The organism is Streptomyces sp. DSM 118878, from assembly GCF_052936595.1.
This window is the reverse complement of sequence record NZ_CP193622.1, coordinates 2,720,157-2,944,756: the sequence shown is the minus strand read 5'-3', so window position 1 is coordinate 2,944,756 and position 224,600 is coordinate 2,720,157. Positions and strand designations below refer to the sequence as shown.

The 224,600-nt window shown below is 72.1% G+C and carries 199 protein-coding genes, 1 tRNA gene, 1 other RNA gene, 7 pseudogenes and 2 riboswitches (2 of these 210 cut by a window edge); of the genes and pseudogenes, 95 read left to right on the top strand and 113 right to left on the bottom strand.

The features are described from left to right. The 3 genes in view from ACRAKF_RS12920 to ACRAKF_RS12910 are tightly spaced (at most 29 nt apart) and all read right to left on the bottom strand, a layout consistent with a single transcriptional unit that may run on beyond the window. Positions 1 to 891, bottom strand: the 5' portion of a protein-coding gene (locus tag ACRAKF_RS12920) for a sugar kinase (protein WP_447037167.1). 51 nt of this gene lie to the left of the window's left edge; only the first 891 of its 942 coding nucleotides appear in the window; the start codon lies at positions 889 to 891; its stop codon lies off the left edge, out of view. After that, positions 888 to 1,538: a bifunctional 4-hydroxy-2-oxoglutarate aldolase/2-dehydro-3-deoxy-phosphogluconate aldolase gene (locus ACRAKF_RS12915; RefSeq protein ID WP_447037166.1), complete on the bottom strand. Its 651-nt coding sequence runs from the start codon at positions 1,536 to 1,538 to the stop codon at positions 888 to 890. The genes ACRAKF_RS12920 and ACRAKF_RS12915 overlap by 4 nt, the downstream gene beginning before the upstream one ends. 29 nt (positions 1,539 to 1,567) lie before the next feature. Then, positions 1,568 to 3,037 carry a hypothetical protein gene (locus ACRAKF_RS12910; protein WP_447037165.1) on the bottom strand — a complete coding sequence of 490 codons (1,470 nt, stop codon included), beginning with the start codon at positions 3,035 to 3,037 and terminating at the stop codon, positions 1,568 to 1,570. A gap of 153 nt (positions 3,038 to 3,190) precedes the next feature. On the opposite strand from ACRAKF_RS12910, the gene ACRAKF_RS12905 reads away from it, so the two are divergent. Continuing rightward, positions 3,191 to 3,262 (top strand) — tRNA-Val (locus tag ACRAKF_RS12905). 123 nt (positions 3,263 to 3,385) lie between these two features. Here ACRAKF_RS12905 and ACRAKF_RS12900 read toward each other — a convergent pair. Then, positions 3,386 to 3,679 carry a hypothetical protein gene (locus ACRAKF_RS12900; protein ID WP_447037164.1) on the bottom strand — a complete coding sequence of 98 codons (294 nt, stop codon included), beginning with the start codon at positions 3,677 to 3,679 and terminating at the stop codon, positions 3,386 to 3,388. A gap of 69 nt (positions 3,680 to 3,748) precedes the next feature. Further along, positions 3,749 to 4,108, bottom strand: a complete 360-nt coding sequence (locus ACRAKF_RS12895; RefSeq protein WP_447037163.1) for a hypothetical protein — start codon at positions 4,106 to 4,108, stop codon at positions 3,749 to 3,751. Between the two features lie 108 nt (positions 4,109 to 4,216). Here ACRAKF_RS12895 and ACRAKF_RS12890 point away from each other — a divergent pair, with 108 nt between their 5' ends. Continuing rightward, the gene (locus ACRAKF_RS12890; RefSeq protein WP_398552142.1) at positions 4,217 to 4,438 is read left to right on the top strand and encodes a DUF2277 domain-containing protein; all 222 of its coding nucleotides are present in this window, start codon (positions 4,217 to 4,219) and stop codon (positions 4,436 to 4,438) included. Positions 4,439 to 4,511: 73 nt separating this feature from the next. On the opposite strand, the gene ACRAKF_RS12885 is transcribed toward ACRAKF_RS12890, so the two are convergent. The 4 genes from ACRAKF_RS12885 to ACRAKF_RS12870 all read right to left on the bottom strand — a co-directional run bounded on the left by ACRAKF_RS12885 (position 4,512) and on the right by ACRAKF_RS12870 (position 8,716). After that, positions 4,512 to 5,126 carry a DedA family protein gene (locus ACRAKF_RS12885; RefSeq protein WP_447037162.1) on the bottom strand — a complete coding sequence of 205 codons (615 nt, stop codon included), beginning with the start codon at positions 5,124 to 5,126 and terminating at the stop codon, positions 4,512 to 4,514. A 238-nt stretch (positions 5,127 to 5,364) separates the two neighbouring features. Further along, on the bottom strand, positions 5,365 to 5,817 hold the full coding sequence (locus ACRAKF_RS12880) for a DoxX family protein (protein WP_447037160.1): 453 nt from the start codon (positions 5,815 to 5,817) through the stop codon (positions 5,365 to 5,367). Positions 5,818 to 6,289: 472 nt separating this feature from the next. Next, the gene (locus ACRAKF_RS12875; RefSeq protein ID WP_447037159.1) at positions 6,290 to 7,984 is read right to left on the bottom strand and encodes an alkaline phosphatase D family protein; all 1,695 of its coding nucleotides are present in this window, start codon (positions 7,982 to 7,984) and stop codon (positions 6,290 to 6,292) included. Positions 7,985 to 8,122: 138 nt separating this feature from the next. Continuing rightward, on the bottom strand, positions 8,123 to 8,716 hold the full coding sequence (locus tag ACRAKF_RS12870; protein ID WP_447041955.1) for an HNH endonuclease family protein: 594 nt from the start codon (positions 8,714 to 8,716) through the stop codon (positions 8,123 to 8,125). A 675-nt stretch (positions 8,717 to 9,391) separates the two neighbouring features. Between ACRAKF_RS12870 and ACRAKF_RS12865 the strand changes: the two genes are divergently transcribed. Next, positions 9,392 to 9,970, top strand: a complete 579-nt coding sequence (locus tag ACRAKF_RS12865; protein WP_447037157.1) for a TMEM165/GDT1 family protein — start codon at positions 9,392 to 9,394, stop codon at positions 9,968 to 9,970. Between the two features lie 414 nt (positions 9,971 to 10,384). Continuing rightward, complete coding sequence (locus ACRAKF_RS12860) at positions 10,385 to 11,077, top strand: HAD family hydrolase (RefSeq protein WP_447037156.1); 693 nt, start codon at positions 10,385 to 10,387, stop codon at positions 11,075 to 11,077. A 65-nt stretch (positions 11,078 to 11,142) separates the two neighbouring features. On the opposite strand, the gene ACRAKF_RS12855 is transcribed toward ACRAKF_RS12860, so the two are convergent. Next, positions 11,143 to 11,820 carry a peptidoglycan-binding domain-containing protein gene (locus tag ACRAKF_RS12855; protein WP_447037155.1) on the bottom strand — a complete coding sequence of 226 codons (678 nt, stop codon included), beginning with the start codon at positions 11,818 to 11,820 and terminating at the stop codon, positions 11,143 to 11,145. Positions 11,821 to 12,484: 664 nt separating this feature from the next. On the opposite strand from ACRAKF_RS12855, the gene ACRAKF_RS12850 reads away from it, so the two are divergent. Next, entirely contained in the window at positions 12,485 to 14,551 is a 2,067-nt protein-coding gene (locus ACRAKF_RS12850; protein ID WP_447037154.1) for an MFS transporter, read from the top strand. Positions 14,552 to 14,605: 54 nt separating this feature from the next. On the opposite strand, the gene ACRAKF_RS12845 is transcribed toward ACRAKF_RS12850, so the two are convergent. From ACRAKF_RS12845 to ACRAKF_RS12830, 4 genes are all read right to left on the bottom strand, one after another. Further along, positions 14,606 to 15,139 carry a GNAT family N-acetyltransferase gene (locus tag ACRAKF_RS12845; protein WP_447037153.1) on the bottom strand — a complete coding sequence of 178 codons (534 nt, stop codon included), beginning with the start codon at positions 15,137 to 15,139 and terminating at the stop codon, positions 14,606 to 14,608. 89 nt (positions 15,140 to 15,228) lie between these two features. Beyond that, entirely contained in the window at positions 15,229 to 15,555 is a 327-nt protein-coding gene (locus ACRAKF_RS12840; protein ID WP_447037152.1) for an antibiotic biosynthesis monooxygenase family protein, read from the bottom strand. Positions 15,556 to 15,620: 65 nt separating this feature from the next. Then, positions 15,621 to 16,100, bottom strand: coding sequence for a hypothetical protein (locus ACRAKF_RS12835; RefSeq protein ID WP_447037151.1), 480 nt, complete (start codon positions 16,098 to 16,100; stop codon positions 15,621 to 15,623). Further along, the gene (locus ACRAKF_RS12830; protein WP_447037150.1) at positions 16,093 to 16,800 is read right to left on the bottom strand and encodes a hypothetical protein; all 708 of its coding nucleotides are present in this window, start codon (positions 16,798 to 16,800) and stop codon (positions 16,093 to 16,095) included. Before ACRAKF_RS12830 ends, ACRAKF_RS12835 begins: the two co-directional genes overlap by 8 nt. A gap of 177 nt (positions 16,801 to 16,977) precedes the next feature. Between ACRAKF_RS12830 and ACRAKF_RS12825 the strand changes: the two genes are divergently transcribed. Next, entirely contained in the window at positions 16,978 to 17,370 is a 393-nt protein-coding gene (locus tag ACRAKF_RS12825; RefSeq protein WP_447037149.1) for an FHA domain-containing protein, read from the top strand. A gap of 35 nt (positions 17,371 to 17,405) precedes the next feature. Here the strand turns inward: ACRAKF_RS12825 and ACRAKF_RS12820 are convergent, their stop codons facing one another. After that, positions 17,406 to 18,074, bottom strand: coding sequence for an O-methyltransferase (locus tag ACRAKF_RS12820; protein ID WP_447037148.1), 669 nt, complete (start codon positions 18,072 to 18,074; stop codon positions 17,406 to 17,408). 125 nt (positions 18,075 to 18,199) lie between these two features. Beyond that, the gene (gene proP / locus ACRAKF_RS12815; protein ID WP_447041954.1) at positions 18,200 to 19,702 is read right to left on the bottom strand and encodes a glycine betaine/L-proline transporter ProP; all 1,503 of its coding nucleotides are present in this window, start codon (positions 19,700 to 19,702) and stop codon (positions 18,200 to 18,202) included. A 394-nt stretch (positions 19,703 to 20,096) separates the two neighbouring features. On the opposite strand from proP, the gene ACRAKF_RS12810 reads away from it, so the two are divergent. Then, positions 20,097 to 22,139, top strand: a complete 2,043-nt coding sequence (locus ACRAKF_RS12810; RefSeq protein ID WP_447037147.1) for a bifunctional glycosyltransferase 87/phosphatase PAP2 family protein — start codon at positions 20,097 to 20,099, stop codon at positions 22,137 to 22,139. Here ACRAKF_RS12810 and ACRAKF_RS12805 read toward each other — a convergent pair. Together ACRAKF_RS12805 and ACRAKF_RS12800 are read right to left on the bottom strand one after the other, a co-directional pair. Beyond that, a complete protein-coding gene (locus ACRAKF_RS12805; RefSeq protein WP_447041953.1) occupies positions 22,090 to 23,715 on the bottom strand; it encodes a hypothetical protein in 1,626 nt (541 codons plus the stop codon). The genes ACRAKF_RS12810 and ACRAKF_RS12805 overlap by 50 nt on opposite strands. 121 nt (positions 23,716 to 23,836) lie before the next feature. After that, the gene (locus ACRAKF_RS12800; RefSeq protein ID WP_447037146.1) at positions 23,837 to 25,081 is read right to left on the bottom strand and encodes a cytochrome P450; all 1,245 of its coding nucleotides are present in this window, start codon (positions 25,079 to 25,081) and stop codon (positions 23,837 to 23,839) included. Positions 25,082 to 25,352: 271 nt separating this feature from the next. Here ACRAKF_RS12800 and ACRAKF_RS12795 point away from each other — a divergent pair, with 271 nt between their 5' ends. Continuing rightward, positions 25,353 to 26,522 carry a steroid 3-ketoacyl-CoA thiolase gene (locus ACRAKF_RS12795; protein WP_447037145.1) on the top strand — a complete coding sequence of 390 codons (1,170 nt, stop codon included), beginning with the start codon at positions 25,353 to 25,355 and terminating at the stop codon, positions 26,520 to 26,522. Positions 26,523 to 26,602: 80 nt separating this feature from the next. Here ACRAKF_RS12795 and ACRAKF_RS12790 read toward each other — a convergent pair whose 3' ends face one another. From ACRAKF_RS12790 to ACRAKF_RS12760, 7 genes are all read right to left on the bottom strand, one after another. Further along, complete coding sequence (locus ACRAKF_RS12790; protein WP_447037144.1) at positions 26,603 to 27,055, bottom strand: aggregation-promoting factor C-terminal-like domain-containing protein; 453 nt, start codon at positions 27,053 to 27,055, stop codon at positions 26,603 to 26,605. 307 nt (positions 27,056 to 27,362) lie between these two features. After that, positions 27,363 to 28,202 carry an ECF transporter S component gene (locus ACRAKF_RS12785; protein ID WP_447037143.1) on the bottom strand — a complete coding sequence of 280 codons (840 nt, stop codon included), beginning with the start codon at positions 28,200 to 28,202 and terminating at the stop codon, positions 27,363 to 27,365. Then, on the bottom strand, positions 28,199 to 29,887 hold the full coding sequence (locus ACRAKF_RS12780; RefSeq protein ID WP_447037142.1) for an ABC transporter ATP-binding protein: 1,689 nt from the start codon (positions 29,885 to 29,887) through the stop codon (positions 28,199 to 28,201). Before ACRAKF_RS12780 ends, ACRAKF_RS12785 begins: the two co-directional genes overlap by 4 nt. After that, entirely contained in the window at positions 29,884 to 31,104 is a 1,221-nt protein-coding gene (locus ACRAKF_RS12775; RefSeq protein WP_447037141.1) for an energy-coupling factor transporter transmembrane component T, read from the bottom strand. The genes ACRAKF_RS12780 and ACRAKF_RS12775 overlap by 4 nt, the downstream gene beginning before the upstream one ends. Before the next feature lie 25 nt (positions 31,105 to 31,129). Further along, on the bottom strand, positions 31,130 to 31,819 hold the full coding sequence (locus tag ACRAKF_RS12770; RefSeq protein WP_447037140.1) for an SCO2322 family protein: 690 nt from the start codon (positions 31,817 to 31,819) through the stop codon (positions 31,130 to 31,132). Further along, positions 31,816 to 33,051: a prenyltransferase/squalene oxidase repeat-containing protein gene (locus tag ACRAKF_RS12765; protein WP_447037139.1), complete on the bottom strand. Its 1,236-nt coding sequence runs from the start codon at positions 33,049 to 33,051 to the stop codon at positions 31,816 to 31,818. Before ACRAKF_RS12765 ends, ACRAKF_RS12770 begins: the two co-directional genes overlap by 4 nt. 146 nt (positions 33,052 to 33,197) lie before the next feature. Beyond that, positions 33,198 to 33,275, bottom strand: a riboswitch (cobalamin riboswitch). Positions 33,276 to 33,305: 30 nt separating this feature from the next. Next, positions 33,306 to 34,418, bottom strand: a complete 1,113-nt coding sequence (locus tag ACRAKF_RS12760; RefSeq protein ID WP_447037138.1) for an MBL fold metallo-hydrolase — start codon at positions 34,416 to 34,418, stop codon at positions 33,306 to 33,308. A 250-nt stretch (positions 34,419 to 34,668) separates the two neighbouring features. Here ACRAKF_RS12760 and ACRAKF_RS12755 point away from each other — a divergent pair, with 250 nt between their 5' ends. The 6 genes and pseudogenes from ACRAKF_RS12755 to ACRAKF_RS12730 form a co-directional block, all read left to right on the top strand. Next, positions 34,669 to 36,135, top strand: a complete 1,467-nt coding sequence (locus ACRAKF_RS12755; protein WP_447037137.1) for an aldehyde dehydrogenase — start codon at positions 34,669 to 34,671, stop codon at positions 36,133 to 36,135. Further along, positions 36,135 to 36,368, top strand: a complete 234-nt coding sequence (locus tag ACRAKF_RS12750) for a ferredoxin (protein WP_447037136.1) — start codon at positions 36,135 to 36,137, stop codon at positions 36,366 to 36,368. Before ACRAKF_RS12755 ends, ACRAKF_RS12750 begins: the two co-directional genes overlap by 1 nt. Positions 36,369 to 36,515: 147 nt before the next feature. Further along, positions 36,516 to 39,227, top strand: coding sequence for a class III lanthionine synthetase LanKC (gene lanKC / locus ACRAKF_RS12745; protein ID WP_447037135.1), 2,712 nt, complete (start codon positions 36,516 to 36,518; stop codon positions 39,225 to 39,227). A gap of 44 nt (positions 39,228 to 39,271) precedes the next feature. After that, positions 39,272 to 39,394 (top strand): SapB/AmfS family lanthipeptide, encoded by a 123-nt coding sequence (locus ACRAKF_RS12740; RefSeq protein WP_369214466.1) that lies wholly within the window; start codon positions 39,272 to 39,274, stop codon positions 39,392 to 39,394. A gap of 198 nt (positions 39,395 to 39,592) precedes the next feature. Beyond that, positions 39,593 to 41,323: an ABC transporter ATP-binding protein gene (locus tag ACRAKF_RS12735; protein WP_447041951.1), complete on the top strand. Its 1,731-nt coding sequence runs from the start codon at positions 39,593 to 39,595 to the stop codon at positions 41,321 to 41,323. An 80-nt stretch (positions 41,324 to 41,403) separates the two neighbouring features. After that, a pseudogene (locus ACRAKF_RS12730) lies at positions 41,404 to 42,768 on the top strand (ATP-binding cassette domain-containing protein); the annotation flags it as partial. A 282-nt stretch (positions 42,769 to 43,050) separates the two neighbouring features. On the opposite strand, the gene ACRAKF_RS12725 reads toward ACRAKF_RS12730, so the two are convergent. Next, a complete protein-coding gene (locus ACRAKF_RS12725) occupies positions 43,051 to 43,659 on the bottom strand; it encodes a LuxR C-terminal-related transcriptional regulator (protein WP_447037134.1) in 609 nt (202 codons plus the stop codon). 148 nt (positions 43,660 to 43,807) lie between these two features. After that, positions 43,808 to 44,428 (bottom strand): TetR family transcriptional regulator, encoded by a 621-nt coding sequence (locus tag ACRAKF_RS12720; RefSeq protein ID WP_447037133.1) that lies wholly within the window; start codon positions 44,426 to 44,428, stop codon positions 43,808 to 43,810. Between the two features lie 229 nt (positions 44,429 to 44,657). Between ACRAKF_RS12720 and ACRAKF_RS12715 the strand changes: the two genes are divergently transcribed. Genes ACRAKF_RS12715 through ACRAKF_RS12705 form a run of 3 tightly spaced genes read left to right on the top strand, consistent with a single transcriptional unit; the run spans position 44,658 to position 47,877 of the window. After that, entirely contained in the window at positions 44,658 to 46,022 is a 1,365-nt protein-coding gene (locus ACRAKF_RS12715) for a glycosyltransferase family 4 protein (protein WP_447037131.1), read from the top strand. Continuing rightward, on the top strand, positions 46,022 to 46,798 hold the full coding sequence (locus ACRAKF_RS12710; protein ID WP_447037130.1) for a methyltransferase domain-containing protein: 777 nt from the start codon (positions 46,022 to 46,024) through the stop codon (positions 46,796 to 46,798). Before ACRAKF_RS12715 ends, ACRAKF_RS12710 begins: the two co-directional genes overlap by 1 nt. Then, positions 46,795 to 47,877 carry a prenyltransferase gene (locus ACRAKF_RS12705; protein WP_447037129.1) on the top strand — a complete coding sequence of 361 codons (1,083 nt, stop codon included), beginning with the start codon at positions 46,795 to 46,797 and terminating at the stop codon, positions 47,875 to 47,877. The genes ACRAKF_RS12710 and ACRAKF_RS12705 overlap by 4 nt, the downstream gene beginning before the upstream one ends. A 10-nt stretch (positions 47,878 to 47,887) precedes the next feature. Here the strand turns inward: ACRAKF_RS12705 and ACRAKF_RS12700 are convergent, their stop codons facing one another. Continuing rightward, complete coding sequence (locus tag ACRAKF_RS12700) at positions 47,888 to 48,181, bottom strand: hypothetical protein (protein WP_447037128.1); 294 nt, start codon at positions 48,179 to 48,181, stop codon at positions 47,888 to 47,890. Between the two features lie 117 nt (positions 48,182 to 48,298). Here ACRAKF_RS12700 and ACRAKF_RS12695 point away from each other — a divergent pair, with 117 nt between their 5' ends. Beyond that, a complete protein-coding gene (locus tag ACRAKF_RS12695) occupies positions 48,299 to 48,847 on the top strand; it encodes a hypothetical protein (RefSeq protein ID WP_447037127.1) in 549 nt (182 codons plus the stop codon). A 21-nt stretch (positions 48,848 to 48,868) separates the two neighbouring features. Here ACRAKF_RS12695 and ACRAKF_RS12690 read toward each other — a convergent pair whose 3' ends face one another. The 5 genes from ACRAKF_RS12690 to ACRAKF_RS12670 form a co-directional block, all read right to left on the bottom strand. Beyond that, on the bottom strand, positions 48,869 to 49,879 hold the full coding sequence (locus ACRAKF_RS12690) for an LLM class F420-dependent oxidoreductase (RefSeq protein WP_447037126.1): 1,011 nt from the start codon (positions 49,877 to 49,879) through the stop codon (positions 48,869 to 48,871). A 118-nt stretch (positions 49,880 to 49,997) separates the two neighbouring features. Continuing rightward, positions 49,998 to 50,867: a hypothetical protein gene (locus ACRAKF_RS12685; RefSeq protein WP_447037125.1), complete on the bottom strand. Its 870-nt coding sequence runs from the start codon at positions 50,865 to 50,867 to the stop codon at positions 49,998 to 50,000. Positions 50,868 to 51,049: 182 nt separating this feature from the next. Beyond that, a complete protein-coding gene (locus ACRAKF_RS12680; protein ID WP_447037124.1) occupies positions 51,050 to 52,069 on the bottom strand; it encodes an N-acetylmuramoyl-L-alanine amidase in 1,020 nt (339 codons plus the stop codon). A gap of 21 nt (positions 52,070 to 52,090) precedes the next feature. Beyond that, positions 52,091 to 52,768 (bottom strand): class I SAM-dependent methyltransferase, encoded by a 678-nt coding sequence (locus ACRAKF_RS12675; protein WP_447037123.1) that lies wholly within the window; start codon positions 52,766 to 52,768, stop codon positions 52,091 to 52,093. Positions 52,769 to 52,887: 119 nt separating this feature from the next. Then, the gene (locus tag ACRAKF_RS12670; protein WP_447037122.1) at positions 52,888 to 54,630 is read right to left on the bottom strand and encodes an MFS transporter; all 1,743 of its coding nucleotides are present in this window, start codon (positions 54,628 to 54,630) and stop codon (positions 52,888 to 52,890) included. A gap of 310 nt (positions 54,631 to 54,940) precedes the next feature. Between ACRAKF_RS12670 and ACRAKF_RS12665 the strand changes: the two genes are divergently transcribed. Continuing rightward, on the top strand, positions 54,941 to 56,128 hold the full coding sequence (locus ACRAKF_RS12665) for a lipid-transfer protein (RefSeq protein ID WP_447037121.1): 1,188 nt from the start codon (positions 54,941 to 54,943) through the stop codon (positions 56,126 to 56,128). Positions 56,129 to 56,289: 161 nt separating this feature from the next. Then, complete coding sequence (locus ACRAKF_RS12660) at positions 56,290 to 57,738, top strand: MFS transporter (RefSeq protein ID WP_447037120.1); 1,449 nt, start codon at positions 56,290 to 56,292, stop codon at positions 57,736 to 57,738. 122 nt (positions 57,739 to 57,860) lie between these two features. Here ACRAKF_RS12660 and ACRAKF_RS12655 read toward each other — a convergent pair whose 3' ends face one another. Further along, the gene (locus ACRAKF_RS12655) at positions 57,861 to 58,466 is read right to left on the bottom strand and encodes a response regulator (protein ID WP_447037119.1); all 606 of its coding nucleotides are present in this window, start codon (positions 58,464 to 58,466) and stop codon (positions 57,861 to 57,863) included. After that, the gene (locus ACRAKF_RS12650) at positions 58,463 to 59,674 is read right to left on the bottom strand and encodes a sensor histidine kinase (RefSeq protein WP_447037118.1); all 1,212 of its coding nucleotides are present in this window, start codon (positions 59,672 to 59,674) and stop codon (positions 58,463 to 58,465) included. Before ACRAKF_RS12650 ends, ACRAKF_RS12655 begins: the two co-directional genes overlap by 4 nt. 306 nt (positions 59,675 to 59,980) lie before the next feature. Here ACRAKF_RS12650 and ACRAKF_RS12645 point away from each other — a divergent pair, with 306 nt between their 5' ends. The 3 genes from ACRAKF_RS12645 (at position 59,981) to ACRAKF_RS12635 (ending at position 63,030) form a co-directional block, all read left to right on the top strand. Further along, positions 59,981 to 60,835 (top strand): MaoC/PaaZ C-terminal domain-containing protein, encoded by an 855-nt coding sequence (locus tag ACRAKF_RS12645; RefSeq protein ID WP_447037116.1) that lies wholly within the window; start codon positions 59,981 to 59,983, stop codon positions 60,833 to 60,835. Between the two features lie 133 nt (positions 60,836 to 60,968). Then, positions 60,969 to 62,045, top strand: coding sequence for a Zn-dependent alcohol dehydrogenase (locus ACRAKF_RS12640; RefSeq protein ID WP_447037115.1), 1,077 nt, complete (start codon positions 60,969 to 60,971; stop codon positions 62,043 to 62,045). Between the two features lie 43 nt (positions 62,046 to 62,088). Then, on the top strand, positions 62,089 to 63,030 hold the full coding sequence (locus tag ACRAKF_RS12635; protein ID WP_447037114.1) for a 3-oxoacyl-ACP reductase: 942 nt from the start codon (positions 62,089 to 62,091) through the stop codon (positions 63,028 to 63,030). A gap of 110 nt (positions 63,031 to 63,140) precedes the next feature. On the opposite strand, the gene ACRAKF_RS12630 is transcribed toward ACRAKF_RS12635, so the two are convergent. Next, on the bottom strand, positions 63,141 to 64,199 hold the full coding sequence (locus tag ACRAKF_RS12630) for a hypothetical protein (protein ID WP_447037113.1): 1,059 nt from the start codon (positions 64,197 to 64,199) through the stop codon (positions 63,141 to 63,143). A 257-nt stretch (positions 64,200 to 64,456) separates the two neighbouring features. Between ACRAKF_RS12630 and ACRAKF_RS12625 the strand changes: the two genes are divergently transcribed. From ACRAKF_RS12625 to ACRAKF_RS12615, 3 genes are all read left to right on the top strand, one after another. After that, on the top strand, positions 64,457 to 65,359 hold the full coding sequence (locus ACRAKF_RS12625; RefSeq protein ID WP_447037111.1) for a Nif3-like dinuclear metal center hexameric protein: 903 nt from the start codon (positions 64,457 to 64,459) through the stop codon (positions 65,357 to 65,359). Further along, the gene (locus ACRAKF_RS12620) at positions 65,356 to 66,099 is read left to right on the top strand and encodes a zinc ribbon domain-containing protein (protein WP_447041950.1); all 744 of its coding nucleotides are present in this window, start codon (positions 65,356 to 65,358) and stop codon (positions 66,097 to 66,099) included. The genes ACRAKF_RS12625 and ACRAKF_RS12620 overlap by 4 nt, the downstream gene beginning before the upstream one ends. 120 nt (positions 66,100 to 66,219) lie before the next feature. Further along, positions 66,220 to 67,494, top strand: a complete 1,275-nt coding sequence (locus tag ACRAKF_RS12615) for a bifunctional RNase H/acid phosphatase (protein WP_447037110.1) — start codon at positions 66,220 to 66,222, stop codon at positions 67,492 to 67,494. Here the strand turns inward: ACRAKF_RS12615 and eda are convergent. Together eda and yaaA are read right to left on the bottom strand one after the other, a co-directional pair. Continuing rightward, positions 67,480 to 68,139 (bottom strand): bifunctional 4-hydroxy-2-oxoglutarate aldolase/2-dehydro-3-deoxy-phosphogluconate aldolase, encoded by a 660-nt coding sequence (eda, locus tag ACRAKF_RS12610; RefSeq protein WP_447037108.1) that lies wholly within the window; start codon positions 68,137 to 68,139, stop codon positions 67,480 to 67,482. The two genes, ACRAKF_RS12615 and eda, sit on opposite strands and share 15 nt — an antisense overlap. Before the next feature lie 100 nt (positions 68,140 to 68,239). Beyond that, a complete protein-coding gene (gene yaaA / locus ACRAKF_RS12605; protein WP_447037106.1) occupies positions 68,240 to 69,040 on the bottom strand; it encodes a peroxide stress protein YaaA in 801 nt (266 codons plus the stop codon). 201 nt (positions 69,041 to 69,241) lie between these two features. On the opposite strand from yaaA, the gene ACRAKF_RS12600 reads away from it, so the two are divergent. Beyond that, entirely contained in the window at positions 69,242 to 70,684 is a 1,443-nt protein-coding gene (locus tag ACRAKF_RS12600; RefSeq protein WP_447037105.1) for an RNB domain-containing ribonuclease, read from the top strand. Here the strand turns inward: ACRAKF_RS12600 and ACRAKF_RS12595 are convergent. After that, positions 70,629 to 71,198, bottom strand: coding sequence for a hypothetical protein (locus tag ACRAKF_RS12595; protein ID WP_447037103.1), 570 nt, complete (start codon positions 71,196 to 71,198; stop codon positions 70,629 to 70,631). The genes ACRAKF_RS12600 and ACRAKF_RS12595 overlap by 56 nt on opposite strands. A 310-nt stretch (positions 71,199 to 71,508) precedes the next feature. After that, positions 71,509 to 72,354 carry a MerR family transcriptional regulator gene (locus ACRAKF_RS12590; protein ID WP_447037102.1) on the bottom strand — a complete coding sequence of 282 codons (846 nt, stop codon included), beginning with the start codon at positions 72,352 to 72,354 and terminating at the stop codon, positions 71,509 to 71,511. A gap of 237 nt (positions 72,355 to 72,591) precedes the next feature. Here ACRAKF_RS12590 and ACRAKF_RS12585 point away from each other — a divergent pair, with 237 nt between their 5' ends. The 9 genes and pseudogenes from ACRAKF_RS12585 (at position 72,592) to ACRAKF_RS12545 (ending at position 78,397) form a co-directional block, all read left to right on the top strand. Further along, positions 72,592 to 73,053, top strand: a complete 462-nt coding sequence (locus tag ACRAKF_RS12585) for a DUF4260 family protein (RefSeq protein WP_447037101.1) — start codon at positions 72,592 to 72,594, stop codon at positions 73,051 to 73,053. Next, positions 73,016 to 73,240: pseudogene (locus ACRAKF_RS12580) on the top strand (helix-turn-helix domain-containing protein); the annotation flags it as partial. The gene ACRAKF_RS12585 and the pseudogene ACRAKF_RS12580, both read left to right, overlap by 38 nt. Before the next feature lie 345 nt (positions 73,241 to 73,585). Next, positions 73,586 to 73,888, top strand: a pseudogene (locus ACRAKF_RS12575) (TetR-like C-terminal domain-containing protein); the annotation flags it as partial. A gap of 335 nt (positions 73,889 to 74,223) precedes the next feature. Further along, a pseudogene (locus tag ACRAKF_RS12570) lies at positions 74,224 to 74,979 on the top strand (AraC family transcriptional regulator); the annotation flags it as partial. Positions 74,980 to 75,010: 31 nt separating this feature from the next. After that, positions 75,011 to 75,793 (top strand): annotated as a pseudogene (locus tag ACRAKF_RS12565) (DMT family transporter); the annotation flags it as partial. A 118-nt stretch (positions 75,794 to 75,911) separates the two neighbouring features. After that, an RNA gene (gene rnpB, locus ACRAKF_RS12560) (RNase P RNA component class A) lies at positions 75,912 to 76,318 on the top strand. Positions 76,319 to 76,592: 274 nt separating this feature from the next. Continuing rightward, a complete protein-coding gene (locus ACRAKF_RS12555) occupies positions 76,593 to 77,243 on the top strand; it encodes a Scr1 family TA system antitoxin-like transcriptional regulator (RefSeq protein WP_447041949.1) in 651 nt (216 codons plus the stop codon). Beyond that, positions 77,240 to 77,434 (top strand): DUF397 domain-containing protein, encoded by a 195-nt coding sequence (locus ACRAKF_RS12550; protein WP_447037100.1) that lies wholly within the window; start codon positions 77,240 to 77,242, stop codon positions 77,432 to 77,434. Before ACRAKF_RS12555 ends, ACRAKF_RS12550 begins: the two co-directional genes overlap by 4 nt. Positions 77,435 to 77,584: 150 nt before the next feature. Continuing rightward, the gene (locus ACRAKF_RS12545; protein ID WP_447037098.1) at positions 77,585 to 78,397 is read left to right on the top strand and encodes a hypothetical protein; all 813 of its coding nucleotides are present in this window, start codon (positions 77,585 to 77,587) and stop codon (positions 78,395 to 78,397) included. A gap of 210 nt (positions 78,398 to 78,607) precedes the next feature. Here the strand turns inward: ACRAKF_RS12545 and ACRAKF_RS12540 are convergent, their stop codons facing one another. The 4 genes from ACRAKF_RS12540 to ACRAKF_RS12525 all read right to left on the bottom strand — a co-directional run bounded on the left by ACRAKF_RS12540 (position 78,608) and on the right by ACRAKF_RS12525 (position 79,846). After that, positions 78,608 to 78,877, bottom strand: coding sequence for a hypothetical protein (locus tag ACRAKF_RS12540; RefSeq protein WP_447037096.1), 270 nt, complete (start codon positions 78,875 to 78,877; stop codon positions 78,608 to 78,610). Between the two features lie 77 nt (positions 78,878 to 78,954). Then, positions 78,955 to 79,155, bottom strand: coding sequence for a hypothetical protein (locus ACRAKF_RS12535; RefSeq protein WP_447042309.1), 201 nt, complete (start codon positions 79,153 to 79,155; stop codon positions 78,955 to 78,957). A 137-nt stretch (positions 79,156 to 79,292) separates the two neighbouring features. Then, positions 79,293 to 79,736 carry a hypothetical protein gene (locus ACRAKF_RS12530; protein ID WP_447042307.1) on the bottom strand — a complete coding sequence of 148 codons (444 nt, stop codon included), beginning with the start codon at positions 79,734 to 79,736 and terminating at the stop codon, positions 79,293 to 79,295. Beyond that, on the bottom strand, positions 79,679 to 79,846 hold the full coding sequence (locus tag ACRAKF_RS12525) for a transposase (protein ID WP_447037095.1): 168 nt from the start codon (positions 79,844 to 79,846) through the stop codon (positions 79,679 to 79,681). The genes ACRAKF_RS12530 and ACRAKF_RS12525 overlap by 58 nt, the downstream gene beginning before the upstream one ends. Positions 79,847 to 81,959: 2,113 nt before the next feature. On the opposite strand from ACRAKF_RS12525, the gene ACRAKF_RS12520 reads away from it, so the two are divergent. Next, on the top strand, positions 81,960 to 82,163 hold the full coding sequence (locus ACRAKF_RS12520) for a DUF397 domain-containing protein (protein ID WP_447037093.1): 204 nt from the start codon (positions 81,960 to 81,962) through the stop codon (positions 82,161 to 82,163). A 672-nt stretch (positions 82,164 to 82,835) separates the two neighbouring features. Here ACRAKF_RS12520 and ACRAKF_RS12515 read toward each other — a convergent pair. Beyond that, on the bottom strand, positions 82,836 to 83,411 hold the full coding sequence (locus ACRAKF_RS12515; RefSeq protein WP_447037092.1) for a GNAT family N-acetyltransferase: 576 nt from the start codon (positions 83,409 to 83,411) through the stop codon (positions 82,836 to 82,838). A gap of 181 nt (positions 83,412 to 83,592) precedes the next feature. Further along, complete coding sequence (locus tag ACRAKF_RS12510) at positions 83,593 to 83,832, bottom strand: response regulator transcription factor (RefSeq protein ID WP_447037091.1); 240 nt, start codon at positions 83,830 to 83,832, stop codon at positions 83,593 to 83,595. 278 nt (positions 83,833 to 84,110) lie between these two features. Between ACRAKF_RS12510 and ACRAKF_RS12505 the strand changes: the two genes are divergently transcribed. The 4 genes from ACRAKF_RS12505 to ACRAKF_RS12490 all read left to right on the top strand — a co-directional run bounded on the left by ACRAKF_RS12505 (position 84,111) and on the right by ACRAKF_RS12490 (position 97,171). Further along, the gene (locus ACRAKF_RS12505) at positions 84,111 to 85,388 is read left to right on the top strand and encodes an MFS transporter (protein ID WP_447037089.1); all 1,278 of its coding nucleotides are present in this window, start codon (positions 84,111 to 84,113) and stop codon (positions 85,386 to 85,388) included. Between the two features lie 71 nt (positions 85,389 to 85,459). Beyond that, the gene (locus ACRAKF_RS12500; protein WP_447037088.1) at positions 85,460 to 88,795 is read left to right on the top strand and encodes a type I polyketide synthase; all 3,336 of its coding nucleotides are present in this window, start codon (positions 85,460 to 85,462) and stop codon (positions 88,793 to 88,795) included. After that, positions 88,792 to 96,147, top strand: coding sequence for a MupA/Atu3671 family FMN-dependent luciferase-like monooxygenase (locus ACRAKF_RS12495; RefSeq protein ID WP_447037086.1), 7,356 nt, complete (start codon positions 88,792 to 88,794; stop codon positions 96,145 to 96,147). The genes ACRAKF_RS12500 and ACRAKF_RS12495 overlap by 4 nt, the downstream gene beginning before the upstream one ends. Positions 96,148 to 96,235: 88 nt before the next feature. After that, a complete protein-coding gene (locus ACRAKF_RS12490) occupies positions 96,236 to 97,171 on the top strand; it encodes an aminoglycoside phosphotransferase family protein (protein WP_447037084.1) in 936 nt (311 codons plus the stop codon). Here the strand turns inward: ACRAKF_RS12490 and ACRAKF_RS12485 are convergent, their stop codons facing one another. Both ACRAKF_RS12485 and ACRAKF_RS12480 read right to left on the bottom strand, forming a co-directional pair. Next, on the bottom strand, positions 97,172 to 97,537 hold the full coding sequence (locus ACRAKF_RS12485; protein WP_447037082.1) for a MazG-like family protein: 366 nt from the start codon (positions 97,535 to 97,537) through the stop codon (positions 97,172 to 97,174). 22 nt (positions 97,538 to 97,559) lie between these two features. Continuing rightward, on the bottom strand, positions 97,560 to 98,093 hold the full coding sequence (locus tag ACRAKF_RS12480; RefSeq protein WP_447037080.1) for a DoxX family protein: 534 nt from the start codon (positions 98,091 to 98,093) through the stop codon (positions 97,560 to 97,562). A gap of 152 nt (positions 98,094 to 98,245) precedes the next feature. Here ACRAKF_RS12480 and ACRAKF_RS12475 point away from each other — a divergent pair, with 152 nt between their 5' ends. Further along, on the top strand, positions 98,246 to 98,572 hold the full coding sequence (locus ACRAKF_RS12475) for a nuclear transport factor 2 family protein (protein WP_447037078.1): 327 nt from the start codon (positions 98,246 to 98,248) through the stop codon (positions 98,570 to 98,572). A gap of 3 nt (positions 98,573 to 98,575) precedes the next feature. On the opposite strand, the gene ACRAKF_RS12470 is transcribed toward ACRAKF_RS12475, so the two are convergent. Then, positions 98,576 to 99,040, bottom strand: coding sequence for a lamin tail domain-containing protein (locus ACRAKF_RS12470; RefSeq protein WP_447037077.1), 465 nt, complete (start codon positions 99,038 to 99,040; stop codon positions 98,576 to 98,578). 167 nt (positions 99,041 to 99,207) lie between these two features. Beyond that, the gene (locus ACRAKF_RS12465; protein ID WP_447037075.1) at positions 99,208 to 100,065 is read right to left on the bottom strand and encodes an SDR family oxidoreductase; all 858 of its coding nucleotides are present in this window, start codon (positions 100,063 to 100,065) and stop codon (positions 99,208 to 99,210) included. A gap of 133 nt (positions 100,066 to 100,198) precedes the next feature. Between ACRAKF_RS12465 and ACRAKF_RS12460 the strand changes: the two genes are divergently transcribed. The 4 genes from ACRAKF_RS12460 (at position 100,199) to ACRAKF_RS12445 (ending at position 105,389) form a co-directional block, all read left to right on the top strand. Further along, a complete protein-coding gene (locus tag ACRAKF_RS12460; RefSeq protein ID WP_447037073.1) occupies positions 100,199 to 101,833 on the top strand; it encodes an alkaline phosphatase D family protein in 1,635 nt (544 codons plus the stop codon). A 116-nt stretch (positions 101,834 to 101,949) separates the two neighbouring features. Then, positions 101,950 to 103,239: a multidrug effflux MFS transporter gene (locus ACRAKF_RS12455; RefSeq protein WP_447037071.1), complete on the top strand. Its 1,290-nt coding sequence runs from the start codon at positions 101,950 to 101,952 to the stop codon at positions 103,237 to 103,239. Beyond that, positions 103,179 to 104,366: a serine hydrolase domain-containing protein gene (locus ACRAKF_RS12450; RefSeq protein ID WP_447037069.1), complete on the top strand. Its 1,188-nt coding sequence runs from the start codon at positions 103,179 to 103,181 to the stop codon at positions 104,364 to 104,366. Before ACRAKF_RS12455 ends, ACRAKF_RS12450 begins: the two co-directional genes overlap by 61 nt. Positions 104,367 to 104,384: 18 nt before the next feature. Then, positions 104,385 to 105,389, top strand: a complete 1,005-nt coding sequence (locus ACRAKF_RS12445) for a small ribosomal subunit Rsm22 family protein (RefSeq protein WP_447037067.1) — start codon at positions 104,385 to 104,387, stop codon at positions 105,387 to 105,389. 9 nt (positions 105,390 to 105,398) lie between these two features. Here the strand turns inward: ACRAKF_RS12445 and ACRAKF_RS12440 are convergent, their stop codons facing one another. Then, complete coding sequence (locus ACRAKF_RS12440) at positions 105,399 to 105,905, bottom strand: hypothetical protein (protein WP_447037066.1); 507 nt, start codon at positions 105,903 to 105,905, stop codon at positions 105,399 to 105,401. A 212-nt stretch (positions 105,906 to 106,117) separates the two neighbouring features. Further along, positions 106,118 to 106,951, bottom strand: coding sequence for a dimethylargininase (gene ddaH, locus ACRAKF_RS12435; RefSeq protein ID WP_447037064.1), 834 nt, complete (start codon positions 106,949 to 106,951; stop codon positions 106,118 to 106,120). 195 nt (positions 106,952 to 107,146) lie between these two features. Between ddaH and ACRAKF_RS12430 the strand changes: the two genes are divergently transcribed. Both ACRAKF_RS12430 and ACRAKF_RS12425 read left to right on the top strand, forming a co-directional pair. After that, complete coding sequence (locus ACRAKF_RS12430) at positions 107,147 to 107,785, top strand: TetR/AcrR family transcriptional regulator (RefSeq protein ID WP_447037063.1); 639 nt, start codon at positions 107,147 to 107,149, stop codon at positions 107,783 to 107,785. Between the two features lie 127 nt (positions 107,786 to 107,912). After that, positions 107,913 to 108,638, top strand: coding sequence for a bifunctional DNA primase/polymerase (locus tag ACRAKF_RS12425; protein WP_447037061.1), 726 nt, complete (start codon positions 107,913 to 107,915; stop codon positions 108,636 to 108,638). A gap of 26 nt (positions 108,639 to 108,664) precedes the next feature. On the opposite strand, the gene ACRAKF_RS12420 is transcribed toward ACRAKF_RS12425, so the two are convergent. Further along, positions 108,665 to 109,648, bottom strand: coding sequence for a hypothetical protein (locus ACRAKF_RS12420; RefSeq protein WP_447037060.1), 984 nt, complete (start codon positions 109,646 to 109,648; stop codon positions 108,665 to 108,667). Between the two features lie 118 nt (positions 109,649 to 109,766). Here ACRAKF_RS12420 and ACRAKF_RS12415 point away from each other — a divergent pair, with 118 nt between their 5' ends. After that, positions 109,767 to 110,429: a PhzF family phenazine biosynthesis protein gene (locus tag ACRAKF_RS12415; protein WP_447037058.1), complete on the top strand. Its 663-nt coding sequence runs from the start codon at positions 109,767 to 109,769 to the stop codon at positions 110,427 to 110,429. A 19-nt stretch (positions 110,430 to 110,448) separates the two neighbouring features. On the opposite strand, the gene map is transcribed toward ACRAKF_RS12415, so the two are convergent. Then, the gene (gene map / locus ACRAKF_RS12410; RefSeq protein ID WP_447037057.1) at positions 110,449 to 111,306 is read right to left on the bottom strand and encodes a type I methionyl aminopeptidase; all 858 of its coding nucleotides are present in this window, start codon (positions 111,304 to 111,306) and stop codon (positions 110,449 to 110,451) included. Positions 111,307 to 111,381: 75 nt separating this feature from the next. Here map and ACRAKF_RS12405 point away from each other — a divergent pair, with 75 nt between their 5' ends. After that, positions 111,382 to 111,609 carry a hypothetical protein gene (locus ACRAKF_RS12405; RefSeq protein WP_447037056.1) on the top strand — a complete coding sequence of 76 codons (228 nt, stop codon included), beginning with the start codon at positions 111,382 to 111,384 and terminating at the stop codon, positions 111,607 to 111,609. 43 nt (positions 111,610 to 111,652) lie between these two features. Here ACRAKF_RS12405 and ACRAKF_RS12400 read toward each other — a convergent pair whose 3' ends face one another. Next, on the bottom strand, positions 111,653 to 112,936 hold the full coding sequence (locus ACRAKF_RS12400; protein ID WP_447037055.1) for an MFS transporter: 1,284 nt from the start codon (positions 112,934 to 112,936) through the stop codon (positions 111,653 to 111,655). Positions 112,937 to 113,012: 76 nt separating this feature from the next. Beyond that, positions 113,013 to 113,615 carry a hypothetical protein gene (locus ACRAKF_RS12395; protein ID WP_447037054.1) on the bottom strand — a complete coding sequence of 201 codons (603 nt, stop codon included), beginning with the start codon at positions 113,613 to 113,615 and terminating at the stop codon, positions 113,013 to 113,015. Positions 113,616 to 113,694: 79 nt separating this feature from the next. Here ACRAKF_RS12395 and ACRAKF_RS12390 point away from each other — a divergent pair, with 79 nt between their 5' ends. The 3 genes from ACRAKF_RS12390 (at position 113,695) to ACRAKF_RS12380 (ending at position 115,871) form a co-directional block, all read left to right on the top strand. Beyond that, positions 113,695 to 114,786, top strand: coding sequence for a sialidase family protein (locus ACRAKF_RS12390; RefSeq protein ID WP_447037053.1), 1,092 nt, complete (start codon positions 113,695 to 113,697; stop codon positions 114,784 to 114,786). A 38-nt stretch (positions 114,787 to 114,824) separates the two neighbouring features. After that, positions 114,825 to 115,541 (top strand): NADPH-dependent F420 reductase, encoded by a 717-nt coding sequence (npdG, locus tag ACRAKF_RS12385; protein ID WP_447037052.1) that lies wholly within the window; start codon positions 114,825 to 114,827, stop codon positions 115,539 to 115,541. 132 nt (positions 115,542 to 115,673) lie between these two features. Next, positions 115,674 to 115,871, top strand: a complete 198-nt coding sequence (locus tag ACRAKF_RS12380) for a hypothetical protein (protein ID WP_447037051.1) — start codon at positions 115,674 to 115,676, stop codon at positions 115,869 to 115,871. Here the strand turns inward: ACRAKF_RS12380 and ACRAKF_RS12375 are convergent. The 5 genes from ACRAKF_RS12375 to ACRAKF_RS12355 form a co-directional block, all read right to left on the bottom strand. After that, positions 115,868 to 116,671: a site-2 protease family protein gene (locus ACRAKF_RS12375; RefSeq protein ID WP_447037050.1), complete on the bottom strand. Its 804-nt coding sequence runs from the start codon at positions 116,669 to 116,671 to the stop codon at positions 115,868 to 115,870. The genes ACRAKF_RS12380 and ACRAKF_RS12375 overlap by 4 nt on opposite strands. An 82-nt stretch (positions 116,672 to 116,753) precedes the next feature. Further along, entirely contained in the window at positions 116,754 to 117,521 is a 768-nt protein-coding gene (locus tag ACRAKF_RS12370; RefSeq protein ID WP_447037049.1) for a hypothetical protein, read from the bottom strand. A gap of 68 nt (positions 117,522 to 117,589) precedes the next feature. After that, positions 117,590 to 117,712, bottom strand: coding sequence for a hypothetical protein (locus ACRAKF_RS12365; protein ID WP_447037048.1), 123 nt, complete (start codon positions 117,710 to 117,712; stop codon positions 117,590 to 117,592). A gap of 587 nt (positions 117,713 to 118,299) precedes the next feature. Beyond that, complete coding sequence (locus ACRAKF_RS12360) at positions 118,300 to 118,929, bottom strand: hypothetical protein (RefSeq protein ID WP_447037047.1); 630 nt, start codon at positions 118,927 to 118,929, stop codon at positions 118,300 to 118,302. Next, positions 118,922 to 119,359, bottom strand: a complete 438-nt coding sequence (locus tag ACRAKF_RS12355) for an ATP-binding protein (RefSeq protein ID WP_447041948.1) — start codon at positions 119,357 to 119,359, stop codon at positions 118,922 to 118,924. Before ACRAKF_RS12355 ends, ACRAKF_RS12360 begins: the two co-directional genes overlap by 8 nt. Positions 119,360 to 119,607: 248 nt before the next feature. On the opposite strand from ACRAKF_RS12355, the gene ACRAKF_RS12350 reads away from it, so the two are divergent. The 5 genes from ACRAKF_RS12350 to ACRAKF_RS12330 all read left to right on the top strand — a co-directional run bounded on the left by ACRAKF_RS12350 (position 119,608) and on the right by ACRAKF_RS12330 (position 125,011). Next, positions 119,608 to 120,027 carry a hypothetical protein gene (locus tag ACRAKF_RS12350; protein WP_447037046.1) on the top strand — a complete coding sequence of 140 codons (420 nt, stop codon included), beginning with the start codon at positions 119,608 to 119,610 and terminating at the stop codon, positions 120,025 to 120,027. Beyond that, positions 119,987 to 120,511 (top strand): DUF6879 family protein, encoded by a 525-nt coding sequence (locus ACRAKF_RS12345; RefSeq protein WP_447037045.1) that lies wholly within the window; start codon positions 119,987 to 119,989, stop codon positions 120,509 to 120,511. Before ACRAKF_RS12350 ends, ACRAKF_RS12345 begins: the two co-directional genes overlap by 41 nt. 7 nt (positions 120,512 to 120,518) lie before the next feature. After that, complete coding sequence (locus tag ACRAKF_RS12340; RefSeq protein ID WP_447037044.1) at positions 120,519 to 121,382, top strand: helix-turn-helix domain-containing protein; 864 nt, start codon at positions 120,519 to 120,521, stop codon at positions 121,380 to 121,382. After that, complete coding sequence (locus ACRAKF_RS12335) at positions 121,375 to 121,560, top strand: DUF397 domain-containing protein (RefSeq protein ID WP_447037043.1); 186 nt, start codon at positions 121,375 to 121,377, stop codon at positions 121,558 to 121,560. Before ACRAKF_RS12340 ends, ACRAKF_RS12335 begins: the two co-directional genes overlap by 8 nt. Before the next feature lie 142 nt (positions 121,561 to 121,702). Then, positions 121,703 to 125,011 carry an AfsR/SARP family transcriptional regulator gene (locus ACRAKF_RS12330; protein WP_447037042.1) on the top strand — a complete coding sequence of 1,103 codons (3,309 nt, stop codon included), beginning with the start codon at positions 121,703 to 121,705 and terminating at the stop codon, positions 125,009 to 125,011. Positions 125,012 to 125,065: 54 nt separating this feature from the next. Here ACRAKF_RS12330 and ACRAKF_RS12325 read toward each other — a convergent pair whose 3' ends face one another. The 3 genes from ACRAKF_RS12325 to panB form a co-directional block, all read right to left on the bottom strand. Beyond that, complete coding sequence (locus ACRAKF_RS12325) at positions 125,066 to 125,893, bottom strand: ABC transporter permease (RefSeq protein ID WP_447037041.1); 828 nt, start codon at positions 125,891 to 125,893, stop codon at positions 125,066 to 125,068. Continuing rightward, positions 125,890 to 126,909, bottom strand: a complete 1,020-nt coding sequence (locus ACRAKF_RS12320) for an ATP-binding cassette domain-containing protein (protein ID WP_447037040.1) — start codon at positions 126,907 to 126,909, stop codon at positions 125,890 to 125,892. Before ACRAKF_RS12320 ends, ACRAKF_RS12325 begins: the two co-directional genes overlap by 4 nt. A 241-nt stretch (positions 126,910 to 127,150) precedes the next feature. After that, complete coding sequence (gene panB / locus ACRAKF_RS12315; RefSeq protein ID WP_447037039.1) at positions 127,151 to 128,032, bottom strand: 3-methyl-2-oxobutanoate hydroxymethyltransferase; 882 nt, start codon at positions 128,030 to 128,032, stop codon at positions 127,151 to 127,153. 286 nt (positions 128,033 to 128,318) lie between these two features. Here panB and ACRAKF_RS12310 point away from each other — a divergent pair, with 286 nt between their 5' ends. Both ACRAKF_RS12310 and ACRAKF_RS12305 read left to right on the top strand, forming a co-directional pair. Beyond that, positions 128,319 to 129,350, top strand: a complete 1,032-nt coding sequence (locus ACRAKF_RS12310) for an endonuclease/exonuclease/phosphatase family protein (RefSeq protein WP_447037038.1) — start codon at positions 128,319 to 128,321, stop codon at positions 129,348 to 129,350. A gap of 129 nt (positions 129,351 to 129,479) precedes the next feature. Then, on the top strand, positions 129,480 to 130,694 hold the full coding sequence (locus ACRAKF_RS12305; RefSeq protein WP_447037037.1) for an MFS transporter: 1,215 nt from the start codon (positions 129,480 to 129,482) through the stop codon (positions 130,692 to 130,694). A gap of 99 nt (positions 130,695 to 130,793) precedes the next feature. Here the strand turns inward: ACRAKF_RS12305 and ACRAKF_RS12300 are convergent, their stop codons facing one another. From ACRAKF_RS12300 to ACRAKF_RS12290, 3 genes are all read right to left on the bottom strand, one after another. After that, positions 130,794 to 132,554 carry an NAD+ synthase gene (locus tag ACRAKF_RS12300; RefSeq protein ID WP_447037036.1) on the bottom strand — a complete coding sequence of 587 codons (1,761 nt, stop codon included), beginning with the start codon at positions 132,552 to 132,554 and terminating at the stop codon, positions 130,794 to 130,796. A gap of 240 nt (positions 132,555 to 132,794) precedes the next feature. Further along, positions 132,795 to 134,468 (bottom strand): multicopper oxidase family protein, encoded by a 1,674-nt coding sequence (locus ACRAKF_RS12295; protein WP_447037035.1) that lies wholly within the window; start codon positions 134,466 to 134,468, stop codon positions 132,795 to 132,797. 169 nt (positions 134,469 to 134,637) lie between these two features. Beyond that, positions 134,638 to 135,165, bottom strand: a complete 528-nt coding sequence (locus tag ACRAKF_RS12290) for a hypothetical protein (protein WP_447037034.1) — start codon at positions 135,163 to 135,165, stop codon at positions 134,638 to 134,640. 70 nt (positions 135,166 to 135,235) lie between these two features. Between ACRAKF_RS12290 and ACRAKF_RS12285 the strand changes: the two genes are divergently transcribed. The 4 genes from ACRAKF_RS12285 (at position 135,236) to ACRAKF_RS12270 (ending at position 138,385) form a co-directional block, all read left to right on the top strand. Continuing rightward, complete coding sequence (locus ACRAKF_RS12285) at positions 135,236 to 135,913, top strand: DUF998 domain-containing protein (protein ID WP_447037033.1); 678 nt, start codon at positions 135,236 to 135,238, stop codon at positions 135,911 to 135,913. Next, positions 135,910 to 136,713 carry an alpha/beta fold hydrolase gene (locus ACRAKF_RS12280; RefSeq protein ID WP_447037032.1) on the top strand — a complete coding sequence of 268 codons (804 nt, stop codon included), beginning with the start codon at positions 135,910 to 135,912 and terminating at the stop codon, positions 136,711 to 136,713. The genes ACRAKF_RS12285 and ACRAKF_RS12280 overlap by 4 nt, the downstream gene beginning before the upstream one ends. A 170-nt stretch (positions 136,714 to 136,883) precedes the next feature. Continuing rightward, positions 136,884 to 137,855 carry a hydroxyacid dehydrogenase gene (locus ACRAKF_RS12275; RefSeq protein WP_447041947.1) on the top strand — a complete coding sequence of 324 codons (972 nt, stop codon included), beginning with the start codon at positions 136,884 to 136,886 and terminating at the stop codon, positions 137,853 to 137,855. Between the two features lie 239 nt (positions 137,856 to 138,094). Beyond that, positions 138,095 to 138,385, top strand: a complete 291-nt coding sequence (locus ACRAKF_RS12270) for a DUF3303 domain-containing protein (RefSeq protein WP_447037031.1) — start codon at positions 138,095 to 138,097, stop codon at positions 138,383 to 138,385. Between the two features lie 195 nt (positions 138,386 to 138,580). Here ACRAKF_RS12270 and ACRAKF_RS12265 read toward each other — a convergent pair whose 3' ends face one another. Both ACRAKF_RS12265 and ACRAKF_RS12260 read right to left on the bottom strand, forming a co-directional pair. Further along, positions 138,581 to 139,219 (bottom strand): DUF305 domain-containing protein, encoded by a 639-nt coding sequence (locus tag ACRAKF_RS12265; RefSeq protein ID WP_447037030.1) that lies wholly within the window; start codon positions 139,217 to 139,219, stop codon positions 138,581 to 138,583. After that, positions 139,216 to 139,878, bottom strand: coding sequence for a DUF3105 domain-containing protein (locus ACRAKF_RS12260; protein WP_447037029.1), 663 nt, complete (start codon positions 139,876 to 139,878; stop codon positions 139,216 to 139,218). The genes ACRAKF_RS12265 and ACRAKF_RS12260 overlap by 4 nt, the downstream gene beginning before the upstream one ends. Positions 139,879 to 140,279: 401 nt before the next feature. Here ACRAKF_RS12260 and ACRAKF_RS12255 point away from each other — a divergent pair, with 401 nt between their 5' ends. Beyond that, entirely contained in the window at positions 140,280 to 140,729 is a 450-nt protein-coding gene (locus ACRAKF_RS12255; protein WP_447037028.1) for an RrF2 family transcriptional regulator, read from the top strand. Positions 140,730 to 140,784: 55 nt separating this feature from the next. Here ACRAKF_RS12255 and ACRAKF_RS12250 read toward each other — a convergent pair whose 3' ends face one another. Further along, the gene (locus tag ACRAKF_RS12250; RefSeq protein WP_447037027.1) at positions 140,785 to 141,993 is read right to left on the bottom strand and encodes a globin domain-containing protein; all 1,209 of its coding nucleotides are present in this window, start codon (positions 141,991 to 141,993) and stop codon (positions 140,785 to 140,787) included. Between the two features lie 350 nt (positions 141,994 to 142,343). On the opposite strand from ACRAKF_RS12250, the gene ACRAKF_RS12245 reads away from it, so the two are divergent. Together ACRAKF_RS12245 and ACRAKF_RS12240 are read left to right on the top strand one after the other, a co-directional pair. Next, positions 142,344 to 143,705, top strand: coding sequence for a glutamine synthetase family protein (locus tag ACRAKF_RS12245; RefSeq protein WP_447037026.1), 1,362 nt, complete (start codon positions 142,344 to 142,346; stop codon positions 143,703 to 143,705). Positions 143,706 to 143,785: 80 nt separating this feature from the next. After that, entirely contained in the window at positions 143,786 to 144,187 is a 402-nt protein-coding gene (locus ACRAKF_RS12240; protein WP_447037024.1) for a hypothetical protein, read from the top strand. A 3-nt stretch (positions 144,188 to 144,190) separates the two neighbouring features. On the opposite strand, the gene ACRAKF_RS12235 is transcribed toward ACRAKF_RS12240, so the two are convergent. Further along, positions 144,191 to 144,400 (bottom strand): DUF397 domain-containing protein, encoded by a 210-nt coding sequence (locus ACRAKF_RS12235; protein WP_447037023.1) that lies wholly within the window; start codon positions 144,398 to 144,400, stop codon positions 144,191 to 144,193. Beyond that, positions 144,397 to 145,302, bottom strand: a complete 906-nt coding sequence (locus ACRAKF_RS12230) for a helix-turn-helix domain-containing protein (RefSeq protein WP_447037021.1) — start codon at positions 145,300 to 145,302, stop codon at positions 144,397 to 144,399. Before ACRAKF_RS12230 ends, ACRAKF_RS12235 begins: the two co-directional genes overlap by 4 nt. Positions 145,303 to 145,708: 406 nt before the next feature. On the opposite strand from ACRAKF_RS12230, the gene ACRAKF_RS12225 reads away from it, so the two are divergent. Beyond that, positions 145,709 to 146,605, top strand: coding sequence for a helix-turn-helix domain-containing protein (locus ACRAKF_RS12225; RefSeq protein ID WP_447037020.1), 897 nt, complete (start codon positions 145,709 to 145,711; stop codon positions 146,603 to 146,605). 14 nt (positions 146,606 to 146,619) lie between these two features. Here the strand turns inward: ACRAKF_RS12225 and ACRAKF_RS12220 are convergent, their stop codons facing one another. Beyond that, entirely contained in the window at positions 146,620 to 147,060 is a 441-nt protein-coding gene (locus tag ACRAKF_RS12220) for a VOC family protein (RefSeq protein WP_447037019.1), read from the bottom strand. Between the two features lie 272 nt (positions 147,061 to 147,332). On the opposite strand from ACRAKF_RS12220, the gene ACRAKF_RS12215 reads away from it, so the two are divergent. Further along, entirely contained in the window at positions 147,333 to 150,377 is a 3,045-nt protein-coding gene (locus ACRAKF_RS12215; RefSeq protein ID WP_447037018.1) for a bifunctional [glutamine synthetase] adenylyltransferase/[glutamine synthetase]-adenylyl-L-tyrosine phosphorylase, read from the top strand. Between the two features lie 71 nt (positions 150,378 to 150,448). Here ACRAKF_RS12215 and ACRAKF_RS12210 read toward each other — a convergent pair whose 3' ends face one another. From ACRAKF_RS12210 to ACRAKF_RS12200, 3 genes are all read right to left on the bottom strand, one after another. Then, positions 150,449 to 151,333 carry a phosphatase PAP2 family protein gene (locus tag ACRAKF_RS12210; RefSeq protein WP_447037017.1) on the bottom strand — a complete coding sequence of 295 codons (885 nt, stop codon included), beginning with the start codon at positions 151,331 to 151,333 and terminating at the stop codon, positions 150,449 to 150,451. Positions 151,334 to 151,438: 105 nt separating this feature from the next. After that, entirely contained in the window at positions 151,439 to 152,464 is a 1,026-nt protein-coding gene (locus ACRAKF_RS12205) for a LacI family DNA-binding transcriptional regulator (protein ID WP_447037016.1), read from the bottom strand. 25 nt (positions 152,465 to 152,489) lie between these two features. Further along, positions 152,490 to 154,178 (bottom strand): glycoside hydrolase family 13 protein, encoded by a 1,689-nt coding sequence (locus ACRAKF_RS12200; RefSeq protein WP_447037015.1) that lies wholly within the window; start codon positions 154,176 to 154,178, stop codon positions 152,490 to 152,492. Between the two features lie 295 nt (positions 154,179 to 154,473). On the opposite strand from ACRAKF_RS12200, the gene ACRAKF_RS12195 reads away from it, so the two are divergent. Next, positions 154,474 to 156,162: a SpoIIE family protein phosphatase gene (locus ACRAKF_RS12195; RefSeq protein ID WP_447037014.1), complete on the top strand. Its 1,689-nt coding sequence runs from the start codon at positions 154,474 to 154,476 to the stop codon at positions 156,160 to 156,162. Here ACRAKF_RS12195 and ACRAKF_RS12190 read toward each other — a convergent pair. Beyond that, positions 156,159 to 156,689 carry a GNAT family N-acetyltransferase gene (locus ACRAKF_RS12190; protein ID WP_447037012.1) on the bottom strand — a complete coding sequence of 177 codons (531 nt, stop codon included), beginning with the start codon at positions 156,687 to 156,689 and terminating at the stop codon, positions 156,159 to 156,161. The two genes, ACRAKF_RS12195 and ACRAKF_RS12190, sit on opposite strands and share 4 nt — an antisense overlap. Before the next feature lie 49 nt (positions 156,690 to 156,738). On the opposite strand from ACRAKF_RS12190, the gene ACRAKF_RS12185 reads away from it, so the two are divergent. Continuing rightward, positions 156,739 to 157,086, top strand: coding sequence for a 5-carboxymethyl-2-hydroxymuconate Delta-isomerase (locus ACRAKF_RS12185; RefSeq protein ID WP_447037011.1), 348 nt, complete (start codon positions 156,739 to 156,741; stop codon positions 157,084 to 157,086). A gap of 3 nt (positions 157,087 to 157,089) precedes the next feature. Here ACRAKF_RS12185 and ACRAKF_RS12180 read toward each other — a convergent pair whose 3' ends face one another. The 4 genes from ACRAKF_RS12180 to ACRAKF_RS12165 all read right to left on the bottom strand — a co-directional run bounded on the left by ACRAKF_RS12180 (position 157,090) and on the right by ACRAKF_RS12165 (position 163,600). After that, positions 157,090 to 157,779, bottom strand: coding sequence for a TetR/AcrR family transcriptional regulator (locus tag ACRAKF_RS12180; RefSeq protein WP_447037010.1), 690 nt, complete (start codon positions 157,777 to 157,779; stop codon positions 157,090 to 157,092). Between the two features lie 83 nt (positions 157,780 to 157,862). Next, positions 157,863 to 159,797, bottom strand: coding sequence for a hypothetical protein (locus ACRAKF_RS12175; protein WP_447041945.1), 1,935 nt, complete (start codon positions 159,795 to 159,797; stop codon positions 157,863 to 157,865). A 65-nt stretch (positions 159,798 to 159,862) separates the two neighbouring features. Beyond that, positions 159,863 to 160,381, bottom strand: coding sequence for a tetratricopeptide repeat protein (locus ACRAKF_RS12170; RefSeq protein ID WP_447037009.1), 519 nt, complete (start codon positions 160,379 to 160,381; stop codon positions 159,863 to 159,865). 102 nt (positions 160,382 to 160,483) lie between these two features. Next, a complete protein-coding gene (locus ACRAKF_RS12165; protein ID WP_447037008.1) occupies positions 160,484 to 163,600 on the bottom strand; it encodes an alpha-N-acetylglucosaminidase in 3,117 nt (1,038 codons plus the stop codon). A gap of 112 nt (positions 163,601 to 163,712) precedes the next feature. On the opposite strand from ACRAKF_RS12165, the gene ACRAKF_RS12160 reads away from it, so the two are divergent. Further along, complete coding sequence (locus ACRAKF_RS12160; protein WP_447037007.1) at positions 163,713 to 164,126, top strand: hypothetical protein; 414 nt, start codon at positions 163,713 to 163,715, stop codon at positions 164,124 to 164,126. 15 nt (positions 164,127 to 164,141) lie between these two features. Here ACRAKF_RS12160 and ACRAKF_RS12155 read toward each other — a convergent pair whose 3' ends face one another. The 3 genes from ACRAKF_RS12155 to ACRAKF_RS12145 are packed head-to-tail and all read right to left on the bottom strand — an operon-like array spanning position 164,142 to position 167,486. Beyond that, positions 164,142 to 165,524, bottom strand: a complete 1,383-nt coding sequence (locus tag ACRAKF_RS12155; RefSeq protein ID WP_447037005.1) for a DUF1996 domain-containing protein — start codon at positions 165,522 to 165,524, stop codon at positions 164,142 to 164,144. 55 nt (positions 165,525 to 165,579) lie between these two features. After that, positions 165,580 to 166,230 (bottom strand): response regulator transcription factor, encoded by a 651-nt coding sequence (locus ACRAKF_RS12150; protein ID WP_447037003.1) that lies wholly within the window; start codon positions 166,228 to 166,230, stop codon positions 165,580 to 165,582. Beyond that, entirely contained in the window at positions 166,215 to 167,486 is a 1,272-nt protein-coding gene (locus ACRAKF_RS12145) for a sensor histidine kinase (RefSeq protein WP_447037002.1), read from the bottom strand. The genes ACRAKF_RS12150 and ACRAKF_RS12145 overlap by 16 nt, the downstream gene beginning before the upstream one ends. Positions 167,487 to 167,766: 280 nt before the next feature. Between ACRAKF_RS12145 and ACRAKF_RS12140 the strand changes: the two genes are divergently transcribed. Then, the gene (locus ACRAKF_RS12140; protein WP_447037001.1) at positions 167,767 to 169,956 is read left to right on the top strand and encodes an MMPL family transporter; all 2,190 of its coding nucleotides are present in this window, start codon (positions 167,767 to 167,769) and stop codon (positions 169,954 to 169,956) included. Positions 169,957 to 170,017: 61 nt separating this feature from the next. Here the strand turns inward: ACRAKF_RS12140 and ACRAKF_RS12135 are convergent, their stop codons facing one another. From ACRAKF_RS12135 to ACRAKF_RS12120, 4 genes are all read right to left on the bottom strand, one after another. Further along, complete coding sequence (locus tag ACRAKF_RS12135; protein ID WP_447036999.1) at positions 170,018 to 171,004, bottom strand: NAD-dependent epimerase/dehydratase family protein; 987 nt, start codon at positions 171,002 to 171,004, stop codon at positions 170,018 to 170,020. A gap of 81 nt (positions 171,005 to 171,085) precedes the next feature. Beyond that, entirely contained in the window at positions 171,086 to 171,688 is a 603-nt protein-coding gene (locus ACRAKF_RS12130; RefSeq protein ID WP_447036998.1) for a winged helix-turn-helix domain-containing protein, read from the bottom strand. 435 nt (positions 171,689 to 172,123) lie between these two features. After that, positions 172,124 to 173,155 (bottom strand): glutamine synthetase, encoded by a 1,032-nt coding sequence (glnII, locus tag ACRAKF_RS12125; protein ID WP_447036997.1) that lies wholly within the window; start codon positions 173,153 to 173,155, stop codon positions 172,124 to 172,126. 185 nt (positions 173,156 to 173,340) lie between these two features. After that, positions 173,341 to 173,724, bottom strand: a complete 384-nt coding sequence (locus ACRAKF_RS12120; RefSeq protein ID WP_447036995.1) for an arsenate reductase family protein — start codon at positions 173,722 to 173,724, stop codon at positions 173,341 to 173,343. Positions 173,725 to 173,885: 161 nt separating this feature from the next. On the opposite strand from ACRAKF_RS12120, the gene ACRAKF_RS12115 reads away from it, so the two are divergent. The 8 genes from ACRAKF_RS12115 to ACRAKF_RS12080 all read left to right on the top strand — a co-directional run bounded on the left by ACRAKF_RS12115 (position 173,886) and on the right by ACRAKF_RS12080 (position 181,582). Continuing rightward, complete coding sequence (locus tag ACRAKF_RS12115) at positions 173,886 to 174,188, top strand: hypothetical protein (protein WP_447036994.1); 303 nt, start codon at positions 173,886 to 173,888, stop codon at positions 174,186 to 174,188. A gap of 328 nt (positions 174,189 to 174,516) precedes the next feature. Beyond that, a complete protein-coding gene (locus ACRAKF_RS12110) occupies positions 174,517 to 175,455 on the top strand; it encodes an alpha/beta hydrolase family protein (protein ID WP_447036993.1) in 939 nt (312 codons plus the stop codon). 667 nt (positions 175,456 to 176,122) lie between these two features. Further along, positions 176,123 to 176,983, top strand: a complete 861-nt coding sequence (locus ACRAKF_RS12105) for a helix-turn-helix domain-containing protein (protein ID WP_447036992.1) — start codon at positions 176,123 to 176,125, stop codon at positions 176,981 to 176,983. A gap of 5 nt (positions 176,984 to 176,988) precedes the next feature. Continuing rightward, complete coding sequence (locus ACRAKF_RS12100) at positions 176,989 to 177,429, top strand: VOC family protein (protein WP_447036991.1); 441 nt, start codon at positions 176,989 to 176,991, stop codon at positions 177,427 to 177,429. 7 nt (positions 177,430 to 177,436) lie between these two features. Next, positions 177,437 to 177,622, top strand: a riboswitch (cobalamin riboswitch). 66 nt (positions 177,623 to 177,688) lie between these two features. Continuing rightward, positions 177,689 to 178,741 carry an ABC transporter substrate-binding protein gene (locus ACRAKF_RS12095; RefSeq protein ID WP_447036990.1) on the top strand — a complete coding sequence of 351 codons (1,053 nt, stop codon included), beginning with the start codon at positions 177,689 to 177,691 and terminating at the stop codon, positions 178,739 to 178,741. 41 nt (positions 178,742 to 178,782) lie between these two features. Continuing rightward, entirely contained in the window at positions 178,783 to 179,808 is a 1,026-nt protein-coding gene (locus ACRAKF_RS12090) for a FecCD family ABC transporter permease (RefSeq protein WP_447041943.1), read from the top strand. Continuing rightward, on the top strand, positions 179,805 to 180,590 hold the full coding sequence (locus ACRAKF_RS12085; RefSeq protein WP_447036989.1) for an ABC transporter ATP-binding protein: 786 nt from the start codon (positions 179,805 to 179,807) through the stop codon (positions 180,588 to 180,590). The genes ACRAKF_RS12090 and ACRAKF_RS12085 overlap by 4 nt, the downstream gene beginning before the upstream one ends. A 224-nt stretch (positions 180,591 to 180,814) precedes the next feature. After that, a complete protein-coding gene (locus ACRAKF_RS12080) occupies positions 180,815 to 181,582 on the top strand; it encodes a metallophosphoesterase (RefSeq protein WP_447036988.1) in 768 nt (255 codons plus the stop codon). 194 nt (positions 181,583 to 181,776) lie between these two features. On the opposite strand, the pseudogene ACRAKF_RS12075 reads toward ACRAKF_RS12080, so the two are convergent. From ACRAKF_RS12075 to ACRAKF_RS12060, 4 genes and pseudogenes are all read right to left on the bottom strand, one after another. Further along, positions 181,777 to 182,694, bottom strand: a pseudogene (locus tag ACRAKF_RS12075) (PAS domain S-box protein); the annotation flags it as partial. A gap of 135 nt (positions 182,695 to 182,829) precedes the next feature. Further along, positions 182,830 to 183,465 (bottom strand): annotated as a pseudogene (locus ACRAKF_RS12070) (caspase, EACC1-associated type); the annotation flags it as partial. 1 nt (position 183,466) lies between these two features. Continuing rightward, the gene (locus ACRAKF_RS12065) at positions 183,467 to 183,814 is read right to left on the bottom strand and encodes an effector-associated constant component EACC1 (RefSeq protein WP_447036987.1); all 348 of its coding nucleotides are present in this window, start codon (positions 183,812 to 183,814) and stop codon (positions 183,467 to 183,469) included. A 114-nt stretch (positions 183,815 to 183,928) separates the two neighbouring features. Then, entirely contained in the window at positions 183,929 to 184,510 is a 582-nt protein-coding gene (locus ACRAKF_RS12060) for an XRE family transcriptional regulator (protein ID WP_447036986.1), read from the bottom strand. Between the two features lie 343 nt (positions 184,511 to 184,853). On the opposite strand from ACRAKF_RS12060, the gene ACRAKF_RS12055 reads away from it, so the two are divergent. Continuing rightward, complete coding sequence (locus ACRAKF_RS12055; RefSeq protein WP_447036985.1) at positions 184,854 to 185,123, top strand: hypothetical protein; 270 nt, start codon at positions 184,854 to 184,856, stop codon at positions 185,121 to 185,123. Positions 185,124 to 185,497: 374 nt separating this feature from the next. Here the strand turns inward: ACRAKF_RS12055 and glnA are convergent, their stop codons facing one another. Next, positions 185,498 to 186,907, bottom strand: coding sequence for a type I glutamate--ammonia ligase (gene glnA, locus ACRAKF_RS12050; RefSeq protein ID WP_447041941.1), 1,410 nt, complete (start codon positions 186,905 to 186,907; stop codon positions 185,498 to 185,500). Between the two features lie 225 nt (positions 186,908 to 187,132). On the opposite strand from glnA, the gene ACRAKF_RS12045 reads away from it, so the two are divergent. Next, positions 187,133 to 187,600 (top strand): RDD family protein, encoded by a 468-nt coding sequence (locus ACRAKF_RS12045; protein WP_447036984.1) that lies wholly within the window; start codon positions 187,133 to 187,135, stop codon positions 187,598 to 187,600. A gap of 119 nt (positions 187,601 to 187,719) precedes the next feature. Here the strand turns inward: ACRAKF_RS12045 and ACRAKF_RS12040 are convergent, their stop codons facing one another. The 4 genes from ACRAKF_RS12040 to lipB all read right to left on the bottom strand — a co-directional run bounded on the left by ACRAKF_RS12040 (position 187,720) and on the right by lipB (position 190,892). Continuing rightward, complete coding sequence (locus tag ACRAKF_RS12040; protein WP_447036983.1) at positions 187,720 to 188,427, bottom strand: DUF4191 domain-containing protein; 708 nt, start codon at positions 188,425 to 188,427, stop codon at positions 187,720 to 187,722. A gap of 30 nt (positions 188,428 to 188,457) precedes the next feature. Then, positions 188,458 to 188,661, bottom strand: a complete 204-nt coding sequence (locus ACRAKF_RS12035; RefSeq protein WP_363250468.1) for an SCO2195 family GlnR-regulated protein — start codon at positions 188,659 to 188,661, stop codon at positions 188,458 to 188,460. A 287-nt stretch (positions 188,662 to 188,948) separates the two neighbouring features. Next, the gene (locus tag ACRAKF_RS12030) at positions 188,949 to 189,905 is read right to left on the bottom strand and encodes a lipoyl synthase (RefSeq protein ID WP_447036981.1); all 957 of its coding nucleotides are present in this window, start codon (positions 189,903 to 189,905) and stop codon (positions 188,949 to 188,951) included. A gap of 117 nt (positions 189,906 to 190,022) precedes the next feature. Beyond that, complete coding sequence (gene lipB / locus ACRAKF_RS12025) at positions 190,023 to 190,892, bottom strand: lipoyl(octanoyl) transferase LipB (RefSeq protein ID WP_447036979.1); 870 nt, start codon at positions 190,890 to 190,892, stop codon at positions 190,023 to 190,025. A gap of 217 nt (positions 190,893 to 191,109) precedes the next feature. Between lipB and ACRAKF_RS12020 the strand changes: the two genes are divergently transcribed. After that, positions 191,110 to 192,558: a regulator gene (locus tag ACRAKF_RS12020; RefSeq protein ID WP_447036978.1), complete on the top strand. Its 1,449-nt coding sequence runs from the start codon at positions 191,110 to 191,112 to the stop codon at positions 192,556 to 192,558. A 50-nt stretch (positions 192,559 to 192,608) separates the two neighbouring features. Here the strand turns inward: ACRAKF_RS12020 and ACRAKF_RS12015 are convergent, their stop codons facing one another. Next, positions 192,609 to 193,976 (bottom strand): NAD(P)/FAD-dependent oxidoreductase, encoded by a 1,368-nt coding sequence (locus ACRAKF_RS12015; protein WP_447036977.1) that lies wholly within the window; start codon positions 193,974 to 193,976, stop codon positions 192,609 to 192,611. Positions 193,977 to 194,217: 241 nt separating this feature from the next. Then, positions 194,218 to 195,132 (bottom strand): TIGR01777 family oxidoreductase, encoded by a 915-nt coding sequence (locus ACRAKF_RS12010; protein ID WP_447036975.1) that lies wholly within the window; start codon positions 195,130 to 195,132, stop codon positions 194,218 to 194,220. A gap of 263 nt (positions 195,133 to 195,395) precedes the next feature. Between ACRAKF_RS12010 and ACRAKF_RS12005 the strand changes: the two genes are divergently transcribed. The 3 genes from ACRAKF_RS12005 to ACRAKF_RS11995 all read left to right on the top strand — a co-directional run bounded on the left by ACRAKF_RS12005 (position 195,396) and on the right by ACRAKF_RS11995 (position 198,062). Then, positions 195,396 to 195,884 carry an N-acetyltransferase family protein gene (locus ACRAKF_RS12005; RefSeq protein ID WP_447036973.1) on the top strand — a complete coding sequence of 163 codons (489 nt, stop codon included), beginning with the start codon at positions 195,396 to 195,398 and terminating at the stop codon, positions 195,882 to 195,884. Between the two features lie 138 nt (positions 195,885 to 196,022). Further along, the gene (locus tag ACRAKF_RS12000; RefSeq protein WP_447041939.1) at positions 196,023 to 197,180 is read left to right on the top strand and encodes a PP2C family protein-serine/threonine phosphatase; all 1,158 of its coding nucleotides are present in this window, start codon (positions 196,023 to 196,025) and stop codon (positions 197,178 to 197,180) included. Between the two features lie 72 nt (positions 197,181 to 197,252). After that, positions 197,253 to 198,062, top strand: a complete 810-nt coding sequence (locus tag ACRAKF_RS11995; protein ID WP_447036971.1) for an SDR family NAD(P)-dependent oxidoreductase — start codon at positions 197,253 to 197,255, stop codon at positions 198,060 to 198,062. A 30-nt stretch (positions 198,063 to 198,092) separates the two neighbouring features. Here the strand turns inward: ACRAKF_RS11995 and ACRAKF_RS11990 are convergent, their stop codons facing one another. Further along, positions 198,093 to 198,614 carry a DUF4240 domain-containing protein gene (locus ACRAKF_RS11990; protein WP_447041938.1) on the bottom strand — a complete coding sequence of 174 codons (522 nt, stop codon included), beginning with the start codon at positions 198,612 to 198,614 and terminating at the stop codon, positions 198,093 to 198,095. Between the two features lie 145 nt (positions 198,615 to 198,759). On the opposite strand from ACRAKF_RS11990, the gene ACRAKF_RS11985 reads away from it, so the two are divergent. Next, positions 198,760 to 199,728: an SDR family oxidoreductase gene (locus ACRAKF_RS11985; protein WP_447041936.1), complete on the top strand. Its 969-nt coding sequence runs from the start codon at positions 198,760 to 198,762 to the stop codon at positions 199,726 to 199,728. On the opposite strand, the gene ACRAKF_RS11980 is transcribed toward ACRAKF_RS11985, so the two are convergent. The 10 genes from ACRAKF_RS11980 to cobT form a co-directional block, all read right to left on the bottom strand. Further along, complete coding sequence (locus ACRAKF_RS11980; protein ID WP_447036969.1) at positions 199,712 to 200,710, bottom strand: helix-turn-helix transcriptional regulator; 999 nt, start codon at positions 200,708 to 200,710, stop codon at positions 199,712 to 199,714. The two genes, ACRAKF_RS11985 and ACRAKF_RS11980, sit on opposite strands and share 17 nt — an antisense overlap. Before the next feature lie 127 nt (positions 200,711 to 200,837). Beyond that, a complete protein-coding gene (gene aceE, locus ACRAKF_RS11975; RefSeq protein ID WP_447036967.1) occupies positions 200,838 to 203,534 on the bottom strand; it encodes a pyruvate dehydrogenase (acetyl-transferring), homodimeric type in 2,697 nt (898 codons plus the stop codon). A gap of 326 nt (positions 203,535 to 203,860) precedes the next feature. Then, a complete protein-coding gene (locus ACRAKF_RS11970; protein WP_447036966.1) occupies positions 203,861 to 204,484 on the bottom strand; it encodes a GntR family transcriptional regulator in 624 nt (207 codons plus the stop codon). 139 nt (positions 204,485 to 204,623) lie between these two features. After that, positions 204,624 to 206,423 (bottom strand): 2-oxoglutarate dehydrogenase, E2 component, dihydrolipoamide succinyltransferase, encoded by a 1,800-nt coding sequence (gene sucB, locus ACRAKF_RS11965; RefSeq protein ID WP_447036965.1) that lies wholly within the window; start codon positions 206,421 to 206,423, stop codon positions 204,624 to 204,626. 61 nt (positions 206,424 to 206,484) lie between these two features. Continuing rightward, on the bottom strand, positions 206,485 to 207,873 hold the full coding sequence (lpdA, locus tag ACRAKF_RS11960; protein ID WP_447036963.1) for a dihydrolipoyl dehydrogenase: 1,389 nt from the start codon (positions 207,871 to 207,873) through the stop codon (positions 206,485 to 206,487). 281 nt (positions 207,874 to 208,154) lie between these two features. Then, the gene (locus ACRAKF_RS11955) at positions 208,155 to 209,699 is read right to left on the bottom strand and encodes a leucyl aminopeptidase (RefSeq protein ID WP_447036962.1); all 1,545 of its coding nucleotides are present in this window, start codon (positions 209,697 to 209,699) and stop codon (positions 208,155 to 208,157) included. Between the two features lie 146 nt (positions 209,700 to 209,845). Then, positions 209,846 to 210,628 (bottom strand): adenosylcobinamide-GDP ribazoletransferase, encoded by a 783-nt coding sequence (locus tag ACRAKF_RS11950; RefSeq protein ID WP_447036960.1) that lies wholly within the window; start codon positions 210,626 to 210,628, stop codon positions 209,846 to 209,848. Positions 210,629 to 210,702: 74 nt separating this feature from the next. Then, entirely contained in the window at positions 210,703 to 211,419 is a 717-nt protein-coding gene (locus tag ACRAKF_RS11945) for a hypothetical protein (protein WP_447036959.1), read from the bottom strand. Beyond that, a complete protein-coding gene (locus ACRAKF_RS11940) occupies positions 211,416 to 213,245 on the bottom strand; it encodes a phosphatidylglycerol lysyltransferase domain-containing protein (protein WP_447036958.1) in 1,830 nt (609 codons plus the stop codon). The genes ACRAKF_RS11945 and ACRAKF_RS11940 overlap by 4 nt, the downstream gene beginning before the upstream one ends. Before the next feature lie 74 nt (positions 213,246 to 213,319). Then, a complete protein-coding gene (gene cobT, locus ACRAKF_RS11935; RefSeq protein ID WP_447036956.1) occupies positions 213,320 to 214,378 on the bottom strand; it encodes a nicotinate-nucleotide--dimethylbenzimidazole phosphoribosyltransferase in 1,059 nt (352 codons plus the stop codon). A gap of 180 nt (positions 214,379 to 214,558) precedes the next feature. Here cobT and ACRAKF_RS11930 point away from each other — a divergent pair, with 180 nt between their 5' ends. Next, on the top strand, positions 214,559 to 215,815 hold the full coding sequence (locus tag ACRAKF_RS11930) for a class I SAM-dependent methyltransferase (protein WP_447036955.1): 1,257 nt from the start codon (positions 214,559 to 214,561) through the stop codon (positions 215,813 to 215,815). Here the strand turns inward: ACRAKF_RS11930 and ACRAKF_RS11925 are convergent. Next, positions 215,716 to 216,924 (bottom strand): bifunctional adenosylcobinamide kinase/adenosylcobinamide-phosphate guanylyltransferase, encoded by a 1,209-nt coding sequence (locus ACRAKF_RS11925; RefSeq protein WP_447036954.1) that lies wholly within the window; start codon positions 216,922 to 216,924, stop codon positions 215,716 to 215,718. The two genes, ACRAKF_RS11930 and ACRAKF_RS11925, sit on opposite strands and share 100 nt — an antisense overlap. Positions 216,925 to 217,025: 101 nt before the next feature. Between ACRAKF_RS11925 and ACRAKF_RS11920 the strand changes: the two genes are divergently transcribed. Then, on the top strand, positions 217,026 to 217,262 hold the full coding sequence (locus ACRAKF_RS11920) for a hypothetical protein (RefSeq protein WP_447036953.1): 237 nt from the start codon (positions 217,026 to 217,028) through the stop codon (positions 217,260 to 217,262). A 70-nt stretch (positions 217,263 to 217,332) separates the two neighbouring features. Here ACRAKF_RS11920 and ACRAKF_RS11915 read toward each other — a convergent pair whose 3' ends face one another. Together ACRAKF_RS11915 and ACRAKF_RS11910 are read right to left on the bottom strand one after the other, a co-directional pair. Further along, the gene (locus ACRAKF_RS11915; RefSeq protein WP_447036952.1) at positions 217,333 to 218,040 is read right to left on the bottom strand and encodes a class I SAM-dependent methyltransferase; all 708 of its coding nucleotides are present in this window, start codon (positions 218,038 to 218,040) and stop codon (positions 217,333 to 217,335) included. Positions 218,041 to 218,114: 74 nt separating this feature from the next. Further along, positions 218,115 to 218,741, bottom strand: a complete 627-nt coding sequence (locus tag ACRAKF_RS11910) for a DUF3043 domain-containing protein (RefSeq protein WP_447036951.1) — start codon at positions 218,739 to 218,741, stop codon at positions 218,115 to 218,117. Between the two features lie 268 nt (positions 218,742 to 219,009). Here ACRAKF_RS11910 and ACRAKF_RS11905 point away from each other — a divergent pair, with 268 nt between their 5' ends. The 5 genes from ACRAKF_RS11905 to ACRAKF_RS11885 all read left to right on the top strand — a co-directional run. Next, the gene (locus ACRAKF_RS11905; RefSeq protein ID WP_447036950.1) at positions 219,010 to 219,804 is read left to right on the top strand and encodes a PspA/IM30 family protein; all 795 of its coding nucleotides are present in this window, start codon (positions 219,010 to 219,012) and stop codon (positions 219,802 to 219,804) included. A 48-nt stretch (positions 219,805 to 219,852) separates the two neighbouring features. Continuing rightward, positions 219,853 to 220,131: a PspA-associated protein PspAA gene (pspAA, locus tag ACRAKF_RS11900; RefSeq protein WP_447036949.1), complete on the top strand. Its 279-nt coding sequence runs from the start codon at positions 219,853 to 219,855 to the stop codon at positions 220,129 to 220,131. 64 nt (positions 220,132 to 220,195) lie between these two features. Next, positions 220,196 to 221,428, top strand: coding sequence for a sensor histidine kinase (locus ACRAKF_RS11895; RefSeq protein ID WP_447036947.1), 1,233 nt, complete (start codon positions 220,196 to 220,198; stop codon positions 221,426 to 221,428). Continuing rightward, positions 221,425 to 222,105, top strand: a complete 681-nt coding sequence (locus ACRAKF_RS11890; protein WP_447036945.1) for a response regulator — start codon at positions 221,425 to 221,427, stop codon at positions 222,103 to 222,105. Before ACRAKF_RS11895 ends, ACRAKF_RS11890 begins: the two co-directional genes overlap by 4 nt. Positions 222,106 to 222,304: 199 nt before the next feature. Next, on the top strand, positions 222,305 to 224,600 hold the 5' portion of the coding sequence (locus tag ACRAKF_RS11885) for an efflux RND transporter permease subunit (RefSeq protein WP_447041934.1). It continues 851 nt past the right edge of the window; the window shows 2,296 of its 3,147 coding nt (coding positions 1-2,296); its start codon is at positions 222,305 to 222,307; the stop codon falls past the right edge of the window.

Genomic DNA, 224,600 nt, shown 5'->3' with positions numbered 1-224,600 from the left:
CGTCGGTGCGCCCTCCCAGTCGCCGTGGGACGCCACCGCGAAGGCACCCGTGGTGACCGCCCGGTCCAGGCGGGCCGGCGTGTCCGCCCCGTCGAGCAGCGCGGACAGGTAACCCGCCACGAACGCGTCGCCCGCGCCCACCGCGTCCACGGGGCGCACCTCGCGCGCGGGGCAGTGCAGTTCGCCCTCCGAGGTATGCAGCGTCGCGCCGGACGCACCCAGTTTGACCACGACTTCGCGTACCCCCTCGGCCAGGAGACGCCGCGGCGTGGCCTCCGGCAGGCACAGGGGGAGTTCGTCGTCCGAGGCGATGAGCACGTCGACGTACGGGAGCCAGTCCCGTAGCTCGGCGGTGGCCTCTTCCGGAGTCCACAGGCGCGAGCGGTGGTTGACGTCGAGGCAGACCTCGGTGCCGTGCTCCCTGGCCAGCCGCAGCGCGGTGCGGCAGGCCTCCGCGGCCGAGGGGCCGAGCGCCGGGGTGATGCCCGTCAGGTGCAGTACGCGCGGCGCGCCCGCCGCGAACGCGGCCTCGACCGACGCGGGGCCGAGCCGGGAACCCGCCGACCCCGCGCGGTAGTAGTGCACGCGGGTCACCTCCGGCAGCCGAGGCTCGAAGAGGATCAGTCCCGTGGGCGCCCGCTCGTCCCGGGTGGCCGCGGTGACGTCGACGCCCTCGGCGCGCAGTGTCCGCAGGACCAGCTCGCCGGCCTCGTCGGCGCCGATCGCGCCCGCCCAGCGGACGGCGTGGCCGAGGCGGGCCAGGCCGATCGCCACGTTGGACTCGGCGCCCGCGACGGACACGTCCATCGAGCCGCCGAGCTTGAGCGGGCCGCCGCCGCGCAGGGCCATCATCGTCTCGCCGAAGGTGAGGACTTCGGTCGGTGTGCTCATCGGCCGACCCCCGCCGCGCCGGTGACCTTCACGAACTCCGCGGCGCGGCCGCGCAGCCCCGCCAGGTCGCCGCCGTCCGCCGCGTCGCCGATCAGCGGGGAACCCACGCCCACCGCGACCGCCCCGAGCTCCAGGTACGCCTCGGCCACCGCCGCGTCCACGCCGCCGACCGGCACGAACGGCGTACGGGGGAAGGGGCCGCGCAGCGCCTTGAGATAGGCGGGGCCGCCCATCGCGGACGCGGGGAAGATCTTCAGCGCGGTGACGCCCGCGGCCTCCGCCGCGATCACGTCGGTGGGCGTGAGGACGCCGCCGAGTACCGGAAGGCCGAGCCGCGCCGCCTCCTCGGAGCCCGCGCCGAGGCCGGGCGTCACGATGAGGTTGGCGCCCGCCTCGGCGGCCCGGCGGGCGTCCCCCGCGGTGAGCACGGTGCCCGCGCCGAGCCACGCGTCGGGGCCCAGCTCGGCGCGGGCCCGGCGCAGCACGCCCAGCGCGTCGGCGCCGCTGAGCGACACCTCGACGAGCGGGACGCCGGCTTCGGCGAGCGTCATGACCGTACGGAAGGAGGCGTCCGGGTCGCCGCCGCGCACGATGGCGACGAGGCGTTCCGCCCGGAGAGCGGCGGGGAAATCGAGCACATCGAACATTGCCCCAGGCTCGCACAGGGGGCTCCGCCTCAGGCTCCCTGCCCCCGCTCCTCCCGGATCTGTGCCACCACGCGTGCCACCGCCGAGCGGACCGCCTCGGTCTCGGTGAGGAAGTGCCAGTAGTCGGGGTGGCGGCCCTCCAGGGAGGCCACCGCGCGGTCCAGGCGGGCCACCGACTCGTCGAGGGGGCGGGCGTGCCGCGGCTCGGGGGTCTGGCGGCCCGCCATCGCCAGGCGCTGCGCGTCCCGGATCGCGAAGCGGGTGCGCTCTATCTCCTGATGGGGGTCCTTGGAAACGGCGTTGAGCCGCCGCAGCCGGTCGCCGGCGGCCGAGACCGCCTCGTCGGTGTTGTTCAGCAGGGCGCGGACCGTGGAGAGCAGCGCCGTGGCGTCCGGCCAGCGCTGCTCGTCGCGGGCCTGCTGGGCCTCCTTCAGCTTCGTCTCCGCCTGGCGCACGTTCTCCGCGGCATGGTCGGGCACGCGCTGCAGGTCCTCCCAGCACGCGAGGGTGAACCGGCGGCGCAGCTCGCTGAGGATCGGTTCCACCTGGCCGCTGCGGGTGGTCAGGGCCTGCGCGCGGGTCCGCAGCGACACCAGCCGCCGGTCGATCTCGGAGGCGCGCTCGGGCAGCCGCTCGGCCTCGGCGCGCACGGCCTCGGCGTCGCGCAGCACGCGGTCGGCGCGCTGGAGCGTCTCCGGTACGCCGTGCTGTCCCGCGCCCTGGTTGAGCTTGGTCAGCTCGGGGGCGAGGGCGGCGAGCCGGGCCGCCAGGTCGTCGGCGCGCAGGCCCGCCGCGCGTACGGCGTCCAGGGCGTTGCTCGCGGCGAGCAGGGTCTGGCGGGCCCGCTCCACGGCGGGGGCGAGCCGGGCGAGCTGGGTCTCCGCCTTGTCGAGCAGCGGGCCGAGCCCCTGCCGGAAGCGCTCCAGCTCCTGCTTGACCTTGGTGAGCTCGTCCTTGGCCCGGGTCAGCTCGGTCCTTGCGTGGGCCGCGACGGACGAGTCGAGGTCGTCGCGGTCGAGGTCGTGGGCGTCCACCGCGCCAATGTACTGGTGGCTGACCTCGTCGATGCGCCGCCCGAGCGCCTCGAAGTCGGAGAGGGCGCGGCCGGCCGCGGGCGAGGAGTCCACGGCGGCGATCGTCTCCATGGAGATCCGCAGATCGCGCTGGGCGGTGTCCAACTCGTAGAAGGCGGCGGCCGCGGCGTCCTTGGCGGCCTGCGCCTCCGCGCGCACGCTCTCGCCGCGCCCGCCGAACCACCGCCGGGTGCCGCCGCCGGCGAACGCGGCCGGGGCGGCGACGGCGAGCAGGGGCAGGGGAAGCAGGACGAGGGTGAGGACGTCACGCAGGGCCCCCGTCAGGCGCCCACGCCTCGCATCCCGCTGCCGCCGGCCGATGTGGTCCCCCTCTGATCCGGTCCCGGCCGAAGTCGCTCGCCCCGTCGCCCCGCTCTCGGTCCCCGCTTGGTCTGGTGTGTACGGCTGCCAAGGTGTCGCCGTCACTATCCATCTCCCGTGCTGTCATCGGCCCTGCCCGGAGTTACATTCTCCCACCGGTCAGAGACGAACACACGGGCCGGTCAGTTCACGGTGCGCGCAAGGGACGGGCGGTTTGCGAGGCACTGCCTGCGGCAAGGTAGGCTGTCCACTCGTCCCGGGCGCGTAGCTCAGGGGTAGAGCGCCTCCCTTACAAGGAGGATGTCGGCGGTTCGAAACCGTCCGCGCCCACCGGGTAGTGAGCAGCAGGTGAGAGCCTGTTGCTGTCCCCCCAGCCGTAATCGGCCGGGGGGATTTTTCATGCTCGCGGCTCGCGGCTCGCGGTTCGCGGCCCGCGGCTCGTTGGTGTTGGTGTCAGCGGCCGCTGTCGCGATGCGTTCTGCGGTATCTGCGGTCCCAGCGTTCCTGGCGTTCCTTGCGGAGGCGGTAGTCGCGGTAGGTCACGGGAAAGCCTCCGCCGCCTCCCCCTCCGCCACCGGGGCCGCCGGAGCCGGTGGGTTTGTTCTTGGAGGTCTTTCCGGCCGAGCCGGCGCCCTCGTGGAACATCAGCAGGTAGAAGGTGAGCGCCGCCGCGCAGAGCCACAGGATGGGCTGGTCGAAGCCCAGGCCGACGAGGACCAGGATGGCGACGAGGATCAGGACGTTCACGGCTGCACCTCCGTGGCCGACGGCGTATGCGACCGGTCAGGGGGAGTCAACGCCCGGCGTTCCCGGCTGTCAATGGCTTGGCGGCGTGGAGCCGTCCGGCGTCTCGTGGGCGTGCTTGAGGCGAGCCCTGGCGGTGACCACGTCCGGTCCCGTGACCTGTTCCCAGTAGCGGTGGCAGGTCACGGAGACCGCCAACTCCAGCTCCCGCGCGCGCAGTTTCTCGACCTCGGCCTGTTCGTCCGCGGTCCAGCCGGGCGACGCGGGCCGCTCCACGCTGCGCCACCCCCCGGTGTCGCTGAAGCCGTCGAGAGGCTCGACCGACCAGGGGAGTCGTTTGAGCAGCGCCAGGAGTTCGGAGCGGACCTGATGCAGTTCCTCCTGGGCGGCGAGGAGGTCGCCGGGGAAGTCATGGGATGGGGATGGAGGCACGACGTAATGGTACTCCTGTTCGAATTACGTGTGCGAGTGATACGAGGGTCGGCTTTTGGCGGCGGCCGGGCGGGGGTGCGTGGCTGGTCGCGGTGGCAAGCTGGAGGCATGTGCCGAAGCATCAAGACGCTCCGCCCGCCCGCCATCCCCGATGACGCCACCGAGGAGGAGGTCCGGGCCGCGGCGCTCCAGTACGTGCGCAAGGTCTCCGGGTTCCGGGCCCCCGCCGCGCACAACCGCGAAGTCTTCGACCGGGCCGTCGACGCCGTGGCCGAGGCGACCGCGGAACTGCTCGCCGGCCTCGAAGTCCGCGGAGCACGGGCCTCCTAGCGGGTACGTCCGTCGCCGCCGGGCCGGCCCTCGACGATCGCCGCGGGGTCCGGCTCCGGCGGCAGCCGTCCGCTCAGGTTTCGGGGGTCGTCGTGGGGCGTCGGACCAGGAAGGCCGCTCCCGCCCCCGCCACGACCAGCGCGAGCACCGATACCCCCGTGGCCAGCCACGTCGCGCCGAGCCACTGGCCGCCGAAGTAGCCGAGGGCCACGCTGTAGCCCGCCCAGGCCACGCCCGCCAGCACGGACCACGGGAGGAACTCGCGGAGTCTGCGGTGGGCCGCGCCCGCGCCGAGGGAGACGATCGAGCGGCCCGCGGGGGCGAAGCGGGCGATGACGAACAGGATGCCGCCGCCCCGGGACAACGCCGCCCCCAGCTTCGCCTGCGCCGAGGTCAGTCGCCGCGAGCGGGCGATGGCGCGCTCCAGCCGCTCGCCGCCGCGCCACGCCAGGCGGAACGCCGCCATGTCACCGAGTACCGATGCCGTGGCCGCGCTGAGCGTCAGCAACAGGATGTCGGGGACGTTGTGCGGCACCCCACCCGTGCCGGCCGCTGCCGCCGCCGTCGCCGACATGATGACGAGGACGCCACTCGGCAGGACGGGAACGAACACGTCGAAGAGGACGGACAGGGCCACGACCGCGTAGATCCATGGACTGCCGGTCAGCGCCCCCACAACCTCAAGCACCACAACTCCCCGTGACTCCCCGGACGCCGGCGGTTGCCGCTGTGTCCCGGGGAACGGCAGGGGCGGCCTGATGACAGCTGTACAGCGTACGCCGCACACGCCGCCGGCGATCCACTGGGGCCGGATGTCCGCCGTCCCACGTTCACGGGAGGCAGCGGGCGGCAGGCAGCAGGCAGCGGACGGCAGACGGCGGCGCCCCTTCCCCCGGCGTACGGAGGAAGGGGCGCCGTCGAGTCGGTCAGGCCGCGACCGGCGTGCGCTCCGAGGCCTTGTCGTCCTCGCTCACGCCGCGCCCCGCGAAGAGCCGGTCAAGGCCCAACGCGCCGGACCCGGTGAAGACGAACAGCAGCATCGCCCAGCAGAACATCGCGGAGGCCTCGCCGCCGTTCTCCATGGGCCACAGGGCCTCCGGCTGGTGGACCTTGAAGTAGGCGTAGGCCATCGAACCGGACGAGATGAACGCCGCGGCGCGGGTGCCGAGGCCGAGGAGGACCAGGGTGCCGCCGACGAGCTGAATGACTGCCGCGTACCAGCCGGGCCACGTGCCGGCGTCGATGGTGCCGCCGCTGCCGGACGCACCGCCGAGGACTCCGAACAGTGACGCTGCGCCGTGGCAGGCGAAAAGCAGGCCGACCACTATGCGGAACAGGCCGATGGCGTAGGGCTGGGCGCTGTTGAGACGTCCAGTCATGGTGTGGGACTCCTTCGGTCGAGGGGGACGGAACCGAGTGGAGGCCCAAGATTAGGCGAACCTAATTAGTGCTTGCAAGTTCAACATTCGGTCTTTCGAAGCTTCCGCTTCCGGTGCGGGCCGGCCAGGGGCCTTGTGGCGACCTGGCGATGGCCCGGCAGCGGGCGGACAAGGGGGCGGCGCCTCGGAAGCCGAGGCCACCGGGTACGGCGTGGCCCGCGCCGTCGCGTCTGCGTCCGACCGCGCCCTTATGGAAGGGACCTTGACGATCTATCAGGTGGTAGGGGCGCGCCGCGGGCTTCCACTCCGCTCGTCCCGGGGCGCCGTCGACCACATGGGGACGGCGGCGGACCGTCACCATCAGGCGCGTGAGCGGCTCGGCTTCGGTGTGGCGCATATTCGCCCATGTAGGCAGGTAGGCAGGCAGGCCGGTACGCCCGCAGGCCAGTAGGTCAGGCCAGTAGGTCGCGTCTCAAGAAAGCCGCGTCTCCTCCGCCGTCTCCAGCCGGGCCTCTTCACCCCGCGCCACCCGTGCCTGATCCAGGCGGAGCCGGGCCGAACGGCCGCGCAGGGTCAGCGTCATGAGCTGGTTGCCGAACCACGGGCCGCCCGTCCTGCGCCAGTCGATGCCCGCCTGTGCCACCGAGCCGTGCCGTGCGAAGCGGCGTCCGAGGGCCCGTCCCACGCGGCTCCAGCCGAAGCGGAAACCGAGCTTGAGCACGGACGGTATCGAGTTGTGGACGGGTGAGCAGGTGAGCTGGAGGACCCTGGCGTCGGGCCCGCCGCCCGCCGGCCAGCTCGGCTCGGCGATGTAGGCGTGGTGGACGTCGCCGGAGAGTACGCACACCGTGGCGGGGGCGTCGGGACCCGTACCCGCCTCCGAGATCAGGGCGGTGAGCGCCTCGAAGGACGCGGGGAAGGCCGACCAGTGCTCCAGGTCCGAGCGCCTGCGCAGGTTCTCGCCGAACCGGGCCCAGCGGTCGCCGCGCTCGCCCCGGCACAGCGCCGCGTTCCACCCCTCGGCGTCATGGATCAGGTGGGGGAGCAGCCAGGGCAGGGAGCTGCCGATGAGGAGGTGGTCGTACCCGCCCGGGTTTTCGAGAGCCTGTTCCCGCAGCCAGCGCGCCTCCTTGGGGTCGACCATGGCCCGCTCGCCCTCGGTGAGGACGCGGCCGGCCCGGGTGTCGACCATCAGCAGGCGTACGCGGCCGAAGTCCCGCCGGTAGCTCCAGCGCACCGACGTGGCGTCCGCGTCGGAGGTGGCTGCGAAGGCGCGCAACGCGTCCGTGCCGTCGGGCGCCGCGCGCACGGAGGCGTAGACCGCGTCGCTCTCCAGCTCATCGGGGCGGAGATTGCCGATGTGCTGGTAGACCCAGTACGACATGAGGCCGCTCAGGACGCGCTCGCGCCACCAGGGCGTCGCCCGCATCTCGGCGAGCCAGGCCGCGCTGGTGTTCCAGTCGTCTATGACGTCGTGGTCGTCGAAGATCATGCAGCTCGGCACGGTGGAGAGCAGCCAGCGGACCTCGGGGTCGAGCCAGGACTCGTAGTACAGGTGCGTGTACTCCTCATAGTCCGCGACCTGGTGCCACGGCGGCTCCGTCGTGTCCCTGCGGGCCGCCAGCCAGCGCCGGGTGGCCTTGGAGGTCTGGTCCGCGTACACCTGATCGCCCAGGAGCAGCAGGACGTCCGGGCGCTCGGCGGCCGGGTCGGCGGCGATATGGGCGGCGAGCGTGTCCAGCGCGTCGGGCCCCACGGGGTCGTCCTCGCCGGAGGGCGGCGAGGACCAGCGGCAGGAGCCGAACGTCACGCGGAAGTCCGCGTCGCCACCCTCGGCGGGCGTGCGGATGGTGCTCGCGGGGAACGGCGAACCGGGCGGCGGCCAGACGAGGGCCGCGTGCTCCCGCGGCTCCGCCGGGCCCCGTTCCTCGCCCTCGCCCGTGCCGTCGCCCAGCAGCACCTCGTACGCCGTCTCGGTGCCCGGGGTGAGACCGGTGACCGGGATCAGCGCGTAGTGGTGTCCGGCGACCTGGAAGGTGCGCGCCGAGCCGTGCGCGCCGTCCGCGCAGCGCACCTCGGCGGCGCAGGGCCGGTCGGTCTCGACCCAGACGGTCGCCGTGGAACCGTCGACATACCTCAGCAGTGGACCCAGGCGCAGCCGTGCCACAGATGATCACTCTCCTCCGTCGCCCCGTACGGTACGGAACGACGGAAGACAGCGGGGTGGTTCCCTCCATTCCCGCCGAGGTGCCGTGCGGCGACGGCTCAGCAGGTGGCTCAGCAGCGATGGCTCAGCAGCCGTGGCTCAGCAGTCGTTCAGCACCGACGCCAGGGCGGTCTTTTCCTCGGCGTTCACGTTGAGCTTGTAGTGGTGCTTCACGTCCACCCACATGCGGGCGTAGTAGCAGTGGTACGAGGTGGTCGGCGGCATCCACTCCGCGGGGTCCTGGTCGCCCTTGGACTGGTTGACGTTGTCGGTGACGGCGATGAGCTGGGGCTGGGTCAGGTCGTTGGCGAAACCTTGCCGCTGGGTGGTGGTCCAGCTGTTCGCGCCCGACTTCCAGGCCTCGGAGAGCGGCACGACGTGGTCGATGTCGACGTCGGAGGCGGCGGTCCAGGTGCCGCCGTCGTAGGGGGACTTCCAGGTTCCGGAGACGGCGGCGCAGTTCGCGTCCTGCTGGACGTTGGTGCCGTCGCGCTTGAGGACGACTTCGCGGGTGTTGCACGTGCCGGACTGGGTGCTCCAGTGCGGGAACTTGTCGCGGCTGTAGCCGTCGGAGGAACCTTCCGCCTTGACCGTGAGCTCGCCGAGGTAGGCGCGGGCGGTGGCGGCGCTGACCGGGGCCGGGGGAGCGGCCTGGGCGGGGGTGCCGGTGAGGAGGGTGGCCGCGCAGGCCATGAGCGCGGCGCCGCCGAGCGCGGCGACGCGGCGCTTGGCCGCGGGGGCCGTCGGGCTCTTGGATTCCGTGCGTCGACGCGCGTAGACAACGGACATGCGAACTCCCTTTGTGTGGGGGGAAGTTGACCGGTGGGCGGTCATGCTTGCGTGCTGGGGTTGCCCACGGGTGTGCGGCTGGTGACAGGGTCGCGTCAATCGGGTGCCGAGTTCAAGGGCTGGCGTCGCGTCAGATGCGGGCGGTGGGCGCCGAGTTGGCATCGGCTCCGGCGTCGCGGGTGGCCGTTTGCCCTCGTGGGACCGCTTTTGTGGCCCCCGGGAGGGGCGCGGCGGAACCGTCTGCCCTCGCCTGACCCTTTTGCGGCAAGTCGCCCGAATGGCCCAACGGTGCACCCTCGTGTGGGTGACCCACGTCACGCCTGTGGGGTGAGGGCGGGGTCGCGTACGATGGATGGCGCAGAAGGGGAGTAGCTCTTCGCCGGACCGTCGACATACTGCTCAGCTCGTCTGAGCCGGCGCCCGGAGGCAGGCCCCGTAGGGGCAGGCCAGCGAGACCTTCGGCAAGCAGTGCCATGACGTGCGCGTCCGCGTGCGTTCCTGTGTGCTGCCGTGCCGAGGTGTCGTACGCGAAGCGGTGGAACACTCTCGGTGGGGCGGCCCCCGACCGATTGAGGAACCTTGATCAGCATCAGCGTGACGGCGCTCGTCTTCGGCGTCGTCTTCCTGGCCGAACTACCGGACAAGACGGCGCTCGCCGGGCTCGTCCTCGGCACGCGCTACCGCGCCTCGTACGTCTTCGCCGGAGTGGCGGCCGCCTTTACCGTGCACGTGGTGCTCGCGGTCGCGGCGGGCAGCGTCCTGACCCTGCTTCCGCAGCAGTTGGTCCACGCCCTGACCGGCGTCCTGTTCCTGGCCGGCGCGGCGATGCTGCTCCTGAAGGGCGCCGGCGACGAGGAGGAGGTCAGGCAGCCCGAGGACCAGAGCTTCTGGAAGGTCTCGGGGGCGGGCTTCATGCTCATCCTGGTCGCCGAGTTCGGTGACCTGACGCAAATCATGACCGCGAACCTGGCCGCCCGCTACGACGACCCGCTCTCCGTCGGCCTCGGCGCCGTCCTCGCGCTCTGGGCGGTCGCGGGCCTCGGCATCGTCGGCGGAAAGGCCCTGATGAAGCGGGTGCCGCTGGCGCTGATCACGAAGATCGCGGCGCTGCTGATGCTGGGCCTCGGCGTGTGGAGCCTGTACGAGGCCATCGCCTGAGCCGGGCACGTACCGGGGCGCTCCGGGGCGGTTGCGGGGCGGTTGCGGGGCGGGCGCGGGGGCTGTTGCGGGAAAGTACCGGCGACACGCCGTGTGGGGCGGCGTGTCGGCGGCACTTTTCTGCGATGCGGTGGCTCCCGCGACGGCCGGGTGGCTCCCGTGATGCCGGGTGGCTCTTGCGGTGGCGGGGTGGCTGCGGTGCGCGCGCAGTGGGTGAGCGGAGGTTCCGTAGGGGGTTTGACCTGCAGCGTTGGCTTTTGGTGCATATCTTTTGTACCGTGCGAGAACAAAGTGGCTCCGCCCGTATTCCCTGACCGGCGGGCGGGGCTGCCTTGGATTCTTTTCTCGCTCCGCGTGCGTCCGGGGCCTCCCGCCGGAGCGCGCGGACGTCCCCTCTGCGCTCTGGAGCTCACGATGACGGCCACGTCCCCCGACTCAGCCGCCCCCGCCGGCCTCGAACTGACCGCCGGGGCGGTCCTTCTCGACATGGACGGCACCCTCGTCAACTCCGACGCTGTCGTCGAGCGCTGCTGGCGGCGCTGGGCCGTGCGGCACGGCCTCGACTTCGACGAGGTCATCAAGGTCGTCCACGGACGGCAGGGCTACGCCTCCATGGCGGTGCTGCTTCCCGAGCGGCCCATGGCGGAGAACCACGCGGAGAACCGCGAGATGCTCGCCGCCGAGACCGCCGACATGGAGGGCGTCGTGCCCGTGCCGGGCGCCCCCGCGTTCATGGCCGCGCTTAGCGGGCTGCGGCTGCCGCACGCGCTCGTGACCTCCGCGGACGTACCGCTGTCCACCGGGCGGATGGCTGCCGCTGGGCTCGGTCTGCCGGAGGTGCGGATCACCGCGGAGAGCGTGGGCGCGAGCAAGCCGGACCCCGAGGGGTTCCTCAAGGGCGCCGCGGCGCTCGGCTTCGACCCCGCCGACTGCGTGGTCTTCGAGGACTCCGAGGCGGGCATCCGCGCGGGCCGGGCGGCCGGCATGCGGGTGGTGGGCGTCGGCGCGAGGGCCGCGTCCCTCGGCCCGACCGTGCATGTCGACGATCTGACGCAGGTACGGGTCTCCGACGCGGGGGACGGGCGGATCCGGCTGACGATCGGCTGAGCGACCCCCACACCTCGCTGAGCGCCCCCTCACCTCGCTGCGCGACCGACCCCCTCCCCTCGCGCTCACGGGTCCTCCGTCTCCGCCTCAAGGCTGCGCCGTGTCTCGCGGCCGTACTCGCCCCGGGGGTCGTCGGTGAGGCCGCGGGCCCACTGGTAGTGGGCCACCGCGTCACTGACCTGCCGGGTGTACGCGCCGTCCGGCTCACCCGCGTACAGGGAGAGCTGGGCCAGGCGTTTCTGCAACTCCGCGACCTCGGGGCCCTCGTCGCCCTCGGCCAGGAGCGGGCGGTCGGTGGGCTCGCGCCGCGGGGGCGGCGTGGTGCGCACCGAGCCGGTGGCGCGTGCCGTCGGGGGCGGGGTCGAGGGCGGGGGCGAGGACGACGGCGGCTCCGAGGAGCGCGTGGGCGACGGCGGGGGCATGGCGACGCGCGGCTTCGTGGAGGGCGCCGCCGAGGACCGCGAGGGCGACTTGGCCGAGGGCGGGACGGGCTTCGTCGGGTCGGCGGGCGCCGGGGTCGGTGCGAGGGGCAGCGCGTGGCCCCGGCCGGGCTGTTCGGCGGCGGAGGAGAGCAGCCCGGTCGCCAGTACACCGGCAGCCACGACCGCGGCGAGGACACCGGCCCCGGCGAACAGGGCGTAAGGGCGGTTCCGCTTCCGCGGGGCGACGGCTGTGGCGACGGCTGCGGCTGTGGCTATGGCTGTGGGCGGCGGCCCTGCTCGCAGGTCGGGCCCTTCTCGCACGCCGGACCCTCGTCGTATGTCGGCCCCTTCTCGCACGCCGGACCCTTGTCGTATGTCGGCCCCTTCTCGTGCGTCGGGCCCTTCTCCTGCGTCGATGGGGTCACCCTGCGGTGCCGTTGGGCCGGGCGTGGCCCGGGCGGGCAACGGGGAGTGGTGGCCCTGCGTACCCTCACCGACCGCCCCCGGCAGCTCGGGAGGCCCTTCCGCCCGCGGCACCGGGCCATGGTCTCCCTGGTCTCCCTTCGGCCTCGCCGGCCTCGCCGGCCTCGCCGGCCCCTCCGCGTCGCCGCCCGGCGCGAGGTTCTCCGTCGCCGGGCCCGTCAGCGACACGTACGGACGTATCCGTATCGGGTCGAAGTCCTCCGCGGCTGCCGCCTCGGCGGATCGTGTGCGCCGTGCCTCTTCCGTCGCGCGCCTGGCGCAGCCGCAGGCCGGAGCCGCGTTCGGCGGGCGTGTCACCCCGCATTCGGGGCACCGCTCGTCCCGCCGCTCCGCTCGGTCCCGACCCGTCATCGGCGTTCCCCTCCCCACCGTGCCTGTCCTGTCCCGCCCCCGGGAGTCCAGGAGATTATGCGGAACCGGGGTTCAACAGGCCATAACCGGTCACACGGACCACGATGGACAGAGAGGCCCCACCGCGGCCCAGGAGCCCCAGGAGGTGTCCATGACGGAGGACGTCAGCGCCCGGCCCGCAGGGCCGCCGCCCGACGCCGTGCCCGGTCGGGAGAGCAACGGGCACCCTCCCCGTGGCGTACTGGTCTCCATCGGCGCGCTGCTTCTCGGCATGCTCCTCGCGGCCCTCGACCAGACCATCGTCTCCACGGCCCTGCCCACGATCGTCAGCGAACTCGGCGGCATGGACCACCTGTCCTGGGTGGTCACCGCGTACATGCTGGCCGCGACGGCCGCGACGCCGCTCTGGGGCAAGCTCGGCGACCAGTACGGCCGGAAGAAGCTGTTTCAGACCGCCATCGTGATTTTCCTGGTCGGCTCGGCGCTGTGCGGCATGGCGCAGAACATGCCGCAGCTCATCGGTTTCCGCGCGCTGCAAGGCCTCGGCGGCGGCGGGCTCATGGTGCTCTCCATGGCGATCGTCGGCGACCTGGTCTCGCCGCGTGAGCGCGGCAAGTACCAGGGCCTGTTCGGCGCGGTCTTCGGCGCGACCAGCGTGCTCGGACCACTGCTCGGCGGTCTCTTCACCGAGCACCTGAGCTGGCGCTGGGTCTTCTACATCAACCTGCCCATCGGCGCGATCGCCCTGCTCGTCATCGCCACCACGCTGCACATCCCGGTCCGCGACACCAAGCACACCATCGACTACCTGGGCACCTTCCTGATCGCGTCCGTCGCGACCTGCCTGGTCCTCGTCGCCTCGCTCGGCGGCACCACGTGGGCGTGGGCGTCCCCGCAGATCATCGGCCTCGCGGTACTGGGCGTGCTGCTCGCCGCGGTCTTCGTGGCCGTGGAGCGCAAGGCGGCGGAACCGGTGCTGCCGCTGAAACTCTTCCGTGTCCGCACCTTCACCCTCTCCGCGGTCATCAGCTTCATCGTGGGCTTCGCGATGTTCGGGGCGATGACCTACCTGCCGACGTTCCTCCAGGTCGTGCAGGGAGTCTCGCCGACCATGTCGGGCGTGCACATGCTGCCGATGGTGATCGGCATGCTCCTGTCGACGACGATCTCCGGGCAGATCGTCAGCCGCACCGGCCGCTGGAAGGTCTTCCCGGTCGCGGGCACGGCGATCACGGCGCTGGGCCTCTTCCTCCTCCACCAGTTGGACGAGCACAGCGGCACGGGCGTGATGAGCGCCTTCTTCTTCGTCTTCGGCCTGGGACTCGGCCTGGTCATGCAGGTGCTCGTGCTCATCGTGCAGAACGCCGTGGACTACCAGGACCTGGGCGTGGCGACCTCCGGCGCGACCTTCTTCCGCTCGATCGGCGCCTCCTTCGGCGTCGCCATCTTCGGCACGATCTTCACCAACCGCCTCGGCGACAAGCTGACCGACGCCCTCGCGGGCCGGCCGCTGCCGCCCGGCGTGAGCGTGGCCGGCCTGGAGGCCGACCCGCGCGGCATCGCCACGCTCCCCGCGGCGCTGCGCACCGACGCCCTGCACGCCTACGCCTCGTCCATCACGGACGTCTTCCTGTACGCGGTGCCGGTCGCGCTGCTCGCGTTCGTCCTCGCCTGGTTCTTGCGCGAGGACAAGCTGAGGGGTTCGGTCACGGCGCCCGATCCCACGCAGACGCTGGCCAGCAACCCCGTCGAGCGTTCGTCGTACGACGAGGTGGCGCGGGCGCTCTCGGTGCTCGGCACGCGCGAGGGCCGCAGGAAGATCTACGAGCGCATCACCGAGCGCGCGGGTTACGACCTGCTGCCCGCGGCGAGCTGGCTGCTCCTGCGCATCGCCCGGCACGGCTCGGTCGAACCGGGCATACTCGCCGAGCGGACCTCGGTCCCGCTGTCCGTGATCACGGCGGCGGCCCGCCAGGTCGAGGAGCGGCGCCTCGCCGAACGACGTGGCCTGGACATGTACCTGACCGACAGCGGCCGCGCAGCCGCGGGTAAGCTGGCGAGTGCCCGGCAGGACTCCCTGGCCGAGCTGCTCGGCGACTGGTGGGGCCCGGAACGCCCGACCGACCTGGCCCGGCTTGTCGAGCTGCTGAGCGCGGAACTGTGCGGCTCGGAGTCGGAGCGGCCGTACAACGGGGCGACGGTGGTCCGCGCGGCGTGACGTGAGCGGGGCCGAGGTCCTCGCCGTAGGCCGACGCCGGTCTCAGGCGAGGCCTCAGGCGAGATTCTTGGCGTACCAGTGCTCCGCGTACATGCGGTCGCAGTACGGCTCGGTCTCCTCGTACCCGTGCCGGGAGTACAGCGCGCGGGCCTCCACGAGGTCGTCGCGGGTGTCGAGGATGATCCGCTCGGCGCCCAGCGCGCGGGCCGCGTCCTCCGCGGCGGCGAGCAGCGCGGGCGCACCGCCGAGCCCGCGCAGATCCTCGCGCACGAAGACCCGCTTGAGTTCGGCGACCCCGGCCTCCAGCAACCGCACCCCCGCCGTCCCGCCGGGCTCGTCCCCGTACCGCGCGACGAGCAGCACCCCGCCCGGCGGAGCGAGATCGGCCCCGGTCTCCGCGGCCACCTCACGCTCCAGCTCGGCGGGGTCGGTGGGCCGCCCGTCGTGCAGCAGGTACCAGCGGTCGCTGACCTCCGTGTAGTACGCGCGCCAGAGCGCGGCGGCGACGTCGGAGTCGTACGGCTCGGGGGCGACGGTCCAGGCGGTGGTGGCACGGGCGGTGGTGGCACGGGCGGAGGCTGCGGTCATGGCGACGATCCCAGACCACGACGGCGGCGCCACGCAAGCGATTTGCCTGCGCGCCGCCGCCGTCGTAGTCGCCGTTGCCCGCCAGAAGCTCAGCCCTTTGGCGCAGCCTGCTGCACGACCTCGAAGGACCACACCGAGGAGGCGGACGAGGCCGGCTTCGGGCGGTCCCCGCCGCCTTCGCCGCCGCCCTGGTGCGCGGCCTTCATGGGCCCCTCCATCCACGCCTGGAAGGACGCCTCGTCGCGCCAGCGGGTGTAGACGAGGTACTGGTCCGTGCCTTCGACCGGGCGGAGCAGCTCGAACCACTCGAAGCCGTCGGAGTTCTCCACCGTGCCCGCGCGGGACGCGAAGCGCTTCTCCAGGACCTCGCGCTGTTCCTCTGGGACGGTCAGGGCGTTGATCTTCACGATGCTCATGCGGTCCATCCTGCCGTAAAGGGGGACGGCGAGGTGCTCCGATCCGCGCCGTCCCCCGGAGACCGTCAGAGCCGCAGCAGGCGCTCGGCCGTCTCGCGGTAGTCCCGCAGGGCCAGGCGGAGCTGCTCGGTGTCCGTGGTCGCCGCCTCGGCGTGGGCGCCCTCGGTGGGCAGCGCGGCGCCCGGTGCGACGCCCGCGGCCCGGCTGTGCGCGGGGGCCGCGGCCTCGCCGGGGGCGAGTCCGACGGACGGGGTGCCGCCCGGTGCGACGCCCGTGCCGGAGGCCTCGCCCGGTGCGGTGGCCGGCGCCGGGGCCCCGGTGGTCCGGGTCTCCTCGCCGCGGGCCGGGGTGGACTGCCAGGACGTACGCAGGGTGCGGCGGCGCTTCGCCAGGGTGTCCGTGAGGCGGGCGATCGTGTCCTCCAGGACGCTGTCGACCTCCTCGACCGCCCCGCGCGGGGCGTCCACGAAGCCGTTGACGGCGTTCTGGAGACGCAGGGTCAGCTTGTCGCGCTCATCGGACGGGAACAGAGCGGTGTCAGCCATGCTGTACTCCCCTTCGGGTGATGCCGGTCGAGCGCTTGTCGGTCAGATGCTTGCCGGAGCGTGCGGTGGAGCGGTGGTCGTGGCCCTCGGCCATCAGGGCCTCGAAGAGCCCCCGGGCCTCGATCATGGCGGCGCGCAACTCCTCGGTGCCCGCCGCGCTCTCCCTGGCGCCTGCCACGCCGTCCTGGGAGTTCGCTGTGCGCGCCGTGCCGGCCGCGTTCCCCTCGGCGCCCTTCGTGCCGAGCGCCGCGCGGTGCACCTTGCGGTAGCCGTCGACGTGGTGGGCGTGGTGCACGGACAGCGCGTCGACCTGGTCCTCGTAGTGGCCGCCGGTGGGGAAGCCGCGGGCGCCTGCCAGCTCGTCGATGAGCAGGTCCGCCTCGGCGACGGCCTGGCGCGGGGAGTCGACGAAGCGCTCCTGGGCGAGGTTCCAGCGGTCGGAGAACTGCTCGCGGGCCGCGGGCTCCAACGGCCGTACCTGGAGGTGGCCGTGGCGCTTCACGCGCTCCGCGAGGTCACGCTCGGCCGCTTTGGTGTCGCCGTCGTGGCGGGCCACCGCGTGGTCGTACTCGGGGCCGAACCGGCGCTTGAGGCTCTGCCCGCCGCCCGCACGCAGCCGCCCGCGGATCAGTACGGCGAACACGGCGGCGACGATGACGACGACGACCGCGATCAGAACGATGATCATGACTGTGGACATGGATGGGTGCCTTCCCGGGGGGTGGGCCTTGAGGCGCCGAGGCGATCCAGCGTGCCGCCTCGACGACTGTCCCCCGGACGAGTTGCCCGTAAGCCGCCCGTCAAACGGGACCCCGGGAAGGCGGCACGTGAGCGACAATCGTGCTCTCGCCGCACCGAGTCGAAGGAGCGTACGTACGTGCTGGAGCTGACGATGGCCTCGGTTTCCGGGGCGGACGCGGGCGCGACCGCGGGCATGCTCATGGCCGACGCGCCGAGCGAGCCGGGTGCGGTGCTGCGCGTGGGGCGTGACCGGAGCGTCTGCCGTCTGGTGACGCCCGACGACTGGCTGTTCGTGTCCCGTACGCATCTGGAGTTCCGCTGCGGTCCCGACGGGGCCTGGTCGGTGATCTGGGTGCGCGGTTCGAACCCCGACCCCGCGTCGGAGGTCCGGGTCGTCTCCGGGGGAGCGGCGTGGTCCCTCGCGTACGGAGAGGCGGCGCCGCTCGGCCGGGGCGGCTCGGGCGAGGTGGTCATCCAGGACAGGTCGGGGCCGCGGACCGTGAACGTCGGCTTCTACCACGAGGGTTGAGCCTCGAAGAGGGGCGTTCCTCGGAGCCTGCGCTCTCAGGCCAGTACGCGGGCCACCGCGAAGCCGTCGTACCCCTTGCTGCCCACCGTCTGCACGGCGGTGGCGCTCAACCTCGGGTGCCGCGCCATGAGTTCGAGCGCGCCGCGGGTGCCGCGCACGCTCGGGTCGGTGCTCGTGGCGTCGGTGACCGCGCCGCCGCGCACGACGTTGTCGAGGACGATGAGGCTGCCGGGGCGGGTGAGCTTCAGGGCCCACTCGACGTAGTGCGGGTTGTTGACCTTGTCGGCGTCGATGAAGACGAAGTCGAACGGAGCCGTGTCCTCGGCGCCGAGCCCGGCGAGGGAGTCCAGGGCCGGGCCGACGCGGATGTCGACGACCTTGTCGAGTCCGGCGCGGGCGATGTTGGCGCGGGCCACGTCGGCGTGGTGCGCCTGGTACTCCAGGGTGACGAGGCGGCCGTCCGCGGGCAGGGCGCGGGCCAGCCAGATCGTGCTGTAGCCGCCGAGGGTGCCGATCTCCAGGATGCGGGTGGCGCCCTGGATCTGGACGAGGAGCTGGAGCAGCTTGCCCTGGTTCGGTGCCACGCTGATGTGCGGCAGGCCGGCCGCGTCGCTGTCACGGAGGGCGGCGGCGAGCGCCTCGTCGGCGGGGGCGAGCAGGTCCGTGAAGTAGTCGTCGACGGCGTTCCACTGCGGCTGGCTCATGTGGGTCTTCGGTCCCTTCGACTGTCTAGTTAGTTTCGCTAACGAGGCTAGTCGAGCCAGGGCGCCCTGTCAGGGGGACTGCCCCATCAGGGGGACTGGGCTGCCCTGGCGGGAGGACCGCGCCGTCAGGAGGGCTCCCTCTCCACCGCCGGGGGCGAGCCCGGCAGCGGCTTGCGTGCCGATTCCGTCATGTACCAGACCGCGATGCCGCCCACGACCGCCGCCGCCATCATGTAGTACGCGGGCATCATCTTGTCGCCCGTCGCGCCGATCAGCGCCGTCACCACCAGCGGAGTCGTGCCGCCGAAGATCGAGACGGAGATGTTGAAGCCGATCGAGAGCGAGCCGTAGCGGACCTTCGTCGGGAAGAGGGCAGGGAGCGTGGACGGCATCGAGGCCGTGAAGCAGACCAGGAGCAGGCCGAGGGACCCGAGGCCGAGGCCGATGGCCCAGAGGGAGCCGTTGCGGATCAGGAGGAGTGCGGGGATCGACAGGGCCAGGAAGCCCACGCAGCCCGCGGCGATCACCGGACGGCGGCCCACCCGGTCCGTGAGCGCGCCCATGAACGGCTGGACGCACATCATCAGGGCCATGACGGCGAGGATGACGAGGAGGCCGTGCGTCTCGTCGTACTCCAGCTCGCCGGTGAGGTAGCTGGGCATGTACGAGAGCAGCATGTAGTCCGTGACGTTGAAGACCAGGACCAGGCCCATGCACAGGAGCAGCGCCTTCCACTGGCCGGTGACCATGTCACGCAGCCGGGGCTTCGCGCGGCTCTGCTCGTCCTTGTGGGCCTTCTCCATCTCCGCGGCGAACGCCGGGGTCTCCTCGAGCCGCATCCGCAGGTACAGGCCGATCAGGCCCATCGGGCCCGCGATCAGGAACGGGATGCGCCAGCCCCAGGAGAGCAGGTCGTCGGTGGACAGGAGCGCGGTCATCAGGGTGACGAGGCCGGCGCCGCCGATGTAGCCCGCCAGCGTGCCGAACTCCAGCCAGCTGCCGAGGAAGCCCCGCTTCTTGTCGGGGGCGTACTCCGCGATGAAGGTCGCGGCGCCCGCGTACTCGCCGCCCGTGGAGAAGCCCTGCACCAGGCGGGCCAGGAGCAGCAGGACCGGGGCGCCCACGCCGATCGTCGCGTACGACGGGATCAGGCCGATCGCGAACGTGCCCGCGGCCATCATGATCATGGTCACCGCCAGCACCTTCTGGCGGCCCACGCGGTCGCCGAGCGGGCCGAAGACCATGCCGCCGAGCGGCCGGATCAAGAAGGCCGCGGCGAAGGCGCCGAAGGTGGACAGGAGCTGGGCCGTCGGGTTGCCCGAGGGGAAGAAGACCTTGCCCAGGGTCACGGCGATGTAGCTGTAGACGCCGAAGTCGAACCACTCCATCGCGTTGCCGAGGGCGGCCGCCTTCACCGCGCGCTTGACCATCGCGGGGTCGGTGACGGTGACGCCTGCTGCGGCGTCCGGGGCTGCGGGGTCCGCGGGCCCGGGGACGGTCCCCGGTGCGGGCTCGGGCTTCCGGAGGGCGACGGAGGTGGCGCTCACCAAGGGTTCGCTCGCCTGCTTTCGGTCGACGACAAAGAGTGAGGCCGCCCGCGGAAACCGGGGCGGCCCGAAATCGACCATAGGTGCATAAGCCATCATCACGTACGGTGATCACTTGGCCGCATAGTGCGGTAAAACCGCTCCTATGCAGGTCAAACGGCCTTTCTTTCGGCAGTGCGGACAAGCTGCCTCTGTGATCTATGTCGCGGGCCCGGCCTGGAACCACTCCCACCCGGCCCGGATATTCCCTTTGAGATCAACAGCACCAGCTGTCGCGTAAGCGATGGTCCTTCGTGTTTTGGTCGGGCAATGTGCCCCAAAAGCAGATAGAAAGCGGGGGGTGGCCGCCAGGCGAACCGGTGGTTGCGCGCGTCTCAGGAGACAGGACCGACGACAGGACCGACGGCAGCACCGAGAACAGCACCGAAGACAGCACCGAAGCCAGGACGAATCCGGGTGGGAGGGCCGACGCGGCGTGGTGGACGTTGAGCACAGGGGACCGGGCGATGCTCTGGGAGCCGGGCGGGCCGACGGACCCGGGGCGCGGATCGGAGCGGCCCGTGCGGCCCTCTGGCTGATCGCGGCGGTTCTGGCGGTCCGGCAGGTGACCGCCGTCCTGAGCACCCCCAGAGGTGAACGGCTCACCGATCTGGAGACCTGGATCGGGCCGGCGGGCGTCCTTCGCGTGGAGGGCTCCTTCTACGACGCGGACAGGTTCACCGGGACCCCCTTCGCCGGCCTCGTCCTCAAGCCGCTCGCCCGCTCCGGGGAGCAGGCGCTCGGCTGGATGTGGACCTTCGGCACGCTCGGCCTGGTGATCTCGCTCGGTCTGATCGCCGCCCGTGCCCTGCCGCGGCCGGTCTCCCGGCGCACCTCGCTGCTCGCCGCCCCCGTGGCGATCAGCCTGCTCATCCTGTCGCTGCCGGTCCGCAACGCCCTCCACCTCGGCCAGACCAGCATCCTCCCCGTGCTGCTCGTGCTCCTCGGTCTCTTCGCCGTGCGCGGCGAGCGGACCAGCGGCGTACTGATCGGCGTCGGCGCGGCGCTCCAGCCGACCATGCTGCTCTTCGCCGCCCTGCTCTGGTGCACGGGGCGCAGGAAGGCCGCCGTGTCCGCCGGTGCCGGCTTCGCCGCCTGCACGGCGCTCACCTGGGCCGCCATGCCGCGCGACTCATGGACGTACTGGATCCACCACCTCGCCGGAGCGGGCCTCGGCGCGAGCCCGGACGCCAAGGCCAACCAGTCGCTGCACGGCATGCTGCTCCGCCTCGGCCTCGCCGGCCCGGTGGAGATCGCGCTGTTCCTGGCCCTGGGCGCGGCCGTCGCCTTCCTCGGGCTGCGCCGCGCGGTGCGCTTCGCCGAGGACGGGCAGCTCCTCCTCGCCGTCGCGATCACCGGCTGCGTCGTCGTCGCCGTGTCGCCCACGACCTGGCAGCACCAGCTCCTGTGGGTGCTCTTCGCGGTGGTCGGCCGGGTCGGCAAGCGCCGCTCCGACCGGTACATGTGGCCGGTGGCCGTCATCCTCGTGTCGACGCTGCCCGCCAAGATGATGCTGCCGAACATGCCGGTCACCGAGCCGGTCCGCGACAACCTCGTGCTGATCGCGGCGCTCGCCGCCGCCACGGTCGTGCCGTTCCTGTCCCGCGCCCACCCCCAGTACCGCGGCCCCATCCCGGCCGACTACGCCGAGACCGGGCCCGCCCGCTGGTCCCGGGTGCCGCTCGTGCCGTTCTGCCGGCGCGTCCTGACCCGCCCGAACCTGCTCCTCGAACTGCTCCTTATCCGCGTCGGCTACGCCGCGTACCAGCAGGTCAGGCTCGCCGCGACCGGCGGGACCATCACCGGCGGCCGGGCGAGGGCCGAGCGCCACGGCGAGCAGATCCACGCGGTCGAGCGGTTCCTGCGCATCGACATCGAGCACTGGGTCAACCACGCGGTGGCCAAGGGCGGCCGCCTGGAGGAGTTCTTCAACTTCTACTACACGTCGTTCCACTTCGTGGTGCCGCTGAGCGTCCTCGCCGTCCTGTACGTGCGGCGTCCCGCCGACTACCGCTGGGCGCGCTCCGCGCTCGGCTGCGCCACGGTCCTCGCCCTCGTCGGCTTCTGGGCCTATCCGCTCGCCCCGCCGCGCCTGATGCCCGGCCTCGGCTTCATCGACACGGTGCACGGCGTGCAGGACTTCACCAAGCCGAACTACGGCACGCTGACCGATCTCACCAACCAGTACGCGGCGATGCCCTCGCTGCACTTCGGCTGGTCCCTGTGGTGCGGGCTGGTCATCGCGGTCCTCGCGCCGAAGTGGTGGATGAAGGCCCTCGGCACGCTGCATCCGCTCCTCACGGCCTCCTCGATCGTGGCGACCGGCAACCACTGGGTGCTCGACGCGGTGGGCGGCGCGGCCGTGGTCGGCGCGGGCTTCGGCCTGACCTACCTCGTGTCGGGGCCCCGGGTGAGCCGCGGCAGGACCGTCAGCGGCAGGTCGCGGGACGACTCGGCGAAGGGCCGTACCCCGAGCTGATCCGGTAGGTGCCTGGCTCCGGCACCGAGAGGCGGGTGAACTCGCCCTGGCGCCGGAGGCAGGCGCCCTGCGCCCGCAGCCACGGCGAGTACACGAGGCGGACCGTCACCGAACCGCGCTCGGGGACGCGTACGACCATGTCGGAGCCCGTGGTGCGGACGACGGACGCGGGGCGTGAGACCAGCGGCACCGGGTCCTTCACCCGGAGGATCTGCCAGTGCGCGTCCTGCCACACCGGTTCCAGCCACTTCGGGCCGCTGGCCACCAGCGCCGCCTCGTCCTCGGCGGGCCCGTCCGGCTTGCCCGAGGGCAGCACGACATACCCCACGGCCCACCGGTCCAGCCAGGCGCGGTAGGTGGCCGCGGAGAACGTGCCGTCGTAGAAGAGGCGCCCGCGTTCGATGTCGAGCTGACGGTTCCAGCCGCGCGCCATGTTCACGTACGGGGCGAGCGCGCTGGCCTCGCGGTGGTTGCGGGCCGGGACCACCTCGACGCGGACCCGGTCGGCGCCGAGCCGCTCCAGCTCGCGCACCACGCCCCGGGTGTCGGCCGCCCAGGCGGGCACCTTCGTGGAGACGGCCAGGTCGTCGCAGGTCTTCTGGACCACCCAGGCCGAGGAGAGGACCAGGGCCGCCGTGAGGATGATCCGCCGCGACCGGACGAGTCCGGGCGCGAGCAGGGCGGCGAGCAGCGCCGCGGGGCCGACCAGCTCCGCGAGGCGCTCGACGTTCGTGCCGATGGGGGACGGGATGAGGTACGTGAGGACGGTCCCGGCCGCGTAGACCCCCGCGCCCCGGCGCAGCACCCGCCACTCGCGGGGCGCCGCCACCACCAGGGCCAGGCCGAAGAGGACCGGCGGGTAGATCCGGTCGAAGGGCATCGGCTGTTCCCCGTTGAACGGGAAGAGCAGCGTGGTGGTCGCCACGACCAGGAAGGGCGGCACGATCAGGGCCGCCGCGCGCACCCAGTCCCGTACGAAGAAGTAGCCCGCGCCCGCCACCAGGAGGAAGAGCCCCGCCACGGGGGAGCCCATGGTGGCGAGCGCCGCGCACCCGGCGGCCACGGCCGCGCGCCGCTCCCGTACGAGCGCGAGGCAGGCCGCGAGGCCGAAGGCCAGGCCGAGCGCGAACGTCGTGCGGCCCGAGGCGACGTTGCACCAGATGCCGAGCGAGGCGAGCACCGCGGGCCACAGGGGCCGGTGGAGGCCGGTGCGCTCGATGAGCAGGGCGACCAGCCAGGCGCCCGCGACCCCGGAGAGCACGGTCACGGTCTTCACGCCCACCGCGGCCATCAGATAGGGCGAGATGAGGCTGTAGTTGGCGGTGTGCATGCCGCCGTACCAGAAGAGGTTGTACGCGGCCGCGCCGTGCTCCGAGGCGAACCGCGCCCACGCCTCCTGTGCCGCCAGGTCACCGCCGCCGGTGGCGAGGAACGCCGCCCACACCGCGTACAGGGGCAGGGTGGGGGCGGTGGCGAGCAGGGGTACGCGGTGTCTGCGGCAGAACCCGCGGAGCGGGGAATCCCGCTCGTCGGGCGCGCTGCCGGACGGGGCGATCGAGAAGTCGGCAGAGACCACGGCCACCGTTTCCGTTCGGCATCCTGACGTGTCGGCGTCCTGAAAGGCAAGGTTCACCTCCCAGGACGCGGCACGCAACGGAAACGTTGGTTCCGTAAACGGGGACGGCCGAAAACGGCGGTCAGCCGGTGCTGACCCGGAGCTCCTTCACGCCGTTCAGCCACGCCGAGCGGAGTCGGCGCGGGTCGCCCGTCAGGTGGAGTCCCGGCATGGCGTCGGCCACCGCGTCGAAGATGAGGTTGATCTCCAGGACGGCCAGGGACTTGCCGAGGCAGAAGTGCGGGCCGCCGCCGCCGAAGCCGAGGTGGGGGTTGGGGTCGCGGGTGATGTCGAAGGTGCCGGGGTCGTCGAAGACCTCGGGGTCGTTGTTGGCGGAGGAGTAGAAGATGCCGACCCGGTCGCCCGCCTTGATCTTCGCGCCGCCGAGCTCCGTGTCCTGCGTCGCCGTGCGCTGGAAGGAGACCACGGGGGTCGCCCAGCGCACGATCTCCTCCGCGGTGGTCGCGGGGCGCTCGCGTTTGAAGAGTTCCCACTGGTCCGGGTGGGTAAGGAGGGCGTGCATGCCGTGGGTGATGGCGTTGCGGGTGGTCTCGTTGCCGGCGACCGCGAGCAGGATCACGAAGAAGCCGAACTCGTCGGAGGAGAGGTTGCCCTCGTCCTCCGCCGCCACCAACTGGCTGACGATGTCCTTGGCGGGGCACTCCTTGCGGGCGACGGCGAGGTTCATGGCGTAGGAGACGATCTCCATCGCGGCCTCGGCCCCGACCTCCGCCGTGACGGCGTACTCGGGGTCGTCGTAGGCCGCCATCTTGTTCGACCAGTCGAAGATCTTGGAGCGGTCGCCCTGGGGTACGCCGATCAGCTCGGCGATGGCCTGGAGCGGCAGTTCGACGGCGACATCGGTGACGAAGTCGAAACCGCCGTCGGGGCCCGCGTTGTCGAGCGCCGCCGCGACGATCGAGCCGGCGCGGGCGCGCAGCGCGTCCTCCAGCGAGCGGATGGCGCGGGGCGTGAAGCCGCGCTGCACGATCTGCCGTACGCGGGTGTGCTCGGGCGGGTCCATGTTGAGCATGATCATTCGCTGGGCGTCGATCGCGTCGCGGCTGATCGACTCGTTGAAGCGGATGATCGCGGTGTTGAGGTAGGAGGAGAACAGCTCCGGGTGCGTGGAGACGTACTTGACGTCCTCGTGCCGGGTGACGGCCCAGTACCCCGCGTCGTCGAAGCCGGATATGCGGGGCGGCTGGACGATCCAGCGCACCGGTTCCGTCTGTCGCAGGGTCGCGAACTCCGGGAGCGGTACGCGGTCTTGGAGCAGGTCGGGGTCGGTGAGGTCGAACCCGTCGGGCAGCGCTGGACAGGGCATCGGCAACTCCAGGTCTGACGGGTCATCAGGAGATGTGCTCGCAAGGTAATAACGGGTTCTACAAGTCGCAAGGGCCGCGACGGGGTCCTTGCGGGGCGGTGGGGGGCGGCGTGGGGTGGCTCGGGCGGTGCCGGGGCGTGCAAGACCCTTGCGGCGCCGGGGTCGGGCTCAGCAGACTGCTGGGAGAACTAGAACGCGTACTAGTTACTACTGGTTACACCCGCGAGCCGCCGGGACGGCTCGCGGGACGTGGACGGAGAGGACCAGCCCCATGGCCGCGGAACCTGTCATCGTCGAAGCCGTACGCACCCCCATCGGCAAGCGCGCGGGAGCGCTCGCCAACCTCCACCCCGCCTACCTGCTCGGGGAGACCTACCGCGAGGTCCTCGGCCGCACCGGCATCCACGCGGACTGCGTCGAGCAGATCGTCGGCGGCACGGTGACGCACGCCGGCGAGCAGTCCATGAACCCGACGCGCACGGCCTGGCTCACCATGGGACTTCCCTACGAGACGGCGGCGACGACGGTGGACTGCCAGTGCGGCTCGTCGCAGCAGGCCAGCCACATGGTCGCCAACATGGTCGCGGCCGGGGTCATCGACGTCGGGATCAGCTGTGGCGTGGAGGCGATGTCGCGGGTGCCGCTGGGGTCCGGGTCCAAGCACGGCCCCGGGAAGCCGTTCCCCGACGAGTGGAACGTGGACCTGCCCAACCAGTTCGAGGCCGCCGAGCGCATCGCCCGCAAGCGGGGGCTCACCCGGGAGAACGTGGACTCCCTCGGGCTCATCTCGCAGGAGCGGGCGGCCGCGGCGTGGTCGGAGGGACGCTTCAAACGCGAGACGTTCGCCGTCCAGGTGCCCACCACCGAGGAGGAGCAGGCTGCCGGGCAGGGCATGTGGCGGCTCGTCGACCAGGACGAGGGGCCGCGCGACACGACGATGGAGGGCCTCGGCGGTCTGAAGCCGGTCATGCCGACCGCCGTGCACACGGCGGGCAACTCCTCGCAGATCTCCGACGGGGCGGCGGCCATCATGTGGGCGTCCAAGCGGATGGCTCGGGCGCTCAAGCTGAAGCCGCGGGCGCGGATCGTCGCCCAGGCGCTGGTCGGCGCCGATCCGCACTTCCATCTCGACGGGCCGGTCGACGCGACGCGGGCGGTGCTCGGCAAGGCGGGGATGTCCCTGAAGGACATCGACCTCGTGGAGGTCAACGAGGCGTTCGCCTCGGTGGTGCTGAGCTGGGCGCAGGTCTTCGGGCAGGACCTGGAGAAGGTGAACGTCAACGGCGGCGCGATCGCCCTCGGGCACCCCGTGGGGGCGACCGGGGCGCGGCTCATCACCACGGCATTACATGAGCTTGAGCGGCGGGACAAGGAGTTCGCGCTGGTCACGATGTGTGCGGGGGGTGCGGTGGCCACTGGGACGATCTTGCAGCGGCTGTAGTGCCCGGGGGGCTCCCCGCCGCCCTGGCTTCGCGCCCCGCCATCACCGGCTCCGCCAAGGCTCAGTGCAGAGGTGGCGGGTCAGTACCAGCCGTTCGCCTGCCAGTGGGCCCATGCGCCAGTCGGGCTGCCGTAGCGGTCGTTCATGTACTTGAGGCCCCATTCGATCTGGGTCTCGGGGTTGGTCTTCCAGTCCTTGCCCGCCGAGGCCATCTTCGAGCCGGGCAGGGCCTGGACCAGGCCGTACGCGCCCGAGGGGTTCGTCGCGCCGGGGTTCCAGCCGCTCTCGTGCGACACGATCTCGTCGAACGCCGCGAACTGCGCGGGGTCCTTGATCTTCTGCTTCGCGATCGCCTTGGCGGACGTGGAGGCGGGCGCCTTCGCGCTGGTCGAGGCGGGAGCCTTCGCGCTGGTCGGGGCGGCTGCCTGGGCGGGGGCCGCGGCGAAGACCATGCCGGACGCGGCGGCGGCGACGAGGCCGCCGGTGAGGGCCTTCTTCGGGGAAGCGACGCGGCGGATGAGCGAGGCGGACACGGAAAACCTTCCGGTGGGGGACGGGGGTCGCGGCGCGTGCCGTGGAGAACCCTGGCGGCGTCGGCGCCTTGCGACTCATTCAGGGAAACAGGGGCGCGGACCTGTCGCAATGCCCCCCTTTACTAGTCGATGCCGGAATTGGGGACGTTCTGCCGTGGGTGAGCCGGCTCTCTCTCGGCAGGTCGGGGCGGGTTTTGAGGTGGTCGCGTCAAAATCTGCGGCTACGGCCCCGCCTCGTAGAGGACCAAGGACCTGTGGGCCGCCTCACGGACGCGCCGCTGCGAGGTGACGGTCCGCGCAGGTGCGCCTACCGCTCGGGAGCCTCGAAGGTGACCGGCGCCTCGAAGGCCGCGCGCCGGGTGGCCCGCCGCAGGGCCTTGAGCACCGCGGGGCCGAGCGTCAGGCTCAGCAGGGCCGTGACGACGGCTCGGGGCAGGTCCCAGCCCATGGACGTGGCCAGGCAGTACGCGACGAAGCGGCCGAGGTTGTCCGCGAGGGGGTCGCCGGGGACGAAGGAGACGCCGGTGGCGAGGCCGCCGAGGTAGGGCCAGCCCTGGAGGTTCATCACCGTGCCGTACGCGATCGACGACACCGCCCCGTACGCCGTGAGCAGCCACAGCTCGCGGCGGCCCCGCAGCCTTTCGGGGCCCGGCAGCAGGCCCGCGCCCATGCAGACCCAGCCCATCGACAGCATCTGGAACGGCAGCCACGGCCCCACCCCGCCGGTGAGCAGCGCCGACGCGGACATCGACACCGCCCCCAGCACGAACCCGAAGCCCGGCCCGAGCACCCGCCCGCTCAGCACCATCAGGAAGAACATCGGCTCGATGCCCGCCGTGCCCGCGCCCAGCGGCCGCAGCGCGGCGCCCGCGGCGGCCAGTACGCCCAGCATGGCGATGGCCTTGGCGTCCAGGCCGACGTCCGCGATGGTCGCCACGACCACGGCGAGCAGCAGCGGCAGCAGCGCGGCGAACAGCCACGGCGCGTCCTGCGCGTGGTCGGCGAGGCCCGAATCGCCGTCCGCGAGGAGCGGCCAGCCGAAGGCGGCCACCCCGACCGCGCTGACCAGCACCAGCGCGGCGATCGAGCGGCGGCCGAGACGGATGGGGGCGGGTCGGGACCGGCCCGGCCCCGGGGCCTTGCTCATGGCGCCGTCCCCTCCGCCGCGTCCAGCGCCTCGCGCACCTGCGTCACCGTCAGCCACTCCCTCGGCGCGAGGATCTTGGTCACCTGCGGTGCGAAGGAGGGCGAGGAGACCACGATCTGCGGGGTCGGCCCGTCGGCGACGACCTCGCCGTCCGCGAGGATCACCACCCGGTGGGCGATCTCCGCGGCCAGTTCCACGTCGTGCGTGGCGAGGACGATCGCGTGGTCCTCGGCCGCGAGCCCGCGCAGGATCACGACCAGGCGGGCCTTGGCCGCGTAGTCGAGGCCGCGGGTCGGCTCGTCGAGGAGGAGCAGGGGCGGGCGCGCGGTCAGGACGATCGCCAGGGCGAGCGCGAGACGCTGGCCCTCGGAGAGGTCACGGGGGTGCGTGTCGTCCGCGATGCCGGGCAGCAGCTCGGTCACCAAGGCCCGGCAGGACCCGGCCGCCGCGTCCGCGTCCCGGTCGGCGGCGGCGCACTCGGCGGCCACGGTGTCCGCGTAGAGGAGGTCGCGAGGTTCCTGGGGGACGAGGCCGACGTGCTTGATCAGGTCGCGCGGCGCGGTGCGGTGGGGGACCGCGCCGCCGACGCGGGCCGAGCCCGACGTGGGTTCGAGCAGACCGACCAGGGTGGAGAGCAGGGTCGACTTCCCCGCGCCGTTGCGGCCCATGAGGGCGACGGTCTCGCCGGGCGTGACGGTCAGGTCGACGCGGCGCAGCGCCTCGACCCGGCCGCGCCGCACGGCGAGGCCCGCCACCGAGGCCGCGGGTGCCGCGGCTGTGGACTCCGGGGCGCGTCCGCGGCGCGAGAGCGGTCGGCGGCTCCCGCGTCCGGGCCGCTGGGCGGCCGTCGTCTCCTGGCGCGGTGCCACGTCCGCGAGCCGGTCCCGCAGCGCGCCCGCCCTGCGCCGCGCGTCCCGCACGGTCAGCGGCAGCGGCGACCAGCCGGCGAGGCGGCCGAGCGCGACCACCGGGGGCTGGACGGGGGAGCGGGCCATCAGCTCGGCGGGGTCGCCGAGCACCGGCGGCTCGCCGGGCGCCGCGAGGAGCAGGACCTGGTCCGCGTACTGCACGACCCGCTCAAGGCGGTGCTCGGCCATCAGCACCGTCGTGCCGAGGTCGTGCACGAGCCGCTGGAGCACCGCGAGGACCTCCTCGGCGGCGGCCGGGTCGAGCGCGGAGGTCGGCTCGTCGAGGACGAGGACCCGGGGGTGAGGGGTGAGGACCGAGCCGATCGCGACCCGCTGCCGCTGGCCGCCGGAGAGCGTGGCGATGGGCCGGTCGCGCAGGTCGGCGAGGCCGAGGAGGTCCAGGGTCTCCTCGACCCGCCTGCGCATCACGTCGGGGGCGAGGCCGAGCGACTCCATGCCGTACGCCAGCTCGTCCTCGACCGTGTCCGTCACGAAGTGCGCGAGGGGGTCCTGGCCGACGGTGCCGACGACGTCGGCGAGTTCACGGGGCTTGTGGGTACGGGTGTCGCGGCCCGCCACGGTCACCCGGCCGCGCAGCGTGCCGCCGGTGAAGTGCGGCACCAGGCCGCTCACCGTGCCCAGCAGTGTCGACTTGCCGACCCCGGACGGGCCGACGAGCAGCACGAGCTCCCCCTCGGGCACGGCGAGGTCGACCCCCTGGACCGTGGGTCCCGCTGCTCCCTCGTACGTCACGGAGACGTCCTCGAAGCGGATCATGAGGTCTCCTCGGAAGGGGTGGGTGACGGCCCGGCGGGCGCGGGCTTGCGGAGCTGGACCGGTGGCTTCCCGCGGGGCGGCGCGGGGGCCTGCTCGCCCGTGGGGACCGGCGCCACGAAGCCCGGCAGGAGGCCGGCCAGGGCGGCAGCGGCGGGCCACAGCGGCAGCGTCGGGGCGGTCAGGGGTACGACGCCGGGGTGCAGGGCCGCCGCGTCGAAGGCGGCCGCCCAGATCGTCAGGCCCGCGACGGTGATCCCGGACCCGGCGACCAGCCAGGCGCGCACACCCCAGCGGTCGGGCCGGTAGCGGGTGCGCACCGAGCGGCGGCCGCCGAGCCGCAGCCCCGCGAGGGCCGCGAGCAGACCGCCGGCCAGGACGGGCAGCCCGTAGGAGGCGCCCTGCGCGGTGAGCAGTCCGTACGTACCCACGCACACGCCCATCAGGCCGCCGAGGGTCAGCACGGCCGTCGCCACGCGCACCCGGCGCGGGACGGGGGCGCTGCGCCCGAACCCCCGCGCGTCCATCGCGGCAGCCAGCGCGACTGACCGCTCCAGGGCGCCTTCGAGCACCGGAAGCCCGACCTGGAGCAGCCCGCGCATCCCCCGGTCGGGGCGTCCGCGCAGGCGGCGCGCGGCCCGGAGCCGCCGCACGTCGGCGATGAGGTTCGGCGCGAAGGTCATCGCCACGACGACGGCGACCCCCACCTCGTACAGCGCGCCCGGCAGCGACTTGAGCAGCCGGGCCGGACCGGCGAGTGCGTTGGCGGCGCCCACGCAGATCAGCAGGCCCGCCAGTCTGATTCCGTCGTAGAGCGCGAAGAGGAGGCCCTCCGCCGTCACCCGGCCGCCGATCCGCACGCCCCTGGCCCAGTCGGGCAGCGGGACCTCGGGGAGCGTCACGACGGTGTGCGTGCCGGGGATCGGCGAGCCGAGCACGATCGCGAAGACCAGGCGGATGCCGATCACGACCAGGCCCAGCTTCACGAACGCGCCGTACGACTTCGCCCAGGGCGCGGACGTCCTGCGCGCCGCCACGACGTAACCCGCGACGCCGATCAGCAGGCCGATGAGGAGCGGATTGGTCGTACGGGACGCGGCGGTGCCGAGGCCGAGGGCCCACAGCCACCAGGCGCCCGGGTGCAGCGCGTTGCTCCGGTGCGCCGTGGGGGCGAGGCGGCGCCCGAGGCGGCCGGGCGCGCTGCTGCCGTGGTGCGTCATGGTGCCGTCCGTGTCCGGTGCCGCGTCAGCCGCGGCGGCGACGGGTCTGCCAGAGCGCGGCGCCGCCGAGCAGCGCCACGGCGGCGACCCCGGCGATCAGGCCCACGGAGGGCCCGCCGTCGTCCTCGTTCCTGCCGGAGTCCGCCGCGTCCCGGCCGGAGTTCGCCGCCGCGGACCGCTCGTGCGGCTCGCCGTCGCCGGAGACCTGCTCGCCGCAGCCCGCCTTCGGGTAGCCGTCGATGGCGCAGAGCAGGGCCTTGCTGTCGTAGCGCAGCGGCTTCGCGACCGAGGCGAGGGCCTCGGCGCTGGTGGCGTCCTCGGCGACCCGGGCGCAGGCGGTCCGCCGCTCGGGCGGGTGTTCGCCGCCGGGGGCGTCCGCGGCCCGGCCGTAGTCGATGACCAGGGCGACGCGCTTGCGGCCGTCCTCGGCGGGCGTGCCCTCGCAGATGTCGTCGAAGTCGGCGGGGCCGCGCGGCCGGGTGGCGTTGTCGGAGTCCGCGGAGACCGCGAAGCGGAACCCCTGCACGTCACCGTCGTCGGGCCGGGCGGTGCCAGGACCCTGGTTCGCGTACGTCCACGCGTCGCCGTCCCGGTCCCAGAACGACCAGTAGCGGTAGCCGGCGGCCGATGAGGGCGCGGCGGCGAGGACGCTCAGGAGGGCGGCGGCGAGCGCCCCCACCACCAGGCGCCCGCGCCACGCACGGCCCCGCGTCATGGCTGCCGCTTCTTGCGGTTGCCGCTGTACAGGAAGCCGATGCCGATGCCGGCGACCATGCCGACGCCGATGATCCACCAGATGCTGACGCCGCCGTCGTCGTCCTTCTTCTCGTCCCGGGCGGCCTCGGACGGCGACGTGGAGGCGGTCCGGGGGGCGGGGCCCTGGGCGTTGAGCCGCTCGACCAGGTCGGCGCCGCCGAAGTCCCGCGGGTCCATGCCCGCGGCGTGCGCGGCGAGGATCAGCTGGGCATAGGCGGCGGGGCCCGACTGCTTGGCCCAGTCCGCGGAGTTCCCGGCGAGCCACTCGGCGGACTTCTCGGCCTGCTCCTTCTGCCCGGCGGCGGCGAGCGCCAGCACGGAGTCCGCGGTGTTGCCCTGGTCGGGCTGGTCCTTGGCGCCCGGCATCGAGGACATCAGGTGGTCGTCGGTGTCGCCGAGGGTCTTGAGGAGGTAGGCGGTGCCGTTGCTCGCGGCCTGCGACGCGGAGTCCGGCTTCGCGCACTCCGGGGTCCCGGACGCGGCCTTCTCGGCGGGCTCCACGACCAGGCCCTTGCCGAGGCTGCCGAGCACGCCGGCCGCGGTGGCGTCGGCGTTCGGCGAGAGCTTGCCGGACTTGGCGTCGGCGAGCCCGAAGGCGCCGCCGTCCTTGCCGCAGTCCATGGCGAGCTTCGGCAGCGCGTCATAGGCGGACTTGCCGGCCTTCTTGACGCTCGCCGGGTTCTGGCCCGCGGCGGCGAGCGCGCCGACGGCGATGCCGGTGGAGTTGGCGTCCGAGGGCAGCCCGGGGCTGTAGCCCCAGCCGCCGTCCTTGTTCTGCACCGATGTCAGCCAGCCGACGCTTCTGTCGACCGTCGCCGCCAGCTTCTTGTCCTTCTGCCCGAGCGCGGCGAGGGCCTGCACGGCGGCGGCGGTGGAGTTGCTGTCGACGGCGGTCTTCGCGTCGCACGGCTTGCCCGCGTCCGGGCGGTACGCCGCGAAGCCGCCGCTCGCGCACTGCTGCCCGGTGAGCCAGTCGACGGCCTTCGGTGCGGGCTCGACGCCCACGGTGTGCTGGGCGAGCAGGGCGTACGACTGGCGGAAGACACCGTCGAACTTCGGATCGGTCTTCCCGTAGAGGCCCGAGGGGAGCGCGGGCGACGGGGACGGGCCGTCCGCGAAGGCCGCCGGTGCGGCGGCCGAGCCGAACACGGCCACTGCGGCCAGGACCGCTGCGCTGCGGCGAACGTTCATGATGCGGCGGGTTGCCTCTCCCTGCGGGGAGCGGGGCGGCACGGGCCCGTGCGCGAGCACGGCTTCCGGGCGGCTCCGGCTCCGTATACCTCGACGGTGCCGCTCACCGGGGGTTCCGGTGCAGCGAGCCGGTCACGCGCCGCGCAGGGCATTCCGGCTCACCACGGGCCCATGGGCAGTGGTATACGGCTGCGGGTCAGCGCCGGGCTTCCACCGGCTTCCCCCTGCGCGGACGTGAGGACGACCCGCCCACTCTACCGGCCGGGGCCGGGGCGCCTGCGGTCAGAGGCTGGGTCATAAGAGCCTGTCGCCACGTACGCCACCGGGTCGCTCCCCGCCACCGCCTCCGCGCGCCCCAGCTCGACCAGGCGCCGCACGTGCGCCTCGGCCTCCGAGACGGCGATGGAGCGGGAGCCGTAGGGGATCTCGGCCCAGGGGCGGTTCCACTCCATGCGCTCCGCGAGCCGCCAGGGGGTGAGCGGCTCGGAGAGGAGGGCGAGCAGCCCCGTCAGGCGCTCCTCGTGGTGGTCGAGGAGCTCGCGGACGCGGGCCGGGGCGTCGGTGAAGGCGCGCTGGTGGGCCGGGAGCACCTCGGCGGGACCGAGGCGGCCGACCCGCTCCAGGGAGTCCAGGTAGTCGCCGAGGGGATCGGTGACCGTGGCGTCGGCCGGGTCCTCGTAGAGGCCGATGTGCGGGGTGATGCCGGGCAGCAGGTGGTCGCCGGAGAAGAGGCGGCCGTTGCCCGGCAGCCCCGCCGGGTGGTCCTCCTCCAGGTGCAGGCAGACGTGGCCCGGGGTGTGGCCCGGCGTCCAGATCGCGCGCAGCCTGCGGCCCGGCAGGTCGAGGAGCTCGCCCGGGGTGATGGACCGGTCGGGCAGGGCGGGGTCGAGGCCGGGCAGCTTGCGGGGGCGGCCCTCGGCGGCGGCGCGGAGCAGCGGGGCGACGTGCTCGGCGGGGGCGCCGGCCGCGGTGAGCTTCGCGGCCATGTAGGCGTACCAGCGCGCGGGGGCGTGGGAGCGGGTGCGGCGCACCACGTCCGCGTCGGCCTCGTGCATGGCGATCCAGGCCCCGGAGGCCTCGCGGACCTTGGCCGAGAGGCCGTGGTGGTCGGGGTGGTGGTGGGTGATGAGGACCCCGGTCACGTCCTCGACGGCGGCGCCGCACGCGCGCAGCCCGGCGGCGAGGGCGGACCAGGACGTGGGGTCGTCCCAGCCGGTGTCGATCAGGACGGGGCCGCCGTCGGTGTCCAGGAGGTGCACGAGGGTGAAGCCGAGCGGGTTGTCGGGGATCGGGACCTTGATGCTCCAGACGCCTCCGCCGTGCTCGATCACCGGCGGGCCGCCCGGCCGTGCGCTCACCTGCGTCATGGGCGCCCTCGTCTCTGCTCGCTCTGTGCCGCTCGCGGTCCGCGATGCGGCCTCCGCCACTATAACTAGAACTAGTTCCAATGGTCGCCCAAGTCGACTGTCCCGCCCGGCCGTTGGTGACCCCGCGCACGCCGTGGACTCCTGCAAGTAGAACTGGTATCAGTCCTGATACACAGTCAGAAAACGCCGTCGGCCGCTCCCGTGGCCGCCCCGCAGTCGCCCGCAATCGCCCCGCAGGAGGCAGTCAGCCATGACGGAGCTCGTGGAACACGGACAGCTGTTCATCGGCGGGGAGTTGGTGGACCCGCTCGGCAGGGGCGTCATCGACGTCGTGTCGCCGCACACCGGCCAGGTCTTCGCCCGCGTCCCGCACGCGGCCCCCGCCGACGTGGACCGGGCCGTCGCCACCGCGCGCAAGGCGTTCGACGAGGGACCCTGGCCGCGCATGACCGTGGACGAGCGGATCGAGGTCGTCACCAGGATCAAGGACGGCTTCGCGGCGCGGCACGAGGAGATCGCCCGCGTCATCAGCTCCGAGAACGGCACCCCGTACACCTCCAGCGTGATGGTGCAGGCCCTCGCCGCGATGATGGTGTGGGACGCGGCGCTCACCGTCGCCCGCGACTTCCCCTACGAGGAGCCGCGCGACGGAGTGCTCGGCAAGCTCCTGGTCCGCCGTGAGCCCATGGGTGTCGTGGCGGCCGTCGTGCCGTGGAACGTCCCGCAGTTCACCGCCGCCGCCAAGCTCGCGCCCGCGCTGCTCGCCGGCTGCCCGGTGATCCTCAAGACGTCGCCGGAAGCGCCCCTGGACGCGTACATCCTCGCGGAGATAGCCGTGGACGCGGGCCTGCCCGCGGGCGTGCTGTCGGTCATCTCCGCCGGCCGCGAGGTCAGCGAGTACCTCGTCGGGCACCCGGGCGTCGACAAGGTGTCCTTCACCGGCTCCGTCGCCGCGGGCAAGCGCGTCATGGAGGTCGCGGCCCAGAACCTCACCCGCGTCACCCTGGAGCTCGGCGGCAAGTCCGCCGCGATCGTGCTGCCCGACGCCGACGCGGCGAGCGCCGTCGCGGGCATCGTCCCCTTCGCCTGGATGATCAACGGCCAGGCGTGTGTGGCCCAGACCCGCATCCTGGTGCCCCGCACGCGCTACGACGAGTTCGCCGAGGCCTTCGCCGCCGCCGCGTCCGCGCTCAAGGTCGGCGACCCCATGGACCCCGCGACCGAGCTCGGCCCGCTGGTCGCCGAGCGCCAGCAGCGGCGCTCCCTCGACTACATCCGCATCGGCCAGGAGGAGGGCGCGAAGATCCTCGCGGGCGGCGGCCGTCCCCCCGGTCTCGACCAGGGCTGGTACGTCGAGCCGACCCTCTTCGGCGGCGTCGACAACGCGATGCGCATCGCCCGCGAGGAGATCTTCGGGCCCGTCATCTGCCTGCTGCCGTACGGCGACGAGGCCGAGGCGGTGAAGATCGCCGACGACTCCGACTACGGACTCAGCGGCAGCGTCTGGACGGCGGACGTCGAGCGCGGCATCGACGTCGCCCGGCGGGTGCGCACCGGCACGTACTCCGTGAACACCTTCAGCCTCGACATGCTCGGCCCGTTCGGCGGCTACAAGAACTCCGGCCTGGGGCGGGAGTTCGGGCCCGAGGGGTACGGCGAGTACTTCGAGCACAAGATGATCCACCTGCCGGCCGGGTACGAGGGGGCGGGCGCCTGATGGGCGACCGCTGGCGCGTCGAGGTAGACCGCTCCCTCTGCGTCGGCTCGGGCATGTGCGTCCTGACGGCGCCCGGCGGCTTCGTCCTGGACACCGCCCGGCAGTCGCACCCCACGGGGACCGAGAGCGACGCCGACGAGAGGGTCCTACAGGCGGCGGAGGGCTGCCCGGTCGAGGCGATCACGATCACCCTCGCCGACGGCGGCGAGGTCGTGTTCCCGCCGGAGGACTGACGACGACAGCCGTTACCGTGGGTACTCGAACGCGGGCGAACGTGACTTTACCCATGCGTTCCGCACGGCCATGTGATGACAGTCGTGACTGTTCCGTCCAGCGCCCCCCTGGAAATGTCTCTGGCACACGCGCAGGGAGGGGATGGAATGGACAAGCGGTACGAGGTCTACTGTCTGGCCGACAGGAACTTCTACGAGACCCCGGACCGGTTGCCGTCCGAGGGCGGCACCGCCGCCCCCCTGTTCGAGACCGCGCGGCGCCCCGTCCCCGACGGCTGGCGCGCCGGACGCGTCGGCGACTGGCTCTCGCTGACCCCGCTCGGCGCCGACGGGACGCCGCGGCCCATGCCCGCGCAGGGCTGGAAGATCCACGTCTCCGCGACCCTCGCCAACGCCGACGACATCGCCGCCATTGTCCGGGACCACTGCCTGGAACAGGGCGTGCCCTTCAAGTTCGTGCCCGCCCCCACGCTGCTGCACCTGCGCAACAGCAAGTACGCGGCCCGCGACGGCAGCGGCAAGTTCGCCACGGTCTACCCGGCCGACGAGCGGCAGCTCAAGGAGCTGCTGCACGGCCTGGGCAAGCTGCTCGAAGGGTTCGAGGGGCCGTACATACTCACCGACCTGCGCTGGGAGCAAGGGCCGCTGTACGTCAGGTACGGCGCCTTCACGCGGCGTGTGTGCGACAACGGCTCAGGCACGCTCGTGCCCGCCATCGAGGACGACCGGGGGCAGCTCGTCCCGGACCCGCGGGACCCGGCCTTCAAGGTCCCCGAGTGGGTGACGCTGCCCGGCTTCCTCCAGCCGCAGCTCGACGCGCGCAACACGACGACCGTCACCGACCTCCCGTACCGCATCGAGAAGGCCCTGCACTTCTCCAACGGCGGCGGGGTCTACGCGGGCACCGACACCCGCGACGGCCGCAAGGTCGTCCTCAAGGAGGGCCGCCCGCACGCGGGTCTCGCCGCCGACGGCGCCGACGCCGTGGCGCGCCTCGAACGCGAGAGGGACGCCCTGGAGAAGCTCTCCGGGCTCGGCGTCGCCCCCGAGGTCCGCGACTGGTTCCTCGTCGGCGACCACCGGTTCCTCGTCATGGACTTTCTTGAGGGCACCACCCTCAACTCCTTCTTCGCGCACCGGCACCCGCTGTGCACCAGCGCACCGGACGCCGCCGCCGTCGCCGAGTACACGCAGTGGGCGCTGCGGATGTACCGCGCCGTCGAGGAGGCCGTCGACGCCGTGCACGGCAGGGGCGTCGTCTTCAACGACCTGCATCTGTTCAACATCATGGTCGCGCCCGACGAGAAGTCCGTCTCCCTCCTCGACTTCGAGGCGGCGACCACCGTGGGCGAGGCGGGCCGCCAGGTCGTCGCCCACCCCGGCTTCGTCGCGCCGAGGGACCGCACCGGCACCGGCGTCGACCGCTACGCCCTCGCCTGCCTGCGGCTCGCGCTCTTCCTGCCGATCACCTCGCTGCTCGCCGTCGACCGGGCCAAGGCCGCGCACCTCGCGCAGGTCATCGCGGCCGAGTTCCCCGACGTGCCGGCCGAGTTCCTCGCCGACGCGGTGGCGGAGATCGAGCGGAACGAACCGGTGGCGGACAGCGCCCACGAGCGGGCGTCGGCCCTGAAAACGGGAGCCCAGGGAGCCCGCGAGGGGGGCACCGCCAGGGGGGGCAGGGCCGGCGCCACCATGCCTGCGGCCGCCGCGACGCCCGCCGTGCCGTCGTTCGTCGATCCCGCCGACTGGCCGAACAGCCGTGACTCCATGGTCGGGGCCATCCTCGCCTCGGCCACGCCCGAGCGGGACGACCGGCTCTTCCCCGGGGACATCGCGCAGTTCGGTGAGGGCGGCGGGCTCGGGCTGGCGCACGGTGCGGCCGGGGTGCTGCTCGCTCTCGCCGAGAGCGGCGCCGAGCGGTACGAGGAGGGCGAGCGGTGGCTGCTCGCCCACACCGCACCGGTCCCGTCGGGCACACCCCTCGGCCTCCACGACGGCCTCGCGGGCATCGCCCACGTACTTGACCGGTTCGGCCACCGCACGCGCGCCCTGGACCTCACGGAACTCGTCCTCCAGGAGAACTGGCAGCGGCTCCCCTCCGACCTGTACGGCGGCCTCGCGGGGCTCGGCCTCGCCCTCGACTCCCTCGCGGAGAGCACCGGAGAGAGCGACCTCGCCCGCCACGCCCTGCGCGCCGCCGAACTGCTCGGCGAGCGGCTCACCGCCGACGCCCCGGTCAAGGGACGGCGCAGGGCTGGGCTGCTGCGCGGTTCCACCGGGCCCGCGCTGCTCTTCCTGCGGCTGTACGAGCGGCACGGCGACCCCGGCTTCCTCGACCTGGCCGAGCGGGCGCTGACCGCGGACCTCGCCCAGTGCGTGACCCAGCAGGACGGCAGCCTCGCCGTCAACGAGGGCTGGCGGACCATGCCCTACCTCGGTGACGGCAGCGTAGGCATCGGCATGGTCCTCGACGACTACCTCGCCCACCGTGACAACGCCGCCTTCGAGGCGGCACGGCCCGCCATCCTGGCCGCCGCGCGCTCACGGTTCTGCGTACAGCCGGGCCTCTACCAGGGCCGCGCGGGACTCCTCCTGCACCTGCGGCGCAGCACGACGCCCGGCATCACCCCCGAGGAGATCACCGAGCAGGTCTCGGCGCTGGGCTGGTTCGCCATGTCGTACGCGGGCCGGCTGGCCTTCCCCGGCAACCAGATGCTGCGGCTCTCCATGGACCTGAACACCGGGACGGCGGGCTGTCTCCTCGCGCTCGCCTCCGCGCTCGGCGACGGCCGGGCGCACGTCCCCTTCCTGCCGCGACCGCGGCCCCAGAGCCGGTCCCGCCATCGTGCGGGGTCGTGACACAACCCTTCAGAGCACCACGTCCCCAGAGAAAGGGAAAAACCATGGCACTTCTCGACCTGCAGAGCATGGAGTCCGACGAGATGACCGGTGGCGGCGGTGGCGGCGGCAGCCAGCTGAGCCTGCTCCTGTGCTGGAGCACCGCGAGCGTCGCGCTCTGTCTGTGACGCCTGCCCACGCCTGACGTGGCACGTGCCCACGCCTGACGTGGCACGGTGATGAAGGCCCGGGCGGCACCCGTGAGGGACCCGCCCGGGCCCAACCGCCGCCGCGGGGGCCCAGGCCGTACAGACGCCGAGAACGCCCCGGACGCCGAGGGACACGAGGCCGGCCGGGACGACCAGGACGACGAGGACCCGGACCGCATGGCGACGACCATCCCCCGTCCGCACCGACAACCCCACGCCGACACCGCCCTGCTGCGCGCGGCGACCCGGTACAGCGCCGCCCGCTGTGCCGTCCTCGCGCTGTGCGCCGTGGCGGGCGCGGGCGCCGGCCTGCTCCTGCCGCTCGCGATCGGCCGCGCCCTGGACGCCGTCCTCACCGGCCACGCCACCTCTCCCGGTTCCGCCGACGCCACCCGCTGGGTCCTGGTGTGCGCGGCGCTGATCGGCGCGATCGCCCTCCTCGACGCCCTCGACGGCGTCCTCACCGGAACCACCGACGCCCGCGCCACGGCCTGGCTGCGCGGCCGTGTCGTACGCCATGTGCTCGCCGTCGGCCCCCGCGCCACCGCCCGCTTCGCCCACGGCGACCTGGTGGCGCGCCTCATCGACAACGCGGCGCACGCGGGCATCGCGCCCGCCACGGCCGCCGCCGTCCTCGCCGCCCTCGTCACCCCCGTCGGCGCCGTCGTGGCGCTGGCCCTGATCGACGGCTGGCTCGCCGCGGTGTTCCTCGTCGGGGCGCCCGTACTGGTCCTGCTCCTGCGGTCGTTCGTCCGCGTCTCCTCCGACTGCGTGACCCGCTACCAGCAGATCCAGGGCGACATCGCCGGCCGCCTCGGCGAGGCGATCGGCGGCGCGCGCACCATCGCGGCGGCGCACACCGAGGACAAGGAGGCGGCACGCGTCCTCGCGCAGTTGCCCGAACTCTCCCGCCACGGCCACCGCATGTGGCACGTCCAGGGCCGCTCCCAGGCGCAGGCCGTCGCGGTCGCGCCGCTGCTCCAGATCGCGGTCGTCGCGGTGGCCGGACGGCTGCTCCTCGCCGAGCGCATCACGGTCGGCGACCTCCTCGCCGCGTCCCGGTACGCGGTGCTCGCCACCGGCATCGGCATGCTCGTCGGACAGCTCGGCGGCCTCGTGCGCGCCCGAGCGGCGGCCCGGCGCCTGGCCGAGGTGCTGGCGCTGCCCCCAACCGAGTACGGAACCGCCGAACTCCCGCCCGGCGGCGGCCATTTGGAGCTACGTGGCGTCCACGCGACCCGAGGCGGACGCGACGTGCTCGACGGCGTCGACCTGACGGTGCCCGCCGGCACCACGCTCGCCGTGGTCGGCCGCTCCGGCGCCGGCAAGTCCCTGCTCGCCGCGCTCGCGGGCCGGCTCGCCGACCCCGAGGCGGGCGACGTGCTCCTCGACGGCGTACCGCTTCGCTCCCTCACCAGGCAGGAGCTGCGCCGCGAGGTGGGTCACGCCTTCGAGCGGCCCGCGCTGCTCGGCGTGACCCTGGAGGACACCATCGGCTTCGGCGCCCCGCGCCCGGCCCCGCCCCGCGTCCGCGAGGCCGCCCGCGCCGCCCGCGCCGACACCTTCATCACCCGCCTGCCCGACGGCTACGCCACGCCCTGCGCCGCGGCACCGCTCTCCGGCGGCGAGACGCAACGCCTGGGCCTGGCACGGGCGTTCGCGCGCGGCGGGCGGCTGCTGATCCTGGACGACGCGATGTCCAGCCTCGACACGGTCACCGAACACCACATCGCCGAGGCCCTGCTCCGCCCCACCCCCGGCCGCAGCCGCCTGATCATCGCGCACCGCGCGGCGACGGCGGCCCGCGCGGACCGCGTGGCCTGGCTGGACGGCGGCCGGATCCGGGCGGAGGGCACCCATGCCGAGCTGTGGGAACTGCCCGAGTACCGGGAGGTGTTCGGCGCGTGAGGCCGCCCCGCGGGCCGCGCGGCCCCTACCGCAGGGGAGTCCGCTTCCTGTGGCGCAGGTGGCCGGTGGTCCTGCGGCTCATGGCCTGGTCGGTCCTTGAGACCGGGCAGACCTTCCTCACCGGATACGCCCTCGCCCGCGCCCTGGACGACGGGTTCCTCGCGGGCGACGGGGCGACCGGCCTCGGCTGGCTCGGCGCGGCCGCGCTCGGCGTGCTGGTGGCCGCGTACGGGACGGGCCGGGTGTTCCGCGCCATCGCCGGGCTCGTGGAGCCATTGCGGGACACACTGGTGCGGCAGGTCGTCGGCCGGGGGCTGCGGGAGGCGGACCAGGCCGCGGTCTCCCGGCTCACCCAGCAGGTGGAGATCGCCAGGGACACCTTCGCGGGCCTGGTCATGGTCTCCCGCTCCTTCGTCTTCACCGCGGCCGGAGCCCTGGCCGGACTCTTCTCCCTGGACCCGCTCCTGCTCCTCGTGGTCGCGCCGCCGCTCCTCGCGGGCATCGGCCTGTTCGTGGCCTCGCTGCGCCCGCTGGCCCGCCGCCAGGAGCGGTTCCTGATCGCCGACGAGGCCATCGCCGCCGAACTGGGGGTGGTGTGCCCGGGGCTGCGGGACGTGGCCGCCGCGGGCGCCGAGCGGGACGTCGCGGAGAGCCTGGGGCGCGCCGTCGCCACGGAGTACGCGTCGGCCCGCGCCCTCGCCCGCTGGGGAGTCCTGCGCACGGCCGCCCTCGCGACCGGCGGCCAGCTCCCGCTGGTGCTGCTCCTCGCCACCGCCCCCTGGCTCCTGGACCGCGGAGTGACCCCGGGCGCCCTGGTCGGAGCCCTCGCCTACGTCACCCAGGCCCTGCTGCCCGCCCTGCACAACCTGGTCCACGGCCTGGGCGCGAGCGGGGCGCGCCTGGTGATCGTGCTACGCCGCCTGACATGGGACCCACCGCCCGAAGAGGAGGCCGAACCCGCGGCCCAGGAGGCGGCCCCCGAGGACAGGGAGGCGGCCCCCGAGGACAGGGAAGCGCCGGCCGTCCAGCTCTCCCGCGTCACCTTCGCCTACGGACCCCACGCCGAGCCCGTCTTGCGCGACCTGTGCCTCGAAGTCGCCCGCGGCGAGCACCTCGCCGTCGTCGGACCCAGCGGAATCGGCAAATCCACGCTGGCCGGAATCATCGCCGGACTGCTCCGCCCCGACTCGGGGGAGGTGCGCGTCGAGGGGCTTTCGGTGTCCGGCAAGGAGGCGGTGCGGCGGCGGGTTCTGATCCCGCAGGAGGCGTACGTGTTCTCCGGGACGCTCCGTGACAACCTCAGCCAGCTCCGGCCGGACCCGGTGCCCGACCCGGAGCTGCTCGCCGCCGCCGACGCCATCGGCTCGGCCGCCCTGGTCGAGCGGCTCGGCGGCCCCGACGCCGCGGTCGCCCCCGGCGAACTCTCCGCCGGGGAGCGACAGTTGATCGCGCTGACCCGCGCTTTTCTCTCGTATGCCCCGCTGGTGGTCCTCGACGAGGCCACCTGCCACCTCGATCCGGTGGCGGAGGCCCGCGCCGAGCGGGCCTTCGCGGCCCGCCCGGGCGGCACTCTCCTGGTGATCGCCCACCGCGTCAGCTCGGCCCGCAGGGCCGGACGTGTTCTGGTGATGGACGGCGCGCACGCCCTGTGCGGGCGGCACGAGGAACTCCTCGGTCTCTCCCCCCTCTACCGGGACCTCAACGGCGCCGCTACCCCTGGTGAGACCTCAGACCCACCCTTCCCCCTGCGATATCCGTATCGCGTCGATCCTGTTCCGCGCCCCGGTCTTGCGGGTTATGGCGGCCATGTAGTTGCGCACCGTGCCGTTGGACAGATGGAGGTTGCGCGCGATCTCGGCGACCGAGGCGCCTCTGGCGGCGAGGGATAAGACGCTCAGCTCGCGCCGGGTGAGCGGCATCTGCGAGGCCTTGAGGAAGCCGAAGCCGAGGGAGTCGTCCACGAACCGCCGGCCCACCGCCACTTCTCTTATACCGGCGAGCAGCCGCTCGGGAACGCTCGCCTTGTTCACATAGCCGAGCGCCTCCGCCTCCGTCGCCCGGCGCAGTTGCCCCGGCCGGTCGGCGGTGGCGAGCACCAGGACGCGGCAGCCCCTGCCGTGCGCCGAGGGCCCGGTGAGTTCGCCCAGCGATATCGGCGCGTGCGCCGGTTCGTCGTCGAGATCCACGACGCACACTTCGGGCCGTACGGTGCGTAATCGGCCGCGTGCTTGGGACCACGGCGCATGGAACACCTCCAGATCCGGCTCACGGGCCAACTGCTCCGCCAGAGCCAATCGCAGTAGACAAGCGTCGTGCACGAGAAGGACCCGGATCACGCTTGCTCCTCCAGCTCCCCGCTACGGTTGCGCAGTTCAATGACGCAGACCATTCATAGCCGTGAGTACCCCCATCGTGACGCAGAGAACTGGCCAAGGGGAAGGAAGGGGGCTTATTTGCGGTACGGCTGTGCGCCCCCTGCGCCTGTTACGCGTGAGGCTCGGCCGTCAGGTCGATGAGACGGCAGACCGTCTCGATGTCGATCTTCACCTGGGCGATCGAGGCGCGTCCCGAGAGCCAGGTGATCAGCGCGGAGTGCCAGGTGTGCTCGATCACCCGCACGGCCGAGAGCTGCCGCGCGCTCGGCGGCTCCGGCAGGCCCATCGCGTCCAGGATGATCGCCGTGGTGAGCCGGGAGACCGTGTCGACCTCCGGGCTGACGGACCGGTCGGCGAAGGTCAGGGCCCGCACCATCGCGTCCGCCAGGTGCGGCTCGCGCTGGAGCGCCCTGAAGGCCCGCATCAGGGTCTCGGCGACGCGCTCGGCGGGCGTCTCCCCGGCCGGCGGCCGCTTCCTGAGCGTGCCGTGCATGTGCTGGAGCTGGTCCTGCATGGTGGCGACCAGCAGATGGACCTTGGAGGGGAAGTAGCGGTACAGCGTGCCGAGGGCGACGCCCGCGGCCTCGGCGACCTCGCGCATCTGCACCGCGTCGAAGCCGCCCCGGCCGGCCAACTGGGCGCTGGCGTGCAGGATGCGGCGGCGGCGCGCCTCCTGGCGCTCTGTCAGGGGCGGCGCCGCGGGGTCCGCCGCTCTGGCTTCCGCTGTCATGTGGGTGCCCCCCTCCGGAAAACGCCTCGCGAGATCGCACAGCATGGCAGGGAGCAGGTCGTGGCGCGAATCACCTGATCCGGGCCCTACACCCTTGCCTACCTGCCGGTAGATTCAGAGCGCGATCAACGATCGTCCAACGATCGCCCGACGAACAAGTCTGTAACTTGTTCTAGATTACCGTCCCGGCGTAATCTCGCGGACAACTGCACGGAGAAGGGGGCCGAGAGTGACCGCTGAGGCCATGGAAGCGGGCCCCCGCAAGGGCTCCGACGCCGACGGCGACCGACCGCTGCGCATCGCTCTCCTCACCTACAAGGGGAACCCGTTCTGCGGGGGACAGGGCGTCTACGTACGCCACCTCTCGCGCGAGCTTGCGCGGCTCGGCCACAGCGTCGAGGTGATCGGCGCCCAGCCCTACGCGGTCCTCGACGAGGGCGCGGGCCTGGAGAACCTGAGCCTCACCGAACTGCCGAGCCTGGACCTCTACCGCTCGCCCGACCCCTTCCGCACCCCGAAGCGCGACGAGTACCGCGACTGGATCGACGCCCTCGAAGTGGCGACCATGTGGACCGGCGGCTTCCCCGAGCCCGCCACCTTCAGCCTGCGGACCCGGCGCCACCTGCGCGCCCGGCGCGGCGACTTCGACGTCGTGCACGACAACCAGACCCTCGGCTACGGCCTCCTGGGCGACCTGGGCGCACCGCTCGTCACCACGATCCACCACCCCATCACCGTCGACCGGCAGCTCGAACTGGACGCCGCGCCCGACTTCAAGCGCCGCCTCTCCGTCCGCCGCTGGTACGCCTTCACCCGCATGCAGAAGCGCGTGGCGCGGCGCCTGCCCTCCGTCGTGACCGTCTCCGGCACCTCGCGCCAGGAGATCATCGACCACCTCGGCGTCCGCGAGGACCGCATCGACGTCGTCCACATCGGCGCCGACACCAGCCTCTTCTCGCCCGACCCGGCCGTGCCCGAGGTGCCGGGCCGCATCGTGACGACCTCCAGCGCCGACGTCCCGCTCAAGGGCCTGGTCCACCTCGTCGAAGCGCTCGCCAAGACGCGCACCGAGCACCCCGGCGCCCACCTCGTCGTCGTCGGCAGGCGCGCCGAGGACGGCCCCGTCGCCCAGGCCATCGAGCGCCACGGCCTCGCGGACCGCGTCGAGTTCGTCAAGGGCATCACCGACGCCGAACTCGTGGACCTCGTCCGCTCGGCACAGATCGCCTGCGTGCCCTCGCTGTACGAGGGGTTCTCCCTCCCCGCGGCGGAGGCGATGGCGACCGGCACACCGCTCCTTGCGACCACCGGCGGCGCGATCCCCGAGGTCGCGGGCCCCGACGGCGAGACCTGCCTCGCGGTGCCGCCCGGCGACGCGGACGCCCTCGCCGTCGGCCTGAACCGGCTGCTCGGCGACCCGGAGCTGCGGGCCCGCCTCGGCCGGGCGGGCCGCGAGCGGGTGCTGCGGAAATTCACCTGGGCGCAGGCCGCCAAGGGAACGGCGGAACGCTACCGCGAGGCCATGCGGCGTTCCGCCGCCACGAACCCCGGCCGCCCCGCGGCCACCGCGACGTACTCCGGGAGCCATCGCTGATGCTGACCGTCGACTTCACCCGCTTCCCGCTCGCTGCGGGCGACCGCGTGCTCGATCTGGGCTGCGGCGCGGGCCGGCACGCCTTCGAGTGCTACCGGCGCGGGGCTCAGGTGGTGGCCCTCGACCGGAACGGCGAGGAGATCCGCGAGGTCGCCAAGTGGTTCGCCGCGATGAAGGAGGAGGGCGAGGCCCCGGCGGGAGCCACGGCCACCGCGATGGAGGGCGACGCGCTCAACTTGCCCTTCCCCGACGCCTCGTTCGACGTCGTGATCATCTCCGAGGTCATGGAGCACATTCCGGACGACAAGGGCGTGCTCGCCGAGATGGTGCGGGTGCTCAAGCCCGGCGGCCGCATCGCCGTCACCGTCCCGCGCTACGGCCCCGAGAAGGTCTGCTGGACGCTCAGCGACGCCTACCACGAGGTCGAGGGCGGCCACATCCGCATCTACAAGGCGGACGAACTCCTCGGCAGGATGCGCGAGGCGGGCCTCAAGCCGTACGGCACCCACCACGCCCACGCGCTGCACTCGCCGTACTGGTGGCTGAAGTGCGCGTTCGGCGTCGACAACGACAAGGCGCTGCCCGTGCGCGCCTACCACAAGCTGCTCGTCTGGGACATCATGAAGAAGCCGCTGGCCACCCGCGTCGCCGAGCAGCTCCTCAACCCCGTCGTGGGCAAGAGCTTCGTGGCGTACGCGACCAAGCCGCACCTCCCGAGGGCCTCCGCCGGCGCCTCCGCCGATGCCTCCGCCGACGCCGCGGCGGACACCAAGTGACGAGCCCGGAGCGGACCGAACACCTCATCCTGCCCGGCGTCCTGACGGCCGAACAGGCGGTGGCGACGGTACGCGGCATCCTCGGCGTCCAGCGCGAGGACGGGGCCATCCCCTGGTTCCGCGGCCACCACCTCGACCCGTGGGACCACACCGAGGCCGCCATGGCGCTCGACGCGGCGGGCGAACACGCGGCGGCCGAGCGCGCCTACGACTGGCTCGCCAGGCACCAGAACGCCGACGGCTCCTGGTACGCGGCGTACGCCGACGGGAACCCGCACGACGTCACCGACCACGGCCGGGAGACCAACTTCTGCGCCTACCTCGCGGTCGGCGTCTGGCACCACTACCTCGCCACCGGCGACGAGGCGTTCATCGACCGCATGTGGCCCGCGGTGGTCGCCGCCGTCGAGTTCGTCCTCGCGCTCCAGCAGCCCGGCGGACAGATCGGCTGGAAGCGGGAGCCGGACGGCACGCCCGTCACCGACGCCCTGCTCACCGGATCGTCCTCCATCCACCACGCGCTGCGCTGCGCCCTCGCCATCGCCGAGCAGCGCGAGGAGCCGCAGCCCGACTGGGAGCTCGCGGCCGGCGCCCTCGCCCACGCGATCCGCAGCCACCCCGAGCGCTTCCTCGACAAGGACCGCTACTCCATGGACTGGTACTACCCGGTCCTGGGCGGCGCGCTGACCGGCGCGGAGGCCAAGGCGCGGATCGAGGAGGGCTGGGACCGCTTCGTGGTGCCCGGACTCGGCGTGCGCTGCGTGGTGCCGAACCCCTGGGTGACCGGCGGCGAGAGCGCCGAACTCGCCCTCGCCCTGTGGGTGCTCGGCGAGTCGGACCGCGCCCTGGAGATCCTCCAGTCCATCCAGCACCTGCGCGACCCGGAGAGCGGCCTGTACTGGACGGGCTACGTCTTCGACGACCGGGCCCGCTGGCCCGAGGAACTGACCACCTGGACGGCGGGCTCCCTGCTCCTCGCGGTGGCGGCGCTCGGCGGCGACGAGCCGACCTGCGCGGTCTTCTCGGGGGAGCGGCTGCCGAGCGGCCTGGCCCCGGAGTGCTGCGGGAGCACTCCGTAGCGCCGGCGGTTCAGTAGCGGCGCAGGCGGCCCGCGAGTGCGTGTCCGATGAGCAGGTACACGACCGCCGCGAGGCCGTAGCCCGAGACGACCCTGGCCCAGGTCTCGTCGAAGGTGAACAGGTCATGGGACCAGCCGGCGAGGAAACGGGCCACGTCATGGATGAACTGGACGAGCTCGTTCGCGCGGTTGGCGTCCAGGAGGTACATCAGGATCCACAGCCCGAGGATGAGGGCCATGACGTCCGCGATGACCATGATGATGTTCGCTGCGGTGCTGCCGTTTGAGCGTCGCACTGGGGACATGACAATCGAGTACCTGCGGCGCGCCCGTCGAAACCCGTACGGGCCCGCCCGGCTGGCGGCGCCCGGCGGCCGGGGTGAGGCTGCCCGGAGAACCGCTCACCTCTGGAGGCCGCTGCCGTGCTCAGCTCCGTACCCGTCCGTCGTGCCGGGGTCTCACTCACTCTGTGCTGCACTCTGCTCGTCGGCGCGACGGCCTGTGGCAGCGACGACAAGGAAACCAAGGCGTCGGCGCCGTCGTCCAGCAGCAGCGCCGAGAAGCAGAAGTTCGCCAAGACCCGCTTCGTCGCCAACGCGGGGCTCGCCGCGGGAGCCACGTACCAGTGGATCGTGAAGCCGTGGCGCGCGGGCAAGTTCAAGAAGGGCGCGGACGGCCGCAAGTTCGCCCTCGTCAAGGCGGGCGTCGCGGGCGCCTTCACGTACAACAGGCTGAAGGCCGCGACGAAGAACGCGAAGGGCGACCCGACGCTCTCCAAGGCCGTGGCGCCGCTGTCCGAGAGCATCGAGAAGCTGAAGGACCTGCCGTCCAAGCTCCGCAAGGGCGACTCGACGGACTCGATCGTGAAGGACTTCGACGGCGTGATCAACTCCGTGAAGGGCGCGGGCAAGGAGGCGGGCGCCGAGGTCAAGGACAAGGTGCCCTCCGCCGGTGAACTCGGCAACGGCTGACCCGTCCCCGTAAGCCGGCCCCTAGGAGTTCAGCTCGGCCAGGACCCGCAGGGTGTGCGGGTCGGGGGCGAGGACCAGGAGGTCGGTGACCGGGCCCCCGCGCCACGCGTCGAGGCGCTCGGCGATGCGTGCGCGCGGCCCGACCAGGGAGATCTCGTCGGCGAAGGCGTCCGGCACGGCAAGGACGGCCTCCTCCTTGCGGCCCGCGAGGAACAGCTCCTGGACCCGCCACGCCTCTTTCTCGTAGCCCATGCGGGCCATCAGGTCGGCGTGGAAGTTGCGGGCGGCGTGCCCCATGCCGCCGATGTAGAAGCCCAGCATCGCCTTGACGGGAAGCAGGCCTTCGGCGACGTCGTCGCACACCTTCGCGCGGGCCATCGGGGCGATCGTGAAGCCGTCCCGCAGCCCGGCGAGGGAGGGCCCGTACACGTCCGGGCGCAGCGGCGACCAGTACAGCGGCAGCCAGCCGTCCGCGATCCGTGTCGTCTGCTCGATGTTCCTCGGCCCCTCCGCGCCGAGCAGGACCGGCAGGTCGGCCCGGAGCGGATGGGTGATCGGCTTGAGGGGCTTGCCGAGGCCGGTGCCGTCGTCGCCCGCGTAGGGGTGGGCGTGGAAGCGGCCCCGCAGCTCCACCGGACCCTCGCGCCGGAGCACCTGCCGTACGACCTCGACGTACTCCCGGGTCGCGGTCAGCGGCGACTTCGGGAAGGGCCGCCCGTACCAGCCCTCCACCACCTGCGGCCCGGACAGACCGAGGCCGAGCCTCATCCGCCCGCCGGAGAGGTGGTCGAGGGTGAGCGCGTGCATGGCGGTGGCGGTGGGGGAGCGGGCCGCCATCTGGGCGACGGCCGTGCCGAGCCCGATCCGTGAGGTGTGCGCGGCGATCCAGGTCAGCGGCGTGAAGGCGTCCGAGCCCCAGGCCTCGGCGGTCCACACCGAGTCGTAGCCGAGCCGCTCGGCCTCCTGGGCGAGGGCGAGGTGGCCGGGGTCGGGGCGGCGCCCCCAGTAGCCGAGTGCGAGCCCGAGCCGCATACGCCCTCCCGGTCGGCGGATTGAACTGACGGTACGTCAGGTCATGGCCGGGCCGACTGTACGACAACGGCCCCCCGCCCGGAAGGGCGAGGGGCCGCGAGGTGTTCGCTGGGGCGGATCAGCCGCGCTGGATCCCCGTGGTGTCCTGAAGGACGCCACGACGGCCGTCCTGCGTCTGGGCCACCAGGCCGGGACCGCGCTGCTCGACGGCCAAGTACCAGGTGCCGGGGGCCAGTTCGGCGATCGGCGTGGGCGAGCCGTCCTCCGCGTACAGCGGACGCGGCACCGGCACGGCGAACCAGAACGGCGAGAAGTCACCGGCGGGCTGCGCCTGCGCGGGCGGCGGGGTCTGCCCGGCCTGCGGCTGCGGCTGCCCGCCGAAGGACTGGCCGCCCTGCGGCTGACCCGGCTGGGCGCCGTAGGGCGAGCCCGGCTGCGGCTGGCCCGCACCGGCGCCCGGGTAGCCGTAGCCACCCTGCGGCTGACCGCCGTAGGGGCCGGGGGCGGCCGGACGGGGGGCGCCCATGAGGGGGGCCTTGAGGGCGGGGACGATCAGGCCGGCGATCGCACCGGCGGCCAGGACCAGCGCGCCGATCAGACCGAGGATGAGGCCGACGCCGGCGTCGGGCGACTCGCTGCTGCCTTGGCCGAAGCTGCCGAGCCGCTCAAAGACGACGCCAAAGGACTGGTCGGTGTCGAAGATCGCGCCGAGCGAGGACCAGGCAGCGGCCAGCGTGAAGCCGACGCCGAGCTGTCCCAGGTCGAGGCCCACGACCTTGCGCTGCGGCTGCAGGGCGCGGCCGAGGACGATGAGCGCCGCACCGATGATGCCGAGCAGGTACACGCTCAGCAGGAGGTTGCCGTTGTCCCAGGCGGTGGGAACGGTGTCGCCATCGCCGTCGAAAGTGTCGAGGAACGAGGCGATGAAGAGCAACACCGCTGCTCCGATCACCACGCCGTCGCCTCGAGTGAGGGAGCGGAAATTCACTTCAGGTCCTTCGTCAGTCGTCTCGTCAGTGGAGGCGTCGCTGTCGCCGTGGTCGCGGTCGTGTCGCGGGGCGCGAAGCGCGGGGGTGGCCCCTCATCGTAGGAAGGACAATATCGTCCGGACGTGCGGGGTGTCTGCTCGGGATAAAGACGTCCACATTACGGAAGGAAGACGTTCACGCCTCACTCCCGCAGGAACCCCTCGATCCCCTCCGAGATCCCCCGCGCCGCCTTCTGCCGCCACGCGCCGCTCTTCAGGAGCGCCGAGTCCTTCGCGTCCCGCATGTTGCCGCACTCGACGAACACCTTGGGGACGGTGGAGAGATTGAGGCCGCCGAGGTCCGTGCGGGTGTCGAGTCCGGTGCCGCCGCCGATGTAGTTGGAGGGGGCGCTGCCGGTGATCTCGACGAACTTCCCGGCGATGCGCTCGCCCAGCTCCTTGGAGGGGGCGACGATCGCAGAGGTGTCGGCCGAGCCCGACCTCACCTTGCCCGGCATGATCACGTGGTAGCCGCGGTTGCCCGCACCGGAGCCGTCGGCATGGAGGGAGACCACGGCGTCGGCCCCGGCCTTGTTGCCGATCCGGGCCCGCTCGTCGACGCAGGGGCCCCAGGGCCGGTCACCGTCCTGGGTCAACTTCACCGTGGCGCCCTGCTTCTGGAGCAGGGCGCGCAACCGGTGGGCGAGGTCCAGGGTGAACTCGGCCTCCGTGTAACCGTCGTTGGTCGAGGTGCCGGTGGTGTCGCACTCCTTGCTGTTCGTCCCGATGTCCACCTTGCGGTTGATCTCCGTCGGGTGACGGAAGTTGCCCGCGTTGTGGCCGGGGTCGATGACGACCGTCTTCCCCTTGAGGGGGCCGTTCGCGGCGGGACGGCCGGCGGGCGGCTTCGTACTCGAATCGTTGCCGTCACCCTTGCCGTCGCCCTTGCCATCCTCATCCTTCTTGTCGCCTTTGCCGTCCTTGTCGGACTTCGAAGGCGTGGGAGAGGCGGGCTCGACGGGGGTGTTCTGCCCGGCGGTGGCGCTCGGCGAGGCAGGCAGCGACCGCGCGGGACCGTCGCCGTCGGGGCCGCTCGTGGCCTGGAGGACGAGCCACCCGGCCAGGCAGGTGGGCACAAGCGCGGCCACCGCCACGGTCAACGGGCGGCCGATGCCGCGCTTGGGGGGCGGGGAGGGATCGAATTCCGGACCTACGTACGACACGAGGTGAGCCTATCGGCGAGGTCAGGTCCCCGCTCCCGTTCGCCGCAGCACGCGCAACGAGTCGACCCCCGCGACCTCGGTGAACGCCCCGGACTCCAGGGCCCTGAGATACACGCGGTAGGGGGCCTGCCCGGTCATGATGTCGACAGGGTCGGGGAAGACGTCGTGGATGACGAGCAGCCCGCCCTCGGCCACGTGCGGGGCCCAGCCCTCGTAGTCGGCCGTGGCGTGCTCGTCCGTGTGGCCCCCGTCGATGAAGACCAGGCCGAGCGCGCCGCCCCAGACTTTGGCCACCTGCGGGGACCGGCCCACCACGGCGATCACGTGCTCCTCCAGGCCCGCCTTGTGCAGCGTGCGGCGGAAGGCGGGCAGCGTGTCCATCAGGCCGACCTCGGGGTCCACCGTCTCCGGGTCGTGGTACTCCCAGCCGGGCTGCTGCTCCTCGCTGCCGCGGTGGTGGTCCACGGTGATCGCGCTCACCCCGGCCCGGCGGGCGGCGTCGGCGAGCAGGATCGTGGAGCGCCCGCAGTAGGTGCCGACCTCAAGGAGCGGCAGGCCGAGCCCGGCCGCCTCCGTCGCGGCCGCGTACAGCGCGAGCCCCTCGTCGCGCGGCATGAAGCCCTTGGCGGCCTCGAAGGCGGCGAGGATCTCCGGCTCGGGCACGGCGGCCGTCCCGGCCATGTCGGGCAAGTCGGCCATGGGGGCTTCCTCCAGGTCGTACGGGGGTGTGGGCGCCCCATGATGCACGGCACCCCCGTCACGCGGGTGAACGGGGGTGCCGGGTGTGCCGGGGTGCTGTGCCGTGGAGAGAGCGGAGGTCAGGCCGGTACGTCGCTGTCGTCGGACGAGCCCGCCAGCGCCAGGTCGACCCGCACGGGACGCTCGTCGCCCCGGTGCGCGGCGGCCGAGGCGCGCGGCGCGTGTCCCGACGCGGTGGCGGCGAGGACGTAGGAGCCGTCGCCGGGCACGTCCAGGGCGTAGCGGCCCTCGGTGTCGGTGAGGGCGGCGCCCGCCTGCCTGCCGCGGCGGTCGATCAGCGTCACCTTGGCGCGGGCCAGCGGCGCGCCGTCCGGGCCGTGCACCCGGCCGTGGAAGCCGGCCAGGGCCTTGGTCGCGCGCTCCAGGTTGGCGTCCTCTTCACTGCTCGCGCGAAGCTGCGTCGTGGCGGGGCGGCGCGCGGAGGGCAGCAGCAGGGCGAAGACCAGGCCGATGACGACCGCGCCCGTGGCGATCAGGAAGGAGACCCGGAAGCCGTGCATGGTGGGGACGGCGACGCCGCCGACGTGGTTCGCGGTGTTGGCGAGGACCATGCCGATCACGGCGCTGGAGACGGAGGTGCCGATCGAGCGCATCAGGGTGTTCAGGCCGTTGGCCGCGCCCGTCTCCGAGGCGTCGACCGAGCCGATGATGAGCGCGGGCAGCGAGGAGTAGGCGAGGCCGATGCCCGCGCCGAGGATCACCGCGATGATGATCGTCTGCCAGGCGGCGCTCATCAGGCCGAGGCCGGCGCCGTAGCCGATCGCGATGATCAGCATGCCGAGGATGAGGGTGGTCTTCGGGCCGTACTTCGCCGACAGGCGGGCGTAGACGGGGGCCGTGAACATCATCGTCAGGCCGAGCGGCATCACGCACAGCCCCGCGACGACCATCGACTGGCCGAGGCCGTAGCCGGTCGAGGAGGGTAGCTGGAGCAGTTGGGGCAGGACGAGCGAGACGGCGTAGAAGGCGACGCCGACCATGATCGAGGCCAGGTTGGTGAAGAGCACCGAACGGCGGGCCGTGGTGCGCAGGTCCACCAGCGGCGCCTTCATGCGCAGCTCCATCACGCCCCACAGGACGAGCACGACGGCGGCGGCGGCGAACAGGCCGAGCGTGGTGCCCGAGGACCAGCCCCAGTCACTGCCCTTGGTGATCGGCAGCAGGAACAGCACGAGCCCCGCGGAGAGGCCGAGCGCGCCGAGCACGTCGAAGGTGCCCTGGGCGCGCATGGGGCTCTCCGGCACGAAGGCCAGGGTCAGCAGCATCGCGAGGACGCCGAGGCCCGCGGCGCCGAAGAACAGCGCGTGCCAGTCGGCGTGCTGCGCGGTGAGCGCGGCGAGCGGCAGCGCGAGACCGCCGCCGACGCCGATGGAGGAGCTCATCAGGGCCATCGCCGAGCCGAGCTTCTCGCGGGGCAGCTCGTCCCGCATCAGGCCGATGCCGAGCGGAATGGCGCCCATGGCGAAGCCCTGGAGCGCGCGGCCCACGATCATGATCAGCAAGTCATCGGTGAAAGCGCAGATCAGCGAGCCGACGACCATCACGGCGAGGCTGGAGAGCAGCATCTTCCGCTTGCCGAAGAGATCTCCGAGACGTCCCATGATCGGCGTGGCGACGGCGCCCGCGAGCAAGGTCGAGGTCATGACCCAGGTGGCGTTCGAGGGCGCGGTGTCGAGCAGGGCCGGCAGGTCCTTGATCACCGGCACGAGCAGGGTCTGCATCACCGCGACGACGATGCCGGAGAAGGCGAGTACGGGGACGACTCCGCGTGTGCCGCGTGGTTGGGTCGTCGTCATCGACATTGCGTGGGGCCTCCGAGGGGCGCGTGGTGGAGCTGGGCACGGGTTACCCGTAGCTGGTTACGTGTAGCTCGAACCTGTCACCCGGGGCGACTATTCCGACGGGCGTCGTACGAGGGGAACTCTTGACCCTTTGTTAACCGGGACATCAAAGTGGCGGCCCTTTGTTCACCGCCGCCCCGCATCCCCTCGCATCCCCCCGCATCCCCCACGCCCCCCCCGCATCCCGCATCTGACCTTCCGTCATATTGGAACGCGTTCTACTCTGTCGCCGTCCCGGCAGTTGCTACGTGACTGAAGGAGTGCGTGCCTGATGAAGAGCTACGTCGTCGGTGTCGGCATGACCAGGTTCGAGAAGCCCGAGACGCGCGACTGGCAGTACTGGGACATGGCGAAGGAGGCCGGGACCAAGGCCCTGGAGGACGCCGGCGTCTCGTACGACCAGGTCGAGCAGGTCCCCGTGGGCTACTGCTTCCAGCCCTCGACCGCCGGGCAGCGCGCCGCCTACGAGCTGGGCCTGACCGGTGTCCCCGTCTACAACGTCAACAACAACTGCGCGACGGGATCGACCGCGCTGATGATGGCGCGACAGTTCGTCGAGGGCGGTCTTAGCGACTGCGTGCTCGCGCTCGGCTTCGAGAAGATGACGCGCGGCGCCCTGGGCGGCGGCAGCGACGGAGGCGACTTCGCGACGTCACCCGTCGCCCGCCACTACGGCGTCATGGCCGCCCGGCACGGCTTCGTGGCGACCCCGCCGACCGCGCAGATCTTCGGGAACGCGGCCCGCGAGCACATGGAGAGGTACGGCACGACCGAGGCGCAGCTCGCGGCCGTCGGCGCCAAGAACCACCGGCACTCGGCGGCCAACCCGTACGCGCAGTTCCAGGACGAGTACACCGTCGACGAGATCCTCGCCGCCAGGACCGTCCACCGGCCGCTCACCAAGCTCCAGTGCTCGCCGACGTCGGACGGCTCGGCCGCGGCCGTCGTCGTCTCCGAACGGTTCGTGGAGCGGCACGGCCTGGCGGACCGGGCCGTGGAGATCGTCGCGCAGGCCATGACCACCGACACCGGCGACTCCTTCGCCTCGGGATCGTGCGTCGACGTCGTCGGACAGCCGATGTCACGGGAGGCGGCCCGCCAGGTGTACGAGAGGTCGGGCCTCGGCATCGAGGACGTGGACGTCGTCGAGCTGCACGACTGCTTCTCGATCAACGAGCTCCTCACGTACGAGGCACTCGGCATGTGCGCGGCGGGGGAGTCGGGCAAGCTCGTCGAGAGCGGCGCCACGACGTACGGCGGACGCTGGGTCGTGAACCCCTCCGGCGGGCTCATCTCCAAGGGCCATCCGCTCGGCGCCACCGGCCTGGCGCAGATCACCGAACTGGTCGGCCAGCTCCGCGGCAGGGCGGGGGCCCGGCAGGTGGCGGGCGCCCGGATCGGCCTCGCGCACAACATCGGCCTCGGCGGGGCGGCGGTGGTGACGATGCTGCGCCGATGATGGCGGCGGTGGCGCGGCTGCCGCTGTCGCTGTGACTGCCGCTCCCGTCGCGGCTGTCGCCGCTGGGTCCTAGGTCCCCGTGAGTCCTAGGACCAGCGGCCCAGGGCCGTGGCGCGAATTCCCGATGCACGGACCGGCGGGCGGTTGAGAGGATGGCTGTCATGGTCCAGACGCCCTCCACCACTTACCGCACCGATTCCGCCGCCCCGCCGAAGAAGTCCGTCCCGGTCTGGGCGGTGCTGCTCGCCGCCTGCGCGGGCCAGTTCCTGGTCGTCCTCGACGTCTCCGTGGTCAACACCGCGCTGCCGTCGATGCGGTCCGACCTCGGCATGAGCGCCATCGGGCTGCAATGGGTGGTCAACGCCTACTCCATCGCCTTCGCGGGCTTCATGCTGCTCGGCGGCCGGGCCGGCGACCTCTTCGGGCGCAAGCGGATGTTCCTCCTCGGGCTCGGCCTCTTCACCGTCGCCTCGCTCGGCGGCGGCCTCGCCCAGGCCGAGTGGCAGCTCCTGCTTGCGCGGGCCGTGCAGGGGCTCGGCGCCGCGATCCTGGCGCCCTCGACCCTGACGATCCTCACCTCGGCGGTGCCCGAGGGCCCCGCGCGGATACGGGCCATCGGCGTCTGGTCGGCGGTGGGCGCGGGCGGCGGCGCGGCGGGCGGCCTGGTCGGCGGTGTCCTCACCGACCTGCTCTCCTGGCGCTGGGTGCTGCTCATCAACGTGCCGATCGGCGCCCTGGTGATCGTCGCGGGCATGGCCTGGCTCACCGAGAGCAAGGCCGGGCAGGCCCGGCGCCTGGATGTGCCCGGCGCGGTCCTCGTCACCGCCGGGCTCGCCACCCTCGCGTACGGGATCGTGCAGACCGAGGAGAAGGGCTGGATGGCGGCGGCGACCCTGGTGCCGCTGGCGGTCGGCCTCGCGCTGCTCGGCGGGTTCCTCCTGGTGGAGGCGCGCACCCGGATGCCGCTGATGCCGCTGAAGCTGTTCAAGGTGCGGTCGGTGTCGGCGGCGAACGCCGCGATGTTCGTCTGCGGCGGCGGCATGTTCGCCATGTGGATGTTCATGACGCTGTACGCCCAGAACGTCCTCGGCTACTCCCCGATGAAGGCGGGCCTGGCCCTCATCCCGTCGTCCCTGACCATCGTCCTCGGCTCGATGCTGGCGCCGCGCGTGATGCCGGTGCTCGGCCCGAAGAACGTCTCCGTGCTCGGCATACTCGTGGCCGCCGCGGGCTTCGGCTGGCAGTCGACGATGACGGTCGACGGCGCGTACGTCACCTCCATCATGCTGCCCGGCATCGTGATGATGTTCGGCGCGGGCCTCGCCACGACGCCGCTCGCCTCGCTCGCCACGTCGGGCGCGGAGCCGGGCGACGCGGGCCTCGTCTCCGGCCTGATCAACACCTCCCGCACGATGGGCGGCGCGCTCGGCCTCGCGGTGCTCTCCACCGTGGCGGCGGCGCGGATGGACGGATCGGTGTCACCGCAGGCGCTGACCGACGGCTACGCGATGGCGTTCCGCACCAGCGGCTGCATCCTCCTGGCGGGCGTGGTGGTCCTGCTGCTGTGGATGCCGGGAACGAGGGCAAAGAGCCCGTCCGGCGGCAAATAGGGCCCGTCCGGCGGAAAATTAAAGAGCCCGTCCGGCGATTGAGGACGAACCCGGCGAAGCCGGTGATGAACAGCACCCAGGGTCCAAGGCCCAGGGTCCAAGGCCCAGGGGCCAGGGGCCAGTCAAAGCCACCCACGCTGCCGAGCCTCCCGCACCGCTTCCATGCGGTTCCGCGTCCCCGTCTTGCCGATGGCCGCGGAGAGGTAGTTCCGTACGGTCGACTCCGACAGATGGAGCCTGCCGGCGATGTCGGCGACCGTCGCACCGTCCACCGAGGCCTTGAGGACATCCGCCTCGCGGCCGGTCAACGGGCTGGGCCCCGCGCTGAGAGCGGCGGCGGCGAGGGCCGGGTCGATGACCGTCTCGCCCCGCAGCGCCCGGCGGATCGCCTCGGCCAGTTCCTCGACGGGCCCGTCCTTGACGAGGAAGCCGGCGGCGCCCGCCTCCATGGCGCGGCGCAGATAGCCGGGCCGCCCGAAGGTGGTGAGGATGAGGACCCGGCAGTCGGGGCACTCCTCGCGCAGGTCGGCGGCGGCGTCCAGACCGCTGCGGCCGGGAAGCTCGATGTCGAGCAGGGCCACGTCGGGCCGTGAGGTCAGCGCCGCGTCCACGATCTCGTCACCCGCGCCGACCTGCGCGACGACCTCGATGTCGTGCTCCATGCCGAGCAGCAGGGCGAGCGCGCCCCGCATCATGCCCTGGTCCTCGGCGAGCAGGACTCTGATCATCTGGTGCGCTCCTCCTGGACGCCCGCCGTGGCGGGGCCGCTCACGGCGACCGGGTGGATCTCGGTGACCGGCAGCACGGCGGTGACGCGGAATCCGGAGCGGGGCGCCGGACCCGGGGTGAGGGAGCCGCCCGCCGCCGCGAGGCGTTCGGCGAGGCCCTTCAGCCCGCTGCCGGGCGTTTGTGAGCCTACGCCGAGCCCGTCGTCGGTGATCACCAGACGGGTCTGTTCGGCGGTGCCGGTGACCTCGATCTCGCAGCGGGTCGCCCCTGAGTGACGTACGACGTTGGTGGCGGACTCGCGGACCACCCAGCCCAGCAGGGCGGCGGTCTGCGGGGCGAGCGGCGGGCCCGACTGACGGACGACGGCGTCGATCCCGGCGGCGGACAGCAGGTCGCGGGCGCGGTCGAGTTCGGTGGCGAGGCTGCCCTCGCGGTAGCCGGTGACGGCCTCGCGGATCTCGGTGAGCGCCTGCCGGCCGACGGACTCGATGTCGGAGACCTGGCCGAGTGCCGCGTCCAGGTCACGAGGGGCGAGGCGGCGTGTGGCCTCCGCCTTGACGACGATGACGGACAGGGTGTGGCCGAGCAGGTCGTGCAGGTCGCGGGAGAAGCGGAGGCGTTCCTTCTCGACGGCGGCGCGGGCCAGCTCCTCGCGGGTCTCGCGCAGTTCCCTGACGGCCTCGGCGAGGGAGAGGATCGCGGCGGTCACCATCGTGGAGAGGAACGTGCCGTACGCGATGTTGATCGCCCCCCAGCCGTCCTGGAACCCGCCGATGACACCGGCGAGCGCGCTCAGGCCGAGCCCGGCGGGGCCCAGGCCGCGCCCGCGCACGACGGCGCCCGTGGCGAGGCCGAGGAGGGGGAAGAAGAGGAGCCAGTTGCCGCCGTACCCGGCGGCGAGGCCGACGGTCAGCAGCCCGAGCAGGACCACGGCGACGCGCGTGGAAGGGGCCTCGCGCGAGTACGCGTTGAACGCGCGGAAGGCGATGTAGACGTAGAGGGAGTTGAAGAGGAGCAGCCCGATGCCGCCGATCCAGGGGTTGGGGGTCTCGCCCTGGAGGAGGTGGGAGAGGGCGCCCAGGCCCATCAGGAGCCAGGGCAGGAGCGCGAAGCCGGAGGGGGGAGGACCGAGATGCCCGATGTGCTCCCCGCCCTCGCATCCCTGCCGCTCGCGCTTCCGTGCCGTCGTCCGCGATGTCTTCTTCATGCCCACGACGCTACGGAGTCCGGGGGGAATCGCGGCAGAGGCGTCTGTACGGACCGGGCCGGTACAAATGTCACGGGAGCTCCGCCGGGCGGGCATCCGACATGTCGCGGCGGGCAGGTATCTGACGTGACGTCAGGAGCCTTCACAAGTATCCGGGCCTCGGCTATACATGGATCGCCGGAGTGGAACGCGTTCTAGAACCGGCCGGTCCGCGGGCCGGCCCTCCGGCCCAGTCGCGACCTCGGTGCGGTCGACGGTGCGGACGTCCGCGCCGAGGTCTCCTGCCGTCCAAGGAGCTCTCACCCCATGCCCATTGACGCCGCGAAGGCCGTCGCCGCCGAGCCCCGGTCCGCCGAGATCACCTGGGACCACAAGGACGTCCAGCTCTACCACCTCGGCATCGGCGCGGGAGTGCCCGCCACCGCCCCCGAAGAGCTGCGCTACACCTTGGAGTCCGCTCTGCACGTCCTGCCCAGCTTCGCCACCGTCGCCGGCGCAGGCATGGGCGTCGTCGGCGGGCTCTCGGCCCCCGGCATCGAGGTGGACCTCGCCGCGGTGCTGCACGGCGGCCAGAGCATCACACCGCACCGCCCGATCCCGGTCAGCGGCAAGGCCATGACCACGTCGAGGGTGGCCGCGGTGTACGACAAGGGCAAGGCCGCGGTCCTCGTCCTGCGCTCCGAGGCCGCCGACGACGAGGGCCCGCTGTGGACGAGCGACGCCCAGATCTACGTACGCGGCGAAGGCGGCTTCGGCGGCGACCGCGGCCCGTCCACCCGGCTCCCCGCGCCCGAGGGCGAACCCGACCTGACCGTCCTGCGCCCCGTCCGCGAGGACCAGGCGCTCCTCTACCGCCTCTCCGGCGACTGGAACCCGCTGCACGCCGACCCCGAGTTCGCCGCGCTCGCCGGCTTCGACCGGCCGATCCTGCACGGCCTGTGCACCTACGGGATGACCCTCAAGGCCGTCGTGGACACCCGGTTCGGCGGCGACGTGACCCGGGTGCGCGGCTACAGCACCCGCTTCACCGGCGTCGTCTTCCCCGGCGAGACGCTGCGCATCCGCACGTGGCACGGCGAGGGCCGGGTCAGGGCCGAGGTCACCGCGGTCGAGCGGGACGACGCGCCGGTCCTCGCCGACACCGTCGTCGAGCACGCCTGAATGCCGAGCACGCCCGAATGTCGAGCACGCCCGAATGTCGAGCACGCCCGAATGTCGAGCACGCCTGAATTCAGCCGGAGCCCGCCCGTGAAGCCGGGGCCCGTCCGGATCTCCGTACGAGAGGAGCCGCACCATGCGCGCAGCCGTACTGCACGAGACAGGCCAGACCAAGCTGGAGGTCCTCGACGACGTCGAGGCGGTGGGCTTCGGCCCGGGGAAGGTGAAGGTACGGGTCAGGGCCACCGGCCTGTGCCACTCCGACGTCTCCGCGATGAACGGGGTGCTGCCGCAGCCCGCCCCCTTCGTCCCGGGCCACGAGGGCGCGGGCGAGATCACCGACGTCGGCGACGGCGTGAGCGGCCTGGCCCCGGGCGACCGGGTCCTGCTCTGCTGGCTCCCCGCCTGCCGTACCTGCCCCGCCTGCAAGCGCGGCCAGACCCAGCTCTGTCTCGCCGGTTTCATGAACGCGGGCACCCCCAACTTCAGGCGCCCCAGCGGTGACGTCTTCGGCTTCGCGGGCACCGGCACCTTCGCCGAGGAGGTCGTCGTCGACGCCGGGTGCGCGGTGCCGGTCCCGGACGACGTGCCCCTCGACATCGCGGCGCTCATCGGCTGCGGTGTGACGACGGGGCTCGGCGCGGCCATCAACACCGCCGACGTGCGGGCCGGTTCGTCGGTCGCCGTCATCGGCTGTGGCGGCGTCGGCATCTCGGCGATCCAGGGCGCCCGCCTCAAGGGGGCGGCGCAGATCGTCGCGGTCGACCCGGTGGCCTCGCGCAGGGAGGCGGCGCTGCGGTTCGGCGCCACGGAGGCGGTCGCCCCCGAGGAACTGGTCGACGCCAAGCAGCGGATCACCGAGGGCGAGGGCTTCGACTACGTCTTCGAGGTCGTCGGCAAGTCGGCCACCGCCCGCACGGCGTACGAGACGACCCGCCGCGGCGGCACGCTCGTCGTCGTCGGCGCCGGAGCCATGGACGACCACCTCCAGCTCAACATGTTCGAGCTGTTCTTCGACGAGAAGCGCATCCTGCCCTCCCTGTACGGCGGCGGCGACGTCCTCCAGTCGTACGAGCGGGCCATCGCGCTCTGGCGAGCGGGCCGCATCGACCTGAAGAGCATGATCACCCACCGCGTGCGGCTCACCGAGATCAACGAGGCGGTCGAACAGATGCGGACCGGCGCCGCCCTGCGCACCTGCATAGAGATCTGACCCCTTGCGCACCTGCATAGAGATCTGACCCGGAGGGACATTGATGTCACTGCCACTTGAGGGCCTCTGCGCGATCGTCACCGGCGCGGGCCGCGGGCTCGGCCGCGCCGAGGCCCTGGAACTGGCCGCGCTCGGCGCGAGCGTCGTCGTCAACGACTTCGGGCAGCCGGGGCGCGACGGCTCCGGCGAGGCGTCGGCGGCGCCCGCCGAGGAGGTCGCCGCCGAGATCCGCGACGCGGGCGGCCGGGCCGTCGCGCACACCGGGGACGTCGCGGACCACGAGCAGGCCCGCGGTTTGGTCGCGACGGCCGTCGACGCCTACGGCAAGCTGGACATCCTCGTCAACAACGCGGGCATCCTGCGCGACCGGATGATCTTCTCGATGACGGAGTCCGAATGGGACGCGGTCATCCACGTCCACCTCAAGGGCCACTTCAACACCACGCACTTCGCGTCGGCCCACTGGCGCGAGCGCTCCAAGGCGGCGGGCGGCCCGCTGTACGGGCGGATCGTCAACACCTCGTCGGAGGCCTACCTCGCGGGCTCGGCGGGACAGCCCAACTACGCGGCGGCCAAGGGCGGCATCGTCGGCCTGACGACGTCGACCGCGTTGGCGCTGGCCAAATACGGCGTGACGGCCAACGCCATCTGCCCCCGCGCGCGGACGCGCATGACCGAGGACGTCTTCCAGGGCTACCAGGAGCCGTCCGAGGGGCAGCTCGACCCGCTGGCCCCCGAGCACGTCGCCCCGCTGGTCGGCTACCTCGCCTCGCCCGCGGCCGCCGAAGTGAACGGGCAGCTCCTCGTCGTGCACGGCGGCATGGTCGCGATCGTGGAGCGGCCGAAGGTGGCGGCGAAGTTCGACGCGGCCAAGGAGACGTTCACCTTCACCGAACTGGACGCCCTGCTCACCCCGTACTACAAGGACCGCCCGAAGGAGGAGACCTTCGCGGCCCAGGAGGTCCTCACCCTGAAGCGCGACTGACGCGAGGGGGGGGTGGGGTCGGGGGCGGTTGCAGAAAAATCCCGCCCATGCGCCGCTTTTGATGGCATTTGTGCGGGACTTTTCTGCATTCCCTGCAATCCGCTACGCGGCTAACCGGCCGCCACCCGGCCGGTCAGGGGTGCCTGCTGGAGCGGAACGGGCCGTGCGGGGTCCGGTGGCGCCGACCCGGCGCCAGGCGGCCGTGACGGCTCACGGGCGGGCGCGGGGAAGCGCGCGACACCGCAGGGCACGGCGCTCGTCGCGTACGGAAGGAGCAGTACGCCCTCGCTCGTCCAGCGGCCCGAACCGGCCAACCAGCCCTCGGGCGCGGGCATCTGCCGCATGCCGCGCTCCGCCGGGCGCCACAGGCCGAGCCAGGTGCCCGCCGCGCCGTCGATCCGCAGCGCCACCCCGCAGGCCTCGGGGAGCAGCGTCTGCCCCGGCTGGATCGCGAACGGCGTGACGGCGCAGTCGGCGAGCCGCAGCGACTCGGGGAAGCGGACGGGCAGGGCGGAGCCGAGCACGCCCCAGCCGAGGCGGTCGTGGCCCGGGGCGTTGGAGCGGATGAGCAGCAGGCCGCTGTCCGCGTCGGCGAGCAGCAGCCGGTCGTCGCTCTCCTCGGCGATCTGGAGGAGCGGCGAGACCTCGCCGTTCCGCGCCAGGTCGACCGCGACCGTCTTGACGCAGCCGCCCGTCTCCCGGTCGAGGGCCAGCAGCCGCCCCGTGTGGTCGAGCCAGGCGCCGCCCGAGCAGCGTCCCGGCACCTCGGCGACGTGCTCGGGGCCGAAGGAGCCGCCCGCCACCAGCCAGACGTCGGTGGTGTGGGTGCCGACGGCGATGGCGTAGGCACGCTCGCCGTCCGGCGCGGGCGGCAGCAGCCCGAGGTCGCCCGCGCACTCCACAAAGCCCAGCGGGATCTCGCCGGTCGCCGGGCCGCTCGGGTAGAGCAGCGCGAACGTGTGCCGTCCGTCCACCAGGCGGTGGATGAGGACGCGGCCGTCGCTCATCGGCAGCACCTCGGTGCCCGGCTCCTCGGGCTGGCGGCCGGCGAGCGGCACCGCGTAGGGCTCGGGGGAGTCGAGCGTCCAGCGCTCGGGGAACCAGGACTCGCCCCTGCGCGCCAGCCTGGCCGCGTAGCCGCCGTCCACCGTGATCGTTGCCGCTGTCATCGTCGGCGCCACCTCCGGGCCCGAAGCTAGTTTCGTACGCGCTGACGTGGCGTGAGTGGCCGTTCGCTTCACACGGAAGGATGGCGAAGCAACGGTTCTCCTGAGGGGGCGGGTGTGGTTGTGCTGCGGGTGCGGTGTGGTGGTGCCGCGCGGGGCCGCCGCCGACCGGCCGCCGGCGTGTCTGCCGCCAAGTAGCCGTCCGACAGCGGTACGTAACGCACGACCTGCGGGGTGTGCCGGGAAGGTAGCCTTTCCCCGTGCCCCGTCTGTCTGAAGTCATCGCCGCCCTCGACGCCCTGTGGCCCGCCGGTCTGGCCGAGAGCTGGGACGCGGTCGGCACGGTCTGCGGAGACCCCGATGCGGAGGTCTCGCGCGTCCTCTTCGCCGTCGACCCGGTCCAGGAGATCGCCGACGAGGCGGTGCGGCTCGGAGCCCAGCTCCTGGTCACCCACCACCCGCTCTACCTGCGCGGTACGACGACCGTCGCGGCGTCCACCTTCAAGGGCCGCGTCGTGCACGACCTGATCCGGCACGACGTCGCGCTGCACGTCGCGCACACCAACGCCGACCGGGCCGACCCGGGCGTCTCCGACGCGCTCGCGGGCGCGCTCGACCTCCGGGTCGTGCGTCCCCTCGTGCCCGACCCCGCCGACCAGCGGGGCCGCCGCGGCCTCGGCCGGATCTGCGAACTGGACCACCCCCTGACCCTCGCCGAGCTCGCCGCGCGCGCGGCGGAGCGGCTGCCCGCCACCGCGCAGGGCATCCGGGTCGCGGGTGACCCCGAGGCGCTGATCAGGACCGTCGCGGTCAGCGGCGGCTCCGGCGACAGCCTCTTCGACGACGTGCGAGCCGCCGGTGTGGACGCCTTCCTCACCGCCGACCTGCGCCACCACCCGGCGTCCGAGGCCCGCGAGCGCACGCCGCTCGCGCTGCTCGACGCCGCCCACTGGGCCACCGAGTGGCCCTGGTGCGAGCTGGCCGCAGCCCAGCTCGACGAGATCTCCGACCGGAACGGATGGGGTCTTCGCGTCCACGTCTCCCAGACGGTCACCGACCCCTGGACCGCCCACGCGGCCTCGACCCCCGCCCGCCCGTCGCACGCCACCACCCTTCCAGCGAGCGCTTCGCGCGCCTCATCTTTCCCAGGAGCCCCCAACTGAACGCCGCGCCCGCCGACCAGATCCGACTGCTCGACGTCCAGGCCCTGGACGTACGCCTGCAACAGCTCGCGCACAAGAAGAACTCGCTGCCCGAGCACGCCGAGATCGAGTCGCTGAACAAGGACCTCGCGCAGCTGCGCGACCTGCTCGTCGCCGCGACGACCGAGGAGAGCGACTGCGCCCGCGAGCAGACCAAGGCGGAGCAGGACGTCGACCAGGTCCGCCAGCGCTCCAACCGTGACCAGCAGCGCCTGGACTCGGGCGCCGTGACCTCCCCCAAGGACCTGGAGAACCTCCAGCGCGAGATCACCTCGCTCGCCAAGCGCCAGGGTGACCTGGAGGACGTCGTCCTTGAGGTCATGGAGCGCCGCGAGTCCGCGCAGGAGCGGGTCGGCGAGCTCACCGAGCGGGTCTCCTCGGTCCAGTCGAAGATCGACGACGCCACGGCCCGCCGTGACGCCGCCTTCCGGGAGCTGGACGGGGAGACCGCCACGGCCACCAAGGAGCGCGAGGTCGTCGCCGGTTCCGTCCCCGCCGACCTGCTCAAGCTCTACGACAAGCTCCGCGCGCAGCAGGGTGGCGTCGGCGCGGCCAAGCTCTACCAGCGGCGCTGCGAGGGCTGCCGCCTGGAGCTCAACATCACCGAGGTCAACGAAGTGAAGGCGGCTTCGGCGGACACGGTCCTGCGGTGCGAGAACTGCCGCCGCATCCTGGTCCGTACGTCCGAGTCCGGCCTGTAGGACCTCCGCCCGTGCGTCCGCCCGTGCGTCCGCCCGTGGGTCCGTCCGTGCGTCAGTTCGTGTGCCAGTTCGTGTGCCAGTCCATCGCGTCAGTCCGTGGGTGCGTCCGTGGGAGAGTCCGTGCGTGAGTTCATCGTCGAGGCCGACGGCGGCTCCCGGGGCAACCCGGGGCCCGCGGGCTACGGCTCCGTGGTCATCGACGCGGTCTCGGGGGAGACGCTGAGGGAGGCCGCGGAGTACATCGGCGTCGCGACGAACAACGTCGCGGAGTACAAGGGCCTGGTCGCGGGGTTGAAGGCGGCGCACGAGCTGGACCCGGGCGCCTCGGTGCACGTACGCATGGACTCCAAGCTCGTCGTCGAGCAGATGTCGGGCCGCTGGAAGATCAAGCACCCCGACATGAAGCCGCTCGCGGCCGAGGCCGCGCGCGTCTTCCCCGCGGCGCAGGTCACGTACGAGTGGATCCCGCGCGCGGAGAACACACACGCGGACCGCCTCGCGAACGAGGCGATGGACGCGGGCAAGCGCGGCGAGCGGTGGTCGGCCTCGGCGTCGACCGCCGACCTGGACGCGAGAGCCGCGCGAGCGGCCGCCGCCCCCGTGCCCTCGGGCCCGCCGGGGGACGCGGTGGCGGGTGCGGCCAGGGCGCGGGCGGCCCTCACCGCCCCGCGTGACGAGGCCCCTGCCGTGGCGCCCCCGGTGGTGACGGGCCCCGACGCCCACGCCGCGCGCAACCTGTCCGCTCCGCCGGTCGGCTGGGCCGCGCCGGACCTCGGCGCGCCCGCGACCTTCGTGCTGCTGCGGCACGGCGAGACCCCGCTGACGCCCGAGAAGCGGTTCTCCGGCAGCGGCGGTTCCGACCCGTCACTGTCGGACGCGGGGCGCGAGCAGGCCGAGCGGGCCGCCGCCGCGTTCGCCGCGCGCGGCACGATCCAGGCGGTCGTCTCCTCGCCGCTCAAGCGCTGCCAGGAGACCGCGGACACCGTCGCCGCCCGCCTCGGTCTCGACGTCCACCTCGAAGACGACCTGCGCGAGGCCGACTTCGGGGTCTTCGAGGGGCTCACCTTCGCCGAGGCGCGCGCCCGTCACCCCGAGGAGCTGGACGCCTGGCTGGCCTCGGCGGACGTGGCACCGCCCGGCGGCGAGTCCTTCGCCGTGGTCGCGCGCCGGATCGAGGCGGCACGCGACCGGCTGACCGCCGCGTACGCGCGCCGCACGGTCCTGCTCGTCACCCACGTCACGCCCATCAAGACGCTGGTGCGCCTCGCGCTCGGCGCCCCGCCGGAGTCCATGTTCCGCATGGAACTCTCGGCGGCCTCGGTCTCCGCGGTGGCGTACTACGCCGACGGCAACGCCTCGCTGCGCCTCCTGAACGACACGTCACACCTGCGCTAGCGCGGCGGCCTCGCGGGCCAGGGACTCGACGCGGGCCCAGTCCTTGGCCGCCACGGCGTCGGCGGGGAGCATCCAGCTCCCGCCCACGCAGCCGACGTTCTTCAGCGCGAGGTACGTGGGCGCCGTACCGGCGGTGATCCCGCCCGTCGGGCAGAAGCGGGCCTGCGGCAGGGGTGCGCCGAGCGACTTCAGGTACGCGGTGCCGCCGGCGGCCTCCGCGGGGAAGAACTTCATCTCGGTCACGCCGCGCTCCAGCAGCGCCACCACCTCGGAGGTCGTCGAGACCCCCGGCAGGAACGGCACGCCGGACCCCCGCATCGCCGCGAGGAGCGTGTCCGTCCAGCCGGGGCTGACGAGGAAACGGGCCCCCGCGTCCACGGAGTCGGCGACGTTGCGCGCCGAGATCACGGTCCCCGCGCCGACCACCGCGTCCGGCACCTCGGCAGCGATGGCCCGGATCGCGTCGAGCGCGACGGGCGTCCGCAGGGTCACCTCGATCGCGGGCAGCCCCCCGGCCACCAGCGCGCGGGCCATCGGCACGGCGTCGCCGAGTTCCTCCACGACGACTACGGGGACGACGGGGGCGAGATCGAGCACAGAGGGCGTGGGCGTGGGCGTGGGCGTGGGCGCGGAGGAGGAGGTCATGACCGCATCCTGCCCCGGTGCGCGCAGCATGCGCAAAGGGTGTTGCGCATGCTGCAACCACATGGCCCAACGTGGCGGCACCGGCGCCCGTACCCGCCCACTAGTGGATCTCGCGTACCACCACGTCCAGCGCCCACGGCCTGCCCGGCTTCGTCGGAGGCTGGGCCTCCACCACGTGCCCCAGATCCCGCAGCGCCTCGACCAGCTCGGCCGGGTTCTTCGGCCGCGTCCCCGTGGTCAGCAGGGAGCGGACGATGCGGCCCTTCGTCGCCTTGTTGAAGTGGGAGACCACGGAGCGTTTCTCGACCCCGTCGACGATGTGCGCGTGCAGCACCCGCACGGTCGCCGTGCGGTCGGCCACCTCGCCCCTGGGCTTCCACGCCGCCGCGTACGCCGACGACCGCAGGTCGAGCACGAGCCCGTCGCCCGCGGCCTCCGGCATGACGGAGGCCATCGGCGCCCGCCAGTACGCGCCGAGCGCGCCGAGGCCCGGCAGTTTCACGCCCATCGAGCAGCGGTAGGAGGGGATCTTGTCGCCCACCCCGACGGCACCCCAGAGCCCGGAGAAGACCAGCAGCGAACGCCCCGCGCGGCGCTTGGCGGCGGCGTCGAGCGAGGCCAGGTCCAGGGCGTCGTACAGGACCCCCGTGTAGATCTCCCCGGCCGGGCGCGCGCCCGCCGTGCGCAGTCCGGCGTTCTTCGCCACCTCGCCCCGCAGGCCCTCGCTCAGCCCCAGCACGGCCCGCGCCTTCTCCTCGTCGGCGGCGCACAGCTCGACCAGCTCGTCGAGCACCGCCCGCCGCGCCTCGGCGAGCCCCGGCAGCGACAGCGACTCCAACTTGAGCGGGGCGCCCCGCCCCGACGAGGCCTTGCCTTCGGACGGCGGCAGCAGGACGAGCACGATCGGACTCCTTGAGCGGTACGAGGGGAGGGGTGCGGCCCCCGCGAAAGGGTACGGGGTGGGACGCCGTCGGCCGGGCCCTGGGAGTCGGCCCCCGGGAGTCGGGCCCCGGGAGTCGTCCCCGGGAGTCGGCACAGGGAGTCCGGTACAGGGAGTCGGGTACAGGGTGCCGAGCCGTGTCGGCCGCCATACGCTCGGTCCATGCCTCGCCGGAACCTTCACGTGACCGGCGCAGCGGAGGCTCCGTTGCGGGCCGCGCTGCGTGAGCTGCGCACGGAACTGGACGTGCCCCTGGACTTCCCCGCCGAGGTCCTCGCGGAAGCGGAGCGTGCCGCGAAGGCCCCGCGGCTGCCGGAGCGCGACGCCACGGACATCCCCCTGTTCACCGTCGACCCGCCCGACTCCGTCGACCTCGACCAGGCCATGCACCTCGCCCGGCGCGAGGGCGGCGGCTACCGGGTGACGTACGCGATCGCCGACGTCGCCGCCTACGTCACGCCCGACGGGCCGCTCGACGCCGAGGCCCACCGGCGTGTCACGACCCTCTACTTCCCCGACGAGAGGGTCCCGCTGCACCCCACGGCCCTGAGCGAGGGCGCCGCCAGCCTGCTGCCGGGACAGACCTGCCCCGCCGTCCTGTGGACCCTCGACCTCGACGCGGACGGCCGCACCGAACGCACCGACGTGCACCGCGCCCTCGTACGCAGCCGGGCCAAGCTCGACTACGAGGGCGTGCAGCGGGCCATCGACGACGGCACCGCCGAGGAGCCCGTCGCGCTCCTGCGGGACATCGGCAGGCTGCGCGAGGCGCTGGAGGTGGCCCGCGGCGGCATCTCGCTCGACGTGCCCGAGCAGGAGATCGTCGAGCGCGACGGACGGTACGAGCTCGCCTTCCGCGCGCCCCTGCCCGCCGACGGCTGGAACGCCCAGATCTCGCTCCTCACGGGGATGGCCGCCGCCGAGCTGATGCTGAGCGCGGGCACGGGCATCCTGCGGACGCTGCCCACCGCCCCGGACGGCGCGGTCGGCCGCCTGCGCCGCACCGCCGAGGCGCTGCGGATCGACTGGCCGCACCACGTCCCGTACGCCCGGCTCGTGCGGTCCCTCGACCCCGGGCAGCCGCGCCAGGCCGCCTTCCTCCAGGAGTGCACGACGCTGCTGCGGGGCGCGGGCTACACGGCGTTCAGCGGCGGCCGCCTGCCCGACCCGGCCGTGCACGCCGCCGTCGCCGCCCCCTACACCCACTGCACGGCCCCGCTGCGCCGCCTCGTCGACCGCTACGCCTCCGAGCTCTGCCTCGCCGCCTGCGCGGGCGCGGGGGTCCCGCAGTGGGTGCTCGCCGCGCTGGAGGAGCTGCCCGCGGAGATGGCCGAGGGCACCCGGCGCGGCAACACCGTGGAGCGCGAGTGCGTGGACATCGTCGAGGCCGCGCTGCTCAAGGACCGGGTCGGCGAGATGTTCGACGCGGTGGTGGTGGACGTGAAGGACAACGCACCGGTCGTGGGCACCGTCCAGCTGACCGACCCGGCCATCGTGGCCCGCGTCGAGGGCGGCACGGCGAAGCTGCCGCTGGGGGAGCGCCTGCGCGTCAGACTGACCGCGGCGGACCCGGGCACGACGAAGGTGCGGTTCGAACCGGTGTGAGCCGCCGGGTCAGGGCCGCGAGGAACTGCGCCGGCTCGTCGGCGTGCAGCCTGACCGTCGTCACCTCGCGACGCGCGCCGAGGAGGCCGACGGCGGCCACGGGCTCCGTCAGCTCCAGGGTGAGCGAGGTCTGCGAGGCGACGGGGATGTCCAGTACGCCGTCGGCGGGTTCGTGGGTGTAGCGCCGGTCGGCCCGTACGGCGGCGATCCGCGCGAGCGGTATCCGCAGGTCGTGGTGGGCGCCGTGGCGCACCCGCAGCTCATCGGGGGAGAGCACGTGCGGCCGGGTCACGGACGCCGCGTGGAGGCCGATGAACAGCAGCACGGTGTAGACGTCGACGACCAGCACCACGGCGTGCGCGGTCGGCCAGGGGCGGAGCAGCACCGACATCCCGTACGTCTCGACGACGCACACGAAGGCGAGGCCCAACAAGGTCGCCGCATTGCCCCTGGCGTGCCCGAACGCCTCTTGGTCCACACCGTCCCGCACCCCGGCCTGCGCCGCGCGGCCCACAGGACGAGGCTCGCCAGAACGCGGAACTCGTGCCCGAGGATCCGCCGTACGGGCTCGGGGACGAGGCCGTCGAGGGAGGCCTTGACGGCGGCGGAGCCGCCCCGCCGGTACACGACGGCGAGTCCCGCGGCCTCGCACAGCAGGAGCGCCGCGATCGCGGTCTCGGCGGCGATCAGTACGGGTGTGGGCAGGGTGACGCCCGCCATTACACAGCAGACGATCACGGCCTCGGCGGGCATGGCGGTGTACGCGATGACGCGCAGGGCCCGCCGCGGAGTCCGAGCCGTCATTCGCCGCGGAGTCCGAGCCGTCATTCGGTGCCCCCTCGGTCCCGTCGGGCGAGCAGCCGCATCGCGCGGCGGACGGCCTCCGCCTGGGCCGGCGGGAAGTCGGCGAAGAAGGCGCCCAGGAAGGTGGCGGCCTCGGCGGAGGCGCCCGGGCCGCGGCCGGCGGCCAGAGCCTCCGCCCCGTCGGCCCCCAGCTCGTCGAGCAGCGAGTTCGGCAGCGCGTCGGCGAGCGCGCGCGCCGCTCCGTCCACCGCCCGTTCCACGTCCGGCGCGGTGAGGTCGGTGAACTCGGCCAGCGCGTCGAGCCGGGCGTACACGTCGTGCGCCCGCTCGACCGCGTCCGGCGCGAGCGCGGGGCCCATCGCGGCGATGAAGCGCCGCCGGTCCTCGGGCGAGGCCGTGGTGTCGATGAGGGCGAGCATCTCGCGGTCCTTCTCGGCCATCGCGGAGGCGGGCCTTTCGCTGTCCGCCGCGCCGCGGCTCATCTCGCCGAAGAAGCGGGCCAGCTCGGGCGAGACGGGGCCTTCGGCGGGCAGCCGCCCCCGCTCGGCATCGGCGAGGAGGGCGCGCAGCCGGGACCTGCGCTCCTTGATGTCGGCCTCCTGCCGGGCGAGGTCGGCGTCCAGTTCGGCGAGGACCTCGGCGAGCTCACGCCCGGCGTCGTCGGCGAGGACGTCCCGCACCTCGGGGAGGCCAAGGCCCAGCTCGGTGAGGCGCCGGACGCGGGCCAGCGCGACGGTGTGCCGCAGCCCGTACTCGCGGTAGCCGTTGGACCGCCGCTCGGGCTCGGGCAGGAGGCCCAGGTGGTGGTAGTGCCTGATGGCGCGCGTGGTGACGCCGACGATGCCGGCGAGTTCTCCGATCCGCATGGGTTCAGTAGAGAGGTTGCCGCTGCGTCAAGGTCAAGGTCAAGGTCAAGGGTGCTGGAGCGCTGGCCGGGGGCCTTCGACGGTTCTGCGGCTCGGCCGCCGGGCGGCACACGGCGGAGGGTAGGTTGACAGCTAACGGCGTTAGCCATACGTTAATGGCTAACGACGTTAGCCACGCGGCATTGCCCCGGCTACGAGAACGCGTCATCGCCCCGGCTACGAGGAGGATCGGAACCGATGAGCACCCTGACCCCGACACAGACGGGCACCGCCACCCCCACCCCCACCCGCATCCGTCCCGCGGCGGTGAAGCGGCCCCTCGCCGTCGTCGCCCGCCGTACGGCCTGGCTGGCCGGCGCGCTCTTCTGGTCGGCCTTCGCCGTACTCGAAGGGGTCAACCACGGGTGGCTCGCCGGGCTGCTGGCCGGGGTCTTCTTCATCGCCCCGGACCTGACGTTCCTGGTGGCTGCGCGCGATGCGCCACGCATGGCGCGCGGTCAGCTCCCGCCGCGCGCGGTGCCGTACTACAACGCCGCCCACCGCGCATCGGTCCCGCTCGCGCTCGTCGCCCTCTACACCGCCGCGCCGGTCGTCTGGGCCCCGGCCTTCGCGGCCCTGTGCGGCTGGCTCGCCCACATCTCGTACGATCGCGCCTTCGGCTATGGACTGCGTACGAAGGAAGGCTTTCAGCGTGGCTGACCAGCGGCAGGCGCCCGGCGCGGCAGAGGCGCTCCCCACCTGGGGCGAACACCTCACCCCCCGGGCCAGGGACATCGTCCGCGCGGCCCGCGAGCTCCTGGAGGAGTCCGGCGCCGAGAAGCTCACCATGCGATCACTGGCCGACCGACTCGGCATCAAGGCGCCCTCGCTGTACAAGCACTTCCCCGACAAGTCGGCGGTGGAGGTGGAGCTGATCGCGCAGATGCTCGACGAGATCGCCGCGGTGTGCGAGGCGGCGGTGCAGGGTTCGCGGGGCGGGGTGTCGGCTCCGGGTACACCGGCCGGGGTGTCGGCTCCGGGTACACCGGCCGGGGTGACGGCGCGGGATTCACCGGCGGGGGCGGGGGCGGGGGCGGCGGCTCCTGGCTCGGCGGTCGATGGGGCGACGGCGGGCACATTGGGCGATGCGGGGGCTCCTGGCCCACGGGGTGAGCCGGGGGCTCCGGGGCCACGGGGTGAGCCGGGGGCTCCGGGGGCACGGGGTGAGCCGGGGGTCCCGGGTTCGCGGGGCGATGCGGCGGTGCCGAGCCCCATCGAAGCCCTCACCGACGCCTACCGCGCGTACGCCCTGCGCCACCCCCACCTCTACCGCCTGGCCACCGAACGCCCGCTGCCCCGCCACGCCCTGCCCGAAGGCCTGGAGGACAGGGCCGCCGCCCCGCTGGTCCGCGCCTGCGCCGGGGACGGGGAGCTGGCCCGCGCCGCCTGGGCGTTCGCGCACGGGATGGTGATCCTGGAGATCCACGGACGGTTCCCCGAGGGAGCCGACCTCGGCGCGGCATGGAAAAAGGGCACGCGGGCGTTGATCGGGTGAGAGCGTTCGACCCGGCGCCGCATGGCCAGGCGCCGCACGAGGAGGCACCCCGCGGCCCGGCGCCGCATGGCCAGGCGCCGCACGAGGAGGCACCCCGCGGCCCGGCGCCGCACGGCCAGGCGCCGCACGAGGAGGCACCCCACGGCCCGGCGCCGCACGGCCAGGCGCCGCACGAGGAGGCACCCCGCGGCCCGGCGCCCCACGCCTCGACGCCGCAGGGCGAGGCACCGCACCCCCCGCCCCCCAGCACCGCTTCGACCGCCGCGGCCAAGCGGCCCCGTGAGCACGCCCTCTGGGCCAGAGCCCCCCTCGGCACCCGCGGTGACAGCCTCGATCTGCTGACCGCCCGCTTCGACCGGCACCGCTACGCGCCGCACTACCACGAGGAGTTCACCGTGGGCGTCGGCGTCGGCGGCTCCGAGGTCATCGACTACCGGGGCGGACGCGTGGACGCAGGCCCCGGCTCCATCATCATCCTCGCCGCGGGCGAGGTGCACACGGGCAGACCGGCGGCCATGGGCGGCTACGCCTACCGCGCCATGTACCCGCTGCCGTCCCTCCTCGCCGAGGGCACCACGGCCCCGCCGCACTTCCGCGAAGCGGTGGTGGACGACCCGGAACTGGCCGCGGCCCTGCGCGCGGCACACACCGAGCTGAGCGGGGCCGGGGGCCCCGTGGACCCCCTGGAGGCCGAGTCCCGCCTGCCCTGGCTGCTCACCGCCCTCGCCCGCAGACACGGCACCGCCCGCCCCGTCGCCGACCGCGTCCCGGGCGCCGACCACATCGCCCGCACCGTCCGCGAACGCCTCGCCGACGAGCTCCTCGCCCCGCCCTCCCTCACCGAACTCGCCGCCCCCCTCGGCCTCTCCCGCTACCAGCTCCTGCGCGCCTTCCGTACGTCGACGGGGCTGCCGCCCTACGCCTGGCTCGCCCAGTACCGCGTGACGCGCGCCCGCGCCCACCTGGAGGCCGGCCTGCGCCCCGCCGAAGCGGCCTCCCTGGTGGGCTTCGCCGACCAGGCGCACCTCACGCGCTGGTTCCGCCGGGTGCTCGGGGTGACCCCGGCGGCGTACCGCAACAGCGTTCAAGACGCGGGACGCCGCCGCGGTGGAGACTCCCGGCATGACGGCACGCGGCTGGTTCCTCTTCTCGCTCATGGGGGTCCTGTGGGGCATCCCGTATTTCATGATCAAGGTGGCGGTGGACAGTGACCTGTCACCGTCGATGGTGGTCTTCACGCGCTGCGCGCTGGGCGCGGTACTCCTGCTCCCCTTCGCGGTACGGCAAGGCGGCCTGACCCGGACGGTCCGCAGCCACTGGCGGCCGATGCTGGCCTTCGCGTGCATCGAGATCCTCGGCCCGTGGTGGACCCTGACCGACGCGGAGCGGCACATCTCCAGCTCCACGGCCGGGCTCCTCATCGCCGCGGTACCGATCATCGGCGCGCTCCTGGCCCGCTTCTTCGGCGACACGGAACGCCTGGGCGCCCGCCGCCTGACGGGCCTCGGCCTGGGCCTCGGGGGCGTCGCGGTCCTCACGGTCCCGCACCTCACGGGCGGCGACGCCTGGTCCTTGACGGAGGTCATGCTCACCGCGCTCGGCTACGCCATCGCCCCGCTGATCGCGGCCCGCCACCTCCGCGAGGTCCCGACGCTGCAACTGATCGCGCCGTGCCTGACGCTGGCGGCCCTGGTCTACGCCCCGGCGGCGGCGGTGTCCTGGCCGGACTCGCTCCCGAACACCCCCACCCTCCTCTCCCTGGCGGGCCTGGGAGTCATCTGCACGGCGCTGGCGTTCGTCGTCTTCCTGGAACTGATCCGGGAGGCGGGCCCCACGAGGGCGGTCGTCTTCACGTACGTCAATCCGGCGGTGGCGGTGGCGGCGGGCGTCACGTTCCTGGACGAGCCGCTGTCGATGGGCATGGTGGCGGCCTTCGCCCTGATCCTGGCCGGCTCGTTCCTGGCGACGGCGGCCACGGCACCGAGCCCGCGCACCCGGCGGGTAACATGGTCGGCACGGCAGACGAGCCGGGCGGGCGGCCGCGTGAAGACCCCTTCGGGGGTGCTTCCCGAGGAACGTCCGGACTCCACAGGGCAAGGTGGTGGCTAACGGCCACCCGGGGTGACCCGCGGGACAGTGCCACAGAAAACAGACCGCCGAGGGCTCCGGCCCCCGGTAAGGGTGAAACGGTGGTGTAAGAGACCACCAGCGCCTGAGGTGACTCAGGCGGCTAGGTAAACCCCACCTGGAGCAAGGTCAAAAGGAGCGCGGTAAGACGCGCTCTGCGCGGACGTTCGAGGGCTGCCCGCCCGAGTCCGCGGGTAGACCGCACGAGGCCGACAGCAATGCCGGCCCTAGATGGATGGCCGTCTCCCCGGCCGCCGCGAGGCGACCGGGCGACAAAATCCGGCGTACAGCCCGACTCGTCTGCCGCTCCGTGAGGACGCGCGCCGCGCGCCTGCGCAGCCCCGAGCCAGATCATGACCTGGCCTGTACGCGCAGCTCCGCCCATACGGTCTTGCCAGGTGCCGCCCGGCGAACCGCGACGCCCCACGCGTCCGAGAGGGCGGCGACGAGGAGCAGCCCGCGACCGGACTCGGAAACGGGGTCCGTAACGGGGGGGGGGGGCGGACGGCGGCTGCTTCTCGGTATGCGTGTCGCTCACCTCGATGCGGCAGACACCGTCGACCTCGGTGAGCCGCAAATGGGAGTCCCTGCCGGGCACCGCGGGACGGGCGCGCTGTCTGTGTTCGGGCGGCAATTGAAGCTGTTCCGTGAGCGGGCGGGCATGGACCGCGCGAGGCTCGGGGCTCTGCCCGGCTACTCGGCCTCGACGGTCGCGTCGTTTGAGCAGGGACGGCGCATTCCACCGCCGAAGTTCATCGACCGGTCTGATGAGGTGCTGGACGCGGGCGGAGTGCTGAGCGCGGGCAAGGAGGAGGTGGCTCGGGCTCAGTACCCGGCGTTCTTCCGCGATGCAGCCAAGCTGGAGGGCGAGGCGATTGAGTTGCACGTGTACGCCAACCAGGCGGTACCTGGGCTTTTGCAGGCTGAAGAGTACGCCCGGGCGGTGTTCACCACCTGGCGGCCGTTGCTGCATGAGGATGTGGTCGAGCAGAGGGTGGCAGCGCGATTGGCCCGACAAGAGATCTTCTGTCGCGCACAGTTGCGCACCCTCGGCTTCGTCATCGAAGAGTCGGTACTTCGGCGGCCACTGGGTGGGTGGATCGCTATGCGAGGGGAGGAACGGAAGCCCGTCCGGGAGATCGAGGAGCAGTACGGCCTCCTCCGGGCTCAAGCGCTGACTCCGCGCGAGTCGCTGGCCTTCGTCGAGAAGTTGCTTGGAGAGAGATGAACGTTGAACAGCCCGTACTTGAGACAGCCTGGCGCAAGAGCAGTTACAGCAGTGGTGCTGGTGGCGAATGCGTCGAGGTGGCGGCATCCACCACCTCGGTTCACGTCCGCGACTCAAAGGACACGGCCCGCGCCCCCCTTGCCGTACACCCCAAGGCATGGACCACGTTCGTCGAGTTCGCGGCGCTCTGACGCGTACAGACCCTCGGCAAGTACACGGGCCGAGGGCCTTGCGCGCATCGTCTTGCGCGGCACTCTGCAAACCGGTCGCCTGGCTCAGAGCTGTCAGCTGGACAGAACCAACTGCCCTGACTGCGCACGTAGTTACTGTAGGTTCCTGCTATGAAACAGGGCAAAGTGGCAGAGAACCCCGAGTCGCGCTTCTCCGCGGTGCTGGTGGGTGCGGCGAGGCTTCCGGGCGTGCGTATCGACAGAGCGGCGTACCTCCGAAGAGCGCTGGCGCGCCACTGTTCCGAGGACGAGATCCGAAGAGCGATCGAAGAGACCCCCGCGGCGGCGGGCATCACTGTCGAAGTCCTCGACAAATTGGCCAACGACTCCATCCGTTACGAAACCGGCAAAGTCAGCGCTCTGTCCGCCGCCGCAGGGATACCCGGCATCCTCGCTCTTCCCGCCACTGTGCCGGCCGACATCGCCCAGTACTTCGGCCACATGCTCCGTATCGCGCAGAAGCTCGCGTACCTCTATAGCTGGCCCGATCTGTTCTCCGACGACGGTGACGACGTCGACGACGCGACCATGGGGGTGCTCACGCTGTTCTTCGGCGTGATGTTCGGTACCCAGTCGGCGAACGCCGCTGTCGGGAAGGTCGCGACGATGATGTCGGAGCAGGTCGCCAAGAAGCTGCCTCAGAAGGCACTCACGCAGGGCGTCATCTACCCCATAGTGAAGAAAGTCGCCGGCTACCTAGGTGTCCAGATGACGAAGCAGTCCTTCGCGAAGAGCGTCTCGAAGGCCATTCCTGTCGTGGGGGCTGTCGTCTCTGGCGGGCTTACCTTCGCGACTTACCTGCCCATGGCCAAGAGGCTGAAGAAGCACCTCTCCAGCTTGGAACTGACGAAGCCGACACGTCGAGTCGTAAACGAAGAGGCCGTAGAAGCCGTAGAAGCCGCCAAGTCTGGAGAAGCGGTTTGATCTCCCGCTTTTCCGGAACCGGGATTCCAGCACGCGCAGGCGACGGTGCGGGACTCCCAGCTCGCGAAGCCACGCCCCGCGAAGTGCTGACAGTGCTCCAGCTTGTTCAGGAAGCCGATACAGCTGGTGTAGACCCGGCCAAGGTTCGCTTAGTACGTGGGTTAGTACGTGGGTCGATCCATGCGCTGAGGGACGCCGGACGGGAACGCGTCAAACACTGGGAATGTCCGGCTTCGCCGCGATGAGCATGTTCCTGGGGATGACCACGAGGCGTTCGTCCGCGCCGATCGAGACGTCGTCGGGAAGGTTCTTGGCGAGTTCCTGGGTGAGGTCACGCCCGATGACGGCGATGTCCCCATTGGCGAGTTCCCAGATGTCCGGGCAGTCGGGAGTTCCCGTTGTATTTCCGAGTTCCTGCGGTGTTTTTCCCAGACGCTGCTTGAAAGTCGTGTCCGGATCTGCTTCCCACGGCCTGGCCATATTCTGGCACCCCCTCGATCAGTCAGGACTTGACTGTAGCGTGCCGCGGACTCACCTGGCCATGTGTCAGGCCTGAACTACAAGGGTATCGGCGAGGTTTGGATGTGCTGTCGGACATCGGGTGCGGCCGCGATCACGACCCCGGCAAACACTTTCCCGAGCCGCTCATCCACACTCCGCCGCTGCCGCTGCGCCCCGAAGAGCAACGCGTCCCGAAGCCGCCGCCGCCGAACGGAGACGGACTCCAGCAACTGGCTGTCGTTGTCCTGGGCTGCCATGCAGCAGTCCTATGCACCGAGGGCCGTGGATCCGGCCTCGTGTCGGTAACTCATTCGATTCCTATGTCATAAGACATATCGGCAAAGCATAGAAAGGGTTCGCTGGTGTGCCGCCGTGGTGTTTTCCAGTGGTCGATTCAGGATGCCGCCAGCAGCCGTTCCGGAGCTTCCCCTTCCCGTAGCCAAGTAACGGCTACCTTCCGCGCCACAGCCTGGTACAGCACGTTGTTGACGCCGTCCTCCGGCCAGGATTTTTCAGCGACCTTGTCGAGCTTGCCGAGGTAGTCGTACAGATCCTCTTCACTTGCGAAATGGATATCCGTAAGTTGTTCGTAGTCGGCGACTGAAAGGCCCCGTGTGCGGATTATTTTCGCGAGCTCATTGCGAACAGAGTCAACGTATGGTGCTTGCTGCCCGTTTTCCGGCGGTCGACCGGCGACGGGCCGGTCGCGGCTCCCCCTTTTTTCGCGCGGACGTGGGAGCCGTCCACACGCACGAGACCACTCGAGTTCGCCGGCCGCATTCAGCGCTTCGCAAGCAGGATGCCGTGCAGCTCCTGGAAAGTTCCGGCCTGCTGCCACCGGTCCAGGCGCCGCCAGCAGGTCTGGCCGGAGCCGAACCCCAGCTTGAGTGGCAGAAGTTGCCAGGCAATGTCCTGGTGCAGGACATACAGGATGCCCTGCAGGCACAACCGGTCAGCTACCGGCTTCGGCCCTGGCGACCGCTCGGGCCAGGGCGGCAATCAACGTGTTATTCCGGAGGGGTACCGAAGCCCCTTATTCACCGGACACACCCGCCGCGACGCCGCCTTCGACCACCTCACGCCAAGTGCGCACCGTGGTAGGTCGGTGCCAAGCGGGATACCTCCAGCGCTACCACTTGCACACCGCCAGGGCTTCACTGCGCCGTCAGTGACGCTGGAGTGCAGTTGCTTTGCCTCCTCTGAAAGCGTGCTGCCTCGCCTGTGTACGTCCCCTTGGCCCTGCTCAAACTCCGGGGGCCATGGCCCTTCAACTGCACGTCAGACGCGGCTGTACCGCATGGGCCGGAAAGCGCCAAGAGTCCACCCCGTCGGGTCGGGGGCCAGTGGGTCGAAGTTTCACCCCCCCTATTTGTACACATACACACCGAGCGGTCGGGAGGTGGAGCGAGATAGCTTCCTACCCGAGATCAGCGCGATAGGACCTGCGCTTGAAAAGTCTTGATGCCTGCAACCTTGCTGGTCGCGCCGCCCCTAACTCGTGGTTGTCAACGCCGGGTTGTCTGATATCGACACGGCGCATCTCCCCCAGCGGCATAACGTCGATGGGACCGGACTCCCCACGCCACGCCGCAGCGACGCTGCGTCCCTTCCTCCACTGGCGACGCGCAATGGCGCGCGACAGGAGCCAGAGGACATGCGAGCCAAACAGGGCAATGCCCAGAGAGAGGACGACAAGATGAGCCGCAGCACGGAACCCATCACGCCGATTCCGGCACTCGAACTCCGGTGTGGCGGACTCCACGTGACCATCCAGCGCGTACCTGTGTGGCTGATCACACTCATAACCACTGCCACCGGCACAGGAGCCGCATGGTGGGCTCACCAGTGAGCAGCGTGCGTGCGCGCCCACATCGCACCCCTTCCACACTCGCATGGGGTCTGGTCGGAACCGGGCACGGGACGGCCTTGAGTCGATGGCGCGGACGGCAGAGCGGTTGAACCTTCCCCTCCGTGTCCGTCTCCCAGGGCTCTCTCCGCCGGTGGTCTCCGCCGTTGAGGCCCCTGGGGCGACGACACACCGGCCTCGCAGGTTCAAGACCGATGTGTTGAAGATCGGGTCAATGGCGGAGGCCGACCTCTCGAGCTCGTCGACCCCTCCCAAGAAGTACTCCTGAAGCTGTTTCTGCGAACTGGTCGGCTTCAGGCCCTGAGGGCAGATCGTGACGCTCGACTGGCATGGTCAGGGAAGGGTTCCCTTGCTGATGTCCGTTGTGCACGCGGGCGTCCACGGCAGAGGATCTGGGCGCCTCTGCCAGTACCACGGACCTTCCGGGATGACTTGGCTCTGCCTCACCTCGGGGGCATTGTCGGGCCGGCATGCGGCGACATGTGCGATCTGCCGGGCTCCGGTACAAGCAGCTGAAGTGGTTGTGTCCCTCAATGCCCAGCACATCATCGATTGGTGCCTCGTCTGGGGTGTGCCGTATGGGAGATCTCGTTCCGAAAGTATGCATCGGCTCTGACCGTATCCTCAGCTCTATCGAAGCGCTGATCGCTTAGGGAATCTCACCACCTCGCATCTACATAGTTCGAGACCTCGAGGAGCTGTGCACGTTCCACGTGCGGGATCGAATATGTGTGGCTCCGGACATAGGTGACGAATTCGTCGGGTAGTGCCACGTGATGATTCTCTACATAGGAGTAAAGGTCACCTCTCCACAGCCACTTTCCGTCGGTGTATAGGGAATCGCCGCCGAGGAACTGTCGGCCAGACCCCAGCTTGTCCTCTGACGTTCCCATAACGGCTAGAATTTCATGCCCAGCTCGCAGGTAGTCGACGATATTTCGCTGGTCAGGGTACGCCTCTGAGAGGATGAAATCCCGTATGCTACCTCGCGGATTGCGAAAGCCTCGAGACCAGAGTTCCGTGAAGTGATCCGCAATTTGCATGTAATGGCCTGTTCTATTGGGTCATCGGGGAGGAAGATGCGCCGGAGCGGGAACGCGTCCGTGGGTTGGGGGCCAAGTACGGGATCATTCGGACGCAGGTCCTGACGCCTCGCGAATCGTTGGCGTACGTACAGAAGTTGCTGGGGGAGTCATGAATGTGAACGCGCCTCAGTCGTACATAGATCAGTTGGTATGGCGCAGGAGTAGCTATAGCAGCGAGGAAGGCGGCGAATGCGTCGAGGTCGCCGCTCGCCCTTGCGAGGTCCACGTCCGTGATTCGAAGAACGCGGCCCGCACCGCACTGACCGTAGGAGTGACCGCGTGGACCGCGTTCGTCGGGTTCGCGGCGCTCTGACGGCGCCTGCGGCGAGCGGGATGGGCGCCTTGGGGCACTGCCGGGACGGGCGCTCAGGACGTCATCACCATGCGCGCATTTTTCGCACCTCCGTATGGACTGCCATTCGCTACTCCTAGGGTGACTTAATGGGGTGTGGTGCCGGTTGAGTTCCCAGCGGTCCTCTTGCTTGCGGAATCGAGTGAGGTGGCGGGCGGGTCGGATACGTGATCCTGCCAGCGCTGGATTCGGACGCGAAGGAGCATGAAATCGGCCACCCCATTTTCGATGGTGAAGCCACCGCCGCGCTCGTAAATTGCGAGCAAGGGCTCGAAAGGGTCTGGGACGTTCCTCAGGAGTTGAGGGGACCTTTCGTTGAGGGTGGCCCAATGAAGAGCTGCCATGCAGGTGCTTCGTGTACGCGGGGTGGGTATGTTTTCCGACATGTATGCAACCAGTTGGGTTACCGACTCCCCCGGGGCCCTGGCTGAGCTGTCCACGCGTTCGGCGATATCGAAAAGTGGCCACTCATCTGTACCGCCGAGCCTTCTGGCCCATAGGGCGGCTCGTCGGAGATACTCGCGCAACAGGGCTGCACGGCACTCGGCGTGTTCGTCTGCGGAGTCGTAATCGGTCCAATCGATGGCACTCAGGCGATCCAGCATGGCTTCAGTCGAATATGTGCTCGTCTCGTCACCGGGCCATTCCCTTCTCGGCGGCCGGCATGCGGGCGACATGTACGTGGCCCTCCTGGGGATACATCGGGGGGTATGGCGGGAGCGTGTGGGAGTAGGGGTAGTTCGTTTTCTGGGCTACTCGGCATGAGGCCTCGTTCGTGACCTGGTGGAGGAGGTTCAGGTGGGTCAGGCCCGTGGGGGCGAACGTGGTGAAGGCCCAGGTGGTCAGGGTTTCCAGGGCCCGGGGGGCGATGCCGCGGCCTCGGGCGCGGGGTGCTGTCCAGTAGCCGACCTCCGCCGAGGCGCTGCCGGGTGTGGCGTCCTTGAGGACTACGTGGGCCCGTAGCGCGGCTTCGGAGCCGTCGAGGTGGGTCTCCAGTACGGCGAAGGCGTAGCGGGTTCCGTCGGTCCATGCCTGCTGGTGCTGGTGGACCCAGCGCAGGCCGTCCGTCTCGTTCCGTATGACGGGGGCGCCCGGCGGGGCTTCCGTGGGGTCGTTCCGGTGGCTTTCGACGAACGCGGAGACATCCTCCTCGCACCAGGCGCGGAGAAGGAGAGCCGGGGCCGTGGCGGTTGCCGCCGCTCGCAGCACGGTGGACTTGAGGGGTGTGCGGGGCCGGAGCGATGTCGATGCCGATGTCGATGTCGAAGCCCATGCCGATGTCCATGCCGAAGACGATGCCGATGCGTTCATGGGCGTCAGTCTCGGGTCTCCCCGAGGGGGAGACTCAAGTCGCCTCCCCGAGCTCGGTCGGGTCGCTCGGCGGTCGGGGTCAGCTCGTGCCGCTCGGGGCCGTCACGTCCTCCGCCATGCTCAGCCGGATCAGGTGTGCCACCGTCGGTGCGGTGCGCTTGCTGCGGATGCGGCGCAGGTAGGTGCTGACCGTGTGCACGCTGATGCCGAGGCGTCTGGCGATCTGCTTGTGGGAGAGGCCTGCCGCGATGTGGGCCAGCACCTGGCGCTCTCTGTGGGACAGGGCCGGTGCGTTCTGGGAGCGGCTGGTTACTGGCATTTTCCCTCCGGGAGGGACTGTCAACTTCTACGAAGGCGTGACCACAACTTGATCTAACCACGGTCCTGCGGAAACAGAAAGGAATCCAAGGGGCGACAGGGCTGACCTGGGCGAATCCCAGGGTAAACCCTGGGGCGCAATGGCCAGTTGGAGTTGTCAAGTCACCAGTTCGGGGGACTGTGGGTGCGCTTCGGGGCGCGTGAGTGTGAAGGCCGTAGCGGCGCGGCGCGGCGGCACCGGACGGTGAGTGACGGGCCAGGATCGACCAGGGGGCACGCTTGAGGCACTTTCGCCTGCTCGTAGTGGGCAACGGCGTTTCGGCGTACGGCAGTTACCTGAACATGGTCGCGCTCAACGTCTTCATCTACGAGGTCACCGACAGCGCGCTGGCCGCCGGCATCTTCATGGCCGTGCGGCTGCTGACCAGCGTCGTATCCGGCTTTGTGAGCGGACGGCTGGTCTCGGCGTACGACCGTAAGCGGTTGATGGTCGGCGCCGATCTCACACAGTGCGTCGCCATGGTAGCGCTGTTGATCGCCCCCGATGCCGGCCGCGCCGGGCTTCTGTACGTCCTCGCCGTCGTCACCGGGTTCTGCTCCACCCTCTCCGGTGTCTCCCTCCGCAGCGCCATCCCCGAGATCGTCGGCCCCGAACTGCGGCTCCGCGCCAACTCGCTGCTCGCCACCGGGCGTTCCCTCGCGATGATCGCCGGGTTCGCCTCGGCCGGCGTCGTGGTCTCCCAGCTCGGCTACGTCGCCGCCATCTCCCTCGACGCCGCCTCCTTCGCCGTGTCGGCAAGTGTGCTGCTCTCCCTCCCGATCCGTACGCGGGAGGAGGGCAAGGACGCCGATGGAAGTGGCGCCCCGGAGGGCGAGGAGAAGCCCAGGCGCCTGGGAGCCATGCTCCTCCTGCGAGCCGCCCCCGTCCTCGCCGTCATGATCGTGGTCCGGGCCGCCGACGGACTTGGGTCCTCCTCCCACAACGTCGCCCTGCCCGTCTACTCCAGCTCCCTCGATCCGTCGCATCCAGCCACCTTCGTCAGCCAGTTCTGGGCCACCTGGGCCATCGGCAACATCGTCATGCAGCAGGTCGTCGGGCGGTGGGCCGGGCGCGGCGGGCGGCAGGGGCCGGGGGAGCGGGCCTTCGCCATCGGGGCCTGCGTGATGTCGGTCGCGTTCATCGTGGTCTTCGCGGGGCTTCCCACCGGCGTGGCCGTCGCCGCGGCCCTCGTCGCGGGCATGGCCGACGGCCTCACCGAGATCGCCTACGTCACGCGGCTCCAGACGGCCCCCGACGAGCAGCGCGGGCGGCTCTTCGGTCTCTCCGCCTCGGTCGAGAACACCGGCTTCGGGCTGGGCATGCTGGTCAGCGGCGCCCTGCTCGACCGGTACTCGCCGCTGACCGTGGTCGGTCTGCTGCACGGCCTCGCCATCGTGCTCTGCGCGGGGATGTTCGTCGTCCTCGTACGGCAGGCGCGTCGAGAGTCCAAAACAGGGGCCAAGGCCCCCGTACGACAAGACTCGCCGTCCGTGGAAAGCGAGGCCGAGGTCCGATGACCGCAGTGCGCAGTGGCCCCCATACGAGAAGCCCCCGTACGACAACACCAGCCCCGGACCCCGTGGCCCCCGTGGCCGTCGTCGGCATGGACTTCCGGCTGCCCGGTGGCGAGACCCCGGAGGAGTTCTGGCGGACCATCCGTGAGGGCGCCGACCGCATCCGCCGCTTCACCGACGCCGAGCTGACCGCCGCCGGGATCACCGAGGAGCAGTACTTGGCCGATGACTTCGTGGGCGCGAGCGGCGTCCTCGACGACATCGCCGGGTTCGATGCGAGCTTCTTCGGGATGAGCGCCCACGAGGCCCGCATCACCGACCCCCAGCACCGGCTGTTCCTGGAGTGCGTGCACCACGCCCTGGAGAACGCCGGTTACGCGGGGGACGCCACGCGGCGCGAAGGCAACGATGTCGGCATCTACGCCAGCACCGGCTACCACCTCTACTCCCTCCAGAGCTACCTCCAGCACAACGTCCTCAAGGAGGGCATCGCCGACTGGGTGGCGGGGCTCCAGGTCACCATCGGCAACTTCAGCGACTTCACCGCCAACCGGGCCGCCTACCGGCTCAACCTGACCGGGCCCGCCGTCAACGTCCAGACGGCGTGCTCCAGTTCGCTGACCGCCGTCCACCAGGCCGCGCAGTCCGTCGCCTACGGCGACTGTGACATCGCTGTCGCGGGCGCCACCGCCGTGCATGTGCCGCAGGTCCTCGGCTACCAGTACGTCAAGGGCTCCATCCTCTCCAAGAGCGGCTACCTGCGGCCCTTCGACGCCGACGCGGACGGCACCGTCGGGGGTACGGGCGTCGCGGCCGTCGTGCTCAAGCGGCTCGACCGTGCCCTCGCGGACGGCGACCACATCCACGGCGTCATCCGTGGCTGGGGGGCCAACAACGACGGGGCGGACAAGCGGGCGTTCACCGCGCCCAGCGCCGACGGGCAGCGCGGCGCCATCCGGCGGGCCCTGGAGAGGGCAGGCGTCGACGCGGGCAGCATCGGCTACCTGGAGACGCACGGGACGGGCACGTTCAAGGGTGACCCGATCGAGTTCGAGGGCGCCACCGCCGCGTTCCGCGCCGACACCGACCGCACCGGCTACTGCGCCCTCGGCGCGGTCAAGGCCAACATCGGGCACCTCGACGTCTGCTCGGGCCTGGCCGGCATGATCAAGGCGCTGCTGGTGCTCCAGCACGGCGTCATCCCGCCGATGGCCAACTTCCGGCGCCCCAACCCCACCCTTGACCTCGCCGCCAGCCCCTTCTACATCCCGGACGCGGCGCGCCCGTGGCCCCGGGGGGACGGGCCGCGCAGGGCGTGCGTCAGCTCGTTCGGGGTGGGCGGCACCAATGTCCATCTCGTACTCGAAGAGGCCCCGGATCCCCTGCCCCGCCCGGCCGAGGCGCCCGAGCCGCCGGGTGTCCTGGTGCTCGCGGGGCACACGGAGGCCGCGCTCGCCGACAACGCCTCGGCGCTCCGCGACCACCTGCGGGCCCACCCCGGCACGCGCCACGCGGACCTCGTGACGACGCTGGCGCTCGGCCGCGCCCACCGCAGGCACCGCCTCGCGCTGCGCGGCAAGACCGTCGCCGCGCTCACCGGCGCACTCGACGCCTGGCTCGCGGACCCGAAGCCGGGCGGGGGAGGCGGGGACGGGGCCGGCACCGGGTTCCTCTTCACCGGGCAGGGCAGCCTGTACCGGGGCGCGGCAAGCGGGCTGTACGACCGCTTCCCCGTCGTACGCGAGGTCCTCGACGCCTGTGAGCGGCAGTACGCGGAACTCACCGGCGGCGACAGCCTCCTCACCCCCCTCCTCGCGGCTGAGCACGACCCGCAGCACGACCCGCAGCACGACCCGGAGGCCGAGCCGCCCTGGCCCACCGAACTGGCGCAGCCCGCGCTCTTCGCCCTCCAGTGCGCGCTGGTGCGGCTGTGGCGCGAGGCCGGGATCACGCCGAGCGTGGTGGCCGGGCACAGCGTGGGCGAGTACGCGGCGCTGCACGCGGCCGGGGCGCTGAGCGTCGAGGACGGGCTGCGCCTGACGGCCGGGCGGGGCAGGCTGATGCGCGACCTCTGCGAGCCCGGGGCGATGGTCGCCGTGTCGCTGGAGGAGCACGCGGCGCGGGACCTCGCCGCCGAGGTGCCCGAAGTGGAGCTCGCCGTGGTCAACAGCGCCCGCGGCCAGGTCCTCGCGGGCCCGGCCGCCGCGATGGACCGCCTCGCGGAACTCCTGGCCGAGCGCGGCGTCCCCGCCCGCCCGCTCCCGGTGCGGCACGCCTTCCACACGGCCCTGATGGACCCCGTACTGCCAGGGCTCCGCGACCTGTGCGCCGGGGCCCGACTCGCCCCGTGCGCCGTGCCGTTCGTCAGCACCCTGGACGGGCGCACCCGCCCCGCGGGCTGGCTCCCGGACACGGAATATCTCGTACGACAGTCGCGTCACCCGGTGAGATTCGCCGACGCCCTGCGGAACCTCGGCACGTCGCACGCGGCCACCGCCACGCTCCTGGAGCTCGGCCCGCACACCACACTCAGCGGGCTCGTACGGCGGGAGCTGCCGGACCGGACGGCGTATCCGACGCTGCGGCGCGGGGCCGGGCTCGAACCGCTCTGGGACGCGGCGGCGGGCCTCCACCGGGGCGGCGCCCCGCTCGACTGGCGGATCTTCATGGGCGGTTCCACGGGCAGTTCCACGGGCAGCTCTACGGGCGGTTCCACGCGCGGGGCGGGGCGCAGGATTCCCCTGCCCGGCTACCGCTTCCAGCACAAGTACTACTGGACAGGGCCGGAGAACCACCTTCCACGGCCCGTACGACCTGCGAGGGATGTAACCGAAGTGGCACAGGACGAAGCAGCGGTCGAGCGTGTGCTCCAGCACATCATCAAGGTCACCGCGAAGCACCTCAGCTACGACACCAGTGAGATAGCCGAGGACGCCTCCTTCTTCGACCTCGGGGCGGACTCGCTGCAGATGATCGGCGTGCTGCGCGAGCTGGAGGGGGAGCACCGGGTCAAGGTGTCGATGCGGGAGCTCTTCGAGGAGGCGGGGACGGCGAAGGGCCTCGCCTCGGTCATCGTGGCGAAGATGGGGGTCACCGCCGCCTCGCCGGGACGCTCCGAGCCGCTTCCGGAGCAGCCGCTCCCCGCACTGCCGCTCCCCGCACCGCCGGTCGCCGCGCAGCCGCTCCCCGCGCCGTCGGTCGCCGTGCCCGTGGCGCCGCCCGCCCCCGAACCGGCGCCGGCCCCCGCCGCGTATGCCACCCGCCAGGAGGTCGAGGACCTCCAGCGGCAGATCCACCAGCTCACGCAGATGCAGTTGCAGCTCATGGGCCAGCTCTCCCAGCTGCTCACCGCCCAGGCCCAGGCGCAGACGCAGGCGCAGGCGCAGACGCAGACGCAGGTGGGCCGATGACCGCGAACCAGAGCCCGGTCTCCGCGGCGGTCGACGCGGACCTGGCCGCCATGGAGCAGCTCTCGCGCCGCATCGCGAGCCAACTGGGGACGCCCGAAGCCGCGCCGGAGTCGCCACGCCCCGCCCAGCACGGCCCCCGCCCGGAGGTGGCCCGCGCCTCCGGCATGGTCCGCGGCGGCGCCCCCGAGACCCAGCGGGCGCACCTCGACGACCTGGTGCGCCGCTACACCGCCAAGACGCCCACCTCGAAGCGGATCGCCCAGAAGTACCGCCGGGTGCTCGCCGACAGCCGGGCGGCGGTCGGGTTCCGCAGCAGTACGAAGGAGATGCTGTACCCGATCGCGGGGCGGCGGGCCAAGGGCTCCTGGATCGAGGACATCGACGGGAACCGTTACGTCGACATCACCATGGGCTTCGGCGTGCTGCTCTTCGGCCACGAGCCCGACTTCGTCACCGAGGCCGTCCGCGAGCACCTCTCGCGCGGCATCCAGCTCGGCCCGCGCAACGTGGAGACCGGCGAGGCCGCCGAACTGCTCGCCGAGCTGACCGGCATGGAGCGCGTCGCCTTCGCCAACTCCGGCACGGAGGCGAACTCGGCCGCGATCCGTCTGGCCCGCGCCGCCACCGGGCGCAACCGCGTCATCACCTTCGAGGGCGCCTACCACGGCCACAACGACAACGTCCTCGGCCGCTCCCCGCGCACCGGCGGCGAGGGCCCGACCACCGTCCCGATGTCCGCGGGCATCCCGCAGAACGCCGTCGCCGACCTGCTCGTCCTGCCGTACGGCAGCGAGGAGAGCCTGTCCGTCATCGAGCGGCAGGCGGGCGACATCGCCGCGGTCGTCGTCGAGCCGGTGCAGAGCCGCCACCCCTCGCTCCGGCCGACGGGCTTCGTGCGCCGCCTGCGCGAACTGACCAGGCGCCACGGCATCGTGCTGCTCTTCGACGAGATGCTGACCGGCTTCCGCCCCGCGCCCCGTGGCGCCCAGGAGCTGTACGGAGTCACCCCGGACCTCGCCACCTACGGCAAACTGCTCGGCGGCGGCTTCCCCATCGGGGCCATCGCCGGGCGCGCCGACATCATGGACGGCATCGACGGCGGCCACTGGAGCTACGGGGACGACAGTTACCCGCAGGCCGACACCACGTTCTTCGGCGGCACCTACATCCAGCACCCGGTGTCGATGGTCGCCGCCCGCGCCGTCCTCGGCCACCTCAAGGAGCACAGCCCGCGGCTCCAGGAGCGGCTGAACGCCCGCACCGACGAGCTGGCCGCCACGCTCAACGCCTTCTTCGAGGCGGAGGAGTTCGCGCTGAGCCTGAGCCACTTCGGCTCGCAGTTCCGCTTCGAGCACCGCGCGGACATGGAGCTGCTCTACCACCACCTCATGCTGCGCGGCGTGCACGTGTGGGAGTGGCGCAACTTCTTCCTCTCCACCGAGCACTCCGACGGCGACATCGAGTTCGTCGCCGACGCCGTGAAGGGCTCGCTGCGGGAGCTGCGGGACGCCGGGTTCTTCCGTACGAAGGCGAAGGCGAAGCCGCGCGCGGCGGCCACGGCGGCCACGGTCGCCGCCCCCGGGGCGAAGGTGCAGGCCGTGGCCTGGAACACCGCCGCCACGGCGCGCCGCGCCCCCGACACGGCCCCCGAGACGGTCCCCGAAGCCGCGCCCGCCGAAAAGCCCGCCGCCACCCGCCCCCTCGACTTCGGCGTCTACTTCTTCGGCGACTACCCCCAGGACGACACCGCCCCGAAGCACGGCAAGTACGACCACCTCCTGGAGACCGCCCGCTTCGCCGACCGCAACGGCTTCCACTCCCTGTGGATCCCCGAGCGGCACTTCCACTCCTTCGGCGGGCTCTTCCCCAACCCCGTCGTGCTCGCCGCCGCGCTCGCCCGCGAGACGGACCGCATCCGCATCAACGCGGGCTCCGTCGTGCTCCCGCTGCACGACCCGATCCGCGTCGCCGAAGAGTGGTCGATGGTCGACAACCTCTCCGGGGGCCGCGTCGGCATCGGCTGCGCGAGCGGCTGGCACGCCAACGACTTCGCCTTCTTCCCCGACCGCTTCGGCTCCCACAAGGAGCTGATGTACGAACAGGTCGAGCAGGTACGTCAGTTGTGGCGCGGCGAGCCGCTGCGCCGCACCACGGGCGCCGGCGAGGCGGACCTGCGGCTCTTCCCGCGTCCCGTCCAGGACGCCCCGCCGATGTACACGGCGGTCGTCGGCAACCCGGCGTCGTACGAGCTGGCCGCACGCCACGACCTGGGCATCGTCACCAACCTCATGACCCAGAGCGTCGAGCAGCTCGGCGAGAACATCGCGCTCTACCGGCGCACCCGCGCCGCCCACGGCCTGGACCCCGACGCGGGGCACGTCTCCGTGCTCCTGCACACCTACCTCGCCGAGGACCACGCGGCGGCGCGCGCCGAGGCCCGGGAGCCGCTGTCCCGGTACATGCGGGCGTCCCTGTCGCTCTTCGGCAACGTCGCGGGCAGCCTCGGCCAGAAGGTCGACCTGTCGGGGATGACCGACGACGACCTGGACGTCGTCTTCCGCCGCGCCTACGACCGCTACTGCGACCAGCGCGCCCTCATCGGCAGCCCGCAGAGCGTGCGCCCGGTCGTCGAGGAGGTGCGCGCGGCGGGCGCCGACGAGGTCGTCGCGCTGGTCGACTTCGGCGTGGCACCCGGTGCGATGCGCGAAGGCCTCGTACACCTGGACGCGCTGCGACGTACGTGCACGACCGCCACGGCGACCACGACGGCGACCACGACGGCGACCGGCAAGACGACCGCCACCACGACCACGACCGTGCCCGCCGACCCGGGGGCGCCCCTGTCGCCGGGCCAGCAGCGGGTGTGGTTCCTGGAGCGGATGCTGCCGGGCCGCACCGCGTACAACGAGGTCAAGGCCATCGAGCTCGAAGGCCCCCTCGACGTGCCCGCGCTGCGCTCGGCGCTGTCCGCCCTCACCGCCCGGCACGAGCAGCTCCGCACCGTCTTCCGTGAGGTCGGCGGCGAACCGCGGCAGTTCGCGCGGGCGGCGGGCGAAGGGGAAGTGGACTTCGCGGTCGTCGACGGCACGCGGCCCGGAGGCGACGCGGTCGCCGCCACCCTCAGGGCCGAGAGCGAGCGCCGCTTCGACCTGGCGGACGGGCCGCTGTTCGTCACGCGCCTGGTCCGGCTCGGCGAGCGGCGGCACGTGCTCGTCCTCTCCCTGCACCACATCGTGATGGACGCGGCGTCGGCCGCGGTGCTCGCGCGGGACGTGTCCGCCCACTACCGGGCGGAGGTCACGGGCGCCCCGCCCGTCGGTCTTCCCGACCTGCCGCACACCTACGCCGACCACGCCCGCGCCCAGCGCGACTCGCTCGGCGGCGCGAAGGCGGCCGAGGACCTGGCGTACTGGAAGAAGGCGCTCGACGGCGACCTGCCCGTCCTCGCCCTGCCGACGGACCGGCCCCGCCCCGCCAGGATGACGTCGAACGGCCGCGCCCTCTTCCGCACACTCGACCCCGAACTCTCGGCTGCCGTGCGGAAGTTGAGCAGGGAGCGGCGCAGCACCCTGTTCATGACGCTGCTCGCCGGGTACGCCGCGGCCCTGCACCGGGTCACCGGCCAGGACGACCTCGTCATCGGCACCCCGATGTCCGACCGCGCCCCCGCGTACGAGAACGTCGTCGGCTTCTTCGTGAACACCCTGGCCCTGCGCCTCGACGTCTCGGGCGACCCGGACTTCGGCACGCTCCTGGACCGGGTGCGCTCGGTCGCCCTTGACGCCTACGACCACGCCGACGTGCCCTTCGAGGCGGTCGTCCGGGAGCTGGACCCCACGCGGGCGCTCGACCGGACGCCCGTCTTCCAGACGCTCGCCGAGTTCGAGACCGGCGATCCGTTCCGCTTCGAGCTGCCCGGGGTGCGCGCGACCCCGCTCGACTCGGGCCCCGACAAGGCGCTGACCGACCTCAGCGTGTACTTCACCGACCAGCCGGACGGCGTCCGCTGCCACCTGGAGTACAACACCGACCTGTTCGACGAGGCGACGATCGAGGCGCTCTTCGGGACGTTCAGGGACGTGCTCGCCGAGGTCACCGGCACCCCGGCCGCCGTACCGGACGCGTGGCGGCGCGGACGCACCCGGCAGCGCACCCGCAGCACCGTCCACGCCCTGGCGTCGCGCTGGGCCGAGGCGGCACCCGACCGCACCGCCGTGATCAGCGGCGACGCGACGCTGACCTACCGGGACCTCGACGAGCGGGCCGAGCGCCTCGCGGCCGTCCTGCGCGAGCGTGGCCGCGAAGGGGCGCCGGTCGCCCTGTGGCTGCCGCGCGGCGCGCGGCTGATCGTCGCCATGCTCGCGGCGCTCAAGTCCGGCCACGGCTATGTGCCGCTGGACCCCGGGCAGGGGCGCGCCAGGGCCGAGGCCGTCCTCGCGGAGAGCGGCGCCGGAGTCCTCGTGGTGGACGGAGCCGAGGAGCCGCCCGAGGTGCCGCGGGGCGTGGCGGTGGTCGACGCCACGGCCGCACCCGCCGACACGGACACCGGCCTCACCGACACGGACACCGGCCCCACCGGCACGGACGCCGCACCCCCGGTGCCCCCCGGCCCCGACGCGCTCTGCTTCGCGATCTACACCTCCGGCAGCACCGGTACGCCCAAGGGCGTGGCCGTGCCGCACCGGGCCGTGGTGGACCTGTGCCAGTGGCACCACGAGCGCTTCGGGTTCACCGCGGACGACCGCGCCGCCGCCGTATGCAGCCAGGGCTTCGACGCCGCCGCCCTGGAGATCTGGCCCGCGCTGACCGCCGGCGCCACGGTCGTCGTCGCCGACGAGACGGTCCGCAAGGACCCCGCCGCCCTCGCCCGCTGGTACGCGGACCGCCGCGTCACCTTCTCCATCTTGCCCACGGCACTCGGCGAGGCGGTCCTCGCGCTGCCGGACGACGCACAGCCCCCGCTGCGGCACCTGCTGCTCGGCGGCGACGTGCTCCGCACCCGGCCGCGCGCGAGCGCCCCGTACGAGACGGTGAACGTCTACGGGCCCACCGAGGTGACCGTGCTCTGCACGACCCAGCCGGTGGCGCCGCTCGGCGCCGGAGGAACGGCGGCGGACCCGATCCCGATCGGCCGCCCTGTCGACAACGTCACGCTGCGCGTGCTCGACGCCCATGGCCGCGAGGTGCCCGCCGGCGAGGTGGGCGAGCTGTATGTGGGCGGGCCGGGAGTGGCCACCGGCTACCTCGGCCGCCCGGACCTCACGGCGGAGCGCTTCGTCCCCGACCCGCTCGACCCGCTCGGCGGCGCGGGCCCGCTCTACCGGACGGGCGACCTGGTGTGCTGGACCGCCACGGGCGCCCTGGAGTTCCGCGGCCGCTCCGACGACCAGGTGAAGATACGGGGCTACCGCGTCGAGCCCGAAGAGGTCACGCGGGCGCTCAACGCGCTGCCGGACGTCGCCGAAGCGGTCGTCCTCGCCCGCCGCGACCGGCGGGGCGAGGCCCGGCTCGCCGCCTACGCCGTGCCCGCCACGGCGACGGCCGGGGAGCAGGCGACCGCCGACCGCCTCACACGGGAGCTGGCCGCACGGCTCCCCGACCACCTGGTGCCGCGCGCCTGGGCGCTGCTCCCCGCGCTCCCGCTCTCCGGCAACGGAAAGCTGGACCGGGCCGCGCTGCCGGAGCCGTCGCTGGTCACCGCCACGGAGGGGCCGACGCGCGCGGCCCAGGCTTCCGAGCCCGCCGCTTCCGGGCCCGCCCCCCGAGAGGTCGAGGCCCGGCTGCGGACGCTGTGGGCCGAGGAGTTCGGTGTCGCCGCCGGCACGATCGGCCCCGAGGCCTCCTTCTTCGAACTCGGCGGCCACTCCATCACGGCGATCCGCCTGGCCAACAGCGTGCGGGAGGAGTTCGGCACCGAGTACCCCGTGGCCCGCTTCTACGAGGAGCCCACGCTCCGCGCGATGGCCGCGTACCTGGGCCGGGCAGGGACCGAGGCCGGGCCGGGCGTCACGGAGGCGGCCGTCGGGGCCGTGCCCGAAGGCCGCGCCCCCGTCACCGCCCAGCAGAGCGCCTTCATCACACGGCACCTGTCCCACCCCCGCCCGCAGATCTACAACGTGGCGATGCGCCTGACCCTCACGGGACGGCTCGACGTACCGGCCCTGCGCACGGCCCTGACGCGCCTGGTCGCGCGGCACGAGGCGCTGCGCACTCGCCTCGTGGAGGACACGGCGACGGGGGAGTGGCAGCAGGAGGCGCTGCGGCCCAGGCCGGTCGAGCTGCCCGAGGAGGACCTGGTCGCGAGCCTCGGCTCGGTGGCCGACGCCGAGGCGGAGGCCGAGCGCCTGGCGGCGGAGACGGCCGCGGCACCCTTCGACATCCGGGCCGAACTCGCCCCGGTCCTGCGGCTGTTGCGCACCGACAGCGACCGGTGGGTCCTGCTCTTCGTGCTGCACCACGCGGCCTGCGACGGCTGGTCGGTCACCATCCTGCTCCGTGAACTCGCCGCGCTGTACCGGGCGGCGGCCACCGGGGAGCCGCACGGCCTGGCCGCGGACCCGCCGCAGCCCGGCGCGTACGCGCGCTGGCAGCAGGAGCACGGCCGTACGCGGGACAAGGGCCGCCTGGTCGACTACTGGGCGCGGCAGCTCGAAGGCGCTCCCTTCTCGGCGTCGCTGCCGCTCGACCGGCCGCGTCCGGCGGAGCTGAGCGGCGCGGGTGACGTGGTGCTGTTCGGGGTGGGGCGTGAGGTGCGCTCGGGCGTGGAGAGGCTTGCCCGCCGGCACCGCACGACGCCCTTCGCGGTGACGGCGGCGGCCATGGCCCGCCTGATCGGCGAGGTGACGGGCGAGCGGGACGTCCTGCTCGCCATCTCCTACGCCAACCGCGACCGGCGGGAGTTCGAGGCCCTCGCGGCCTGCACGGTCTCGTCCTTCACGCTGCGCGTCCGCGGTGACCGGGCGGCCGGGTCGTTCGCCGCGCTGGTGGACCAGGTGGCGCGGAGCGCGGTCGAGGCGATCGACCACGCGACGCCGCTCCGTGCGGTGGCGGCCGACCTGACGGCGGCGCTGGGCACCGAGGTGCCCGACAAGCTGCCGATCGGCTTCCAGTACCAGAACTCGCTGGAGACGGACATCGAACTGCCGGGCCTGACCACGGCGGTCGAGGATCTGGCCGTGCCGGGCGCGCGCTCGGAGTTCAACTTCGGTCTCATCCCCACGGGCGACGTGCTCTCCGGCTATCTGGAGTTCTCGACCGACCTGTGGGACCGCGCCACGGTCGAGGCCTGGACGACCGCGTACGTCGACCTGTTGGCCGAGGGTGTCGCCGAGGCGCTGGGCGGTGACGCCTGACCGTCGCCACGCCAGGAGCCGGCGGGGCCGCCCGCGGCGGCCGAAACTCGGTCGCGCGCCGGACTCGGCAGCCGTTACGGTGCCGATCATGCTGCCCGAGGTGAACACCGAAGAGGAGTGGGACCGCGTCATCCCCGACGAGGCGGTGATGCGGCCCGGAGCCGAGGACCTCTGCGCCCGGCTCGGCCTCGCCGGAGCGCCCCTGGTCCGCTACGCGGAAGGATCACAGCCCGTCTACGCGGTGGGCGACGCGCACGTACTGAAGCTCTTCCCCAAGGCGGCGGCCGAGGACGGCGTCGCCGAGGGCCGCGTCCTGAGCCACATCCAGGACCGGCTGCCCGTCGCCACGCCGCGCGTCCACGGTGTCGGTTCGTACGACATCGGCTGGCGTTACGTCCTGATGGACCGGCTGCCCGGCGAGGACCTCGCCGTCGCCTGGCCGCGCGTCCCGCCCGCCGACCGGGAGCGGATCGTCACCGAAGCGGCCGAGGCGCTCGCCGCGCTGCACGCCCTGGACCACCGGCCGCTGGCCGATGTCCTGGGCCCCGGCGACTGGGACGCGTTCGTGCGGCGTCAGCGGGCGGGGGCGGTCGAGCGGCAGCGCACGTGCGGCCTGCCGGAGAACTGGCTGGCGCAGATCCCCGGCTTCCTCGGCTCCGTCACGTTCGACGGCGCCGGGTCGCCGAGCCGGCGCGCCCTGCTGCACACCGAGTTCATGCGCCAGCATCTGCTGGTGGACCCCGACGACGGATGGCGGCTCACCGGGCTGCTCGACTTCGAGCCCGCCATGATCGGCGACAGGGCGTATGACTTCGTGGGCGTGGGCCTCTTCGTCACCCGCGGCGAGCCGGGGCTCCTGGCCCGCTTCATGAAGGCGTACGGCGAGACGTTCCCGCCCCGCCTGCTCCTCGCGTACACGCTGCTGCACGTCTACAGCAACCTGCCCTGGTACCTGCGCGAGCTGCCCGCCCCGCCCGAGCCGACACTCGACGCGCTCGCCGAGACCTGGTTCGGACACCGCTGATCACTCCGTTTCGGACCGTTCGGCGACGCGGCGCAGATGGGCGGCGAGCACGGCCTCCGCGTCCGGGGTCAGGGTGCGCAGCGCCACCATGGCCGTGACGATGACGTCGCAGAGCTCGGCGCGGACGTCGTCCCAGGTGTGGCTCGTGCCCTTGCGCGGGTTCTGGCCCATGGCGCCGATGACCGCCTCGGAGACCTCGCCGACCTCCTCGGAGAGCTTCAGCATGCGCAGGAGCAGCGCCTCCTGCGGGGCCCGCTGGTTGTGGGACTCCAGCCAGTCGTGGAGGCGGCCGATGGTGTCCCACGGGTCCGGGGGAGTCGCGGGCGTGTGCGGGGCGGCCTGCGGCGGGCCCGGTCGGTCGTTCATGGCCCGCAGCCTGCCACGCGGGCTACTCCTCGGGCGAGGCGCTCTCGCGTACGTTCTTCTTGCGCGCCCCCAGGGTCACGAGCACCCCGACCGCGGTGCCCGCGAGCGCCGCCGGGACCATCCACGCGCGGTTGAGGGAGTGGCCGATCGCGTGGTCGAGGGAGTAGCGGCCGGGGCCGGTCACGGCGATGGCCGCGGCGGTCATGCCGAGGAACGCCGGGTATTCGTAGCCGCCGCCCTGGCTGAAGAAGCCGTTCGGCGCGTGCACGGCCGAGGCGCCGGCCATCGCGCCGGCCGCGGCGGAGCCCGCCGCCGGGGTGGCGAGGCCCAGGGCGAGGAGTGCGCCGCCGCCGGCCTCGGCGAGCCCGGCGACCAGGGCGTTGCGCTTGCCGGGCTTGTAGCCGATGGACTCCATGAAGGCGCCCGTGCCTTCGAGGCCGTGGCCGCCGAACCAGCCGAACAGCTTCTGGGCGCCGTGTGCGACGAGCACCCCTCCGGTTCCCGCACGCAGGAGCAGCAGTCCGAGATCGCGGCGGTCCAGGCACGTACAGGTCATCGGGGGCTCCCAAGGCAGTGGGCGGGAAACGGGGACTGTCCTCTCCCACCGTCCGACGGACCGGGCCCCGGCACCCGGCCCAGGCGGCCGTACGGGTGAGGGGCGCCGGTGCCCCGGTGGCGCGGCGGCCCGCCCGGTGTGAGCGTGAGCCCATGAGCATCCAGGTGAACCGGCTCGGCGACCCCTCGGTCCGGGCCTTCGTGGCCGCGGTGAACGCCCACGACAAGCACGCCTTCGAGGCACTCCTCGCGCCCGGCGCGACCATGTCCGACGACGGCTCCGACCGTGACGTCGCCGAGTGGACCGAGCGGGAGATCTTCTCCTCGCGCGGCCACATGGACGTCGAGTCGGAGTCGGACGGGGGCCGCGTGCTGCTCGTCACCTACCGCAACGACACGTGGGGCGAGATGCGCACCAAGTGGCGCTTCACCCTGGACGGCGCGGGCCGGATCTCCCACTTCGAGACGGGCCAGGCCTGAGGGTCAGTGGCAGCTGACGTTCCCGGAGCCGGTGCGGGACCAGGAGCAGGAGTCCTGGAGCGAGCCGCTCGGCTTGATGAGGCGGGCCTTGTCGCCGGTGTTGTTCCAGACGTAGCTGCCGCGGCCCCAGTAGCGCACGCCGGAGACGTTGGTGCCCTTGCCCGTGCGGACCTTGACGGTCTTCCCGGCGCCGATCTTGTAGCTGCCGAAGGTGTAGGTGTACCCGGTCTTGTCCTTGAGCTTGTAGCCCTTGAGCTGGATCGGGGACCGGGTGTTGTTGTGGACGTTGACCCACTCGGCGTTCAGCGACGAGTTCGAGCGGGTGTCGCGGCCGGGGCTGTCGTACTGGATGGAGCCGAGGTGCAGCCCGCCCTGGTGGCTCGCGGCCGACGCGGGCGACACGGCGAGCAGGGCCGCCGACAGAGCGGTGGCGGCGAGGACGGCGGGGACGGCGGTGCGTATGCGCAACAGATGCTCCAAGTGTGAAGGTCTCGTGGAGAGACGCTGAGCATACGGTGTGTGGTGCCCCTGATTAGGGCGGTAGGTCCGATTCCACTTGTGTGGATATCGGCCGCGCGGCCGCCCCTTGCGAGCCGCCCGGCTGCCGCCCCGGGGTCTCGCCCCGCCGCGTCGCGTCAACCCCGCCCGACGTAGGGCATGTTGGTGGCCAGGACCGTCGCGAACTGGACGTTCGCGTCGAGGGGCAGCTCCGCCATGTGCCGTACGGTGCGCGCCACGTCGGCCACGTCCATCACCGGCTCGCCCGCCAGTTCGCCGTTGGCCTGGAGGATCCCGGACCGCATGCGCTCGGTCATGTCGGTCGCGGCGTTGCCGATGTCGATCTGCCCGACGGCGATCCGGTACGGCCGCCCGTCCAGGGAGAGTGACTTCGTCAGGCCGGTCAGGGCGTGCTTGGTCGCCGTGTACGCCACCGACCGGGGCCGCGGGGTGTGCGCCGAGATGGAGCCGTTGTTGATGATCCGGCCGCCCTGCGGCTCCTGCTCCTTCATCTGCCGGAAGGCCGCCTGCGCGCAGAGGAAGGCGCCGTTGAGGTTGGTGTCGACGACGTGCCGCCAGGCCTCGTAGGGGAGGTCCTCGACCGCGACGCCGCCGGGGCCGAACGTGCCGGCGTTGTTGAAGAGCAGGTCCAGGTGCCCGAACCGCTCGCGCACGGCGGCGAAGAGCGCCGCCACGTCCTGGGGCCGCGACACGTCGGTCGGTACGCGCAGGACGGCGTCGTCCCGCACGCCGCTCCCGGCGCGGGCGAGGGAGGCCGTCTCCTCCAGGGCCTCCGCCCGGCGGCCGGCGAGCGCCACCGACCAGCCCGCGGCGAGCAGTTCGAGGGCGACGGAGCGGCCGATTCCGGAACCGGCTCCGGTCACCACGGCGGTCTTCGCGGCACCCTTCACGGCGTCCTTCGCGGCGGCCTTCCCTTCGGTCGACGGGACGGCGGTGCGGGACGGGTCCGGCGCGGGAGTTGGCTCAGCGTTCATGGCCCCGCAGCGTACGGGAGGGGCGTCCACGCGGACATCATCCGCCCGCCATCCGGCTGTTGTGTACGCGACAGGCCGCCGTCGTCCCGCGCGACTTCGATGCCCCTGACACCAATCGTCAGGGAAGGGTCCAATGACACCCGCAGGCACGCATCACGCACCCGAGCTCCGCGCCGCTGCCCAGCACCTCGGGCGCCGCCGTTTCCTCACCGTCACCGGAGCGGCCGCCGCGCTCGCCTTCGCCACCAACCTGCCGACCGCGGGCGTCGCCGCCGCCGCGGAACTGGACGCCCGCCGCATCAAGGACGACCCCTTCACGCTCGGCATCGCCTCCGGCGACCCGCAGCCCACCTCCGTCCTGCTCTGGACCCGCCTCGCGCCCGCCCCCTACGAGCCGGGCGGCGGCCTGCCGAAGGAGCGCGTCTCCGTCCGCTGGGAGCTCGCCCACGACGCCCGCTTCCGCCGGGTCGCCAGACGCGGCACGGCCACCGCGCACCCCGAGTTCGGCCACTCCGTACACGTCGAGGCGGACCACCTGGACCCGGGCCGCCGCTACTACTTCCGCTTCCGCGTGGGCCAGTGGACCAGCGAGACCGGCCGCACCCGCACCGCGCCCGCGGCGGGCAGCAACCCCGGCTCGCTGACCCTCGCCGCCGTCTCCTGCCAGGCCTACCACGACGGTTACTTCACCGCCCACAAGCACCTCGCGCAGGACGACGTCGACGTCGTCTTCCACCTCGGCGACTACCTCTACGAGTACGCCGTGAACGCGGTGGGCGGCGCCCGCAACTACACCGACCGCACCCTGCCCGCCCACTACAACAAGGAGACCAAGACCCTGGAGGACTACCGCCTGCGGTACGGCCTCTACAAGTCCGACCCCGACCTGCGGGCCGCGCACGCCGCGCACCCCTTCGTCGTCACCTGGGACGACCACGAGACCGAGAACAACTACGCCGACGACATCTCCGAGAACGGCGACCCGGCCGCGGAGTTCCTGCTCCGCCGCGCCTCCGCCTACCGTGCGTACTGGGAGAACCTGCCGCTGCGCCGCCCCCAGCTCCCCAAGGGCCCCGACGCGCAGCTCTACCGCCGCCTGGTGTGGGGCCGCCTCGCCCAGTTCGACATCCTCGACACCCGCCAGTACCGCTCCGACCAGGCGTACGGCGACAAGGCCCACGCCGCAGGCCCCGAGACGGACGACCCGGCGCGCACCATCACCGGCGCCACGCAGGAGCGCTGGCTCCTCGACGGCTGGCGCCGCTCGCGCGCCCTGTGGAACGTCGTCCCCCAGCAGGTCACCTTCTCCCAGCGCAAGCTGGACCTCACCGCGCAGGCCAAGCTCTCCATGGACGCCTGGGACGGCTACCGCGCCTCCCGGCAGCGGGTCCTCGCGGGCGCGAAGGCCGCGGGCCTGGAGAACCTGATGGTGCTCACCGGTGACGTGCACGTCGGCTACGCCTTCGACATCAAGGCCGACTTCGACGACCCCTCCTCCAAGACCCTCGGCACGGAGATCGTCGCCACGTCCATCGCCAGCGGCAAGGACGGCGCCGACAAGCCGGCCAACTGGGACACCTACACCCAGGCCAACCCGCACCTGAAGTTCTACAACGGGCGGCGCGGTTACGTGACGGTCGACCTCGGCCGGGATTCGGCGCGGGCCGACTTCAAGACGCTCGACGCCGTCACGAAGCCGGGGGCGCCGCTGAAGACAGCGGCGTCCTTCGTCACCGAGGCGGGCGACCCCGGGCTTCGGCCGGCGTAACCGCCCCGGGGGCTCCGCCCCGGACCCCGCTCCTCAAACGCCGGAGGGGCTGAAACCACAGCCCCTCCGGAGCTGCGAACATGGGGGAGGAACACGAAGCCACTGGGAGGGGCGAGATGCCTGAGCGCGGGCAGACAACGGAACAGGACCGGATACGGAAGGCGGCGGAGCCGACGAGCCCCGTCGCCCTCCGCCGCACCGGAGCCCTGGTGACCCTGGTGCTCGGCGGTCTCACCGCCGTCCCGCCGTTGTCCATGGACATGTACCTCCCGGCACTGCCGGAGGTCACCGACGCCCTGCACTCCCCGGCCGCGACCGTCCAGCTCACCCTCACCGCCTGCCTCATGGGCATGGCCCTCGGCCAGCTCGTCGTGGGCCCGATGAGCGACAAGTGGGGACGCCGCAGACCGCTCCTCGTCGGCCTGCTCGTCTACATCGTCGCCACCGCGATCTGCGCCTTCGCGCCCACCGCCGAGCTCCTCATCGGCTTCCGCCTGCTCCAGGGGCTCGCGGGGGCGGCCGGCATCGTCATCGCCCGCGCCATCGTCCGTGACCTGTACGACGGCGTGGAGATGGCCCGCTTCTTCTCCACCCTGATGCTGATATCCGGGGTGGCCCCGGTCATCGCACCCGTCATCGGCGGCCAGGTCCTGCGCATCACCGACTGGCGCGGCATCTTCGTCGTCCTCACCGTCGTCGGCATCGCCCTGACCTTCCTGGTGTGGCGGATCCTGCCCGAGACCCTCGCCCCGGAAAAGCGGCACAGCGGCGGCACCGCCGAGGCGCTGCGCACCATGCGCTCGCTCCTGGCCGACCGCGTCTTCACCGGCTACATGGTCGCGGGCGGCTTCGCGTTCGCCGCCCTCTTCGCCTACATCTCGGCCTCGCCCTTCGTGATCCAGGAGATCTACGGCGCCTCGCCGCAGACCTTCAGCCTCCTCTTCGGCGTCAACTCCATCGGCCTGATCGCCGTCGGCCAGATCAACGGCAAGGTCCTCGTCGGCCGCGTCAGCCTGAACAAGGCGCTCGCCTACGGCCTCGCCACCATCGCCGTCGCCGCCACCGCCCTGCTCCTCATGACGACCGGTGTCTTCGGTGACGTCGGCCTGTTCCCCGTCGCCGCCGGGCTCTTCGTCCTGATGTCGGCGATGGGCCTCGCCATGCCCAACACCCAGTCCCTCGCCCTCATCCGCACCCCGCACGCCGCCGGGTCCGCCTCCGCGCTCCTCGGCACCTCCTCCTTCCTCGTCGGCGCCATCGCCTCGCCGCTCGTCGGCATCGCGGGGGAGGACACCGCCGTCCCCATGGCCGTCGTCCAACTGGTCTGCGCGCTGGCGGCCATCGCATGCTTCGTGGGACTGTGCCGCCCCTGGCAGCACAAGCCCACGGAGGAGGCGGACCACTGAGCTCACCACGACTCCTGCGCGCCGGCACCCCCGAGCGCGCGGGCCTCGACCCGGACGAGATCGGCCGTCTGGTCACCGAGGTGCGCGACCTGACGCGCGGGCCACACCCCTGGTGCGCGGGCGCCGTCGTCGTCGCGGGCCGCGGCCCCGTCATCGCCGCCGAGGAGGCGGCCGGGTGGGCGGTGCGCTACGCCTCGTACGACCCGAAGACCGGCCGGGGCGTCGAGCTGCCCCGGGAGTGGCGTGTCCCCATGCGGGTGGACACGCCCTTCGACCTGGCCTCGCTCACCAAACTCTTCACGACCGTCGCCGCCGTGCAGCAGCTCGAGCGCGGCACGCTCGGCATCGACGCGCGCGTGGGCGCGTACATCCCCGACTTCCGGGGCGCCGCCGCGCACGGCGTCACCGTCCGCCAGCTCCTCACCCACACGTCCGGGTTCCGGCCCGAGCTGCCGCTGTACGACTGTCCCGACAATGTCTCGCGGCTCGCGGCGCTGCGGGCGGAGGAACCGGTCGGGGAGCCCGGCGACTACGTCTACTCCGACCTGAACATGCTCCTGCTCCAGCACATCCTGGAACGCCTCACCCGGCGCTCCCTCGGCCACCTCGTGCGCGAGGGCATCACCCGGCCGCTCGGCATGGCCGACACCGGCTTCGGGCCGCGCCCGGACGCCGCCGCCACGGAGGACCAGCGCAGACCGTGGGCCAAGGCCGACCGGGGGATGCTGCGGGGGGTCGTCCACGACGAGAACGCCTGGGCGCTGGGAGGTGTCGCCGGGCACGCCGGGCTCTTCTCCACCGGGCGTGACCTCGCGGTCTTCTGCCGGACGATCCTCTGCGGGGGGTCTTACGGCAGGGCCCGGATCCTTGGGCCCGACTTCGTCGAGCTGATGCTGATGGGGAGTGGGCTCGGGTTCGGGATCGACCAGCCCTGGTTCATGGGGGAGCTCGCCGGGCGTGGCGCCGCCGGGCACACCGGCTTCACCGGGACGTCCCTCGTTCTCGACCCTGCCAGCGACACGTTTCTCGTGCTGCTCGGCAATGCGGTGCATCCGCGGCGCGGGGCCTTGGACAGTTCTCCGCGGGCGCGGGCGGCCACTCGGCTGGCCAGGGCCGCCGCCCTGTAGGACCCGTAGACTTTCGGGGTGAACGTGCCCCTCTCCATCAGTCCTGCTGACGCCCTGCGTGCCGCGCTCGGGGGGCTGCTCGACGGGCTGCCGCCGACGCAGGCCGCGCGGGCCGTCGACCGGCTCATCGCCAGTTACCGGGGGCTGACGCCCACCGACGCGCCGATCCTCCGGGACCGGGCGGATGTCGCCGCGTACGCCGCGTACCGGATGCCCGCGACCTTCGAGGCGGTGTGCTCCGCCCTGGAGGGACTCGCCGGAGCGGCGTCCGAGGGGTGGGCGCCCGGCAGCCATGTGGACGTCGGCGGTGGCACCGGGGCCGCCACGTGGGCGGTCGCCGAGACCTGGCGGGGCGAGCGGCCCGTCACCGTTCTCGACTGGGCCGAGCCCGCGCTCGCCCTGGGACGCGAACTCGCGCAGGGCGTGGAGCAGTTGGCGTCCGTACGGTGGGAGCGCGCGCGGATCGGGGGCTCGCTCGTGATCGAGGACGCCGATCTCGTCACCGTGTCGTACGTCCTGAAGGAGCTGACGGAGGCCGACCGGCGCTCCGTCGTCGACGCGGCGGCCGGGGCCGCCACACAGGCCGTCGTCATCGTGGAGCCCGGCACCCCCGACGGCTACGCCCGGATCATCGAGGCCAGGGACCGTCTGATCGCCGCCGGATTCCGCGTCGCCGCGCCCTGCCCGCACAGCGCGGCCTGCCCCATCGAGCCCGGCACCGACTGGTGCCACTTCTCGGCGCGGGTCAGCAGATCGTCCCTGCACCGCCAGGTCAAGGGCGGCTCACTCGCGTACGAGGACGAGAAGTTCAGCTACGTGGCGGCGACCCGCTTCGACCCCGTACCGCCGACGGCGAGGGTGGTGCGCCGACCGCAGATCCGCAAGGGCCAGGTGCTCCTCGACCTGTGCGTGGCCGAGGAGCAGTTGCGCAGGGAGACCGTGACCAAGCGCCACGGCCCCCTCTACCGCGCGGCGCGCGACACGGACTGGGGCGACGCGTGGCCGCCCCGGTCCGCGGAGTGACACAGGCTCTTAGGAGCCGGCGCCCCACGTGCCCTGGTTGACCGCGCAGCTCCAGCCGTTGCCGCGCACGGTGAACTTCACCCGGTAGTTACGGGTGCTCAGCAGGTGCGTGCGCACCTTGAAGCCCAGCTTGGCCTTGGGCGCGAGGCTCTTGTCGTAGACCTTGGCGGTCTGCGACGTCCTGCGGGTGATCTTGCCGCCGGTCGGCGTCGCCTTGCCGAAACGGATGTTCTTGACGTTGGTGACGGTGAAACTGACCTTCTTGAAGGTCTTGGTGCTCTTGCTCTTCAGCCCGAAGTACAGGCCCCCGTTGGTCACCCACCCGTTCCGGTCGACCTGGAAGCGGGAGGTGTAGATGATGTCGATCGGGCAGCCCGAGCTCTGCGCCGCGGCGCTCGGAGCGGCCGAAGCGGTCCGCGCGGTCGGCTTCTCCGACGCGGACGCGGCCCCCGCCACGCCGAGTTGTGCGGCGGTCAGGGCCCCCGCGGTCGCCAGAATCGCGGCAGATGTGCGCATACGGTTCACTGCGCTGATACCTCTTCCCCCTGGGCCCGGGAGATGCCGGGCCCGACTGTTTGGTTGTCGTGACACGGCTGCACAAATGGGTCTCGTGTGGCCGTGCGCCCGTATTGGTATCACGCGGGGTTGCGTGTGGGGAGGGTGAGCCGAGGAGTCGGGACGAATTCGTGAACTTTTCGTGAGGGACCGCCGGGGGAGCCGGCTCCCGGCTAGTCCCGTAGCTCCTGGGTGCAGCACTTCACGCTGCCGCCGCCCTTGAGCAGCTCGCCCAGATCCATCCCGATGGGCTCGAAGCCGCGGGCCCGCAGCGGTTCGTAGAGCCCCACCGCGGCCTGGGGCAGCAGCACGTGGTGACCGTCGGAGACGGCGTTGAGCCCGAGCGCCTCGGCGTCCGGCTCCTCGGCGATCAGCGCGTCGGGGAAGAGCCGCCGCAGGACCGCCTGGCTGCCCGGCGAGAAGGCGGCCGGGTAGTACATGACGTCGTCCGCCGCGTCGTCCAGGACGGCGAGCGCGGTGTCCAGGTGGTAGTAGCGGGGGTTGACCAGGTCGAGGCCGATGACCGGGCGGCCGAAGAACTCCTGGGCCTCGCCGTGCGAGAGCGGGCTGGCCCGGAAGCCGCGCCCGGCCAGGACGTAGGAGGAGGTGACGGCGAAATCGCCCTCGCCCTCGTTGATGTGGACGGGTTCGTGCACCTCGGTGAAGCCGTGCGCGCGGAACCACTCCAGGTGGGCCGCGGCCTCGTCCTCGCGCTCGCGGTGGGCGAAGCGCGCGCCGAGCACCCGCCCGTCGACGACGGTCGCGCCGTTCGCCGCGTAGACCATGTCCGGCAGCCCGGGGTGGGGGGTGAGCTCCTCGACGGTGTGGCCGAGCGAGCGGTAGCGGTCGCGCAGGTCTTCCCACTGGGTGACGGCCAGCGGTACGTCGACGGGCTTGGCGGGATCCATCCAGGGGTTGATGGAGTAGGTGACCTTGAAGTGTGCCGGTGGGCACATCAGATAGCGCCGGGGTGTGGCGCGCCGAGGAGAGCGAGGACTACGGGACAAAGAGGGCTCCTCACGACCGCAGGGTCAGTTGCTGCCCGGGTTGGGCCAGCTCTGCCCATGGTGAGGCAGAAGCCGCCTCGTTGGGGGGCAGTTGCCGTCATGGTGCTGCCCGCGTGCCTCCGTTCAGACCCTTGGCGAGACGCGACGTTTCGCCAAGACGGTACGTCTCGGTTCGGCGCTGCTACATTCGGAGACATGGCCCAGAAGACCGCTCCTGACTCCACGCGCCGCAGCGAACGCTCGCGCCGCGCGATCTACGACGCCGCCCTCGCCCTCGTCCACGAGACCGGATACGCCAAGCTGACGATCGAGGCCATCGCGGCCCGCGCGGGCGTCGGCAAGCAGACGATCTACCGCTGGTGGCCGTCGAAGGGCGCGGTCCTGCTCGACGCCTTCCTCGACCTCGCCGACCAGGCCGGCGCCGAGGCGAGCGCCAAGGCGGGCCACGAGGTGGTCCAGACCGAGATCACCGACTCCGGGGACCTGGAGGCGGACCTCAAGCACGTGATGCGCGCCACCGTCGACGAGTTCAACGACCCCAAGTACGACGCGCCCTACCGCGCGCTCGCCGCCGAGGGGCTCCTCAACCCCGAGGTCGGCGCCGAGTTCGTGGAGAAGCTCCTCGAACCGCAGCTCCAGCTCTTCGTCAGGCGGATCCGCAAGGCCCAGGAGGCGGGGCACGTCCTGCCCGACGTCGACCCCCGCATCGCCCTGGAGCTGTGGACGAGCCCGCTGGCCCAGCGCTGGATGATGCGCTCGGGCCCCCTCACCCACGCCTACGTGGACAAGCTCGTCGAGTACGCGCTGTACGGCATCACCCCTTCCCGTACGTAATCATGCGGAATGTCGCCCGAGGTTCCTGTCGTCCCGGTCACCCCGGTTGTGAGCTCCGGCCCCCTGAAGCGCAGGATGGTGGGACCATGGGTCATGCTTTCGGCACAACGGCGAGGTGAGGGGCTAGATGGGCGCGGAGTTCGGCAGCCGGTCCGGCGGGCGGAGCAGGTTTTCCCAGTGGTTGCGCCGGCCTCCCAAGGACACGGCGGCGGATGACCGGGCCCGCGAGGACCTGCTGCTCGCCTCCGCGGCGGCCGGTTTCCCGCTCGCCCCGGCCGCGTATCCCTCGGGGTACCGATGTTCGTGCGACCGCGTCGGCTGTCCCACGCCCGCCCGGCACCCGGTCTCCTTCGCCTGGCAGACGCAGTCCACGACCGACTCCGGGCAGATCGAGCGCTGGGCCCGCCATCAGCCGCAGGCCAACTTCATCACCGCGACCGGCATGGTCCACGACGTCCTCGACGTGCCCCTCGACGCCGGCCGTCAGGCCCTGCGGCGGCTGCTCGCCGCGGGCATCGACGTCGGCCCGGTCGCCGAGTCGGACGACGGCCGCGTGCTCTTCTACACCGCGACCCGCGGCACCCCCGAGGACGAGGACGAGTGGTGGCCGTGTGAGCTCGACTGCCACCCCGAGACGATGGACGAGCACCCCGGCCTGCGCTGGCACTGCCGCGGCTCCTACGTCCTCGTACCGCCCGCCACGCTCCCCGGCGACCAGGGGATGCGCTGGGTGCGCGGCCCCGAGCACCCGCTGCCGGACCCGCTGACGCTCCTGGAGACGCTCACCGACGAATGCGCCAGGGTCGCGGGCGAGCCGCAGCACGACACCGCCGCCTGGCCGCTGCGGGGCTGACCCCCGCGGGCGGGCCGCAAGGGGGGCTACTCCCCCTTGGCTCCGGTGAGGCCCTGGATCCGGCCGATGAAGGCGACCTTGTCACCGCCGGACTTCGCGGGGTCGACGACGACCTGGTTCGAGACGCGCTCCAGGGTCACCGCCTGCTTGGCGTCGCCCTTCAGGAGGGCCTTCACGTCCGGGTCGAGCTTGAGGTCGATCCCCTTGGCCGGCGTCTGCTTCTCGTAGTGGTGCGTGGAGAAGAAGACCATCGCGTCACCGTCCTCGGTCCGCAGCCCCACGGGAGCGAACGTTCCGCCGTTCATCGGGTAGTCGAGGTACTGCACGCCCACCCCGAGACGCTTGGTGTTGCGGTCGCGGAGCGTCTTCCACTTCGTCGTGTGCGGCCCCGGCTCGAAGACGGAGCCGCCCGACTTCAGGAACGCCGTGTACTCCTTGCCGAGGTCCTTCGGTGCCACCGCGAGAGCCGCGTCGCCCGCCGCCACCGGCACGGCCCAGCCGTCCTTGTCCTTCTTCAGCTCGGGCACGTCGTCGGGTGCCACGAGGTTCAGGTAGGACGCCTCCCAGAGCTGGTCGGGACCGCCCTTGGTGAAGACCAGGAGCCAGCGCATGTCCTCGCGGCGGTTGGCGCGCGTGTCGGCGACGAACCAGCGGGGCCAGCCGGCCTTCTTCGGGATCGCGTACTTCACGTCCGTCAGCTCCAGCGGCACGTGGTTCTTGTTGCCGTCCGGGTTCTGCACGCTCCGCGCCTTCAGGCCCGCCTGGTTGATGGCGCCCAGCGGACCGGTGATCCGGCCCGCGTCCAGCGCGGGGTCCAGCTCCTTGTCCGCCTTGTTGTACGCGGCGAGGAAGTCCTTCAGCGCGCCCCGCGCCTCGGCCTTCGTCGCCGCCGGGACTATCTCCCGCTCGCCGTGCACCGTCACGCAACCGGTCGCCGTCATCACCAGGGCGGTCGCCGCCACCGTAGCGACCGGAAAAGTGAGGCCGTGCGGCCCGCGCACCTTACTCATGGAATCCCTTCACCTTCGCCCTACCCGGGCCCGAACCCTATCGGGGCCCGCGCGGGCACCGGCGGCGGGTCGCGTGCTCGGCGCGGACGCCCGGCGGGTCTGGTGCTTCAATGCCCGGGTGACTGAACGAATCGACGCGTCCGGCGGCTTCGACGTCCTGCGTGTCTTCTACGGGCCCGACGGCCGGCACGGCAACGAACTCGGTGTCGTGCGCGACGGGGACCGCCTGGGCGCCCGGGCCGACCGCCAGGCGTTCGCGGCGAAACTCGGCTTCAGCGAGACGGTGTTCGTCGACGACCCCGAGCGGGGCGTCATCGACATCTACACCCCCACCCTGCGGCTGCCCTTCGCCGGCCACCCCTGCGTCGGCACGGCCTGGCTCCTGGACGTGCCCGAGCTCGTGACCCCGGCAGGAGTGGTGGAGGCCCGCCAGGACGGCGAGTTCACCTGGATCTCGGCCCACGCGCGGTGGGCCCCGCCGAGGACGCTGTGCCGGTACGCGAGCGCGGCGGAGGTCGACGCCCTGGACGTGCCGCCGCCGGGGGAGTGGATCTACGCCTGGGCCTGGGAGGACGAGGCCGCGGGGCGGGTACGCGCGAGAGCGTTCCCCGGCCGCGACGACGGCATCACCGAGGACGAGGCGACAGGCGCGGCGGCCCTCCTCCTCACCCACGAACTGGGCCGCGCCCTCAACATCACGCAGGGCCGCGGCTCACAGATCCTGACGGCGCCGGGCCCGGAGGGGCTGATCGAGGTGGGAGGACGGGTGCGCCTGACCTGATACCCGCGCCCGGACGGCGTCAGGGCAGCGTGAGGATCTCCGCCCCGGTGTCCGTCACGACCAGCGTGTGCTCGAACTGCGCCGTCCGCTTGCGGTCCTTGGTGACGACGGTCCAGCCGTCCTCCCACGTGTCGTACTCGTGGGTGCCGAGCGTCAGCATCGGCTCGATCGTGAACGTCATGCCGGGCCGGATGGTGGTCGTGGCGTGCGGACTGTCGTAGTGCGGGACGATCAGGCCGGAGTGGAAGGACGTGTTGATGCCGTGGCCGGTGAAGTCGCGCACCACGCCGTAGCCGAAGCGCTTGGCGTACGACTCGATGACCCGGCCGATGATGTTGATCTGGCGGCCGGGCTTGACGGCCTTGATGGCGCGGGCGAGGGACTCACGGGTCCGCTCGACGAGCAGCCGGGACTCCTCGTCGACGTCGCCGACGAGGTAGGTGGCGTTGTTGTCGCCGTGCACGCCGCCGATGTACGCCGTCACGTCGAGGTTGATGATGTCGCCGTCGCGCAGGACGGTGGAGTCGGGGATGCCGTGGCAGATGACCTCGTTGATCGAGCTGCACAGCGACTTCTGGAAGCCGCGGTAGCCCAGCGTGGAGGGGTAGGCACCGTGGTCGCACATGTACTCGTGCGCCACCCGGTCCAGCTCATCGGTGGTGACGCCGGGCGCGATGTGCTTCGCCGCCTCCGCCATGGCGCGGGCGGCGATGCGGCCCGCGGTGCGCATGAGTTCAATGGTCTCGGGGGTCTGCACCTCGGGCCCCGTGTACGGGGTGGGGGCGGGTTTCCCCACGTACTCCGGGCGCCTGATGTTGCCGGGTACGGAACGGATGGGGGAAAGCTCCCCGGGTACGAGCAGTGACTGGCCAGACATGCCAGCGAGTCTAGCCAGCCCCGGTGGGGCAGCATGGCCCCGGAGGACGCGGGCGGGTACGAGAGGACGTGAGTCATGGCACTGTTCAAGAAGCGGACGGCCGGCAAGCCGGGCGAGTGGTTCTACTGCCTGGAGCACAAGAAGGTCGAGGAGGGCCCGGACTGCCCCGGCAAGGACCGCATGGGCCCCTACGCGTCGCGGGCGGACGCGGAACAGGCGATGCGGACCGCCGCGGAACGGAACCTGGAGTGGGAGAACGACCCGCGGTGGCACGACACGGCCGGGCGGGGCGACGAGGAGTAACCCCACCGCCGGGCCGCCCCACGGCTGCGCCTGCCCGCCGTGGCTACGCCGTGGGGGCTCGCCCCGAGGCTTCCGCCCGCTCCCGGCGGAGCCTCGCGTCGGGGTCCGTCGTCGCGTCGTAGGAGATGAGGCGGGGCAGGGCCGCCGCCAGCACGGCCACCGAGGCCACGCAGGCCAGGCCGCCCGTCCAGATGGCGGGGCGCGTGCCGGTCCAGCCCGCCGCCGCGCCCGCGCGCATCTGGCCGAGCTGCGGGCCCACGCTGTACGAGAGCACCTCGATGCCGGCCAGCCGGCCCCGCAGCTCGTCCGGGATGGTCTGGTTCCAGATCGTGGAGCGGCCGAGCCCGCTCAGCATGTCGCCCGCGCCCGCGAGCACCAGGCACCCCAGCACCAGCCACACGTCGCCGGTCCAGCCCGCCGCCGTGATCGCCAGGCCCCACCCCGCCGCGCCGAACACCACGAGCAGCCCGTGCCTGCGTATCCGCGACGTCCAGCCGCTGGTCAGGCTGAGCAGCAGCGAGCCGACCGCCCCGGCCGCGTACATCAGCCCCAGCGCCCACTCCGCGTCGAGTTCGTCCGCGAGGAACGGGAAGATCGTGTTCGGGAAGGCGAAGAACATCGCCGCCATGTCGATCGCGTACGTGCCGAGCAGGACCGGCCGCGACCACGCGTACCGCGCGCCCTCCGCTATGCCGCGCAGCGACGGCTTCTCCGCGTGGTGCGCGGCGGGCGCGGGCGAGAGCCGGGTGCACAGCAGGACCGAGGCCGCGAAACCGGCGACCGTCACGGCGTACGCGCAGGCGTGCCCGGCGTACGCGACGACCAGGCCGGCGAGCGAGGGCCCCGCGATGGCACCCACGTTCCAGCGCAGCGAGTTCAGCGCGGCGGCCGCCGTCAGCTGGTCGTGCGGCACGATCCGCGCCATCAGCGAGTCGAGGGCGGGCCGCTGGAGCCCGGAGAGCGCGGCGACACCGGCCGCGACGACGTAGAGCGGCCAGAGCATCGGCTCCGGGAGCAACGCGTTGACCAGCAGGAGCATGGCCAGCAGGTCGAGCGCCGCCTCGCTCAGGAGGATCACCTTGCGGCGGTCGGCGGCGTCGGCGAGCGCGCCTCCGTAGAGCCCGAAGACGATCAGCGGCACCAGCTCGACCGCGCCCATCGCACCCACCGCGAGCGGCGAGTCCGTCAGCTCCTTGATCTGTAGCGGCAGCGCGACCATCGCCATGAAGCTGCCGAAGTAGGTGACGAGCCCCTGCACCCACAGCAGCCGGAAGTCCCGGGTGGAACGCCAGGGGGAGAGGTCGGGCAGGATCGTGGAGAGAGGCACGAAAGCTCATGCTCGGCGCCGCCGGGCACCCCGGGCAACCGAATTTCCGCCGGTCATCCCGCCCGTGGACCGCGGTCTACCACCGCGTCGGCGGCGGTGACGTCAGCTGGTCCGCGAGGCGTGAGAGCCGGTCCCGCAGCCGCCGGCGCCCCCGCGCCTCGGGCAGCGCGTTCTCCCCCGCCGCCGCGCTCACCAGGTGCTGCACCGTGTCCAGGTCCAGGTCGGGGTCCTCCGGCACGGCAAGGGACTCGTGCGAAAGGGCGGCCAGGTCGCGGTCCCCGGAGCCGAGGGCGAGGACCGTGGCGCCGGCCCGCCGCGCGTCGTGCACGCGCGTCAGCAGCTCCCCGTCCGGCGCGTCCGGCGCCACGACGAGCAGCGTCTCGCCGCGCCGCGCCGCCTCGATCCTGCCGAGCCCGGTCGACAGATGCGCCGGGTCGGAGGCGAGGACCCGGTGGCGCACCAGCGTGGGGGTCAGTTCCGGCGTACCCGACCAGGCCGCCTCGTCCACCAGATGCGCGGCGAGGTGCCAGGGCTCGTACGCCTCCGTGCCCACGAGGAGCAGCCCGCCGCCGTGCGGCACCACGCCGGCGCGCAGCGTGCCCGCGAAGCGGCGGGTGGCGCCGAGCCACTCGGTCCCCGCGAGCACTTCGCGCAGCAGCGCGACCCGTACGGCGTCCATGGCGTCGCATCCTGCCCCAACGGTTCAGTGTTGATCCGGAGTTCACCCGGAATTCCCTCGTGGTGGGGAAAGCCGGAGGATGACTGTTGAGACATCTGTTCCCTTCCGGGCCGGCCGTGAGGGCTACGCGAGCTTCCGCATCCCCGCCGTCGTCACCACCGCGTCCGGCACCGTCCTCGCCTTCTGCGAGGGCCGCGTCGGCTCGCAGGAGGACTTCGGCAACATCGACGTCGTCCTCAAGCGCTCCACGGACGGCGGCCGCACCTGGGGCCCGCTCCAGGCCGTCGGCAAGAACGGCGACGACCTCGCGGGCAACCCCGCCCCCGTCGTCCTCGACACCGGCCGCGTCCTGCTCGTACAGGTACGCAACGCCGCCGCGGCCACCGAGGACGCCATCCGCCGCGGCACGGTCTCCGCCGCCGCGGGGCGGCGCGTCTGGGTGCAGCACAGCGACGACGACGGCCGCACCTGGTCCGCCCCGCGCGAGATCACCGGCCAGGTGAAGAGACCGAACTGGCGCTGGTACGCCACCACGCCCGGCCACGCCATCCAGCTCACCGGCGACTCCGGGCACCCCGGCCGCGTCGTCGTCCCCGCCAACCACTCGCTCCCGCCGGCCGGCCGGGACAACGGCACCGAGGGCAAGTACAACGGCGGCCACTGCCTGCTCAGCGACGACGCGGGCCGGACCTGGCGCATCGGCTACGTCGACGACAACACCAACGGCTACGTCAACGTGAACGAGACCACCGCCGCCGAACTCCCCGACGGCCGCCTCTACCTCAACACCCGCAACGACTCACCGGCCCCCGGCAACCGTGCCGACGCCCACTCGCGCGACGGCGGCCAGACCCTCGTCAAGCCGTTCCGCCCGCAGGCCTGCCTCACCGGACCCGTCGTCGAGGGCAGCGTCCTGCGGCTCCGCGACCCCGACGCGCTGCTCTTCTCCGGACCCGCCGACCCCGGGTTCCGGGCCCTGATGACCGTGCGCCGCAGCACCGACTCCGGCACCACGTGGCAGACCGCCCACACCGTCGACGGGCTGCCCGCCGCGTACTCCGACCTCGTACGCCTCGACGAGGACACCGTCGGGCTGCTCTACGAGACGGGGGACTTCTCCGCGTACGAGACGATCACGTTCCGGCGGATTCCGCTGGGGGAACTGGTGTAACCGCGTAACCAGCCGTGACCGGTAAGTAAGGTCACCCCATGACCTCTACAGACAGTGCGCAGAACGCCCCCGCGAAGGCCCCGGCCAAGGACCCCTGGGAGCTGCCCGACGTCTCCGGGCTGACCGTCGGCGTCCTCGGCGGCACCGGTGACCAGGGGCGCGGCCTCGCCTACCGGTTCGCCCGCGCCGGACAGAAAGTGATCATCGGCTCCCGGGCCGCGGACCGGGCGCGGACGGCCGCCGAGGAGCTCGGCCTCGGTGTCGAGGGCGCCGAGAACGCGGAGTGCGCGCGGCGCAGCGACGTCGTGATCGTCGCCGTGCCGTGGGAGGGCCACGGCAAGACCCTCGAAGCGCTGCGCGAGGAGCTGAGCGGCAAGCTCGTCATCGACTGCGTGAACCCGCTCGGCTTCGACAAGAAGGGCGCCTTCGCGCTCAAGCCCGAGGAGGGCAGCGCCGCCGAGCAGGCCGCCGCCCTGCTGCCGGACTCCCGCGTCACGGCCGCCTTCCACCACCTGTCGGCGGTGCTGCTCCAGAACCCCGACGTCAAGGAGATCGACACCGACGTCATGGTGCTCGGCGAGAAGCGCGCCGACACCGACGTGGTGCAGGCGCTCGCCGCCCGCATCCCCGGCATGCGCGGCGTCTTCGCCGGACGGCTGCGCAACGCCCACCAGGTCGAGTCCCTGGTCGCCAACCTGATCTCCGTCAACCGCCGCTACAAGGCGCACGCGGGCCTGCGGGTCACCGACGTGTAGCCACGGGGCCTCGGGCCTTCTGGTGCAGGGTGCGGGGCGCGGGCGGGCATGGGGAACACATGGGGGACACTGGACGGGTACGTCCGCAATACGCCCAGGCGCCCGCGCCGCACCCGACAGGAGCCGACCCCCATGCCCCGCCTCGCCCTCTACGCCCTCGTGGTCTGTGCGCTCGCCGTCGTCGCGGCCGTGATCTCCTTCGCGCGGGGCAGCTGGCTCGGCGTCGTCTGGGTGCTGCTCGCGGGCCTCTCCTCGAACATGGCGTGGTTCTACCTGCGCCGCGCCAAGGCCGAGCGCGACGCACGGCGAGCCGCGGGCGTCACGGCCTAGAAGGCCGGCCTCGGCGGTACCTCCTGCGAACCCTCCCAGAACCGGTACAGCTCCCGGCCCCAGTACGTGTCCCACTCCTCGACGCCGAGGGCACCCAGGACCGCGTCGATCGCGTCGAAGAAGGCGGCGTTGACCGACGGGATGAACAGGATCACGAAGACCGCGATGAGCCCGAACGGCGCGATCGGCTCCACCTGACGGCGGATCTTGTACGAGAGCCAGGGCTCGATCACGCCGTAGCCGTCCAGGCCCGGGATGGGCAGGAAGTTCAGGATCGCGGCCGTCACCTGGAGCAGCGCGAGGAACGCGAGGGCGTAGCGGAACGCGTCGGGGACGCCGTCCAGGGCGTCGAGCCAGAACGGTGCCGTGCAGATCACGGCGAACGCCACGTTCGTCAGCGGGCCCGCCGCCGAGATCAGGCTGTGCCGCCAGCGGCCCCGGATCCGGCCCCGCTCGATGAAGACCGCGCCGCCGGGCAGGCCGATGCCGCCCATGATCACGAACAGCACGGGCAGCACGATGCTGAGCAGCGCGTGCGTGTACTTCAGCGGATTGAGGGTCAGATAGCCCTTCGCGCCGATCGAGATGTCGCCGCTGTGCAGGGCCGTGCGGGCGTGCGCGTACTCGTGCAGGCAGAGCGAGACGATCCAGGCCGCCGTCACGAAGAGGAACACGGCGAGCCCGGGATTGTCGGCGAAACCGGTCCAGGCGGCCCAGCCCGAGACCGCCGTGACGGCGGCGATCCCCAGAAAGACGGGGCTGATCCGCCGGTCGCTGCTGCGGGCGGGTGCGGTGGTCATGGGGCGAGCTTAAAGGGGGCGCGAAGCGCCCGCGACGGTCCACCCCGCGCACTGATACCCGGGCAGCGTGTATCCGGCCCCCTCAGCTGATCCCGTCTGAGCTCATCGGACGAGGGCTCGTGATCGCCTTGATCCAGGCCTCCAGCTCGGCCATGCGGCGGACATCCGGGCGCGGTTGGTGCCACTGGTTCTGTGGAATCTCGACTCGTCGTGCGACCGGGCAGGCGGCCATGAAGTCGCCGAACTGGTGATCACACCAGGGGGGAACCCATGCCCCGGACCGGCAGAGGAACACTGCGCTGAAAACTACGTCGCGCGCCTGCCCGTCGTCGATGACCATGCTTACGGGGATCAGGGGGTGCTCACTCGGCCGCCTCATGGACTCACGCCACGGCGGGAAGTGCACGAAGACCTGAGAGCCGTTCCAGTAGTGGGCGAGCAACCAGTTCTCGGCGTTGATCTGCCCCTTGCTCTGCCACTCCTCGAACGTCCGGTGGTTCTGGGGGTAGCCGCAATCATGGTGGGCGTCGTACAGATGTACCGCCTGCCAGGGGCCTTGACCCCCCAGGTTGGACGGGAAGAGGTGGCCTGCCCATGCGTTCGAGTCCGCGTAGAAGAGGGTGGCGCCGGGGTCGATGTCGAAACGGCTCCAGAAGCCCAAGAAGCCCTGACAGTGGGGCAGCGCAACCCCTGCCTTGATGAAGGAGCGAATCCGCCGAAGCCAGATCGCTTCGACGTGCACGGCGTCTTCAGCGACGGGCCACGCGTACAGCTCTGGGTGCTCGCCGAGCGGGGCGCCGGCCGTGGGAGTCGGAAAGAAGAAGTCCCAGTCGACCACTAGGAGATTCATGCACGACCTTACGGAAGGGAGGAGTCCCCCGGCCGCTGACGGCCAGGGGACTCCGTTCGGGGAGTGAGTCAGGAGGGGTGGCCGGGGGAGCCCGAGCCGCCGCCGCCGTCGCCTTCCTCGATGTCGGTGTTGTCGGTGTCCTCGTCGCCGCGGACGGTAGCCTTCCTGCTGAGTGCTTCCTTGAGTGACATGGCTGCTGCCTTTCTCTCGGGGGCAGAGGGCGACATCCCTCGGCCGTACTGCACTTGCGACCCGTCCCCTGGTCCGACTCGTGACGTCCATGACCAGGGGGCGGGGACCTGGCAAACCCATCCCGGTCCCGAGGGGGGCGCGACGCCGGGATGGGAGCTATGAGGCGGGACGCGTGTCCCGTTCCTGCTGGTAGCCGCGTATGTACTCGCGGGCGAATGCGCAGCATGCTGCGCAGGCGAAGGCTGGTGCCTCCCGCCCATCACTTTCGACGGGGCCGATCCACACCACCTGAAGTCCGTCGCGTCGGCACAGGAAGCACCAGCCCGTGACGAGTGGTCGGCGCGTCATGCTGCGGGGTCCTCCGGGGCGGGATCTTCCTGGGAAGCCTTGATCGCCGCTCGCATGGCATCCAGTTGCCGAAACAGCTTCCGTTGGCTGACGTGTCGACACCACCACTCCTCAACGCGCCAAGCCGCCGAGCGCAGCCGCTCGAACAGCGTCGGACGCGGAGGGTTGAGAATCCGCTGAGTGTTGCGTTCCCGGATGGTGAGTGGCGCCTTCGGGCGATGCTTCCTGGTAGGCAACGTCAGCCCCTCTGCGGGAGATCAACAACGGTGATGTTCCGCAGTTCGCGGACCAGTTTGGTAGCCAGGACCGCCCTCAGACCCGGATCGCCGTACGGCAACATCGCATCCGCGTCTCCGGTCCGCCATCCGGCCGTGGTGCGTTGGTAGGGGGTCCCGGACACACCCCAAAGTCTCGGCTTCTTGACCCTGAGAGCGATGAAATCGGGGCTGAACGGGCACTGTTCCACAGCCTTGGGCGCGTGTGCGTCGCACAGCGGCGGTTGAGCGGTCCGGGAGCCCTCTGGCCACGTAGGCGGATCCCAGGGCTTCCGCCAGTCGAAGAACAACCAGCCTGCCTTGTTGCGGCTTGCCGGGTATCCGCAGACCTGGCAGTTCATCCCGTACATGCAGATGTACTGCCGGGCCGGGTGCATGCTGTCGAAGATCGGCCTTCCGGCGTACGGAGAGTGGGACATACGAGCCCACAGGACCCCAGCGCCATCGCGGTCGGTTTTGCGGGGGGTGCCTCTGTAGGCAAGACGCGGCTCGGGCGTCGGCTCGATCGTCAGGTCCGTTTCCAGGCCAGGCAACTCACTGTTCCACGCAGCGACGAAGGGGACGATTGACGGCCTGGCTTGGGATTCACCCATTACTTCCCCCACGTTGTGGGGCAGGCACGGTAACCAGTTCAGCCCGGACAATCTTCCCCCACGGGCGGTAGTCCGTGCTCCAGCGCTCTGCATACGCTTCAACGAGGAACAGTCCGCGGCCGGAATCGTCTTCGTCACCCGCGCGACCAGTAACCGGTGCCTGGCGCGACCTGTCGCTGACAGAGATGCGCACACTGTTCTCGCCGGTCCGATCGACAACAACCCGCATGAAGCGGCTGCCACTGTGCGTGATGCTGTTGCTGACCAGTTCCGAGACAACGAGTTCGCTGTCCTCGATGAGGCTCCCGAGGTTCCACGTCTCCAACGCCCTACGGACCAATCGACGCGCGGCGCCGGCGGACTGCTTTATGCAAGGCAGTGTTTCGCTGTAGCCAGGGGCACCAGTCGCGTTCGGTTTGGTCATGGCCATGGTCACGGGGCATCCCTCCGGAATGTTGAACGTCCGTCCCGACAGGGGAGCGAGGCGGGGACGTTCTCCGCCAATCACCGTGGCCCGTCCGTGGACCGGCAGCGGTGAGGTCACGAACGTAGAGGCTTCCGGAAGCAACCTCCAAGCAGATTGCGCGAGTTTGCAGCACGGTCTTTGCGGGGGATCGAGTGCCTGCCCGACCATGGGGAAGCGCAAATCGGCGCAAGCAAGGGGACAGGGGAGTGACCATGAAGCTACGGTTCCTTGGTACGAACTCGAAAGAGGGGGACTGCCCCACTCTGTACGCAACCGACCGGGACACGTATCTCGTTCAGGGGTGGAGGATCTACGCGAACGACCTGCTGATGCAGCTCACCCTTCGCGAGGGCGAGACGGCCGTGGAGGTGCCCACCGAGCTGTTCGAGCACCTGGAGAAGGACGGGCTTCCCGCCGGGGAGTTCAGGCGCCTGGAGGACCCTCTTATGGTCCTCACTCCCGGAGGTACGTACGTTGTGCAGGGGCGGGAGATGACTGACGCCGAGGCCCTGGCACAGATGAGGATCCCGGACTACGAAACCGTGGTCGAGGTCTCCAAGGCCGCGATCGCCGTGCTACTGGAGGAACCGCGTGGAGTTGATCTCCAGCGCCGAGCGCAACCGGCTCTTTGAGAGCTTCGCGCACGATGCTTTCCACCTTGAGCTGAGGGATGACTACTCAGTCCCTGCCGAGGCCGGCCCGTACAAGCGCTGGCTCCGGACGGGAAGCGCGGACGACTCGTTCATGTCACCGTGGACTCAGCTCATGAAGCGCGTCACCGGCTCGGGGAGAACCGTCCGCCGGGTGCGGGTCGTCACTGAACCGCACAGCTCCTACATCCAGTACGAGTACGCCACCACCGGCACCAACCTGGAGGCCGGCGAGTCCATCAGGTGGCTGCCACGGCACAAGCTGCCCAGCGAAGTCACCCTTCCCGTGGACGGGAATGACTGGTGGCTGTTCGATGACCGGCTCCTGGCTGTGGGTCACTTCGATGAGCACGGCCGGGTTATGGGCTCTGAACTGATCGACGCCCCCGATACCGTCGCCGAGTGTGTACGCGTACGGGACCTGCTCTGGAGTTTGGCCATTCCCCACCGCGAGTACAAGCTCTGATCGTTCCGTGAACAACCAAGCACAAGAGACGCGAGAGGCGCTGGGGGCCCGGCTGCGTGGGTTCCGGAAGGATGCGGGATACGCCAGTGGCCGGGCCTTCGCCGCTGCCACTGGCTGGCAGGAGTCCAAGGTCTCTCGAATCGAGAACGGCAAACAGAACGCATCTGAGGACGACATCCGCGTCTGGTGCCGACTGGCAGGGCGCGAGACCGAGACTGAGGACCTGATCGCGATACTCCGCCACATCGATGAGCTGTGGATGGAATGGCGCCGGATGCTTGAGACCGGGGCAGCGAAACGCCAGAAGAAGTCTCTGCCCTTGTACCAGAAAACCAAGGTGTTCCGAATCTGGGACCCGAACATGGTGTGGGGCACCATTCAGACCTCCGCGTACGCCGAGAACATCTTCCGGCAAGTATCAGCCTTCCATGAGACGCCGGCCGACACCGAAGCGGCCGTGGCGAGACGCCTCGAACGGCAGCAGTACCTATACGAGGGAAACCGGATCTTCAACGTTCTCCTTGGTGAGCAGGCTCTCTATTCGAACCACGGCGGCTCGGAAATCATGAGGGCCCAACTCGACCGCCTGATGTCCGTGATAGCGCTCCCGCGGCTCAGTCTGGGCATCGTTCCACGGGACGCACCCCTCGACCTTTGGGGCGGTCACGCCTTTTCGATGTTCGACGACAAGCTCGTCATGATCGAAACGTACTCCGCCGAGATTTCCGTGACTCAGCCCAGGGAAATTGAGCTTTACCGCAAGGCGTTCGAGCTTCATCGGCAGCGTGCCCTTTATGGGCAAGCCGCTAGAGAACTCATACTGACTGCTGTCGATCATTTCGAACGGACGGGAAGAAAAACCCATGGCTGAAACTCCGAACTGGCGCACCAGCAGCTACACGATATCGAATGACTGTGTTGAGGTAGCTGACAACGACCCCACAAAGGTCCTCGTCCGGGACACGAAGGCGCGAGAACGCGCGGCCCTGGCCGTGCTGCCGGCCTCCTGGGCTCAGTTCGTGGAGTACAGCAAGACTGCCGTGACCTGAAGTGCAGCCCCGTTTCGAGGAGGCCCGAAGCGGTGCGCGGGGCGGTTCCCGCGCGAGGGGCCGTCGAGTGCGGTGGGAGGCGGCTCGGGCGGTGGGGTGGGTGTGTGGTGGGGGTGGGGTATGTGGAGGCGACAATGGGGCCGTGCGCTACCGCCTCCTCGGCTCGACTCAGGCCATCCGCCCCGACGGCACCCCCGTCGCGGTCGGCGGCCCCCGCCTGCGCGCCCTCCTGACGGTGCTCGCCCTGCGCCCGGGCCGCGCGGTGCCCGCCCAGGCCCTGGTCGACGAGGTCTGGGCCGCCGAGCCCCCCGCGGACGCGCCGGGCGCCCTGCAAGCGCTGGTCGGCAGGCTCCGCAGGGCGCTGGGAGCCGACGCCATCGCCTCCGTCGACGGCGGCTACCGGCTCCGCGCGAGCACCGACGACGTGGACGTGTTCCGCTTCGACCGGCTGGTGGGCGAAGGCGGCGGCGCGCTGGCCGACGGGGACGCGGCGAAGGCGGCCGGGCTCCTGGACGACGCGCTCGCGATGTGGGGCGGCGAACCCCTCATCGACCTCCCCGGCCGCGCGACCGAAGCCGCCCGCTGGCAGGCGCGCCGCCTCGACGCCCGCCGCGCCAGGATGTCCGCCGCCCTCGCCCTCGGGCAGGCCGAGCAGATCCTGCCCGAGCTGGGCGCGCTGTGCGACACCCGCCCGCTCGACGAGCCGTTGCAGGTCCTGCGGCTGCGCGCGCTCAGGGACGCCGGACGCGCGGCGGAGGCGCTGGCCGCGTACGACGGCGTGCGGCGCGTCCTCGCGGACCGGCTCGGCATCGACCCGGGCCCCGAACTGCGCGCGCTCCACGAGGAGTTGCTCCGCGCCCCCGAGCCGTCGCCCGACCGCGCACCCGGACGTCCCGGCACCGGTGCTCGACCGCAGCGGCCCGGCAACCTCCGCGCCCGCCTCACCTCCTTCGTCGGACGCGAGGCCGACATCGACGCGCTGCGGGACGACCTCACGCGGGCCCGGCTCGTCACGCTGCTCGGCCCCGGCGGGGCAGGCAAGACACGCCTCTCGCAGGAGGCGGCCGAAGCCGTCGCCGGGCACCTGCCGGACGGCGTGTGGCTGGCCGAGCTGGCCCCCGTCGAGGACCCCGCGGACGTGCCCGAGGCGATCCTCACCGCGCTCGGCGCCCGCGAGACCGTGCTGCGCGGCGCCGGAGCCGAGGAGATGCGGGCCCTCTCCGAACGGCACGGCGAGGACCCCGTGGTCCGCCTCGTCGAACACTGCGCGGGGCGCCGCATGCTGATCATCCTGGACAACTGCGAGCACGTCGTGGAGGCCGCCGCCCACCTCGCCGACGAGCTCCTCACCCGCTGCCCCGACCTGCGGATCCTCGCCACCAGCCGGGAACCCCTCGGCGTCCCCGGCGAATCGCTGCGCCCCGTCGAACCGCTGCCCGAGCCGGTCGCGCTGCGCCTGCTCGCCGAGCGCGGCGCCGCCGCGAGACCCGGGTTCACCGTCGACGACGACCCGGACGCCGCCGCCGAGATCTGCCGGCGCCTCGACGGCCTTCCGCTCGCCATCGAACTGGCCGCCGCCCGGCTGCGGATGCTCACCCCGCGCCAGATCGCCGACCGCCTCGACGACCGCTTCCGGCTCCTCACCAGCGGCGCCCGCACGGTCCTGCCCCGCCAGCAGACCCTGCGGGCCGTCGTCGACTGGTCCTGGGAGCTGCTCGACGACGCCGAGCGGGCCGTGCTGCGCCGCCTCTCCGTCTTCGCCGGCGGCTGCGACCTGCCGGCCGCCGAAGAGGTCTGCGCCACGGCCGACGGCGCGTACGACGTCGCCGACCTGCTCGGCTCCCTCGTCGACAAGTCCCTCGTCGTCGCCGCCCCTTCGCCCATATCGGGCGACGGCATGCGCTACCGCCTCCTGGAGACCGTCGCCGAGTACGCGGGCGAGCGGCTCGACGAGGCAGGGGACCGCGCCGGGGCCGAGCGCGCGCACCTCACGCACTACCGCGAGGTGGCGAGGACCACCGACCCGGAACTGCGCGGACACCGGCAGCGCGCCGCCGTCGAGCGCCTGGAGACCGAGTACGAGAACGTGCGCACCGCCCTGCGGCACGCCGTGGCCGCCGGGGACGAACAGGAGGCGCTCTGCCTCGTGCTCTCGCTCTCCTGGTACTGGCAGATACGCGGCCTGCGCATGGAGGCGCGCAACTGGTCCCGCGACGTCACCGCCCTCGGCCCCGACCCCTTCGCCCCGCCCTACGTCAGCGCGCCGCCCCTGTACGAACCGTGCACGGCCGCACCGCCGCCGATGCGCCCCGAGGTCCTCCAGGAGGCCCGCCGCGGGGCCCATCTGCTCCGTCTCTCCCGCATGGACATGGACATGGAGGAGTGGCAGACGCCGGAGGCCGAGGAGAAGCTGTGCGGCATCAGGACCGTGTACCGCCCCGGCCTGCCGCAGACCTGCCGCACGCCGGGCAACCTCTGGTTCTTCGCGGTGCTCCTCGGCGGCGACGTGGAACTGCTGCGCGCCACCCTCGACGAGACCGTCGCCGCCTGCCGTGCCCTCGGCTACCGGTGGGAGCTGGCCACCGCCCTCCAGACGCGTGCCAACATCCTCGCCAACCACGTCGACTGGGCGGGCGACGCCCGACGCGACGCGGACGAGGCGCTACGGGCCTTCGAGGAGCTCGGGGACGTGTGGGGCATCGCCGAGGCCCTCTCGGCGCGCGGGGAGTCCCACGAGCAGCGGGGGGAGTTCGCCCTGGCCGCCGCGGACTTCGAGGCCGCCGCCGAGTACTCCGCCCGGCTCGGTGCCCAGGCCCAGGTCGCCGTCCTCAAGGCCCGCCTCGGCTCGGCCCTGCTCGAAGCGGGCGACTTCGAGCGGGGCGAGGCGCTGCTGCGGGAGATCCTGGAGAGCAGCGGCCGTGCCACCTTCGGCGAGGCGGTCCCCGCGGCCCGGCTCTTCCTCGTCAGCGGCCTCGGGCGGGCCCGCAGGGTCGCCGAGGCGCGCGAGCAGCTCAGCCTGCTCCACAACGAGTTCAGCCTGATCGGGTACGCGGTCTTCGACAGCTTCGTGCTCGGCATCGAGGCCTGGATCGCCACTCTCGACGGCCGGCCCGCGCAGGGGCTCGCCATGGCGGGCGAGGCCCTTGCGGGCAGCCGCGACGCGCTGGCCCGGGTCGTCGCCCCGCAGGGCGAGTCCGTCCACCTGTGGATCGCGGCCCTCGCCATGGCCACCCTGGACGACGGCGGCCGGGCCGAGGACGCCGCACGCCTCCTGGCGGCCGCCGAGCGGGAGCTGCCGACCGGCCACTCGCCGAACGCCACCGAGCGGGACATCCGCGACACCGCCGAACGCCTCGCCCGCGCGGCGCTGGGCACCGCGCGGTATGAGGCCGCGTACGCGAAGGGCGGCGGCCTGTCCGTGGAGGAGGCCATCGCGCTCTGCGCCGTGTGACGCGGCCGTACGGCCCGGCCGCGTCGTCCGGCCCGCCGGCGCCGCGCCGGTGGGTCAGCTCTTGGTGCGGAACTTGTGGATCGCGATCGGGGCCATCACCAGCGTGAGGACCACCGACCAGCCGACCGTCACCCACACGTCGTCCGCGACGGGACCGCCGATCATCAGGCCGCGGGCGGAGTCCGCGAGCGAGGAGAGCGGGTTGTAGTCGGTGAAGGCCTGGAGCCAGCCCGGCATCGACTGCGTCGGCGCGAAGATCGACGAACCGAACTGAAGCGGCATCAGGACCAGGAAGCCCATCGCCTGCACGGACTGGGCGCTCTTCAGCGTGACGCCGAGGACCAGGAAGATCCACATGATGGCCGAGCCGAAGAGGGCGGACAGGGCCACGGCGACGATCATGCCGCCCCAGTTGTGGATGTCGAAGCCCACCATGACACCGACGATCAACATGACCCCCGTGGCGACGAGCATGCGCATCAGCTCCACCACGATCTTGGCGAAGAGCACCGAGCCCTGGCCGATCGGCAGGGTGCGGAAGCGGTCCATGATGCCGTTCTGGAAGTCCTGGTTGAAGCCGGTGCCGACGGCCATGGCGATGTTCATGCTCATCATCGCCATCATGCCCGGCACCACGTACTGCACGTACGCGTCCTGGCCGCCGCCGAGCGCCTGGCCGATGGAGCCGCCGAAGACGTACACGAACAGGAGCGTGAAGATGATCGGCATCAGGATCGCGTCCAGCATCGACTGCGGGTCCTGGCGGATCCACAGCAGATTGCGGCGGACCAGTGCACTGGTGTGGCGCACGTGGTCGCGAAGGCCTATGCGGGCGTCGGCCTCTCCCTGGTGGAGGGGCGGTGCGAGAGTGGTGCTGCTCATACGGCAACCTCCTCTAGTTCGGGACGGACGTCCTGGGGGGCGCTGGCCTTCTCGCCGGTGATGGAGAGGAACACCTCGTCCAGGCTGGGCAGTTCGGTGGCGATGGAGCCGATCGCGATGCCGCGCGCGGTGACCGCGCCGAGCACGGCGGTGAGCTGCTCGTCGCTGAGGATCGGCACCAGGACGGTGCCGGACTCGGCGTCCACGGTCAGGTTGGCGAGGCCGGTCAGGCCCATGTCGTCGAGCGCGCCGGCCAGCGGACGCAGCTCCAGCGGGTCGGCCGGGCGGATGCGCAGGGTGCGTCCGCCGACCTTCGCCTTCAGCTCGTCGATGCCGCCGCTGGCGATGACCTTGCCGCGGTCGATGACCGTCAGCTGGGAGGCGAGCTGCTCGGCCTCCTCCATGTACTGCGTGGTGAGCAGCACGGTGACGCCGTCGGTGACCATGCGCTTGACCTCGGCCCACACCTCGTTGCGGGTGCGGGGGTCGAGGCCGGTGGTCGGCTCGTCCAGGTAGAGCACGGAGGGGCTGCCGATCATCGACGCGGCGAGGTCGAGGCGTCGGCGCATGCCGCCGGAGTACGTCTTGGCGGGGCGGGTCGCCGCCTCGCTGAGGGAGAACCGCTCCAGGAGGGCGTCCGCCTTCGACCTGGCCTCCTTGCGGGAGAGGTCGAGCAGGCGCCCGATCATGTACAGGTTCTCGCGCCCGGAGAGCTTCTCGTCCACGGAGGCGTACTGGCCGGTGAGGCCTATGACCCGGCGGAGCTGGCGGGGCTGCTTGACCACGTCGTAACCGGCCACGAAGGCGGTGCCCGAGTCCGGGACGACGAGGGTGGAGAGGCAGCGTACGAGGGTGGTCTTGCCGGCGCCGTTGGGGCCGAGCACGCCGAGGACGGTGCCCTCGCGTACGTCGACGTCCACGCCGTCCAGTGCCTTGGTCGCGCCGTAGTGCTTGACCAGTCCCCTTACGGTGACCGCGCTCCCTGCGCTGCCGGGGTTCTTGTCGATTCGTGTCATGCGGAACAAGATGTCAGGCGGCACCGACAATCGGCCGACATCCCACCGACAGCCCCGGCGTCCCGCCTTCAGCGAGGGGGGAAGGGGACAGCCCGTCGACGGGGGAAATCGACGGGCTGCCATGGTGCCGCGTTGGTTCGGACGACCGCGAGGCCCCCGCCGGCACGGCTGACATAGCCGCGAAGGCCCCGCCCGCGTGGCCGCGGGGCCCTGCCGACACCTCTCACGCGGCCGCGAAGGCCTAGTGGACCGCGTGTTCCGGGGTCGGGAACGCCCCGTCCACCACGTCCTCCGCGAACGCCCGCGCCGCCTGCGTCATGACGCCCCGCAGGTCCGCGTACTGCTTCACGAAGCGCGGCATCTTGCCGGACGTGAGGCCCATCATGTCCGTCCAGACCAGGACCTGCGCGTCGCACGAGGCGCCCGCGCCGATTCCGACGGTCGGGATCTGGAGGGACCGCGTGACCTCCTCGGCCAGCTCGGCGGGGACCAGTTCGAGTACGACGGCGAACGCGCCCGCGTCCTGCGCGGCCTTGGCGTCCCGCAGCAGCCGGTGCGCCGCCTCGTCGCCGCGGCCCTGTACCCGGTAGCCCATGGTGTTCACGGACTGCGGGGTCAGGCCGAGGTGTGACATGACGGGGATGCCGGACTGGACGAGGAGCTCGGTCTGGGGCAGGGAGCGTTCGCCGCCCTCCAGCTTCACCGCGCCGACGCCCGCCTCCTTCACCAGCCGGGTCGCCGAGCGCAGTGCCTGGACCGCGCCCTCCTGGTACGAGCCGAACGGCAGGTCGCCGACGATCAGGGCACGGCTCGTGCCCCGTACGACGGCCGCCGAGAGCATGGTCATCTCGTCGAGGGTGACGGGCACGGTCGTCTCGTACCCGAGGTGGCAGTTGCCCGCCGAGTCGCCGACGAGCATGACCGGGATGCCCGCCTCGTCGAAGACGGACGCGGTCATCGCGTCGTAGGCGGTCAGCATGGGCCACTTCTCGCCGCGCTCCTTGGCGGCGGTGATGTCGCGCACAGTGATGCGCCGGGTGCCCTTGCCGCCGTACAGCGCCTTGCTGCTGTCGGGGCTCCGCCGGGCGTCGGCGCTCGTCTGGGCAGCCGAAAGTTGCGTCATCGCAACGGCTCCTTCTGTCATCTCGAGGCGCCCTGACGGCGTCCCCGGACCACCTCCATGGTGGCACCAGAGGCCGCCCCGGGGCTAGAGAGCCGGAGAGTCGGGGCGAATATGCGCGTTTCGTCACAGCGGGCGCTCCCACCCGTCGTTCAGGAACCCCGCGCGCGGTTCCGCTCGTCCTCGTGCGAGTACGGCCGTCGCGAACGGCAGGAACGACACCGATCATCGCCTAGGGTTCCAGGGGCGGAATGACGGTGTGCACGGCAGTCAGTGAGGCGACGAAGGCATGGCGCAGCAGGCTTATGTGACGGAGACGGACAGCGGCGGCCCGGCGCCCGAGCGCCCGGGTTCGCGGTTCCGGCACCTGCTCGACGGCTGGCGCGGTGACCGCGGCATCTGGCGGCGCGGCCTGGTCACGGCGGGTGCCGCGGGCCTGATCGCCCTGGTGATGCTGTTCCACGCGCAGATCCCCAACAGCGTGGGCAACCTCGGCAGCCTGACCGAGACGTTCCTGCCCTGGCTCGGCGTCTTCGTCCCGGTGCTGCTCGTGATCGCCGTGGTCCGCAAGTCGGCGACCGCGCTGATCACCCTGCTGCTGCCGACCATCATCTGGTGCAACTCCTTCGGCGGCCTGATCAGCGACAAGTCGGGCACCGGCGGCGACCTCACGGTGGCCACGCACAACGTGAACGCGGACAACCCCGACCCGACGGGCACCGCCCAGGACGTCGCCGAGTCCGGCGCGGACGTGGTCGCGCTGGAGGAGCTCACCGCGGACGCCGTCCCCACGTACGAGAAGGCCCTCGCGGGGCAGTACAAGTACCACTCGGTGCAGGGCACGGTCGGCCTGTGGAGCAAGTATCCGCTGACCGACAGCAGGCCCGTGGACATCAAGCTGGGCTGGGTCCGCGCGATGCGTACGACGGTCGCCACGCCCAAGGGCGAGGTCGCCGTGTACGTCGCCCACCTGCCCTCGGTGCGCGTGAAGCTCGACGCGGGCTTCACCGCCAACCAGCGTGACAACAGCGCCGACGCGCTCGGCGAGGCCATCGCCGACGAGAAGATCGGCAAGGTCGTCCTGCTCGGCGATCTGAACGGCACGATGAACGACCGCGCCCTGAACGCGGTCACCTCCCAGATGCGCTCCACGCAGGGCGCGGCGGGCAACGGCTTCGGCTTCAGCTGGCCCGCGTCGTTCCCGATGGCGCGCATCGACCAGATCATGGTCAAGGGCGTGGAGCCGGTCTCCTCCTGGACGCTGCCGGAGACGAGCAGCGACCACCTCCCGATCGCGGCGCGCGTCGACCTCTCGTCGTAGCCCGGCTCGCCCGTATTAACGCCGTTGTCGTCTGATTTTGACCTCACGGAATACTGGGTACGCGAGAGTTTGTTCCGTACGTAAACTTACGGATTCCGTCCCCCTCTGCTCCGTGGAAGGTACTTCTTCATGCCCCTGGCCCTGCTCGCCCTCGCCGTGGGCGCCTTCGGCATCGGTACGACCGAGTTCGTGATGATGGGCCTGCTGCCCAACGTCGCCGACGACCTGCACATATCCATCCCCACCGCCGGTCACCTCGTGTCCGCGTACGCGCTGGGCGTCGTCATCGGCGCCCCGCTGCTCGCCGCCGTCACCGCGAAGCTGCCGCGCCGCCGGGTCCTGATCGGCCTGATGGTGCTCTTCGTCATCGGCAACGCGCTCTCCGCCGTTGCCCCCGACAACACCTCACTGCTGGCCGCCCGCTTCGTCAGCGGTCTGCCGCACGGCGCCTTCTTCGGCGTCGGCGCGGTCGTCGCCACCGGACTCGTCGGCCCGGAGCGCAAGGCCCGCTCGGTCTCGCTGATGTTCCTCGGCCTGACCGTCGCCAACATCGTCGGCGTGCCCGTGGCCACCGCGATGGGGCAGCAGCTCGGCTGGCGCGCCACGTTCCTCGCGGTCAGCGCCATCGGTCTCGCCGCCATCGCCGCGCTCGCCCTGCTCGTCCCGGCCGACCACGGCCACGGCGACGCCGTCGGCATCCGCGGTGAGCTGCGGGCGCTCGCGAGCGGCCCGGTGTGGCTGGCCCTCGGCACGACCGTCGCGGGCTTCGGCGCGCTCTTCTCCGCGTACAGCTACATCACGCCGATGCTCACCGACGCCGCCGGTTACACGGAGTCCAGCGTCACCGTGCTCCTCGCGCTGTTCGGCGTGGGCGCCACCGCGGGCAACCTGCTCGGCGGGCGGCTCGCCGACCACTCCCTGCGCGGCACGCTCTTCGGCGGCCTCATCGCGCTGGCCGTCGTACTGGCCCTCTTCCCGCTCCTCATGAGCACCGGCTGGAGCGCGGCCCTCGCGGTGGCGCTGCTCGGCATGGCGGCGTTCACCACGGGCTCGCCGCTCCAGCTCATGGTCATGGAGAAGGCGTCGGCGGCCCCGTCCCTGGCCTCGTCCGCCAACCAGGCGGCGTTCAACCTCGCCAACGCGGGCGGTGCCTGGATCGGCGGGCTCGCCCTGGCGGCCGGATTCGGCGTGACCTCGCCCGCGGTCACGGGCGCCGTCCTCGCGGTCCTCGGCCTGGCGGTGGCCGCGGTGGCCTACCTGGTGGACCGCAGGGCCCCGGCGCACGGCACCGAGCGCCTGGTGGCCTCGGGCCCGTCCCGCGTGTACGAGTCGTCCAGTCACTGAGTCGCTGAGTCACTGAGTCGCTGAGCTGCTGCGAGCCCGCGGGGCCTGCCGCGTCGAAGCGGGGCAGGCCCCAAGGTCGCTCTGTGGTCGCCCCGCGGTTCAGCCCGCGGCGGTCTCCCGCCAGCGGCTGGTGATCGGCAGCCGCCGGTCCTTGCCGAAGCCCTTCGCGGAGATCTTCGTGCCCGGCGGGTACTGGCGCCGCTTGTACTCGGCGGTGTCCACCATCCGCAGCGTCTTCGTGACCAGCTCACGGTCGTAACCGGCGGCCACGATCGCGTCGGCGCCCTGGTCCTTGTCGACGTAGAGCTCCAGGATGCCGTCGAGCACCGGATAGTCCGGCAGCGAGTCCGTGTCGACCTGGTCGGGACGGAGCTCCGCGCTCGGCGGCTTGCTGATGGAGTTCTCCGGGATCGGCGGCGTCTGCCCGCGCTCCTCGGCCGCCCGGTTGCGCCACCGCGCGAGCCGGAAGATCGCCGTCTTGTAGACGTCCTTGATCGGGCCGTACGCGCCCACGGAGTCGCCGTACAGCGTCGAGTACCCCACCGCCAGCTCGGACTTGTTGCCCGGCGCGAGCACGATGTGGCCCTCCTGGTTGGAGAGCGCCATCAGCATCGTGCCGCGCAGCCGCGACTGGAGGTTCTCCTCGGCGAGCCCGGTCAGACCGAGCGCACCCATGTACGCGTCGAACATCGGGGCGATCGAGACCGTGCGGAAGTTGCAGCCGGTGCGGCGCGCCAGCTCCTCCGCGTCACTGATGGAGTGCTCGGAGGAGTAGCGCGACGGCATGGCGACCCCGTACACGTTCTGCGCGCCGAGCGCGTCACAGGCGAGGGCCGCCGTGAGCGCCGAGTCGATGCCGCCGGAGAGGCCGATCAGGACGCTGCTGAAACCGTTCTTCGCGGCATACGCCCGCAGGCCCACGACCAGCGCCGAGTACACCTCCTCGTCGTCGTCGAGCCGCTCGGCGTACCCGCCGGTCAGCTCGGCCTCGTAACGGGGCAGGGGCTCCTCGGAGAGGGTGACGTGCTCGATGCGCAGCCCGTCGTCCACGACACCGGACGGCGGCGTCGGGGCGGCGGCGGGCAGCTCCAGGTCCAGGACGACACAGCCCTCGGCGAACTGCGGGGCCCGCGCGATGACTTCGCCGTGCCGGTCGACGACGATCGAGTCGCCGTCGAAGACCAGCTCGTCCTGCCCGCCGATCATCGCGAGATACGCGGTGACGCAGCCGGCCTCCTGGGCGCGCTTGCGGACGAGGTCGAGCCGCTGGTCGTCCTTGTCCTGCTCGTACGGCGAGGCGTTGATGGAGAGCAGCAGACCGGCCCCGGCCGTACGGGTCGCGGGGACGCGGCCGCCGTCCTGCCAGAGGTCCTCGCAGATGGCGAGGGCGACGTCGATGCCGTGCACCCGCACGATCGGTAGGGTCTCGCCCGGCACGAAGTAGCGGAACTCGTCGAAGACGCCGTAGTTGGGCAGGTGGTGCTTGGAGAACGTCAGTACGACCTCGCCGCGGTGCAGCACGGCCGCGGCGTTGCGCGGCGCGCCCGCGGGCTGGCCGTAGCGGGGCTTGGCCTCCTCGGTGCGGTCGAGATAGCCGACGACGACCGGCAGCTCGCCGAAGCCCTCGTCCCGCAGCCTGGCGGCGAGCGCGTGCAGCGCCTTCCGCGAGGCCTGGACGAAGGACGACCGCAGCGCGAGGTCCTCGACGGGATACCCGGTCAGCGCCATCTCGGGGAACGCGACGAGGTGCGCTCCCTGCTCGGCGGAGTGCCGGGTCCAGCGGACGATCGCCTCGGCGTTCCCGGCGAGATCGCCGACGGTCGAGTCGATCTGATTCAGGGCGAGGCGTAGTTGAGGCACGCGCTCCAGTGTAATCGTCAGAGCGACGCGATACCTGGCGGGGGCGCCTTGGACAGCCGGGCCGGGCGCCCCGTCAGGGGCGCGGGGAACTGCGCGAACAACCACCGAAGAAGCCGCGGACGCGTCTGCCGGAGTCCCCGCAGACCCGTCCGCGCAGACCCGTCCGCGGCTTGTCGCGCGCTGAGCGCGCAGTTCCCCGCGCCCCTTCGGGGCCCGAGGTCGCTCCTGCCCCTGACGGAACTACCGGCGGTAGCCCAGTACCGTCATCATGCCTGCCTCCGCGTGGTAGACGTTGTGGCAGTGGACCATCCACAGGCCCGGGTTGTCCGCGTCGAAGTCCACCGTCAGGGTGCCGTTGGGCAGCACGATCGCCGTGTCCTTGCGCGGGCCGCCCGCCACGTTCGCCAGGGCGAAGGTGTGGCCGTGCAGATGCACGGGGTGCCACATCGAGGTGGAGTTCGCGAAGACCAGGCGGACCCGCTCGCCCGCGCGCAGCGGATGGCGCCTGCCGGGCGAGTAGGGCTTCTTGTCGAAGGCCCAGTCGTACTTCGCCATACCGCCCGTGAGCCGGAGCCTGACCGTGCGGTCCGGCTTCCGTGAGGGCAGGGCGACGGACTCGGCCGCCCTGAGCTTGTCCGCCGTGAGGAGGCGGCCCTCCAGCTCCTTCGGGCGGGCCGAAGCGGTCGGCGCCGCCCCGCCGCCCGTGCGCAGCACGGCGAGCGCCGACGCCTTCTTGCCCTCGGCCACCGCGGTCAGCGGGAAGGCGCCGTCCCCCGCGGTGACCAGGACGTCGTACCGCTCGCCCATGCCGAGCAGCAGCGCGTCCGTCCTCGTGTGCTCCACGGGGAAGCCGTCGGTGTGCGTCACGGTCATCTCGTGCCCGCCGAGCGCCACGCGGAAGGCCGTGTCCCCGCCGGCGTTGATGATCCGCAGCCGGACACGGTCGCCGGGGCGGGCGCGGAACTGGACCGGGGCCTTCGGCGTACGCCCGTTGATCAGGTAGTACGGGTACGCGACGTCGCCCGCGTCGCCCCCGAGCAGGTCGCTCCTGGCGCCCATCATCATCCGGGAGGGGCCGGACGGCTCGGGGCCCGACGGTCCAGGGGTGGACGGCTCGGGGCCGGACGGCTCCGGGGCGGGCGTGGTCCCGGCCGCCGCGTGCGACATGCCCGCCATGCCGTGGCCGCCGTGGTCCATGCCGCCCGAGCCGCCGTCCTCGCCGTTCCCGCCGCCGTCCCCGTCGCCGCCCATGTCATGGCCGGACATGCCCTCGCGCAGCTCGGCGAGCACGCCGTCCGGGGTGGAGCCGGCCACCCCGTCGACCCAGTCGTCCAGGACGACCACCCACTCCTTGTCGTAACGGAGCGGCTCCTTCGGGTCCTCGACGATCAGCGGCGCGTACAGCCCGCGGTCCTGCTGGGTGCCGGAGTGCGGATGGAACCAGTACGTCCCCGGGTCCGGGACCGCGAAGCGGTACGTGAAGTCCGCCCCGGGCCTGACGTCCTGCTGGGTGAGGCCGGGGACGCCGTCCATGTCGTTGCGCAGGGCGACGCCGTGCCAGTGCAGGGACGTGGCCCGGGGGAGGTGGTTGGCGAGAGTGAGGGCCAGGGTGTCGCCCGCGGTGACGCGGACCTCCTTGCCGGGCAGCGTGTCCCCGTACGCCCAGGTCCTGACCGTGGGGCCGCCGAGGTCGAGCCTGGCCTCCGTGGCCGTCAGCTTCACCTCGCGGACCCGGCCGCCGCGGGCCCGCTTCCGCTCGGCGGCGGCGACCTCGGGGCCCGCCGGGTCGACATAGCCCGCCGGTCCGGCCGCTCCGGAGCCCGAGTCTGTACAGGCCGTCAGGATTCCCGTCCCGGCGACGGCGGCCGCCGCCCCGAGGAGGGCGCGGCGCGAGGGGGTTGTGGTTGTGTGCATGGCTGTGCGCATGGCTGAGTGACACCTCGTGGTGTGGTGTGTGTGGCGGGGCGCGTCTGCTGCTTCCGGTCGCATCGGTGGCACCGGTCGCACCGGTCGACACCCGTGGGCCTCCGTCGGAACGGGGTACGGGGGTCTCCGGGCAGGGTGAAGCAGCCGGTGCGCCGGCCTAAAGGCGCAGCACCGACAGGCGGGACAGCGTGACGGGCGGCGGCTCCGGCCGGGGCCCGTGGAGGAGGCGCCCGGCCGCCGGGGCGCGCGCCGGCGCCCTGCCGGGCCGCCAGAGACCGGCCCGCACCAGGACCCGGACCAGGGCCACGAGCGTGAAGGCCCCGAGTACCGCCAGGCACACGGACAGCGGGTCCATGGACATGGCGCCGTGGCCGTCGTGCGTCATGCCGTGCGGGGAGTCGGCGGCGGGCGAGGCCACGCGGACGTCGTGACCGCCACGGGGGTCGGCGCCGTGATCGGCACGGTAGTCGGCACCGAAGTCGGCACCGTGAGATGTGACGGAGGCGGCGGTCACGACGGAGGCCGTGGCGGGAACCGAGGCGGCGGCCGGGGCCGAAGCGGTGGCCGTATCGCTCGTGTGCTCCGGGGGATGCCCCAACGTATGCATGGTGACGATGCCGAGGAGCAGCGCGGCGAGCAGCAGCAACTGCCCGGTGCCCGTGCGGTTCCGCGTCGTCCTCGCCATGCGCGAAACCCTACCCCCGCCGGGTATCCAGCGGTATGCGGGGCCCCGGCCCGCCCTCGATCATGGACGCATGACGACCACGGTCCTGCTCCTGCTCGGCGCGCTCCTCTACAGCACCTGGGCGGTCGAGGCGGTCCTGCCGACCGGGCTCTCGCCCCTCCACTCGTACGTCAGTGAACTCGCCGCCGAGGGGGCGCCGTACGGGACGTTCTTCCGCACGGCGGACCTCCTCGCGGGGCTGCTCGTGCTCGCGGGCGCGGTGGTGACGCTGCTGTGCCCGCGGGTGCGGGGGCGAGGGTGGGCCGTGGTGGGCTGGGCCGGGCTGGCTCTGTTCGGGGCGGCCACCGCGGCCGACTCGCGGCTGCCGCTGAGCTGCACGCCGACCGCGTCCGCCGGGTGCGCGGTGCGGGAGGCCGCCGGTGACGTGCCCTGGACGCACGCCGCCCACGCGGTCAGCAGTGGCCTCGCGGTCGCGGGGGCGCTGCTCGGCATGGTGGCCTTCACGCTCGCCGCGCGGCGGAGCGCCGGACGGTGGCCGGTCCTCGCTCCGGCCGGTCCTGTCCTGCTCGCCGTCGAGGCGGCGGCCACCGCGTGGACGCTGGCGTCCGTGGCCGCCTTCTCCGCGGGGCGCGGGACGTGGGCGCTCGGGGCGGGGCAGCGGCTTCAGGTGCTGGTCATCGCGGTGTGGGTCGCGGTCATCGCGTGGTCCCTCGCGGCGGCGAGGCGCTCGTCGCGGGGGCGGGCATGACCTTCGTACGGATCGGGGGAGTCCCGCACCATGTCCAGGTGACGGGGAGCGGGCCGGTGTGTGTGCTGAGCGCGGGGCTCGGGCTCGGCTGGTTCGACTGGGATCCGGTGGTGCCGCTGCTCGCGTCGCGTCGTACCGTCGTCCGCTTCGACCGGCCGGGGCTCGGGCTCAGCGGGCACGCGCGCGAGGTGCCTGACCTGCGGGCGGAGGCGCAGCGGATGGCGGAGGTCGTCGACGCCGTGCTCGGCGGGGCGCCGCGGGTGACGGTCGTCGGACACTCGCTCGCGGGGTTCCACGCGGAGGCGTTCGCGCGGCTGTATCCGGGGCGGACGGCCGGGCTCGTCCTGGTCGACTCCAGTGTGGAGGAGCGGGCGCGGGTGATTGTTCCCCGGGGAGTGAAGGCCGGGGGCGCGGGGCTGTGCGGGGCCTTGCTGGGAGCGGCGGGCGTGCCGCGGGCGGTCGGGCCCTCGCTGCGGCGGCTCGTGGCGCCCACTCCGTGGGCCTGGGTGTACGGGAGCCGGCGGGTGTGGCGGGCCTCGCTGATGGAGTACGCGGCGTACGGCGACGTGGCCGCCGAGTTGGCCGGCCTGCGGCGGCGGTTCCCGCTGGGCGCGGGGCTGCCCGTGGCGGTGCTGGCCGCTGCCGCGGGGCGGGGGGACCGGGGGTGGGTCGCTCGGCAGCGGGGGCTGGCCGCCGGCCTCGGGGGGACCCTGCGGGTGCTTCGGCCCTCGGGGCACCTGGTGATGCGGGACCGCCCCCGAGACGTCGCGGCCGCGATCCTCGGCTGCGGGGCGCCCTGAACCGCCGCTTCGCGGCGGATGTCTCCCGCGGCCGTTACTGTCGCCTCCAGGCGCTGGCGGGTAACCGGTTACTACGAGGGACGGTTTACTACGAGGGACGGTCACGCGTGGCAGATCAGGCACAGCAGGCGAAGCGGGCCGGTGGCCCGCCGGTCAGGGCCGCTCTGGCGATGGGGGCCGACGTCGCGGACCGGATCCTCACACCGGATCTGCGCGAACGGCTGGCCGCCTGCGTGGCGCTGGAACCCGGCGTGCTGTCAGGACCGCTCACCGCGGAGCGCTCGCTCGACGTGCTGGCCCGAACGGAGGTCCTGATCACGGGGTGGGAGTGCCCGCCGCTCACGCCGGAGGTCCTCTCGGGGGCCCCGCTGCTGCGAGCGGTCGTCCATGCGGCGGGTTCGGTCAAGCCGATGGTGACGGAGGCGGTGTGGGACCGCGGCATCGTCGTCTCGTCGGCGGCGGACGCCAACGCGGACCCGGTGGTGGCGTTCACGCTGGCGGCGGTCACCTTCACGGCGAAGGGGGCGCTGTCGACCGCCGCGAGGTATGCGGCGGGGTGGCCGGCGTTCACCGAGCGGGTGGGGGCCGACGCGCGTACCGTCGGCGTCATCGGGGCGTCCCGGATCGGCCGGCGGGTCATCGCGGGGCTGCTGGCCTCCGACGCGGGCTACCGCGTGCTGCTCACGGACCCCTACGTGACCTCGCGGGAGGCGGCCGCGCTCGGTGTGGAACCGGTGCCGCTCCCCGACCTTTGCCGGCGGAGCGGCATCGTCACGGTGCACGCGCCGGAGCTTCCCGAGACGCGGGGGCTGCTGAGCGCGGCGATGCTCCGGATGATGCCGAGCGGCGGGGCCGTCATCAACACGGCGCGGGGCTCACTGGTCGACACGGAGGCGCTGGCGCGGGAGTGCGCCTCGGGGCGCCTCGACGCCTTCCTGGACGTCACGGAGCCCGAGCCGCTGCCGCCGGGACATGTCCTGCTCCGCCTGCCCAACGTCCTGGTGACCCCGCACATCGCAGGGGCCCAGGGCAGCGAGGTGGCCCGCCTGGGCCGGTTCGCCGTGGCAGAGGTCGAACGCTTCGTGGCCGGGACGCCCCTACGGGGGCGCTGCCGCCGGGAGGACATGCCTCGGCTCGCTTGAGGCGTGGGGGGGACCTGTCACTCCATGGCAGTGTGAACTCCCCTTGTCCCTATGCACCCCAGGATGTACCCCGGGCGCGCGTCGCGGTGCCGAGCATCACTCATGTCCGGGGCAGCACGGATGGAGGGTGAGATGTTGCCGCGCCGAACCCTCACGGAGACGCTGAGCGGGACGTCACCCGGTCTCAGTGAGCGTGGGCGGAACCACGCCGGTCGTGGTGGGCGGAAGGAGTGAGTGCGATGAGGGTCATGTTGAGAGCGCACTTGGACACCCAGGTCTCCAATAAAGCGATCAAGAGTGGCGCAATGCAAAAGACCGTGCAGTCGATGATGGAACAGCTCAAGCCTGAGGCAGCCTACTTCGGCCCCAGCGAGGGCGGGCGGTCCTGCACCTTCATCTTCGACATGGAGGACAGTTCACGGCTGCCGGCCATTGCCGAGCCGCTCTTCGAGGAATTCGGCGCGAAGATCGAGATCCAGCCCGTGATGAACGCCGAAGACCTCCAGAAGGGCCTTGCCGCGCTGCGGTAGGCCTGACCTCCGGCGACCGTCCGGTGCGAACTCAGCGGTGCGGGTCTCGTCCATGGTCGTAGTGGCCCGTGGCCCGTGGCCCGTGGCCCGTGGCCCGTGGCCCCGGCCGGTAGGTGCCCCGCCCAAGGCGCACCCGCGCCCCCGGCGGCGCGCCGTCCCGCCCCGCCCCGCCCCGCCCCGCAGAGACGCCCGCCCCTACGCCTTGGCCCCCCTGGCCCGCAGCAGCGTTCTCATCAGATCGATCTCCGACTCCTGCGACTCCACCATCCCCCTGGCCAGCCGCCGTTCCGCGGAGACCTCGCACCGCTTCGCGCACCCCGAAGCCATGTGCACCCCGCCCCGGTGGTGCCGGGTCATGAGCCGCAGGTAGAGGATCTCGGCGTCCTTGCCCTTGAGGCGCCCCAGCCGTGCGAGCTCCGTGTTCGTCGCCATGCCCGGCATCAGCGCCCCGTCGGCACCCGGCGGCGCGTCCCCCATGCCCATCCACTCCATCGGCGCCCCTTCCGGCACCTTCGGCAGCTCCCAGAGGTCCAGCCAGCCGAGCAGCATGCCGCGCTGGTTGGCCTGGGTCTGGGCGATGTCGTAGGCGAGGCGCCGTACCTCCTCGTCGGAGGTGCGGTCCCGCACGATGTACGACATCTCCACGGCCTGCTGGTGATGCACGGCCATGTCGCGCGCGAACCCGGCGTCGGCCGACGAGGAAGCAGGCGTGCCCCCGCCCCCGGAGGACGTGGAGGCCACGGCCGCCGTGATGCCGCACGCGGCGACGACCGCCGCGGCCACCGCACCGACCGCCCAGGCGGTACGGCGCCGCCGCCGGTCCGCGTCCGTCACTTGGCCAGCCCGTTGGTGCACGCGGCCCCGGGCTCGGGCGTCTGCTTGCCCTGGACGTACGTGGAGAAGAACTTCGCGACCTTCGGGTCATCCGCGCCGGTCACGGTCCGCTGATGCGCCCACGCGGTGAGCATGATGGGGTCCTTCTGGTCCTCGACGGGGCTCATGAGGGAGTACGGGGTGGCCTTGACCTTGGCCTTCAGCTTCTTCAGGTCGGCAGGCGCCGCCTTGTCGTTGTACGTGACCCAGACGGCGCCGTGCTCCAGGGAGTGCACGGCGTTCACCTCGGGAAGCTCATGGTCGTAGACGTCGCCGTTGCAGTTCATCCAGACCTGGCTGTGGTCACCGCCGACCGGCGGGCTCATGGGGTAGTCGACCTTCTCGGGGACGTGCGTGCGCCCGAGCTTGCCCCAGACCTTCTCGCCGTCCCCGGTCACCTTGTACTTGGGCCAGTCCTTGGAGCCGCCCTTCGCGTCCGAGGAGTCGTCGGAGGCCTGGGAGAAGAGGACGAAGCCGCCGGCGCCGAGCGCGGCGACGACGATCGCGCTGACCGTGATGGTCACGGCACGGCCCCGCCGCTCCCGTGCGCGCTCGGCCTGGCGCATCTCCTCTATCCGGGCCTTGCGGGAAGCGTTGCGTGACTTGTCGGCGGAACCCATGGTGTGTGTCCTTCGGGAATTCAAGAAACCGAGCAACTGAGGAAACCGGGCAACTGAGGAACCGAGAAACTGCGAGGCGGGCAGCGAAGGGGCCGGGAGTGGGTCAGGAACGAGTCGGGAACGAGTCAGGAACGAGTCAGGAACGAGTCGGGAACGGGCGTACGAGTCCGCTGATCGTAGAGCGACGAGAAGACGGACAACAGGCCAACCGCCGAACATCCGCCACGCCCACCACTCGACCCGCTCGCGCCACTCGCCCACCCGAGCGCCCCGGCACCCCACCCCGGCCCCCAGCGCGCCCACCCAGCCACAAACCCCAGCCACAAACCCCAGCCACAACCCCAGCCACAACCCCAGCCACAAATTTTGAGCCATGGATGCCAATTACCTACTCTCAAGCCATGCGGCTCATGCGATCCACCGACCTGGCGCTGCGCACGCTCATGCGCCTGGCCGTGGCGGACGGTACGGCGCCCACGACGCGCGAGGTGGCCGCGGACGTGGCGGTGCCGTACACGCACGCGGCGAAGGTCGTCGCCGAGCTCCAGAAGATGGGCATGCTGGAGGCCCGCCGGGGCAGGGGCGGCGGGCTCTCGCTGACGGAGGCGGGCCGTACGGCGTCGGTGGGCGCGCTGGTGCGGTCCTTCGAGGGCGAGGGCGACATGGTGGAATGCGAGGGCTCGGCGCCCTGCCCGTTGGCGGGCGCCTGCCGCCTGCGCGGCGCGCTCCGCGACGCCCAGGAGGCCTTCTACGCCTCGCTGGACCCGCTGACGATGGCGGACATCGTGGCCTCGCCCACGGGCCCGCTGCTGCTGAACCTCACCACACGCCCCGACGACCGCCCCGAGTAGGGCCGGCCGCCGGGCGGCCCGAGGACCGGCCCCTCCCCGGGCGGGACCTTAGCCCTCAGCCCCGTGCCAGCCACAGGTCGGGGCCGAAGACCTCGTAGTGGATGTCGGCCGCGGCGACGCCCCGCTCGATGAGCTGCGTACGCACCGCCCGCATGAACGGCAGCGGCCCGCACAGGTACGCGCGCGTGCCCGCCGGGATCGTCGGGAGTGCCGCCAGGTCGGCGAGGCCCGTGAGCTCCGCGGGGTGCCCGGCGTCGGGCCGCTCGTAGAAGAAGTACGCCGCACCAGCCGGAAGCTTCGCGGTGTACGCCTCGTGCGAGTCGCGCAGGGCGTGCTCGGCGGGGGAGCGGTCGGCGTGCAGGGCGGTGACGGGCCCGCGGTGCCCGGCGGCGGAGAGCTGCTCCAGCATGGCGATCATCGGGGTGACGCCGATGCCGGCGGAGGCCAGCAGGAGCGGCGCGTCGGCGTCGACCGCGTCGAGAACGAGGTCTCCGTAGGGAGCGGAGACCCGCACCACGGAACCGGCCCGCACGCGCGCGTGCAGATGGTTGGAGACTTCGCCCTCGGGCCCCGCCTCACCCCGCACCCGCTTCACGCAGATCTCCCGCACGGAATCACCCGGCGCCCCCGACAGGCTGTACTGCCGTATCTGCCGCGCCCCGTCGCCCAGTTCGACCTGCACGGAGACGTACTGCCCGGCGCGGAAGGCGGGTGCGGGCTCCCCGTCGGCGGGGCGCAGCCGGAAGGTGGCGACGTCCGGCGTCTCCTCGACGCGGTCGACGACCTCCCAGTCGCGCCAGGTCCCGCCGGCCGCCGTGGCGCCGTGCTCGGCGTAGAGCCGGGCCTCGATGGCGATGAGGGCGTTGGCCATGAGCCAGTAGACCTCGTCCCAGGCGGCGGCGACCTCGGCGGTGACCGCGTCCCCGAGTATCTCGGCGATGGCGGCGAAGAGGTGCAGGCGCACGGTCTCGTACTGCTCGGGGGCCACGCCGAGCGAGGCGTGCTTGTGCGCGATGCGGTTCAGCATCACGTCGGGCCGCTCGTCGGGGTGCTCCACCAGGTGCGTGGCGAAGGCGGCGATGGAGCCCGCGAGGGCCTGCCGCTGCGTCCCCGCGGCCTGGTTGCCCCGGTTGAAGAGGTCCTTGAGCAGCTCCGGATGTGCCGTGAAGAGCCGGTCGTAGAAACGCTCGGTGATCTCGCCGATGGCCCCTCCGACGACGGGAAGGGTGGCGCGGACGGTCGCGGCGGACTGCTCTGACAGCAACGTGGGCTCCTCAAGCCGGAGAGGTAAGGCAGGTCGGGTGAGACAGGCCAGATCTGGCAGGTCGGATAAGGGAGGTTTGCGCCCCCCTTGTCTGTTCCGGCTCTCAAATTAGCATCCAGGATGCAAGTTATAGCGGGCGGGGTGGCCGGCCGGGGTCGGGTCCGCCGCCGTTACAGCCGCGCCGTCCAGCAGGCACTATGGGCACAGCAGCGGCAAGCGACACGGCTCGGGACACCGCGGTACGGGTCCGCAACGCGCGCGAAACCGAGGAGTGGGATGCTCGTGTGCCGGGTGTGTCCCGAGGCGCATGGACAGGCGGCCTGACCAGCAAGGATGGGTGGAAGCGGAAGATGGACAAGCAGCAGGAATTCGTGCTCCGTACGTTGGAGGAGCGCGACATCCGGTTCGTACGCCTGTGGTTCACGGACGTCCTCGGCTTCCTGAAGTCGGTGGCCGTGGCCCCGGCCGAGCTGGAGCAGGCCTTCGACGAGGGCATCGGCTTCGACGGCTCGGCGATCGAGGGCTTCGCCCGGGTGTACGAGTCGGACATGATCGCCAAGCCGGACCCGTCGACGTTCCAGGTGCTGCCCTGGCGTGCGGAGGCCCCCGGCACCGCCCGTATGTTCTGCGACATCCTGATGCCGGACGGCTCCCCGTCCTTCGCGGACCCGCGCTACGTGCTCAAGCGCGCGCTGGCGAAGACCTCCGACCTCGGCTTCACCTTCTACACCCACCCCGAGATCGAGTTCTTCCTGCTCAAGGACAAGCCGCTGGACGGCTCGCGGCCCACGCCCGCCGACAACTCCGGCTACTTCGACCACACCCCGCAGAACGTGGGCATGGACTTCCGCCGCCAGGCCATCACGATGCTCGAATCGATGGGCATCTCGGTCGAGTTCAGCCACCACGAGGGCGCCCCCGGCCAGCAGGAGATCGATCTCCGCTATGCCGACGCGCTGTCCACGGCCGACAACATCATGACGTTCCGTCTGGTCATGAAGCAGGTCGCGCTGGAGCAGGGCGTGCAGGCCACCTTCATGCCGAAGCCGTTCTCGGAGTATCCGGGCTCGGGCATGCACACGCACCTGTCGCTCTTCGAGGGCGACCGCAACGCGTTCTACGAGTCGGGCGCCGAGTACCAGCTCTCCAAGGTGGGCCGCTCCTTCATCGCGGGCCTGCTGCGGCACGCGGCGGAGATCTCGGCGGTCACCAACCAGTGGGTGAACTCCTACAAGCGCATCTGGGGCGGCTCCGAGCGCACGGCGGGCGCCGGGGGCGAGGCCCCCTCGTACATCTGCTGGGGCCACAACAACCGCTCGGCGCTGATCCGCGTGCCGATGTACAAGCCGGGCAAGACGGGCTCGGCGCGGGTCGAGGTCCGCTCGATCGACTCGGGCGCCAACCCCTACCTCACCTACGCGGTGCTGCTCGCCGCCGGGCTCAAGGGCATCGAGGAGGGGTACGAGCTGCCGCCGGGCGCCGACGACGACGTCTGGGCACTCTCCGACGCCGAGCGCCGCGCGATGGGCATCGAGCCGCTGCCGCAGAACCTGGGCGAGGCGATCGCCCTCATGGAGAAGTCGGAACTGGTCGCAGAGACGCTCGGCGAGCACGTCTACGACTTCTTCCTGCGGAACAAGAAGCAGGAGTGGGAGGAGTACCGCAGCGAGGTCACGGCCTTCGAGCTGCGGAAGAACCTGCCGGTGCTGTAAGCGCAAGGTTCCCCATGCGGACAGCCTGTGCAGCCGACCCGGCTGCACAGGCTCGCCGCTGTTCGGACGATCATGTACTCATGACCCTCGCGTCCGAAGATCCCGGTATCTGGCTTCTGCCCGTGGTGTTCTTGCTGGGGGTGGCCGCCGTCGCGCCGATCGCCTGCGCGGTGCTTGCCTGGCGAGTCGTCCTGCGCGTCGCGCGGTCCGCGGCTGCGGGTGACGCCTGGGCGGCGTTCACCCCTGGCACGTGGCTGCTCGCCGCGGGGGCGGGTGCGTTCGGCGCGGGGTTCCGGTTCTCCGTCGCGCTGTACGGCAGGCCCGCCGCGTGGGCCGAGACCGTGAGCTTCGCCTGTGGCTGTTTCGCCGTGGCCGCCGTGGTCATGGCGGGACTCACGGCAGCCCTGAATCGGCATCTCGACGACGGCGGTTCCGAAGGTGATGGTGACGGTCGACGCTCGGGTGTGGGCGCGGGTCGATGAAGGTCAGCCCAGGGAGGCGTACGTGACGAAGTCGTTCCATGCGGCCGGGGGGAACGCGAGCCGGGGCCCCCGGGTGTCTTTGGAGTCGCGGACGTGGACCGTGCCGGGGGTGGTGGCGACCTCGACGCAATCGTTCACATCACTGCTGCTGCTGTAGCTGCTCTTGAACCACTCAAGTTCGGACGCGTCCCCGGCGGAGGCCTTGCGCTTCATGTCTCAGTCTCTCCCAGCACTTGCTCGATGAAGGCCAGGGACTCCCCTGGCGGGAGAGCCTGGGCCCGGATCATGCCATACCGCAACTCCAGGATGCGGAGCTGTTTCGGTTCGGAGACCGGGCGCCCGGTGAATGCCCCGTCGGAGCGCCCTACCGCCGTACCGTCCCCGAACTTCAACACCTCGATCAGGCCGTCCATTCCGGCGTGCTCTGTACGGTCGGTGGGCATCGCCTGGAGGGTGACGTTCCGCAACTTGCCCACCTCCAGCAGGCGTTCGAGCTGGCGGCGCCACACCATTCTGCCTCCGAGCGGGCGCCGTAGAGTCACCTCTTCCATGACGAAGCAGAGCGCGGGGGCGGGTGTCCGCTCGAAGATGGACTGCCGGGCCAGGCGTGCGGCGATGCCCCGTTCCAGTACGTCGGGTGTGTACGTGGGTTGCTGCATGTCGAACAGCGCCCGCATGTACTCCTCCGTCTGCAAGAGCCCATGAATGTTGTGGTTGCTGTAGAGCAGGACCTCGACCGCCCGCTCCTCCAGTTTCGCCAGCTCCCGCACCTTCTTGGGGTAGCGGGCCTTGGCCATCTCCGACCTCATCGCGGAGATGAACCCCCGCGCCCCCAGCGCCTCGTCCGCCTTGTCCAAGTACTCCGGCCGGGGAATCCGCGCCCCGCGCTCCACCTTGCGTACCAGGTCCTCGCCGTACCCGATCGCGTCGGCGAATTCGACCACGGTCAATCCGGCGGCCTCCCGCCACCGCTTCTGTTGACGCCCGAGCGCCTCGACCACCGAGGCGATCTCGTCCTCCGGGTCGACGTCCCAGCCGGGTTCGTCCACCGGGTCCACCGGGTCCACGGCTTCCGTACGGCCGTTGCCGTTGCCGTTTCCGCTGTCCGCGTTCATGCGCGCCCACCTCCGACGTACCGTGCCTGCCCAACGCGCACCGGTACCCGGTCGTCACGCAGGACAGCCGGGACAACCCGGGACGACGGCCGGACAGGGCGGGGCCCCGGATTGCCGCATCGAGGTTTCCGCGACCCGGTCGCCCGGCACCCGGCGGCACCCGGCATCAGAACCAAAGCCCTCGGGGAAAGAACCCACCCAACCCCACCGGCCGCTTCCGGCCTCCACGGTGTTCCGGCAGGGCCCGGTCACCCGTACGGGTGGTCTGCCCCAACTCGCTGGCGCATATGCCAGTCGGCGTTGGAGGCTCGGCCTGACAGCGACACAACCCACACATGCGTCGGCCCCCGCAGGGACTGCAATCCCAGAGCGAGGGCCTGACCACCGAGGAAGAGGCAACTTCCCGATGGCTGAACAGCAGCTTAACGCGTCCCCGCGCACGTCACATCAGGTTCCCACCAGCGGCATCCGGCACATCAACCGTCGCCACCCCGACCGCTTCACCGTGGTCGGAAACCACCTGGCGCAGCACCGCGAACTCTCCCTGACCGCCATCGGCCTGGCGACGCACATCCAGTCGCTCCCCGTCGGCGCCAGAGTGACCATCAGGTGCCTCACGGACCGCTTCCCCGAGGGCGAAGTCCGTATCGCGGCCGCCCTGCGCGAACTCGAAAGGCACGGCTACCTCACCCGTACCCGCGAGCGCCTGCCGTCCGGCCGCGTCATCACCCGTACGGTCTCGTACAACAACCCGGCAGCGTTGAGCAGTGACGCGGAGGGCGACGAGCTCCCGGCCCGGCAACCGAAGAGGGCGAAGCCGCCCGCGCCCGGTGAGGGCACGTCGGCCACCGTCGCGTCGGCCGCCGTCGCCCCGGCCCTCCCGCTTCCCGCACCCGACACCCCCGATCTCGACCACCACCGAACCGCGACCGCCCTCCTCACCGGCCTGCGCCGCCACGATGCCCGCCTCCTGCTCGCCGAGGGCGACATCCGCCGCCTCGCCCCGGCCGTCGCCGCCTGGCTGGAGCGCGATGTCACTCCGGAGGCCGTACGCCGAACCCTCACCGCGGCGCTGCCGGACGGGCCGATCCACCGCCCGGCCGCGCTCGTCGCGCACCGGCTCACCGCGCTCCTGCCGCCACCGCTCCCGGCCTCGCCCCTCGTCGAGCCGTCCCGCCCCGACCCACTCCAGAACTGCGACCACTGCGACCGAGCCTTCCGCGCCCCGCATCCGGGCCACTGCCGGGCCTGTGAAACCGCCGGGCCCGGCGTGGCCGCCGACGCGGTGCGACATCGGGGGTGACCACCCCCGTGACGTCAGATGTGCGGCACGATCGCGTCCCGCAGTGGTGTCTTCGCGCGGACCGTGTACTCCTGGATCGCCCAGCCGTTGCCGTCCGGGTCGTTGAAGTACATGAAGGTGCCACCGTCCTGCGGGGCGTGCTGGACCGGTTCCGAGATGTCCAGGCCGCGTGCGGTGAGCTCGGCGTGGGCCGCCTTGGCGTCGGCGACGCAGAGCTGGAGGCCCTGGTAGGAGCCGGCGGGCGGCTTCGGTCCGCTGCTCATGGTGTCCCAGAGCGCGTCGCCGGCCAGCGCGATGGAACAGCCCGACCCCGGCGGGGTGAGCTGGACGATGCGCATGCCGGGCATGACCTCCGTGTCGATGTCGACGTGGAAGCCCAGCTTGTCGCGGTAGAACTCCATGGACCGGTCGACGTCGCTCACCGGCAGGGGGATCACTTCGAGTGTGTATTCCATGAGGCGGAGTACATCAGGCAGTTGGGGGTCTGTCAGTGTCCGCGCGGCCGTGTTTTGGGCGGGTTTTGGGCGCGTCGAAGCGGAGCCGGGCCCTCTCGGGGTGCGGAGCCGGGCCCTCTCGGGGCCCTGCCGGGGGTCCACCCGGGCCCCCCGCTCCCTCCCCGCGCCCGGCGGTGAGCGGCCCCCGCCCAGCGGCGAGCGGCCCGCACTCGGGCGGGATCCGGTGGGGAGGCCGTAGGCTCGGAGCCGGAGTGATCGAACGGAGGCTCGGCATGTCGCTGCCGCGGGAAGGGGAGGGCGCGAAGCGCCCGTTGCAAGGAGGATGGCGGGGGACCGGTGGGCGCCGGAGCAGCACGTTCACGCGGCTGCTGCGCCACGGCTTCACCGACCCCTCCGCGGCGGAGCGGTTCCTCGAAGCGCCCGGCCTGAGCGCCGTCCGCTCGGATCCGCTGCTCCTGGACGCCCTGGGCGCCACCGCCGACCCCGACCTGGCGCTGCTCGGGCTCGTACGCCTCGTGGAGGCGCAGGAGGACGAGCAGGGCAGGCGCGAACTGCTCGACACCCTCGTCACGGCCAAGCCGCTGCGGGACCGGCTGCTCGGCGTCCTCGGCGCCTCCGAGGCCCTCGCCGACCACCTGGCGCGCCACCCCCGCGACTGGCGGGCCCTCGCCATGTACGAGTTCGCCGACCTCCACCCGGGGGTGGCGGAGTTCGAGCGGGGCCTCGCCGAAGCCACCGACCCGGAGTCGCTGCGCGTCGCCTACCGGCGCTGCCTCCTCGCCATCGCGGCCCGTGACGTCTGCGGCACCACGGACGTCGCCGAGGCCGCGGCCGAGCTCGCCGACCTCGCCACGGCGACCCTGCGCGCGGCGCTCGCCATGGCCCGCGAGGCGGCCCCCGACGACGCCGCGCAGTGCCGGCTCGCGGTCATCGCGATGGGCAAATGCGGAGGTCACGAGCTCAACTACGTGTCCGACGTCGACGTCATCTTCGTCGGCGAGGCGGTCGGCGACACCGACGAGGACAAGGCCCTGCGCGCCGCGACGCGCCTGGCCTCGCACATGATGCGGATCTGCTCCGAGACCAACGTCGAGGGCACCATCTGGCCCGTCGACGCCAACCTCCGCCCCGAGGGCAGGAACGGCCCCCTGGTGCGGACCCTCAGCAGCCACCTCGCGTACTACCAGCGCTGGGCGAAGACCTGGGAGTTCCAGGCGCTGCTCAAGGCCCGCCCCGTCGCGGGCGACCTGGCGCTCGGCGAGGAGTACGTGGAGACGCTCGCCCCGCTGGTCTGGCATGCCGCCGAGCGCGAGAACTTCGTGGCCGACGTGCAGAAGATGCGCCGCAGGGTCGTCGAGAACATCCCGGCGGGGGAGGTCGACCGGGAGCTGAAGCTCGGTCCCGGCGGGCTGCGGGACGTCGAGTTCGCCGTACAGATGCTCCAGCTCGTGCACGGCCGCGGCGACGCCTCGATCCGCGGCGGGTCGACGCTGGCGGCACTCCAGGCGCTCGGCGCGGGCGGCTATGTGGGGCGGGTGGACGCGGCGCAGCTCGACGACGCGTACCGCTTCCTGCGCTCGCTCGAACACCGCATCCAGCTCTACAAGCTGCGCCGCACCCACCTGGTGCCCGAGGACGACGCCGACCTGCGGCGCATCGGCCGCTCCCTCGGCATGCGCACCGAGCCGATCACCGAGCTGCACCGGGCGTGGCGCCGGCACACCTCCATGGTGCGCCGCCTGCACGAGAAGCTGTTCTACCGTCCGCTGCTCGACGCCGTCGCCCAGCTCGCCCCCGGCGAGACCAGGCTGAGCACGGTGGCGGCCCGCGAGCGCCTCGTCGCGCTCGGCTACGCGGACCCCAGCGGGGCCCTGCGCCACCTGGAGGCGCTCGCCTCCGGCGTCTCCCGCAAGGCGGCCATCCAGCGCACGCTGCTGCCGGTCCTGCTCGGCTGGTTCGCGGACTCCGCCGACCCGGACGCGGGCCTGCTGAACTTCCGCAAGGTCTCCGACGCCCTCGGCAAGACCCCGTGGTACCTGCGGCTGCTCAGGGACGAGGGGGCCGCGGCGGAGAACCTCGCCCGGGTGCTCTCCGCCGGACGCCTCGCCCCCGACCTGCTCCTGCGCGCCCCCGAGGCGGTCGCCCTCCTCGGCGACCGGCAGGGCCCCGAACCGCGTGGCCGCGCCGCACTCGAACAGGAGATCCTCGCCGCGGTGCGCCGCGCCGACGGCGCCGAGCAGGCGGTCGCGGCGGCGCGCGGCGTGCGCCGCCGCGAGCTGTTCCGTACCGCCGCGGTCGACCTCATCGGGTCGTACGGGACGGAGGACCGCCCCGTCGAGGAGGACCCGGGCACGCTGGTCGACCGCGTGGGCGACGCGATCTCCGACCTGACCGCCGCCACGCTCGCCGGCACGCTGCGCGCGATCGTCCGGGAGGGCTGGGGCGACGCGATGCCGACCCGCTTCGCCGTCATCGGCATGGGCCGCTTCGGCGGCCACGAGATGGGCTACGGCTCGGACGCGGACGTCATGTACGTCCACGAGCCGTGCGAGGGCGCCGACGAGCAGGAGGCCGCCAAGGCCGCCGCGAAGGTGGTCGCGGAGATGCGCCGGCTGCTCCAGATCCCCTCCGCCGACCCCCCGCTCCTCATCGACGCGGACCTGCGCCCCGAAGGCCGCAGCGGCCCGCTGGTGCGCAGCCTGAAGTCCTACGAGGCCTACTACCGCCGCTGGTCGCTCGGCTGGGAGGCGCAGGCGCTGCTGCGGGCCGAGCCGGTCGCGGGCGACGAGGAGCTGGGCCGCGCCTTCATCGCCCTCGCCGACCCGCTGCGCTACCCCGAGCAGGGCCTCACCGAGGACGCGGTCCGCGAGATCCGCCGTCTGAAGGCCCGCATGGAGGCCGAGCGGATGCCGCGCGGCACCGACCCCACGCTCAACGCCAAGCTGGGCCGGGGCGGCCTCTCCGACATCGAGTGGACGGTCCAGCTGACGCAGCTCGAACACGGCCACGCCGTGCCGTCCCTGCGCACGACCCGCACCCGCGACGCCCTCGCCGCGGCCCTCGCGGCGGACCTGATCCCCGCCCAGGACGCGGCGATCCTCGACGAGGCCTGGGTCCTCGCCTCCCGCGTCCGCAACGCGGTGATGCTCGTACGCGGCAGAGCGGGCGACACGTTCCCCTCCGACGGCCGCGAACTGGCGGCAGTGGCCCGCTACTTGGGCTACGACGCGGGCCACGTGGGCGACATGCTGGACGACTACCGCCGCATCACGCGACGGGCACGGGGAGTGATGGAGGAGCGGTTCTACGGGGGGTAGGGCACGGGGGCGCCCTCACAGGAACCGCAGCCCCCGCAGCGCCGACCGCGTCTCGTCCGGCATCGGTGGCGTCAGGGGCTGACCGGCAGCCGCGGGCTGCCGGAAGCCTCCCGTACCGCCACCTCGCGCGGCAGCGCGTACGGCATCGCGCCGGACCAGAGCCGCGCCACGGCGAAGCCGAAGGCCAGGCAGATCATGCCGCCCACGGCGTCGAGCCAGAAGTGGTTGGCCGTCGCCACGATGACGACGAGTGTCGTCACGGGGTAGAGCAGGCCGAGGACCTTGACCCACGGCACCGAGGCGAGCGCGAAGATGGTCAGTCCGCACCACAGGGACCAGCCGATGTGCATGGACGGCATCGCCGCGTACTGGTTCGACATGTTCTTCAGGTCGCCCGAGGCCATCGAGCCCCAGGTGTGGTGGACCAGGACGGTGTCGATGAACGTGGAGCCGTTCATGAGGCGGGGCGGCGCCAGCGGATACAGGTAGTAACCGAGCAGGGCCACCGCCGTCGTCGCGAAGAGGACCAGGCGCGTGGCCGCGTACCGCCCGGGATGCTTGCGGAAAAGCCACACGAGGACACCGAGCGTGACGACGAAGTGCAGCGTCGCGTAGTAGTAGTTCATGCCGACGATCAGCCATGTCACCGAGTCCACGGCGTGGTTGACGCCGCGCTCGACGGCGATCCCCATGTGCTGCTCGACGCTCCACAGCCAGTCCGCGTTCCGCAGCGCCTGCGACTTCTGCTCGGGCACGGCGTTGCGGATCAGTGAGTACGTCCAGTAACTCACCGCGATCAGCAGGATCTCGAACCAGAGCCGGGGACGACGAGGGGTCCGGAGCCGGTGGAGACGCCGCGACGGACTCCCCCCGTCGCGGTCCCTCTCCTGGCCCGCGACGAGTGAGGAAGTGGGGCTCTGTCGGCCCTCAAGCGTCGTCACGGTCGTCTCACCCATAGGCACAGAGTCTGCCAGATCCCCGCTCCTCGACCGATCATCCCCTGGTCGGGTTCGGCCCGCATTCTCTACACCCCGAGAACGAGCCGGCACCCCTGACAAACCCTAGGGGCGCTTGGGCGCCGAGGCGGTTGAACCGCGAACCACCAGCTCCGGCATGAAGACGAATTCGCTGTGCGGGGCGGGAGTGCCGGCGATCTCCTCCAGGAGCGTGCGCACCGCCGCCTGGCCCATGGCCGGAACCGGCTTGCGCACCGTGGTCAGGGGCGGGTCCGTGAACGCGATCAGGGGGGAGTCGTCGAAGCCGACCACCGAGACGTCGTCGGGGACCTCCAGGCCACGCTGGCGCGCCGTCCGTATCGCGCCGAGCGCCATCATGTCGCTGGCGCAGACGATCGCCGTGCAGCCGCGGTCCAACAGCGCGTCGGCGGCGGCCTGACCGCCCTCCAGGGTGTAGAGGGAGTGCTGCACGAAGTCGGTCTCGATCTCATCGGGGGAGAGCCCGAGGCGGTCCTGCATCGTACGTACGAAGCCCTCGATCTTCCGCTGTACGGGCACGAACCGCTTCGGGCCCAGGGCGAGTCCGACGCGCTCGTGGCCGAGGGAGACCAGGTGCGTGACGGCGAGGCGCATCGCCGCGCGGTCGTCCGGCGAGATGAACGGCGCCCGCACATGGGGAGAGAAGCCGTCCATGAGCACGAAGGGCACGCCCTGCGCACGGAGCTGTTCGTAGCGCTGCGTGTCGGCGGTGGTGTCCGCGTGCAGGCCCGAGACGAAGATGATCCCGGAGACGCCACGGTCCACCAGCATCTCGGTCAGCTCGTCCTCGGTGGAGCCGCCCGGGGTCTGGGTGGCGAGCACCGGCGTATACCCCTGCCGGGTGAGGGCCTGCCCGATGACCTGGGCGAGGGCGGGGAAGATCGGGTTCTCCAGCTCGGGCGTGATCAGCCCGACCAGGCCCGCGCTCCGCTGCCGGAGCCGCACCGGGCGTTCGTACCCGAGCACGTCGAGGGCGGCGAGCACTGACTGACGGGTGGCCGCCGCGACGCCCGGCTTGCCGTTGAGCACGCGGCTTACTGTCGCTTCGCTGACCCCCGCCTGGGCTGCGATGTCGGCTAGCCGTGCGGTCACGGGATTGGACTGTACCGGTCGCGCCTCAGATCGCCCACCAGACGGCGGAATCCGCCGGAAGAACGGTCTCATCCGCGCCCGGTTCGAGAGCCGCGCCCGGTTCGAGAGCCGCGCCCGGTCCGAAGTCCGTGCCGGCGAGCAGCACCGTGCCAGGGGTGGGCAGCGCGACGGGGGACGAGGTCAGGTTCACCGTGCAGACGAACGAACCGGCCGCGGAGGTGCGGCGGAAGGCGAGCACGCCCTCGGGAGAGGGCAGCCACTCGATGCCGCGGCCCGCGCCGAGCGCCGGGTGCGCACGGCGGGCGGCCAGCGCCGCGCGGTAGAACTCCAGCGTCGACGTCGGGTCGCCGGTCTGCGCGGCCACCGACAGGTCCCGCCAGGACTCCGGCTGCGGCAGCCAGCTCGGGCCGCCGTCGGCCGGACCGAAGCCGAACGGCGGGCGCTCGCCGGACCAGGGCAGCGGCACCCGGCAGCCGTCCCGCGTGCCGCCCTGCCCGGCGGTACGGAAGAACGCCGGGTCCTGGCGCACCTCGTCGGGCAGCTCGGTCACCTCGGGCAGCCCCAGCTCCTCGCCCTGGTAGATGTACGCGGAGCCGGGCAGCGCCAGCATCAGCATCGTGGCGGCCCTGGCCCGGCGCAGACCGCGGGCCGCGTCGCCGCCCCCGAAGCGCGTCGAGTGACGTACGACGTCGTGGTTGGAGAGCACCCAGGTGGCGGGCGCGCCCACGGCGTTCATCGCGGCGAGGGAGCGGTCGACGACGGCGCGCAGGGCCGCCGCGTCCCAACCGGTGGTCAGGTACGCGAAGTTGAAGGCCTGGTGCAGCTCGTCGGGGCGCAGGTACAGGGCGCTGCGCTCGACCGTGGGTGTCCACGCCTCGGCCACGGCGATGCGCTCGGAGCCCTCCTCGCCCGTGTACTCGTCGAGGATGCGGCGCCAGTCGCGGTAGACGGCGTGCACGCCGTCCTGGTCGAAGTACGGCACGGACTGGGAGCCGAGCAGCTTGACCTGTTCCGCGTGGCCGATGTCGGGCAGCCCCGCCGCCTTCACCAGGCCGTGCGCCACGTCGATGCGGAAGCCGTCGACGCCCTTGTCCAGCCAGAACCGCAGGATGGAGCGGAACTCGTCGTGGACGGCCGGGTGGTCCCAGTTGAAGTCGGGCTGCTCGGGGGCGAAGAGGTGGAGGTACCACGCGCCGTCCTCCACGCGGGTCCAGGCGGGCCCGCCGAAGACGGACTCCCAGTCGTTGGGCGGCAGTTCGCCGTCCGTGCCCTTGCCCGGCCGGAAGTGGAAGCGGTCCCGCAGTGGCGACCCGGGGCCTTCGCGCAGCGCCTGCTTGAACCATTCGTGCTGGTCGGAGCAGTGGTTGGGCACCAGGTCGACGATGACGCGCAGACCCAGGGAGTGCGCCTCGCGCAGGAGGGCCTCGGTGTCGGCGAGCGTGCCGAACACGGGGTCGACGGCACGGTAGTCCGCCACGTCGTATCCGGCGTCGGCCTGCGGCGAGGCGTAGAAGGGGGAGAGCCAGACGGCGTCCACGCCCAGGTCGCTCAGGTGGTGCAGGCGGGCCGTGACGCCGGGCAGATCGCCCATGCCGTCACCGTCACCGTCGGCGAAGCTGCGCGGATAGACCTGGTAGATGACCGCATCCCGCCACCACTCCCGGGTGGGCGCGGAGTCGGTGAAGCGGTGCGCGGCGGTGACGTGCTGGGTCATGGAGCCCCTCGGGGTGCGGTGGTGCCGCCGGCCGGCGGTCCGGACACTCCAGTGAACGCCCGGCGTCACGCGAAGGTCACGAGGGGTTGCGGCAGGCGCAAGGCACGGGTAGCGGCAGGCACAAGAAGGGGGTGGAGATTCTATCGCCGGGGTCGCGCGGAGGGGGACGAGTTGCGGGATCTTCACCGTTCCCGGTCGGACCAGGGCCGTCTGGCCCCGGGAGCCGCCACGGTCGCGCTAGCGTGGTCGGGCAGGCTCGCCGGGAGCCTGTCTTGACCTGCCCCAAAGGGGCCTTGTGAACGCCAACGGCAAGGCAGACACCACTGTCCTGGTGGTCGACGACGTCGCCGCCAGTCGATACGCGCTGGGCGCGGTCCTGCGCAGGGACGGCCACGACGTCGTGCTCGTCGCCAGCGCGGGCGAGGCGCTCGTCGAACTCGACGTGCGCCGGCGCGCCGGCGCCCTGCCGGATGTGGCGCTCGTCGACGTGGGCCTGCCCGACATGAGCGGCTTCGACCTCTGCCGGCGCCTGAAGGAGTCCCCGCCGACCGCCGCCCTGCCCGTCGTGCACTTCTCGGCCGCCAGGGTCGCCCCCGCCGACCGGTGCCGCGGCCTCGACGCGGGCGGCGAGGCCTATCTGACGGTGCCCGCCGAACCGGAGGAGATCCAGGCCGTGGTCCGGGCCGTCGCCCGCGGGGCCCGGCACCGCAGTGACGCCGAGGCCGAGGCGGGGCACCTGACGCTCCTCGCCGAGACCATCCTCGACGTGCAGTCGGCCCGCTCCCCGAGCGAGCTCGCCCACGCGGCGGCCGTCGGCACCGGACGGCTGACCGGCAGCCCCGCCGTGGCGTTCATCGTCGCCGACGACGGTGCCGTCCACCGAGGCCTCTCCCGCCGCAGGGCAGCCGCCTCACTGCCCGACGACGGTGCGCACGACGCCGTGGCACGCCTCGTCCTGAGCACCATGTCGGGCCGCGTGGGCGTCCGCGACACCGTCGTGCCCGCCCCGCTCTGGCCGGCCGGCTTCTTCCCGGCTCCGACGCCCGACAGCCCCGACGGCCCCGACCGTGCCGACGGCGCCCGGCTCACCGTGGCCCGCAGCCGTGAGGGCTGCGCGCCCGTGTGCCTCGCCGTCCCCTCGTACGCGCCTGCCGGCGATTCGTGCGCCCCTGCGGGCGATTCGTCCGGGCCGGCCGGCGACCCGGGGGCCGTCCGGCTCGTGGGGCGGCTCGCCCACGCCACCGCCCTCGCCGCCGAACGGCTGCTGATGTACGAGATGGAACGGCACATCGCCCTCACCCTCCAGCGCAGCTTCCTGCCCACGCACGTGCCGCAGGCCCCCGGCACGGAAGTCGTCGTGCGGTACGAACCGGCGTCCAGCGACACCGAGATCGGCGGCGACTTCTACGCCGCGCTGCCCACCTCCGCGGGTGTGCTCACCGCCATCGGCGACGTGGTCGGCCACTCCCTGGAGGCGGCCACCGTCATGGTGGAGATACGGCACGCGCTGCGCGCCTACTGCGTCGACGAGTCCGATCCGCGGGCCCTCGCGTACCGCCTCGACAAAATGCTCCAGCGCTACCACCCCGACGCCACGACCACCCTCTGCCTGGCGCTCGTCGACCCCGCCACCGGACGCACCCACGTCGCCAACGCCGGGCACATCCCGCCGCTCGTCGTCGACGACGCGGGCACCGCCGCGTTTCTCAAGGCCAGCGGCCCGCTGCTCGGCCTCGGCCTGGACAGGCCGCCGCCCACCGAGACGATCCTGCGCCCCACCGACCGGCTCCTCATGGTCACCGACGGCCTCATCGAGACCCGCGGCACCGACCTCGCCGTGTCCATGGAGCACCTGCGCGCCGTCGCCGCCGACGCGCCCCTCGGCGTCGCCGCGCTCTGCGACACCCTGCTCGCCTGCTTCGCCCACGACAGCGACGACGACATCGCCCTGCTCGCCCTGCGCCTGACGGGCGGCACCTCCTAGGGGGTTTCCCCCTGACCGAGCGGCTTCTCCAGCAGCAGCACGCCGTACGTGCTGCCGTCGGCGGCGACCTTGCCCGGCAGTTCCCCGACGACCGTGTACCCGGCCCCCTCGTAGTACGTCCGCAGGCGGGGGTTGGAGGTGACGCAGTCGAGGCGGCACAGCGTGCGCCCCGCCTCGGCGATCCGCCGCTCGGCAGCGGCCAGCATCGTCCGGCCCGTCCCCGGGCGTGCCCCGCGCCGCACCATCAGCCGGTGCACATAGCCCGCCACGGGCGGCTGGGGCCCCCACGCCGCCTCGTCGTCCCACCACACCTCGTACGCGCCACTGGTTTCGCCGCCTTCGAGGGCCAGCCATACCTCCTCGGTGCCGGAGGAGATCAGCCGCCGGAAGTGCCGCTCGTCCTTGTCGCCCGGCTTCCACTGGTCGATGCCGCGCTCCAGCATCCAGCGGGCCGCGCCGTCGTAGAGACCGGTGAGGGTCGCCGTGTCGCTCTCGTCCGCACTGCGGAACGTCAGTTGCGCCGTCATGGTCATCACCGTAAAGGTGTGCGAAACATCGGAACGATGAGGGATGGCCATGCCGCAGATCACCGTCGACTACTCCGGCCGGCTCGGCGACGACTTCGACCGCAGGGGCTTCGCGCTCGCCCTGCACCCGCTGCTCGTCGACGTGGCGGGTGCCAAGGCGGAAGCCTGCAAGACCCGCTTCGTGCGGACCGAGGACGGCGTGGTCGGCCACGGCGAGGGGGACGACGGCATCGTCCACGTCATGGTGGCGCTGCTGGCGGGCCGTTCGGACGAGACGAAGGCGCGGGTCACCGAGGGGGCGGTGGAACTCGTACGCCAGTACGTGAAGCCCGCCGAAGGCCGCACCCTGCACGCCTCGGCGGAGATCCGCGACCTGGACGCCTCCTACCGGAAGTAGGGCCTACGGCGCCAGCGCGGCCAGGCGGCCGATCAGTTCGGCGAACGGGCCGTCGCCGGGCTCCTTGGCCAGGAGGGTGCGGAGCAGCCCCGCCATCTCCTCGTCGTACGCGGCGCTCACCGCGGCGAGGGCGGCGAAGTCGTGCACGAGCTGGAGCTCCAGCTCCGCGCGCGGGATGCGGCGCCCCTCCAGCCAGATCAGCGCCGTGGACTCGGCGAGCGAGATCCAGGACCGCACGACGAGTTCGAGCCTGGCGGGCGGGTCGGTGACCTCCAGATGCGTGAGGATCTGGACGTACGCGGCCTGCCGCACCGAGTCGATCAGGGCGTTCGTCGTCGAGGAGCCGACGGCCGGGCCGCCCCGCATCAGCGCGGAGAAGCCGGGCCCGTGCTCGTCGACGAAGGACAGGAAGCGGCCCGTCACCCGCCGCAGCCGCGCCCCGAGCGGCCCCTCGTGCGGCTCCACGAACCGGTCGGCCAGATCGTCGGCCGCCCGGCGCAAGGCCGCTTCGTAGAGGCTGAGCTTGCCGGGGAAGTAGTGGTAGACCAGCGGCCGCGAGATGCCCGCGGCCGACGCTATCTCGTCGATGGAGACGTCGTCGGGCGAGCGGTGGCTGAAGAGGTCGAGCGCGACCCCGATCAACTGCTGCCGCCGCTCCTCGACACCCATCCTGCGGCGCACCCCGGTAGTCATACGAACACCCTACCGAGCGAAACCGGCCTTTCCGCGGGCCGGTCAAGCAGGGGCCGGGTTCCTCCGGGGCGGGCAGCGGCGGCCTACCGAAGCGTCGTCACCTTCGTGCCGTCCGCCAGGGTGCCGGTCAGGCGCGCCTGCGCGTCGCGCTCGGTCCTGGCCGCAAGGAGGTTGCCCTGCGCACGGCTGCCGCCGGTCGCGGCGACAGAGGTGACGTTCTTGCTGCCCGCGCCGAGGATGTACCAGTTCCCCGCCCGTGACTTCCACAGGACGCCCGCGAGGACCTTCGCGTCCCTGGCGCCGCAGGCCGGCGAGTCCTCGGCCTTGGCGGCCACCGCGCCGACGGCCGCGGCCGTCTCGAACTGGGCGAGCGTCCTGCTGCCCGCGCCCCGCCAGGTGTCCGCGCGGGTGCAGACCCACTGGGCGACGCCGTTGGCCTCGGGGAGCGCCTGGCGGGCGTACTGCCAGGAGTTCACCGTCCGCACGCCGTTGGAGCGGACCGAGGCCAGGGAGCACGCGGACTTGGCCCAGTCGGCGGGCGCGGCCTCGCGCGGCGCCCCGGGGCGGCCCGCCGTCAGCCGGGCGGGGGTCAGCTCGCCGAGGTCGGTGGACGTGCGTACGGTGCCGGATGCCTCGCGCAGCCGCAGTGCGTTCCACGAGGTGCACCGGCCGCTCGACGGGGGCCCCGTGAAGGTGGCGGTGACGCCGTCCTTGCCGCGCTTCAGGGGGAGGGGCCGCCCGTCCGGCTTCAGCAGGTCGCTGACCGAGGCGGAGGTGACCCAGGGGGCCGTCAGGTAGCGGATGTTGCCGTCGGTGCGGTTGACGACGACGGCGTTCGCCTCGGCCCCGGTCGCGCCGTCCACGCGCGCGAAGTCGAGGGCGGCGCCGCCCGTGCCCTCCTTCGGCTCGGCGTACCGCACGATGCGCAGACCGTCGTAGAGCAGCACGACGCGCGCCGCGTCGATCTCACCGGCGTAGAGGAGCTGGGCGGGGCCGGGGGGTGCCCCGCTCGCGGTGCCCGGGGTGGCGGACACCTGCACGGACTCGCCGGGCCGCGCCCACACGGCGAGCGCGCGGCGCAGCAGCGCCTTGTCCCCGGTGAGGCCGCCGCGCGCGGGCCACGCGGAGAAGTCCTGGCGGGCGGAACGTTTCCACGCCCCCGCGGCGGCCATCGTGAGCCGGGCCGGGTCGAGCGCCGCCTGCCCCGCCGGATTGCGCGCGTACGGGGGAGCGGCGGCGCCGTCGGGGCCCCAGCCGCCGCCCGGCATGCCGAGCAGCGCACCGCAGACCAGGGCGGCGGCGACGGCGACGCCCGCCGCCTTCATGTGCTGCCTGCGCCGCATCAGGTCGGTCGGCCGCGCTTGCAGGGAGCAGGGGTCGAACTCGGGGGAGGCGAGCAGGGCGTGGCGCCCCTCGACCTCGTCGGCCTCCTCGATGGCCTCATCGGGCCGCTCGCACCCGGCGGCGGCGAGCGTCGCGCGCACCCCGGCGTCGTCGAGCGACTCCAGGCCCCGCAGGACGTAGGCGGCGCGGGCGCCGGCCGAGAGCGCGGCGAGCCGCTGGTCCAGGGCGAGTTCGTCGGCGCCCCCGGAGCGCGGGAACAACTGGAGGCCCCACACCTGCGGAAGCAGCGGGGGGAGCTGCGCCCGCTTCGGCCACGCCAGGCGCTTCAGGGGGAGAGCGGCGTCGAGCGCGCCGCGCAGCACCTGGAGGCGGACGTACGCGTACCCCGCGTCAGGGCGGCGCGCTCCGCCCTGCTGGGACGGGATGACGACCGCCTGGCCCGTCCCGCGGCCGCGCGGCAGGGCGCGCTGGGTGAGGGCGTGGGCGGTCAGGACCCGGCGGTTGCGGCCGAGGCCGGGCGGCAGCAACAGATAGGCGAGCCGGACGAGCCGTGGGTAGTGCTCGACGAGGGCCGCCTCGGCCTGCTCCATGTCGACGACGGGAGCGGGGTCGCCGGCGCCGGCGGACGGGGACTTCGGCTTCTGGGGCTGCACATCAGACGACACGTTCAGCAGAACGAGCGAATCGCCGGTTGGTCACCTCGACGCGACCTCCCAGGGCCGCGCTCCTGCTGCTCCGGCTACTCCGACTGCTCCGGCCGCTCCGGCCCCTCCACGAGGAGGCGCGCGTAGTTCGCCATCGACCGCTGGTAGCGCGGCAGGTGGGGTGCGAGGGCGCCGAGGACGAGGGAGAGGCCCTCGCGGTCGCGGCCGAGACTCGACAGGCACAGGGCAAGGACGGCGCGCACGGCGTCGTCCAACTCGTCGGACGCAGCGTCCAATTCCGGCGTCAGGAGCGCTACGCCCTCTTCGGCCCTGCCGGTGTTCCGCAGGGAGCTGGAGAGCTGGATGAGGGTGCGGCGCCTGCGGTAGCCGTCGAGGCCGCCCGCGAGGGCCTCCTCGTAGAGCGGCACGGCACGGTCGGAGCGGCCGGTGGAGTCCCAGGCGCAGGCCCGCTCGAAGGCGCCGACGGGGTCGCCGTCCGGCAGCTCCGCGGCCAGTTCGTCGATCCGTGCGCGGAACCGTGCCGCGCCCTCCTCGCCATAGGCGTCGATCGAGGCCCAGGCCTCGGCGAGCCGTTTCTCCCAGTCGTTGTCCACGGCCGTACCCTCGCACACGCGTGCCCGTGGGCGCCGTGGGTTTTCGGGGGGAGTGGCCGTGCCGCGGGGCGGCCGGGCCGCCCCGCGGAGAGTGGCCGTCCGCTAGGCCAGGCGCCAGTCGCTGAACTCCACCGTGCCGCGTTCGCCGTCGCCGCCGTTCGTGGCGCTCATGAAGAACCCCGCGTCCAGCGCGGCCTCCGCCCCCGTCAAGGCCACCGTCGCCACGTCACGCCACGTCTGCCCGCCGTCCGTGGAGCACGCCCCGGTGACCGACCCCCCGTTCCGCGTCAGGCGGAGCAGCACCGGCGCCTTGATCCCGGTGAGGCGCTTGTACGTGTCCACCGTGCCGTCGCCGTTGGTGTCGTACGAGAGCACGACACCGTTCGCCGGGGTCACGGCGAGGTCGACGAAGCCCCGGGAGCCGGGCGAGGACAGGGCGTTGCGGGCGATGAGGCCCGCCCGCGCCCAGGGCCCGGTGGCGTCCTGGGAGTCGACGCGCACCACCACCGAGACCCCGTCCTTCAGGACCCCCTCGCGGTACAGCGTGCCGAACTCCGTCGTCCCCTTCCAGAGGTCGGCGCCGCCGCCGTTGATCCCGTACCGCCCCTCCCACTCGCCGAAGACGGCCGCGTTGTTGCTGTACCTGGCCCACGCGTCGCTCACCGGACCGGCCTCGTACAGCGTCCCCTCGTGGACCGAGCGCACCCGGCGCTCGCCTTGCGGCCCGTACCGCACCGCGATCTCGTAGGGCAGGGGCCGCAGCGGACGGTCCAGGGGCGTGTCCGGTGTGCTCGCCCGCCACTCGACCCGTCCCGTCCCCGCGGGCTCGACCCGTGGCAGCGACACGGGCCCCGTGGGCTCCGCCTCGATGCCGGTCAACGCGAAGTCGACGCGGCCGGTCGCCCGCAGGCCGTTGACGTTGCGGAAAGTGGCCCGCACGCGCGCGTGGCCGCCCGGCGGGAAGGCCGGGGGCTCGGCGGTGACCTCCACGGACCCCTGGTAGGGCGCGCGGGCGAGGACGTCGCGCACCCGGGCCGCGGTGCGGTGCGGGTCGCCGACGGGCCGCAGGGGGTAGTCCTTGCGCTCCCGCGTCCAGGGCTCCTCCACGGCGTACCAGTCCACGGGCTTCGGCTCACGTCCGGCCGCGAGGGCGTCGCCCAGCTCGTCGAGCCACCGCTGCCAGCGGGGCACGTAGAAGTCGCCGATCAGGCCGTGCCAGTCGCGGTTGCCGTACTCGTGCAGCCTCCCGCCGTCGGCCGTGGCGCGGTCGCCCCAGGTGGTGATCAGCACCTTCGCGGTCCGCTCGAACTCCGCCCGCTCGGCCCCGCTGGTCCCCATCCGCCGGGCCGCCGCCACCCAGGGACCGAGCAGGAAGGCCTGGGCGGTCCCCGTGACCTCGTCCGAGAGCCGCATCAGCCGCAGCCACAGCGTCGACAGCGCACGGAACGTCTCCTGGTCCTCGCGCGCGTACGCGGCCCGGAGCTGCGGCAGGAGCTGGCGGCTGCGGTGCGCGAGGGCCTGGCGGGCCACGTCCACCAGGTCGTTCCGGTAGGCGCCGCTGCCCCGCAGCCCGCCCGCCACGCCGAGCAGCCCGGTGAGCGCGGCGTCGAAGCGGGCCGGGTCGTAGGTCAGGGCGCGCGGCGCGTACTCGGCGGCGCGGGCCGCCGCCAGGTCGGGGCGGGCGGCGAAGAGGGAGTCGTGCGGGTCGCTGCGCTCCACGGCGGTGTGCCGGTAGGCGGTCTCCTCAAGGACACGCCAGGCGGCCCGCGCGTCCCGGTCGCGCCCGCCGTACCGGAAGTCGGCGTACGAGGAGAACCACGCGGCGCGGTCCGGCGGCCCCTCGACCCAGGCCAGCTCGGAGAAGAGCTCGAAGGCGGCGGGGTCGCGGTCGGTGGCCTCGGGCATGAACGCGGTGCCCACGAGGGCGCTGCCCTGCTTGTCGCGCCAGGCGAAGAACTTCTCGTCCCAGATGTGCGCGCGGGCGCCGATGGTGGTGCGCCCGCCGAAGTTGGGGATGGTGCCGAACGCGTACGGCGTGCCGCCCCAGTCCTTCTCCCGGTCGGTGACCTTCGCGTACCGGTCACAGACGCCGTCCACGATCAGCATGCGCTTCTTGTCGACGGCGTTCAGCAGCTCGGGCAGCGGGTTGGCCTCCCACCCGAGGATCACCCAGGTCGCGCCGGGACGTGCCGCGCGCAGGGCCTTCTCCACGCCCTTGGCGGCGGCGGGCACCGGCACGTCACCGGCGGTGCCGCCCTCGTGCAGCAGGTCCATCTTGAAGAGGTCGGCGGGGCCGAGAAGACGCTCCTGGTGAGCGTAGAAGGAGGCGGCGACCTCGGCGAAGGCCGAGGTGCGCGGGTCGAGCCAGTCGGGCCGTGCGAAGCCGTGCCAGGTGCCCTGCGGCACGACCCGCGCGTCCCCGCCGTTGCGTGCGACGAAGCCGTCCGGCACGTGCCCGTAGTAGCCGGGGAGCACGGGCGCGATGCCCAGCTCCCGGAGCCTGCGGGTGATGCGCCGCCCCAGCTCGGCGCGGTCCGCGATGAGCCGCTCCGACAGCGGCCCGCCGTAACCGGAGAGGTTCTGGAGCAGCCACCACGGCTGGTGCGAGGGTGCGGGCAGCCAGGCCCTGGCCTCGGCGTCGGAGTAGCCGAATTCCTTGAGGACCCGGTGGTAGACGGCCTCCGCGCCCGCGATCACCAGGACTTCGTTGCAGCCGTGCAGGGCGAGTACGTCGATCATCCGCTCCCAGTACGCCCAGTCGGCGTACGGCGCGGTGTACCCGTCGTTGGTGTCGTTCAGGGCGAACCGGTGGGGCAGGGAGGTGGATCTCTCCAGCGGTCTGCCCGGGGCGGGAAGTCTTCGCGGCAGGTCCAACTGGCTGCCGTTCCAGCTGATGTGAGCCCCGCACACGTACTTCAGGTACCAGTGGACGCCGGTCAGCAGCACCGCGGGCGTCGTGCCCGAGACCTCGATCCGTCCGGTGGACCCGGTGACCCGGAAGCGGTCCTCACGGCCGTGCGCGGGCAGCAGTCCGAGCCGGAACTGCTCCGCGTGCCGCGGCAGGAGTCTGTTGAGCGCCGAGCGCGCGGAATCCGTATCGAAGGCGGAGGCCCTCGCGGGCCCCTGGGCGGCGTGGGCCGGCGGCAGTGCGCCGACGGCGGCGCCGAGGCCGAGGGCACCGGCGGTGCCGAGCACGGAACGACGGGACGGTTCGGACATGTGTACCCCCTGGGGTGAAGGCTGCGGCGCACGGTATCCGGGAGGCGCCCCGTGCTCAACGGTGCGTCGGAACATGGCGGGTTCGGCTCGCCGGAAGGGGCGGGTGGGGACGATGAGGGCAGCGCGGAGCGCGCTCTCGGGCCTGGCGGCGGGAGTGCTGCTGGGAGTGGCTGGATGCGGCTCGGGGGGTGACGGCACACCGAGCACGGCGAGCGGCAGCCTTGAGCAGCTGGCGGCCAGGGCGAAATGCCGGCCCGACATCCAGACGGACGCGGCCGAGCTGCGCCAGGCCACCTGTGAGAACGGTGCCCGGCGCTACGTCCTCGTAACCTTTACAAACGCCCGTGGCCAGGCCGAATGGCTCGACGAGGCGAACGACTACGGGGGTACGTACCTCGTCGGCGGGAGCTGGGTCGCGGTCGGCGGCGCCCAGGACATCTCGGCGCTCCGCGACCGGCTCGGCGGGACCGTGGTGGACGCCGCCGGGGAGCACGGCGGGGACCACCACGGTCACGGCACGGGGTGAGGGCCGGTTCGGGGGTCAGGTGCAGCGCTTGCCGGAGTTGACGCACTGCGCGACGCGTTTCATCAGGCGTTCGTCGAAGACGTTGATGAAGTCGCCGTGGTCGGTGACGGGCTTGTGCAGCTGCTCGGGGAAGGAGTCGACGGCGAAGCCGGGCCCCGGCGGCACGTCGTACACGATCCGCTGCACGAGCTGCGGGATGGCGCGGAAGCCCTGCGGGCAGGCGCCGGTCCGCCGGTCGGCGAAGGCCACGTGGGTGCGGTGGTTGGCGCTGTCGGTGTTCCGCCCGTCCCAGCAGCTCTGGAAGGTGAACGTCCGCACGACCTTGCTGCCCTCGGGGCAGATCGGATACTTGTCCCTGAGCCGGCGGTTCTCGAAGCCGGTGCAGCTCCAGGACGCGTTGGCGTTGGCGTCGCCGTTGGTGAACGCCTTGGCGTCACCGGTGATGATCCGCAGGAAGCGCGGCATCGCGACGACCTTGCCCCGCGGATTCCCGGCGAACTTCAGCGTGACGGCGGACGGTGTCTGGATCTCGCCCACGTTCTGGTCCTTGCCGCCGCCGTCCGCCTGGGCGTCGTCCTCGTCCCGGCCGTTCTGGAGCCGCAGGACGGGCCAGTAGTACGTCGACTTGTCGCCCTGGTTGCGGCATGTGGTCTCGCCGCCCGCCAGCTCGTCGTCGCCGGAGAAGGCGTCCGTGGCCTGGTTACCCACGTAGTCGTGCATGTGGTGGGCGCCGTTGCTCACGCCGGGCGCCGCGATGACGTTGTCGGGGTTGAACTTGCCGTTCTCGTTGCGGCCGCAGTCCGTGGTGAAGGTCCCGCGGGAGGCGTCGCGCTGGTTGCGGGGGCGCTGGACGTTGGGCCTGACGGACGTGATGTCCACGAAGTCGGCGGCGACGGGACCGTTGCCGTTGCCGTCCTGTCCCTGTCCCTGTCCCTGTCCGGGCTCCTGGTCGGCGGCGCGCAGGGTGCAGGGGGCCATGCCGCCGAGGCCGTCGGGCCGGGCGGAGCCCGCCTGGTCCACGGCGTCCTCGATCTCGCCGATCGTGCCGCGCCGCTGCTCCTCCAGCGGAGGCAGCACGGACTCCTTGTCCTCGGCCCCGGTGAACCGCTCGTAGGCCCGGGTGATCTGGCTGTCGAGCTCGGCGAGCCTGCCGTCGACCTCGCCCCGCGCTTCTTGAGGAACCTCCCGCAGTTCATTGCCCACGTCCGGACAGTCGATGGTCGACATCCGCTGCCCGGCACCGGCGTCGGCGCTCTGCCCGGGAGGCTGATCGACGCCGTCTTCGGCGTTCGCGTAGACGTTGACGGCGATCAGGCCGCCACCGCCCATGACCAGAGCCGCGGACGCGGCGACCATGCGCCGCGCCAGCTTCGATCGTTTTCGTGAGGTGCGTCCCATGGGGCTACATACGCATCAGCGGCCCGACGTGTTCAGCGCCCCTGCCACAAGGGGCTCAGCGGCCCTGGTCCAGATACGCGATGACGGCGAGCACCCGCCGGTTGTCGTCGTCGGAGACCGGCAGGCCCAGCTTCCCGAAGATGTTCGACGTGTGCTTGGCGATCGCCCGCTCCGTGACGACGAGCTGCGACGCGATCGCCGCGTTCGACCGCCCCTGCGCCATCAGTTCGAGCACCTCGCGCTCGCGCGGGGTGAGCGCGCCCAGCGGCTGGTCGCTGGCGCGGCGGGAGAGGAGCTGCTGGATCACCTGCGGGTCCATCGCGGTGCCGCCCGCCGCGACCCTGCGTACGGCGTCGATGAACTGGGCGGCGTCGAACACCCGGTCCTTCAGGAGGTAGCCGACGCCGCCGGTGCCGTCGGCGAGGAGTTCGCGGGCGTAGAGCTGCTCCACGTGCTGGGAGAGGACGAGGACCGGCAGGCCCGGCCTCGCCCTGCGGGCGGCGAGCGCGCATTGCAGGCCCTCGTCCGTGTGGGACGGCGGAAGCCGGACGTCGACGACGGCGACGTCCGGCCGCAACTCCGCCAGGGCCCTGGACAGTTCGGGCCCGCTCTCCACGGCCGCCACGACCTCGAAGTCGAACGCCTCCAGCATCCGCACCAGGCCGTCGCGCAGCAGGAAGAGGTCTTCGGCTAGGACAACTCGCAAGGGATCTCCATGGTCACCATGGTCGGGCCGCCCGCGGGACTGCTGACGGCCAGTACGCCGTCGAATGTACCGAGCCGCCGTTCGATCCCGGCAAGCCCGGAGCCCGCCCCGAGGCGGGCGCCGCCCTTGCCGTCGTCGGTGACCGCGATGCGCAGCATGCCGTCGCCGTAGTGCATGTCGACCCAGACGCGGTCGGCGCCCGCGTGCTTGATCACGTTCGTCAGTGCCTCGCTCACCGCGAAGTACGCGGCCGACTCCACCGGGGCCTCGACCCGCCTCGCCAGCTCCACCGTGACCTCCGTGGTCAGCGGAAGCCGCAGCGCGAGGGCCTTCACGGCGTCCCCGAGGCCACGCTCGGCGAGGACCGGCGGGTGGATGCCGCGGACCAGGTCACGCAGCTCCGTCAGCGCCTCGCCGGAGTTCTGCCGGGCCTTGGCGAGCAGTTGCTTGGCCTTCGCGGGGTCCGTCTCGATCAGCGCCTCGATGGTGCCGAGGTCCATGCCCATGGCGACCAGGCGGGCCTGCGCCCCGTCGTGCAGATCGCGCTCGATGCGGCGCAGCTCGGCCGCGGAGTTGTCCACGGCGTCGTGCCGGGTCTCGGTCAGCCGGTCGACCCGCATGGCGAGCAGACGCTCCCGCATGGCCGGGGTGGGCGCGAGGAACGCGCGGGACAGGAGGAAGTGGGCGCGGATGAGGCGGCGGTTCACGAAGACGCCGAGGAGGAAGAAGCCCATGCCGAGCACGGCCGCCTGGTTGGCGGTGGACTGCGAGGTGACGTGGATGAAGGCGAACCACTCGCCGCCGCCCGCGGAGTGGATCGGCTTCCACACGCCGAGGGCGAGGACCCAGCCGTAGACCATGTAGAGCAGCAGGGCCGGGGCGATGATCGCGAGGGTCGGGGCCGCGGTCATGTGCACGAGCAGCCACTCCAGGTCCCGCCAGGTCGCCGGGTCCTTCAGCAGGCGCGTGCAGCGCTCCACCTGCCCGGCGATACCGGGGCGCGGGGGCGTGGGGTGGACGCGGTACGGGCTCGGGATGGTCACCCCCGCCCAGGCGGCGGACCGGGTCCGCTGCGCGTTGGCGTACGCGCGCAGGCCCGCGAGGACGACCGGCGTGGTGAAGAGGCCGATCCCGATGACGATGAGCGCGATCGAGACGACCGAGAACACGAAGAGGACGATCGCGCCCACCCACGCGACGATCGCCAGATAGAGCCCCTGGGCCCCCGCGATCACCGCGTCCTTGATCCGTGTCATGGTCGTCGTCCCCCTCGTGAACACCGTGCTGCCCGCCGCGTCGTGCGCCGGGCACGGAGACAGTCTCACCCGTACGGCACAGACGGGTCATTGGCCCCTCCACCCGAGCGGGGGTGTACCTGACGACACCCCCCGAAGTCGCCCTGTGCCTCGGGGAGTGGGGGCCTCGGCGGCTGGGTCGCGAAGGCCCCGGTTCCTAGCGTGGGACACGTCTTATCCAACGCTTATTCGCGTGATCAAACGCCTGCTCGCGCAGGTCGAACGATGGGGGCGGGATGCCATGAGGCGGAACTTCGCGGCACGACTCGGGGTGTGGAGCGCACACCACCGCAAGACGGCCGTCATCGGCTGGCTGGTCTTCGTGGTGCTTGCCACGGTCATCGGCGGGGCCTCCGGCATGGTGACCGCCACCGACGACGAGATGGGGGTCGGCGACTCCGGCCGGGCCGAGAAGATCCTCAAGGACGCCGGCATCGACGAGCCCGCCGGTGAACTCGTCATGGTCGGCGCCCGCACGGCCGGCGGCTGGCGCGACGCCGCGGCCGACCTGTCGAAGGCGCTGACCGCCACCGGCGAGGTCAGCGGCGTCCAGGCACCGCTGCCCTCGAAGGACGGCAGGGAAGCGCTGCTCCGCTTCGAGATCAAGGGCCCGTCGGACGAGGCGGGCGACCGCGTCCAGCCGGTGCTCGACACGGTCGACGACGCGCGGGAGAAGGCCGCGGACGGCATCTCGGTGTACCAGTTCGGCGACGCCAGCTCCGAGAAGCACCTCTCCGACCTGCTCGCGGACGACCTGACGAAGGCCGAGTTCACCGCGGTGCCGCTCGCCCTCGGCATCCTGCTCGTCGCCTTCGGCGCGGTGGTCGCGGCCCTCCTGCCCGTGGGCCTCGCGCTCACGGCGTGCGTGGGGGCGTTCGGACTGCTCTCCCTCGCCAGCCACCAGCTCCACCTCTTCGAGACCACGTACTCCGTGATGTTCCTGATGGGTCTGGCGGTCGGCGTCGACTACTGCCTGTTCTACCTGCGCCGCGAGCGGGACGAGCGGGCCGCCGGGCGTGACGCGGAGACCGCGCTGCGGATCGCCGCCGCCACCAGCGGGCGCGCCGTCCTGGTCTCGGGCCTGACGGTGATGGTCGCGATGGCCGGCATGTTCCTCTCCGGTCTGCTGCTCTTCAAGGGCTTCGCCGTCGCCACGATCCTGGTGGTGTGCGTGGCGATGATCGGCTCCGTGACGGTCCTGCCCGCGCTCCTCGCGTGGCTCGGCGACCGGATCGACGCGGGCCGCATCCCGTTCCTCAACCGCCGCTCCAAGAAGGGCGCGCACGCCGGAGGCGCCCTCGCGGGCAAGGCCCTCGGGCCCGTCCTGGCCCGGCCGAAGCTCTTCGCGGCCGGCTCGGCCGTGCTGCTCCTTGCCCTGGCGGCGCCCGCGCTCGGCATGAAGACCGAACAGCTCGGCCTGGAGAAGCAGTTCGGCTCGGACGCCCCGCTCTCCGTCGCGTACAAGAAGATCACCGCCGAGTTCCCCGGCGGTCCCGCCCCCGCCCGCGTGATCGTCGAGGCGGACGACATCACGGCGGCGCCGGTGCGTGCCGCCCTGGCCACCCTGACAGGGAAGGCGGGCGACCGCGCCGAACTCACCGTCCACAAGGCGGCGGACGTCGCCGAGATCGCGGTGCCGCTGCCCGGCGACGGTACGGACGCCGAGGCCAAGAAGGCCCTGGAGGAGCTGCGCGACGACACGGTCCCCGCGGTCTTCGACGGCCTCAAGGGACAGGGCGTCGAGGCGTACGTCGGCGGTGACCTGGCCTCCTCCGAGGACTTCAGCGACCAGCTCAGCAAGGGCATCGTGCCCGTCTTCGCCTTCATCGCGGCGGTGACGTTCCTGCTGATGCTCTTCAGCTTCCGCTCGGTGGTCATCGCCGTGACGTCGATCGTCCTCAACCTGCTGTCCGTGGGCGCCGCCTACGGCGTCATGACCGCCGTCTTCCAGCACGGCTGGGGCGCGGAGCTGATCGGCTCGGAGAAGGTCGGCGCGATCGAGAACTGGATGCCGCTCTTCGTCCTCGTCGTCCTCTTCGGCCTGTCGATGGACTACCACGTGTTCGTGGTCTCCCGCATCCGCGAGTCCCGCGACCAGGGCCTGGACAACCGGGCGGCGATCCGCGAGGGCATCACGCGCACCGCGGGCGCGGTGACGGGCGCGGCCGTGATCATGGTGGCGGTCTTCGCGGTCTTCGGCACGCTGTCCATGCAGGACATGCAGCAGATGGGTGTGGGCCTCGGCGTCGCGGTCCTGCTCGACGCCACGGTGGTCCGCATGATCCTGCTGCCGTCCGTGATGACGCTCCTCGGCGAGCGCAACTGGCACACCCCGCGCTGGCTCTCCTGGCTGCCGCGGATCTCGCACAGCGAGGAGATCCCGGCCGCGGAGCCCCCGCGCCCCACGGCGGACGCGTACGCCTCGCGCTGACGCCGCACACGGACCGTCCCCCCGACGCGCGTCGCGTCGGGGGGACGGCGTTCTCCCGTGCCTACAGCCCGAGGACCTTCGCCTCCTTCTCCGGGGCGAGCCCGAGGACCGGCCGGTCGGGCCGCTGCGGCGGGGTGCCGCCGATGGACCGCAGCCACTCCCAGGTGTCCCGCACCGTCTCCTCGACGGGACGGGCCCGCAGCCCCGCGAGGATCGCCTTCTGGGACGACGTCTGGTGCATCGTGTCGTGCAGTTCACCGGGGGCCAGCCACACCGGCAGCTCCGTCCACTGCTCGATGCCCGCGTCGAGCACCACGTCGGGTGCCGTCCAGCGCAGCGAGGCCTCCGGGCCCGCCACCGCGACGCACGCTTCGAGCAGCTCGCCCATGGTGAACCGGCCCAGGGGACTGATCAGGTTGTACGGCCCGCTCAGCCCGGCCGCGCCCGCGTCGAGGACCCACTCGGCGAGGTCCCGCACATCGACGTACTGGATGTGGGAGTCCCGGGGCCCGGGGGCCAGCACGGGGCCGCCGCGCTCGACCCGGTTCAGCCACCACGGCAGCCGCCCGACGTTCTCGTACGGGCCGAGGATCAGGCCGGCCCTGGCGAGCACCGTCCGCTCGGCGCCGAACTCCGCGATAGCTGCCAGCTCACCGCCGCGCTTGTCCTCCGCGTAGGCGGTGGCCTCCGCGTCGGGGTCGCCGTCCACCACGGGGTAGTCCTCGTCGGAGCCTGCCGCGCCCGGGTAGCGGTACACGGAGCCGCTGGACACGTAGACGTAGCGCTTGGCCCGCCCCGCGAGCAGCCGGGCCGAGGCCCGCACCACGCGGGGCGCCGCCGACCAGGTGTCGACCACCACGTCCCACTCGCCCTCGGCAAGCCCCGCGAGGCCGTCCTCGGCCGTGCGGTCACCGTGGACGACCCGCACTCCCTCGGGCGCGGCGTGGTGGCCGCGGTGGAAGACGGTCACCTCCCAGCCCCGGGCGAGCGCCGCCTCGGTGACCGCGCGCCCCACGAACTCCGTACCGCCAAGCATCAGAAGTCTCATGGGGCGACTCTGCCCCGACACCCCGCGCCGGCGGAACAGGTTCTGCTCGCAGCAGATCACGGGCTCCGGTGACGCCGCAGGTCAGCGGGGCGCCGGTGGCACGTACTTGTAGCCGACCCGCCGTACCGTCTGGATCGTCCTGCGGTGCTCGGCGCCGAGCTTGCGCCGCAGCCGCGCCACGTGGACGTCCACGGTACGGCCGTCGCCCACGTGGCCGTACCCCCACACCGTGGTCACCAACTGGTCGCGGGTGTGCACCCGGTGGGGGTGCGCCACGAGGTGGGAGAGGAGCTCGAACTCCAGATACGTGAGGTCGAGCGGCCGCCCGTCCACCTCGGCGGCACGCCGCACGGCGTCGACCGTGACGGGCCCCGACGAGGGCGCCGCCCCGGGCCCGGCCAGTACGGCCTCCGGGGCGCCGGACTCCTGGGCCTGCTCCTGCCCGGCGGGTACGAGGAGCAGATAGCCGACCATCGGCGGCTGACCCGGCAGCGTCGGCAGGGCGTGCTGCGGCGCGGGCAGCCAGGTGGCGCCCGGCGGCAGCAGGTCGGGGATGCGGACGCCCGCGCGGGGCTCGTCGGGGTCGACGGCCCGCAGCCGGGCCCGGCCGGTCGGCAGGGGAGCGCCGACGGGGGCGGCGGCAGGTGCGGAGGCGGTTGCGGGGAAGGAACGGGAGTTCGCCATGGTGAGGTCAGCTCTTTCGCGCGAAGAGGGAGTCGTCGAGAACGAGACGTACGTCGTCGTGCGCGTCAGGCGAAGGCCGAGTGCAGTGGAATCAGTGCAGCAACGGCTTTAGAGGGCCCGCGCGTTCATCGCGCGGCAACACACCCGGTCGAAGTCGTGGTGCTGCCGGGAGGGCCAGAAAGGCTCCAGGTCGTGACGACCCGTCGCGGTGTTCTGGTGGCTGCCCATGCCGTCCATTGAAGCAGATGGGAGGGGCAGCGGTAGCGCCCTCTCACCCACCGGAACGGCCGCCGGACGCGCCCTGTCCGAAAACGGCCCCTCGCGGACCACTGGGCACCTCCCTTTCGGATCCCCTCCGGACGGCTGGGAACGACGGAGCGCCCGCCGGTCGGACCGGCGGGCGCCCCTGTCAACGCATGGGCACGAGAGCCCGGATCAGACCTGGCCGGCCTTCTCCAGGGCGGTGCAGCAGGTGTCGACGAGCAGGCGCGTCACGACGTACGGGTCGACGTTCGCGTTCGGGCGGCGGTCCTCGATGTAGCCCTTCTGCTCCACCTCGACCTGCCACGGGATGCGGACGGAGGCGCCGCGGTCGGAGACGCCGTACTTGTACTCGTCCCAGGGCGCGGTCTCGTGCAGGCCGGTCAGCCGGTCGTCGATGCCCGCGCCGTAGTTCTTGACGTGGTCCAGCGGCTTGGAGCCCTCACCGAGGGACTCGCAGGCGGTGATGATCGGCGCGTAGCCCTCGCGCATCGCCTTGGTGGAGAAGTTGGTGTGCGCGCCCGCGCCGTTCCAGTCGCCCTTCACCGGCTTCGGGTCGAGCGTCGCGGAGACCTTGAAGTCCTCGGCGGTGCGGTAGAGCAGCCAGCGGGCGATCCACAGCTGGTCGGAGACCTCCAGCGGGGCGAGCGGGCCGACCTGGAACTCCCACTGGCCCGGCATGACCTCGGCGTTGATGCCGGAGATGCCGAGGCCGGCCTTCAGGCAGTTCTCCAGGTGCGCCTCGACGATGTCACGGCCGAAGATCTCGTCGGAGCCGACGCCGCAGTAGTAGCCGCCCTGCGCGGCGGGGAAGCCGCCGACGGGGAAGCCGAGCGGGCGGTCGCCCTCGAAGAAGGTGTACTCCTGCTCGATGCCGAAGATCGGCTCCTGCGCGGTGAAGCGGGCCGCGACCTCGGCGAGCTCGGCGCGGGTGTTGGACTCGTGCGGCGTCATGTCCGTGTTGAGGACCTCGCACAGGACGAGGACGTCGTCGGCGCCGTCGCGGATCGGGTCCGGGCAGGTGAAGACCGGCTTGAGCACGCGGTCCGAGGCGTGGCCCTTGGCCTGGTTCGTGCTGGAACCGTCGAAGCCCCAGAGCGGCAGCTCGGCGCCCTTCGCCTCGTCCGCCATGATCTTCGTCTTGGAACGGAGCTTGGCGGTCGGCGCGGTGCCGTCGATCCAGATGTACTCAGCCTTGAAGGTCACGGGGGCCTCATCCTCATAACGCTCGGTACGGCGCAGAACGTGCGGGTGCCGCGGTGCCGTGGTGATGCCCAGCAGAGTGGCAACCGGCGATTTCCCGACCGTTGCCCTCATGTGAACCCCGTGTTACCTGGGGGAAGTGTGGCCGGGCTCACGCCGCGCCGCCGGGCCGCGTCCCCCTGCCGGGGTTATGACACAGGCTCTCGGCGGGACAGCGCGTCCCGCACCGCCTCCTCGCTGCGGGCCACGACCGCAGTGCCGTCGTCCGCCGTGATGATGGGGCGCTGGATCAGCTTCGGGTGCGTGGCGAGCGCGGTGATCCAGCGGTCGCGGGCCGAGGCGTCACGCGGCCAGGCCGCACGGTCCGCGAGGCCGAGGTCCTTGGCGGCCTGCTCCTGCGTCCGCGTGATGTCCCAGGGTTCGAGCCCGAGCCGGCCGAGGACGGCACGGATCTCGTCCTCGTTCGGCACGTCGTCGAGGTAGCGGCGCACGGTGTAGTCGGCACCCTCCGCGTCCAGGACGCTCAGGGCGCCGCGGCACTTCGAACAGGCGGGGTTGATCCAGATTTCCATGCCGCACACGCTACCCGCGAACCACCCGCCCCAGGGCCTCGGACGCCACCCTGTTCGAATACCTCAAAACCCGCCTGGCCAGGGATGATTGTCAGTGCTCGGCGGTAGAATCACAGTAGTGTTCGAGGGCGCCGACGGGGGGCCCTGATCGCGACAGGAGGATGCCCGTGCCCGCTGCCGCACTGACGAGGAAGTCCGTATCCCAACCCGTCCTCATCGACCTGCCGTACGCACCACTCCGGAAGAGGGCGCTGCCCCCGGGACGCCCGCGCGAGTGGTACGTCAACCACAACCGCCGCCTCAAGGCCATGCGCCTCGCGATAGCGCTGCTCGACTCGGGCGTCTATCTGCCGAACCAGGCGAAGAACAGCACGATCCGTCGCATGGCGGAGGACATCGGCATCCACCCGCCGTCCGACATCACGTGCCACATGGTGCGGGCGCTGATGCGGTACAGCCGCTGAGCGCGTGCGCTGACCGCGTCCGCTGACCGCGTCCGCTGAGCAAGCGTGTCGGGCTCGGGGGGTTCCCCCCGAGCCTCACGTTTCCCGCCCGCGGGTGGGCCGTATACGAGACGGGAGGTGTGGCGGGCCGGGGGTGCGGGGCGGCCGTGCGCGAAGCGCGTGCGGGCCCCGCCGTGCAGCGCACACGGACCGCTGTGTGCCCCCAACCAACCGCAACCCCCTGCGAATTGCACGTGAACCCGCGTGTTCCGGACGTTCTCGTGGGTGTGGGCGGGGTTTGTCGCGTGGAGCTGGGTGGGCGGGTGCGCGATGGGCCATGCTGTTCGCCATGACCCACGGGGAAGCCGCCGGCGAACCGCCGCTCCTGACGACCGCCGAGCTGCCGGACGGCGCCCGCGTCCCGGTGCGAGCCCTGCGCACCTCCGAGCCGGACCGCTTCCTGCCCTCCGGCTCCGCACCGGCTCCGGGACCGCCCCCGGCCCCCGCGGTGCTGATCCTGCCCGCCATGGGCACCCCCGCCCGCTACTACCGCCGCTTCGCGCGCCAACTGCACGACGAGGGCCTGACGGTGCTCACCGCCGACCTGCGCGGTCAGGGCGAGGCGACGCCGCTCGTCACCGACCCCGACGCGCTCGGCCACGGCTACCGCGACCTCGTCGAGGAGGACCTGCCCGCCGTCCTCGCCGCGGTCCGCGCCGAGCTGGGCCCCGAGCCGCCCCTGTACCTCCTCGGCCACAGCCTGGGCGGGCAACTCGCTCTGCTGTACGCCGCTTCGGGCCGCGGGCCCCGGGTGGCCGGCGTGGCGCTCGTGGCCTCGGGTTCCGTCTATTTCCGCGCGTACGGACCACTGCGCGGCCCCGGGCTCCTCCTCGGCGAGCTGACGATCGCCGGGGTGTCGACGCTGCTCGGCCGCTGGCCGGGGTCCCGGCTCGGCTTCGGCGGCGACCAGCCCAAGGGCGTCATGCGTGACTGGGCGCGGCAGGGCCGCACCGGTCGGTACGCCCCCAAGGGCTCCACGCTCGACTACGAAGCGGCCCTCGCCGCCCTCGAACTGCCGGTACTCGCCGTCTCCGTGGAGCACGACACCCTCGCCCCCGCCACCGCCCTCGACCACCTGCTCGGCAAAGTCCCCGGGGTACGGCTCACCCGGCGCCACTACACCGCGCGGGAGGCGGGCGCCCGCCTCGACCACTTCGCCTGGACCAGGGCGGGCGGCGAGCTCGCCAAGCAGGTCGCGGCGTGGGCGACGACCGAGGACCACCCCTGAGCCCCCCGGCCGCGGGCCCCAGCGGATCTGCTCCGGGGTGACGGTCAGCCACCGCGTGTCTTGCGGGCGAGGACCTCGTCGACGTACCCCTTGTGCCCGGCGGTGTCCTTGAAGGGGATGACTTCGAGGGACGGGTCCATGGTCTCGCAGGTCAGCACGCCCTTCATCTCCAGGAAGGGCAGCAGTGACTCCTCGAGGTCGTTGCGGTACGTGGTCGCCTGCGGCGGTTCTGGCAGAGGTACCCGCGGCCTCCGCCTCGGAGACCGCCCAGAGCGCGCTGCCGCCGGCGCCAGCTCCGGCGAACGCCCCCGCCAAGGGGCGCGGCGAACGGCGCGAGACCCCCCACGACCCGCAGCGACCATGGACCGGCCGGCCCGGGAAAGGGGCGCGGGGAACGGCGCGAGACCCCCCACGACCCGCGGGGGCCATGGACCGGCCAGCCCGGGAAAGGGGCGCGGGGAACTGCGCGAGTACCCCCCCACGACCCGCAGCGACCATGGACCGGCCAGCCCGGGAAAGGGGCGCGGGGAACGGCGCGAACAACCCCCACCACCCGCAGGGAACGAACCGGCCAGGCCCCGCCAGGCCAAGGCCCCGCCACGCCAAGGCCCCGCCAAGCCAAGGCCGCCGCCAGGCCCCGCAGGGGAGAGCCCCGCATACTGAACCCATGGCCTCCAGGGAGTTCATACGCACCGTGCCCCCGCTGGCCGGCATGGTCATCTCGGCGACCGGCTACCGCACCACAGGCCAGCGGCCGGCCCTGCACCGAGGCCTCCCCTCCCCGTACCTGACGGTGATCTTCTCCCTCGACGGCCCCATCGCCACCGGCCACACACCCGCCCAGGCCACCGGCGCGGACGCCATCCGCACCGACATCATCGTGGGCGGCCTCCACCAGCGCCCCGCCCATGTCGTCCAGCCCGAGCACGAGGCCGGCATCCAGCTCGCCGTCCACCCCCTCGCGGCCCGCGCGCTCCTCGGCCTGCCCGCGGCCGCGCTGACCGGTGAGCTCGTCGTCCACGGCACGGACGTGTTCGGCGAGCGCGCCGCCGAGCTCCGTGAGCGACTCTGCGAGCTCGACGACTGGGAGGACCGCTTCGCCGCCCTCTCCGCCTACCTGCGCCGCCGCGCCGCCGACGACCGGGCGGCCGGTTCCGTACGCCCGGAGGTAGCCGAGGCCTGGGCCTGGCTGGCAAGGCACCGCGGCGCGGGCACCCTCGGCGGCCTGTCCCGGCACGTGGCGCTCAGCGAACGCCGCCTGACCTCGCTCTTCCGCGCCGAGACGGGCCTCGCCCCGAAGCAGGTGGCGCGCCTGATGCGATTCCAGCACGCCAAGACCGCCGTGGTCCGCGCCGCCGGGACGGGCACCCCGCAGGACCTGGCCCGGATCGCGGCCGACTGCGGCTACTACGACCACTCCCACCTCGTACGGGACTTCCGGCAGTACACGGGAGCCAGCCCCACCGGCTGGCTGGCCGAAGAGTGCCGGAATATCCAAGCCGGGGCACACAGCCCGGACGGAGAGTAAAAGGCATGGACACCACACAGAACCCCACCCAGAACCCCCCACCCGCCCCCACCATCTGGCCCACCTTCCAGGCCGAGGACGCCCACGCGCTGATCGACTTCCTCGTCGGCACCGTCGGCTTCCTGCGCACCGCCGTGTACGAGGACGGCGACCGCGTCGCCCACGCCCAGCTCGACTGGCCGGAGGGCGGCGGGATCATGCTCGGCTCGTACGACCCGGCCGCGGCCGACGGCACGTGCGGCAAGCCCGGTACCTCCGGCGCCTACGTCGTCACCGACCAGGTGGACGCCCTGTACGCCCGCCTGACCGAGGCCGGCGTGAAGATCACCGCGGAGATCGGGGACAAACCGTACGGCAGTCGTGAGTTCGGCATCGCCGATCCCGAGGGCAACCGCTGGTTCTTCGGCACCTACCGCGGGGAGCCGAGGCCCGGCCAGACCCTCTGAGCCCGCGTGATAACTTGCGCAAGCCAGTCAAACCCACACTTGGGCCAGGGAATCCGGTGCGAATCCGGAACTGACGCGCAGCGGTGAGGGGGACGGGCGGAGCACACGGCCACTGGGCGTCCACGGACGCCCGGGAAGGCGTTCCGCCCGGTCGATCCCGAGTCCGAAGACCTGCTGGCGCCTCTGCCCGCACACCGGGCGGCAGAGGCCGTGACGCAGGCCAGGCTCCGCGTATGAGCCGTGAGACTCAAGGGATCACGTGTCCTCGAAAGCCCGAATACTTCAGTCGACCCTGTTGACCCTGTGCTGCGCGGGAGTGCTCGCGACGCTGACCGCCTGCGGCGGCGGTTCCGCCGGCGAGGGCGGGACGGCAGGGGCCGCGCGGGACGGCTACCCCGTGACGGTCGCCTCCTGCGGCGAGAAGACCGAGGTCAAGGCCCCGCCCCAGCGAGCCGTCTCGCTCGACCAGGGCTCCACGGAGATCCTGCTCTCCCTCGGCCTCGCCGACCGCATGGCGGGCACCGGCACCTGGACCGACCCGGTCCTGAAGAACCTGGAGAAGGACAACGCGGGGGTGGAGCGGCTCGCCGACCGCTACCCCGCCTTGGAGAAGGTCCTCTCCAAGGAACCCGACTTCGTCAGCGCCTCCTTCCTCTACACCGTCGGCAAGGGCGGCGTCGCCGACCGCGCCAAGTTCACCGACCTCGGCGTCCCCGTCTACGTCTCGCCCAGCGACTGCGCGGGCAAGGACAACGACGGCGGCGGCGACGGCAAGCGCGTGAAGACCCTCACCATGGACACCGTCTACGGCGAGGTACGGGACCTGGCGAAGGTCTTCGGCGTCGAGAAGCGCGGCGAGAAACTGGTGGCGGAGCTGAAGGGCCGCGTGGCCAGGGCCACCGAGGACATCGACGCCTCCGACACCTCCCTCCTCTACTGGTTCGCCAACTCCGACGCCCCGTACATGGCGGGCTGCTGCGGCGCACCCGGGATCATCACGCGCGAGCTCGGCGCCGAGAACGTCTTCGACGACACCCACGAGGAATGGCCCCAGATCAACTGGGAGACCGTCGCCGACCGCGACCCCGACGTCCTCGTCATCGGCGACCTGACCCGCAAGTCGCAGTCGGCGGAGTCCGCCGCGGCGAAGATCAGGTTCCTTGAGTCCAACCCGGCGACCAAGAACCTGACCGCCGTCAAGAAGAAGCGGTACGTGCTGCTGAGCGGCCAGGCGATGAACCCCACGATCCGTACCGTCGACGGCGTCGAACAAGTGGCCGCCGGGCTGCGGAAGTTCGGGCTCGTCAAGTGACGTCCGCCGCCCCCGTGACGCAGGACCTGCCGCGCCGGGGCCTGCTGCGCCGGAATCCGCTGTGCCGCAGCCTGCTGTGGCCGGCCGGAGTCGCCGTACTCGTGCTCTCCGTGGCGGTGGCCGTCACCATCGGCCCCGCCGACATCTCCGTGGCCGACGTGTGGTCGGCGGTGGCCGCGCACCTCGGCTGGGGAGAGACGCGGCTCACCCCGATCAGGGACGGCATCGTCTGGAACCTGCGGATGCCGCGCACCCTGCTCGCCGCGGTCTGCGGCGCGGGCCTCGCGGTCTGCGGAGCGGTCATGCAGTCCCTGCTCCGCAACCCGCTCGCCGACCCGTTCGTCCTCGGGGTGTCCTCGGGCGCGTCCACGGGCGCGGTCGCGGTGGTGGTCCTCGGCGTCGGCGGGGGAGCGCTGTCGATTTCGACGGGCGCCTTCGCCGGGGCGCTGTGCTCGTTCGCCCTGGTGCTGCTCCTGAGCCACACCCTCGGCGGTTCCACGGACCGGGTCGTACTGTCCGGCGTGGCCGCCATGCAGCTCTTCTCCGCGCTGACGTCGTTCCTCATCCTCACCGCGGGCGACGCCGAGACCACCCGTGGCGTGCTGTTCTGGCTCCTCGGCTCGCTCAGCGGGGCCGGCTGGACGGACGTGTGGATGTGCGCGGCGGTGCTGGCCCTCGGTCTGCTGATCTGCCTGGGCCACGCCCGTACGCTCGACGCCTTCGCGTTCGGCCAGGAGGCGGCGGCGACCCTGGGCGTACGGGTGGCCCGCACCCGCCTCGTCCTCCTCTGCGTGACGGCGCTGCTGACCGCGGCCCTCGTCAGCTCGGCGGGCGCCATCGGCTTCGTCGGCCTGGTCCTGCCGCACGCCGCCCGCGCGCTCGTCGGCTCGGGCCACGCCCGGCTGCTCCCCGTCACGGCGCTCGCCGGGGCGGTCTTCCTGGTCTGGGTGGACACTCTGGCCCGTACGGCCCTCGATCCCCAGGAGGTACCGGTGGGCGTGGTGACGTCACTCATCGGAGTACCGGCGTTCGTGGCGGTGCTCTACCGGACGCGGAGGGTGTCGTGACGTCCGCTGTGACCGGGGAGGGCCTGCGTGCCGAACGCGTGGCCCGCGAGGCGGGCGGCCGCCTGGTCGTCGACGGCGTCAGCCTGGCCCCGCCGCCCGGCGCCACGGTCGGCCTCCTCGGCCCGAACGGCTCGGGCAAGTCGACGCTGCTGCGCGTCCTCGCCGGAGTCCTTGCCCCGGCCTCCGGGATCGTCACTCTGGACGGCCGGCCCCTGCCGGACACCCCGCGCCGCACGGTGGCGCAACGCATAGCGGTGGTGGAGCAACACGCCACGACCCAGGTCGAGTTGACCGTACGGGATGTGGTCCGCCTGGGCCGCATCCCGCACCGCCGCGCATGGTCGGCCCCGTCACCCGAGGACGAACGGGCGGTGACGGAGGCCCTGACCCGCACCGGCCTCGCGGACCGGGCGACCCAGTCCTGGCACACGCTCTCCGGCGGCGAACGCCAGCGCGTCCAGATTGCACGGGCCCTGGCCCAGGAACCCCGCGAACTCCTCCTGGATGAGCCGACGAACCACCTGGACATCCAGCACCAACTGGACCTGCTCACGCTGGTCGCCGAACTCCCCGTCACCAGCGTGATCGCCCTGCACGACCTCAACCTGGCGGCGATGTTCTGCGACCACCTGCTGATCCTGAAGGACGGCAGGGCGTACGCGACGGGCACTCCGGCCGAGGTGATCACGGAGAAGCTGATCGCGGACGTGTACGGGGTACGGGCGGTGGTGACGTCGGGGGAGACCGGCGGTGCCCCATCGGTCCGCTTCCTACGCGGCTGAGCCGATCCGGACCGCCCACAACCAGGCCAGACGCGCGGAACTGGCTCTTACGGCAAGTTGGTTGACGCCCGTAAATTCCCCGTAGTTCCCCGAAGGCCGCACGAGAATCCGAACGGAAGAGACCAGAAGCGATGCCAGAAGCGATGCCAGAAGCAGGGCAGGGAGCAAGGCCGGAACCACGAACGAAGCCGGCGTCGCCGTCTGAGTCTGAGTCGCCGTCGGCGGTGTCGGTGATCGCCCACCTGAGCGACACGCACCTGGACACACGCCCCGAGGACGGCGGCCGCAGCGAGGCCCGCATCCGCGCGGTGATGGACTACCTCAACGACCTCCCCTACGACCTGGACGCGGTGATAGTCACCGGCGACGTCACGGACCACGGGACTCCGTCCGAGTACGAGGAGGCCCGCAAGCTCCTCACCACCCGCCACCCCCTGCTGACCTGCCCCGGCAACCACGACGTGCGCCCCGCCCACCGCGAACACCTGCTGGGGGAGCCCCCGAGCCAGGCGCCGGTCAACCAGTCCTACGTGACGGACCGCTTCGTCCTGGCCCTGTGCGACACGTCAGTCCCCGGCAAGCACCACGGGAGACTGGAGGACGAGACCCTGCGGTGGCTGTCGGACACACTGGCAGAGGCCCCCGACGTCCCCGCGCTGATCGCCTTCCACCACCCACCGGTCCCGCTGCACACGCCGTACGTGGACGAGATCCGCCAGTTCGACGAGGCACGCCTGGCCGCCCTGACCGCCCGGCACCCGAACGTGACGGCGTTCCTGGCGGGCCACGCGCACACCGCCGCGGCCACGACGTTCGCGGGCAAACCCCTCCTGGTGGCCCCAGGCGTGGTCTCGACCATCCGCCTCCCCTGGGAACACCAGACCCACGCGACCCACCACGTACACAAGGACCTGCCCCCGGCAGTGGCCTTCCACGTCCTGGACCCGGACGGCCGCCTGACGACGCACTACCGCACGGTGTCGTCGACCTGACGGCCGCTTCGCCGCACGGCGGCGGCGAAGCGGTGTCGTGCGAGTGCCGACCACAGACGTCGGAGGCGGTGCCACCGGACTCGTTCGGAAAGCGGCGGAACAGCCCACGAAGTCACAGGTGAGGCCGGCGGCTCTTCCGTCCGTACTGTGTCGATGCGGGTCGAAGCCTCGGATCTCGCGGTGAGGGTCGGGCGGACTTCGTCGACGTGAGACAACTGGAAGCGAGGTCCGTCGGAGACGTCGGCCACCACAGAGGTGCGTAGCCGCACTCGGATGTACGTACCGTCGCGGCGGGCCAGCCGTACTTCCGCATGGCCGCCTTGTGGCGGGGTCCCCAACATAGTTCCGATGTCGTCCGGGTGCGTGAGGTCGAGCAGGGAATACCGTCGCATGGATGAGGCGGGGCGACCGAGCATGCGGCACAACGCGTCATTCGTCCGCAGGACCCTGCCGTGGCGATCGCCGCCCAGCTCGGCGATGGCGATACCCGAAGGAGCGTATTCAAAGGCTTGGCGGAAAGATTCCTCGCTCGCGCGCAAGGCTTGCTGTTCACGTTCGAGGCGAACCAGTGCGCGTTGCATATTGGCGCGCAGCCGGGCACCGCTGACAGCTGTACCGGAGTGATAGGCGTATCTGCGTAGGTGGCCGCGTGCATGGGGGGTGGGGCGGAGCCCGTTTCTCGGCATGTCAACGGATATGACACCGATGAATTCATTCCGGAAACCGGCCGTATACATGGGCGCGTAGAGACGATCCTGCGGATGCCACTCGTAGTCCAACTGGGGCAGAGGGCCTTCGGTCTGCCACTGGGGGACGTCGTCGTCGGCCAGAACCCAGCCTTCGGTGTGCGGTATGAAGCGCAGCAAGTCCCAGTCCTCACCCATGGACAGGCGCCGCTCCCAGGACTCACGGGAGCCGACACGGCCCGTCAGCATGGCCTCGGCCCCTGGGTCACCGGCAACCGCGGCGACCACCAGATCACCGTCGGGCCTGACCAGATTGACGGCGGCCAGCCGGTATCCGAGGTGGGTCACGATTCCGTCGGCGACAGTCTGCAGTGTGTCGGCCAGGCTGCGGCTGGTGTAGAGGTCGGCGATGGCTTGGTCCGCCATGAGGGAGTCGGCGCTGTCAGCGGCCGGGTCGCGCTGCGAGGTGTAGGCGGCGTTCCTGATGAACGGAGCCTGGCCCAGTTGGTTGCGGCACAGGCGCTGAGGCTCCGGACGCTCTCTCATGATGAGTCGGGTACGGAGGCGAGTGAAAATCGCATCCAAGGTGAGGAGTGATGTCTCGCCCGGGATTCCCTCTTGCAGGATGGAAGCCCATTCGCCGGTGAACGCCGTGACCGGTTCACCGGGCGGCGCGAGCGCAACGGCCGTTTCCGCCGCGGCGGCCAAGAGGTAGGTGCCGTCCAGTTCCAGAGCAGGCGCGTTCGACTGGACACCGAATGCGCGGGCGCTGTAGCAGCAGTCAAGGACGACGATGCGTCGCAGGGCCCGGCTTCCCTCCACATCCATCCGGACCCAGTCGTAGGGAACGGCTGAGTCATGCACCGACCGAGGATCGCTGCTCTCGATGGCAAGATGCAGACGGCCCGTCCTCGGTTCGATGAGACCATGTCCCGCGTAATAGATCAGTAGCGTCTCGGTCGCTTCCTCCGCAGCTTTCCCGACGGCCCGGGAAACGTCTCGCGGGAGGGACGGATCGGCGAGGACCGTGCAGTGCTCGGAGGGCAGCTTCCACTTCTCCCGCAGCAGATTCCGGAGGACCGCGAGATTTCCTTGCACCGCCGGCAAGGCATCCAACGCTGAGAAGGTACTCGCACCGATCAGAACGACACGGGTCCTGTCCGGATCGGGCAACTGCCCTGCTTCCGGCGAGTTCACCTCATTCCCCCAGGACACGTCGGAGCAGACGCTCGGCTTCCTCCTGTGAGTGGCCGCTGATGCGCACGACGGAGCCGTCGGGCCGCTCGACCGTCAGCGTCGGACGCTCCGGGCGGGTGGAGCGCCATGCCAGGATGGAGACCGCCAAGGAAGCCGCGTTGAAACCGCTGCCGATGACCAGAGCCAAGAGGTCGATGCCATTGCCTTGGTGACCGGGCGCGGAGGGGACGTCACTCCGCAACTCGACGTCGACGGAACGGCGTACCGTCCTGTCGGCCCCGAGCCAGGCGGCGAGCGATCGAAGCTCCTGCTCGGAGTCCTCGGACGAGCAGCGTACGAGAATGTTCAAGAGCCCCCCAGAGGACGTCCCATCTAAGATCACGACAGCATCGCATACCACCGGCTTCCGGCGGTCCGAATGGCCCGAGGTCGCCCGGGGCGCCGTGGCAGCCACGGTGGCCCGTTACCGGGACACCGGCACACCCCGGCTCCACAGCTCTTCGGCGTGCTCCGCGAAGCGGTCGAACATGCCGCCCTCGCTGCGGTGGTGCAGGTGCAAGAGCGGTGAGTCATGGCCGACCAGGCGGGCCAGGTGCGGCGTCACCAGGGCGTCCTGGTCGAAGCGGAAGACGCTCAGGCTGACGTGGTTCATCGCGTCCTCGGGGGCGCTGTAGCGGACCTCCAGGCCGTCCAGGGAGCCCAGCCGGCCAAGCTCTTCCAGGGTCATACGCACCCGCGTGCCGACCGTCAGCGTGACGTTCTCGATCGCCTCGCGCTGCCGGGTCACCTCGCCCTCGGGGTCGCCGACCAAAAAACGGACGCGGCAGCCGGAAGCGGCCTTGCGCCGCAGCGTCTCGGAGAAGGCCGGGATCTGTGTCCACACGAAATAGTTCGTGTAGCCCCCGAAGATGATGTCCTGTGAGGCGCCGCCGACCAGATCGGCCCAGACGGTCGACGGACACGCGGACCGGTACGGGTACGAGTGGACGATCTCCAGGTCCCCGCCTGTCTTGATCCGGTCCTTCACGACTTTGGGCCACAGCATCTCTTCGTTGACTCCCAGTGCCTCTGCGGCGTCCTGCCTGTTCCTGGCGTGCGGAATCAGGCGCTCGTCTGACAACCATCTCTCGACGGACTTAGGGGTTACCCCGATGCGCGCCGCCAGTCGCCGCGGTGACTGTCCGGCGGAATCCATAGCCGATCGCAGGTTCGTGTTCAAGGTATCCCCCGGGACGTTTGGGCCTTTCCCAAGCTAACGCCGAAGCGGCTCAAGTGTCCTTGCCTGTGGCGGAGATACGTCCCTGAAGAAGGGCGACGATCGGTCACGACAGACCCCGGCGGAGCGGATGAGGCCCCGGGGCGCGGCCGACTACTAAGGAGCCGACGCCATGGACGATAGCCGCACGGCAGGCACGGCCGGAATGACGCCCGCGGCCCGTGCCGCGAAGACTGTGGTCGACGAACTGGGCGTCGGCGCGCTGGTCATCGACGAGAACAGGCAGCGGCTCGGACGCGTCGTGGGGAACTACGGGGCGTACGTCATGTGCCGTCCCCCGGCGGGCGGGCTGGAGTGGGATGCCCTGCCCAAGGACGTCCGTCCGGCGCGGCCCGACGAGATCCTGTGCGTGCCCACCACGGTGCGCGAGCGGACGCCATGATCCGCGACTGCCGCAGCCATCGAGCACGCGGGAAGCACCGCGGGCCGCGTCGTCTTCCTGCGTAAGGTCTGGCGCTCTCGTGCTCGGGCTCATGCCGCTGTCGGAGCACCCTGAAGGCTCGAACGGCCGCGCCCTCTATATCGAGGGGCGAATCCCTTGGACCGGGCGGCGCGGCGGACCGGTCCCCGATCACGGCGAGGGTGATCACCTACCAGTGCGCCCACACGAGTCGGATGACGACGAAGAGACCCCCGCCTTGTTCAGGAGGGGGTCTCTTCGGTGCCTGCCGGGGGAACCGATGGGAAACGCCGAGAAGCGTTTCCTCGGTTCAGAAGCAGATTCTCGCGATCGCCCAGGTCACCCGGAGCTGATCTCTAGATGTCGAAGTACAGCTCGAACTCGTGCGGGTGCGGGCGCAGCTGGATCGGGGCGATCTCGTTCGTGCGCTTGTAGTCGATCCACGTCTCGATCAGGTCGGGGGTGAAGACGCCGCCGGCCAGCAGGTACTCGTGGTCCGCCTCAAGGGCGTCGAGGACGGCCGGGAGGGACGTCGGGACCTGGGCGACGCCGGCGTGCTCCTCGGGGGCCAGCTCGTAGAGGTCCTTGTCGATCGGCTCCGGCGGCTCGATCTTGTTCTTCACGCCGTCCAGGCCGGCCATCAGCAGCGCCGAGAACGCCAGGTACGGGTTCGAGGACGGGTCGGGCGCGCGGAACTCGACGCGCTTGGCCTTCGGGTTCGAGCCCGTGATCGGGATACGCATGGCCGCGGAGCGGTTGCGCTGCGAGTAGACCATGTTGACCGGGGCCTCGAAGCCGGGGACCAGGCGGTGGTACGAGTTCACCGTCGGGTTCGTGAAGGCAAGCAGCGACGGGGCGTGCTTGAGGATGCCGCCGATGTAGTAGCGCGCCATGTCCGAGAGGCCCGCGTAGCCCTGCTCGTCGTAGAAGAGCGGGTCGCCGCCGGCCCAGAGGGACTGGTGGACGTGCATGCCCGAGCCGTTGTCACCGAAGATCGGCTTCGGCATGAAGGTCGCGGTCTTCTGGTTGCGCCAGGCGACGTTCTTCACGATGTACTTGAAGAGCATCAGGTCGTCGGCCGCGGCGAGCAGCGTGTTGAACTTGTAGTTGATCTCCGCCTGGCCGGCCGTGCCGACCTCGTGGTGCTGGCGCTCCACCTGGAGGCCGTTCTTGTCCAGCTCCAGGGAGATCTCGGCGCGCAGGTCGGCGAAGTGGTCGACCGGCGGGGCCGGGAAGTAGCCGCCCTTGTAGCGGACCTTGTAGCCGCGGTTGTTCTCGACCGCACCGGTGTTCCAGGCGCCGGCCTCGGAGTCGATGTGGTAGAAGCTCTCGTTCGCCGACGTCTGGAAGCGGACGTTGTCGAAGACGTAGAACTCCGCCTCGGGACCGAAGAACGCGGTGTCGGCGATGCCGGTGGAGGCCAGGTACGCCTCGGCCTTCTTCGCCACGTTCCGCGGGTCACGGCTGTACTGCTCGCCCGTGATCGGGTCGTGGATGAAGAAGTTGATGTTGATGGTCTTGTCGCGGCGGAACGGGTCGACCCGGGCGGTCGACAGGTCCGCGCGCAGCGCCATGTCGGACTCGTGGATGGCCTGGAAGCCTCGGATCGACGAACCGTCGAAGGCCAGCTCCTCGTCCGGGTCGAACGCCGCCGCCGGGATCGTGAAGTGCTGCATGACACCGGGCAGGTCGCAGAAGCGGACGTCGACGAACTTGACGTCCTCGTCCGCGATGTACTTCTTCGCGTCGTCGGCGTTCTGGAACAACATCCAACTCCTCCTACTCCCGCCCGGGGCGGGACGGGGTTGCAGCTCGTTGTGCGGCCAGTGCGGTGGCACACGCTGGGACCCGACCATAAGGACGGGGGATTTCTCAAGCGTGACCCATTTGTTTCGCCGAAGTTAACCGGCCCGGGGGCACCGGCCGCCGGGTTTCCCTCATCGCCTACCCCGCCCGGTCCCGTACGCACCTGCGCGCAGTACCGTGGACGGGTGGACAACAGGCAAGCAATCGGATCGTGGCTGTCGGGCCCGCGCGCGGCCGCGGAGGACGCCGGAGTCGACTTCGGGTACCGGGGCCAGCAGCTCGGGCTGCCGGAGGAGGGGCCGGGATCGATCTCGCGGCCCGGCCGCCGCATCGGCGCCATCGCCGTGGACTGGGGCCTGTGCATGCTGATCGCATACGGTCTGTTCGCCCGCGGTGACCAGCAGGCCATGGGCAACTGGGCGCTCGGCATCTTCTTCGTCCTGAGCGTGCTCACCGTCGGCACGGTCGGCTGCACGCCGGGCAAGGCCCTCTTCCGGCTGCGCCTGGTCGCCGAGGGCGGCGGGCGGCTCGGCATCGGACGCGTGTTCGTCCGCAGCGTCCTGCTCTGCGTCGCGATCCCCGCCCTCATCTGGGACCGTGACGGCCGCGGCCTGCACGACCGCCTCGCCCGCGCCGTCCAGATCCGGATCTGAGCAGTACGCCGTAGCGGTACGGCGAGTACCTCTGCCGCGAGTACTCCTTACGGCGAAGGCCCCGGAACCTATGCGGTTCCGGGGCCTTCGCCGTAAGGGCTCTCGTGAGAAGCGGGACGCTACTTCATTTTCGGGCCGCCGCGAGGCATCCGCATGCCCTTCGGCATGGGGCCCTTCGGGAGCGGCATGTTCGACATCAGGTCGCCCATGGCGCGCAGCCGGTCGTTGGTGGCCGTGACCTGCGGGCCCGTGAGCACGCGCGGCAGCTTCAGGAGCGTCGTGCGCAGCTTCTTGAGGGAGACCGTGTCCTCGGCGGTACCGACGATGACGTCGTGCACCGGCACGTCCGCCACGATGCGGGCCATCTTCTTCTTCTCGGCGGCCAGCAGGCCCTTCACCCGGTTCGGGTTGCCCTCGGCCACCAGGACGATGCCGGCCTTGCCGACGGTGCGGTGCACCACGTCCTGGCTGCGGTTCATCGCGACCGCTGGGGTCGTCGTCCAGCCGCGACCGATCTTGTCGAGCACCGCGGCCGCCGCTCCGGGCTGGCCCTCCATCTGCCCGAAGGCGGCACGCTCGGCCCTGCGTCCGAAGACGATCGCCATCGCGAGGAAGGCGAGCAGGAAGCCGAGAATGCCCAGATAGACGGGGTGACCGATCAAGAAGCCGATCGCGAGGAAGACACCAAAGGTGACGATTCCCACAGCCGCGATGATCAGACCGATTTTCGAGTCGGCCCGACGGGTCATCTTGTAGGTCAGAGCGATCTGCTTGAGTCGCCCTGGCTCCGCGGCCGCATCCGCCGCGGTGGATTCCTTCCTCGCCATGCTGCTGAGTCTACGTGTCCCCGGAGGCGACTACGACGTGCGGGTTGCCACGGTCTCCTCGAACACGCGCAGCGCCTCGACCCGGTCCTTGGCGCGGCGGCGGTCCTCGAGCACGGAAGTCCAGGCGTTGCGGCGCGCGGTGCGCTGGCCGCCGCTCATGAGGAGCGACTCGACGGCGCGCAGGGCGACGGAGACGGACGGGATGGCGGTGGCGCGTACGGGCGCGGCCTGCATGGTGGGGCCCTCCTGGGGGACGGCTCGGATGAGGAGCGGCTATGGGTAGGGATGCACGTGCGGTGATAACAGGGTCACTGACTGGTGTTACCAGGGCGTGACCGGCCGGTCAAACGCCGATGAAACGTTGATGCCTGCCCCAAAACCACGACGCGGTCCCTACGCGTCCGCGACCTGCGGAATCGTACGGACCGCGTCGTTGCGGCTTGTACCGGTCAGTAGTTACTTGTGCGGCGATTCACACAGCATGCAGCGGACAGCGCCCACGCGCCCGGCACGTGCCCGCGTCACGCCGGGGTGACCGCGCCGCGCTGCTCCATCGCCATCTTGTACAGGCGGCCGGCGCGGTACGAGGAGCGGACCAGCGGGCCGGACATGACGCCCGAGAAGCCGATCTCCTCGGCCTCCTCCTTCAGCTCCACGAACTCCTGCGGCTTGGCCCAGCGCTCCACGGGGTGGTGGCGCACCGACGGGCGCAGGTACTGCGTGATCGTGATGAGCTCGCAGCCCGCCTCGTGCAGCCGGTGCAGCGCGTCGCTGATCTCCTCGCGCTCCTCGCCCATGCCGAGGATGAGGTTGGACTTCGTGATGAGGCCCGCCTCACGCGCCCGCGTGATGACCTCCAGCGAGCGCTCGAAGCGGAAGCCGGGGCGGATGCGCTTGAAGATGCGCGGCACCGTCTCGACGTTGTGCGCGAGCACCTCGGGGCGCGAGGAGAAGACCTCGGCGAGCTGCTCGGGCTCGGCGTTGAAGTCGGGGATGAGGAGCTCGACCTTGGTCTGGCCGGCCTCGCGCTCCGCCGTCAGGCCGTGGATCTGGCGCACGGTCTCCGCGTACAGCCAGGCGCCGCCGTCCTCCAGGTCGTCGCGGGCGACGCCGGTGATCGTGGCGTAGTTCAGGTCCATCGTGACGACGGACTCGCCGACGCGGCGCGGCTCGTCGCGGTCGAGGGCCTGCGGCTTGCCGGTGTCGATCTGGCAGAAGTCGCAGCGCCGGGTGCACTGGTCGCCGCCGATGAGGAACGTGGCCTCGCGGTCTTCCCAGCACTCGTAGATGTTCGGACAGCCCGCCTCCTGGCAGACCGTGTGCAGTCCCTCGCTCTTCACGAGCTTCTGCAGGGCGTTGTACTCGGGGCCCATCTTCGCCCGGGTCTTGATCCACTCGGGCTTGCGCTCGATGGGGGTCTGGCTGTTCCGGACCTCCAGGCGCAGCATCTTGCGTCCGTCGGGTGCGACTGCGGACACATCGGCTCCCTGTAGCTTCGATTCTTCGGCGCACACCAGGGTACGCCCGTGATGTCGTTGGGCTTACTTCCGGCCAACCTCTGGCCAAGGGGGTCCATTCCCCCGATGCCGTATCCGCTAGGCGGAGGCCTTCTCCGGCGCGTACCCAGGCGCGGACTCCGCCTCGGACTTCGCCTCGGACTTCACCGCGGGCTCCGCCTGCTTCTCGACCAGCCGCGGCTTGAGCTCCGCGTTCTCCAGCACGTCGCGCAGATGCCGCTCGGCCACGGGCAGCACATCGGCGATCGTGATCTCGCGGCCCAACTCGTACGAGAGGGACGTGACGCCCGCGTCGCGGATGCCGCACGGGATGATCCGGTCGAACCAGGTGTTGTCCGGGTTCACGTTGAGCGCGAAGCCGTGCATCGTGACGCCCTTGGCGACGCGGATGCCGATGGCGGCGATCTTGCGGTCCTCGCGGCGCTGACCCGCGTTGGACGGCGCGTACTCCGGCCCGTTGAACCGGGCGTCGAACTCCTCGTCCTGGAGCCGCGGGTCGAAGTCCAGGGAGAGGCCGCCGAGCGCCGGGCGCTGCTCCACGGGATCGCCGAGGACCCAGACGCCGCTGCGTCCCTCGACGCGGCTGGTCTCCAGGCCGAACTCCGCACACGTACGGATAAGAGCCTCTTCCAGACGGCGTACATGTGCTACGACGTCGACCGGTCGCGGCAGCTTCTGGATCGGGTAGCCCACGAGCTGGCCGGGGCCGTGCCAGGTGATCTTGCCGCCGCGGTCCACGTCGACGACCGGGGTCCCGTCCAGCGGACGCTCGCTGTCCGCGGTGCGGCGGCCCGCGGTGTAGACCGGCGGGTGCTCAAGAAGCAGGCAGGTGTCGGGGGCCTCGTCGGCGAAGCGGGCGGCGTGTACGCGGCGCTGCTCGTCCCAGGCCTCGCGGTACTCCACGGCGTCCGGGCCGAAACCCAGTCGGACGAACCGAAACTCACTCACGGCAGGTGCCTCCCTGAACGTTCACCGTGCACATATCGCGCCACCTGCCACTGTACGGGCCCCCTGGTTCGGCAACTCCGGCCCGGGTTCCTCACACGATCGGATGAATGCGGGGTGAAGGTGACGATAGAGGCTGTGATGGCCGTTACATTCGCGCCGTTCACGGAGCCATAACGGCTGCTCAAGGCAGGCCGAAAGGCAGGAGACCGCACAGCCGATGACGGAACGACCCCCGCAGCGCACCCCAAACCGCCAGCTCTCCGCACTCATCGCGGAAGCCGGGTTCTCCAATGCGGGCCTCGCGCGCCGCGTCGACCAGCTCGGCCTCGAACACGGCCTCGACCTGCGGTACGACAAGACGTCCGTGACCCGGTGGCTGCGCGGCCAGCAGCCCAGAGGCACCACGCCCGCGTTGATCGCCGAGGTCTTCACCCGGCGGCTCGGCCGCCGCCTGAGCGCGCAGGACCTCGGCCTCGACGCGTGCGCCCCGGTCTACGCGGGCCTGGAGTTCGCCGCCACCCCCGAGGAGGCCGTCGACATCGTCGGCGGTCTCTGGCGAAAGGACTCCGGGAGCCACGCCGAACTCCGGAAGATCGCCTTCACCCCGGCCGGGCTCGTCGTGCCGAGCCGCGACTGGCTGATCGGCAGGGCCGACGAGCGCGTGGGCCGCGGCGACATCGACCCCGGCCCGACACGCGTGCCCCCGCAGGGGCGCCCCGCCGTGCCCCGCCAGCGCAGGGAGTCCGACCGCACGCCCGGACAGCGGGTGACCAGCGGCGACATCGCGGCGCTCCGCTCCGTCGGCGAACTCTTCCGCGCGCTCGACAACGCGTACGGCGGCGGGCACGCCCGGCAGGCCCTCGTCCGCTACCTGGAGCACGAGGCCGAACCGATGCTGCGCGGCACCTACGGCGAGCAGGCCGGCCGGCGGCTCTTCGCGGCGGCCGCCGATCTGACCCGCCTCGCGGGCTGGACCTCGTACGACATCGTGGCGCACGGCCTGGCCCAGCGGTACTACGTCCAGGCGCTGCGGCTGGCGCAGGCGGCCGGCGACCGGGCCTTCGGCTCCTACGTCCTGGTGACCATGAGCCGCCAGGCCGTCTACCTCGGGCACGGACGCGAGGCCGTGCAGCTCGCGCGCGTCGCCCAGCAGGGCGTCGGCTCGTCCGCGCCGCCCGTCGTGCAGGCCCTGCTGTACGCCGCGGAGGCGCGCGGCCACGGGGTGCTCGGCGAGGTGCGGCCCTGCACGGCATCGCTCCAGCGGGCCGAGCGGTCCCTGGAGGCGGCCAGGCCCGGCGACGAGGTGCCGCACTGGGCCCGCTTCTTCGACGAGGCCCAGCTCGCCGACGACTTCGGACACTGCCACCGGGACCTCCAGCAGTACCGCGTCGCCGTCCAGTACGCCGAGCGGTCCCTGCAACTGCGCGCCCCCGCCTTCGCGCGCAGCCGTCTGTTCTGCCGGGTGGTGCTGGCCACGTCACGGCTCGGCCTCGGCGACCTCGAACAGGCTTGCCAACTGGGCGCGGAGGCCGCGCAGGCCGCCGCGGAGATGCGGTCCGCACGGGCGCACGAGTACGTACGCGAATTCGAGCGCCGCCTTGAGCCGTACCGCGACGCGGCGCCGGTGCGGGGCTACCGCGACAAGGTCGCCGCGGCCTTCGGATAGGCCGCGGCCTTCGGCAAGGACGGTCAGGCCGCGGCCTTCGGCCGGGACGGTCAGGCGGCGACGGGCAGGGCCTCCAGGGGGTCACCGTCGCCGTCGTCCGCCGGGGTGATGCCGAAGTCCCTGAGCGCCGCGTGGGCCGCGCGCCGCCCCGAGTGCAGCGCGCCCTGGACCGTACTGGTGTCCCGGTGGTCCCCGCAGACGTAGAGCCCCCCGAGCAGACGCACCGGGCGGCGCGGGTCGTGCGGGGGCGGCATCGCGGGGACGGCCTCCGGGGTGTGGTGGAGGGCGAGGAGTTCCCAGCGGTCGGTCGGGGCCCCGTAGAGCACGGCGAGGTGCGCGCGCACGGCCCGCTCGTCCGGCGGCGGACCGAGCACCGTGGACGAGATCAGGACGCGGTCGGCGGGCGCGCGGGACGGGTCGACGTGACTGACGACCGCCGTGTGGGCGACAGGGCCCGCGCGGTCGGCGTCCAGCAGCAGCCCGGAGCCCTCCAGCGGCGGCTCGGGCGCGGTGTGGTGGAAGACCGTCACCTCGTGGAAGGGCGGCACCCGCAGCCCGGGAAGCAGCTCCGCGGCGGCGCGGGCGTCGGTGGCGAGCAGCACGGCCCGGCAGCTTATCTCACCGTGCTCGGCGGTGGTGACGGAGGTCGTGGAGACCGAGGTGACCCGGACACCGTGGCGCACCGTGCCGGGCGGCAGCGCCGCGGCGAGCAGTTCGGGCAGTACCTCGGCGCCGCCCTCGGGCAGACAGAGCTTGCCGCGCGCGTAGGCGTGCAGGGCGAGGTCCGCGCACCGGCTTGACGTGGTCAGGCCGGCGTCGCAGAGCAGTGTGGAGAGCAGCGGGCGCAGGAAGCCGTCGATGGTGCGCGGGGGCAGTCCGCGCGCGGCGAGGGCTGTGCGGGCGGGGAGTTCGGGGCGGTCGAGCAGCCGCTCGACGGGGGTCGCCCCGATGCGGACGAGCGCGGCGCCGAGCCGTGCCTGGTCGAGCGGGCGGCCGAGGGGCGCGGGGCGCGACGCGGACCCCGGCGCGGGCCTCACGGCGCGCGGCACGAGGGGGGCGCTCGCAAGGGCGCGCGCCGCCGTGAGTGCGCCTCTCGCGCTCCGCCCGGGCACGGGCTCCGCCACCCGGTGGTGACGGCCGTCGCTGTGCACCAGGACGCCGGGCGCGAACGGGCGCAGGACCAGCGCGTCGAGCCCCGGTGTGCGGCGCAGCTCCGGGTACGAGGTGGTGAGCAACTGCCCGATCCTGTCGAGCCGGAAGCCGTCGACCTTCTCGGTCGCCATCCTGCCGCCGACGTAAGGGGCGGCTTCCAGGACGACGGTCGTTACTCCGGCGCTGGTCAGCCGATGCGCGGCCGAGAGCCCCGCGGCCCCGGCCCCCACGATGACGACGTCCGCATGGTGCGCAGGCTCTAGCACGTGCCCCTCCCAGAGGTCGCGCGGGCTTGTTGGGGACCAGATGCCCGCAACAGAGGTCTCGAATGCAGGGATTCGAACCGAGGGTAGGAGCGCTCGAACACCGGGGCAGTCGCGCACGAACCGAGCACGGTCGCACGCGGGTCGCACGCGGGTGTGGTCCGGTGCGTTGCAGGAAAGTCCCAGCGACACGCCGAGAAACTCGGCGTGTCGCTGGGACTTTCCTGCGACACGCCGTCCATGGCTATATCAGCGCCGCCCGCAGCGTGTCCTCGATGCCCGGGTGGGTGAACTCGAAGCCTGACTCCAGGAGGCGGGTGGGGAGCACTCGTTGGCTGGCCAGTACGTCGCCCGCCATCTCGCCCAGCGCCACGCGCAGCGCCGGGGCCGGGGCGGGGAACAGCGTGGGGCGGCGCAGCACGCGGCCCATCGCGGCCGTGATCTCGCCGTTGGTGAGCGGATCGGGGGCGGTGAGGTTGACCGGGCCCGACAGGGTCTCGGTGGCGAGGAGGTACCGCAGGGCGGCCACTACGTCGTGCAGGGAGATGTAGCTCCAGTACTGCCTGCCGTTGCCGAGGCGCCCGCCGAGGCCCGCTCTGAAGAGCGGGAAGAGCCGTGCCCAGGCGCCGCCCTCGCGGGCCACGACGAGGCCGTTGCGGGCGATGACGGTACGGATGCCCGCCTCCCGCGCGGCGGCGGTCGCCGCCTCCCACTCCACGCAGAGGGCCGGCAGGAACCCCGTACCGGCGGGGGCGCTCTCGTCGACCGCCCGGGTGCCGGTGTCGCCGTAGTAGCCGATCGCCCCGGCGTTGAGGAACACGCGGGGCGGTTCGTCGAGGGAGGCCGCCGCCGCGGCGAGCGCGGAGGTGCCGAGGACCCGGCTGTCGCGGAGCTCCCGCTTGTAGGCGGCCGTCCAGCGGTGGTCGCCGATCCCGGCGCCCGCGAGGTTGACGACGGCCGTGCAGCCCGCGAGGCCCGCCGTGTCGACGCGGCCGCTCGCGGGGTCCCAGCGCACCTCGTCGGCTCTACGGGGCGCTCTGCGCACCAGGCGGACCACGTCGTGCCCGTCCGCGGTGAGGGAGCGGGTGAGCGCCGTGCCGATGAGCCCGGAGGCGCCGGAGACGGCGACGCGGGACCGTGTGGTTTCCATGGCTCCCATCCTGGCCCGTCCGGCCCCGTCGCGCCCCATCGCGGCCCGCCGTGGCCCGTCGCGCCCCATCGCGGCCCGCCGTGGCCCGTCGCGCCCCATCGCGGCCCGCCGCGGCCCGCCGCGCCCCGTCCTGGCCCGCACCGCGCCCCGTCCTGGTCCGTCCTAGCCCGTCCTGGCCCGTGCTGGTCCGGAAAGGGCGTCGGGGCGTGCGTTCCGGAGCCGGCGCGGGAAACGTCGGGTGGGCCGCGGCGTGACCGCCGTAAAGTGACGCCATGCCGGAGTTGCACATACGCACCGCCCTGGTCGAGGACGACGACGCGCTCGCCCGCCTCGACCGCGCCGCATGGTCCCCGCTGCACGCGGTCCTGCCCCGCCCCGAGCCGCCCTACGAACCCTTCTTCAACGACCGCTTCGGCCCGCACGACCACCTCGTGGCCGAACTGGACGGGCGGCTCGTCGGCTATGTAAAGCTCGGCTTCCCCACCCCGCTGTACTCGAACGCGCACGTGCGTCAGATCCAGGGCTTCCTGGTCGCGGAGGAGGCGCGCGGCCGTGGCGTCGGCCGCCGGATGATGCGCGCCGCCCTGGACCGGGCACGCGGGCAGGGTGCGCGGCGCGTCACCCTGCGGGTCCTCGGGCACAACACACCGGCCCGCAAGCTCTACGAGGCGGAGGGCTTCGTGGTCGAAGGGGTGCTGCCCGGCGAGTTCCTGCTGGAGGGCGAGTACGTCGACGACGTACTCATGGGCCGCCCCCTCTGACCGGCCGCCCCCTCTGACCGGCCGGGCCGGGCATCCGACGCACCGGGCATCCGACGCACCGGGCACCCGACGCACCGGGCACCCGACGGACCGGCCCGGCGTGCGGTGTTCCCGCGCGCGTAGGAGCGTGAAGGGGTGATCAGGGCGGCGGCCAGACGGCGTGACGCGGAGCAGCGCGACTGGCTGCTGCGCGGGACGCCGCCCCCGCCCTGGGTGCGGTGGCCGCCGCCGCTGGTCCTCGCCGCGGTCGTGGCCATCCAGCTGCTGACGCCGAAGACGCTGGACCTGAGCTTCCTGGTCGCCGCCGTCTCGCCGCTCGCCGCCCTGTCCTACGGGCCCGCCGCCACCGCCCTGTTCGGCGCCCTCGTCCTCCTGCTGGTCTCCCTGCCCGGTCTGAGCCTTGGCCACCCCGGCAACAGCGACTGGCTGACGATCATCTTCATCGCGCTGCTCAGCGTGCTCATCGCCTGGGTACGCGGCCGCCGCGAACGGCAGCTCGTGACGGTCAGCACGGTCGCGGAGGCGGCCCAGCTCGCGGTGCTGCCGCCGCTGCCGGACCGGGTCGGCAGGGTGCGGTGCGCGGGCCTGTACCAGGCGGCGCAGCGCGAGTCCCTGGTCGGCGGCGACTTCTTCGACGTACGCGGCTCGCCGTACGGCGTCCGCGCCCTGGTCGGCGACGTGCAGGGCCACGGGCTCGCCGCCGTCGGCACGGTCGCCTCGCTGCTCGGCGCCTTCCGCGAGGCGGTCCTCGACCAGCCCGACCTGGAGGGCGTCGCGGCCCGCCTCGACCGCAGGCTCCTCGTCGACTCGGCGGACGAGGAGCACACCGAGCTGTTCGCCACGGCCGTGCTCCTGGAGTTCCCCGACGGTTCCAAGGGTTCCAAGGGCTCCGACGGTTCCGAGGGCTCCGACGGCTCCGACGTCGTCCGCATCGTCTCCTGCGGCCACCCGGCCCCGCTGCTCCTGCGCGGCCCTGAGGTCACCGAGCTGTCGGTGGCGCCGGGGGCGCCGCTCGGCCTCGGCATCGCGGGGGCCGTCCCGCCCGAACGGCTGACGGTGCCGCTGTTCGCCGGCGACCGGCTGCTCGCCCTGACCGACGGCGTCTGCGAGGCGAGGGACGTGTCCGGCGCCTTCTACCCCGTCCTCGAACGGCTCTCCGCCATGATCGAGGCCGACCCGGCGGTCATCGACGACCCGGCGGCGCTGACGGAACAGGTCTGGGCGGACGTCCTGCGGCACGCGGGGGTCGTACGGGACGACGTGACGATGATGGTGTTCGCCCCGGAACAGCGATAGCTGGCATAATGTGCCACATAGGCATGAAGTGTCAGTAGGTAGTGAGCAGCAAGCAGTGAGTGGAGAAACGCCATGGAGACGACCGCCGCGTACACCCTGAACCGCTACGAGGGCCGCCGCGCCCTGGTGACCGGTGGCGGGTCCGGCATCGGGCAGGCCACCGTCCTGCGGATGCTGGCCGAAGGGGGCAGGGTCGTTGCCGCCGACGTCAGCGAGGACGGCCTGAAGGACACCGTCGCCAAGGCGGGCGCGGACGCGGAGCGGCTGACCACCGCCGTGGTGGACATCGCCGACGAGGACTCCGTGCGCGCGGGCGTCGCCGCCGCCGTGACCGCGCTCGGCGGCCTGGACGTCCTGGTGAACGCGGCCGGCGTCCTGCGCTCCTCGCACACCCACGAGACCAGCCTCGCCGCCTTCAACCAGGTCATCGGCGTCAACCTCACCGGCACGTTCCTGATGATCCGTGAGGCGATACCGGCGCTCCTCGAAGGCAACGGCCCCGCCGTCGTCAACTTCAGCTCCACCTCGGCGACGTTCGCCCACCCGTACATGGCGGCGTACGCGGCGAGCAAGGGCGGCATCCAGTCCATGACGCACGCCCTGGCGAGCGAGTACGGCAAGCAGGGCATACGGTTCACCGCCGTGCAGCCCGGCTCCATCTCCTCCGGGATGACCGACGGCTCGGGCGAGAGCAGGCGCAGCGTCGGCCCCGGGCTGCCCGCGGACGCCGACATGAGCCTCTTCGTGAAGCTGGCGCCCGCCCTCGGGCAGGGCTTCGCGGGCCCCGAGACGGTCGCGTCCGTCGTCGCCATGCTCGCCTCGGACGACGGCCGCTTCATCACGGGCACCGAGGTCCGCGTCGACGGTGGCACACACTTCTGAGCGGCTTGTGGACCGCGGCGTGACTGAGCCTCACTCGGACATGAAGCGGTCCCACAGCTTCGGGTACAGCCGCGCCATCGCCGCGTCGTCCTCGAAGTCGATGGGGGTGCCCGTCGGCTCCGGCGGGGCGGGCAGGATGCCGAGGTCGGGGGCGACGACGCCGGTGAGCTGCTCGTACGCCTCGTCGGCGGCGTAGCCGAGGTCCTCGCCGTCGCCGTCAAGCTCCTCGTCGAAGTCGTCCAGGAGGTCGGCGAGGGCGTCGGGGTCGTGCACCGCGCCCTCGTAGACCGCCCGGCCCTGGCCGATCAGCCAGCAGCGGAAGTAGTCGAAGGCGTCGTCGCTCGCGCCGCCGAGCAGCACCCAGGCCGCTCCCCACAGGTCCCAGCGGTAGGCGCGGTTGTAGCGGGCCTCGAAGTGACGGGCGAAGTCGAGCACCGCGTCCGGGTCGGAACCCACCAGACGCTCCACGAGCAGCTCGGCGTGGTCCTCCGGGTCGCCGCCGGCGGCCTCGCGGGTGCTGTCCACGATCTCCCAGAACTCCGTCTCGTCCATCACGGGTCCAGCATCGGTCCTCACAAGTGCGGGCGCACGCGGAGTGCGCCGGAATGCGGCTGTCTCGTTATGCGTGCACATGCCCTTGGAAAAACCGACAGGAGATGTCGGCTTTTGGTGGAAGCCTCAAGGCATGGACAAAGGCATGGGCAAAGACAGGGACAAGGACAGGGGACAGGGCGTCGAAGGCACCGGGACCGCACGGCCGCTGACCGGGAAGGTCGCCCTGGTGGCGGGCGCCACCCGCGGCGCGGGGCGCGCCATGGCCGTGGAACTCGGCCGCGCCGGAGCGACCGTGTACGTCACGGGAAGGACCACGCGCGAGCACGTCAGCGAGGTCGGGCGGGACACCGAGACCATCGAGGGGACCGCGGAGCTGGTGGACGCGGCGGGCGGCGAGGGGATCGCCGTACCGACCGACCACCTGGAGCCGGAGCGGGTCGAGGCGCTCGTGGCGCGGATCGACCGCGAGCGGGGCCGCCTGGACATCCTGGTCAACGACCTCTGGGGCGGCGACGCCTTCGTCGGGTGGGACAAGAAGATGTGGGAGCACGACCTCGGCGACGGACTGCGTGTCCTGCGCCTCGGCGTCGAGTCCCACCTCGTCACCAGCCGGTACGCGCTGCCGCTGCTGATCAGGAACCGCGGTGGTCTGGTCGTCGAGGTCACCGACGGCACCGAGGAGTACAACCGCCGCTACCGCCAGCCCGTCTACTACGACCTCGCCAAGGCCGCCCCGCTGCGGATGGCGCGCGGACTCGCCGAGGAGCTGACGGAGTACGGCTGCACGGCCGTCTGCCTGACACCCGGCTGGCTGCGCTCCGAGGCCATGCTCGACACCCACTTCAAGGTGACCGAGGAGGACTGGCTCGCGGGGTGCGAGCAGAATCCGCACTTCGCGATCTCCGAGACGCCGACGTTCGTCGGGCGCGCCCTGGCAGCGCTCGCCGCCGACCCGGACGTGGCGCGCTGGAACGGTGCCTCGCTCTCCAGCGGCGGGCTCGCCAAGGAGTACGGGTTCACGGACGTCGACGGCTCGGCGCCCGACGCGTGGCGGTACATCACGGAGGTCGACCAGGAGAGCCCGACGGCGGACGTCACCGGCTACCGGTAGCGCCCCGCGGCTTCTCGTACAGCTTCGCCGAGCGGGCCGCCGCGTCCGCGAACCGCTCGCGCAGGGCGGCGGGTTCCACCACCTCCGCCTCCGGGCCCAGCGCCATGAGCTGGGCGTACGCCACGTCGTCGTTCTCGACGGGCAGGGTGACCGTCACCCGGCCCGTCGCGTCCGGGGCGCCCGCCGACTCCATCACCTCACGCGCGACCGCGCGGTCGGTGGCGTACGGGAGCTGTCGCACGCCCGCCTCCGTGAGCCGCACGACGACCTCGGAGCGCAGGATCGCCCGCGCGAACTCGGCCGCGCGCTCCTCCCAGAAGGCCGGCAGGTCGAACTCCTCGTCGCGCACGAAGCGTTCGGCGCCGGGGGTGATCTCCGTGAACCGGTCGACGCGGTAGACGCGGTATGTGTCGTGGTCGGGCACGCGGGCGCACAGGTACCAGACGCCCGCCTTGAGGACCAGGCCGTAAGGCTCCAGGTCGCGCTCTCTGGCGGCCCCTTGGCGCACGTAGCGGGCGCTGATCGGACGGTCGTCCCAGACGGCGTCCGCGACGGCGGGCAGCAGTTCGGGGGCGGGGGTCTCCTGGAACCAGCCGGGGGCGTCCAGATGGAACCGCTGCGCGGCGTTCTGCGAGGCGTCCCTGAGGGAGGGCATGAGCGCCGCCGAGACCTTGAGGCGGGCCGCGGAGGCGGCGTCCTCCAGGCCCATCTCGCGCAGCGCGCCCGGCACTCCGGACAGGAACAGCGCCTCGGCCTCGCTGCGGCCGAGGCCGGTGAGGCGGGTGCGGTAACCGCCGATGAGGCGGTAGCCGCCGGTCCTGCCGCGGTCCGCGTAGACGGGCACGCCGGCCTCGGACAGGGCCTGGGCGTCACGGGTGATGGTCCGTTCGGACACGTCCAGCTCGGCGGCCAGCTCGGCGGCGGTCATGGAGGGCCTCGCCTGGAGCAGCAGCACCATCTTGATGAGGCGGGCAGCACGCATGCCGCCATTGTGCCGCCGCGGACGGAACCACCCACCCGTCCGCCCCCGGTACGGGGGTGAACGGGTGGGTGGAACGACATCCGCCGCTAAGGGGCGGGCCGGTACGCGGACCGGTACGGGGGCAGGATCACAGCCCGTACTTCGCCCGGGCCTCCTTCACCGCGGAAGCGGGCACCTCGCCGCGGCGGGCGAGCTGGGCCAGCGCCGCCACCACGATGGACTCCGCGTCGACGCCGAAGTGGCGACGGGCCGCGTCGCGCGTGTCGGAGAGGCCGAAGCCGTCCGCGCCGAGCGAGGAGTAGTCCTGCTCGATCCACTGGGCGATCTGGTCCGGGACCTGGCGCATGTAGTCGGAGACGGCCAGGACCGGGCCCTGGGCACCTTCCAGCGCCGTACGCACGTACGGCGTGCGCTCCTCGCCGCGCAGGATCGCCTCGTCCGCATCGAGGGCGTCGCGGCGCAGCTCGGTCCAGGAGGTCGCGGACCACACGTCGGCGGCCACGCCCCACTCCTCGGCGAGCATCTTCTGCGCGGCCAGCGTCCAGTGGATGGCCGTTCCCGAGCCGATCAGCTGGATGCGCGAGGCGTTGGCAGCGGGGGAGAGCCCCGCGGACTCGGCCGTGTTGAAGCGGTAGAGGCCCTTGATGATGCCCTCGTCCACCCCCGCGGGCTTCGCGGGCTGCGGCATCGGCTCGTTGTAGACGGTGAGGTAGTAGAAGACGTCCCGGTCCTCACCGGGGGCCGCGTCGCCGTACATCCGGCGCAGACCGTCCTTGACGATCGCCGCGATCTCGTAGGCGAACGCCGGGTCGTACGACATGGCGGCCGGGTTCGTCGCGGCGATCACCGGCGAGTGGCCGTCGGCGTGCTGGAGGCCCTCGCCCGTCAGCGTCGTACGGCCGGCGGTGGCGCCGACGAGGAAGCCGCGGCCGAGCTGGTCGCCGAGCTGCCACATCTGGTCGGCCGTGCGCTGCCAGCCGAACATCGAGTAGAAGATGTAGAAGGGGATCATCGCTTCGCCGTGCGTCGCGTACGACGACGACGCGGCGATGAAGTCCGCCATGGAACCGGCCTCGGTGATCCCCTCGTTGAGGATCTGGCCGTCCGTGGCCTCCTTGTAGTACATGAGCTGGTCGCGGTCGACCGGCTCGTACGTCTGGCCCTTCGGCGAGTAGATGCCGAGGGACGGGAAGAGCGACTCCATGCCGAAGGTGCGCGCCTCGTCGGGGACGATCGGCACCCAGCGCTTGCCGGTCTCCTTGTCGCGTACGAGGTCCTTGACCAGGCGTACGAACGCCATGGTGGTGGCCATCGACTGGCTGCCTGAGCCCTTGTCGAACGCGGCGAACGCCTTGTCCGCCGGGGCGGGCAGCGGGGCGAGCGGCTGCGTGCGGCGGGCCGGGGCCGGGCCGCCGAGGGCCGCACGGCGCTCCTGGAGGTAGCGGACCTCGGGGGAGTCGGCGCCGGGGTGGCCGTAGGGCACCTGGCCGTCGACGAACGCGCTGTCCGGGATCGGCAGCTCCAGGAGATCGCGCATGTCCTTGAACTCGTCCACCGACAGCTTCTTCATCTGGTGGTTGGCGTTCTTGGACGCGAAGCCCTTGCCGAGGGTGAAGCCCTTGACCGTCTGCGCGAGGATCACGGTCGGCGCGCCCGTGTGGGTGAGCGCCGCACGGTAGGCCGCGTAGACCTTGCGGGCCTCGTGGCCGCCGCGCGAGAGGTGGAAGCACTCGCTGATCTTGTCGTCGCTGAGCAGCTTGCCCAGCTCGACGAGGGCGGGCTCGGAGCCGAAGAAGTGCTCGCGGATGTAGGCGGCGTCACGCGTCGCGTACGTCTGGAACTGCGCGTCCGGCACCTCACGCAGGCGGCGGACCAGGGCGCCCGTGGTGTCGAGCTGGAACAGCTCGTCCCAGGCGTTGCCCCACAGGACCTTGATGACGTTCCAGCCGGCGCCGCGGAACTGGGCCTCCAGCTCCTGCACCACGCGGAAGTTGGCGCGGACCGGGCCGTCGAGGCGCTGGAGGTTGCAGTTGATGACGTAGGTGAGGTTGTCGAGACCCTCGCGCGCGGCCAGTGCGAGGGCCGCCGTCGACTCGGGCTCGTCCATCTCGCCGTCACCGAGGAACGCCCACACGTGCGAGGCGGAGACGTCCTTGATGCCGCGGTTGGTGAGGTAGCGGTTGAAGCGCGCCTGGTAGATCGCCGACAGCGGGCCGAGGCCCATCGACACCGTCGGGAACTCCCACAGCCAGGGGAGACGGCGCGGGTGCGGGTAGGACGGGAGACCGTTGCCGCCCGCCTCCTGCCGGAAGTTGTCGAGGTGCGTCTCGTTCAGACGGCCGTCGAGGAAGGCGCGGGCGTAGATGCCGGGGGAGGCGTGGCCCTGGATGTAGAGCTGGTCGCCGGAGCCGTCCCCCTCCTTGCCCTTGAAGAAGTGGTTGAAGCCGGTCTCGTACAGCCAGGCGGCGGAGGCGAAGGTGGCGATGTGGCCACCGACGCCGTGCTTGGCGCCGCGGGTGACCATCGCGGCCGCGTTCCAGCGGTTCCACGCGGTGATCTTCCGCTCCATCTCCTCGTCACCGTCGACGGACGGCTCGGCGGAGGTGGGGATGGTGTTGACGTAGTCGGTCTCCAGGAGCTTGGGCAGCGCCAGGCCCGCGCCCTCGGCGCGCTCCAGCGTGCGGCGCATCAGGTACGCGGCACGGTGCGGCCCGGCCGCCTGGGTAACGGCGTCCAGGGAGGCCTGCCATTCGGCGGTCTCCTCGGGGTCGCGGTCCGGGAGCTGGTCGAGCTCGCTCGGCTGGATTGCGGAGGGGTCGGTCATTGCGCCGCCTTCCTGAGTCGGAGGGGGTCCCCTGTTCGGTAAGGGGTGGGGGTGCCCGTTGTCTGGCAGGACAGGGCGTGAGGCTCGGGTCAGAGCCCGTCGTCGACTGTAATCCCGTGATCGATGATCGATCAAAGCTTGAAGGGAAAAATCTCTTCAGATGAAGAAAGTCGGCATCCGGTGCCATGAAAGTGGGCACCGCGTGCCTTCGATTTGAAGGATCGGTGCAGGTGGGAGTGCGTCTGAGCGCACATATGAGAGCGCGTATGAGCGCCCCACGGGGACTATGAGCGCCCCAGGGGGACCTATGCGCGCGGCCGGAGAGGTCAGGCGCGCGGAGCGCAGCCGAGGACGTGGGACTTCACCAGCTCCGCGATGGCGGGATCGCGCTCCCTGAAGGCCGAGACCAGCGCCTCGTGCTCCTCCGCGTACGACTGCTGGACCGTCCCGAGCCAGCGGATGGAGAGCGCGGTGAAGACCTCGATGCCGAGCCCCTCCCAGGTGTGCAGCAGGACGGAGTTGCCCGCCGCCCGCACCATCTCGCGGTGGAAGGCGACCGTGTGCCGCACCTGCCCGGTGCCGTCGGCGGCGCGGTCGGCTTCGTAGAGGGCCGCCACGTGGGGTTCGAGGGCCGAGCAGTCCTCGGCGAGACGCTCGGCCGCGAGCTCGGCGGCGATCGCCTCCAGGCCCGCGCGGACCGGGTAGCTCTCCTCCAGGTCGGCCGCGGTCAGATTCCGCACCCGTACGCCCTTGTTGGGCGCGGACTCGATGAGCCGCAGCGTCTCCAGCTCCCGCAGGGCCTCGCGCACCGGGGTCTGCGAGACCTCCAGCTCCACGGCGATGCGACGCTCCACGATCCGCTCGCCCGGCTTCCAGCGCCCGCTGACGATCCCCTCCACGATGTGCTCGCGGATCTGGTCGCGGAGCGAGTGGACAACGGGCGCGGTCATGAGGGCTCCTCCGGCGGGGGCATCGGGGCCCCAAGGGCGTGTGACCCCTAGACAATACGGCTGCGCCCCCGCCCGGAGGACTCCGGACGGGGGCGTACGCGCTGATGAGACGAGTCTTACAACGTCTCGCGCCGCGGTGTTACAGGCCGAGCTCGACCTCGAACTCGCCGGCTTCCAGGATCGCCTTGACGGCGGTCAGGTAGCGGGCGGCGTCGGCTCCGTCGACCAGGCGGTGGTCGTAGGAGAGCGAGAGGTAGGTCATGTCCCGTACGGCGATGGTCTCGCCGAGGTCGGGGTGGTTGATGACCACCGGGCGCTTGACGGTGGCGCCGATGCCCAGGATGGCGGCCTGGTTCGGCGGCACGATGACCGTGTCGAACAGGGCGCCGCGGGAGCCGGTGTTGGAGATCGTGAAGGTGGCGCCCGACATGTCGTCGGGGGTGAGGCCACCGCCACGGGCCTTGCCGGCCAGCTCGGCGGTCTTCTTGGAGATGCCGGCGATGTTCAGGTCGCCCGCGCCCTTGATGACCGGGGTCATCAGGCCCTTCTCGGCGTCGACGGCGATGCCGATGTTCTCCGCGTCGAAGTAGGTGATGGTGCCTTCGTCGTCGTTGATCCGGGCGTTGACGACCGGGTGGGCCTTCAGTGCCTGGGCGGCGGCCTTGACGAAGAACGGCATCGGGGAGAGCTTGACGCCCTCGCGGGCGGCGAAGGCGTCCTTGGCCTTGGCGCGCAGCTTCATCAGCTTGGTGATGTCGACCTCGACGACCGAGGTGAGCTGGGCCTGCGAGTGCAGGGCCTTCATCATGTTGTCGCCGATGACCTTGCGCATGCGGGTCATCTTGACGGTCTGGCCGCGCAGCGGGGAGGCCTCCAGGGCCGGGGCCTTCGAGGCGGCGGCCGGTGCGGCCGGGGCCGGGGCCGGGGCGGCCTTCTTGGCCTCGGCGGCGGCGATGACGTCCTGCTTGCGGATGCGGCCGCCGACGCCGGAACCGGTGACCTCGGAGAGGTTCACGCCGTTCTCGGAGGCGAGCTTGCGCACCAGCGGGGTGACGTAGGCGCCGTCGTCGGCCGGGGTGGCCTGCGCCGGGGCGGCCGGAGCTGCCGGAGCGGCAGCGGCGGGAGCCGGCTGGGCCGGAGCCGCGGGGGCGGCGGCCGGAGCGGCGGGCTGAGCCGGGGCCGGGGCGGCAGCGGCGGGCGCGGCCGGAGCGGCGGGGGCGGCAGCCGGGGCCGCGGGGGCGGCCGGAGCAGCCGGAGCCGGGGCGGGGGTCTCGGCGGCGGGGGCGGCCGGGGCCTCCTCCTTGGCCGGGGCCGCAGCGGCACCGGGCGCACCGATGACGGCGAGCTTGGCGCCGACCTCGGCGGACTCGTCCTCGGCCACGACGATCTCGAGCAGCACGCCCGCGACCGGCGAGGGGATCTCGGTGTCGACCTTGTCCGTCGAGACCTCCAGGAGGGGCTCGTCGGCCGCGACCTCCTCGCCGACCTCCTTCAGCCAGCGCGTGACGGTGCCCTCGGTGACGGACTCGCCGAGCGCCGGCAGGGTGACCGCGGTGCCCTCGGCGGCGCCGCCGGACGGGGCCGGAGCGGCCTCCTGCTGCGCGGGGGCGGCCGGGGCCTCCTCCTGCTTCGGGGCCTCGGGGGCGGGGGCGGCCGGGGCCTCGGCCTGGGCGGGGGCGGCCGAGCCGCCCGCGTCGCCGGAGCCGTCGTCGATGACGGCCAGCTCGGCGCCGACCTCGACGGTCTCGTCCTCGGCGACCTTGATGGAGGCCAGGATGCCGGCGGCCGGCGAGGGGATCTCGGTGTCGACCTTGTCGGTCGAGACCTCGAGCAACGGCTCGTCGGCCTCGACGCGCTCGCCCTCGGCCTTCAGCCAACGGGTGACAGTGCCCTCGGTGACGCTCTCGCCGAGCGCCGGAAGGGATACGGAAACCGCCATGGTTTCGGTTGCTCCTTAACGAATTGCGGAAGTCTGGTCGTCGCGCCCGATGACTGAAGGATCAGTCGTGGGAGTGCAGCGGCTTGCCGGCCAGGGCCAGGTGGGCCTCGCCCATCGCCTCGTTCTGCGTGGGGTGGGCGTGGATGAGCTGGGCGACCTCGGCCGGCAGCGCCTCCCAGTTGTAGATCAGCTGGGCTTCGCCGACCTGCTCGCCCATGCGGTCGCCGACCATGTGGACGCCGACCACGGCACCGTCCTTGACCTGGACGAGCTTGATCTCGCCCGCGGTCTTGAGGATCTTGCTCTTGCCGTTGCCCGCGAGGTTGTACTTGAGGGCGACGACCTTGTCCGCGCCGTAGATCTCCTTGGCCTTGGCCTCGGTGATGCCCACGGAGGCGACCTCGGGGTGGCAGTACGTCACCCGGGGCACGCCGTCGTAGTCGACCGGGACGGTCTTGAGACCGGCCAGGCGCTCCGCCACCAGCATGCCCTCGGCGAAGCCGACGTGCGCGAGCTGGAGGGTCGGCACCAGGTCGCCCACGGCCGAGATGGTCGGGACATTGGTCTGCATGTACTCGTCGACCAGGACGTAGCCGCGGTCCATGGCGACGCCCTGCTCCTCGTACCCGAGGCCCTGGGAGACCGGGCCGCGGCCGATGGCGACCAGGAGGACCTCGGCCTCGAAGGTCTTGCCGTCGGCGAGGGTCACGCGGACGCCGTCCTGCGTGTACTCGGCCTTCTCGAAGAACGTGCCGAGGTTGAACTTGATGCCGCGCTTGCGGAACGCGCGCTCAAGAAGCTTGGAGCTGTTCTCGTCCTCGACGGGCACGAGGTGCTTGAGGCCCTCGATGACCGTGACGTCGGTCCCGAAGGACTTCCACGCCGAGGCGAACTCGACGCCGATGACGCCGCCGCCCAGGACGATCGCGGACTTCGGCACGCGGTCCAGGGTCAGGCCGTGGTCCGAGGAGATGATGCGGTTGCCGTCGATCTCCAGGCCCGGCAGCGACTTCGGCACGGAGCCGGTCGCGAGAAGGACGTGGCGGCCCTGGACGCGCCGGCCGTTCACGTCGACGGAGGTCGGCGAGGAGAGCCGGCCCTCGCCCTCGATGTACGTCACCTTGCGGGAGGCGACGAGACCCTGGAGGCCCTTGTACAGGCCCGAGATCACGTCGTCCTTGTACTTGTGGACGGCCGCCATGTCGATGCCCTCGAAGGTGGCCTTCACGCCGAACTGGTCGGCCTCGCGCGCCTGGTCGGCGATCTCGCCGGCGTGCAGCAGCGCCTTCGTCGGGATGCATCCGTTGTGCAGGCAGGTGCCGCCGAGCTTGTTCTTCTCGATCAGGGCGACGTCCAGGCCCAGCTGCGCTCCGCGCAGCGCCGCGGCGTAACCGCCGCTACCGCCGCCGAGAATCACTAGGTCGAAAACGGTGCTGGCGTCGTTCGCCACGTCACGTCCTCCATGCATGTGCGCCGTACGCCGGTCGGCGATGACCGGGCGGCGGCTGGTATCGGCCGCTCTTGTTTCGGCCCTGTGGTGGGGGCCCTGTCCTGCCGAGAACCCATCTTCGCACTTGTCGGCGCGAGACGGGACGCCGGGCCGGGCCGTGAGACGCCCTACGCCCGTCCGGGCGCCTGTCCGCGCGTACGGACATGCGGATTTCGTCGAGGGCGAAATCGCGCGGGGCCCCGGACGTCGGCACGTCCGGGGCCCCGCGCCGGGTGTCCGGGTCAGCCCAGGTCGCCCGCGGCGGTGCGCTCGGCGAGGCGGACCAGGGTGCGGACCGCGGTGCCGGTGCCGCCCTTGGGGGTGTAGCCGAACGGCGCGCCCTCGTGGAAGGCCGGGCCCGCGACGTCGAGGTGGGCCCAGGTGATGCCCTCGCCCACGAACTCCTGGAGGAAGAGGCCGGCGACCAGGCCGCCGCCCATCCGGTCGCCGATGTTGGCGATGTCGGCGGTCGGGGAGTCCATGCCCTTGCGCAGGTCGGCGGGGAGCGGCATCGGCCACGCGGGCTCGCCGACCTCCTCGGCGATCTCGTGGACCGACGTACGGAAGGCGTCGTCGTTGGCCATGATGCCGTAGGTGCGGTTGCCGAGCGCCACCATCATGGCGCCGGTCAGGGTCGCCACGTCGACGATCGCGTCGGGCTGCTCCTCGGAGGCCTTGGCGATGGCGTCGGCCAGGACGAGACGGCCCTCGGCGTCGGTGTTCAGGACCTCGACGGTCTTGCCGCTGTACATCCGCAGGACGTCGCCGGGGCGGGTCGCGGAGCCGGACGGCATGTTCTCGGCGAGCGCCAGCCAGCCGGTGACGTTCACCTGGAGGCCGAGGCGCGCGGCGGCGACCACGGCGGCGAAGACGGCCGCGGCACCGGCCATGTCGCACTTCATGGTCTCGTTGTGACCGGCGGGCTTCAGCGAGATGCCGCCCGAGTCGTACGTGATGCCCTTGCCGACGAAGGCGAGGTGCTTCTCGGCCTTGGGGTGCGTGTACGAGAGCTTCACCAGGCGCGGCGGGGCGTCCGAGCCGGCGCCGACGCCGAGGATGCCGCCGAAGCCGCCCTTGGTGAGGGCCTTCTCGTCGAGCACCTGCACCTTGATGCCGTGCTCCTTGGCGGCCGCGGTGGCGACGGCGGCGAAGGCCTCGGGGTCGAGGTCGTTCGGCGGGGTGTTGACGAGGTCGCGGGCGCGGTTGAGCTCCTCGGCGACCGCCACGGCGCGCTCCAGCTCGGCCTTGTACGCCTTGTCGCGCGGCTTGCCGCCGAGCAGGGCGACCTCGGCCAGCGGCGCCTTGGCGTCCTTGCCGTTCTTCTTGCCCTTGGCGTCGCCCGAGTCCTTGTACGCGGTGAAGGAGTACGCGCCGAGCAGCGCGCCCTCGGCGAGGGCACCGATGTCCCCGGCGTCCTCGACGGGCAGCGCGAACCCGGCCTTCTTCGAACCGGTCAGGGCGCGCGCGGCGACACCGGCGGCGCGGCGCAGGGCGTCCGTGCCGTACGTCTCGTCCTTCTCCGGGACCTCGCCGAGGCCGACCGCGACGACGACCGGCGCCTTGAAGCCGGAGGGCGCGGGCAGCTTCGTCACCTCGCCCTCGCCGCCCGTGGCGCCGAGGGTCTCCAGGACGGACGCGAGCTTGCCGTCGTACGCCTTGTCCACGGACTCGGCGCCGGTCGCGACGACCAGGGCCCCCTTGGAGCCGGAGCCCTTGGCGACACCGACGACGATCGCGTCGGCACGCAGGCCGGACGCGACGGCGGTGCTGAGAGTCAGAGCAGTCACGGTGGTGAGGTCCTCTTTCAGTGAGTTCTGGGCGGGCTGTGGGGTGGTGAGCCCGTCGCGAGCCTACGCCCGTGAACGCTGCGGTGCGCCTCACTGTGTGTATTCGGCACGCTGTCGGGTGCGCGGAGGCACGGGCCGGCCTGGTGTCAGCCGAGAGCGAGCACCACGAGGGCGGCCGTCGCGGCCGTCTCCGCGAGGCCGCCGAAGACGTCTCCCGTGACACCGCCGAAGCGTCGTACGCAGTGCCTGAGCAGCAGCTCGGCGGCCACGACGGCGATGACCACGGCCGCCGCGGCACGCACGACGCCGTACGGGCCGAGCAGCGCGCCCGAGGCCGCCGCCCCACACACGACGGCCGCGGTCACGAGCAGCGCCCCGCCGCGCGGCACGACCCCGGCGACGGCGGCGCCGAGCCCCTCGGGGCGGGCCGGGGGGACGCCCGCGCGGGCGGCCAGGGTGAGGGCCAGGCGGGCCGCGGCGGCCGAGACGACGGCGGCGACGGCGCCGTGGGCCCAGGACGCGTCGTAGAGCTGGAAGAGGACGGCGACCTGGGCGAGCAGGACGAAGAGCAGGGTGATGACGCCGAAGGGGCCGACGTCGGACTGCTTCATGATCCGCAGCGCGTCCTCGGCGGGCTTCGCGCTGCCGAGGCCGTCGGCGGTGTCCGCGAGCCCGTCGAGGTGCAGGCCCCTGGTGAGGGCGGCGGGGGTGGCGACGGTCGCGACGGCGGCCAGGAGCGGGCCCGCGCCGAGCGCCGTCAGGGCGCCGCCGACGCCCGCCGCGCAGAGGCCGACCACCAGGCCCGCGAGGGGCGCGCACTGCATGCCGCCGCGCGCGGCGGCGCGGTCCCAGCGGGTGACCCTGACGGGGAGCGCGGTGAGGGTGCCGAAGGCGAAGCGCAGGCCATCGGCGGCGGAGGTTCTTGGCACCGGCGAAGGCTACCCCGGTGGGACCGCCCGGCCCTCGGCCCGCCCGCCGGGGGGCCTGACGCTGGTCGGCGGCTTCAGGGCTGAAGCGGGGGTTTCTCGCCCGACGCGAGGTCGTCGGCGGACGCGGAACACCCGTCGCCGCGGCACCGGTGACGCGGCGGCGTGAGCGCGCGGAGGACGAGCACGGCCGCGATCGCCGCCAGGTGCTCCTTGCCCGCGAGGTTGTTCTTGACGACCAGCTCGCAGACCATCAGGGCGGCCACGAGTGCCGCCGTGAAGTACGCCCCGTACCGCAGGCACACGTACACGGCGAGGCCGACCACGGCGGCCGAGGGGCCGGTGTCCACGACCCGCGCGTCGGAGCCGGGGAGCCCGGCCGGGTGGTCGGGGCCGACGGCGACGCCCACGCGCGCGTAGAGCGTGCCGGCGAGGGTGGCCACGTACCCGATCAGGAGCGCGCGCCACCGGCCCAGGCAGATCTCGGCGATGCCGAGGACGAGCAGGATCTGTACGAGTGCGCCCCACACCGGCAGGTCGAGCGCGGGCACGAAGAGGGAGAGCGGGGTGCGGACGAGGGCGAGCCAGAGCGGGTCGTCGGCGCGCACCGAGCCGACGTTCTGGACGAACCCGTAGCCCCAGGGCTGGTTCTGCACGTACTGGAAGGCCGCGGTGAGGCAGACCGCCGCGAGCGTCATGGGCACGGCCCGTAGGCGCCGGGTGACGAGGGCGTCCCGCACGGTGGAGAGAAGCGGTCCCCACTCGGCGCGGGCGCCGCGGGCCAGGGGGTTCATCGTCTCGACTCCAGTTGCTCGCGGTGCGGCCGTCCCCGGGTCCTCGGCCGCGCTCCGACAGGGCGGGCCCCCTTCGCCGGGCCCGGCGCCTCCAGGAAGCCCTCCGCGCGGGCGGCGGCGATGCCGATGCGCGGCAGATCGCCGCTCTTCTCGAAGAGGAGGAAGCGGGGTTCCCAGATGGGCCGGTACTTGGCGTTGGCGCGGTACAGGGACTCGATCTGCCACCACCGTGAGAAGAAGCCGAGCAGCGACCGCCACAGGCGCAGGACCGGGCCCGCACCGAGCCGGGAGCCACGTTCGAAGACCGACCTGAACATCGCGAAGTTGAGCGAGACCTGAGTGATCTTCATCTCCGGGGCGTGCTGGAGGAGTTCGATGACCATGAACTCCATCAGGCCGTTCCCGGAGTCCCTGTCACGCCGCATCAGGTCGAGGGAGAGCCCGTGCGGGCCCCAGGGCACGAAGGACAGCATCGCCCGCAACGCGCCGTCGGCGTCCGTGCATTCGAGCATCACGCACCGCCCGTCCGCCGGATCGCCGAGCCGCCCGAGCGCCATGGAGAAGCCGCGCTCGGTGGCGCCGTCGCGCCAGTCGTCGGCACGCTTCAGGAGGTACGCCATCTCGTCGTCCGGGATGTCCTCGTGCCGCCGGACGCGCACCCGGTAGCCCGCGCGCTTCACGCGGTTGTACGCCTGCCGGACGGTGCGCATGGCCCGCCCCTCCAGGGTGAAGTGCTCCTGAGGGGCTCCGCCCCTGGCGGCCGTGACGACGATCGCCTCGTCGCCCAGCTCCAGGGCGTCGAGGCCGTGCCGTGCGTAGACCGTGCCCGCTTCCTCGCTCGCGCCCATCACGGCGGGGAGCCAGCCGTGCTCGCGGGCCTCGGCGAGCCACGGCCCGATCGCGCCGGGCCAGGCCTCCGGGTCGCCGATGGGGTCGCCCGAGGCCAGCGAGACGCCACCGACGACGCGGTAGACGACGGCGGCCTTGCCGGTCGGCGACCACACGACGCTCTTCTCGCGGCGCAGCGAGAAGTAGCCGAGGGAGTCGCGCTCGCCGTGCCGGGCGAGCAGGGCGCGCAGCCGCTCCTCGTCCTCCGCGGAGAGCGGGTCGACGGCCCTGCGGGAGCGGAACGCCGCGTACAGGACGGCGCAGAGCAGCAGCGTGCTCAGGATGTTGACGCAGACGTTGGCCCAGCCGGGCGTGGTGATGCCCTCGAAGCGCTCGTCGTCGGCGGCGAGCGAGACCAGGCGCATGGTGCCGTAGCGCCAGCGGTCCAGGAAGGACGAGCGGTAGTCGTCGTCGGCGCGGTTGGTGGCGGTGACCAGCAGCGTCGCGAGCAGCGAGGCCACCAGGAGCCCGCCGGCCGCGACGACCGAGGCCAGCTTGGGGTTGGCGCGGTCGCCCTTCGCGTAGAACTCGCGGCGCCCGACGAGCAGCGCCGCCACGAAGGCGGCGGTCAGGACGAGCGAGATCCAGTTCTGCGCGTACCCGCGGATCTCGGGGAAGAGCATCGCGAAGGCGAGGAGCAGCAGGAAGAGGCCGCCGAGGACGAGGTTGAGGATCCACGCGGCGCGTTTGCGGCGCCGCATGGTGATCGCCAGGAACAGCGTGAACGCCCCGGAGGCGAAGCCCGCGGTCAGCAGGTACGGGGTGAAGTAGTTCTCCGTGTTGTGCTGCCGCAGGTCCTGTCCGAGGGAGACCCAGACCGCGCTCAGGAAGTTGAGGAACGTGACGGCGCGGAGGTACCAGACGGTGAAACCGGCGGCGCGGCGCTGTGTGACGGTGCGTGGCCGCTGTCGCCCGGTGGCTGCCTGCTCATCTCCCATGAAAAGGGATCATATGGGTCGACGGCAGGGTGCCTTGTGCCCGTTCACGCCCTTCTCGGCGTTCCTGATCCTGTTTATACCGCTTTCGGCTCGCGCTCGGGCAGCTCAGCCGACAGGGCCGCCGCGGCCCGCACCAGGGGCAGCGCGAGCAGGGCGCCGGCACCCTCGCCGACCTTCACCCCGTGGGCCAGGAGCGGTTCGAGGGCCATGCGGTCCAGCGCCTTGGCCTGGGCGGGCTCCCCGCTGTCGTGCCCCGCGAGCCACCAGTCCGGCGACCGGAAGGCGACCCGCTGGGCGACCAGCGCCGCCGCGGAGGCCACGACGCCGTCGAGGATCACCGGCGTGCGCCGCACCGCGCACTGGAGCAGGAACCCGGTCATCGCGGCCAGGTCGGCGCCGCCCACCGCGGCGAGCAGTTCGAGCTGGTCGCCGAGGACGGGCCGGGCCCGCCGCAGGGCGTCGCGCACCGCCGCGCACTTGCGCATCCACGCCAGGTCGTCGATGGCCTCGCCGCCCCGCCCGGTCACCACGGACGCGTCGGTGCCGCAGAGCGCGGCGATCAGCGTGGCCGCGGGCGTCGTGCCGCCCACGCTGATGTCGCCGAGGACGATCAGGTCGGTGCCGGAGTCGGCCTCCTCGTCGGCCACGGCCATGCCTGCGCGCAGGGCCTGCTCGGCCTCCTCGGCGGTCAGCGCGTCCTCGATGTCGATACGTCCGGAGCCGCGCCGCACCCGGTACCCCGCGACCTCCGCGGGCAGCTCGGCGGGATCGCAGTCCAGCGCCATGTCGACGACGCGGACCGGCACCTCCTGGCGGCGCGCGAGCACGGCTGCCGGGCTCTCGCCCGCGAGTACCGCGCGCACCAGGGCGGCGGCGCTGCCCGCGGGCCGGGCCGACACGCCGAGCTCCGCGACCCCGTGGTCACCGGCGAAGAGGACCACGCGGGGCCGCTCGACGGTCCTGACCGGCACCGCGGACTGGGCCGCCGCAAGCCACTCGCCCAGTTCGTCGAGGCGGCCGAGACCGCCGGGCGGCACGGTCTGCCGCTCCCTGCGCTCCTCGGCGTCGCGGCGCACCCCGCCGTCGGGGCGCTCGATCAGGTCGGTGAAGTCGTCGAGATTCAGCGAGCTCATTCGCCGAACAGTACCGGCAGCGGCGGTGGCGGTGCCCGGACGGCCCGGGTCCTGACGCCAGGTCACGACATGTGGCGCCACGGGCGCGTGACGTCATTGCCCGGCCGCCGCCGATCCCTTACGTTCATGTATGTACCGGATTGTCGTAAGTCCGATGCCGCTGTCCCGGGAGCCACGACCATGCCGAGAGCGACGACCACGTCAGGTGCCACGGTCACGTCAGGTGCCCCGGCCACGTCAGGTCCCCTGGGCACGGCCGTCGCCGACCGGCGCTCCGCCTGCCTCGCCGCGCTCGCCCAGGGCCCCGGGCGGTTCCAGGAGCCGCGCCGCCCCGACTGCCCCTGGTGCGGCTCCCCGCGGCCGCGGGTCCTGCTGCGCTCCACCGACCTGGCCCAGCGCAAGCCGGGCACCTTCACGCTCGACCAGTGCGCCGCCTGCGCACACCGGTTCCTCAACCCCCGCCTGACCGCCGAGGGCCGGGCCTTCTACCGCCAGGACGCCCACCTGTACGGCCCCCGCGAGGGCCTCGGTGCCTCGCTCGCCGACCGGCTGCTCCGGGCGGGTCCGAGCGACCGGCGCCGCCTCGCCAGGGCCGCCGCCCTGCGGGCCTTCGACGAGCCCGAGTGCTGGCTCGACGTCGGCACGGGCACCGCCCGCTTCCCGGTCCTCGCCCGGCGGATCCTGCCGTACACGTCCTTCGACGGGCTCGACCCGGGGCGCGGCGTCGAGGAGGCCGTACGCCTCGGCCGCGTCGAGGAGGGCCACCGGGGCCACCTCACCGGACTCGTGCACCGCCTGGCCGGCCGCTACGACGCGGTGAGCATGTTCCACCACCTGGAGACCAGCCCCGACCCGCGCGAGGAGCTCCGGGCGGCGCGGCTCGCCCTGCGCCCCGGCGGCCACCTGATGATCGAGACCACCGACCCCGAGTGCCGCTACGCCGGCCTCCTGGGCGCCTGGTGGCCCTCGTACGCCCAGCCCCGGCATCTGCACCTCATGCCGCTCGCCAACCTCCGCGCCGAGCTCGTAGGGCTCGGCTTCACCGTCGTCGCCGTCGACCGCCGCGCGGCCCACGTGCCGACCGACCTGGCGGGCGCCCTCGCGCTCGTCCTCAACCGCCGCCTGCCCCAGGGCGACGTCCCCTGGCGCGCCAGGCCCGCGCCCCTGCTCCGGCGCCTGCTGAGGCGGGCCGGGTGGTGGGCGTGCGTACCGCCGCTGGCCCTCGCCGGCGCCCTCGACCGGCTCCTGCCGCCCCTGCTCACCCGCACCGGCTTCGCCAACACCTACCGGGTCATCGCGCGCCGCGACCGAGAGCCCGCGTCATCACCCCGGCCGGATCAACCGCGCAGCGGCATCGGCAGCCCGGCGACGACCAGCAGCACGTGCTCGCACTCGGCGGCGAACGCGGCGTTCAGACGGCCCAGTTCATCGCGGTAGCGGCGGCCCGACGCGGTCGCGGGGACGATGCCGGAGCCGACCTCGTTCGACACGGCGACCACCGTGCGCCGGGTCTCGCGCACCGCCCGCGCCAGGGCGGCGACCCGCCGCCGCAGCTCGCGCTCGCCACCGCAGGACCACTCGGCGTCGTCCCACGCGCCGACCTCGTCCATGGCGTGGGTCAGCCAGAGCGACAGGCAGTCGATGAGCAGCGGCGGCCCCTCCCGCGCGAGCAGCGGCTCAAGATCGCAGGTCTCCTCCGTCCGCCAGGACGAGGGGCGCCGCTCACGGTGCAGGGTGACCCGTTCGTCCCACTCGGCGTCGCCCTTCCTGGGCCCGCCCGTCGCCACGTACAGCACGTCGGGGAAGCTCTCCAGGCGCCGCTCGGCCTCCACCGACTTGCCGGAGCGGGCACCGCCGAGCACGAGGGTGCGGCGCGGCACGTCCGGCACCTCCTCGTAGGCGCCGACGGCGAGCGTCGTCCCGTCCGGCACGGCCCGCGCGCCCGCCGCCGCGAGACGGCGCGCCAGCTCCCGGCCCTGCGGCACCTCGTGGCCGATGTGCACGGCGAGCACATCGGTGGCAGGACCGAAGGCCCCCGCCGCGCGCAGCCGGGCGATCCCGTCGGGCCGCCCGACGACGTCGGCCACGACCAGGTCGTACGGGGCGCGCCCGCCGTTCCCCTCGCCGATCCCGGCGGGCGCGCCGCCCGGCGGCAGGTACAGCAGCCGCTGCCCGTCGGGCCCCGTCACCTCGTAGCCCGAGCCGGGCGCGTCCATCGCCACCGCGCGCACCCGGTGGCCGGTGAGCAGCGCGAGCTCCCGGCCGTCGGCGACGCGCCCCGGCTGGGGGAGGCCCACCGGGACGTCGACGGCGGGCCCGTCGTGCGGATGGGAGAGCAGGACCTGGCGGACCCCGCCGAGCGTGCGCCCCGCGCGGGCGGCGGCGAAGGCCGCGCCGGGGGTGAGGTCGAGCAGCAGGACGCCGTCCACGAGCAGCGCGGTGGCGGCCCGCGCCGCGCCGCCGAGCGCGGTCGCGCAGACCGCACAGGGGCAGCCGGGGGAGGGCAGGCCTTCGGGGGCGCCGGTGCCGAGCAGAGTCAGTTCCACACGAAGATCCTCCCGCGTCGGGTCCGGCGCCGCGCGCCCGGCTAGGCTTCAGGCGGATTCGGGCGGTCCTCAGGCCGCCGAGGAACCTTCGGGAGGCTGACATGGCGGCATGGACGTGGCGGTTCGAGAAGGCGGACGGGACGGAGGTCCAGCCCGCGGTTCAGCCCGAGGAGTTCACCACGCAGGGCGACGCCGAGTCCTGGATCGGTGAGTGCTGGAAGGCGCTCGCCGACGGCGGCGCCGACCAGGTGACGCTCTTCGAGGACGCCAACAAGATCTACGGCCCGATGAGCCTGCACGCGGACGCGGCGGAAGCCTCCGAGGAGGCGCAGGCGTAGACGGCGGGAACACACGAGGGGCGGCGGCCGTGACCACGGCCGCCGCCCCTCGCGCTGTTCCGCGGGGACGTCAGTCCCGTACCCCGCACAGATGCAGCAGCGCGGCGACCCGGCGGTAGGGGTCGGTGCGCCCCGCGCGCTCCTCGGCGGTGAGCAGCGCTTCGTAGTCCCACCCCGCGGGCAGCTCCTCGCCGTCCCGCAGGGTGTCCGTGAAGACCCGCACGCCGTACCAGGCCTGGAGGGGCGCGGCGATCCCCGCCAGCGTCGCGGAGAGCGCGTCGAGCCGGTCGGCCCGCGCGTCGACGCCGATGCGGTTGCGGTACGTGTCGGAGTCGAAGGCGTCGATGGCGCCCTGCCAGTCCCCGCTGAGCCCCGGCCGCATGGCCAGCGCCTCCGCGTTCCGCACGAGCAGGGAGAGCAGCCCGCCGGGGGCCAGCATCCTGGCGAGCCCGGCGAGCAGCGCGTCGGGCTCCTCGACGTACATCAGGACGCCGTGGCAGAGCACCACGTCGAAGCTGCCCGGCAGGAAGTGCACACCGGTCTGGTGCCCGTCGCCCTCGACGATCCGCACCCGTCCCTGGATGCCCTCGGGCTCCTCGGCGAGCGCCGCGCGCGCGGCGGCGATCATCTCGGTGTCCTGCTCGACGCCCGTGACCTTGTGCCCGGCACGGGCGAGGCGCAGGGCCTGTGTCCCCTGGCCCATGCCGACGTCGAGCACCCGCAGCCGCTGCCCCACGGGGAAGCGCGCGGCTATCTGCTCGTCGAGCTGCCGGGCCACCAGCTCCTGGCGTACGGCATTGCGCGGCCCGCCCAGCCTCTGGAGCCAGGCGGCGGCTTTGCCGGTGAATCCGCTCAGGGCCGCTCTCCGCGCTTGACCTGCGGCTTCGGCAGTCGCAGACGCCGCATCTGGAGGGTGCGCATCAGGGCGTAGGCGACCGCGCCCTTCTTGTTCTCGCTCGGGAAGCGCTCGTTCAGGCGCTTCTTCAGGCGGAACACGGTGGCGACCGAGTCGAGCACGATCAGCACGATGACGACGAGCCAGAGCAGCAGCGCGACGTTCTGCAACTGGGGCACGCGGACCATGCTCAGGACGAGGATGATCACTGCGAGCGGCAGGAAGAACTCGGCGACGCAGAAGCGCGAGTCGACGAAGTCACGCGCGAACTTGCGCACGGGGCCCTTGTCACGGGCGGGCAGGAACCGCTCGTCACCGCTGGCCAGCGCCTCGCGCTGCTTCGCCATCTGCGCGCGGCGCTCGTCGCGCTGCCGCTTCGCCGCCTCCTTGCGCGTCGTCGGCGTATTGGTCACGCTGCGGCGCTGTGACTGGGCCAGGGCGCGCTTGGGGGTGGGGCGGCCCTTGGGGGCCTGCGGGTCACGGGGCAACTTGGAGTCGGTCACCGGCGCCTGGGCGGCCGGGGCCTTCTCTTCCTTGGATCGGCTACGGAACACAAAATCCAAGGGTACGGGGTGCGGCGGCATGGACCGCAGCCGGACGGGGAACGATCCGGCAACGCCGTGCGTCCTGAATTACGTGGCTAATGGGACGTAGCAGGCGGTACCAGCCGCTTCGGAGCCGGCTCACAGGGGTGCACCTACTCCTTACGCCGGAGCGGCACCGCACGCAGTCGTCCTTGGGGATGAGCGCATCCGCACGCGAACAGTGCGGTAATGGATGCAGGGCCCGTACTGTGGGTTCTGAGCAGTACCTGGAGCTGGTAAGTCCGTCAGAAGGGGGCGCGCGAAGCCCATGAGCGGTGTCATGAAGCGTATGGGGATGATCTTCCGCGCGAAGGCGAACAAGGCCCTTGACCGGGCCGAGGACCCGCGCGAAACCCTCGATTACTCCTATCAGAAGCAGTTGGAACTGCTGCAGAAGGTGCGCCGCGGAGTCGCCGACGTGGCGACGTCCCGCAAGCGCCTCGAACTGCAGCTCGCCCAGCTCAACAAGCAGTCCTCCACCCTTGAGGACCAGGGCCGCAAGGCCCTCGCCCTCGGCCGCGAGGACCTGGCCCGCGAGGCGCTCTCGCGCAGGGCCGCGCTCCAGCAGCAGGTCACCGACCTGGAGACGCAGCACCAGACGCTCCAGGGCGAGGAGGAGAAGCTCACCCTCGCGGCCCAGCGCCTCCAGGCCAAGGTCGACGCCTTCCGTACGAAGAAGGAGACGATCAAGGCCACGTACACCGCCGCCCAGGCGCAGACCCGGATCGGCGAGGCCTTCTCCGGCATCTCCGAGGAGATGGGCGACGTCGGCATGGCGATCCAGCGTGCCGAGGACAAGACCGCGCAGCTCCAGGCGCGGGCCGGCGCGATCGACGAACTGCTCGCCTCGGGTGCGCTCGACGACTCCTCCGGGCTCGCCAAGGACGACATCCAGTCCGAGCTGGATCGCCTCTCCGGTGGTACTGATGTAGAGCTGGAACTGCAGCGCATGAAGGCGGAGCTGGCCGGGGGCACCTCCCAGCAGGCGATCGAGGGCGGCGCCGGCCAGGCGGGTGCCCAGCAGCAGCCGCAGGACACCCCCCACCGCTTCGACAAGCAGTAGCCCCGGCACACAGTACGGCAGGCATCGCTCACGTCCGAGGAGGACGACATGATCGTACGGATCATGGGGGAGGGGCAGGTGAAGCTGGCCGACAGCCACTTCGCCGAACTGAACAAGCTGGACGACGAGCTGCTCGAAGAGATCGAGAGCGGCGACGGCCCCGGCTTCCGCACGACGCTGCACGCGCTCCTGGACAAGGTCCGGGAGCTCGGCACGCCCCTCCCTGACGACGCGCTCGAACCCTCGGAACTGATCCTCCCGGCGCCGGACGCCACGCTGGTCGAGGTGCGGGAGATGCTCTCGGACGACGGGCTGATCCCGGGCTGATCCCAGGCTGATGCCGGGCTGAGGCCGGAGGGCCCGCAGACGGGAACGAACAGAAGAGCGGGAAGTGACCACCCTAGGAAAAGGCCGCTGCTGGGCAAGGGCCCACCCGCTCGCGGTGGACGCGACGCTGGCCTCCACCGTCCTGATCTGCATGATCGTCGGCAGTTTCGTCGAGCCCTACGGCGAACAGGGCGGTCCCCACTGGACCTGGGGCACCCGCAGCCCCGCGCCCCTGAGCCTCCTGCTGATGGCGCTCGGCGCCCTCGCCCTGTGCTTCCGGCGCCGCGCCCCCTGGACCGTGCTCGCCGCGACCTGCGCCGCCTCCATCACGGAGCTGCTCACCGGCGAGCCCCGGGCCCCCGTCGTGATGTGCGCGGTCATCGCGCTGTTCACCGTCGCCGCCACCACCGACCGCTCCACGACCTGGCGGATCGGCCTGGTCACGATGGCGGGCCTCACCGGCGTCGCCATGCTCTCGGGCTCCCTGCCCTGGTACGCGCAGGAAAACCTCGGCATCTTCGCCTGGACCGGCATGGCCGCCGCCGCGGGCGACGCGGTGCGCAGCCGCCGGGCCTTCATCGACGCCATACAGGAGCGGGCCGAGCGGGCGGAACGCACGCGGGAGGAGGAGGCCAGGCGCCGCGTCGCCGAGGAGCGGCTGCGCATCGCCCGGGACCTGCACGACGTCGTCGCCCACCACATAGCCCTGGTCAACGTCCAGGCCGGGGTCGCCGCGCACGTCATGGACAAGCGCCCCGACCAGGCGAAGGAAGCCCTCTCGCACGTACGCGACGCCAGCCGCTCGGCGCTGAACGAACTCAGGGCGACGGTGGGCCTGTTGCGGCAGACCGGTGACCCCGAGGCGCCCACCGAACCGGCCCCCGGCCTCAGCAGACTCGACGAACTCGTGGACACCTTCCGCCACGCGGGCCTCCCCGTGGAGGTCGCGCTCGGCCAGGTCGGCCTCGACCTGCCCGCGGCCGTCGACCTCGCCGCGTTCCGCATCATCCAGGAGGCGCTGACCAACGTGCGCAAGCACGCGGGACCCGGCGCCAAGGCCGAGGTCAGCGTCGTCCGCGTGGGCCCGAACGTGGAGGTCACCGTCATCGACGACGGCGGCAGGGGCACCCCGGGCGGCGCGGAGCCGAACACCGACGGCGGCGGCCACGGTCTGCTCGGCATGCGCGAGCGCGTCACCGCGCTCGGCGGAAGCTGCACCGCGGGCACCCGGTACGGCGGCGGTTACCGCGTCCATGCGATCCTGCCGGTCATCACGGCAAAGGGAGGGACCGCGTGACGATCCGCGTACTGCTCGCCGACGACCAGGCGCTGCTGCGCAGCGCGTTCAGGGTGCTCGTCGACTCCGAGCCCGACATGGAGGTGGTCGGCGAGGCGTCCGACGGCGCGGAGGCGGTGCGGCTCGCCAGGTCGGAGCGGGCCGACGTGGTCCTCATGGACATCCGCATGCCCGGCACCGACGGTCTCGCCGCCACCCGGGAGATCAGCGCCGACCCCGCCCTGACCCACGTACGCGTGGTGATGCTGACGACCTTCGAGGTCGACGAGTACGTGGTGCAGTCGCTGCGCGCCGGTGCCTCCGGGTTCCTCGGCAAGGGCGCGGAGCCCGACGAACTCCTCGGCGCCATCCGTATCGCGGCGGCGGGCGAGGCGCTGCTCTCGCCGGTCGCCACCAAGGGGCTCATCGCCAAGTTCCTCGCGCAGGGCGAGGGCCCGGACGGCGACGATCCGGCGCGCGGCGGGCGGCTCGACGCGCTCACCACCCGTGAGCGCGAGGTCCTCGTACAGGTCGCGGGCGGCCACTCGAACGACGAGATCGCCGAGCGCCTGGAGGTCAGCCCGCTCACGGTGAAGACCCATGTGAACCGGGCGATGGCCAAACTGGGCGCCCGCGACCGGGCCCAACTCGTCGTCATCGCGTACGAATCCGGGCTGGTACGTCCAAGGATGGAGTGACTCCCGGGGTACGTGTACTGCACCCGCAGTACACGCGCCGCAAAGAACGGTCCTGGGGGTGAGGCATCGCGACACGCCCATGACTGATGGTGTGAGAGGCGCATAAACGCCGGCCGGAGGCACCCATCTCCGGCCGGGCCGGTGCCAGGTCCCCGGTGCCCGCCCGCCCCTGCCGCTCATGCCACAGAGAGAGATCACCATGTCCTGGCTGTCCAGGTTCAGCCTGGCCCAACGGGCCCTGATCGGACTGATGTCCATCATCGCCATCGTCTTCGGTGCGATAGCGATACCGCAGCTCAAGCAGCAACTGCTGCCGTCCATCGAACTGCCGATGGTGTCCGTGCTGGCCCCCTACCAGGGCGCGGCCCCCGATGTGGTCGAGAAGCAGGTCGTCGAACCGCTGGAGGACAACCTCGACACGGTCGACGGCATCACCGGCATCACCTCCACGGCGAGCGAGGGCAACGCCGTGATCATGGCCCAGTTCGACTACGGCAGCGATTCCAAGCAGCTCGTCGCCGATGTCCAGCAGGCCGTGAACCGGACCAGGGCCCAGCTCCCCGACGACGTCGACCCGCAGGTCGTCGCGGGCTCCACCGACGACATCCCGACCGTCGTCCTCTCCGTCACCTCCGACAAGGACCAGCAGGCCCTCGCCGACCAGCTCGACCGGACCGTCGTACCGGCCCTGAAGGACATCGACGGCGTCGGCCAGGTCACCGTCGACGGCGTGCGCGACCTCCAGGTCGACGTCACCCCCGACGACAAGAAGCTGACGAAGGCGGGCCTCAGCCCGGCCGCCCTCGGCAAGGCCCTCCAGGCGGGCGGCGCCACACTGCCCGCGGGCTCCTTCGACGAGGCGGGCAAGAACCGCACCGTCCAGGTCGGCGGCGGCTTCACCTCGCTGAAGCAGATCCGCGACCTGCGCGTCACGCCCGAGGCCGCTCCCGGCGAGCGGGCCGGCGAGCCGGTGCGCCTCGGCGACGTCGCCACGGTCGAGCAGAAGCCGGCCACCGCGACGTCCATCACGCGCACCAACGGCGAACCCAGCCTCGCCGTCTCGGTCACCATGGACCAGGACGGCAGCGCCGTCGCCATCTCGGACGGGGTCAAGGACAAGCTGCCCGAGCTGCGCGAGGACCTCGGCTCCGGTGCCGAGCTGACCGTCACGAGCGACCAGGGCCCGGCCGTCTCGAAGTCCATCGAGGGCCTGACCACCGAGGGCGCCCTCGGCCTGGTCTTCGCCGTCATCGTCATCCTGGTCTTCCTGGCGTCGATCCGCTCGACGCTGGTCACCGCGGTCTCCATCCCGCTCTCGGTGGTCCTCGCCCTGATCGTCCTGTGGACCCGCGACCTCTCCCTGAACATGCTCACGCTCGGCGCGCTGACCATCGCCATCGGCCGTGTCGTGGACGACTCGATCGTGGTCCTGGAGAACATCAAGCGCCACCTCGGCTACGGCGAGGAGCGCCAGGAGGCGATCCTCAAGGCCGTGCGCGAGGTCGCGGGCGCCGTCACGTCGTCGACGCTCACCACGGTCGCGGTGTTCCTGCCCATCGGCCTGGTCGGCGGCATGGTCGGCGAGCTGTTCGGCTCCTTCTCGCTCACGGTCACGGCGGCGCTCCTGGCCTCGCTGCTGGTCTCGCTGACGGTCGTGCCGGTCCTCTCGTACTGGTTCCTGCGTCCCCCCAAGGCGATCCGCGGGGTCGACCCGGAGGAGGCCCGCCGCAAGGCCGAGGAGAAGGAGAACCGCAGCAGGCTCCAGCGGATGTACGTGCCGGTCCTGCGCTTCGCGACCCGGCGCCGGTTCACCAGCCTGGTCATCGCGGTCGTCGTCCTGATCGGCACGTTCGCCATGGTTCCCCTGCTGAAGACGAACTTCTTCGACCAGGGCGAGCAGGAAGTCCTGACCGTCAAGCAGGAGCTGAAGCCCGGCACCAGCCTCGCGGCGTCCGACGCGGCGGCGAAGAAGGTCGAGAAGACGCTCTCCGGCATCGGCGAGATCAAGGACTACCAGGTCACGGTCGGCTCCTCCGGCTTCATGGCCGCCTTCGGCGGAGGCACCGACACCAACCAGGCCTCGTACACCCTGAGGCTCAAGGACAAGGCGTCGTACGACACGACGCAGGACCTGGTGGAGGAGGAGCTCGGCAAGCTCTCCGGCATCGGCCGCACGTCCATCTCGGCCGGTGACGGCTTCGGCAGCCAGGACCTGAGCGTCGTGGTGAAGGCCGCCGACGGCGATGTGCTGCGCAAGGCGTCCGACCAGGTGCGCGACGAGGTCGCCACCCTCGACGACGTCACCGACGTGCAGAGCGACCTGTCGCAGAGCGTCCCGCGGATCTCGGTCAAGGGCAACGCCAAGGCCGCCGCTGCCGGCTTCGACGAGACGACCCTCGGCCAGGCCGTCGCCCAGGCGGTGCGCGGCACCACCAGCGGCAAGGCGATCCTCGACGACACCGAGCGCGACGTCGTCATCAAGTCGGCGAAGCCCG

Bases quoted from the DNA above. Each gene is read 5' to 3' on its own strand.
- ACRAKF_RS12110 (WP_447036993.1), top strand. From the start codon at position 174,517: ATGACCCACGGGGAAGCCGCCGGCGAACCGCCGCTCCTGACGACCGCC.
- ACRAKF_RS12775 (WP_447037141.1), bottom strand. From the start codon at position 31,104: ATGACGCACCACGGCAGCAGCGCGCCCGGCCGCCTCGGGCGCCGCCTC.
- ACRAKF_RS12035 (WP_363250468.1), bottom strand. From the start codon at position 188,661: ATGCAGGCCGCGCCCGTACGCGCCACCGCCATCCCGTCCGTCTCCGTC.
- ACRAKF_RS12185 (WP_447037011.1), top strand. From the start codon at position 156,739: ATGCCGCAGATCACCGTCGACTACTCCGGCCGGCTCGGCGACGACTTC.
- ACRAKF_RS12115 (WP_447036994.1), top strand. From the start codon at position 173,886: ATGCCCGTGCCCGCTGCCGCACTGACGAGGAAGTCCGTATCCCAACCC.
- lanKC (WP_447037135.1), top strand. From the start codon at position 36,516: ATGGACAAGCGGTACGAGGTCTACTGTCTGGCCGACAGGAACTTCTAC.
- ACRAKF_RS12765 (WP_447037139.1), bottom strand. From the start codon at position 33,051: ATGAACGTTCGCCGCAGCGCAGCGGTCCTGGCCGCAGTGGCCGTGTTC.
- ACRAKF_RS12230 (WP_447037021.1), bottom strand. From the start codon at position 145,302: ATGAACGCGGACAGCGGAAACGGCAACGGCAACGGCCGTACGGAAGCC.
- ACRAKF_RS12335 (WP_447037043.1), top strand. From the start codon at position 121,375: ATGGCTGAAACTCCGAACTGGCGCACCAGCAGCTACACGATATCGAAT.
- ACRAKF_RS12430 (WP_447037063.1), top strand. From the start codon at position 107,147: ATGGCCCAGAAGACCGCTCCTGACTCCACGCGCCGCAGCGAACGCTCG.
- ACRAKF_RS12190 (WP_447037012.1), bottom strand. From the start codon at position 156,689: ATGACGGCGCAACTGACGTTCCGCAGTGCGGACGAGAGCGACACGGCG.
- ACRAKF_RS12405 (WP_447037056.1), top strand. From the start codon at position 111,382: ATGGCACTGTTCAAGAAGCGGACGGCCGGCAAGCCGGGCGAGTGGTTC.
- ACRAKF_RS12275 (WP_447041947.1), top strand. From the start codon at position 136,884: ATGGGGGCCGACGTCGCGGACCGGATCCTCACACCGGATCTGCGCGAA.
- ACRAKF_RS12800 (WP_447037146.1), bottom strand. From the start codon at position 25,081: ATGCCCTGTCCAGCGCTGCCCGACGGGTTCGACCTCACCGACCCCGAC.
- ACRAKF_RS12060 (WP_447036986.1), bottom strand. From the start codon at position 184,510: ATGCTGTGGCCCAAAGTCGTGAAGGACCGGATCAAGACAGGCGGGGAC.
- panB (WP_447037039.1), bottom strand. From the start codon at position 128,032: ATGACGCAACTTTCGGCTGCCCAGACGAGCGCCGACGCCCGGCGGAGC.
- ACRAKF_RS12370 (WP_447037049.1), bottom strand. From the start codon at position 117,521: ATGAATCTCCTAGTGGTCGACTGGGACTTCTTCTTTCCGACTCCCACG.
- ACRAKF_RS12780 (WP_447037142.1), bottom strand. From the start codon at position 29,887: ATGATCCGCTTCGAGGACGTCTCCGTGACGTACGAGGGAGCAGCGGGA.
- ACRAKF_RS12760 (WP_447037138.1), bottom strand. From the start codon at position 34,418: ATGACGCAGGTGAGCGCACGGCCGGGCGGCCCGCCGGTGATCGAGCAC.
- ACRAKF_RS12100 (WP_447036991.1), top strand. From the start codon at position 176,989: ATGGACACCACACAGAACCCCACCCAGAACCCCCCACCCGCCCCCACC.
- ACRAKF_RS12425 (WP_447037061.1), top strand. From the start codon at position 107,913: ATGGGCGCGGAGTTCGGCAGCCGGTCCGGCGGGCGGAGCAGGTTTTCC.
- ACRAKF_RS12245 (WP_447037026.1), top strand. From the start codon at position 142,344: ATGGACAAGCAGCAGGAATTCGTGCTCCGTACGTTGGAGGAGCGCGAC.
- ACRAKF_RS12305 (WP_447037037.1), top strand. From the start codon at position 129,480: ATGCCCCTGGCCCTGCTCGCCCTCGCCGTGGGCGCCTTCGGCATCGGT.
- ACRAKF_RS12255 (WP_447037028.1), top strand. From the start codon at position 140,280: ATGCGGCTCATGCGATCCACCGACCTGGCGCTGCGCACGCTCATGCGC.
- ACRAKF_RS12795 (WP_447037145.1), top strand. From the start codon at position 25,353: ATGGCCGCGGAACCTGTCATCGTCGAAGCCGTACGCACCCCCATCGGC.
- ACRAKF_RS12390 (WP_447037053.1), top strand. From the start codon at position 113,695: ATGACTGTTGAGACATCTGTTCCCTTCCGGGCCGGCCGTGAGGGCTAC.
- ACRAKF_RS12310 (WP_447037038.1), top strand. From the start codon at position 128,319: ATGGCGCAGCAGGCTTATGTGACGGAGACGGACAGCGGCGGCCCGGCG.
- ACRAKF_RS12635 (WP_447037114.1), top strand. From the start codon at position 62,089: ATGTCACTGCCACTTGAGGGCCTCTGCGCGATCGTCACCGGCGCGGGC.
- ACRAKF_RS12180 (WP_447037010.1), bottom strand. From the start codon at position 157,779: ATGACTACCGGGGTGCGCCGCAGGATGGGTGTCGAGGAGCGGCGGCAG.
- ACRAKF_RS12360 (WP_447037047.1), bottom strand. From the start codon at position 118,929: ATGGGTGAATCCCAAGCCAGGCCGTCAATCGTCCCCTTCGTCGCTGCG.
- ACRAKF_RS11940 (WP_447036958.1), bottom strand. From the start codon at position 213,245: ATGGGAGATGAGCAGGCAGCCACCGGGCGACAGCGGCCACGCACCGTC.
- ACRAKF_RS11910 (WP_447036951.1), bottom strand. From the start codon at position 218,741: ATGCCGCCGCACCCCGTACCCTTGGATTTTGTGTTCCGTAGCCGATCC.
- ACRAKF_RS12105 (WP_447036992.1), top strand. From the start codon at position 176,123: ATGGCCTCCAGGGAGTTCATACGCACCGTGCCCCCGCTGGCCGGCATG.
- ACRAKF_RS12655 (WP_447037119.1), bottom strand. From the start codon at position 58,466: ATGATCAGAGTCCTGCTCGCCGAGGACCAGGGCATGATGCGGGGCGCG.
- ACRAKF_RS12295 (WP_447037035.1), bottom strand. From the start codon at position 134,468: ATGCACACAACCACAACCCCCTCGCGCCGCGCCCTCCTCGGGGCGGCG.
- ACRAKF_RS12350 (WP_447037046.1), top strand. From the start codon at position 119,608: ATGAAGCTACGGTTCCTTGGTACGAACTCGAAAGAGGGGGACTGCCCC.
- ACRAKF_RS12145 (WP_447037002.1), bottom strand. From the start codon at position 167,486: ATGACACGGATCAAGGACGCGGTGATCGCGGGGGCCCAGGGGCTCTAT.
- ACRAKF_RS12670 (WP_447037122.1), bottom strand. From the start codon at position 54,630: ATGTCGATGACGACGACCCAACCACGCGGCACACGCGGAGTCGTCCCC.
- ACRAKF_RS12860 (WP_447037156.1), top strand. From the start codon at position 10,385: ATGACGGCCACGTCCCCCGACTCAGCCGCCCCCGCCGGCCTCGAACTG.
- ACRAKF_RS12630 (WP_447037113.1), bottom strand. From the start codon at position 64,199: ATGACAGCGGCAACGATCACGGTGGACGGCGGCTACGCGGCCAGGCTG.
- ACRAKF_RS12210 (WP_447037017.1), bottom strand. From the start codon at position 151,333: ATGGGTGAGACGACCGTGACGACGCTTGAGGGCCGACAGAGCCCCACT.
- ACRAKF_RS12520 (WP_447037093.1), top strand. From the start codon at position 81,960: ATGAATGTGAACGCGCCTCAGTCGTACATAGATCAGTTGGTATGGCGC.
- eda (WP_447037108.1), bottom strand. From the start codon at position 68,139: ATGACCTCCTCCTCCGCGCCCACGCCCACGCCCACGCCCACGCCCTCT.
- ACRAKF_RS12220 (WP_447037019.1), bottom strand. From the start codon at position 147,060: ATGGAATACACACTCGAAGTGATCCCCCTGCCGGTGAGCGACGTCGAC.
- ACRAKF_RS12590 (WP_447037102.1), bottom strand. From the start codon at position 72,354: ATGCGGATCGGAGAACTCGCCGGCATCGTCGGCGTCACCACGCGCGCC.
- ACRAKF_RS12475 (WP_447037078.1), top strand. From the start codon at position 98,246: ATGAGCATCCAGGTGAACCGGCTCGGCGACCCCTCGGTCCGGGCCTTC.
- ACRAKF_RS12490 (WP_447037084.1), top strand. From the start codon at position 96,236: ATGCTGCCCGAGGTGAACACCGAAGAGGAGTGGGACCGCGTCATCCCC.
- ACRAKF_RS12785 (WP_447037143.1), bottom strand. From the start codon at position 28,202: ATGAGCAAGGCCCCGGGGCCGGGCCGGTCCCGACCCGCCCCCATCCGT.
- pspAA (WP_447036949.1), top strand. From the start codon at position 219,853: ATGATCGTACGGATCATGGGGGAGGGGCAGGTGAAGCTGGCCGACAGC.
- ACRAKF_RS12740 (WP_369214466.1), top strand. From the start codon at position 39,272: ATGGCACTTCTCGACCTGCAGAGCATGGAGTCCGACGAGATGACCGGT.
- ACRAKF_RS12710 (WP_447037130.1), top strand. From the start codon at position 46,022: ATGCTGACCGTCGACTTCACCCGCTTCCCGCTCGCTGCGGGCGACCGC.
- ACRAKF_RS12380 (WP_447037051.1), top strand. From the start codon at position 115,674: ATGCCCCGCCTCGCCCTCTACGCCCTCGTGGTCTGTGCGCTCGCCGTC.
- ACRAKF_RS12290 (WP_447037034.1), bottom strand. From the start codon at position 135,165: ATGGCGAGGACGACGCGGAACCGCACGGGCACCGGGCAGTTGCTGCTG.
- ACRAKF_RS12645 (WP_447037116.1), top strand. From the start codon at position 59,981: ATGCCCATTGACGCCGCGAAGGCCGTCGCCGCCGAGCCCCGGTCCGCC.
- ACRAKF_RS12650 (WP_447037118.1), bottom strand. From the start codon at position 59,674: ATGAAGAAGACATCGCGGACGACGGCACGGAAGCGCGAGCGGCAGGGA.
- ACRAKF_RS12005 (WP_447036973.1), top strand. From the start codon at position 195,396: ATGCCGGAGTTGCACATACGCACCGCCCTGGTCGAGGACGACGACGCG.
- ACRAKF_RS12365 (WP_447037048.1), bottom strand. From the start codon at position 117,712: ATGTCACTCAAGGAAGCACTCAGCAGGAAGGCTACCGTCCGCGGCGAC.
- ACRAKF_RS12665 (WP_447037121.1), top strand. From the start codon at position 54,941: ATGAAGAGCTACGTCGTCGGTGTCGGCATGACCAGGTTCGAGAAGCCC.
- ACRAKF_RS12395 (WP_447037054.1), bottom strand. From the start codon at position 113,615: ATGGACGCCGTACGGGTCGCGCTGCTGCGCGAAGTGCTCGCGGGGACC.
- ACRAKF_RS12660 (WP_447037120.1), top strand. From the start codon at position 56,290: ATGGTCCAGACGCCCTCCACCACTTACCGCACCGATTCCGCCGCCCCG.
- ACRAKF_RS12545 (WP_447037098.1), top strand. From the start codon at position 77,585: ATGAAACAGGGCAAAGTGGCAGAGAACCCCGAGTCGCGCTTCTCCGCG.
- ACRAKF_RS11990 (WP_447041938.1), bottom strand. From the start codon at position 198,614: ATGGACGAGACGGAGTTCTGGGAGATCGTGGACAGCACCCGCGAGGCC.
- ACRAKF_RS12480 (WP_447037080.1), bottom strand. From the start codon at position 98,093: ATGACCTGTACGTGCCTGGACCGCCGCGATCTCGGACTGCTGCTCCTG.
- ACRAKF_RS11930 (WP_447036955.1), top strand. From the start codon at position 214,559: ATGCCGAGAGCGACGACCACGTCAGGTGCCACGGTCACGTCAGGTGCC.
- ACRAKF_RS12130 (WP_447036998.1), bottom strand. From the start codon at position 171,688: ATGGCGAACTCCCGTTCCTTCCCCGCAACCGCCTCCGCACCTGCCGCC.
- ACRAKF_RS12840 (WP_447037152.1), bottom strand. From the start codon at position 15,555: ATGAGCATCGTGAAGATCAACGCCCTGACCGTCCCAGAGGAACAGCGC.
- ACRAKF_RS12830 (WP_447037150.1), bottom strand. From the start codon at position 16,800: ATGTCCACAGTCATGATCATCGTTCTGATCGCGGTCGTCGTCGTCATC.
- ACRAKF_RS12140 (WP_447037001.1), top strand. From the start codon at position 167,767: ATGAGGCGGAACTTCGCGGCACGACTCGGGGTGTGGAGCGCACACCAC.
- ACRAKF_RS12160 (WP_447037007.1), top strand. From the start codon at position 163,713: ATGAGGGCAGCGCGGAGCGCGCTCTCGGGCCTGGCGGCGGGAGTGCTG.
- ACRAKF_RS12465 (WP_447037075.1), bottom strand. From the start codon at position 100,065: ATGAACGCTGAGCCAACTCCCGCGCCGGACCCGTCCCGCACCGCCGTC.
- cobT (WP_447036956.1), bottom strand. From the start codon at position 214,378: ATGAGCTCGCTGAATCTCGACGACTTCACCGACCTGATCGAGCGCCCC.
- proP (WP_447041954.1), bottom strand. From the start codon at position 19,702: ATGGTCGATTTCGGGCCGCCCCGGTTTCCGCGGGCGGCCTCACTCTTT.
- ACRAKF_RS12200 (WP_447037015.1), bottom strand. From the start codon at position 154,178: ATGACCCAGCACGTCACCGCCGCGCACCGCTTCACCGACTCCGCGCCC.
- ACRAKF_RS12165 (WP_447037008.1), bottom strand. From the start codon at position 163,600: ATGTCCGAACCGTCCCGTCGTTCCGTGCTCGGCACCGCCGGTGCCCTC.
- ACRAKF_RS12675 (WP_447037123.1), bottom strand. From the start codon at position 52,768: ATGGCCGACTTGCCCGACATGGCCGGGACGGCCGCCGTGCCCGAGCCG.
- ACRAKF_RS12440 (WP_447037066.1), bottom strand. From the start codon at position 105,905: ATGCGCACATCTGCCGCGATTCTGGCGACCGCGGGGGCCCTGACCGCC.
- ACRAKF_RS12455 (WP_447037071.1), top strand. From the start codon at position 101,950: ATGCCTGAGCGCGGGCAGACAACGGAACAGGACCGGATACGGAAGGCG.
- ACRAKF_RS12845 (WP_447037153.1), bottom strand. From the start codon at position 15,139: ATGACCGCAGCCTCCGCCCGTGCCACCACCGCCCGTGCCACCACCGCC.
- ACRAKF_RS12235 (WP_447037023.1), bottom strand. From the start codon at position 144,400: ATGAAGCGCAAGGCCTCCGCCGGGGACGCGTCCGAACTTGAGTGGTTC.
- ACRAKF_RS12915 (WP_447037166.1), bottom strand. From the start codon at position 1,538: ATGTTCGATGTGCTCGATTTCCCCGCCGCTCTCCGGGCGGAACGCCTC.
- ACRAKF_RS12155 (WP_447037005.1), bottom strand. From the start codon at position 165,524: ATGGGACGCACCTCACGAAAACGATCGAAGCTGGCGCGGCGCATGGTC.
- ACRAKF_RS12540 (WP_447037096.1), bottom strand. From the start codon at position 78,877: ATGGCCAGGCCGTGGGAAGCAGATCCGGACACGACTTTCAAGCAGCGT.
- ACRAKF_RS12585 (WP_447037101.1), top strand. From the start codon at position 72,592: ATGAGCACCCTGACCCCGACACAGACGGGCACCGCCACCCCCACCCCC.
- ACRAKF_RS11970 (WP_447036966.1), bottom strand. From the start codon at position 204,484: ATGACCGCGCCCGTTGTCCACTCGCTCCGCGACCAGATCCGCGAGCAC.
- ACRAKF_RS12135 (WP_447036999.1), bottom strand. From the start codon at position 171,004: ATGAGACTTCTGATGCTTGGCGGTACGGAGTTCGTGGGGCGCGCGGTC.
- ACRAKF_RS12010 (WP_447036975.1), bottom strand. From the start codon at position 195,132: ATGGGAGCCATGGAAACCACACGGTCCCGCGTCGCCGTCTCCGGCGCC.
- ACRAKF_RS12770 (WP_447037140.1), bottom strand. From the start codon at position 31,819: ATGACGCGGGGCCGTGCGTGGCGCGGGCGCCTGGTGGTGGGGGCGCTC.
- ACRAKF_RS12640 (WP_447037115.1), top strand. From the start codon at position 60,969: ATGCGCGCAGCCGTACTGCACGAGACAGGCCAGACCAAGCTGGAGGTC.
- ACRAKF_RS12820 (WP_447037148.1), bottom strand. From the start codon at position 18,074: ATGAGCCAGCCGCAGTGGAACGCCGTCGACGACTACTTCACGGACCTG.
- ACRAKF_RS12495 (WP_447037086.1), top strand. From the start codon at position 88,792: ATGACCGCGAACCAGAGCCCGGTCTCCGCGGCGGTCGACGCGGACCTG.
- ACRAKF_RS12835 (WP_447037151.1), bottom strand. From the start codon at position 16,100: ATGGCTGACACCGCTCTGTTCCCGTCCGATGAGCGCGACAAGCTGACC.
- ACRAKF_RS12690 (WP_447037126.1), bottom strand. From the start codon at position 49,879: ATGCGGCTCGGGCTCGCACTCGGCTACTGGGGGCGCCGCCCCGACCCC.
- ACRAKF_RS12600 (WP_447037105.1), top strand. From the start codon at position 69,242: ATGCCTCGCCGGAACCTTCACGTGACCGGCGCAGCGGAGGCTCCGTTG.
- ACRAKF_RS12870 (WP_447041955.1), bottom strand. From the start codon at position 8,716: ATGGCCTGCGCGGCCACCCTCCTCACCGGCACCCCCGCCCAGGCCGCT.
- ACRAKF_RS12285 (WP_447037033.1), top strand. From the start codon at position 135,236: ATGACGACCACGGTCCTGCTCCTGCTCGGCGCGCTCCTCTACAGCACC.
- npdG (WP_447037052.1), top strand. From the start codon at position 114,825: ATGACCTCTACAGACAGTGCGCAGAACGCCCCCGCGAAGGCCCCGGCC.
- ACRAKF_RS11945 (WP_447036959.1), bottom strand. From the start codon at position 211,419: ATGAACCCCCTGGCCCGCGGCGCCCGCGCCGAGTGGGGACCGCTTCTC.
- ACRAKF_RS12450 (WP_447037069.1), top strand. From the start codon at position 103,179: ATGCTTCGTGGGACTGTGCCGCCCCTGGCAGCACAAGCCCACGGAGGA.
- ACRAKF_RS12375 (WP_447037050.1), bottom strand. From the start codon at position 116,671: ATGACCACCGCACCCGCCCGCAGCAGCGACCGGCGGATCAGCCCCGTC.
- ACRAKF_RS12055 (WP_447036985.1), top strand. From the start codon at position 184,854: ATGGACGATAGCCGCACGGCAGGCACGGCCGGAATGACGCCCGCGGCC.
- ACRAKF_RS12420 (WP_447037060.1), bottom strand. From the start codon at position 109,648: ATGAGTAAGGTGCGCGGGCCGCACGGCCTCACTTTTCCGGTCGCTACG.
- ACRAKF_RS12485 (WP_447037082.1), bottom strand. From the start codon at position 97,537: ATGAACGACCGACCGGGCCCGCCGCAGGCCGCCCCGCACACGCCCGCG.
- ACRAKF_RS12460 (WP_447037073.1), top strand. From the start codon at position 100,199: ATGACACCCGCAGGCACGCATCACGCACCCGAGCTCCGCGCCGCTGCC.
- map (WP_447037057.1), bottom strand. From the start codon at position 111,306: ATGTCTGGCCAGTCACTGCTCGTACCCGGGGAGCTTTCCCCCATCCGT.
- ACRAKF_RS12240 (WP_447037024.1), top strand. From the start codon at position 143,786: ATGACCCTCGCGTCCGAAGATCCCGGTATCTGGCTTCTGCCCGTGGTG.
- sucB (WP_447036965.1), bottom strand. From the start codon at position 206,423: ATGGCGGTTTCCGTATCCCTTCCGGCGCTCGGCGAGAGCGTCACCGAG.
- ACRAKF_RS12890 (WP_398552142.1), top strand. From the start codon at position 4,217: ATGTGCCGAAGCATCAAGACGCTCCGCCCGCCCGCCATCCCCGATGAC.
- ACRAKF_RS11920 (WP_447036953.1), top strand. From the start codon at position 217,026: ATGGCGGCATGGACGTGGCGGTTCGAGAAGGCGGACGGGACGGAGGTC.
- ACRAKF_RS12750 (WP_447037136.1), top strand. From the start codon at position 36,135: ATGGGCGACCGCTGGCGCGTCGAGGTAGACCGCTCCCTCTGCGTCGGC.
- ACRAKF_RS12550 (WP_447037100.1), top strand. From the start codon at position 77,240: ATGAACGTTGAACAGCCCGTACTTGAGACAGCCTGGCGCAAGAGCAGT.
- ACRAKF_RS12735 (WP_447041951.1), top strand. From the start codon at position 39,593: ATGGCGACGACCATCCCCCGTCCGCACCGACAACCCCACGCCGACACC.
- ACRAKF_RS11995 (WP_447036971.1), top strand. From the start codon at position 197,253: ATGGAGACGACCGCCGCGTACACCCTGAACCGCTACGAGGGCCGCCGC.
- ACRAKF_RS12850 (WP_447037154.1), top strand. From the start codon at position 12,485: ATGACGGAGGACGTCAGCGCCCGGCCCGCAGGGCCGCCGCCCGACGCC.
- ACRAKF_RS12215 (WP_447037018.1), top strand. From the start codon at position 147,333: ATGTCGCTGCCGCGGGAAGGGGAGGGCGCGAAGCGCCCGTTGCAAGGA.
- ACRAKF_RS11905 (WP_447036950.1), top strand. From the start codon at position 219,010: ATGAGCGGTGTCATGAAGCGTATGGGGATGATCTTCCGCGCGAAGGCG.
- ACRAKF_RS12280 (WP_447037032.1), top strand. From the start codon at position 135,910: ATGACCTTCGTACGGATCGGGGGAGTCCCGCACCATGTCCAGGTGACG.
- ACRAKF_RS11980 (WP_447036969.1), bottom strand. From the start codon at position 200,710: ATGCGTGCTGCCCGCCTCATCAAGATGGTGCTGCTGCTCCAGGCGAGG.
- ACRAKF_RS12720 (WP_447037133.1), bottom strand. From the start codon at position 44,428: ATGACAGCGGAAGCCAGAGCGGCGGACCCCGCGGCGCCGCCCCTGACA.
- ACRAKF_RS12120 (WP_447036995.1), bottom strand. From the start codon at position 173,724: ATGGAAATCTGGATCAACCCCGCCTGTTCGAAGTGCCGCGGCGCCCTG.
- ACRAKF_RS12555 (WP_447041949.1), top strand. From the start codon at position 76,593: ATGGGAGTCCCTGCCGGGCACCGCGGGACGGGCGCGCTGTCTGTGTTC.
- ACRAKF_RS12040 (WP_447036983.1), bottom strand. From the start codon at position 188,427: ATGGCGAGGAAGGAATCCACCGCGGCGGATGCGGCCGCGGAGCCAGGG.
- ACRAKF_RS12020 (WP_447036978.1), top strand. From the start codon at position 191,110: ATGACGGAACGACCCCCGCAGCGCACCCCAAACCGCCAGCTCTCCGCA.
- ACRAKF_RS11985 (WP_447041936.1), top strand. From the start codon at position 198,760: ATGGGCAAAGACAGGGACAAGGACAGGGGACAGGGCGTCGAAGGCACC.
- ACRAKF_RS12510 (WP_447037091.1), bottom strand. From the start codon at position 83,832: ATGCCAGTAACCAGCCGCTCCCAGAACGCACCGGCCCTGTCCCACAGA.
- ACRAKF_RS12700 (WP_447037128.1), bottom strand. From the start codon at position 48,181: ATGTCCCCAGTGCGACGCTCAAACGGCAGCACCGCAGCGAACATCATC.
- ACRAKF_RS12325 (WP_447037041.1), bottom strand. From the start codon at position 125,893: ATGAGCAGCACCACTCTCGCACCGCCCCTCCACCAGGGAGAGGCCGAC.
- ACRAKF_RS12320 (WP_447037040.1), bottom strand. From the start codon at position 126,909: ATGACACGAATCGACAAGAACCCCGGCAGCGCAGGGAGCGCGGTCACC.
- aceE (WP_447036967.1), bottom strand. From the start codon at position 203,534: ATGACCGACCCCTCCGCAATCCAGCCGAGCGAGCTCGACCAGCTCCCG.
- ACRAKF_RS12270 (WP_447037031.1), top strand. From the start codon at position 138,095: ATGAGGGTCATGTTGAGAGCGCACTTGGACACCCAGGTCTCCAATAAA.
- ACRAKF_RS12225 (WP_447037020.1), top strand. From the start codon at position 145,709: ATGGCTGAACAGCAGCTTAACGCGTCCCCGCGCACGTCACATCAGGTT.
- ACRAKF_RS12880 (WP_447037160.1), bottom strand. From the start codon at position 5,817: ATGACTGGACGTCTCAACAGCGCCCAGCCCTACGCCATCGGCCTGTTC.
- ACRAKF_RS12535 (WP_447042309.1), bottom strand. From the start codon at position 79,155: ATGGCAGCCCAGGACAACGACAGCCAGTTGCTGGAGTCCGTCTCCGTT.
- ACRAKF_RS12755 (WP_447037137.1), top strand. From the start codon at position 34,669: ATGACGGAGCTCGTGGAACACGGACAGCTGTTCATCGGCGGGGAGTTG.
- ACRAKF_RS12260 (WP_447037029.1), bottom strand. From the start codon at position 139,878: ATGGGTTCCGCCGACAAGTCACGCAACGCTTCCCGCAAGGCCCGGATA.
- ACRAKF_RS12355 (WP_447041948.1), bottom strand. From the start codon at position 119,359: ATGGCCATGACCAAACCGAACGCGACTGGTGCCCCTGGCTACAGCGAA.